General features: G+C 45.9%; 241 protein-coding genes, 1 pseudogene, 2 riboswitches and 1 other annotated feature (2 of these 245 cut by a window edge). Of the genes and pseudogenes, 171 read left to right on the top strand and 71 right to left on the bottom strand.

Going from position 1 to position 227,933, the window contains the following annotated elements:
• From AC1MEO_RS12240 to AC1MEO_RS12195, 10 genes are all read left to right on the top strand, one after another.
• Positions 1–205: the final stretch of a YaaR family protein gene (locus tag AC1MEO_RS12240; RefSeq protein WP_480330813.1), read on the top strand. Its footprint begins 233 nt before the window's first position; only the last 205 of its 438 coding nucleotides appear in the window; its start codon lies off the left edge, out of view; it ends in the stop codon at positions 203–205.
• Between the two features lie 20 nt (positions 206–225).
• Positions 226–576: a PilZ domain-containing protein gene (locus AC1MEO_RS12235; RefSeq protein ID WP_480330811.1), complete on the top strand. Its 351-nt coding sequence runs from the start codon at positions 226–228 to the stop codon at positions 574–576.
• 150 nt (positions 577–726) lie between these two features.
• Complete coding sequence (locus AC1MEO_RS12230; protein WP_480330809.1) at positions 727–1,500, top strand: hypothetical protein; 774 nt, start codon at positions 727–729, stop codon at positions 1,498–1,500.
• An 18-nt stretch (positions 1,501–1,518) separates the two neighbouring features.
• Positions 1,519–2,202 carry an HAD family hydrolase gene (locus AC1MEO_RS12225; RefSeq protein WP_480330807.1) on the top strand — a complete coding sequence of 228 codons (684 nt, stop codon included), beginning with the start codon at positions 1,519–1,521 and terminating at the stop codon, positions 2,200–2,202.
• A 91-nt stretch (positions 2,203–2,293) separates the two neighbouring features.
• Positions 2,294–2,758: a hypothetical protein gene (locus AC1MEO_RS12220; RefSeq protein WP_480330804.1), complete on the top strand. Its 465-nt coding sequence runs from the start codon at positions 2,294–2,296 to the stop codon at positions 2,756–2,758.
• A gap of 255 nt (positions 2,759–3,013) precedes the next feature.
• Positions 3,014–3,838, top strand: a complete 825-nt coding sequence (locus AC1MEO_RS12215) for a transporter substrate-binding domain-containing protein (RefSeq protein WP_480330802.1) — start codon at positions 3,014–3,016, stop codon at positions 3,836–3,838.
• 77 nt (positions 3,839–3,915) lie between these two features.
• On the top strand, positions 3,916–5,070 hold the full coding sequence (locus AC1MEO_RS12210; RefSeq protein WP_480330800.1) for a saccharopine dehydrogenase family protein: 1,155 nt from the start codon (positions 3,916–3,918) through the stop codon (positions 5,068–5,070).
• 38 nt (positions 5,071–5,108) lie between these two features.
• Entirely contained in the window at positions 5,109–5,765 is a 657-nt protein-coding gene (locus AC1MEO_RS12205; RefSeq protein WP_480330798.1) for an amino acid ABC transporter permease, read from the top strand.
• A gap of 79 nt (positions 5,766–5,844) precedes the next feature.
• On the top strand, positions 5,845–6,603 hold the full coding sequence (locus tag AC1MEO_RS12200) for an amino acid ABC transporter ATP-binding protein (RefSeq protein WP_480330796.1): 759 nt from the start codon (positions 5,845–5,847) through the stop codon (positions 6,601–6,603).
• 63 nt (positions 6,604–6,666) lie between these two features.
• The gene (locus AC1MEO_RS12195; protein WP_480330794.1) at positions 6,667–7,296 is read left to right on the top strand and encodes an NUDIX hydrolase; all 630 of its coding nucleotides are present in this window, start codon (positions 6,667–6,669) and stop codon (positions 7,294–7,296) included.
• Positions 7,297–7,405: 109 nt separating this feature from the next.
• On the opposite strand, the gene AC1MEO_RS12190 is transcribed toward AC1MEO_RS12195, so the two are convergent.
• The 4 genes from AC1MEO_RS12190 to AC1MEO_RS12175 form a co-directional block, all read right to left on the bottom strand.
• Positions 7,406–8,176: a LamB/YcsF family protein gene (locus tag AC1MEO_RS12190; protein WP_480330792.1), complete on the bottom strand. Its 771-nt coding sequence runs from the start codon at positions 8,174–8,176 to the stop codon at positions 7,406–7,408.
• Positions 8,173–9,153: a 5-oxoprolinase subunit C family protein gene (locus AC1MEO_RS12185; protein ID WP_480330790.1), complete on the bottom strand. Its 981-nt coding sequence runs from the start codon at positions 9,151–9,153 to the stop codon at positions 8,173–8,175. The genes AC1MEO_RS12190 and AC1MEO_RS12185 overlap by 4 nt, the downstream gene beginning before the upstream one ends.
• Entirely contained in the window at positions 9,137–9,835 is a 699-nt protein-coding gene (pxpB, locus tag AC1MEO_RS12180; RefSeq protein ID WP_480330788.1) for a 5-oxoprolinase subunit PxpB, read from the bottom strand. The genes AC1MEO_RS12185 and pxpB overlap by 17 nt, the downstream gene beginning before the upstream one ends.
• Positions 9,836–10,040: 205 nt before the next feature.
• Positions 10,041–10,889, bottom strand: a complete 849-nt coding sequence (locus AC1MEO_RS12175; protein ID WP_480330786.1) for a transporter substrate-binding domain-containing protein — start codon at positions 10,887–10,889, stop codon at positions 10,041–10,043.
• A 181-nt stretch (positions 10,890–11,070) separates the two neighbouring features.
• Here AC1MEO_RS12175 and AC1MEO_RS12170 point away from each other — a divergent pair, with 181 nt between their 5' ends.
• Genes AC1MEO_RS12170 through AC1MEO_RS12160 form a run of 3 tightly spaced genes read left to right on the top strand, consistent with a single transcriptional unit; the run spans position 11,071 to position 14,228 of the window.
• Positions 11,071–11,694, top strand: a complete 624-nt coding sequence (locus AC1MEO_RS12170) for a TetR/AcrR family transcriptional regulator (protein WP_480330784.1) — start codon at positions 11,071–11,073, stop codon at positions 11,692–11,694.
• A 12-nt stretch (positions 11,695–11,706) separates the two neighbouring features.
• The gene (locus tag AC1MEO_RS12165; RefSeq protein WP_480330782.1) at positions 11,707–12,624 is read left to right on the top strand and encodes an ABC transporter ATP-binding protein; all 918 of its coding nucleotides are present in this window, start codon (positions 11,707–11,709) and stop codon (positions 12,622–12,624) included.
• The gene (locus AC1MEO_RS12160) at positions 12,624–14,228 is read left to right on the top strand and encodes an ABC transporter permease (protein ID WP_480330780.1); all 1,605 of its coding nucleotides are present in this window, start codon (positions 12,624–12,626) and stop codon (positions 14,226–14,228) included. Before AC1MEO_RS12165 ends, AC1MEO_RS12160 begins: the two co-directional genes overlap by 1 nt.
• Before the next feature lie 617 nt (positions 14,229–14,845).
• On the opposite strand, the gene AC1MEO_RS12155 is transcribed toward AC1MEO_RS12160, so the two are convergent.
• On the bottom strand, positions 14,846–15,538 hold the full coding sequence (locus AC1MEO_RS12155; RefSeq protein ID WP_480330778.1) for an LrgB family protein: 693 nt from the start codon (positions 15,536–15,538) through the stop codon (positions 14,846–14,848).
• A 2-nt stretch (positions 15,539–15,540) separates the two neighbouring features.
• Positions 15,541–15,915, bottom strand: a complete 375-nt coding sequence (locus AC1MEO_RS12150; RefSeq protein WP_480330776.1) for a CidA/LrgA family protein — start codon at positions 15,913–15,915, stop codon at positions 15,541–15,543.
• A gap of 481 nt (positions 15,916–16,396) precedes the next feature.
• On the opposite strand from AC1MEO_RS12150, the gene brnQ reads away from it, so the two are divergent.
• Complete coding sequence (gene brnQ, locus AC1MEO_RS12145; protein ID WP_480336092.1) at positions 16,397–17,767, top strand: branched-chain amino acid transport system II carrier protein; 1,371 nt, start codon at positions 16,397–16,399, stop codon at positions 17,765–17,767.
• 110 nt (positions 17,768–17,877) lie between these two features.
• On the opposite strand, the gene AC1MEO_RS12140 is transcribed toward brnQ, so the two are convergent.
• Positions 17,878–18,531 (bottom strand): GntR family transcriptional regulator, encoded by a 654-nt coding sequence (locus tag AC1MEO_RS12140; RefSeq protein ID WP_480330774.1) that lies wholly within the window; start codon positions 18,529–18,531, stop codon positions 17,878–17,880.
• A 232-nt stretch (positions 18,532–18,763) separates the two neighbouring features.
• Here AC1MEO_RS12140 and AC1MEO_RS12135 point away from each other — a divergent pair, with 232 nt between their 5' ends.
• Positions 18,764–19,120: a SpoIIAA family protein gene (locus tag AC1MEO_RS12135; RefSeq protein ID WP_480330772.1), complete on the top strand. Its 357-nt coding sequence runs from the start codon at positions 18,764–18,766 to the stop codon at positions 19,118–19,120.
• Between the two features lie 33 nt (positions 19,121–19,153).
• The gene (locus tag AC1MEO_RS12130; protein WP_480330770.1) at positions 19,154–19,510 is read left to right on the top strand and encodes a SpoIIAA family protein; all 357 of its coding nucleotides are present in this window, start codon (positions 19,154–19,156) and stop codon (positions 19,508–19,510) included.
• A 60-nt stretch (positions 19,511–19,570) separates the two neighbouring features.
• Here AC1MEO_RS12130 and AC1MEO_RS12125 read toward each other — a convergent pair whose 3' ends face one another.
• A complete protein-coding gene (locus tag AC1MEO_RS12125; RefSeq protein WP_480330768.1) occupies positions 19,571–19,771 on the bottom strand; it encodes a hypothetical protein in 201 nt (66 codons plus the stop codon).
• Between the two features lie 118 nt (positions 19,772–19,889).
• Here AC1MEO_RS12125 and AC1MEO_RS12120 point away from each other — a divergent pair, with 118 nt between their 5' ends.
• The 7 genes from AC1MEO_RS12120 (at position 19,890) to AC1MEO_RS12090 (ending at position 27,680) form a co-directional block, all read left to right on the top strand.
• Positions 19,890–21,083: a class I SAM-dependent rRNA methyltransferase gene (locus AC1MEO_RS12120; RefSeq protein WP_480330766.1), complete on the top strand. Its 1,194-nt coding sequence runs from the start codon at positions 19,890–19,892 to the stop codon at positions 21,081–21,083.
• Between the two features lie 225 nt (positions 21,084–21,308).
• Entirely contained in the window at positions 21,309–21,620 is a 312-nt protein-coding gene (locus tag AC1MEO_RS12115; protein ID WP_480330764.1) for a DUF3817 domain-containing protein, read from the top strand.
• 132 nt (positions 21,621–21,752) lie between these two features.
• Positions 21,753–22,970 carry an MFS transporter gene (locus tag AC1MEO_RS12110; protein WP_480330762.1) on the top strand — a complete coding sequence of 406 codons (1,218 nt, stop codon included), beginning with the start codon at positions 21,753–21,755 and terminating at the stop codon, positions 22,968–22,970.
• 48 nt (positions 22,971–23,018) lie between these two features.
• Entirely contained in the window at positions 23,019–23,579 is a 561-nt protein-coding gene (locus AC1MEO_RS12105; RefSeq protein WP_480330760.1) for a GNAT family N-acetyltransferase, read from the top strand.
• 28 nt (positions 23,580–23,607) lie between these two features.
• Positions 23,608–25,347 carry an ABC transporter ATP-binding protein gene (locus AC1MEO_RS12100; protein ID WP_480330758.1) on the top strand — a complete coding sequence of 580 codons (1,740 nt, stop codon included), beginning with the start codon at positions 23,608–23,610 and terminating at the stop codon, positions 25,345–25,347.
• Positions 25,348–25,409: 62 nt separating this feature from the next.
• Positions 25,410–26,171 (top strand): MerR family transcriptional regulator, encoded by a 762-nt coding sequence (locus AC1MEO_RS12095; RefSeq protein WP_480330756.1) that lies wholly within the window; start codon positions 25,410–25,412, stop codon positions 26,169–26,171.
• 669 nt (positions 26,172–26,840) lie between these two features.
• Positions 26,841–27,680, top strand: a complete 840-nt coding sequence (locus tag AC1MEO_RS12090) for an endonuclease/exonuclease/phosphatase family protein (protein WP_480330754.1) — start codon at positions 26,841–26,843, stop codon at positions 27,678–27,680.
• 44 nt (positions 27,681–27,724) lie between these two features.
• Here the strand turns inward: AC1MEO_RS12090 and AC1MEO_RS12085 are convergent, their stop codons facing one another.
• Positions 27,725–28,378: a queuosine precursor transporter gene (locus AC1MEO_RS12085; protein ID WP_480330752.1), complete on the bottom strand. Its 654-nt coding sequence runs from the start codon at positions 28,376–28,378 to the stop codon at positions 27,725–27,727.
• A 12-nt stretch (positions 28,379–28,390) separates the two neighbouring features.
• Positions 28,391–28,885, bottom strand: a complete 495-nt coding sequence (gene queF / locus AC1MEO_RS12080) for a preQ(1) synthase (RefSeq protein WP_480330750.1) — start codon at positions 28,883–28,885, stop codon at positions 28,391–28,393.
• A gap of 98 nt (positions 28,886–28,983) precedes the next feature.
• A riboswitch (PreQ1 riboswitch) is annotated at positions 28,984–29,031 on the bottom strand.
• Between the two features lie 105 nt (positions 29,032–29,136).
• Here queF and AC1MEO_RS12075 point away from each other — a divergent pair.
• From AC1MEO_RS12075 to AC1MEO_RS12055, 5 genes are all read left to right on the top strand, one after another.
• Entirely contained in the window at positions 29,137–30,045 is a 909-nt protein-coding gene (locus AC1MEO_RS12075; RefSeq protein WP_480330748.1) for a cation diffusion facilitator family transporter, read from the top strand.
• Positions 30,046–30,197: 152 nt separating this feature from the next.
• On the top strand, positions 30,198–31,133 hold the full coding sequence (locus AC1MEO_RS12070; RefSeq protein WP_480330746.1) for a phosphotransferase family protein: 936 nt from the start codon (positions 30,198–30,200) through the stop codon (positions 31,131–31,133).
• Between the two features lie 94 nt (positions 31,134–31,227).
• Positions 31,228–31,719, top strand: a complete 492-nt coding sequence (locus AC1MEO_RS12065; protein WP_480330744.1) for a TraR/DksA C4-type zinc finger protein — start codon at positions 31,228–31,230, stop codon at positions 31,717–31,719.
• 88 nt (positions 31,720–31,807) lie between these two features.
• Positions 31,808–32,170: a nuclear transport factor 2 family protein gene (locus AC1MEO_RS12060; protein WP_480330742.1), complete on the top strand. Its 363-nt coding sequence runs from the start codon at positions 31,808–31,810 to the stop codon at positions 32,168–32,170.
• Between the two features lie 56 nt (positions 32,171–32,226).
• Positions 32,227–32,625 (top strand): thiol-disulfide oxidoreductase DCC family protein, encoded by a 399-nt coding sequence (locus AC1MEO_RS12055; protein WP_480330740.1) that lies wholly within the window; start codon positions 32,227–32,229, stop codon positions 32,623–32,625.
• Between the two features lie 195 nt (positions 32,626–32,820).
• Here the strand turns inward: AC1MEO_RS12055 and AC1MEO_RS12050 are convergent, their stop codons facing one another.
• Positions 32,821–34,011 (bottom strand): DUF3238 domain-containing protein, encoded by a 1,191-nt coding sequence (locus tag AC1MEO_RS12050; protein WP_480330738.1) that lies wholly within the window; start codon positions 34,009–34,011, stop codon positions 32,821–32,823.
• 681 nt (positions 34,012–34,692) lie between these two features.
• Here AC1MEO_RS12050 and AC1MEO_RS12045 point away from each other — a divergent pair.
• Entirely contained in the window at positions 34,693–35,568 is an 876-nt protein-coding gene (locus AC1MEO_RS12045) for an STAS domain-containing protein (protein WP_480330736.1), read from the top strand.
• A 28-nt stretch (positions 35,569–35,596) separates the two neighbouring features.
• Here AC1MEO_RS12045 and AC1MEO_RS12040 read toward each other — a convergent pair whose 3' ends face one another.
• Positions 35,597–36,094, bottom strand: coding sequence for a metallophosphoesterase family protein (locus AC1MEO_RS12040; protein WP_480330734.1), 498 nt, complete (start codon positions 36,092–36,094; stop codon positions 35,597–35,599).
• Between the two features lie 140 nt (positions 36,095–36,234).
• Here AC1MEO_RS12040 and AC1MEO_RS12035 point away from each other — a divergent pair, with 140 nt between their 5' ends.
• The 5 genes from AC1MEO_RS12035 to AC1MEO_RS12015 all read left to right on the top strand — a co-directional run bounded on the left by AC1MEO_RS12035 (position 36,235) and on the right by AC1MEO_RS12015 (position 38,921).
• Positions 36,235–36,519 (top strand): hypothetical protein, encoded by a 285-nt coding sequence (locus tag AC1MEO_RS12035; protein WP_480330732.1) that lies wholly within the window; start codon positions 36,235–36,237, stop codon positions 36,517–36,519.
• 81 nt (positions 36,520–36,600) lie between these two features.
• A complete protein-coding gene (locus AC1MEO_RS12030; protein WP_480330730.1) occupies positions 36,601–37,137 on the top strand; it encodes a dihydrofolate reductase family protein in 537 nt (178 codons plus the stop codon).
• Between the two features lie 270 nt (positions 37,138–37,407).
• The gene (locus AC1MEO_RS12025; protein WP_480330728.1) at positions 37,408–38,031 is read left to right on the top strand and encodes a cell wall hydrolase; all 624 of its coding nucleotides are present in this window, start codon (positions 37,408–37,410) and stop codon (positions 38,029–38,031) included.
• Positions 38,032–38,134: 103 nt separating this feature from the next.
• Positions 38,135–38,482, top strand: a complete 348-nt coding sequence (locus AC1MEO_RS12020; protein WP_480330726.1) for an ASCH domain-containing protein — start codon at positions 38,135–38,137, stop codon at positions 38,480–38,482.
• A 7-nt stretch (positions 38,483–38,489) separates the two neighbouring features.
• Entirely contained in the window at positions 38,490–38,921 is a 432-nt protein-coding gene (locus AC1MEO_RS12015) for a hypothetical protein (protein ID WP_480330725.1), read from the top strand.
• Between the two features lie 48 nt (positions 38,922–38,969).
• On the opposite strand, the gene AC1MEO_RS12010 is transcribed toward AC1MEO_RS12015, so the two are convergent.
• The 4 genes from AC1MEO_RS12010 to AC1MEO_RS11995 all read right to left on the bottom strand — a co-directional run bounded on the left by AC1MEO_RS12010 (position 38,970) and on the right by AC1MEO_RS11995 (position 42,638).
• Positions 38,970–39,779 carry a carbohydrate ABC transporter permease gene (locus AC1MEO_RS12010; protein WP_480330723.1) on the bottom strand — a complete coding sequence of 270 codons (810 nt, stop codon included), beginning with the start codon at positions 39,777–39,779 and terminating at the stop codon, positions 38,970–38,972.
• Between the two features lie 204 nt (positions 39,780–39,983).
• Positions 39,984–40,148, bottom strand: a complete 165-nt coding sequence (locus tag AC1MEO_RS12005) for a hypothetical protein (protein ID WP_480330721.1) — start codon at positions 40,146–40,148, stop codon at positions 39,984–39,986.
• Positions 40,149–40,498: 350 nt separating this feature from the next.
• Positions 40,499–41,374, bottom strand: a complete 876-nt coding sequence (locus AC1MEO_RS12000) for a carbohydrate ABC transporter permease (RefSeq protein WP_480330719.1) — start codon at positions 41,372–41,374, stop codon at positions 40,499–40,501.
• Between the two features lie 4 nt (positions 41,375–41,378).
• A complete protein-coding gene (locus AC1MEO_RS11995; RefSeq protein WP_480330717.1) occupies positions 41,379–42,638 on the bottom strand; it encodes an ABC transporter substrate-binding protein in 1,260 nt (419 codons plus the stop codon).
• A 213-nt stretch (positions 42,639–42,851) separates the two neighbouring features.
• Positions 42,852–43,063, top strand: a binding site (T-box leader).
• A gap of 121 nt (positions 43,064–43,184) precedes the next feature.
• Here AC1MEO_RS11995 and trpE point away from each other — a divergent pair.
• Together trpE and AC1MEO_RS11985 are read left to right on the top strand one after the other, a co-directional pair.
• Positions 43,185–44,537 carry an anthranilate synthase component I gene (gene trpE / locus AC1MEO_RS11990; RefSeq protein ID WP_480330715.1) on the top strand — a complete coding sequence of 451 codons (1,353 nt, stop codon included), beginning with the start codon at positions 43,185–43,187 and terminating at the stop codon, positions 44,535–44,537.
• Positions 44,534–45,127, top strand: a complete 594-nt coding sequence (locus AC1MEO_RS11985) for an anthranilate synthase component II (protein ID WP_480330712.1) — start codon at positions 44,534–44,536, stop codon at positions 45,125–45,127. The genes trpE and AC1MEO_RS11985 overlap by 4 nt, the downstream gene beginning before the upstream one ends.
• Before the next feature lie 112 nt (positions 45,128–45,239).
• On the opposite strand, the gene AC1MEO_RS11980 is transcribed toward AC1MEO_RS11985, so the two are convergent.
• Positions 45,240–46,094 (bottom strand): dimethylarginine dimethylaminohydrolase family protein, encoded by an 855-nt coding sequence (locus AC1MEO_RS11980; protein WP_480330710.1) that lies wholly within the window; start codon positions 46,092–46,094, stop codon positions 45,240–45,242.
• Between the two features lie 151 nt (positions 46,095–46,245).
• On the opposite strand from AC1MEO_RS11980, the gene AC1MEO_RS11975 reads away from it, so the two are divergent.
• The gene (locus AC1MEO_RS11975; RefSeq protein WP_480330708.1) at positions 46,246–46,695 is read left to right on the top strand and encodes a GNAT family N-acetyltransferase; all 450 of its coding nucleotides are present in this window, start codon (positions 46,246–46,248) and stop codon (positions 46,693–46,695) included.
• 349 nt (positions 46,696–47,044) lie between these two features.
• Here the strand turns inward: AC1MEO_RS11975 and AC1MEO_RS11970 are convergent, their stop codons facing one another.
• Both AC1MEO_RS11970 and AC1MEO_RS11965 read right to left on the bottom strand, forming a co-directional pair.
• Positions 47,045–47,431 carry a nucleotide excision repair endonuclease gene (locus AC1MEO_RS11970; RefSeq protein WP_480330706.1) on the bottom strand — a complete coding sequence of 129 codons (387 nt, stop codon included), beginning with the start codon at positions 47,429–47,431 and terminating at the stop codon, positions 47,045–47,047.
• A 94-nt stretch (positions 47,432–47,525) separates the two neighbouring features.
• On the bottom strand, positions 47,526–48,173 hold the full coding sequence (locus AC1MEO_RS11965) for an SDR family oxidoreductase (RefSeq protein WP_480330704.1): 648 nt from the start codon (positions 48,171–48,173) through the stop codon (positions 47,526–47,528).
• 132 nt (positions 48,174–48,305) lie between these two features.
• Here AC1MEO_RS11965 and AC1MEO_RS11960 point away from each other — a divergent pair, with 132 nt between their 5' ends.
• On the top strand, positions 48,306–48,587 hold the full coding sequence (locus AC1MEO_RS11960; protein ID WP_480330702.1) for a DUF6509 family protein: 282 nt from the start codon (positions 48,306–48,308) through the stop codon (positions 48,585–48,587).
• Between the two features lie 45 nt (positions 48,588–48,632).
• On the opposite strand, the gene AC1MEO_RS11955 is transcribed toward AC1MEO_RS11960, so the two are convergent.
• Positions 48,633–49,367: a SurA N-terminal domain-containing protein gene (locus AC1MEO_RS11955; RefSeq protein ID WP_480330700.1), complete on the bottom strand. Its 735-nt coding sequence runs from the start codon at positions 49,365–49,367 to the stop codon at positions 48,633–48,635.
• Positions 49,368–49,689: 322 nt separating this feature from the next.
• On the opposite strand from AC1MEO_RS11955, the gene hisC reads away from it, so the two are divergent.
• Positions 49,690–50,799 carry a histidinol-phosphate transaminase gene (hisC, locus tag AC1MEO_RS11950; RefSeq protein ID WP_480330698.1) on the top strand — a complete coding sequence of 370 codons (1,110 nt, stop codon included), beginning with the start codon at positions 49,690–49,692 and terminating at the stop codon, positions 50,797–50,799.
• 141 nt (positions 50,800–50,940) lie between these two features.
• On the top strand, positions 50,941–51,849 hold the full coding sequence (locus AC1MEO_RS11945; protein WP_480330696.1) for an NAD(P)/FAD-dependent oxidoreductase: 909 nt from the start codon (positions 50,941–50,943) through the stop codon (positions 51,847–51,849).
• A 5-nt stretch (positions 51,850–51,854) separates the two neighbouring features.
• Here the strand turns inward: AC1MEO_RS11945 and AC1MEO_RS11940 are convergent, their stop codons facing one another.
• Entirely contained in the window at positions 51,855–52,574 is a 720-nt protein-coding gene (locus AC1MEO_RS11940) for a YwaF family protein (protein WP_480330694.1), read from the bottom strand.
• A 170-nt stretch (positions 52,575–52,744) separates the two neighbouring features.
• On the opposite strand from AC1MEO_RS11940, the gene AC1MEO_RS11935 reads away from it, so the two are divergent.
• Positions 52,745–53,044, top strand: a complete 300-nt coding sequence (locus AC1MEO_RS11935) for a hypothetical protein (RefSeq protein ID WP_480330692.1) — start codon at positions 52,745–52,747, stop codon at positions 53,042–53,044.
• 89 nt (positions 53,045–53,133) lie between these two features.
• Positions 53,134–53,502 carry a nuclear transport factor 2 family protein gene (locus AC1MEO_RS11930; protein WP_480330690.1) on the top strand — a complete coding sequence of 123 codons (369 nt, stop codon included), beginning with the start codon at positions 53,134–53,136 and terminating at the stop codon, positions 53,500–53,502.
• 48 nt (positions 53,503–53,550) lie between these two features.
• On the opposite strand, the gene AC1MEO_RS11925 is transcribed toward AC1MEO_RS11930, so the two are convergent.
• Genes AC1MEO_RS11925 through AC1MEO_RS11915 form a run of 3 tightly spaced genes read right to left on the bottom strand, consistent with a single transcriptional unit; the run spans position 53,551 to position 55,971 of the window.
• Entirely contained in the window at positions 53,551–54,123 is a 573-nt protein-coding gene (locus AC1MEO_RS11925) for a 5' nucleotidase, NT5C type (RefSeq protein WP_480330688.1), read from the bottom strand.
• Positions 54,120–55,223 carry a bifunctional diaminohydroxyphosphoribosylaminopyrimidine deaminase/5-amino-6-(5-phosphoribosylamino)uracil reductase RibD gene (gene ribD / locus AC1MEO_RS11920; protein WP_480330686.1) on the bottom strand — a complete coding sequence of 368 codons (1,104 nt, stop codon included), beginning with the start codon at positions 55,221–55,223 and terminating at the stop codon, positions 54,120–54,122. Before ribD ends, AC1MEO_RS11925 begins: the two co-directional genes overlap by 4 nt.
• Positions 55,210–55,971, bottom strand: a complete 762-nt coding sequence (locus AC1MEO_RS11915) for a GTP cyclohydrolase II (protein WP_480330684.1) — start codon at positions 55,969–55,971, stop codon at positions 55,210–55,212. Before AC1MEO_RS11915 ends, ribD begins: the two co-directional genes overlap by 14 nt.
• A gap of 250 nt (positions 55,972–56,221) precedes the next feature.
• Between AC1MEO_RS11915 and AC1MEO_RS11910 the strand changes: the two genes are divergently transcribed.
• The 3 genes from AC1MEO_RS11910 to AC1MEO_RS11900 all read left to right on the top strand — a co-directional run bounded on the left by AC1MEO_RS11910 (position 56,222) and on the right by AC1MEO_RS11900 (position 58,271).
• Positions 56,222–56,719, top strand: a complete 498-nt coding sequence (locus AC1MEO_RS11910; RefSeq protein ID WP_480330682.1) for a ferritin — start codon at positions 56,222–56,224, stop codon at positions 56,717–56,719.
• Between the two features lie 65 nt (positions 56,720–56,784).
• The gene (locus AC1MEO_RS11905; RefSeq protein ID WP_480330680.1) at positions 56,785–57,516 is read left to right on the top strand and encodes an ABC transporter ATP-binding protein; all 732 of its coding nucleotides are present in this window, start codon (positions 56,785–56,787) and stop codon (positions 57,514–57,516) included.
• Positions 57,513–58,271 (top strand): ABC transporter permease, encoded by a 759-nt coding sequence (locus tag AC1MEO_RS11900; protein ID WP_480330678.1) that lies wholly within the window; start codon positions 57,513–57,515, stop codon positions 58,269–58,271. Before AC1MEO_RS11905 ends, AC1MEO_RS11900 begins: the two co-directional genes overlap by 4 nt.
• Positions 58,272–58,342: 71 nt before the next feature.
• On the opposite strand, the gene AC1MEO_RS11895 is transcribed toward AC1MEO_RS11900, so the two are convergent.
• Positions 58,343–59,404 (bottom strand): saccharopine dehydrogenase family protein, encoded by a 1,062-nt coding sequence (locus AC1MEO_RS11895; protein WP_480330676.1) that lies wholly within the window; start codon positions 59,402–59,404, stop codon positions 58,343–58,345.
• 234 nt (positions 59,405–59,638) lie between these two features.
• Between AC1MEO_RS11895 and AC1MEO_RS11890 the strand changes: the two genes are divergently transcribed.
• Complete coding sequence (locus AC1MEO_RS11890) at positions 59,639–60,640, top strand: S8 family peptidase (protein ID WP_480330674.1); 1,002 nt, start codon at positions 59,639–59,641, stop codon at positions 60,638–60,640.
• Positions 60,641–60,845: 205 nt separating this feature from the next.
• On the opposite strand, the gene AC1MEO_RS11885 is transcribed toward AC1MEO_RS11890, so the two are convergent.
• Complete coding sequence (locus AC1MEO_RS11885; RefSeq protein ID WP_480336091.1) at positions 60,846–60,974, bottom strand: hypothetical protein; 129 nt, start codon at positions 60,972–60,974, stop codon at positions 60,846–60,848.
• 156 nt (positions 60,975–61,130) lie between these two features.
• A pseudogene (locus tag AC1MEO_RS11880) lies at positions 61,131–61,852 on the bottom strand (hemolysin family protein); the annotation flags it as partial.
• A 583-nt stretch (positions 61,853–62,435) separates the two neighbouring features.
• Here AC1MEO_RS11880 and coaW point away from each other — a divergent pair.
• A complete protein-coding gene (gene coaW, locus AC1MEO_RS11875) occupies positions 62,436–63,251 on the top strand; it encodes a type II pantothenate kinase (RefSeq protein ID WP_480330672.1) in 816 nt (271 codons plus the stop codon).
• Positions 63,252–63,461: 210 nt separating this feature from the next.
• Here the strand turns inward: coaW and AC1MEO_RS11870 are convergent, their stop codons facing one another.
• Positions 63,462–64,016, bottom strand: coding sequence for a nitroreductase family protein (locus tag AC1MEO_RS11870; protein ID WP_480336090.1), 555 nt, complete (start codon positions 64,014–64,016; stop codon positions 63,462–63,464).
• 156 nt (positions 64,017–64,172) lie between these two features.
• On the opposite strand from AC1MEO_RS11870, the gene AC1MEO_RS11865 reads away from it, so the two are divergent.
• Positions 64,173–65,573, top strand: coding sequence for a protoporphyrinogen oxidase (locus AC1MEO_RS11865; protein WP_480330670.1), 1,401 nt, complete (start codon positions 64,173–64,175; stop codon positions 65,571–65,573).
• A 160-nt stretch (positions 65,574–65,733) separates the two neighbouring features.
• Here AC1MEO_RS11865 and katA read toward each other — a convergent pair whose 3' ends face one another.
• The 3 genes from katA to AC1MEO_RS11850 all read right to left on the bottom strand — a co-directional run bounded on the left by katA (position 65,734) and on the right by AC1MEO_RS11850 (position 68,693).
• On the bottom strand, positions 65,734–67,200 hold the full coding sequence (gene katA, locus AC1MEO_RS11860) for a catalase KatA (RefSeq protein WP_480330668.1): 1,467 nt from the start codon (positions 67,198–67,200) through the stop codon (positions 65,734–65,736).
• Positions 67,201–67,304: 104 nt separating this feature from the next.
• A complete protein-coding gene (locus tag AC1MEO_RS11855) occupies positions 67,305–67,538 on the bottom strand; it encodes a hypothetical protein (RefSeq protein ID WP_480330666.1) in 234 nt (77 codons plus the stop codon).
• Between the two features lie 111 nt (positions 67,539–67,649).
• Positions 67,650–68,693, bottom strand: coding sequence for a C40 family peptidase (locus AC1MEO_RS11850; protein WP_480330664.1), 1,044 nt, complete (start codon positions 68,691–68,693; stop codon positions 67,650–67,652).
• Between the two features lie 479 nt (positions 68,694–69,172).
• On the opposite strand from AC1MEO_RS11850, the gene AC1MEO_RS11845 reads away from it, so the two are divergent.
• The 17 genes from AC1MEO_RS11845 to AC1MEO_RS11765 all read left to right on the top strand — a co-directional run bounded on the left by AC1MEO_RS11845 (position 69,173) and on the right by AC1MEO_RS11765 (position 84,877).
• Entirely contained in the window at positions 69,173–70,729 is a 1,557-nt protein-coding gene (locus tag AC1MEO_RS11845; protein ID WP_480330662.1) for a fatty acid--CoA ligase, read from the top strand.
• 69 nt (positions 70,730–70,798) lie between these two features.
• Complete coding sequence (locus AC1MEO_RS11840) at positions 70,799–71,194, top strand: hotdog fold thioesterase (protein WP_480330660.1); 396 nt, start codon at positions 70,799–70,801, stop codon at positions 71,192–71,194.
• Positions 71,195–71,426: 232 nt separating this feature from the next.
• Complete coding sequence (locus AC1MEO_RS11835; RefSeq protein ID WP_480330658.1) at positions 71,427–72,197, top strand: SDR family oxidoreductase; 771 nt, start codon at positions 71,427–71,429, stop codon at positions 72,195–72,197.
• 49 nt (positions 72,198–72,246) lie between these two features.
• Complete coding sequence (locus tag AC1MEO_RS11830) at positions 72,247–73,815, top strand: long-chain-fatty-acid--CoA ligase (RefSeq protein ID WP_480330656.1); 1,569 nt, start codon at positions 72,247–72,249, stop codon at positions 73,813–73,815.
• A 26-nt stretch (positions 73,816–73,841) separates the two neighbouring features.
• Positions 73,842–75,017, top strand: coding sequence for an acyl-CoA dehydrogenase family protein (locus tag AC1MEO_RS11825; protein WP_480330654.1), 1,176 nt, complete (start codon positions 73,842–73,844; stop codon positions 75,015–75,017).
• A 28-nt stretch (positions 75,018–75,045) separates the two neighbouring features.
• Positions 75,046–75,810 carry a 3-oxoacyl-ACP reductase FabG gene (gene fabG / locus AC1MEO_RS11820; RefSeq protein ID WP_480330652.1) on the top strand — a complete coding sequence of 255 codons (765 nt, stop codon included), beginning with the start codon at positions 75,046–75,048 and terminating at the stop codon, positions 75,808–75,810.
• A gap of 16 nt (positions 75,811–75,826) precedes the next feature.
• On the top strand, positions 75,827–76,276 hold the full coding sequence (locus AC1MEO_RS11815; protein WP_480330650.1) for a MaoC family dehydratase N-terminal domain-containing protein: 450 nt from the start codon (positions 75,827–75,829) through the stop codon (positions 76,274–76,276).
• Positions 76,273–76,671: a MaoC/PaaZ C-terminal domain-containing protein gene (locus tag AC1MEO_RS11810; RefSeq protein WP_480330648.1), complete on the top strand. Its 399-nt coding sequence runs from the start codon at positions 76,273–76,275 to the stop codon at positions 76,669–76,671. Before AC1MEO_RS11815 ends, AC1MEO_RS11810 begins: the two co-directional genes overlap by 4 nt.
• Positions 76,672–76,707: 36 nt before the next feature.
• The gene (locus AC1MEO_RS11805) at positions 76,708–77,880 is read left to right on the top strand and encodes a thiolase family protein (RefSeq protein ID WP_480330646.1); all 1,173 of its coding nucleotides are present in this window, start codon (positions 76,708–76,710) and stop codon (positions 77,878–77,880) included.
• Positions 77,881–77,885: 5 nt separating this feature from the next.
• Complete coding sequence (locus tag AC1MEO_RS11800) at positions 77,886–78,302, top strand: acyl-CoA thioesterase (protein ID WP_480330644.1); 417 nt, start codon at positions 77,886–77,888, stop codon at positions 78,300–78,302.
• 36 nt (positions 78,303–78,338) lie between these two features.
• Positions 78,339–79,487, top strand: coding sequence for an acyl-CoA dehydrogenase family protein (locus AC1MEO_RS11795; protein WP_480330642.1), 1,149 nt, complete (start codon positions 78,339–78,341; stop codon positions 79,485–79,487).
• A gap of 42 nt (positions 79,488–79,529) precedes the next feature.
• Complete coding sequence (locus AC1MEO_RS11790) at positions 79,530–80,393, top strand: branched-chain amino acid ABC transporter permease (RefSeq protein WP_480330640.1); 864 nt, start codon at positions 79,530–79,532, stop codon at positions 80,391–80,393.
• Positions 80,394–81,404 carry a branched-chain amino acid ABC transporter permease gene (locus AC1MEO_RS11785; RefSeq protein WP_480330638.1) on the top strand — a complete coding sequence of 337 codons (1,011 nt, stop codon included), beginning with the start codon at positions 80,394–80,396 and terminating at the stop codon, positions 81,402–81,404. It abuts the gene before it with no gap.
• A 14-nt stretch (positions 81,405–81,418) separates the two neighbouring features.
• Positions 81,419–82,195: an ABC transporter ATP-binding protein gene (locus AC1MEO_RS11780; RefSeq protein ID WP_480330636.1), complete on the top strand. Its 777-nt coding sequence runs from the start codon at positions 81,419–81,421 to the stop codon at positions 82,193–82,195.
• Entirely contained in the window at positions 82,179–82,886 is a 708-nt protein-coding gene (locus AC1MEO_RS11775; RefSeq protein ID WP_480330634.1) for an ABC transporter ATP-binding protein, read from the top strand. Before AC1MEO_RS11780 ends, AC1MEO_RS11775 begins: the two co-directional genes overlap by 17 nt.
• 86 nt (positions 82,887–82,972) lie before the next feature.
• The gene (locus tag AC1MEO_RS11770) at positions 82,973–84,184 is read left to right on the top strand and encodes an ABC transporter substrate-binding protein (RefSeq protein ID WP_480330632.1); all 1,212 of its coding nucleotides are present in this window, start codon (positions 82,973–82,975) and stop codon (positions 84,182–84,184) included.
• A 117-nt stretch (positions 84,185–84,301) separates the two neighbouring features.
• Positions 84,302–84,877: a TetR/AcrR family transcriptional regulator gene (locus tag AC1MEO_RS11765; RefSeq protein ID WP_480330630.1), complete on the top strand. Its 576-nt coding sequence runs from the start codon at positions 84,302–84,304 to the stop codon at positions 84,875–84,877.
• Between the two features lie 39 nt (positions 84,878–84,916).
• Here the strand turns inward: AC1MEO_RS11765 and AC1MEO_RS11760 are convergent, their stop codons facing one another.
• Positions 84,917–85,444: a methylated-DNA--[protein]-cysteine S-methyltransferase gene (locus tag AC1MEO_RS11760; protein ID WP_480330628.1), complete on the bottom strand. Its 528-nt coding sequence runs from the start codon at positions 85,442–85,444 to the stop codon at positions 84,917–84,919.
• Between the two features lie 170 nt (positions 85,445–85,614).
• Here AC1MEO_RS11760 and AC1MEO_RS11755 point away from each other — a divergent pair, with 170 nt between their 5' ends.
• The 10 genes from AC1MEO_RS11755 (at position 85,615) to AC1MEO_RS11710 (ending at position 95,524) form a co-directional block, all read left to right on the top strand.
• Positions 85,615–85,767, top strand: a complete 153-nt coding sequence (locus AC1MEO_RS11755) for a hypothetical protein (RefSeq protein ID WP_480330626.1) — start codon at positions 85,615–85,617, stop codon at positions 85,765–85,767.
• 106 nt (positions 85,768–85,873) lie between these two features.
• Positions 85,874–86,836, top strand: coding sequence for a hypothetical protein (locus AC1MEO_RS11750; RefSeq protein WP_480330624.1), 963 nt, complete (start codon positions 85,874–85,876; stop codon positions 86,834–86,836).
• Positions 86,837–86,976: 140 nt separating this feature from the next.
• Positions 86,977–88,641, top strand: a complete 1,665-nt coding sequence (locus AC1MEO_RS11745; protein ID WP_480330622.1) for a formate--tetrahydrofolate ligase — start codon at positions 86,977–86,979, stop codon at positions 88,639–88,641.
• A gap of 165 nt (positions 88,642–88,806) precedes the next feature.
• Complete coding sequence (locus AC1MEO_RS11740) at positions 88,807–90,306, top strand: carboxylesterase/lipase family protein (protein WP_480330620.1); 1,500 nt, start codon at positions 88,807–88,809, stop codon at positions 90,304–90,306.
• A 27-nt stretch (positions 90,307–90,333) separates the two neighbouring features.
• Positions 90,334–90,555 (top strand): hypothetical protein, encoded by a 222-nt coding sequence (locus tag AC1MEO_RS11735; RefSeq protein WP_480330618.1) that lies wholly within the window; start codon positions 90,334–90,336, stop codon positions 90,553–90,555.
• Positions 90,556–90,656: 101 nt separating this feature from the next.
• Positions 90,657–91,958 (top strand): DUF4139 domain-containing protein, encoded by a 1,302-nt coding sequence (locus tag AC1MEO_RS11730; RefSeq protein ID WP_480330616.1) that lies wholly within the window; start codon positions 90,657–90,659, stop codon positions 91,956–91,958.
• A gap of 205 nt (positions 91,959–92,163) precedes the next feature.
• Positions 92,164–92,778 (top strand): PH domain-containing protein, encoded by a 615-nt coding sequence (locus AC1MEO_RS11725; RefSeq protein ID WP_480330614.1) that lies wholly within the window; start codon positions 92,164–92,166, stop codon positions 92,776–92,778.
• A 111-nt stretch (positions 92,779–92,889) separates the two neighbouring features.
• Entirely contained in the window at positions 92,890–93,315 is a 426-nt protein-coding gene (locus tag AC1MEO_RS11720) for an acyl-CoA thioesterase (protein WP_480330612.1), read from the top strand.
• Between the two features lie 60 nt (positions 93,316–93,375).
• Positions 93,376–93,477: riboswitch (purine riboswitch) on the top strand.
• A 146-nt stretch (positions 93,478–93,623) separates the two neighbouring features.
• Positions 93,624–94,211: a xanthine phosphoribosyltransferase gene (locus AC1MEO_RS11715; protein WP_480330610.1), complete on the top strand. Its 588-nt coding sequence runs from the start codon at positions 93,624–93,626 to the stop codon at positions 94,209–94,211.
• Entirely contained in the window at positions 94,208–95,524 is a 1,317-nt protein-coding gene (locus tag AC1MEO_RS11710) for a nucleobase:cation symporter-2 family protein (protein ID WP_480330608.1), read from the top strand. The genes AC1MEO_RS11715 and AC1MEO_RS11710 overlap by 4 nt, the downstream gene beginning before the upstream one ends.
• 45 nt (positions 95,525–95,569) lie before the next feature.
• Here the strand turns inward: AC1MEO_RS11710 and AC1MEO_RS11705 are convergent, their stop codons facing one another.
• Entirely contained in the window at positions 95,570–96,526 is a 957-nt protein-coding gene (locus AC1MEO_RS11705; protein ID WP_480330606.1) for an alpha/beta hydrolase, read from the bottom strand.
• 336 nt (positions 96,527–96,862) lie between these two features.
• On the opposite strand from AC1MEO_RS11705, the gene AC1MEO_RS11700 reads away from it, so the two are divergent.
• Complete coding sequence (locus tag AC1MEO_RS11700; protein ID WP_480330604.1) at positions 96,863–97,600, top strand: hypothetical protein; 738 nt, start codon at positions 96,863–96,865, stop codon at positions 97,598–97,600.
• Between the two features lie 112 nt (positions 97,601–97,712).
• On the top strand, positions 97,713–98,651 hold the full coding sequence (locus tag AC1MEO_RS11695) for a ring-cleaving dioxygenase (RefSeq protein ID WP_480330602.1): 939 nt from the start codon (positions 97,713–97,715) through the stop codon (positions 98,649–98,651).
• 413 nt (positions 98,652–99,064) lie between these two features.
• On the opposite strand, the gene AC1MEO_RS11690 is transcribed toward AC1MEO_RS11695, so the two are convergent.
• Complete coding sequence (locus AC1MEO_RS11690; RefSeq protein WP_480330600.1) at positions 99,065–99,973, bottom strand: proline dehydrogenase family protein; 909 nt, start codon at positions 99,971–99,973, stop codon at positions 99,065–99,067.
• Positions 99,974–100,274: 301 nt separating this feature from the next.
• Between AC1MEO_RS11690 and AC1MEO_RS11685 the strand changes: the two genes are divergently transcribed.
• A complete protein-coding gene (locus AC1MEO_RS11685) occupies positions 100,275–101,684 on the top strand; it encodes a hypothetical protein (RefSeq protein ID WP_480330598.1) in 1,410 nt (469 codons plus the stop codon).
• 191 nt (positions 101,685–101,875) lie between these two features.
• On the opposite strand, the gene AC1MEO_RS11680 is transcribed toward AC1MEO_RS11685, so the two are convergent.
• Positions 101,876–102,436, bottom strand: a complete 561-nt coding sequence (locus AC1MEO_RS11680; RefSeq protein ID WP_480330596.1) for a shikimate kinase — start codon at positions 102,434–102,436, stop codon at positions 101,876–101,878.
• A gap of 155 nt (positions 102,437–102,591) precedes the next feature.
• On the opposite strand from AC1MEO_RS11680, the gene AC1MEO_RS11675 reads away from it, so the two are divergent.
• Positions 102,592–103,632 carry a lactonase family protein gene (locus tag AC1MEO_RS11675; RefSeq protein ID WP_480330594.1) on the top strand — a complete coding sequence of 347 codons (1,041 nt, stop codon included), beginning with the start codon at positions 102,592–102,594 and terminating at the stop codon, positions 103,630–103,632.
• Between the two features lie 50 nt (positions 103,633–103,682).
• Here the strand turns inward: AC1MEO_RS11675 and AC1MEO_RS11670 are convergent, their stop codons facing one another.
• Positions 103,683–104,012 (bottom strand): hypothetical protein, encoded by a 330-nt coding sequence (locus tag AC1MEO_RS11670; RefSeq protein ID WP_480330592.1) that lies wholly within the window; start codon positions 104,010–104,012, stop codon positions 103,683–103,685.
• A 3-nt stretch (positions 104,013–104,015) separates the two neighbouring features.
• The gene (locus AC1MEO_RS11665) at positions 104,016–104,594 is read right to left on the bottom strand and encodes an SCO family protein (RefSeq protein WP_480330589.1); all 579 of its coding nucleotides are present in this window, start codon (positions 104,592–104,594) and stop codon (positions 104,016–104,018) included.
• A gap of 231 nt (positions 104,595–104,825) precedes the next feature.
• On the opposite strand from AC1MEO_RS11665, the gene glgB reads away from it, so the two are divergent.
• The 8 genes from glgB to AC1MEO_RS11625 all read left to right on the top strand — a co-directional run bounded on the left by glgB (position 104,826) and on the right by AC1MEO_RS11625 (position 115,001).
• Positions 104,826–106,685 carry a 1,4-alpha-glucan branching protein GlgB gene (glgB, locus tag AC1MEO_RS11660; protein ID WP_480330587.1) on the top strand — a complete coding sequence of 620 codons (1,860 nt, stop codon included), beginning with the start codon at positions 104,826–104,828 and terminating at the stop codon, positions 106,683–106,685.
• A complete protein-coding gene (locus tag AC1MEO_RS11655; RefSeq protein WP_480330585.1) occupies positions 106,685–107,833 on the top strand; it encodes a glucose-1-phosphate adenylyltransferase in 1,149 nt (382 codons plus the stop codon). The genes glgB and AC1MEO_RS11655 overlap by 1 nt, the downstream gene beginning before the upstream one ends.
• The gene (locus tag AC1MEO_RS11650) at positions 107,830–108,852 is read left to right on the top strand and encodes a GlgC family sugar phosphate nucleotidyltransferase (protein WP_480330583.1); all 1,023 of its coding nucleotides are present in this window, start codon (positions 107,830–107,832) and stop codon (positions 108,850–108,852) included. Before AC1MEO_RS11655 ends, AC1MEO_RS11650 begins: the two co-directional genes overlap by 4 nt.
• A complete protein-coding gene (glgA, locus tag AC1MEO_RS11645; RefSeq protein ID WP_480330581.1) occupies positions 108,849–110,276 on the top strand; it encodes a glycogen synthase GlgA in 1,428 nt (475 codons plus the stop codon). The genes AC1MEO_RS11650 and glgA overlap by 4 nt, the downstream gene beginning before the upstream one ends.
• A gap of 15 nt (positions 110,277–110,291) precedes the next feature.
• Positions 110,292–112,679: a glycogen/starch/alpha-glucan phosphorylase gene (locus AC1MEO_RS11640; RefSeq protein ID WP_480330579.1), complete on the top strand. Its 2,388-nt coding sequence runs from the start codon at positions 110,292–110,294 to the stop codon at positions 112,677–112,679.
• A gap of 19 nt (positions 112,680–112,698) precedes the next feature.
• Positions 112,699–113,508, top strand: a complete 810-nt coding sequence (locus AC1MEO_RS11635) for an SDR family oxidoreductase (RefSeq protein WP_480330577.1) — start codon at positions 112,699–112,701, stop codon at positions 113,506–113,508.
• 94 nt (positions 113,509–113,602) lie between these two features.
• The gene (locus AC1MEO_RS11630) at positions 113,603–114,736 is read left to right on the top strand and encodes an MBL fold metallo-hydrolase (protein ID WP_480330575.1); all 1,134 of its coding nucleotides are present in this window, start codon (positions 113,603–113,605) and stop codon (positions 114,734–114,736) included.
• Between the two features lie 4 nt (positions 114,737–114,740).
• Positions 114,741–115,001 (top strand): DUF3006 domain-containing protein, encoded by a 261-nt coding sequence (locus tag AC1MEO_RS11625; RefSeq protein WP_480336089.1) that lies wholly within the window; start codon positions 114,741–114,743, stop codon positions 114,999–115,001.
• A 44-nt stretch (positions 115,002–115,045) separates the two neighbouring features.
• Here the strand turns inward: AC1MEO_RS11625 and AC1MEO_RS11620 are convergent, their stop codons facing one another.
• The 4 genes from AC1MEO_RS11620 to AC1MEO_RS11605 form a co-directional block, all read right to left on the bottom strand.
• On the bottom strand, positions 115,046–115,345 hold the full coding sequence (locus AC1MEO_RS11620; RefSeq protein WP_480330573.1) for a DUF3219 family protein: 300 nt from the start codon (positions 115,343–115,345) through the stop codon (positions 115,046–115,048).
• A gap of 3 nt (positions 115,346–115,348) precedes the next feature.
• Positions 115,349–116,515 (bottom strand): acyl-CoA dehydrogenase family protein, encoded by a 1,167-nt coding sequence (locus AC1MEO_RS11615; RefSeq protein ID WP_480330571.1) that lies wholly within the window; start codon positions 116,513–116,515, stop codon positions 115,349–115,351.
• A gap of 267 nt (positions 116,516–116,782) precedes the next feature.
• Positions 116,783–117,838 carry a YkvI family membrane protein gene (locus tag AC1MEO_RS11610; RefSeq protein ID WP_480330569.1) on the bottom strand — a complete coding sequence of 352 codons (1,056 nt, stop codon included), beginning with the start codon at positions 117,836–117,838 and terminating at the stop codon, positions 116,783–116,785.
• Between the two features lie 234 nt (positions 117,839–118,072).
• Positions 118,073–118,402 carry a YflT domain-containing protein gene (locus AC1MEO_RS11605; protein ID WP_480330567.1) on the bottom strand — a complete coding sequence of 110 codons (330 nt, stop codon included), beginning with the start codon at positions 118,400–118,402 and terminating at the stop codon, positions 118,073–118,075.
• Positions 118,403–118,527: 125 nt separating this feature from the next.
• Between AC1MEO_RS11605 and AC1MEO_RS11600 the strand changes: the two genes are divergently transcribed.
• The 5 genes from AC1MEO_RS11600 (at position 118,528) to AC1MEO_RS11580 (ending at position 122,971) form a co-directional block, all read left to right on the top strand.
• Complete coding sequence (locus tag AC1MEO_RS11600) at positions 118,528–119,262, top strand: MBL fold metallo-hydrolase (RefSeq protein ID WP_480330565.1); 735 nt, start codon at positions 118,528–118,530, stop codon at positions 119,260–119,262.
• A gap of 106 nt (positions 119,263–119,368) precedes the next feature.
• Positions 119,369–120,391, top strand: a complete 1,023-nt coding sequence (locus AC1MEO_RS11595) for an LLM class flavin-dependent oxidoreductase (protein ID WP_480330563.1) — start codon at positions 119,369–119,371, stop codon at positions 120,389–120,391.
• 129 nt (positions 120,392–120,520) lie between these two features.
• Entirely contained in the window at positions 120,521–121,162 is a 642-nt protein-coding gene (locus AC1MEO_RS11590) for an NAD(P)-dependent oxidoreductase (RefSeq protein ID WP_480330561.1), read from the top strand.
• A 169-nt stretch (positions 121,163–121,331) separates the two neighbouring features.
• Positions 121,332–121,601, top strand: coding sequence for a hypothetical protein (locus AC1MEO_RS11585; protein ID WP_480330559.1), 270 nt, complete (start codon positions 121,332–121,334; stop codon positions 121,599–121,601).
• Between the two features lie 83 nt (positions 121,602–121,684).
• Complete coding sequence (locus tag AC1MEO_RS11580) at positions 121,685–122,971, top strand: purine/pyrimidine permease (RefSeq protein ID WP_480330557.1); 1,287 nt, start codon at positions 121,685–121,687, stop codon at positions 122,969–122,971.
• Between the two features lie 429 nt (positions 122,972–123,400).
• Here AC1MEO_RS11580 and pepF read toward each other — a convergent pair whose 3' ends face one another.
• Positions 123,401–125,212 (bottom strand): oligoendopeptidase F, encoded by a 1,812-nt coding sequence (gene pepF / locus AC1MEO_RS11575; protein ID WP_480330555.1) that lies wholly within the window; start codon positions 125,210–125,212, stop codon positions 123,401–123,403.
• Positions 125,213–125,852: 640 nt separating this feature from the next.
• On the opposite strand from pepF, the gene AC1MEO_RS11570 reads away from it, so the two are divergent.
• The 3 genes from AC1MEO_RS11570 to AC1MEO_RS11560 all read left to right on the top strand — a co-directional run bounded on the left by AC1MEO_RS11570 (position 125,853) and on the right by AC1MEO_RS11560 (position 127,784).
• The gene (locus AC1MEO_RS11570) at positions 125,853–126,332 is read left to right on the top strand and encodes a PaaI family thioesterase (RefSeq protein ID WP_480330553.1); all 480 of its coding nucleotides are present in this window, start codon (positions 125,853–125,855) and stop codon (positions 126,330–126,332) included.
• Positions 126,333–126,545: 213 nt separating this feature from the next.
• Positions 126,546–127,496, top strand: a complete 951-nt coding sequence (locus AC1MEO_RS11565; RefSeq protein WP_480330551.1) for an ATP-grasp domain-containing protein — start codon at positions 126,546–126,548, stop codon at positions 127,494–127,496.
• A 78-nt stretch (positions 127,497–127,574) separates the two neighbouring features.
• Complete coding sequence (locus AC1MEO_RS11560) at positions 127,575–127,784, top strand: hypothetical protein (RefSeq protein ID WP_480330548.1); 210 nt, start codon at positions 127,575–127,577, stop codon at positions 127,782–127,784.
• Between the two features lie 28 nt (positions 127,785–127,812).
• Here the strand turns inward: AC1MEO_RS11560 and AC1MEO_RS11555 are convergent, their stop codons facing one another.
• Positions 127,813–128,109 (bottom strand): hypothetical protein, encoded by a 297-nt coding sequence (locus tag AC1MEO_RS11555; RefSeq protein WP_480330546.1) that lies wholly within the window; start codon positions 128,107–128,109, stop codon positions 127,813–127,815.
• 129 nt (positions 128,110–128,238) lie between these two features.
• Here AC1MEO_RS11555 and AC1MEO_RS11550 point away from each other — a divergent pair, with 129 nt between their 5' ends.
• Positions 128,239–128,916 (top strand): hypothetical protein, encoded by a 678-nt coding sequence (locus tag AC1MEO_RS11550; RefSeq protein ID WP_480330544.1) that lies wholly within the window; start codon positions 128,239–128,241, stop codon positions 128,914–128,916.
• A 42-nt stretch (positions 128,917–128,958) separates the two neighbouring features.
• Here the strand turns inward: AC1MEO_RS11550 and AC1MEO_RS11545 are convergent, their stop codons facing one another.
• From AC1MEO_RS11545 to AC1MEO_RS11535, 3 genes are all read right to left on the bottom strand, one after another.
• Positions 128,959–129,894 (bottom strand): aldo/keto reductase, encoded by a 936-nt coding sequence (locus AC1MEO_RS11545; protein ID WP_480330542.1) that lies wholly within the window; start codon positions 129,892–129,894, stop codon positions 128,959–128,961.
• A 149-nt stretch (positions 129,895–130,043) separates the two neighbouring features.
• Positions 130,044–131,288: an erythromycin esterase family protein gene (locus AC1MEO_RS11540; protein WP_480330540.1), complete on the bottom strand. Its 1,245-nt coding sequence runs from the start codon at positions 131,286–131,288 to the stop codon at positions 130,044–130,046.
• Between the two features lie 92 nt (positions 131,289–131,380).
• A complete protein-coding gene (locus tag AC1MEO_RS11535; protein WP_480330538.1) occupies positions 131,381–131,647 on the bottom strand; it encodes a GNAT family N-acetyltransferase in 267 nt (88 codons plus the stop codon).
• A 197-nt stretch (positions 131,648–131,844) separates the two neighbouring features.
• Here AC1MEO_RS11535 and AC1MEO_RS11530 point away from each other — a divergent pair, with 197 nt between their 5' ends.
• From AC1MEO_RS11530 to AC1MEO_RS11520, 3 genes are read left to right on the top strand one after another with little or no spacing between them, the layout of a single operon-like run.
• Complete coding sequence (locus AC1MEO_RS11530; protein WP_480330536.1) at positions 131,845–132,762, top strand: ABC transporter ATP-binding protein; 918 nt, start codon at positions 131,845–131,847, stop codon at positions 132,760–132,762.
• Positions 132,763–132,766: 4 nt separating this feature from the next.
• Complete coding sequence (locus AC1MEO_RS11525; RefSeq protein ID WP_480330534.1) at positions 132,767–133,543, top strand: ABC transporter permease; 777 nt, start codon at positions 132,767–132,769, stop codon at positions 133,541–133,543.
• 49 nt (positions 133,544–133,592) lie between these two features.
• Entirely contained in the window at positions 133,593–134,501 is a 909-nt protein-coding gene (locus tag AC1MEO_RS11520; protein WP_480330532.1) for a catalase family peroxidase, read from the top strand.
• A 603-nt stretch (positions 134,502–135,104) separates the two neighbouring features.
• Here AC1MEO_RS11520 and AC1MEO_RS11515 read toward each other — a convergent pair.
• From AC1MEO_RS11515 to AC1MEO_RS11505, 3 genes are all read right to left on the bottom strand, one after another.
• Positions 135,105–136,478 carry a Glu/Leu/Phe/Val family dehydrogenase gene (locus AC1MEO_RS11515; RefSeq protein WP_480330530.1) on the bottom strand — a complete coding sequence of 458 codons (1,374 nt, stop codon included), beginning with the start codon at positions 136,476–136,478 and terminating at the stop codon, positions 135,105–135,107.
• A 109-nt stretch (positions 136,479–136,587) separates the two neighbouring features.
• Positions 136,588–138,078: a glycine betaine uptake BCCT transporter gene (locus AC1MEO_RS11510; RefSeq protein ID WP_480330528.1), complete on the bottom strand. Its 1,491-nt coding sequence runs from the start codon at positions 138,076–138,078 to the stop codon at positions 136,588–136,590.
• Positions 138,079–138,168: 90 nt separating this feature from the next.
• The gene (locus AC1MEO_RS11505) at positions 138,169–138,729 is read right to left on the bottom strand and encodes an SLOG family protein (protein WP_480330526.1); all 561 of its coding nucleotides are present in this window, start codon (positions 138,727–138,729) and stop codon (positions 138,169–138,171) included.
• A gap of 241 nt (positions 138,730–138,970) precedes the next feature.
• Here AC1MEO_RS11505 and AC1MEO_RS11500 point away from each other — a divergent pair, with 241 nt between their 5' ends.
• The 13 genes from AC1MEO_RS11500 (at position 138,971) to AC1MEO_RS11440 (ending at position 151,214) form a co-directional block, all read left to right on the top strand.
• Complete coding sequence (locus AC1MEO_RS11500) at positions 138,971–139,921, top strand: threonine ammonia-lyase (protein WP_480330524.1); 951 nt, start codon at positions 138,971–138,973, stop codon at positions 139,919–139,921.
• Positions 139,922–140,161: 240 nt separating this feature from the next.
• Positions 140,162–140,935, top strand: coding sequence for an SDR family oxidoreductase (locus AC1MEO_RS11495; RefSeq protein WP_480330522.1), 774 nt, complete (start codon positions 140,162–140,164; stop codon positions 140,933–140,935).
• 31 nt (positions 140,936–140,966) lie between these two features.
• On the top strand, positions 140,967–141,524 hold the full coding sequence (locus tag AC1MEO_RS11490; protein WP_480330520.1) for a TetR/AcrR family transcriptional regulator: 558 nt from the start codon (positions 140,967–140,969) through the stop codon (positions 141,522–141,524).
• A 21-nt stretch (positions 141,525–141,545) separates the two neighbouring features.
• Positions 141,546–141,968: an acyl-CoA thioesterase gene (locus AC1MEO_RS11485; RefSeq protein WP_480330518.1), complete on the top strand. Its 423-nt coding sequence runs from the start codon at positions 141,546–141,548 to the stop codon at positions 141,966–141,968.
• Complete coding sequence (locus AC1MEO_RS11480; RefSeq protein WP_480330516.1) at positions 141,958–143,715, top strand: acyl-CoA dehydrogenase family protein; 1,758 nt, start codon at positions 141,958–141,960, stop codon at positions 143,713–143,715. The genes AC1MEO_RS11485 and AC1MEO_RS11480 overlap by 11 nt, the downstream gene beginning before the upstream one ends.
• 12 nt (positions 143,716–143,727) lie before the next feature.
• Positions 143,728–144,702, top strand: a complete 975-nt coding sequence (locus AC1MEO_RS11475; protein WP_480330514.1) for a quinone oxidoreductase family protein — start codon at positions 143,728–143,730, stop codon at positions 144,700–144,702.
• An 8-nt stretch (positions 144,703–144,710) separates the two neighbouring features.
• Positions 144,711–145,682 (top strand): MBL fold metallo-hydrolase, encoded by a 972-nt coding sequence (locus AC1MEO_RS11470; RefSeq protein WP_480330512.1) that lies wholly within the window; start codon positions 144,711–144,713, stop codon positions 145,680–145,682.
• A gap of 14 nt (positions 145,683–145,696) precedes the next feature.
• Positions 145,697–146,623, top strand: coding sequence for a ketopantoate reductase family protein (locus AC1MEO_RS11465; protein WP_480330510.1), 927 nt, complete (start codon positions 145,697–145,699; stop codon positions 146,621–146,623).
• Positions 146,624–146,777: 154 nt separating this feature from the next.
• On the top strand, positions 146,778–148,514 hold the full coding sequence (locus tag AC1MEO_RS11460; RefSeq protein WP_480330508.1) for a carbon starvation CstA family protein: 1,737 nt from the start codon (positions 146,778–146,780) through the stop codon (positions 148,512–148,514).
• Positions 148,515–148,627: 113 nt separating this feature from the next.
• Complete coding sequence (locus AC1MEO_RS11455; RefSeq protein ID WP_006829350.1) at positions 148,628–148,891, top strand: cory-CC-star protein; 264 nt, start codon at positions 148,628–148,630, stop codon at positions 148,889–148,891.
• 24 nt (positions 148,892–148,915) lie between these two features.
• A complete protein-coding gene (locus tag AC1MEO_RS11450) occupies positions 148,916–149,848 on the top strand; it encodes an ArsA family ATPase (protein ID WP_480330506.1) in 933 nt (310 codons plus the stop codon).
• Positions 149,849–149,853: 5 nt separating this feature from the next.
• Positions 149,854–150,834 (top strand): zinc-binding dehydrogenase, encoded by a 981-nt coding sequence (locus tag AC1MEO_RS11445; protein WP_480330504.1) that lies wholly within the window; start codon positions 149,854–149,856, stop codon positions 150,832–150,834.
• Positions 150,835–150,905: 71 nt separating this feature from the next.
• Positions 150,906–151,214, top strand: coding sequence for a magnetosome magnetite crystal formation protein family (locus tag AC1MEO_RS11440; RefSeq protein WP_480330502.1), 309 nt, complete (start codon positions 150,906–150,908; stop codon positions 151,212–151,214).
• A 503-nt stretch (positions 151,215–151,717) separates the two neighbouring features.
• Here AC1MEO_RS11440 and AC1MEO_RS11435 read toward each other — a convergent pair.
• Positions 151,718–152,158, bottom strand: coding sequence for a YtoQ family protein (locus tag AC1MEO_RS11435; protein ID WP_480336087.1), 441 nt, complete (start codon positions 152,156–152,158; stop codon positions 151,718–151,720).
• Between the two features lie 53 nt (positions 152,159–152,211).
• On the bottom strand, positions 152,212–152,433 hold the full coding sequence (locus tag AC1MEO_RS11430; protein WP_480330500.1) for a transcriptional regulator: 222 nt from the start codon (positions 152,431–152,433) through the stop codon (positions 152,212–152,214).
• Between the two features lie 129 nt (positions 152,434–152,562).
• Here AC1MEO_RS11430 and AC1MEO_RS11425 point away from each other — a divergent pair, with 129 nt between their 5' ends.
• The 6 genes from AC1MEO_RS11425 (at position 152,563) to AC1MEO_RS11400 (ending at position 160,245) form a co-directional block, all read left to right on the top strand.
• Positions 152,563–153,729, top strand: a complete 1,167-nt coding sequence (locus tag AC1MEO_RS11425) for an exonuclease SbcCD subunit D (protein WP_480330498.1) — start codon at positions 152,563–152,565, stop codon at positions 153,727–153,729.
• Positions 153,726–156,818 (top strand): AAA family ATPase, encoded by a 3,093-nt coding sequence (locus AC1MEO_RS11420; RefSeq protein ID WP_480330496.1) that lies wholly within the window; start codon positions 153,726–153,728, stop codon positions 156,816–156,818. The genes AC1MEO_RS11425 and AC1MEO_RS11420 overlap by 4 nt, the downstream gene beginning before the upstream one ends.
• 127 nt (positions 156,819–156,945) lie before the next feature.
• Positions 156,946–157,158, top strand: coding sequence for a hypothetical protein (locus tag AC1MEO_RS11415; protein WP_480330494.1), 213 nt, complete (start codon positions 156,946–156,948; stop codon positions 157,156–157,158).
• 114 nt (positions 157,159–157,272) lie between these two features.
• Positions 157,273–158,541, top strand: a complete 1,269-nt coding sequence (locus AC1MEO_RS11410; protein WP_480330492.1) for an acetyl-CoA hydrolase/transferase family protein — start codon at positions 157,273–157,275, stop codon at positions 158,539–158,541.
• Positions 158,542–158,636: 95 nt separating this feature from the next.
• Positions 158,637–159,080 (top strand): MarR family winged helix-turn-helix transcriptional regulator, encoded by a 444-nt coding sequence (locus AC1MEO_RS11405; protein WP_480330490.1) that lies wholly within the window; start codon positions 158,637–158,639, stop codon positions 159,078–159,080.
• Positions 159,073–160,245, top strand: a complete 1,173-nt coding sequence (locus AC1MEO_RS11400) for an MFS transporter (protein ID WP_480330488.1) — start codon at positions 159,073–159,075, stop codon at positions 160,243–160,245. Before AC1MEO_RS11405 ends, AC1MEO_RS11400 begins: the two co-directional genes overlap by 8 nt.
• A 55-nt stretch (positions 160,246–160,300) precedes the next feature.
• Here AC1MEO_RS11400 and AC1MEO_RS11395 read toward each other — a convergent pair whose 3' ends face one another.
• Both AC1MEO_RS11395 and trhA read right to left on the bottom strand, forming a co-directional pair.
• On the bottom strand, positions 160,301–161,080 hold the full coding sequence (locus AC1MEO_RS11395; protein ID WP_480330486.1) for a 2-keto-4-pentenoate hydratase: 780 nt from the start codon (positions 161,078–161,080) through the stop codon (positions 160,301–160,303).
• 103 nt (positions 161,081–161,183) lie between these two features.
• The gene (gene trhA, locus AC1MEO_RS11390) at positions 161,184–161,831 is read right to left on the bottom strand and encodes a PAQR family membrane homeostasis protein TrhA (protein WP_480330484.1); all 648 of its coding nucleotides are present in this window, start codon (positions 161,829–161,831) and stop codon (positions 161,184–161,186) included.
• 140 nt (positions 161,832–161,971) lie between these two features.
• On the opposite strand from trhA, the gene AC1MEO_RS11385 reads away from it, so the two are divergent.
• Together AC1MEO_RS11385 and AC1MEO_RS11380 are read left to right on the top strand one after the other, a co-directional pair.
• Positions 161,972–162,544, top strand: a complete 573-nt coding sequence (locus tag AC1MEO_RS11385; protein WP_480330482.1) for a DUF1836 domain-containing protein — start codon at positions 161,972–161,974, stop codon at positions 162,542–162,544.
• Positions 162,544–163,008 carry a YaiI/YqxD family protein gene (locus AC1MEO_RS11380; protein WP_480336086.1) on the top strand — a complete coding sequence of 155 codons (465 nt, stop codon included), beginning with the start codon at positions 162,544–162,546 and terminating at the stop codon, positions 163,006–163,008. The genes AC1MEO_RS11385 and AC1MEO_RS11380 overlap by 1 nt, the downstream gene beginning before the upstream one ends.
• A gap of 31 nt (positions 163,009–163,039) precedes the next feature.
• On the opposite strand, the gene AC1MEO_RS11375 is transcribed toward AC1MEO_RS11380, so the two are convergent.
• Positions 163,040–164,149, bottom strand: a complete 1,110-nt coding sequence (locus AC1MEO_RS11375) for an S-layer homology domain-containing protein (protein ID WP_480330480.1) — start codon at positions 164,147–164,149, stop codon at positions 163,040–163,042.
• A gap of 165 nt (positions 164,150–164,314) precedes the next feature.
• On the opposite strand from AC1MEO_RS11375, the gene AC1MEO_RS11370 reads away from it, so the two are divergent.
• A complete protein-coding gene (locus AC1MEO_RS11370) occupies positions 164,315–165,010 on the top strand; it encodes a type 1 glutamine amidotransferase domain-containing protein (RefSeq protein WP_480330478.1) in 696 nt (231 codons plus the stop codon).
• A 2-nt stretch (positions 165,011–165,012) separates the two neighbouring features.
• Here the strand turns inward: AC1MEO_RS11370 and AC1MEO_RS11365 are convergent, their stop codons facing one another.
• Positions 165,013–165,894, bottom strand: a complete 882-nt coding sequence (locus AC1MEO_RS11365) for a glycerophosphodiester phosphodiesterase family protein (RefSeq protein ID WP_480330476.1) — start codon at positions 165,892–165,894, stop codon at positions 165,013–165,015.
• A gap of 200 nt (positions 165,895–166,094) precedes the next feature.
• Between AC1MEO_RS11365 and AC1MEO_RS11360 the strand changes: the two genes are divergently transcribed.
• From AC1MEO_RS11360 to AC1MEO_RS11330, 7 genes are all read left to right on the top strand, one after another.
• A complete protein-coding gene (locus tag AC1MEO_RS11360) occupies positions 166,095–167,165 on the top strand; it encodes a type III polyketide synthase (protein WP_480330474.1) in 1,071 nt (356 codons plus the stop codon).
• Entirely contained in the window at positions 167,162–167,674 is a 513-nt protein-coding gene (locus AC1MEO_RS11355; RefSeq protein WP_480330472.1) for an isoprenylcysteine carboxyl methyltransferase family protein, read from the top strand. The genes AC1MEO_RS11360 and AC1MEO_RS11355 overlap by 4 nt, the downstream gene beginning before the upstream one ends.
• Positions 167,675–167,768: 94 nt before the next feature.
• Positions 167,769–168,050 carry a hypothetical protein gene (locus tag AC1MEO_RS11350; protein ID WP_142827398.1) on the top strand — a complete coding sequence of 94 codons (282 nt, stop codon included), beginning with the start codon at positions 167,769–167,771 and terminating at the stop codon, positions 168,048–168,050.
• Between the two features lie 94 nt (positions 168,051–168,144).
• Entirely contained in the window at positions 168,145–169,236 is a 1,092-nt protein-coding gene (locus AC1MEO_RS11345; protein WP_480330470.1) for an AI-2E family transporter, read from the top strand.
• A 115-nt stretch (positions 169,237–169,351) separates the two neighbouring features.
• Positions 169,352–170,137, top strand: a complete 786-nt coding sequence (locus tag AC1MEO_RS11340; RefSeq protein WP_480330468.1) for a transporter substrate-binding domain-containing protein — start codon at positions 169,352–169,354, stop codon at positions 170,135–170,137.
• A gap of 104 nt (positions 170,138–170,241) precedes the next feature.
• Positions 170,242–170,886, top strand: a complete 645-nt coding sequence (locus AC1MEO_RS11335; protein WP_480330466.1) for an amino acid ABC transporter permease — start codon at positions 170,242–170,244, stop codon at positions 170,884–170,886.
• Positions 170,883–171,611 (top strand): amino acid ABC transporter ATP-binding protein, encoded by a 729-nt coding sequence (locus AC1MEO_RS11330; protein WP_480330464.1) that lies wholly within the window; start codon positions 170,883–170,885, stop codon positions 171,609–171,611. Before AC1MEO_RS11335 ends, AC1MEO_RS11330 begins: the two co-directional genes overlap by 4 nt.
• 238 nt (positions 171,612–171,849) lie before the next feature.
• On the opposite strand, the gene AC1MEO_RS11325 is transcribed toward AC1MEO_RS11330, so the two are convergent.
• The 3 genes from AC1MEO_RS11325 to AC1MEO_RS11315 all read right to left on the bottom strand — a co-directional run bounded on the left by AC1MEO_RS11325 (position 171,850) and on the right by AC1MEO_RS11315 (position 174,229).
• Positions 171,850–172,671, bottom strand: coding sequence for a transporter substrate-binding domain-containing protein (locus AC1MEO_RS11325; protein WP_480330462.1), 822 nt, complete (start codon positions 172,669–172,671; stop codon positions 171,850–171,852).
• Between the two features lie 248 nt (positions 172,672–172,919).
• The gene (locus AC1MEO_RS11320; RefSeq protein ID WP_480330460.1) at positions 172,920–173,360 is read right to left on the bottom strand and encodes a peptidylprolyl isomerase; all 441 of its coding nucleotides are present in this window, start codon (positions 173,358–173,360) and stop codon (positions 172,920–172,922) included.
• Between the two features lie 77 nt (positions 173,361–173,437).
• On the bottom strand, positions 173,438–174,229 hold the full coding sequence (locus AC1MEO_RS11315; protein ID WP_480330458.1) for an SDR family oxidoreductase: 792 nt from the start codon (positions 174,227–174,229) through the stop codon (positions 173,438–173,440).
• Between the two features lie 157 nt (positions 174,230–174,386).
• On the opposite strand from AC1MEO_RS11315, the gene AC1MEO_RS11310 reads away from it, so the two are divergent.
• A complete protein-coding gene (locus AC1MEO_RS11310; RefSeq protein WP_480330456.1) occupies positions 174,387–175,373 on the top strand; it encodes an NAD(P)/FAD-dependent oxidoreductase in 987 nt (328 codons plus the stop codon).
• Between the two features lie 43 nt (positions 175,374–175,416).
• Here the strand turns inward: AC1MEO_RS11310 and AC1MEO_RS11305 are convergent, their stop codons facing one another.
• Positions 175,417–176,916 (bottom strand): BCCT family transporter, encoded by a 1,500-nt coding sequence (locus tag AC1MEO_RS11305; protein WP_480330454.1) that lies wholly within the window; start codon positions 176,914–176,916, stop codon positions 175,417–175,419.
• A 256-nt stretch (positions 176,917–177,172) separates the two neighbouring features.
• Between AC1MEO_RS11305 and AC1MEO_RS11300 the strand changes: the two genes are divergently transcribed.
• The 9 genes from AC1MEO_RS11300 to AC1MEO_RS11260 all read left to right on the top strand — a co-directional run bounded on the left by AC1MEO_RS11300 (position 177,173) and on the right by AC1MEO_RS11260 (position 184,345).
• Positions 177,173–177,985, top strand: coding sequence for a 3D domain-containing protein (locus tag AC1MEO_RS11300; RefSeq protein ID WP_480336085.1), 813 nt, complete (start codon positions 177,173–177,175; stop codon positions 177,983–177,985).
• Positions 177,986–178,201: 216 nt separating this feature from the next.
• Positions 178,202–178,954 carry a gluconate 2-dehydrogenase subunit 3 family protein gene (locus tag AC1MEO_RS11295; RefSeq protein WP_480330452.1) on the top strand — a complete coding sequence of 251 codons (753 nt, stop codon included), beginning with the start codon at positions 178,202–178,204 and terminating at the stop codon, positions 178,952–178,954.
• 19 nt (positions 178,955–178,973) lie between these two features.
• Positions 178,974–180,686, top strand: a complete 1,713-nt coding sequence (locus AC1MEO_RS11290; RefSeq protein ID WP_480330450.1) for a GMC family oxidoreductase — start codon at positions 178,974–178,976, stop codon at positions 180,684–180,686.
• Positions 180,687–180,776: 90 nt separating this feature from the next.
• A complete protein-coding gene (gene tatA, locus AC1MEO_RS11285) occupies positions 180,777–181,001 on the top strand; it encodes a twin-arginine translocase TatA/TatE family subunit (RefSeq protein ID WP_480330448.1) in 225 nt (74 codons plus the stop codon).
• 10 nt (positions 181,002–181,011) lie between these two features.
• Positions 181,012–181,866, top strand: a complete 855-nt coding sequence (gene tatC, locus AC1MEO_RS11280; RefSeq protein WP_480330446.1) for a twin-arginine translocase subunit TatC — start codon at positions 181,012–181,014, stop codon at positions 181,864–181,866.
• Positions 181,867–182,031: 165 nt separating this feature from the next.
• The gene (locus AC1MEO_RS11275) at positions 182,032–182,505 is read left to right on the top strand and encodes a GNAT family N-acetyltransferase (protein WP_480330444.1); all 474 of its coding nucleotides are present in this window, start codon (positions 182,032–182,034) and stop codon (positions 182,503–182,505) included.
• A gap of 179 nt (positions 182,506–182,684) precedes the next feature.
• Positions 182,685–183,098 carry an NUDIX hydrolase gene (locus tag AC1MEO_RS11270; RefSeq protein ID WP_480330442.1) on the top strand — a complete coding sequence of 138 codons (414 nt, stop codon included), beginning with the start codon at positions 182,685–182,687 and terminating at the stop codon, positions 183,096–183,098.
• 77 nt (positions 183,099–183,175) lie between these two features.
• Entirely contained in the window at positions 183,176–183,343 is a 168-nt protein-coding gene (locus AC1MEO_RS11265) for a hypothetical protein (protein ID WP_480330440.1), read from the top strand.
• A gap of 60 nt (positions 183,344–183,403) precedes the next feature.
• Positions 183,404–184,345, top strand: a complete 942-nt coding sequence (locus AC1MEO_RS11260; protein ID WP_480330438.1) for a magnesium transporter CorA family protein — start codon at positions 183,404–183,406, stop codon at positions 184,343–184,345.
• A 35-nt stretch (positions 184,346–184,380) separates the two neighbouring features.
• On the opposite strand, the gene AC1MEO_RS11255 is transcribed toward AC1MEO_RS11260, so the two are convergent.
• Complete coding sequence (locus AC1MEO_RS11255) at positions 184,381–184,692, bottom strand: hypothetical protein (RefSeq protein ID WP_480330436.1); 312 nt, start codon at positions 184,690–184,692, stop codon at positions 184,381–184,383.
• Positions 184,693–184,864: 172 nt separating this feature from the next.
• Here AC1MEO_RS11255 and AC1MEO_RS11250 point away from each other — a divergent pair, with 172 nt between their 5' ends.
• From AC1MEO_RS11250 to AC1MEO_RS11240, 3 genes are all read left to right on the top strand, one after another.
• On the top strand, positions 184,865–185,002 hold the full coding sequence (locus AC1MEO_RS11250) for a hypothetical protein (RefSeq protein WP_480330434.1): 138 nt from the start codon (positions 184,865–184,867) through the stop codon (positions 185,000–185,002).
• Between the two features lie 97 nt (positions 185,003–185,099).
• Positions 185,100–186,731 carry a ribosomal protection-like ABC-F family protein gene (gene abc-f, locus AC1MEO_RS11245; RefSeq protein ID WP_480330432.1) on the top strand — a complete coding sequence of 544 codons (1,632 nt, stop codon included), beginning with the start codon at positions 185,100–185,102 and terminating at the stop codon, positions 186,729–186,731.
• Between the two features lie 91 nt (positions 186,732–186,822).
• Positions 186,823–187,584: an STAS domain-containing protein gene (locus AC1MEO_RS11240; RefSeq protein WP_480330430.1), complete on the top strand. Its 762-nt coding sequence runs from the start codon at positions 186,823–186,825 to the stop codon at positions 187,582–187,584.
• A gap of 183 nt (positions 187,585–187,767) precedes the next feature.
• On the opposite strand, the gene AC1MEO_RS11235 is transcribed toward AC1MEO_RS11240, so the two are convergent.
• The gene (locus AC1MEO_RS11235) at positions 187,768–188,097 is read right to left on the bottom strand and encodes a winged helix-turn-helix transcriptional regulator (RefSeq protein ID WP_480330428.1); all 330 of its coding nucleotides are present in this window, start codon (positions 188,095–188,097) and stop codon (positions 187,768–187,770) included.
• A 130-nt stretch (positions 188,098–188,227) separates the two neighbouring features.
• Here AC1MEO_RS11235 and AC1MEO_RS11230 point away from each other — a divergent pair, with 130 nt between their 5' ends.
• Positions 188,228–189,076 carry a VOC family protein gene (locus AC1MEO_RS11230; RefSeq protein WP_480330425.1) on the top strand — a complete coding sequence of 283 codons (849 nt, stop codon included), beginning with the start codon at positions 188,228–188,230 and terminating at the stop codon, positions 189,074–189,076.
• 42 nt (positions 189,077–189,118) lie between these two features.
• Here the strand turns inward: AC1MEO_RS11230 and AC1MEO_RS11225 are convergent, their stop codons facing one another.
• Positions 189,119–189,379 (bottom strand): hypothetical protein, encoded by a 261-nt coding sequence (locus AC1MEO_RS11225; RefSeq protein WP_480330423.1) that lies wholly within the window; start codon positions 189,377–189,379, stop codon positions 189,119–189,121.
• Between the two features lie 143 nt (positions 189,380–189,522).
• On the opposite strand from AC1MEO_RS11225, the gene AC1MEO_RS11220 reads away from it, so the two are divergent.
• From AC1MEO_RS11220 to AC1MEO_RS11210, 3 genes are all read left to right on the top strand, one after another.
• Complete coding sequence (locus AC1MEO_RS11220; RefSeq protein ID WP_480330421.1) at positions 189,523–190,593, top strand: NAD(P)H-dependent flavin oxidoreductase; 1,071 nt, start codon at positions 189,523–189,525, stop codon at positions 190,591–190,593.
• Positions 190,594–190,691: 98 nt separating this feature from the next.
• Positions 190,692–191,528 carry a DUF368 domain-containing protein gene (locus tag AC1MEO_RS11215; RefSeq protein ID WP_480330419.1) on the top strand — a complete coding sequence of 279 codons (837 nt, stop codon included), beginning with the start codon at positions 190,692–190,694 and terminating at the stop codon, positions 191,526–191,528.
• A 741-nt stretch (positions 191,529–192,269) separates the two neighbouring features.
• Positions 192,270–193,397, top strand: a complete 1,128-nt coding sequence (locus AC1MEO_RS11210; RefSeq protein WP_480330417.1) for a CAP domain-containing protein — start codon at positions 192,270–192,272, stop codon at positions 193,395–193,397.
• 46 nt (positions 193,398–193,443) lie between these two features.
• Here the strand turns inward: AC1MEO_RS11210 and AC1MEO_RS11205 are convergent, their stop codons facing one another.
• Positions 193,444–194,274 (bottom strand): undecaprenyl-diphosphate phosphatase, encoded by an 831-nt coding sequence (locus AC1MEO_RS11205; protein WP_480330415.1) that lies wholly within the window; start codon positions 194,272–194,274, stop codon positions 193,444–193,446.
• 146 nt (positions 194,275–194,420) lie between these two features.
• Here AC1MEO_RS11205 and AC1MEO_RS11200 point away from each other — a divergent pair, with 146 nt between their 5' ends.
• The 5 genes from AC1MEO_RS11200 (at position 194,421) to AC1MEO_RS11180 (ending at position 201,165) form a co-directional block, all read left to right on the top strand.
• The gene (locus AC1MEO_RS11200; RefSeq protein WP_480330413.1) at positions 194,421–195,503 is read left to right on the top strand and encodes an AI-2E family transporter; all 1,083 of its coding nucleotides are present in this window, start codon (positions 194,421–194,423) and stop codon (positions 195,501–195,503) included.
• A gap of 136 nt (positions 195,504–195,639) precedes the next feature.
• Positions 195,640–196,083 carry a MarR family winged helix-turn-helix transcriptional regulator gene (locus AC1MEO_RS11195; RefSeq protein WP_480330411.1) on the top strand — a complete coding sequence of 148 codons (444 nt, stop codon included), beginning with the start codon at positions 195,640–195,642 and terminating at the stop codon, positions 196,081–196,083.
• A gap of 3 nt (positions 196,084–196,086) precedes the next feature.
• On the top strand, positions 196,087–198,705 hold the full coding sequence (locus AC1MEO_RS11190; protein ID WP_480330409.1) for an MMPL family transporter: 2,619 nt from the start codon (positions 196,087–196,089) through the stop codon (positions 198,703–198,705).
• Between the two features lie 211 nt (positions 198,706–198,916).
• On the top strand, positions 198,917–199,369 hold the full coding sequence (locus AC1MEO_RS11185) for a hypothetical protein (RefSeq protein ID WP_480330407.1): 453 nt from the start codon (positions 198,917–198,919) through the stop codon (positions 199,367–199,369).
• Between the two features lie 146 nt (positions 199,370–199,515).
• The gene (locus AC1MEO_RS11180; protein ID WP_480330405.1) at positions 199,516–201,165 is read left to right on the top strand and encodes a serine hydrolase; all 1,650 of its coding nucleotides are present in this window, start codon (positions 199,516–199,518) and stop codon (positions 201,163–201,165) included.
• A 335-nt stretch (positions 201,166–201,500) separates the two neighbouring features.
• On the opposite strand, the gene AC1MEO_RS11175 is transcribed toward AC1MEO_RS11180, so the two are convergent.
• Entirely contained in the window at positions 201,501–201,701 is a 201-nt protein-coding gene (locus tag AC1MEO_RS11175) for a cold-shock protein (RefSeq protein WP_006830093.1), read from the bottom strand.
• 236 nt (positions 201,702–201,937) lie between these two features.
• Between AC1MEO_RS11175 and AC1MEO_RS11170 the strand changes: the two genes are divergently transcribed.
• The 6 genes from AC1MEO_RS11170 (at position 201,938) to fumC (ending at position 208,650) form a co-directional block, all read left to right on the top strand.
• Entirely contained in the window at positions 201,938–202,456 is a 519-nt protein-coding gene (locus AC1MEO_RS11170; RefSeq protein WP_480330401.1) for a P-loop NTPase family protein, read from the top strand.
• Between the two features lie 109 nt (positions 202,457–202,565).
• On the top strand, positions 202,566–203,279 hold the full coding sequence (locus AC1MEO_RS11165; protein ID WP_480330399.1) for a hypothetical protein: 714 nt from the start codon (positions 202,566–202,568) through the stop codon (positions 203,277–203,279).
• Between the two features lie 109 nt (positions 203,280–203,388).
• Positions 203,389–203,946: an NfeD family membrane protein gene (locus tag AC1MEO_RS11160; protein ID WP_480330397.1), complete on the top strand. Its 558-nt coding sequence runs from the start codon at positions 203,389–203,391 to the stop codon at positions 203,944–203,946.
• 7 nt (positions 203,947–203,953) lie between these two features.
• On the top strand, positions 203,954–205,477 hold the full coding sequence (locus AC1MEO_RS11155) for a flotillin family protein (RefSeq protein WP_480336084.1): 1,524 nt from the start codon (positions 203,954–203,956) through the stop codon (positions 205,475–205,477).
• Between the two features lie 208 nt (positions 205,478–205,685).
• Complete coding sequence (locus AC1MEO_RS11150; protein ID WP_480330395.1) at positions 205,686–207,185, top strand: UDP-N-acetylmuramoyl-L-alanyl-D-glutamate--2,6-diaminopimelate ligase; 1,500 nt, start codon at positions 205,686–205,688, stop codon at positions 207,183–207,185.
• Between the two features lie 82 nt (positions 207,186–207,267).
• Positions 207,268–208,650 (top strand): class II fumarate hydratase, encoded by a 1,383-nt coding sequence (gene fumC / locus AC1MEO_RS11145; RefSeq protein ID WP_480330393.1) that lies wholly within the window; start codon positions 207,268–207,270, stop codon positions 208,648–208,650.
• Positions 208,651–208,749: 99 nt separating this feature from the next.
• Here the strand turns inward: fumC and aldA are convergent, their stop codons facing one another.
• Entirely contained in the window at positions 208,750–210,198 is a 1,449-nt protein-coding gene (gene aldA / locus AC1MEO_RS11140; protein ID WP_480330391.1) for an aldehyde dehydrogenase, read from the bottom strand.
• Positions 210,199–210,402: 204 nt separating this feature from the next.
• Between aldA and AC1MEO_RS11135 the strand changes: the two genes are divergently transcribed.
• The 6 genes from AC1MEO_RS11135 to AC1MEO_RS11110 all read left to right on the top strand — a co-directional run bounded on the left by AC1MEO_RS11135 (position 210,403) and on the right by AC1MEO_RS11110 (position 215,361).
• The gene (locus tag AC1MEO_RS11135) at positions 210,403–211,065 is read left to right on the top strand and encodes a Dph6-related ATP pyrophosphatase (RefSeq protein ID WP_480330389.1); all 663 of its coding nucleotides are present in this window, start codon (positions 210,403–210,405) and stop codon (positions 211,063–211,065) included.
• 6 nt (positions 211,066–211,071) lie between these two features.
• Positions 211,072–212,064, top strand: coding sequence for a GNAT family N-acetyltransferase (locus AC1MEO_RS11130; protein ID WP_480330387.1), 993 nt, complete (start codon positions 211,072–211,074; stop codon positions 212,062–212,064).
• A gap of 288 nt (positions 212,065–212,352) precedes the next feature.
• Positions 212,353–212,538 carry a hypothetical protein gene (locus AC1MEO_RS11125; RefSeq protein WP_480330385.1) on the top strand — a complete coding sequence of 62 codons (186 nt, stop codon included), beginning with the start codon at positions 212,353–212,355 and terminating at the stop codon, positions 212,536–212,538.
• A 45-nt stretch (positions 212,539–212,583) separates the two neighbouring features.
• Positions 212,584–212,856, top strand: coding sequence for a DUF4212 domain-containing protein (locus AC1MEO_RS11120; RefSeq protein WP_480330383.1), 273 nt, complete (start codon positions 212,584–212,586; stop codon positions 212,854–212,856).
• An 85-nt stretch (positions 212,857–212,941) separates the two neighbouring features.
• Entirely contained in the window at positions 212,942–214,621 is a 1,680-nt protein-coding gene (locus tag AC1MEO_RS11115; RefSeq protein ID WP_480330381.1) for a sodium:solute symporter family protein, read from the top strand.
• 383 nt (positions 214,622–215,004) lie between these two features.
• Entirely contained in the window at positions 215,005–215,361 is a 357-nt protein-coding gene (locus tag AC1MEO_RS11110; protein ID WP_480330379.1) for a hypothetical protein, read from the top strand.
• A 58-nt stretch (positions 215,362–215,419) separates the two neighbouring features.
• Here AC1MEO_RS11110 and AC1MEO_RS11105 read toward each other — a convergent pair whose 3' ends face one another.
• Together AC1MEO_RS11105 and AC1MEO_RS11100 are read right to left on the bottom strand one after the other, a co-directional pair.
• Positions 215,420–215,983 carry a hypothetical protein gene (locus tag AC1MEO_RS11105; protein WP_480330377.1) on the bottom strand — a complete coding sequence of 188 codons (564 nt, stop codon included), beginning with the start codon at positions 215,981–215,983 and terminating at the stop codon, positions 215,420–215,422.
• A 76-nt stretch (positions 215,984–216,059) separates the two neighbouring features.
• The gene (locus AC1MEO_RS11100) at positions 216,060–216,614 is read right to left on the bottom strand and encodes a M15 family metallopeptidase (protein WP_480330375.1); all 555 of its coding nucleotides are present in this window, start codon (positions 216,612–216,614) and stop codon (positions 216,060–216,062) included.
• A 105-nt stretch (positions 216,615–216,719) separates the two neighbouring features.
• Between AC1MEO_RS11100 and AC1MEO_RS11095 the strand changes: the two genes are divergently transcribed.
• Genes AC1MEO_RS11095 through AC1MEO_RS11085 form a run of 3 tightly spaced genes read left to right on the top strand, consistent with a single transcriptional unit; the run spans position 216,720 to position 218,861 of the window.
• On the top strand, positions 216,720–217,451 hold the full coding sequence (locus AC1MEO_RS11095; RefSeq protein WP_480330373.1) for an NADPH-dependent oxidoreductase: 732 nt from the start codon (positions 216,720–216,722) through the stop codon (positions 217,449–217,451).
• 48 nt (positions 217,452–217,499) lie between these two features.
• The gene (locus AC1MEO_RS11090; RefSeq protein ID WP_480330371.1) at positions 217,500–218,114 is read left to right on the top strand and encodes an NAD(P)-dependent oxidoreductase; all 615 of its coding nucleotides are present in this window, start codon (positions 217,500–217,502) and stop codon (positions 218,112–218,114) included.
• A gap of 24 nt (positions 218,115–218,138) precedes the next feature.
• Entirely contained in the window at positions 218,139–218,861 is a 723-nt protein-coding gene (locus tag AC1MEO_RS11085; RefSeq protein ID WP_480330369.1) for an alpha/beta hydrolase, read from the top strand.
• Positions 218,862–218,916: 55 nt separating this feature from the next.
• Here the strand turns inward: AC1MEO_RS11085 and AC1MEO_RS11080 are convergent, their stop codons facing one another.
• Together AC1MEO_RS11080 and AC1MEO_RS11075 are read right to left on the bottom strand one after the other, a co-directional pair.
• Positions 218,917–219,861 (bottom strand): ABC transporter permease subunit, encoded by a 945-nt coding sequence (locus AC1MEO_RS11080; RefSeq protein ID WP_480330367.1) that lies wholly within the window; start codon positions 219,859–219,861, stop codon positions 218,917–218,919.
• Complete coding sequence (locus AC1MEO_RS11075) at positions 219,839–220,762, bottom strand: ABC transporter ATP-binding protein (RefSeq protein WP_480330365.1); 924 nt, start codon at positions 220,760–220,762, stop codon at positions 219,839–219,841. Before AC1MEO_RS11075 ends, AC1MEO_RS11080 begins: the two co-directional genes overlap by 23 nt.
• Before the next feature lie 155 nt (positions 220,763–220,917).
• Between AC1MEO_RS11075 and AC1MEO_RS11070 the strand changes: the two genes are divergently transcribed.
• Positions 220,918–221,337 (top strand): hypothetical protein, encoded by a 420-nt coding sequence (locus tag AC1MEO_RS11070; protein WP_480330363.1) that lies wholly within the window; start codon positions 220,918–220,920, stop codon positions 221,335–221,337.
• Positions 221,338–221,391: 54 nt separating this feature from the next.
• On the opposite strand, the gene AC1MEO_RS11065 is transcribed toward AC1MEO_RS11070, so the two are convergent.
• Complete coding sequence (locus AC1MEO_RS11065) at positions 221,392–221,646, bottom strand: hypothetical protein (RefSeq protein WP_480330361.1); 255 nt, start codon at positions 221,644–221,646, stop codon at positions 221,392–221,394.
• Complete coding sequence (locus AC1MEO_RS11060; RefSeq protein WP_480330359.1) at positions 221,643–222,800, bottom strand: class I SAM-dependent methyltransferase; 1,158 nt, start codon at positions 222,798–222,800, stop codon at positions 221,643–221,645. Before AC1MEO_RS11060 ends, AC1MEO_RS11065 begins: the two co-directional genes overlap by 4 nt.
• A gap of 160 nt (positions 222,801–222,960) precedes the next feature.
• On the opposite strand from AC1MEO_RS11060, the gene AC1MEO_RS11055 reads away from it, so the two are divergent.
• The 5 genes from AC1MEO_RS11055 to cydC all read left to right on the top strand — a co-directional run.
• Positions 222,961–224,604 carry an AMP-binding protein gene (locus AC1MEO_RS11055; protein ID WP_480330357.1) on the top strand — a complete coding sequence of 548 codons (1,644 nt, stop codon included), beginning with the start codon at positions 222,961–222,963 and terminating at the stop codon, positions 224,602–224,604.
• A gap of 197 nt (positions 224,605–224,801) precedes the next feature.
• Positions 224,802–225,533, top strand: a complete 732-nt coding sequence (locus AC1MEO_RS11050) for a hypothetical protein (RefSeq protein ID WP_480330355.1) — start codon at positions 224,802–224,804, stop codon at positions 225,531–225,533.
• A gap of 111 nt (positions 225,534–225,644) precedes the next feature.
• The gene (locus AC1MEO_RS11045; RefSeq protein ID WP_480330353.1) at positions 225,645–225,815 is read left to right on the top strand and encodes a hypothetical protein; all 171 of its coding nucleotides are present in this window, start codon (positions 225,645–225,647) and stop codon (positions 225,813–225,815) included.
• A gap of 180 nt (positions 225,816–225,995) precedes the next feature.
• Positions 225,996–227,720: a thiol reductant ABC exporter subunit CydD gene (cydD, locus tag AC1MEO_RS11040; RefSeq protein WP_480330350.1), complete on the top strand. Its 1,725-nt coding sequence runs from the start codon at positions 225,996–225,998 to the stop codon at positions 227,718–227,720.
• Positions 227,717–227,933, top strand: partial view of a thiol reductant ABC exporter subunit CydC gene (gene cydC / locus AC1MEO_RS11035; RefSeq protein ID WP_480330348.1) — the 5' end (the start) only. It continues 1,490 nt past the right edge of the window; 217 of the gene's 1,707 nt are visible here — the first part of the coding sequence; its start codon is at positions 227,717–227,719; its stop codon lies off the right edge, out of view. The genes cydD and cydC overlap by 4 nt, the downstream gene beginning before the upstream one ends.

Genomic DNA, 227,933 nt, shown 5'->3' with positions numbered 1-227,933 from the left:
AGAATCTGTACGGCATGGCCTGCGTTTATCGGACGAGCAGAGCCAGATGTCGGGCGGAGGGATGAAATCCCAACAGATCATTAAAGTAATTGACAAAAAATTGGTTGATATTCAAGACCAACTGCTTAATAATGAAGAAGAAGGAATTGGTACTTTAGGTCTAATTGGGGAAATCAAAGGCTTGCTCATCAATTTGTATATGTAAAAAAGGATGGAGAGGACAAAATGTCAAAAAATCGTCGTGAGTTTTTTCGGGTTATGTTCCATCAAGGGGTGGATGGAAAAATTTCAATTTACGGCGGCAATTTTTTGCCGATTGAAATTTACAATGTCAGTGCCGGAGGTTTGTTGTTTTCTTCTCCACTCAATATTCCTTTGGAAGAAAGCGTAAACTGCAGCTGGGAGCTATTGGACAGTGCTTTCTCATTAGAGGGCTCTATTGTCCGAAAATCAACTGGAACAGATAGGGTGGAATACGGCGTTGAATTTTCTGTCGATCAAGGAACTTTTACAGAGTTATTCCAGCAACTGAACTACTATCAAATCCGTCAGCGTAAAGGTTTATCGGCTGAGTAATTTTATAAGCGCATCGAAAAAAGTTGACCCTATGGCCTGCTTTTTTTTTTGCCCGCAAAGTCGAATCTACGAAGTTCTTCTATTGGCAGGAGGAATTCCGATCGAAAAAAGAGAAGTAATAGCCATACGAAAAAAGAGAAGGTGAAGAGCATGCAGGCACCAGAAGAAATTCTTTCTGTTTGGCGGCAGTTTGATGGGTTTCCGATGGAGACCTTAACCAAAGCCTGGTATTATCAGCGCGCGGGCGAACACAAGCAACGCAGTGTGGAATTGATGGAACAGCATCATGCCCAGTATGGAATCACCGGTAATTGTTTTGATCTGGCGATTTGGCTGCTGGAAGCTTTTGATAAAGCGGGAATAACCGCCTATCCGGTAGGCAGTGGATTGGGGACCGAGCAGGCGCATGCAGCAATCCTGGCGGAAGACCGGAATGGCCGCAGATTCCTCTGTGATTTAGGCGACCAGTGGATTCAGCCAATTCTGGTTGATGTGGAAGACTCCGAATTTAGCGGAGATCGACTGGCAGGATTTTTTCCAGGGGCGGAAGTTCAGGTAAGGCCGGCTGGTAAAGGCATCGAGCTTATTTATTGCCGGCCGAACGGCAAGCAGTCCAATCAGGTCTACGCCACAGAACCGGTTGACCGGACCGATTTTTTAGCTGCGGCGGAATATTCCCAGCGCCATATCCATCCCGAGCCGCTGGTTGAGGTCCGACTGCAGGAAAGCGGCGAAACTGCCCACTGGGAGTTCGATAATTGGAAAAGTTTTTTAAGCACGAGTACAGGGCTTTACTTGGACGATCCGATTGAAACTTTGGAGGAATGGGTAAAAAGAATACATGACAAAACGCATTACGATAAAGAATTTCTGAGGGAATCTTTAGGGTTTTACCAGAGGCTGAATCTGGGCAGCAGTGAATAGTGGGATAGGAGAGCTGACATGATCAAAGCCGTTATTTTTGATTTGGATGGTACCTTGTTGGACCGTGACCGTTCGCTGGCGACATTTGTAAACGACCAGTACGACCGGCTAGCTGAACACTTACAGCATATCCCGAAGGACCAGTTCGCCAAGCGCTTTGTCGAATTGGATGCCAGAGGCTATGTCTGGAAAGACCGGGTTTATCAACAATTAATCGAGGAGTTTGAGATCGAGGGGATCGACTGGAAAACCTTGCTGGAAGATTACGTGGCTAACTTCCACGCCCACTGCATTCCATTTCCGAATTTACGGTCGATGCTGGAAGACCTGGCCCTGAAGTCGATCCAGTTAGGGATGATCACCAACGGCAAGGGGCAATTCCAGCTGGATAACATAGTAGCCTTGGGAATTGATGCTTACTTTGAAGAAATCCTCATCTCGGAATGGGAAGGGATGGCCAAACCCGATCCGCTTATTTTCCAAAAAGCATTATCCAGCTTGGGTGTTTCGCCGGACGAGGCTGTTTATATTGGAGATCATCCTAAAAATGACATACAGGCAGCTCAGGCAATGGGCATGAAAGCCATTTGGAAAAGGGATCGCTATTGGAGCTGCCAGGCTGCAGATGGAGAAATTGATGATTTAAATGAAATCGTCGGGTTGCTGGAGCGCTTCAACGCTGAGCACTCAACAGTGCGGTGAAAGTGAAATCATCCATTTGGGTAAGGGCTAATTTGGCAATAAAGCTTGATTCTACTAGGCACGAGAGAGAAAAGGGCAGGTGAAGTACAGCATGGAACTTAAAACGCAATTACAGTTTGAGTTGACCGAATTTGCAGATGACCGGGAATCGGAGCGCATACCGGTTATCGGGAACTATGAATACTGGCTCCTGCTGATGGAATATTTCCTGGCTAAATCCGATCTTTTTGAAATCCATTGCTTTGATGAAGAAACGGCAGCAATTGAAGAGCTTTCTTCCGATTTGCCCGGCTTGTTCGATATTGACCGGAAGCAGGGAATGACCATTTTTTCCGGTCTTCTGACATTGGAAATCGCAGAATACCTCATGTCCCACCACGTCAGCGCAAAGGGGAAGTTGAAGTGGTTTTCCGTCTTCTTGAGCAGAGGCGAGCAGCACATCTTTTCCTCAGAGCATTGGGGCACTGAGTTTTTTGTGCCGGATATTACTGATGAAGACCTACTGTTCATCAAGCATGTCGCCCCGGATGATACCCTATTCAATGAATACAAATAAGATCAAAACTTTCGCCATTTATTTGCCGGAAGTTTTTTTGTGTGCGTTAAAATATTCTAAATAGTCTAAAATTGGATTGACTTTATGGCTTTATAAGGGAATAATAAGAGCAGCACCCATTTCTAAAATATGGAAATAATCAGTGCTATTGTAATAGGGAATTGGAAAGGTAAAAATCTTATTTAAGAAAGCTCTTAAGTTGGTTCACCAAGGGGCAAGCGAAAAAGATGAAAATTTGAAGGTGGAGGAATGAAAATGAAAAAAACTGCGATAAGCACACTTATTCTTTTATTTGTCTTTATCCTGTTGGCGGCCTGTGGATCTGAAGAAACAGCAGGAACAGCCACAGCGGACGAAACAGGAGCTAAGTCTGGCGGAGTGCTAGAACGGATGGAAGAATCGAAAGAGATGAACGTAGCTTTTGAAGGAACTTATCCGCCGTTTAATTTCATCGATGACAACGATGAATTTCAAGGGTTTGATGTCGACATCTCCAATGAAATTGCAGAGCGTTTAGGCGTAGAAGCCAACTTTATCGCAACCAAATGGGATGGGTTGATCGGCGGCTTGAAAGCCGACAAATTCGATATCATCATCAGCCAAATGACCGTAACAGAAGAGCGGAAGAAAAGCGTTGATTTTACAGATCCTTATGTTATTTCGGGATCGGTGCTGATAACGCGCGAAGAAACAAATGACATCACAAAGCTTGAAGATATAAAAGGGAAAAATGTAGGCGTTGGCGGGGGAACTACTTTTGAAGATGTGGCGAACAGCGTAGACGGGGCAGAAGTGAAATTGTATAAGGCTGTGGGCGACTATATTCAAGATTTGACGAACAAACGCCTTGATGTCATCATCAACGATCAATTGCTGATCAGCTATAACATTAAAGAGCAGAATCTGCCAATCAAAATTTCCAGTGATATTTTAAATAAAGATGAAATCGGCATGGCCGTCAACAAAGGGAATGAGGACTTTATTGAACAGGTCAATGCAGCTTTAAGTGAAATGAAGGAAGATGGAACCTATGCTGAAATCTATAAAAAATGGTTTGGGACAGAACCGTTGGAAAGTTAAGGTTCGATAAGCGCTGAATGGCTATCTCTGATTGCGTTCTTCTTTTGCACAAGTGCCAAAAGTGAGGTGGGGGATACATGCATATCTTCGTATTAGGAACTGGCATGATCGGCACGACAGTGGTTTCGGAATTGGCTAAGTCTGCTGGTGCAGAAATGATTACGGCTGTCGATATCAACCAGGCAAGCATCGACAAATGCCTGGCTATTGCGGACAATCCGCGCGTAATCGGCAAAGTGGCAGCTTTGGCAACTGAGGAAGACATTGCCGAAGTGCTGAAGGATGCCGATTTGGCGATTGGCTGCCTCCCTCATTCATTGAGTATGGCAGCGATCAAAGCAGCAATTTCTTCAAACTGCCATTTAGTTGATTTAGTGGGGTCGCAATTCACTGAAAAAATTGCGCTGCATCAACAAGCGCAGCAAGCAGGCGTGTTAATCATCCCCGGTTGCGGGGTGGCGCCTGGCATCACCAATTTTTTGGCTGCACAAGGAATTGCACTGCTGGATGAAGCAAAAGATGCTGTTTTGACTTGTGGTGGAATTCCGCGCTATCCTGATCCGCCTTTGGGGTATCAGGTGGTTTACCGGCTTGAAAGTCTGCTGGATCTTTACACGAAACCGGCAACTGCTATTCAAACCGGCAAAATTGTTGAATTGGCTCCACTTTCCGGCTTAGAAGAAACTACATTTCCTGACCCGGTAGGAGTATGTGAAACGGTGATCACCGATGCGCATAGCACGGCCTTTATGCTGGAGGGAAAAGTACAGAATCTGGTGGAGCGAACGGTCCGTTATCCCGGGCACTGGGAAAAGATAAGAGTTTTGAGTGAGTTGGGATTTCTTGATGAGACGCTGGTATCCATTCAAGGCATTACTGTCACTCCAAAGGCGTTTGCGGAGAAAGTTCTGGCTTTGAAAATGTCAGGCCATTCAGTTGAAGACATCACGGTCTTAAGGGTCGAGGTCAGTGGACTCAAACAAGGCAGACCAACAAAGCATACGTGGGAAATGGTTGATTTGTATGATGACAGGCGAAAAATAACTTCAATGGCCAAAACAACTGCGATTCCAGCGATGCTGATTGCACAATGGATTGTCAGTGGAAAAATAACAGAGACAGGCGTTATTCCAATCGAAAACTTGATTATCCATGAACGATTCCAGCCCTTTTTAATTGAATTGAGCAATTTAGGAATTGAAATTGAGTATACGGAAGAAGTTTTCGGCTGATTAGAATAATGGGTACGGCTTGTCTGATAGGAGGATTTATGGATTTCACAATTATTATTGATTCATTGCCATCATTGCTAAAAGCGACAGGAATGACGATTTTCCTCGCAGCCATCTCGATTCTGATCGCCTTGGTGATTGGTTTCATCACCGCCATTATTCGGATCTTGAAAGTAAGAGGATTAAATGAAATAGCAAACGTCTATGTTTCATTGATGCGTGGGACGCCGCTGCTTGTGCAGATTTTTGTCATCTATTACGGACTGCCGCAAATCGGCATTGCCTTAGATCCGATTTCATCAGGGGTTTTAGCGCTTAGTTTGAACGCAGGCGCCTATTTGTCCGAATCGTTCCGAGCTTCTATTTTAGCTGTGGATAATGGGCAGATGGAAGCCTCCATGTCGATGGGGATGACCTACCCGCAGGCGCTGAAGCGAATCATTCTTCCGCAAAGCCTCCGGATTGCCATCCCGACACTGTCGAACTCATTTATTGTTTTGATCAAAGATACTTCATTGGTTTCGGTCATCACAGTTACGGAACTTTTGCAGATGTCCAGCCTGATCATTGCCAAAACCTTTGAGCCATTGACCATTTATTTAGTGGCAGCTGCGATTTACTGGATATTGATTTCATTTTTCACAAAGCTGCTGGATCGATTGGAAATACAGTCATCCAAGTACTTGCTTAGATAAAGAAAAGCTCCATTCGGCGGGGGTTTTTCCTATGCCGCCGTTAGGAGTGAATGCCGGATAAAAGGAGTTTGATAGCTATATGATAAAAGTCACTGGACTGGTAAAAAACTTTGGTGTGAATGAAGTTCTGAAAGGGATCGACTTGACCATCGATAAAAGCGAAGTGGTTGTCATCATGGGACCAAGCGGCTCAGGGAAATCAACTTTACTGCGCTGCCTCAACTTTTTGGAAGAGCCGACAGAGGGGATTATTCAAGTTGGTGAATATGAAGTGAAAGCCGGAGGGAAAATCGATCGGCACCGGAAAAAAGTGATTAGGGAACTACGCAAAAGAACAGGATTCGTTTTCCAATCCTTTAATCTATTCCCCCATAAAACAGCAATTGAAAATGTCATGGAAGGGCCGATTGCCATTCATGGCAAAAATCCTGAACAAGCCAAGGCGATTGCATTGGATTTGCTTGCTAAAGTAGGGTTGGGAGATCGGGCTGACCACTATCCGGCACAGTTATCCGGGGGCCAGCAGCAGCGGGTGGCAATTGCCCGTTCCCTCGCATTGGATCCTTTGGTGATGCTGTTTGATGAACCGACTTCAGCACTTGATCCGGAGCTGGTCCGGGAAGTGTTGCTGGTCATCAAGAGCTTGGCGGAAGAGGGGATGACGATGGTCATCGTGACGCATGAAATGAATTTTGCAAAAGACGTTGCTGACCGTGTAGTGTTTATGGATGAAGGGCTGATCGTGGAGCAAGGCACTTCGCAACAAATATTTGATGACCCAAAAGAAGAGCGGACAAAGCAATTCCTATCGAAAGTGGAAGCGATTGTCGCAGATTAAAGCAGGCCGGCCAGGTAAATGGCCGGTTTTTTTGTTATGCTGAAAGAAAAAAGGGGCAGGGCCATGGAGACAGAGAACATACGCATCTACGATGAGAAGGGAAATCCAGAAGGCATAGCTGCCCGGCAGGCGGTCCACGAAAAGGGCTATTGGCACGAAACCTTCCATTGCTGGTTAGCTGGCCGCCAAGGCGATAGAGAGGTCATTTATCTTCAGCTGCGCAGTAAAGACAAAAAGGATTTTCCAGGGCTTTTCGATATTACGGCAGCAGGCCATCTGCTGGCAGATGAAACAGTTGAAGACGGCATCCGGGAAGTGCGGGAAGAGCTTGGGATTTCGGTGAATTTTGACGAGCTGACCCCTCTCGGTATGGTAAAGGATCAGATGGCTTTATCGGGCTTTATCGATAATGAGCGCTGCCATTGCTTCTTATACAACGAGCTGGAGAACATTGACCTTAGGTTTGAGTTGCAGGCCGAGGAAGTGTCCGGCATGGCAAAGTTGGACTTTGGAGCATTTGCAGCTTTGGTGCTGGGAGAACGAGAACAGGTTGCTGTTAAAGGTTTTGAGATAGCACCGGATGGCCGCAAGCAGACTTTTAAAAAGGACATCAGTTTAAAAGACCTGGTGCCGCATAGTGCCGTTTATTTAGAGAGGATCATTGAGTTGATTGGCCGGGAGTTAACAAGGTGATTTCCTTATTCCTAATTAAAACAACCAGTCAAAAAACCAGCAATGCCAACTGGGCATTGCTGGTTTTTTGACTGTGGACCAGGAACTTCAACAAAATGTGCTGCTTACCTCAAATGAATTCACTCACTTTGACAATGTCGATTCCGGCTTCTTCCAAAGATTTTGAAATTTGGATGGCAAAATCCAGTGCATGGACACCGTCCCCATGAATGCAGATGGTATCCGCCTTCAGCTCCGTATCGGTATCTTCGACAGTGGTGACCTTATTTTCTTTCACCATGCGAATGACCTGATCGATAGCAATCCGGGGATCGGTGATCAATGCATTGCTTTGGGTTCTTGGCGTCAACGATCCATCCCTTTGATAGGTCCGGTCAGAAAACACTTCACTGGCTGTCCGCAAGCCGATTTTCTCGCCGGCTTTGATGATTTCACTGCCAGACAGTCCGAACAGGACCAGCTCCGGGTCGATTTTGTAGACAGCTTCCGCAATGGCTTCTGACAGCTCTGTGCTATTTACTGCCATATTATATAAGGCACCGTGCGCTTTGACATGCTGCAACTGGCCGCCTTCGGCTTTGACAAAGCCGGACAAGGCGCCAATTTGGTAGACGGTCAAATCATAGGCTTCCTGAGGCGACAAGGCGATGTTCCGGCGGCCAAAGCCAACCAGGTCCTGCAATCCCGGATGCGCGCCGATTGCAACATTCTTCTTTAGGGCCAGCTGAACTGTTTTTCGCATGGTCGCCGGATCGCCGGCGTGGAAGCCGCAGGCGATATTCGCTGATGTTATGTAATCGAGTATTTCTTCATCATTCCCCATCTGGTAGGTCCCGAAGCTTTCTCCCATATCGCAATTCAAATCCACTTTATTGATCATATCCATTCCTCCCACTTTAATTGGATGGCCGCTCCTATTTCCCTAATTGACTGCTCCTGCCCGATCAACCGCTGTTGGGCATCTGCCAGGGAAATCTCCTTGAACCGCAGTTGCTGGCCTGGCTTTAATTGGCTGATGAGCGGCAAATCGACAGAAGCGACCTGGCCGATTTTCGGATAGCCGCCTGTCGTTTGGCGGTCTGCCAGCAAGACAATCGGGTTGCCGTCTGCCGGTACCTGGACAGAGCCGAAAGCCACCGCTTCCGAAATCAATTCAGCAGGGGTTTCCAGTGCCAGGTGAGGGCCTTCCAGCCGGTATCCCATGCGGTCGGAATTGGATGAAACGGCAAAAGCCTCCTGAAAGATCCGCATTTTGCTGGCTTCGTCGAATAAATCGAATTGCCGTCCTGGCATCATTCGGATCACCGGTTCTTCAAAATAGCGGACAGGCGGCAGGAGCCAATCAAATTCATTTCCGTAGTTGTGGTGTAATGCTTTTTGCTGCGGAAGTGTTGTTTGGCCAACCGGAAGTTCATCGCCTTTTTCTAGAGCGCGTCCCTGAAAACCGCCGATTCCAGCGCGCAGGTAGGTGGATCGGCTGCCCATCACTACAGGCACATCGATGCCCCCGGCAATTGCCAAATAACTGCGCGCACCTGCGTGAGGCTCACCAAACGTCAGGGTGCTGCCTTTGGCGACAGTAAGCATCCGCCACATTTTCACTTTGGTTCCATCTACTTTAGGATCCAAGTCTCCACCGCATAAAGCGATGATCGCATCTTCAGTGAATTCGATCACCGGCCCCAGCAAGGTGATTTCAAGCGTGGCAGCCTGTTCTTTATTGCCGACCAATAAATTGGCCAGCCGGTGTGCAATAGGATCCATAGCGCCGCTGGCAATGACGCCATATTTCTGGAAGCCGGTCCGACCCAGATCTTGTACAGTCGTCTGCAAGCCGCTTTTACGGATTTTCAGCATTTGGATCTTCCTCCCATGCATGGTAGTCTTCCGCTGAAATTTCCCGGAAACTGACCTTGTCTCCTGCCCGGAGCAGGCTGGGGATTCTATTTTCAGGCCTGAACAGGCGAAGCGGCGTCCTGCCGATCAATTGCCAGCCGCCCGGAGTTTCGATTGGATAGACGCCGGTCTGCATACCGGCAATGCCTACTGTCCGTTCGGGGATGCGCAGGCGTGGTGAACCATGTCTTGGAGCTGCAATTTTCTCGGACATTCCTCTCAGAAAGGGAAAGCCCGGCGCAAAGCCGATCATGTTGACCGAATAATTGCCAGCCGTATGGATAGCGATGACTTCACGCACAGTCAGTCCATTATGCTGCGCCACAAATTCCAGATCAGGACCGAATTCGCCGCCATAACAGACGGGAATTTCAACGGTTTTGGATTCAACAACAAGCTCTTCACCGAGATGCTCCGAAAGTTCCGCCAGTTCCTTTTGTACGTCGTCGTATGTAGCTGTGCAGGGGTCATAAAAGACAGTTACCGTCGTAAATGAGGGGGTGAATTCAATCATCCATGCCGGCTGCCGGCTTTCGAGCAGAGCCGCTGTTTGTCTGACCAGCTGTTCTGTCTGTTCATTGATTTCATTGCCGAGCTCAATGACAATCGCCCCATCGCCGAGCGGTGAAAAAGAAGGTTTCATCTACTCATCTCCATTTGCAGACTATTCGTGCTTGTTCCATTCAGTATAAAGCTTTTGGGAGAACAGCGAAAGAAGGGAAAAGGGAAGTGTCCGGCCGTTTGAAAGTATCTTGGTTCATTTAGAAAGTATCTCCAATTAACTGGAAGGTTCACAGCTATTCCGTCATAAAAAAGAAGCCGCTCAATCGGGAGCGGCTTCTTTGGGGTTATTCTTCGATATCAATTTTTTCTGTCACGTCAGCCCCATTAAAGAATTCTGCTGAAATTTCGGCAATCGTGCCGTCTTCCAGCATTTCTTCGATTACACTGTCAACATTCTCGGCAAGCTCCGTATTGTCCTTGTTCATGACAACGCCAACCTCAGAAGGGCTGTACTTCAGGTTCGGATGGATCGTGATGTCCAGTTCCGGAAATGCCGCAATCGCTAAGGTCTGCAGGTAGTAATCGTTCAAGATGACATCCGTGCGGCCGATGGCGACATCACGCAGGTAAGTTTCATTGGTGGCATTGTCGTAGACCACTTCTTCTGCACCATACTCACGGGCGGTCTCCATGTAGACGGAAGTCGAGGCGCCAGCCGCTTTTTTGCCTTCCAGATCTTCCAATGTCTCGATGCCGGACAAGTCATCTGAACGGACGATTGCCGTTCCGTAGGAATACTTGAACGGTGTAGAGAAGATGAAATTGTCCTGGCGATCTTCCGTTATTTCAATATCGTTGGCCGCAATGTCCACCTGGCCTGTTTGGACTGAGGTCAGCATCTCGTCAAATCCAAGCTCTGTAAATTCAACGTCCAATTCAAGGCGTTCCCCAATAGCGCGGACCACTTCCACTTCAAAGCCGGTCAATTCGTCCGACCCTTCCTCGCGGTAGGAAGTCGGGAACAAGGTACCTGACGTCGCAACAGTCAGGCTGCCTTGTTCCTGAATTTCATCCCAAGCGGTTGTTGTTTCTTCCGGAGCTGTATCTTCATTGTTTCCACAGGCGCCTAAGAGCAATAAAGTCACAAGGCCGGCAAGTGCGGTTGCATTTTTTCGGGAAAATAATGGTTTCAATGAGTCTTCCTCCTCTACTATGATTGCACCTAAAACATAGCATTATCAGAGAGTGGGAGCAACGGTTTAATTTGCGGATGGATAAATCAGATAATTTAGACTAGGATGTTGACCGGTGTGGCCGAAAGGTGTATTCTGTAGTCGACCACATTGGTCTAAAGAGCGGAAAGAAGGCATGGATATGGAGAAATTTGAGAACCTCGATTCTGAAAAGAAGCAGAAAATCCTGGAGTCTGCCTTAATGGAGTTCGCTGAGAATGGCTACGTGAAAGCTTCGACCAACCGCATCGTCAAGCATGCGGGGATTGGAAAAGGGATGCTGTTCTACTACTTTAAAAATAAGAAAGACCTATACGAATACCTCATTGAATACAGCTTGAATTTCGTCATTGATGAATACTTGAGTCAAGTTGATATCAAGGAAGCTGATTTCATTAAACGGCTAAAAGGGGCAGCTGAACTTAAGATGAAAGCACAGCTGGAGAACGAACAAGTCTTTAATTTTATGGGTACGTTCATGCTGACAAAAGACCTGGACCTGCCGCTGCATCTGCAGAAGCGCTATGAGCAATTGCAGCAGCAGGGATATGCGCTGCTGTACGAAGGCATCGATAAAACACTTCTCAGAAAAGACGTGGACGCGGACAAGGCATTCAATTTAATCCGTTGGGGAGTTGATGGCTATCAGCAGGATCTCCTGCAAAGGCTTCAAGGGCAAAAGATGGCCGAACTGGATTTCGAACCGTACTGGGATGAATTTTATGAATACCTCGATATTTTGAAGAAAAGTTTCTATACGAATTGAGGAGGGCTATCCATGACAGTTTTGAGAACGATTGATTTGACGAAGAAGTTTGGAGATTTTGCGGCGCTGGATGGGGTGAACATTGAAGTGGGCGAAGGGGAAATCTGTGGCTTTATCGGCCCGAACGGATCAGGGAAATCAACGACACTGCGTGTTCTTCTCGGTATTTTGAAAGCTACCGAAGGACGAGCTGAAATTTTCGGCAAGGATTCCTGGAAAGATGCCGTGGAAATCCATAATCGGGTAGCTTACGTGCCGGGGGATATCAATCTATGGCCAAACCTCACAGGGGGAGAGGTCATTGACCTGTTCGTCAAATTGCGCGGCGGCAACAATTTGGATCGGCGGCAGGAATTGATCCAGAAATTCGACCTGGATCCAACGAAGAAATGCCGCACCTATTCCAAAGGGAACCGGCAGAAAGTGGCGTTGGTTGCGGCGTTTTCGTCGGATGTGGATTTGTTCGTCCTGGACGAGCCGACTTCTGGACTTGATCCTCTCATGGAACGGGTTTTCCAGGAGTATGCCCTGGAAGCCAAAAAACAAGGCAAGAGCATTCTGCTGTCCAGCCATATCCTATCTGAGGTCGAAAAGCTTTGTGACAAAGTGGCGATTATCCGTGAAGGGAAGATCATTGAAACAGGCACGCTGAAAGAGCTCCGGCATTTGACGGGGACGATCCTGCTGGTCGAAACCAAAGAGCCGATTGCCGGTCTGGAAGAACTCAAAGGAGTCAGTGGCATCCAGCAGAAAGATTCGGCCCAGTCCTTTCAAGTAGATACCAGCGAAGTGGATAATGTCATCCGCTATATCAGCCGCTTTGGCGTAACCCGCATCGAAAGCTCTCCGCCTACTCTGGAAGAGCTGTTCATGCGCCATTACGAAGGAACCGAAAAAGCGGTGGAATCAGGAGTGGGAGGCGAGTCCTAATGACCAGACATCTTTTTGATGGCACCGGAACACTGATCCGCTTCATCTTGCGGCGTGACCGTTTACGCCTTCCAATTTGGCTGGTGTCATTTGCAGCTGTTTCCGCAATCATCGCCTTAGCTTTTGTTGGGCTGTATCAGAACCAAGAAGAACGGCAGGCAATGGCTGAAACGATGCGCAATCCAGCGATGACTGCGATGGTCGGTCCAGGCTATGGCTTGGACAATTATACGGTCGGAGCCATGACTGCCCACGAAATGCTGTTGATGACTGCGGTGGTGGTCGGCTTGATGAGCATTTTGCTGGTGACCCGCCATACACGCACCGATGAAGAGGATGGACGCATCGAAATGGTCCGCTCGTTGCCGGTGGGGCGCTTGTCGAATCTGATGTCGATTTTGCTGGTATTGACCGGCGCCAATATTGTCCTGGCTTTGTTGACTGCTTTCTCCTTAACCGCTTTAGGCATTGAAAGTGTAGATCTGGAAGGGTCTCTTGTGTACGGTGCTGCTTTGGGGGCTACCGGAATGATTTTTACCGGGATTGCGGCTGTCTGTGCACAGCTATCCCCGAATGCCAGAACTGCACTTGGCTTGTCGATTACGGTTTTGCTGCTGGCCTATATGATCCGGGCCATCGGAGATGTAACAAACGAAACCTTGTCTTGGTTTTCTCCGCTGGGCTGGATTCTGCGGTCGGAAGCGTATGTCAATAATTATTGGTGGCCGATTTTGTTGACAGTGGCGGGAGCGATTTTGCTGATGGCCTTGGCTTTATACCTTAGTTCCATCCGCGACTTGGGCTCGGGCTTTCTGCCTACACGGGCAGGAAAAGAAAAAGCCTCCAGATCTCTCCTCAGCCCGTTTGGCCTTGCCTTTCGGCTTCAGCGAACGGGATTGATCGCTTGGTCAGCAGGACTGCTGCTGATTGGGGCTTCGTATGGTTCGGTTCTTGGAGATTTGGAATTGTTTTTTGAAGACATTGACTTGATGCAGCAAATGATTGTTCAGGCAGAAGGCTTTTCGCTGACAGAACAATTTATCCCGGTTCTGATGGCGGTAATGGCGATCCTGGGAACCATTCCTGTATTGCTTGCAGTCCTGAAGTTGAAGACTGAGGAAAAAAATGACCGGCTTGAGCACGTTGTAAGCCGCGGGGTCTCCAGAAACCGGTTGATGGGAAGCTATCTCGCCATGGCCGTTCTGACGGCATTCATCATGCTGTCTTTGGCGGGATTGGGTCTTGGCGTCGTGGGGAACGCCATGATGGAAGACCAGCTTTCGCTGGGTATGTTCTATGGCTCGGCCCTGGCTTATTTGCCTGCCATGCTGGCCATGGTCGGTGTAGCAGCAGTGCTGATTGGCTGGGCTCCGAATTTAACCAATGCAGTGTGGCTGTATATAACCTTTTCCTTTGTTGTGATTTACTTTGGCGGCTTGTTCCAGTTTCCCGAATGGCTGGGGAAACTGACGCCGTATGGCTATGTCTCAGAAATACCAATCGAAGAAATGAATTACCTGAATGCTGCCATACTGAGCATCGTCGCTGTTGTACTGACGGCAATTGGCATGCTTGGATTTAACCGCAGGGATATTGGAAGGTAACAATACCTTGCAGCATAATAAAGAGAACCCTCTTTCCAGTTGCGGAAAGAGGGTTCTTAGACTATAGATAAAGTCTACCCAAAATGAATAGCAGGGTATAACCCCCAACCGGACCGGCCACTTCGCTTTCCGTGGGCTCAGCTTCAGCCTCCTCGTAACTGCGTTCCTGCGGGGTCTTCAGCTTTCGCTGTCCCACAGGAGTCTTCGCAGCCAGCCCGGTTGGGAGCGTATGGCTTCAATCAAAGAGAGAAGCCTACTAGTTGGTTCTAGGAAAAAATAGTTCCAACAAACCTAGCAAACCCTTCACTCAAGGATCCGGAGCGCAAGGCGGCGAAGGGCTGAGATGTGCTCCTGCATCGCTGCGCTAGCTTCGTCGCAAAGACTTGGTCTCGCAGGCTTCGACCAATACCTTTCCTGCGGAAGAACGGAGTGATGAGACCCGGCAGGAGCTTGCGACGAGGAGGCTCAGCGCTTCGTCCGCGGAAAGCGTCCACCTGGAGCGGAGGGCCCGGTGTAATAAGATGAAATGAGTCTTCGTTCTTTAAATGACATAAATATTTTTTTGCCTATAAGCAAAGAACCCTCTTTCCAGTTGCGGAAAGAGGGTTCTTTGCGGTTTACAGAAGCAGCAGCCAAGCAGCTACAGGTCCTAATAAGGCGCCGAACACGGCACTCAAGCTCATCGCAACTGAACTCATCGAAGCTTCCTGCTGTCCGTATTCAAAGGCTTTTGCAGTGCCCATGCCGTGTGCTGAAGTGCCAAGGCCGATGCCGCGGCCAATCGCTGAATCAATATGCAGCCAGTTTAGGATGGCAGGACCGATGATATAGCCGGTAAATCCCGCGACCATAACAAAAACTGCTGCCAGCGAAGGAATCCCGCCGAGATTGCCGGCAACCTGCATGGCAACCGGTGTCGTCAGCGATTTCGGCAATACTGTCAGGATCAGCTCTTCTGAAAAACGGAACAGCTGCGTAAACAGAACGCCGCTTGCCATACCGACAACTACGCCTGCCGCAATGCCTGAAACGATGGGCAGCAAGTTATTGAAAAGCAAATCCCTCTGTTTATAGAGAGGAATCGCCAAGGCGACAACTGCAGGCCCCAAAAGTGTGCCAATCCAGCTTCCGCCCATCATATATGTATCGTAAGGGATATTACCCAGCACTAAAATGAGGGCGATGATGGCTGTAGAAGCAAGTACCGGATTCAAAAAAGTCTTTCTATACTTTAGATACAGAGAGTTGGTCAGCAAGTAAATGACAATAGTCATGACCGCAAACAAAGCGGCGAGCAGATTGAATTCCATCGTCAGGATCGCTCCTTTCGTTCAGTGCTTGCCTTAGCGGCATATTGGCTGACCCAGCCCGAGGCAGCCATGGTAAGGAATGTGCTGGCCATCACAATCGGAATCAGCAGCATGCCTTTTCCTGAAAACAGCTCTCCGTATTCGACAACGCCAACAGTAGCGGGAATAAAGTAAAGGGATAGAAAGGCCAATAGGAAATGCGCGCCAGAATCTATCCACTTGAGTGGGTAGATCTTCAACATAAGTGCAGCGAACAATAAAAGGAAGCCGATGATGCTGCCTGGCAACGGAATATTGAAAAAGGACTGCAATTCTTCACCTAACAGATAAAAGCCGGTAATGGCGAGAAGCTGAAGAATGATGTAAATGATTTTCAAAGAGAACGCCACCTTCCGGTTAGTTGTGAGATAAAGTTTGTGTTCCTTCCATAATAAGTTATTTTACAGCATTCTATTTGAAAAGCGAGAGCAGATTCCATACTTCTCCAATTATTCAGGAAACTCAAATGAAAAAGCTTGTACTGCATTTTTAATGGATAATGGCATGCGCTTGTATATTCCGCTATTGTTTGAAAAGCTTCTGAAACCTGTATAGGGACGACTGCCACTATTCGGTTTTTTATGCACACATGAGCATATAAACTATATTAAGAAAATAAGGGTGGAATTCTGATTCTCAAAATAGACAGAATTTAAGAAAATATTAGCTTATAAAGCTTGCATTTTAAACGATTTGTTGTATTATTATTTTATGCAATATATCGCATACATTTTATTAAGTGAAAATGTATTATTTCAAAATTATGGATAAGACGCTTCAAGTCACGGGATTTAACTTTAGGAGGAAATGGAAATGGAAATGGATAGTAAGTTGTCATTTAAATCATATGCAGTAGTAGGGATGATGTTGTTTGCGCTGTTCTTTGGAGCAGGAAACTTAATCTTCCCCGCCCAGCTCGGGCAATACGCAGGAACGAATGTCTGGATAGCGATATTCGGGTTTTTGATTACAGGCGTCGGGTTGCCTTTGCTCGGAATATTGGCGATCGGTTATTCGAAAAGCAACGATTTGCAGGATTTATCGAGCCGTGTCCACCCGGTGTACGGACTGGTCTTTACAGCAATGCTCTATTTAACAATCGGGCCCTTCTTCGCTTTGCCGAGAACCGGCGCGGTTTCATATGAAGTGGGAATTGCTCCGTTTGTTGGAACTGGAAATGCCACAATCGGTTTGCTTGTATTCTCGCTTATCTTTTTTGCCGTATCATTAATCGTCTCGCTGAATCCATCACGGATGGTCGACAGCATCGGCAAGGTCCTTTCACCGGCAATTCTTGTTACCTTGGGAGCGTTATTGGTTACAGCTTTTGTCAATCCGATGGGCAAGCAGGAAGCACCACAGCCGGCTTATGCAAACGATGCATTCTTTACCGGCTTCACGGAAGGCTATAACACGATGGATGCACTTGCTTCACTGGTTTTCGGAATTATCGTCATTTCCGCTGTCCGTAAATTGGGCGTGAATTCACCTAAAGGCGTCTTAAGTGCCACTTTGAAGAGTGGAGTAGTGGCTGCGATTATTTTGGCTGTGGTCTACACGGGAATTGCTTTGCTTGGTTCAACGAGCACAGGAACTTTGGGTCTTTTGGAAACAGGCGGACCTGTCCTAAGCGGCGCTTCAGGTTATTACTTCGGAACGTTCGGCGCTACTTTATTGGCAGTCATCATCATTTTGGCATGTTTGACAACGGCCATCGGCTTAACGGTAGCCAATGCTGAATTTTTCCATAAACTGACGCCGAAAATCAGCTACAAGACTTATGTGGTCATTTTCTCTGTCTTTTCATTGGTGGTCACCAATGCAGGGCTTTCGAATATCATTACCTATTCGATTCCGGTACTGATGTTCCTTTATCCGCTCGCGATTGTATTGATCATTTTGGCTTTCTTATCGCCATTGTTCAAACATGCTCAGTTGGTCTACGTATCAACGATCGTTGTGACGTTCTTCATCAGCATCATCGATGGATTGAAGACCCTGACTTCTTCACTGGGCGTTGCTAATCCGGCTTGGCTGCAAGCAATCGTCGATTTTTACGCAGCTTTCTTGCCGCTGTACAATAACGGTCTTGGATGGCTCTTGCCTGCATTGATCGTCATTGCCATTACAACGGTCATTGCGCGCAGTAAAAAGCATGAAAAGGTTCAGACGGCTCAACACAACGCTTGATTTCAGGTAAGGCAGGCTGGTCCGGAAAATCGGGTCAGCTTAAAAATAAAAAAAGCTGCATCAAAAGCAACCTCGCTTTTGATGCAGCTTTTTCAATTGATCTCATCGGTTCATACTACCGTAAGCTCTTCTACCGTGCGTATCCAATTGGATTTCATGATCTGCGTCACTTTTTCTGAATCTTTTTCCTTTAAAGTTTGGATGATCTGGACATGTTCGTCGTATGAGCTTTTGGTCAACATGAGTGAATGGTGAAAAAATTGTCTTCTGACATGGGATTGCAGGCTGCCGAGCATTGTATGGATATAAGGATTATTTGCGGCATCAACGATGATCTGGTGAAATTCCTGATCAATTTTCAAGGCCGAAAAACCATCCTGACTATCAATTGCTTTAAGGAACCGCTCGTTGGTTTCATGCATTAAGCTGAAAATCTCATCATTGAGGTTAGGGATGGCCAGCTCTGCTGAAAGTGCCTGCAGAACAGCAAGAGGCGGCAGCAGATCCTTAAGGTCATCTTTCTTTACATTCGTGACGCGAGTGGCTTTTCCAGGAAACATCTCTACAAATCCCTGGACCTCCAATAATTGAAGCGCTTCGCGAATAGGGGTTCTGCTTAAGCTCAAGGCTTGTGCCAGTTCCGTATCGACTAATTTTTCTTCAGGCTGCAGGGTCCCATCAATAATCCACTGCTGCAATTGAATATAGGCACTTTCTTTTGCTGAGACACGAATGGGCTTCGAATGATCGACTGGAATAGGCATTGCAAACTCTCCTTTTCAACTGCATGATTTATAAAGCTTTGAGAAACAATAGAGTTAAAAAGCTCCCACTGATTGACGGTTCTATTTGTCCCATTATACACCAATTCAGACTATCGATAAAATATTTTATGCAATATATCAGCAAATGGCGTCAAGACAACCGTTTGCTGGATATCAAATAGGGAATAAGAAAAATAACAGCAGATTTTACAGCAGGTGAGGAGGAATGGAAATGCTGTCATTTATTCCGAGTCAGGATTCGCAGACCATTGCTTTTGAAGTTAGTGGAAAGGCGACAAAAGAAGACTTGCAAAAGCTGGAACAGGCAATCGAAGAACAATTTTCGAAAGATCAGCCGTTTAATGCCTATGCCATTATGGAACAGGCGGAGTTGCCGACGCCTAAAGCGCTTTTGGAAGAAGCCAAAATCGATATGAAGCGTTGGAGCCAATACAATAAGCTGGCTGTCATCAGTGAAAAGAACTGGCTTGCAACGGTTACCAATCTCAGTGATTTTCTTCCCGGCATCAAAGCCAAGCATTTTCACATGGATGAGACGGAGCAGGCATGGAATTGGATAAAAGAGTGAGCAGTTTCGATGACGAAACAGAGGAGGGGACTTATGCTGTCATTTGTGCCAAGTAAAGACATGGAAACCATCGCGATTGAATTTGAAGGAACAGCGACACGCGAAGATGCGTTAAAAATTGATAAGATTATCCAGGACAAATTCGCAGATAAAGGTAAGTTCAATATCTATGCAATTATAAACGAAGTGGAAGACTCCGCTTTTAGTGGTTTTGGAGAAAGCATGCAGGTGAATATGGATGCCTGGAATCAATTCCATAAATTTGCAGTAATCAGCTCCGTTCCATTGGCTGGCCAATTGGCGGAAATGGAAAGCCTGCTGCCGAAACTTGAAGTCAGGCATTTTCAGCTGGATGAAATGAATCGAGCCTGGGAATGGATCCAGGAATAAAAATTTTAAAAAAGCGTTTCGCATGGCTCCATGCGAAACGCTTTTTTGCAGCTAAGAGGCTTATTCCTCCACTTTGACTAAATCTGCCTTAACGATATGGAAGATACTCAAGATAATGGTTCTTCCTTCTGCATCTTCCACAGGAAAAAGGCTGACCGCAACGCCAGAAAAATGGTCTTCCAGAGGCCCCTCAATGCGGATGTTCTCCAGTGATTCCCCGGTCGTCAACAAGATATTATAGACATGGAACTTCTGCTTCATGGCGATTCCTCCTATGGGCAGTCTTGGAAAATTCACATGGCCAGGGTGGGAATAAAGTCAGCTATCGTATACACTAATTATAAAGCAAAATGGTGTTTTACAGATAGGATGAGAAACGATGAAATCGGAAATTTCAATTAAAATAACAGATAAATTCAAGGCGGAATACGCTAAAGGCTATCCTTTGATCACCAAAGAGGCGCTGGAGAATCCAGAGCTTCTGAAAACCGAGGGAAGCATCCTGAAGCTGACTGATAAACAAGGACGCTTTCTGGCAAAAGGCTATTATGGCCAGCAAAATAAAGGCTTTGGCTGGATTCTGACGCGTGATGAAAATGAAGCCGTCGATCAAGCGTTTATTGAACGCAAGCTGGCAACAGCGATTGCCCATAGAAAATCGTTTTTCAACAACCCGGAGACGACAGCTTTCCGTGTCTTTAATGGCGAAGGCGATGGGTTCGGAGGGTTGATCATCGATTATTACAATGGCTTCTATTTGCTCAGCTGGTATAGCGAAGGAGTATATACCTTTAAGGACCAGGTAATCGCAGCGCTTCAGAACGTTGCGGAATGCAAAGGGATTTACCAGAAAAAACGCTTTGATACGAAAGGCCAATACATTGAAGAAGATGATTTCGTTACAGGCGAGCGCGGAGAATTTCCGTTGATCGTCAAAGAAAATGGTGTGAATTTTGCAGTTTACTTGAACGACGGGGCGATGACGGGAATCTTCCTCGATCAGCGGGATGTCCGGAATGCCATCAAACAGAAATACGCCAAAGGAAAAACCGTGCTGAATACCTTCTCCTATACAGGTGCGTTTTCAGTAGCAGCAGCCATTGGTGGAGCGGTCAAGACGACGAGTGTTGATTTGGCGAAAAGAAGTTCCAGCAAGACGATCGAGCAATTCAGCGTCAATGGCATCGATTTCGAAAACCAGGACATCCTGGTCATGGACGTCTTCAATTATTTTAAATACGCCAAACGGAAAGAACTGAAGTTCGACGTGGTCATTTTGGATCCGCCCAGCTTTGCGCGTTCAAAAAAATACACGTTCAGCACTTCCAAGGACTACACGAATCTGATGAAAGAAGCGATTGCCATCACGGAAAAAAATGGCGTCATCGTCGCTTCAACCAACAGTGCCTCTTTTGGGATGAAAAAGTTTAAAGGGTTTATCGATAAAGCTTTTAAAGAACTTGGCGGAAAATACAGCATTGTTGAGGAATTCACCTTGCCGAGCGATTTCCGTGTTCAAAAGGAATTTAAAGAAGGCGATTACCTGAAGGTGCTTTTCGTGAAACTGGGTTAAAATGTTACTCTACAACTAGAATCTAGAGCAAACAAATGGAGGCTCCCAAAAGAGCAGCTCCCTAAGCGATTTGCAAAAATGAATTCTTTATTTTGATATGTATAGATTCAAATTTGTGTCGGAATTTTGTGTGCCGCTCCAAAATGCTGCCGCTTTTCCCCGCGAATCCCTGTACAGCATTCTGCTCTGATTCTATAATAGAAGCAGATTGTGGGGGATAAGTTGATGTTTAAAAATGCGTTGGGAACATTTCGTTTCATGGGGTTGCTTGAAGGCAGTTCGTTATTGATCCTGCTGTTTATTGCCATGCCATTAAAATACTTTTTCGGATTTCCGGAAGCGGTCAGCGTGATCGGACCGATTCACGGAGCCTTGTTCAGTCTCTACATCTTAATGACCATCTATATGACATTCATCGTCAGATGGCCGTTCCGTTTTTCCGTCGGCGCTGTGGCTTCGGCATTCCTGCCGTTCGGCAATTTCGTTCTGGACAAGCGGCTTGAGAATTGGCAGCAGCTGAAAACTTCTGTTGCATAAATGCGTCGAAATTGATAAACCAGACACCTGCAGATTTCTCTGCAGGTGTTTTTATTTAGGGTTATCGAAAGGTGCCGAACTCCTCTATAATGGAACTATTGTAATTTACAGATTTGTATTGGGGGTAACACCATGGCGAAAGCGATAAGTTCTTCTTCTTTAGCCGGAAATCCAGTTTATCCGGTAATGTTTGCGATTGGCGGCTGCCATTTGCTGAATGATTCATTGCAGGCTGTGATCCCGGCGATGTTTCCGATACTTGAAGCAGATCTCGGCTTGACGTTTACTCAACTGGGGTTGATCGCTTTTGTGCTGAATATCGTGGCGTCTGTGCTGCAGCCGGTTGTGGGATTCATCAGTGATAAAAAACCGATGCCATTCGCTCTGCCGCTCGGCATGACGAGTTCGTTTTTCGGTATCGCCGGCTTGGCCTTTGCCCCGGAATATTGGATGATTCTCGTTTCTGTTATTTTCCTCGGCCTTGGTTCCGCTGTGTTCCATCCGGAAGGCTCGCGTGTTTCCTATATGGCAGCCGGATCCAAGCGGGGGTTGTCCCAATCGATTTACCAGGTAGGGGGAAACTCCGGACAGGCGCTTGCTCCGCTGATCAGTGCTTTCATCCTCGTGCCGCTCGGCCAGATAGGCGCTGCTTTGTTCTTGTTTGTCGCTGCACTCGGTATTTTTATCCTGACGAAAATCTCCTTCTGGTACAAACAGCAGCTGGAGCAGGAAAAGCTTCAGAAAGTGAAGAAAATATTATTGTCTTCTTTGCCGGAAATGACCAAAAAACAAGTAGGCATCGCTTTGGCGCTCTTGATGGTGATTATTTTTGCCCGTTCTTTCTACGTCACCAATATGACGAGTTTTTATATTTTCCACTTGATTGAATCTTATGGCCTGACGATTCAGCAGGGACAGCTGTATGTGTTCCTATTTCTTGGCGTCGGAGCTGCCGGTACCTTCTTCGGAGGGCCTATGGCGGACAAAATCGGACGGAAAAACGTGATTCTTCTTTCCATCATCGTCCCGATTCCGCTTGCCGCATTATTGCCCTATCTGCCGCTTTACGCAGTGTTGATTTTCCTGGCATTGATCGGATTTTTCATTATGCTGAGCTTTTCCGTTACAGTCGTTTATGCCCAGGAACTCGTCCCCAGCAAAATCGGGACGATGGCTGGTTTGACTGTCGGCTTGGCTTTTGGCATGGGAGCCATTGGTGCTGTTGTCATCGGTATTTTAATGGATGCCATCGGTGTCTACGAAACGATGGTTGTGGTATCCTTCCTGCCGATCATCGGCATGGTCGGCCTATGGCTTCCGCGTGACCGGAAAATAGTCGCTGCTTCTTAAAGAAGTGCAGCCGTTAGAATGAGTTAAATGAGTAAAGGGGAATGCTGTATGAGGATAAATTTGCCGGAAGTGCCAACCGAAATAACAACGGAGCGTTTGCTGCTGCGGATGCCGATGCCCGGAGACGGAAAGACAGTGAATGCAGCGATTCAGGCTTCACTCCATGACTTAAAGCCGTGGCTCGGATTTGCGCAGGAAGAGCCGTCTCCAGAGGACACGGAAATCAATCAACTGGAGTCGCATTTGAGTTTCCTGAAACGGGAATCCCTTCGGTACCTGGTTTTTGATAAAGAGACAGGAAGCTTTATCGGCTCTACTGGATTCCACGCTATTGAATGGGATGTGCCGAAGATGGAAATCGGCTATTGGCTGGATTCCAGAGCGACCGGAAAAGGGTATATGGCTGAGGCCGTTTCGGCATTGGTTGCTCTGGCTTTCACGACACTGAAATGCAATCGCCTCCAAATTCAATGCGACGCTGAAAACCTCAAAAGCCGTGCGATTCCCGAAAAGCTTGGTTTTGTGCTGGAAGGTACACTGAAGAATGACGAACGCTCAGTAGACGGCAAGCGCTTGACGGATACATGCATTTACGCAAAATTCGCTTGATGCGACTCAAAGAACAGGGGCTTTTATTATGAAGAAGCAAGATAAAGATGCGGGGCTGAAGCCGTTCATTTCGCTGTTATTGACGCTGAAGATTCCGAAGCTCGCACTTGCTGTCGGCTTGCTTACGAGTTTGATCACGACGCTCGTCGGGCTGGTGGTCCCGCTGCTGACGAAAAATCTGGTCGATGGGTTTTCACTCGACTCGTTAAGTGTTCCGTTGATTGCTGGAATCGGTGCTGCTTTTATCGTGCAGGCCATCATCAACGGGGTTTCGATTTACTTGCTGAGTATGGTGGGACAGCGGGTAGTCGCGGGCTTACGGGAACGGATGTGGGCTCAGTTGATCCGTTTGCGTGTCAGCTATTTCGATCAGCATTCCAGCGGTGAAACGGTGAGCCGGGTCGTCAATGATACAGGCATCGTCCGGAACCTGATCACGGACCATTTTCCTTCCTTTGTTACAGGAATCATTTCCATTATCGGGGCAGTGATCATTTTGGTCATTCTGGACTGGAAGATGACTTTGGTCATGATGCTCGCAGTCCCGCTGACGATTGCAGTGATGATCCCGTTAGGCCGCCAGATGGCCAAAATTTCCCGCAACCTTCAGGACGAGACTGCGCATTTTACGGGCCATGTCCAGCAGACCTTAGGTGAAATCCGTTTGATGAAATCTTCGACAGCTGAAGATGTTGAAGAAGAACGTGGGAAACAGGGCATCCAGAAATTATTTTCCCTGGGCATGAAAGAAGCAAAAATTTATGCCTTGATTGCTCCGCTGATGTACCTGGTCGTTATGGTGGTTATCGTATCAATTATCGGCTATGGCGGAATCCGTGTAGCGAACGGGGAAATGTCTACAGGATCACTGGTCGCTTTTCTCCTGTATTTATTCCAAATCATTGTTCCGATGGCGACCTTTGCCCGGTTTTTCACAGAACTTCAAAAAGCCAAAGGCGCTACAGAACGCATCATTGGCATTTTGGAACTGCCTTTGGAAGAACAGCAGCCGAAGCCGGATATGGAGATTTCGGGTAAAGTGCTGCAGATCAATGGACTGAGCTTCGCCTATGAAAAAGGGGAGAAGGTGCTTGAAGAGGTCTCCTTTGTCGCACAGCCAGGAGAAATGATTGCATTTGCGGGGCCGAGCGGCGGCGGAAAAACAACTGTTTTCGGCTTGATTGAGCGATTTTATGAGCCGTCATCAGGTGAAATCTCAATTGGAAATATCCCAATCAATGAAATTTCAATCGCTTCCTGGCGTGATCAGATCGGCTATGTGTCACAGGACAGCGCCATGATGGGCGGCACTATCCGTGAAAATCTGACTTACGGTCTGCCGGATTCGGGAACGATTACAACTGACGAGCTTTGGCGTGTGGCGCGAATGGCTTATGCGGAGGAATTTATCCGTGGATTTGCCGATGGATTGGATACGGAAGTCGGAGAGCGCGGCGTCAAATTATCGGGGGGCCAGCGCCAGCGGATCGCTATTGCCAGAGCTTTTCTGCGCGATCCAAAAATCCTGATGATGGACGAAGCGACTGCCAGCCTGGACAGCCAATCAGAAGGCATTGTTCAGCAGGCGTTAAGCCGCTTGATGGAAGGGCGGACCACTTTGGTGATCGCCCATCGATTGTCGACGATTGTGGATGCGGACAAAATCGTCTTTATTGAAAAAGGGTGTGTCACTGGGATCGGCACGCACCGGGAACTGACAGTTTCCCACTCTCTTTACCGCGAATTTGCTGAACAGCAATTAACGTGACCAGACCGCTTGACCTTGACGCAACGTCAAGGTATATGGTGGAGGTATCAGGAGGTGGAGATATGGAATATACCGTTCAAAAACTGGGGAACTTGGCTGGCATCAGTACAAGGACCCTGCGCTATTACGATGAAATCGGGCTCTTGAAGCCGGCAAGAAAGAGTTCTTCGGGGTATCGGATCTACGGCCAGCAGGAAGTGGACAAGCTGCAGCAAATCCTCTTCTATCGCGAACTTGGCCTGGATTTGGAACAAATAAAAAACATCGTCAACGATCCCGGTTTCAACGGTTCCCAGGCTTTAGAAGAGCATCGGGAAAAACTTCTCGCCAAACGGCTGCTATTGGACCTCTTGATAAGCAATGTGGAAAAAACCATTTCTGCAAAAGAAGGGGAGAGCATCATGGCTGATAAAGAGAAATTCCAGGGCTTCAAGCAAAAACTGGTGGATGACAACGAATGGCAGCACGGAGATGAAATACGCGGCAAATACGGCGACGAGTTGGTGGATCAATCCAACGCCAAAATGCTGAACATGAGCGAAGAGAAATACCAGGAATTTAAACGTTTGGAACAGCAGGTGTTGGACCGTTTGGCAGAGGCCGTCAAAACAGGCGATGCCACTAGCAAAGCGGCGCAGCAAACGGCTGATCTGCATCGCCAGTGGCTGGGCTTTACCTGGCCGACTTACAGCAAGGACGCGCATATGGGGCTTGCGGAGATGTATGTGGCCGACGAGCGGTTTAGTGCATATTATGACAAAGTAGAGCTGGGAGCTGCACAATTCCTGCGGGACGCGATTGAGGTTTATACAGCACAGGACTAATTTTAAATGCGGACAACTCGAAAACGGGTTGTCCGCATTTTTATGCCTGGATTTATTGTGGGTGAAGAAGGTGACGGCTTTAGATTTCAATGAACGTGCATAAATTTTTTTGAACGTGCATAAAATTTCTTAAGCGTGCATAAGTTCTGCTGAACGTGCGTAAACCCAAATAAGCGTGCGTAAACTTTCCGGAACGTGCATAAAGCTTAAATCAGCCACAGAAATAGACTGTTATTTGAATCAAGATGAACTTGTTGCGGCAAGAAGTCTCGTTTTTAGCTTAGGCATTTTCACTTTTCGCGTTGTCCAGTTCCATCGGCCAACTCCTCGGGATGTAAGCCACTCTGGCTATGCGGCTGAAAACATGCCGCTTCGCCAGAGCGTCTTACCCCTTTCGGAGCTGAACGGCCGCCTCCACTTTTCGTGTTGTCCAGTGGCAAGTGCCTAGCTCTTCGGGTCATAAGCCAACCCGACTGCGTGGCAAAGAACGCCACTCTGCCGGTCTGTCTTATGCCTGTCAGAGCTGAACAGGCACTTTCACTTTTCGTGTTTACAAATCTTTAACAATTGTTTACGCCCTTGATATAGCAAATTTCTATCAACTTGGTATACTGAAACCAATTAAAGCAGCTGCCAACGATTCGTTTTAATCGAAAAGGAGAGGTTTGCATGTACGGGAAGAACAAGAAGGCGCCGATTGTAAAAGTCATGTCGTTTAATATTGCTCATGGTTTAGGGATGGATGGAATAGTTGATTTGGAGAAGACGGCTGAAGTCATTGAGGATTCCTGTGCTTCCATCATCGCTCTGCAAGAGGTCGATCGCTATTTTTCGGATCGTAGTTCGTTTGTTGACCAAGTAGAGTGGCTGAGTGAAAGACTTGGCATGTACGCTGCTTATGGAGCCAATATGAATTTTGCGCCTGAAGATTCGGAACGGCCGAATCGCCAATATGGCAATATGATTTTAAGCAAGTACCCGATCAAGTATGTAGAAAATCATTTATTGACACAGGTTTATTGCCCTTTCGGCAATAACGAACAGCGTGGCATCTTGGAAGCGGTCATTGAAGTGGATGGCAGTTATTTGAGCGTATTCAATACGCATTTGGCGCTGAAGGATAACGAACTCGCCGTCAGCATTGATGAAATCTTAGCCATTGTAGGGAAAAGCCATTTCCCGCGGATCATTGCAGGAGATTTTAATGCCTCTTCCTCAAATGTTCATATGCAAAAGCTGAGCAGACAGTTTAAAGATGCCTTCCTGAAAATGAAGAGAGGGGATGCCTATACTTATCCTGCTCCTTATGTGAACAAAGAAACGGAAGAAGTTTTTTGGCCGGCAACCCGTATCGATTACATCTTTTCTGACAGTGAGGTGGAAGTCGTTCAGACAGCCGTTATTGAGACAGCGGTTTCCGATCATTTGCCGATTGTGGCGGATATGGTACTTGCTGATGTTAAAGTGGGCAGTAAAGAGCGCGTACAGAAAGCACGCGCCAAGGTTTAAGCAATTGCTCTCATAAATTACTGCAACCGTAAAAACCGGAAGCTCTATTGGAGAGCTTCCGGTTTTTGGTGTCCGTAAATCTGTTTGCCTGACTGCAGTTCACGTCTGCATAATTTGACGAGCAAATAAACAAGGGGCGTATCGGCTGCAGCAACCAGCCATTTAAACAGGTATTGTGTGACAATCATTCCGAGCAATGCGCTGGTTGGCATAGTTCCGTAAAAAGCGATGGTGATGAAAATGCTGGTATCCACCAACTGGCTGGTCATTGTCGAAGCATTATTGCGCAGCCAAAGCTTGGATTCGCCATGCCGCTGTTTCAGCTTATGGAAAATGGTGACATCCAGGTTTTGGCTGATGAAATAAGACACAAGGCTTGCCAACGTCACACGGAAGCCAGCGGAAAAAATGGTTTCAAAAGATTGCTGGTCTGCAAAAAATGGAGCAGCCGGCAAATGGATGGCGAAGAAAATGAATGCCAATGCGCAAAGCTGTGTGACAAATCCGGCTGTAACGGTTTGCCGCGCAGCTTCTTTGCCGTATACTTCCGCAATCGTGTCCGTAATCGGGAAGGTGAAGACGTAGACAATGACAGCGGCCGGCAAAACGGCCCATTCACTGATGCTGAACAGTTTGACCGCTAAAATATTCGATAGGATCAACAAACCGACAAATGCGCCGTTCAAGTAGAGTAACATCTGCTCGGCTCCTTAGCGGTTGGTGATCGTTTCCGGATTCATGTCGTGATTCATCATCCGGTACGATGCCATTTCTTCGTATTTTGTTCCTGGTTTGCCGTGGTTGGTATAAGGGTCGATGGACAGGCCGCCGCGCGGTGTGAATTTCCCCCACACTTCGATATAACGCGGATCCATCAACTTGATCAAATCATTCATGATGATGTTGACGACGTCTTCATGAAAGTCTCCATGATTCCGGAAGCTGAACAGATAAAGCTTCAGCGATTTGCTTTCCACCAATTTTTTATCAGGAATAAAGCTCAGGTAAATGGTGGCGAAATCAGGCTGGCCTGTTTGGGGACAAAGTGATGTGAATTCAGGACAATTAAACTTCACAAAGTAATCGCGGCTGTGCAGATTGTCGATCGGCTCCAGAATCTCCGGATCGTATTCAAATTTATACTTGGTGTTTTGATTGCCGAGCAATGATAAATGATCGAGTGTGTCTTCGTTTCTTCCTGCCATGAAAAACGGCCTCCTTTTAGATGGCCGGCTTGGAAGAGGGCTATAAAAAATGGACAAAAGAAAAAGCCGAATCGCATGTGGATTTGGCTGAGTTTCGACAATCCATAGTTTTTTATAGAGGGTGAAATGCTATGAACCTCTCCCGTTGCCGGGTTATTTACTTTTCCTCATCTATCGTATAAGACTTCCTATTCGTTGTCAATCGACCAATTTTGGTAAACTAACAGCAAGAAGATGGAGGCGAGTACGCGATGGGGCACAATCATGACCACAACCATTTTGAAGCCGCAAGAAGCGGCAATAAAAAAGCATTGGTCCTGGCGCTTATTATCACAGCCGGCATTATGGTGCTGGAATTTTTCGGCGGCCTATTCACCAATAGCCTTGCTTTGATTGCGGACAGTGGCCATATGCTATCAGATACCGTTTCACTGGCGCTCAGCCTGTCAGCAATCTGGTTTGGCGGGAAAGCAGCTTCTGCGAATAAAACCTATGGCTATTTCCGCTTTGAAATCATCACCGCCTTTATCAATGGGGCAACCTTATTTGTCATTGCGGGCTTTATTGTCTACGAAGCTATCGAACGTTTTTATGAGCCGCCAGAAGTACAAGGTGGCTGGATGCTGATGATTGCGGCAATCGGCCTTGCAGCTAATGTGTTAAGTGCCTGGGTGCTGAACCGCAACGCAGACGTCCAAGGCAACCTGAATATGAAAAGTGCTTATATGCATGTGATCAGTGATGCACTGGGCTCTGTTGGCGCCATAGTAGCCGGCTTGCTTATTCTTTTGTTTGACTGGACGCTGGCCGATCCCATCATTTCTGTGGTCGTTGCTTTGTTGATTTTGCGGAGTGCCTGGGGAATTCTCCGAACCAGTCTCCATATTTTGATGGAAGGCACGCCTCACGCGATCGATGCACAGGAAGTGAAGGAGCGGCTTCTTAAGATTGACGGGGTAGTGGATGTCCACGATCTCCACGTTTGGACCATCACGTCCGGACTCGATCTGTTTACATGCCATATGGATGTTACAACAAATGCAGACGAGCAACTGGTTCTTCGAAGCGCGCTGAAACTGGTCCATGACCAATGTGGAATCGAACATGCCACAATACAAATTGAAAAACCGGAAACCATGCACCATTCACTGAAAGTATAAATTCGTATGCCTTGGGGATGTCAGAGTTTGTTGGATTTTATAGTAAAGAATCCGTTGTTTTTGCTGGTTGTTTGTCCCTTTACTAAATTATGGAATCCCTATTTTTTCATGGTACACTAAAGCTAAAAGATAGGCAGAAAGGAGTGTCCGGCATGGCAGGCAATAGACGGCATGAATTGCAGATGCAAGCAGTCGAATGGGTAAAAATACAGCTTGGAGAAACGGCAGAAATTACAAGTATCGAGCCGTTGAAAGGCGGAACGTCTTCACTATTATTTGAACTGGCCGTCCAGGAAAATGGCTCTATCCATTATTATGTTCTGCGGCTTTTCCATAAAGAAGACTGGCTGAAAAGGGAGCCGGATCTGGCAAAGCATGAAGCAGCAAGCCTTCAGTTTGCTGAACAAGCAGGGTTTTCCGTCCCCCATTTAATTGCTTATGATGAGACAGGGGAGAACAGTGGGATGCCGGCCGTTTTGATGACTAAAGTGCCGGGTTCTGTCGTGCTTCAGCCAGCCAATGACGAGAAATGGCTGGATAGCTTGGCAGCCGCTTTAGCTAAGCTTCACCGAACGAAGGCAGAAGGCTTTCCTCACGAATACTTTTCTTACAATAATGTGTTCTTACTGGAAAAACCGACGTGGTCCAAAGTCCAAAACGACTGGATGCGCGCTTTTTACATTGTGGCTGAAAGCCGTCCCGAAGCTCAGGAATGTTTTATTCACCGGGATTTTCATCCGGCGAATGTACTGTGGGAAAATGGAGAAATCAGCGCTATTGTGGACTGGGTGAATGCTTGCCGCGGACCGGCTGGAATTGATGTCGGACATTGTCGCGTCAATCTGGCCCAGATGTACGGAATTTCCGTCGCCAATAATTTTTTGACGGCTTATCAACGCCATGCCGGCAGTCGATTCACCTACGATCCGTATTGGGATTTGGTCTCGCTGACAGACCTATTGGATGGTTCGCCGGTAGTTTATCCGGGTTGGGAAGCGTTTGGGATGAAAGGCTTGTCTGATGAGTTGATGCGTCATCGTCTAGATGATTATTTACTGAGTTTATTGGATCGGTTCGATGATTTTTAAGTGATGATACAGCAATGTCCAGTACGCTTCCAGGTTTGATTTCCCTGATAAAGGCAATATATAGGTTAAGTGAGTTTTTTGAGGAGGAAATCAGATGAAAGATGAACAACTGAAGCAATTGAAAAAGCAATTGGAAGAACAAGTGGAATCGCTGGAAGAGCGTGTGGAGCATACAGAGGAATTTGAAACAACCGAGCTTTCAAACTATGACAATCATCCTGCCGACAACGCAACCGATCTGTATGACCAGGAGCGTGGAATGGCGTTGACACAGTTTAAAGAAGAAGAATTGCAGGAAGCGAAAGCGGCATTGGCAGCAATCGAAGACGGGACATATGGGAAATGTGCAGTGTGTGGAAAAGATATTCCGTTTGAGCGGTTGGAAGCCTTGCCGACAGCATTGACCTGTATCGACCATGCAGATCATAACCCTGACCTGGAAAGCCAGCCACTGGTTGAGAAAGAAGACAATGGCATCCGGGATTACCAGGACAGCTTTGAAGATGTGGAGGATTTTGGGTCATCTGATACTCCACAAGATCAGCCAAATGAAAATCAAAAAGATTTCTTTAAGGATGAAAAGTAGAATTTGGCTTTGCCCCCTGCAGTCTATGCCAGGGGGTTTTATTTGAAGAAAAGTATTTCCTGGGAAATAACCGACGAGGAGAATGGCAATGGACAAATTGACGGAAGAGATTTATAGGCTGGAATGCAGTCATCTACAACCAGAGGTTCGGGTTTCAGCAGAAAAGCTGGGCGAAGTACTGGATGATGAGTTTTTTGAATTTGGCAGTTCGGGTGGAATCATTCGACGGTCGCATTATAAGGGAGACAACACCTTAAATCCGGATCCGATGGACATACGATCTTTTGCCATGCATGAATTGGGCCCGGCAGCTGTCCTGACCACCTATCAAGTCCACAATCAGAAGACGGGAAGGCTGACCAACCGCAGTTCAGTCTGGAAAAAACGTCAAAACGGCTGGAAATTATTTTTTCATCAAGGGACCGTTTCAATCGATCAAGTGTTTCAATAGAAGCAAAAGAGGTTATTTAGGTAACAGAACTATTTTAGGCAAAGGAGGAAACCGATATGGAACATGCCATTGTTTTATTTGATGGAGACTGTAATTTTTGCGATTCAAGCGTTCAATTCATTATAAATCATGATCCGGCCGGCTATTATCAATTTGCTTCCCTGCAAAGTGAAATTGGCCAGAAACTTTCAAAAAAACACAACATACCGGACGATGTTGATAGTTTAGTGCTGATAAAGGACGAACAGGCATATGTGAAATCTGAAGGTGCTTTGATGATTTCAAATCATTTAACCGGCCTTTGGAAGCTGGCTTATTACTTAAAACCATTCCCTCGTGCAATCCGTGACGGGGCATATGATATAGTGGCCAAAAACCGTTACAAGGTATTTGGAAAGCTGGACAGCTGTATGCTGCCGCCCCCCCATATCCGTAAGCGATTTTTGGATAAATAAGAAAATAACAGCGGAAGCGCCCGTGTAGCTCTGCCGGGCATAAGGCGGACCAGCAGGATGGCGCTCTTTGCCGCATAGCTGGGTCGACTTATGGCCCGAAGAGCTAAAAGTTATTCTTTCTCAAACCGTCAAAAAGCCCGAATCGGAGCAACTCCGAATTCGGGCTTTTTGATGATTAAGTGTAACCTGAAAAGTTTAAAAGAAATTGGATATCCGCCAATAATGGCTGGCAATCGGTCCTGCCATATAAGCCAGCCCTTCACTTTCTGTCTGATGAATTTCCATCCATTCGCCATCGCCAAACTTCAAATACGCTTCATGGTTCGGCGATTGGTCATGTATACCAATAATATCGTAGCTGCCATCCCGGTAGAATGCGGCTGACACTTCGTAATCGATGTTCGGCGAAGTGGTGATCGGATTTCCGACACTATGCTTTAATGTGACGGAAACTTTATGGCCCGTCTCTTCAAACTGTTCCACTTCGATTCCTTCAGCAGAAGCGACATCCGCTTTGCTGAATTTTTTTCGCCAATTGTATCCGATTGTGGGGCCGACGTCCTTATCGTAGGAAAATGAAGATTCTTCTTCTTTCAAGTCGACAGTAAAGTTGACCTGCGTCCGGTAATGCAGTGATTCAGGATCGAACTCCCGGCCGTCCCCCTGGAAATAGGGGAAAGGGGATAACAGGTTCGGATTTTTTAAAACCAAATCGGGCAGGAACGTATTGTATCGGAAATGCCAGACCGGGTAAATCTTCGGTTTTTCCATGTTGGATAATAAGGAATCCAGAGAAGCAATTTTTTTAGTGAGCCAAAAATCTTCCATGGCCGCTTTTTTCTTTGAAGAATTCCAGTTTAATGCGCCGAAAATTTTGGCGAGTGTGAACTTTTCTTCGCTGAAACTCTGCTCGGATTTCGCTACCGGCCGTTTGCCGCGTATCCAATAGATGAATTCCTGATCCATCGGGACTTGTCGATCCGTGTATTGATTTTTTTCAATTGTTTCAATAAATTCTCCGTTTCGGTAAATATCAAAGTGGGTGATGCCATCAATTTCTCCCCACGCCAAAGAAATACGCCTTTCAGAAACAATGGTCGTCAGAACGATTTCTTCCAGACGGTTAAGGCTGTCTTGTTTTCGGTTTTCCGTTCCTGTATGAAGCTTGATCTTATCTGTCCAATTTCCCGAAGTATCCAGCCGTTCAAGGGTATAGGTATACAATTCGCCTTTTTTTAATCCTTCGTCTTTAAACAAGTTTTGAGTGCCGGTATAAACGACTTGCTCATCCCTTTTTACCCTGCAAACACTTTCTGTATCGGTCCATCTGAAATAAATCAAAGTATCGGATTGTTCCAATACAACAATATCCAATTCAGTTTCCATTTTTCCACCTCCGCATGCTATTGTTATGGATATACCCTTTTTAACAAAAAAACGAACCCTTTCTCGAGAACCGCGAAATATTTGTTACATAAATAAAATATCGAATTAAATAATTTAACTGTATAATTAAGGTAGGAATATAGGTATATTCGGTTTTAATTTTTTATGGTAGTAGAAGATAAAAGCTATCTAAGTTGAACTAAAAGAGTAACATTTATATGTCAATTTGGCGGTTGTGGAAGAGAAGAGAGCAATGCTCCTCCGCAAGCTCTGTCGCCAAGGTAGACCAAATTCTTCTGGCACACCTTGGTTCACACGATAAGTCGAGAAGAACACTCACCTTAGTGCCCCGTTTCGTCCTGAGCCGCACCGGCGCTGGAGAACTCTCAGAGATATGGAGCAAAACAGCGAAGACTCCTGCGGCTTAGCGATTCGACCGATACACCGCAGGGAGCGCAGCGGACGAGGAGGATTGGGCGGGAGCCCGCTGGAAAGCGCAGCTGTTTTGTGGAGTATCGGCTAAAATAAATCATTAGTTCAACTTATATAGCTCTGAAACGATGTAGCAGAATTCAAACACTTTTTTCTTTATTTAACCCCTTTAGTATGTGGTTAAGGGAGAGATTCGAATTTTATTATAGAAAATAGATACTATAGAGATAATGCAAAGGGGATGGGTAAATGACAATGGAACACATTCAAAAAGTCAGGAATTTCAATGACTTCGATGAAGCGGCTGCTTATATTCTGCAGTTGCTCAGTAAACAGATCGGCATCAACTCCTTATTTATTGCTAAAAATGATGGCATAACAAATCATATTATTAAAGTGCGCAATACAGATAAAAAGTTGGTTGAAGAAGGCAGTTCCATGCCCCTTCCTCATTCCTTTTGCAGCTTGAGCATCAACCATGGCCCAAAGGCATTGGTTATAGAGGATGTATCGAAAAACGAAATGACCCGATCTATGGGTGTTTCCGCGGATTACAAACAAGGAACTTTTGTCGGAGTACCGGTTTATTATGATGATGGCACCGTCTATGGAACTATTTGTGGTCTGGACGACGAATCCTACAAGATTTCCGAAGAACAGCTCTACACGTTTGAAATGATGTCGACACTGTTGAGTTATGTGCTGGAACTTGAAAAAGCGAACAGTCAAATCCAAACATTGACTGCTCCGATTGTCCCTGTCACAAAAGGTGTGGCCATCGTCCCGGTAATCGGAGAAATTACGGCGCCTCGTGCCCAGGTCATCATAGAACACGTCCTCGAACAATGCGGCAAAGAGCCGATGGAATATTTGATCATCGATGTATCAGGAGTTTTGCAGATCAACACTGTCGTTGGGGAATACTTGCTGAAGCTCGTGAACATCCTTAAAGTAATTGGCGTAACACCAGTCATTACGGGGATTCAGCCTTTCATGGCATTGAAGGTTCCTCATTTTGCAGCTGCACTGAAAGGTGTATTGATTGAAGCCAATTTGGAATCGGCATTAAAACAGCTGGGGTTTGTGCTGATACAAGAATGCAAAGAAAAATCAGACTCCCCATGAGGAGAGTCTGATTTTTTATTGGGTGGAGTTAGTTTTCCTTATCAAAAAAGACATGCTTGAGTTCCCAGGAATCACCGATTTCCAGCAAACCGAAGGAATATTGCTCCTGTCTGCGCTTATCGGTCGGTGAACCGGGGTTAAACAACATAACGCCGTCGACTTCCCGCATGACCGGGGTATGGGAATGTCCGAACACGATAATATCGACGTCATCCTTGCTGAAGGTGTCAAGAGCCTGCTTTTCGGTAGCTTTTCGGTCACTATCGCCATGGACGACCCCGATTGTTAAATCTCCGAATGTAAGAATCTTCTTCTTTCCGAACTTCTCAAGAATATTCCATGGATCGACATTGCCGGTGACGCCGTCGATTTCCGCATATGCTGCCAGTTCATGGTAAACATCCATCGTCTGCCAATCACCGGCATGGATAATGAAGTCAGCTTCCTGGCATGCATCCACCAATTGTTGCGGCAGTTTCTTGGCGCGGAATGGAATATGAGTATCTGAAACAATAACAATCTTCATCTGAACGCCTCCAGTCAAATTCTTTCTTTTACTTTACCAAATAAACATCCTGCCGTCGAAAGCCAACTTTTAGGATTACATTTTCAGCAAACAGGGAATTACAGAGGGTAGGTATGATGAAGAAAATCGGAGGGGTTTTTATGAGAAAGAATACGACTAAAAAGTTTATCTATACAGGAGCCGCCATGGTCGGCAGCTTTCTTTTGATGACGGTCTATAATAAGAACCAAGCAAAAAAGATCTGGGTTTATGAAGACCATGATATGAGAAACAGTGTAATGGTCGATCACGAAGAAAGTGTTAACGCAGAGGTTGATGAAGCGGAAGTTGGATTGACCCAATTGGATTCTGCCTATCGCTCTGAATGGCAGGCAAATGGATTTCCTCAAACCCACAAAGCGATGGCAGAGTTGGAAAGTAAATGAAATGGTGGTCTCAGTTATAAAGCTGAGGCCATTTTTTGGTGACAGTTTCAGTAACCAATAACTTAAAGGAGGAAAGTGATTGTGGACAACAACAGAAAAGTCGTCTGCTACATTGCCGCCAGTTTGGATGGATACATTGCCACAGAAGACGATTCCCTTGAATGGCTCTTTAAGACCGCAGGCGAAGAAGAAGGGGATGCTGGATATGATGAATTCATGGAAACCATTGATACGGTAGTCATGGGGCGCAGAACCTATGACTGGGTAATGGAAGCTGAAGATGGGAAATATCCTTATCAGGGCATAGACAGTTACGTCTTCACCTCTTCCTCGGCTGAGGAAAATCCGTATGTGAAGTTTACGAATCAGGATATACCGAGCTTCGTGAAAGATCTCAGAGAAAAACCTGGGAAAGATATTTGGGTGATTGGAGGAAGCAAGTTGCTTCATGGTTTTTTGAAAGAGGATTTGATTGATGAGTGGATCATCTCGCTTGCTCCAGTTCTCATTGGAAAGGGGATTCCATTATTCCAACAGCAAGACGTTGAACGCCGCCTGAAGCTTAAATCGGTAAAATCATATGGTCAATTTGCACAGCTGCATTATGAAAAACTATAGGAAGAGACAAAAGACGACTGAGAAATTTTCGGTCGTCTTTTGCTTTGCTTCAAACCGTCAAGTCTTTCTCTTTTCAAAATAATAAGCGGAAATGCCTAATTTATAGGGGCGAAAAATCCTTATTTTTTGCATAAAGACAATAAAATATTACTTTTGGTCATTTTATCGACAGAATTTGAGTAGTTCCGAAGGATTGAATTCTTATAATTCCAATTATATACTATTAAGAAGAATCTTTTGTAGATTCTTGGAATTGAAGGGAGAGAAAGCATGAAGAAATTAAAAGTATTGGTATTCGCTTTATTTACAGTTCTATTCTTAGGTTTTTCTCAAACCTCCGCAGAAGCACATTCTCCAGACCTGCATGAAGGGGTATCCGGACAGGATGTAACGGAACTTCAATCAACTTTGAAAAAACTGGGTTATTTCCAGACAACCCCTACAGGTTATTACGGATCTATCACTAAGAATGCAGTTATTCAGTTTCAACGTGATTTCAATGTTTCTGATACTGGCTTTACAGGTCCGTTGACACGAGCGAAACTTGCAGATGTTGAGATGATGGCGCGTGTCGTACATGGAGAAGCGCGTGGAGAAAGCCACACCGGCCAAGTAGCGGTAGCGGCTGTTATCCTGAATCGTATCGATTCTTCCTTGTTTCCAACCAGTACATATAATGTTATTTTCCAGCAGAATGCTTTTACTGCTGTAAATGATGGGCAATACAAGCTAAAACCCAATGCTGCAGCGTACCAGGCCGTAAAAGCTGCTGTGAAGGGCTCAGATCCATCCTTTGGTGCAACTTATTATTACAACCCGGCTGGTGTGACAGATACGTGGATTTTCTCCCGTACAACCATCACTAAAATCGGCAAACACGTATTTGCAAAATAGTTTCCACTATCGCCTTGAAAACATCAGGGCGATTTTTTAATGGAATGATGCAGTGCTTTGAAAAGGGTTATACTGAGAAGGAATGAAGAAAGGTGGAATAGAAATGTCAGAAAATAATACGCAGCAATTGCCGCCAAAAACCTGCAGTGTCGAAAAATTAGTGACCAATAAGAAGGATGTAGAAAAAGTTTTGGCTGGTACGAAATCAGCGACCCGAAGAAATGGACGGTATGCAGATATAGGGGAAATCATGGTACTGGATGACAAGAAATTTATAGTCAATCAGGTATATCAGCAAACACTCGGTGAATTAACAGATGAAATGATCATCCGGGAAGGTTACACGTCTGTGGAAGACTACAAACAGTCTATATTGTCTTTTCACCCAGGAATGCCCTGGTTGCCTGAGATGACCGTTTGGGTCCATGAATTCCATTTGGCAGCTGAGTAAATAAACGGTGTATACATTTGTTCTATACGCTCATATTTTAAGTGCCGTATTATCCATCGGCCCTTTTTTTGTGCTGCTTCCTTTAGTCAAAAGAATGGCAACGGCAGCCGGCAATCTATTGGAATCGCACATCATAACCTTTAAATCTGCGACACGCCTTGTTAAACATGCAGGCCATGTGCTGGTGACGACAGGCATTCTGTTGATTTGGCAGGGGCCATGGGAATGGGGCACTTCATGGGTTTTGTGTACGATCGCTGTGATGGTTGCTTCTGTTTTTTTCTTAGCGCGCGCATTTACGCCGACTCTTCGCCGATTTGGAACAGAAGGAGCCGATCAACTGCAGTTGGTCAAGAAGTTGAACCGTTCTTTATGGATTTACATTCTGTTATTACTGCTGATGCTGTGGTTCATGGTTGATAAACCAATGTTTTGGTAATGAAAAAAAGACGCCTCCGCTCATTAAAGAGCAGAGGCGTCTTTTGGTTTATCCTTTGACAGCGCCTGCTGTCATGCCGGCAACGAAATAGCGCTGCAGGAAAACATAGGCGATGACCATCGGTGCTGAGGCGATGATGACGCCTGTAAAGAGCATCGGGTAGTTTGTTGAATATTCACCCTGGAACTCCAGTAAAGCAAGCGGCAGGGTCTTATAGGCGTTATCCGTGATGAACAGCAAAGGATACAACAGATCATTCCAATGCATCACGAACAGAAAGATTGCTGTCGCTGACAGGGAAGGCAGCGATAGTGGAATCGCCACTTTCGTATAGATCTTCCAATTCCCCGCTCCGTCTATCGTGGATGCTTCAAACAATTCTTTTGGCAGGGTTTTCATAAAGCCGGTCAGAATAAAGACTGCGATCGGCAAGGTTGTAGAAATATTGACGAGAATGAGCCCCACCAGGCTATTCGTCAGGCCGAGGTCAAGCATCAGCGAATAGAGGGGAATCATACTGACTTGTGCCGGTACCATCATGCCGAGTGTAAACAGGATAAACAGGGAATTTCCAATCCAATTATTGAGCCGGATGATGCCATAAGCAATCATCGAAGCAAAGAACAGGGTCAATGACACGGAAAACAAGGTGACGATTGTGCTGTTGATAAAATAGCCGGCCATTGTCTGCTCCTGGAAAATTGCTGTATAGTTCTCGAATTGGAGACCTGCTTCCGGAAAGCCGAGTGGATTTCTGAAGGTTTCCTGAATTGTTTTCATGGAAGTCAAAACCACAATCAATAAAGGAACCAAAATCAGCAGTGCATAGATGATAAGGGAAAATCTACGGAAGAACAAGCTGTTGTCCCCCTTTCCTTAAGCTTAAGAACTTGAAGATTTTTATATAAGTTGAATTAAAGAAACCCGCTTTTGCCCAATGCTTTGGCTGTTTGCGCTTTTCTATTGTCTAGCTGCAGCGCCCAGCTCTTCGGGGTCATAAGCCCGCCCAGCTATGTGGCTGAAAACATGCCACTTCGCTGGTCTGTCTTATGCCCGTCAGAGCTACATGGGCGCTTCCGCTTTTCTAGTGATCCAGACTCCGGCAGCCAGCCCCTCGAGTCGCTTCAGCTTTACCAAGAATGGCAAAGAACGCCATTCCCGGTAAAGCTTCCAGCGCTTGTCGCGGCTAAACGGCTGCCTTCGCTTTTCATATTGTCCAGACTCCAACGGCCAACTCCTCGGGTCATAAGCCACTCTGGTGTCTGGTTGCAAGTGCCTAGCTCTTCGGGTCATAAGTCGACCCAGCTGTGCGGCAAAGAGCGCCACCCTGCTGGTCCGCCTTATGCCTGTCAGAGCTGATCAGGCACTTTCACTTTTCGTGCTGTGCGGCAAAACACGCCGCTTCGCCAGAGCGTCTTATGCCTGTCGGAGCTGAGCGGCCGTTTTCGCTTTTCTATTGTCTAGCTGCAGCGCCCAGCTCTTCGGGGTCATAAGCCCGCCCAGCTATGTGGCTGAAAACATGCCACTTCGCTGGTCTGTCTTATGCCCGTCAGAGCTACATGGGCGCTTCCGCTTTTCTAGTAAGAAATCCTATCAGAGCGCAGGGCTTTGAATTGCAGGAACGTAATAATCGCGATGATGACCATGAAAATAACTGAAATGGCGCTTGCATAGCCGAATTGATAGCTTCTGAAGGCGATGTCGAAAATATAAGTAGCGACGATCTCTGTTGAATTATTCGGCCCCCCGCCTGTCATGGCAAAGACCAGATCGAATGCTTTGAACGATTGGATGGTGGTATATGCAACAACAATCGTAGCGGAAGGTGCCAGTAATGGCCAGGTTACAGTGCGGAAGGTCTGCCATTTGGTGGCCCCTTCTATTTTTGCTACTTCATAGAGTTCATCCGGAATGGCTTGCAGCCCTGCAACGAAGATAATCAGCATTTGTCCCGCATGGAACCAGATCTGCGTAACGGCCAGGGAATAGATGGCAATATCTGCATTGCCGAGCCAGTTTTGCGTCAGGAATTCAAGTCCAAGCAGATCCAATACCTGATTCAGGATGCCAAGTGACGGATCGTAGATGAACGACCAGATAAAGGCTACTGACACGGATGACAGGATGGTCGGGAAAAAATAAAGCGCGCGTAAAAAGATGGTGGTCTTCGTGTTTTTGAGGACGATCAAGGCGAACGCCAAGGCAACAAGTGTCTGGAAGACAACAACGACAAGCATGAATTTCAGGTTATTGCCGATGGTCTTCCGGAAAATTGTATCCCCGGTAAAGGCCCGTTCGTAATTGTCGATTCCTACAAACTGAAAACTTGAGCTGAGGCCGTCCCAATCCGTAAACGAATAAAACAGGGCGCTGATTGTCGGATAAACAAAGAAAATCGCATACAGGAGAAGCCCTGGCAAAAAGAATAAGTAGATGGATTTAGAAATTTTCATCCCGTTATTCCCTGTTTTCGTCTACGAGCTGCTGGGCTTCTTCAGCAGCTGTCATCGGATCTGCTCCGCCCAAGACATTTTCGATGGAGCTGAGGACGGCAGCCTCGATTTGAGCGTTAGTGATCAGGAAACGCGGCTGGAACCGGGTTTTTCTTTCGTCGATCCAATAAGCTGTATTCTGCAAGACTTCTGATTCGTATTCAACATCATTGACCGTTAGATGCTGACCGGTTTCATTGGCGTATTGGGAAGCAATTTCAGGCTGGCTTAGAAATGAGATGAATTCTTTTGCCTGTTCTTTTTTCTCTGATTGGCTGTTGACTGCGAGCATGAAAGTCGCGGTATTAATGCCTTCATACACAGCTTCGCTTTCTTCAACTGTAATTGGTGCCATCAAATCGAGCTGTAGGTCCGGGTTCAGGCCAAGCAGGGCAGACATATGATAAGATCCTGTCGCCAGCATAGCGGCTTCTTCATTGGCCACCATCGCCATTGCAGAATCTTGGGTAGTTCCCAGAGCATCGTCCTGGATATACCCTTTTTGTTCAAGCAATTGGAAATCTTCCAAAGTCTTGACCCACCATTCGTTGGTCAGGGATTCTTCGCCATTCTGAAGTTTTTCGAAAACATCTTCATCCGGCGCATTGTTCATCATCATGCTGTTCATGAATTGGTTAGGGCCGATGTCTGCTCCAGGGAAGGCGATTGGGGTAATGCCATTTTCAAGGAGTGTGTCTGCCATTTCCTGGAACTCAGTCCAACTCTTCGGCACTTCCAACCCCAGCTCTTCGAACATGCCTTTATTATAGACCGGCATATTGAAGACCAGCTGATAAGGAAGGGCAAATTGAGCTCCATCTTTTTGTCCGACGCTGATCAGCTCTTCATCGAAGTTTGATACGAAATCCTCACCGCTCAAATCTTCAAACAAACCGGCGCTGGCGATGGCTTCAAATTGTGCGCCTGGGAAGGATGTAAAGACATCGCCCGTCGACCCGTCCTGCAGCAGACGCTGTCCGGTAGCCTGGTACTGCTCAGATGGATAGATGGTCATTTCCACAGAAATGTCAGGATTTTCATCTTCAAACTGGGCAATAATATCATCCAATACTGCTTTGTCTTCGCCTCTCCAGTGGATAAAGCTGATCTGGGTGCTGTTTTCTGCACTTTCACCGCCTGTATCGCTTGCGCTGTCACCTGCACATCCGGCAAGCAGTAAACTTGAAGCCAAAAATCCTGATGATAAATAGGCAAACTTTTTCATGTCTATTCTCCTCCCTCTATTTTAAAAGTTGAAACACTCCCTTTATTTATACCCCAATCTTTCTCTTAAATACAGAATTATCTAATAAGTCATGTTATTAGTTGACAAATAGGCTGAAATTGAATAAGATTGGCACAACCTTTTTTGTACGGATTGCGGTTGAAGGGGTCGGAAGCGACACCGCCGAATTCCAGTTGAGCAGAGTATAGCAGAGCTAAATCGATGAATAAGAAGAGTAGCGCAGATCAACCTCTCAAAGAGAGCCAGTGGCAGGTGGAAACTGGTGGGGTGTCTGAGTGAATGGGCTTATGAGTGGTTCTTTGAACAAGCAGTAGAAGAATCCGTTTCCCCACGTTATCAGGGATCAAAGTGAAAGCTGTGTCAGCTTTAACATGAGGTGGTACCGCGGTCAATCCGTCCTCTGCAAGGAACAATTCTGTTCCTGCAGGGGATTTTTTTGTTTTCAGGAATAAAACAGCACCAAAAGCAAGAGCCGATCGAGTCTGGATGATCGCCTTCGCTTTTAATAAAAGGAGATGAGCCGAGATGAGTAAAGAAATGAAGATGAGAAAAATTGATGGAGATTCTTTGACGCCGATTGCGGTGTTTAACCGACTGGCTGGAGAACGCAAATGCCTGCTCGAGAGTTCTTTGAAGACCAGTGTGACAGGCCGTTATTCCTTTATTGGAGCGGACCCTTCAACGGGTTATATCGGACATGGCCGCCAATTGCGGGAAATCGATTTCCGGACAGGCACTGAAAAAATACATGAAGGTAAACCGTTGGAATTGATTAAAGAACGGATGCCCCGTTATGAAGCGGAAGTGGAAGGCCTGCCTTTCACAGGCGGTGCTCTTGGCTATATCGGCTATGACGCGATCCAGGTGTATGAACCGATCAAAGCGCCGAAGGAAGACAGCCTCCAGATGCCTGATATCCACCTGCAGGTTTATGAAACCATCGTGGTTTTTGACCATGTCAAAAATGATGTGACGATTTTATCGTTCGAAGACAAGCTGGATGAAATCGAACAGCAATTGTCCGTGCCGGAAAAACCGGCAGCGGCAACAGGCCAGGAATCCCTGCAATTTGATTCCAAGACCAGTGATGCGTTCTTCCGCAAACAAGTGGAACAGGCAAAAGACCATATCCGCAAAGGGGACGTCTTCCAGCTGGTACTGTCTCAACGGCTGTCTGCCAGCTATAAGGGCGATGCTTTCGCGTTGTACCGGAAATTGCGCAAGCAAAATCCGTCTCCTTATCAATTTTTCATCGACTTTGATGGCTATGCCATTGTAGGGGCCTCGCCGGAGAGCTTGTTGACGATACGGGGCAGCCATATGGTGACCAACCCGATTGCCGGAACACGCAAGCGCGGCAGAACGGTTGTTGAAGATGATCAATTGGCGGAAGAGCTGGCCGGTGATGAGAAAGAACAGGCAGAACACAAGATGCTGGTGGACCTCAGCCGCAACGATGTGGGGCGCGTGGCTCAGATTGGAACAGTGGAAGTGCCGAAGTACATGGTTATTGAGAAATATCAGCACGTGATGCACCTGGTTTCGGAAGTGACCGGAGAACTTGACCAAAAAATGCATCCGCTTGATGCACTGGTGTCTTGTTTGCCCGCTGGTACAGTCTCAGGGGCTCCCAAAGTTCGTGCCATGCAATTGATACAAGAATTTGAAGAAGAACGCAGAGGGGTCTATGGAGGCGCAATCGGTTATTTTGGGTTCAATGGCAACCTGGATGTCGCACTGGCCATCCGCACCTTTGTGGTCAAGGATGGCATGGTCCATGTCCAGGCAGGCGCAGGCATTGTCTTTGATTCGGATCCACAGGCGGAATACGAAGAAACGCTCCATAAAGCGCGTTCACTGACGGAGGTGTTCGGATGATTCTCCTAATCGATCATTATGATTCGTTTACTTATAATATTTATCAGGCAGTTGCTGCGATGGATGTCGAGGTGGAAGTGGTCCGTTACGGCACTTTGACACTCGATGAAATCAAAGCGAAAAACCCGCAGGCCATCATTCTTTCGCCAGGACCCGGCCATCCGCTGGAACTGCCGCAATCGATCGAGCTGATTCAGGAATTGCATCAATCCATTCCGATTTTGGGCATTTGTCTGGGCCAGCAATTGATTGGCGCAGCGTTTGGCGGCAAGGTTGTCCAAGCTCCGTTTATCCGCCACGGAAAGGTCTCGCAAGTGTCACATGAGCAGCAGGGATTGTTCCGCAACATGCCGATGCCTTTGCCGGTCATGCGCTACCATTCGCTGGTATTGGAACCGGAAACCTTGGCTGATTGCTTGGAGATTCAATCCCGGGCACTTGACGATGGCACCATCATGGCCGTGAAGCATCGGAATTATCCCGTTTACGGAATCCAATTCCACCCCGAGTCCATCGGTACACCGGATGGCGTGGAATTAATGAAGGAATTCATTGTGCAGGTGCAGCAGGAAAAGGCCAGCATCCGATAGTCATAAAAAAATCCCAAGCCGCTATGGCTTGGGATTTTACTATGGTTGAAGAAAGCTTGATTTTCATGTTTGCCCCCAGCCTGCAATACCGATAGTGGGGAGAGAGGAACGCCTATTCACGGATCAATGGCATCGTACAGCAGCGGAAAGCGCCGCCTGATTTGATGATTTCGGAATAATCGACTTCAATCACATGGAACCCGCGTGCCGTCAACTGCTTGTTGACCTGCCGGTTCTGCGGTTGGCTGAAGACTTTGCGGTCACCGATGGACAGCACATTGGTGCCAAGTGCAAACTGTTCTTTTTCGTTGACGCGGATTAATGTATAGCGTTCAGCGAGCATCCGGACAGTGTCCATATCGAGCGCTTCAGGAAAGATCAGCGCTTCGGTTGGAGACAGGATATTGAAGACACAGTCCAGATGCAGGTATTTTTCATTGAAAGAAATAGGGATGACTTCAAAATCCGGCAACTGGAGTTGCAGGTCACGGATGGCTTTTTTGGAAGTCCGGCTGCTGACGCCGACAAAGACGGTGTCGCGGTCGATGATGACGTCTCCGCCTTCAATGCGATGTCCCGTCATATCCTTGAAGTTCACTTCATGCGCCTCCATCCACTTTTGGAGCTCCTGTTCTTCGCCCTGGCGAATATCAGAAGCCATTTCACTGATGAATACTGTGTCGCCGATAGTGAATCCGATATCGCGCGTAAAAACCTGTTCGGGATAGTTTTCGGATGGTTCAATCAAATCGGTTTGAATGCCTTGGTCAATCAATGCCTGGACGAATGCATTGTGCTGGTGGAGCGCTTTGTCGACATCGATGTTCTCATCTTTGTATCTTTTCTGGACGTCATTGATGACATCTTTTATTTCCATATAACGTGGTGGGCAAAGCAGGACGCGCCGGAGCGGATCGTATTCGCTTTGGCAGCGGGCAGATAGACTTTCTTTAATATAGGATGACATATGGGTTCCTCCAAAAAACATAGTTATTAACTCTATATTCCTTTTAGCTGGAAACTTAAAACATCATTGCAGAAGAAGATGCACAAAATATCCAAACAGTGAGAAGATGGAGAAAGACAGAGAAATCAATTAAAGAGGGGGGGCATTTTTTATGAAAATCATTCAACAGGAAGCAGCGGAGGACCGTGACTTTATCCGGAAAAAGGTCATTGCCCACAATAATGCGAGTTTACCAGGCGAAAAAACATCTCCATTTGAACAAATGAGCTTTATCGTCCGCAATGAGGAGGGAGAAATCATAGGGGGATTGACGGCCACCGGTTTTTGGCGGCATCTTCATATCGATTTCCTTTGGGTGGATCCAGAAGCAAGAGGCCAACGCCTTGCTGCAAAGCTCATGGCTCAAGCAGAAGTGTATGCCCGCAGCCAAGGGCATCGGTTAATGATTGTCGATACTTTGAGCTTTCAAGCTCCGGAATTCTATAAAAAGCAGGGCTTTACGGAATTTGGGGTAATCAATGATTTTCCAGAAGGCCATAGCCACCATTATTTTGAAAAATGGCTGACGGATCTATCTGATAATCGAAATAGAGAACAATAAAAAAAGGGCTTTGGCCAAAACAACCATCAGCAATCGGGAATTTAGGGAGGTTACTGGAATCGGATCTCCGTCGATCGCTTTAAACCTGTTAACGGGCGCCTCATCAAGGCACCGCCACTACCGCATTCCGGAAGCATTTTAGCTTGCGGACCGTATTGTGTCGAGTTTGGACTGTAAGCTCTATTAATGGAATAAAACAAATCTTCTTTTCAAATAAAATCCAAAAAAGGCCCTGGACCACAAGCTGCTTTCCGGGAAAACCGCATACAAAGCAAAAACCGCTGGAGAAAAATCAATGATTTTTCTCCAGCGGTTTTATTTCAGGGGCTTATAGTACAGCCCCCTTTTTTTATTGCTGTTGCTCTTGGTAGAAAACTTTATCTACGTTGTATTTCGCTTTTTCCGTATTGATCAAATACGTTTCGTAAATGTCGCGCTCCATTGGATCTTCGACAATGGAGATGGTGATGCGGTATACTTCGTCACGATGATTTTTCAACGGTGATACCGAATCTTCGAAATGTTTTTTCACACGCTGGCGAAGTTTGCGGGCTTTTCCGACAAACAACAATTCTCCGCTGTGATTAAAGAACTGGATGATGCCGCCTTTATCGCGTGGAATTTCGTGGATATCGATAAAGCCGTATAGTGGTTTAACGACGGCTTCGTCGCCTGTAATTTCCTGTTTGCGCTGTGTAATTGTCACATCCGCTTTTGGTGGTTGGATATTAATCATGCTTATCACGTCCTCTAGTTATCGTATTGCCTATTTTAACACAAAAAAGAGCGGAAATCCATCCGCTCTTTTTTGCTGGTGATTCCAGTCTTTTTTATAAGGTCTTCAACTGTTCGCTGGCCGGCTGATCGCCCTGCAGCACTTCAAAGACTTTGTGATAGGTATTGCTGCGGTCAAGCACATCCACCAGGACATGAGCGACATCCGCCCGCGGAATGGATCTTCCTTCCATAGAAGAAAAGCCTTCAAGAGATACTTCAATCTTTTCGGACTTGTCTTCATCAGAAAGCGCACCAGGACGCACGATTGTATAATCCAAATTAGTTGCCTGCAGAAGATCATCCGCTGTCCGTTTGGCGACAAGATAAGGCTTCATGGCCTCACCGCCGGCATCAGGGTCAGTCGATCCCATCGATCCTAATTGCACAAAACGTTTGACGCCTTTGTCCTGCGCATATTGAGCTGCTTTGACAGAGCCCCATAAATCGATGGTCAAGGTCTTGTCAGCTCCTGTTGATGGGCCGGAACCTGCTGCAAAGATAACCGCATCGACCCCTTCGAAGGCTTCGCTGAAGTCTTTTTCAAGGTCTGCGAGTACGACCTTCGACGCGCCAAGTTCTTTCAATTCATCTATTTGTTCTTCTTTACGGACCATTGCGGTCGCTTCATGTTTTGAGTCGGCTAATTCTTTGACAACATTGCGGCCGACTTGACCGTTTGCTCCAATAACTAATACGTTCATTCGATTTCCACTCCTTTAATTGTCTTCACCTCCCTTATGTTCCCTTTTGAGGGTGGATTAAACGTTTTATTTCATCGTTGAACTGTCCAAAAAGGCCCAGACACGCTAGAATAGAAGAACGGAGGTGTTACAATGCAAATTACAGATTATGTGTTTCACAAAATTAACGACCCTACAGGCATAATGGTGGGCGATCGTTACGAATTTTTGTTGAATGTCGAAGTTGATGAAGATGATGAACTATATACTGAAGGTGGCCTGGAACTGCGTGTTATTATTGCTGCAGAAGAAACCGGAGCCCGCATAGCGCATTACAATTTTATCGATAAGCAGACAAGAGGCGCACTTGAATTTGGACTTGAAGAAGAGGAAGAAGAAGAAATCCTCGCTTACTGTTCAGAAAAGCTTGCATAACAAAAAACCATCCTGCTCAAAATGAGCAGGATGGTTTTTTGTTATTTATAGCTTAACCTCGATTGCTGCATTTTCTTTCAGCTCTTCAATGCGGGCAAATACCGCTTCCTGTGTTTTTTGTTCTTCCAGTGACTTTCGGATAGTGGGTTCCATTTCTTCAAAAGCCGGAGCTTCTTCTTCAGAACTCTCCACAAAACCATCATATGCCGTTGTCACTTCTTCATCCGTCACTTCACCAGCCTGTATCTCTTCGGCAATATACTGTTCATATACTAATTGTTCACGAAGCTGCCCTTCCATATCATCCAGTGTAAAGCCGGTTTCAGCCAATGCTTTGTCCATTGCTTCTGCGTTCTCAAACTGGCCTTTCAACTCTTCCAAACGCTCTTCGACTTTTGTTTCATCAGCTTCATAGCCTTTTTCTTCAGCATCTTGCAGTATGACTTTATTGCCCACCAATACAGACATCGCCTGTTCTTTCACAAGCTCATTCGTCTCTTCCGACATCTCGTGTCCTTGAGCCGCCAATGTGGTTTCCAGCTGGCGTGCCACGCTATTATAGACATTCCCTAAAATTTCATCTCCATTGACTACGACCACAACCTCTTCTTGAGCCGGCAGTTCCATGGAGGATTCTGCAGGAGCAGTATCTGCTGCCGCTTCTTCCGTGGTTTCAGGTTCTGCGCTTTCTTCGGGGGCTGTTTCTTCGTTATCAGAGCACGCGCCCAATGTCAGCAATAAAAGAAAAGGGGCGAATGCGAATTTCATTTTCTTGATCATTTTAAAACTCCTCTTTCACTTTGTCTCTTAAAAGTAAACCATATTTTATTATCCGATACAAATAGTTGGTTAGACGTGTTTAAATAATGTCGCAATTCTGTATAATGAAAGGAAGCAGAACTTGTTTTGCCCTCAGTTCTTACTGAAACCCCTGACTGTTACTTTGTACATAAGCTCAACAGCCTTGGAATAGATCAAAAAAGTTCATAACGGGCCAAACCATCTGAATAGTTTGTTCGATATGATTCGGCTTGCGAAGATGTTATAATTATAAGAATATATTAATAATGATACAACACTTACATCTTTTGGAGGAATCCCTATGACAAGTTCAAACAACATCAAAGCACGCAAAACCTTAGAAAATATTCAGCCTTACTCACCTGGAAAGCCGATTTGGGAAGTACAGAAGGAATTAGGATTGGACCGGGTCATCAAATTAGCGTCCAACGAAAATCCGCTTGGCCCATCGCCTAAAGCAGTAGCGGCCATCCAACAGGGACTGGCGGAATTGAACCGGTATCCCGATGCGGATGCCAGCGCATTGAAAAAAGCCATTGCCAAGGAATTTCAAGTAACCCCCCAGCAGGTCATTCCAACAAATGGAGCGGACGAGCTGATTACGCTGATTTCTGAAGCTTTTCTTGAAGTTGGGGACGAAGTGATCGTTCCGTCGCCATCGTTCAGCGAATATGATTTTGGCGCACACATCATGGGTGCCACAGTCGTACCGGTCAAATTTTCAGCAGGATTCGAATTTGATGTGGATGCAATGATTGCGGCCGTGACAGACAAAACCAAAATCATTTACATCTGTACACCGAACAATCCGACAGGCACGTATATGTCCAAAGCGGATCTGGATAAATTGGTGGAAGCGATTGATGATGTATTAGTGGTCATCGATGCTGCCTACAGCCATTTTGCGGATGCTGCGGATTACACGCATGGCATCGAATACATCAATGCCGGATACCCGGTATTGACGCTGCAGACCTTCTCGAAGATTTACGGCATCGCCGGAGTGCGGGTTGGTTTCGGAATTGCTTCCGAACCGATCATCCAATCGATCCTAAAAGTCAAAGAACCGTTCAACGTCAATACTTTAGCGCAGATTGCAGCAACAGCTGCTATTGAAGATACGGAACACGTAAAGACTTCGCAGCAAGCCAATAAAGCCGGCCGCGAACAATTGTACAAAGCTTTTAACGAACTTGGATTGGCATATATTGAAAGCATGGCCAACTTCGTGTTGGTCCAGATAGGTGAAGACGGTGAAAAGCTGTACAAGGAATTAATGGCGAAAGGTGTCATTGTCCGTCACGGAAAAATCTGGGGATTGCCCGATTACGTGCGGGTTTCTGTCGGAACAACGGAAGAAAATCAATTCTTCATTGATACATTAACCGCATTATTGGTCAAACAAGCATAAGTAGAGAGGCTCCTGAAATTGGGGCCTCTTTTTTCTTTTGGAAAATCCCTTCTGACCTATAAGTGGAGCTTATTTGGGTGTTTAACAACGAGAAGAAACGGGAATTTTTGGGGGAAATGCCAATAGTAAAGGGTGGATGCTATGATTTATGATTGCGCGATAATTGGCGGCGGTCCCGCGGGGTTGAACGCTGCATTAGTGCTTGGAAGATCCAGAAGAAAGACATTGCTTTTCGATGATGACAACGGACGCAATTTGGTGACGAGAAAATCGCATGGCTTCATTACACGGGATGGCATTGAACCTGAAGAACTCAAACGTCTGGGCCGCAAGGATATCGCCGACTATGGGTGCGTGGAGATTAAAGAGCAGCGCATAGTCAGCGTTAACCGCATCTCCAAAACGCATTACGAATTGACGACAGAAGATGGAGATGTATTCCACAGCATTAAAATCATCATTGCGGCAGGTCTGAAAGAAGAGCAGCCGAACATTCCCGGTATCGAGAAATTTTACGGCACTAGTTTATTCAGCTGCCCATATTGTGATGGCTGGGAACTGCGGGACCAGCCACTGGCAGTGATTGCGGACAAACAGGTATTTGAACTGGCAAAGAAAATCTATACCTGGAGCCATGACCTCATCGTCTTTACAAATGGAGAAGGCCGTTTAGAGGAGGAGGACAAGCAAAAACTGCTCCGGAAAGGCATAAAAGTGGTGGAGGATATCATTGATGGGCTGGAAGGAGAAAACGGACAGTTACGCAGCGTGAGACTTGAAGATGGTACGCTGATCGATCGGACAGGCGGTTTTGTAACGCCTCTATGGAGCCATGCCACTCCATTTGCCAAGCAACTTGGCTGCAAACAAAACGAGCATGGCGGCATTTTGACCGACGATTATGGACGGACAAATGTCTGGAATGTCTATGCAGCGGGTGACGCATCATTGATTGTACCTTCCCAGCTGGTGATTGCGGCAGGGGAAGGAAGTGCAGCAGCCATTGGCGTCAATGGAGATTTAATCAATGAATATTTCGATACGGAGTAATGAGGTCAAGAACCTTTAATGAACTTTCGAAACAGCAGGTACTGAACAAAAAACAAGGCCAGAGCTGTCAGGCACAGATTGATATAGTACCAAAGGCCATCTCCAAAAAAATCCAAGGGGGAAGTGGTGGTTGGGCGCTGCATCAAATAAAGATAATTGGAATCAGTCAGTGGATTGACGAAAAAACCGATTAAGACGGCATATGCGAGCAGCAAGGCGTAGACAGAAAAGACTGAACGCATGGTAATAGCAGCAGGGCGGCAAAGCGCCAAAAACAGGCAGGCCCAGGGAATAGCCATATGGTGGATGAAAAATTTCCAAAAACGGAAATGCTGGTAATCATATGGCAGTTCGGGAGTGATCAAAGCCAAAAAAGCTGGAAGGATGCCGATATAGAAAGAGAGTTGAATCCATAGGGGGCGCATGGTCAGCAAGCCGATCATGGCAGTGAGGGAAGCTACCCCGCATAGATGCAAAGGCATTTGTCCGCTAAAGCTCCAGACGTCATTTGTCATGGCCCAATAATGATAGGAGAACTCTGAAGTGAAAAGAATAGCCAGCAAGGGCCAGCGCAGCCATTGAAAGAGCTGCTTGTTATTTCTCAGCCGATTTTTTGCCGAGATCAGCACAACGATTCCGGTAATGGCAATCGCCAATGCCAGCAGGTGACTAGGAGAAAATGGGTTGAAAGAATAGGTTGATGTTGCAGCAAACCAGTTTTCCATAACAGCCCTCCTGATGAAAAAGTTACTGTATAAATAGTTTACCATCTATTCAGTCAACTTAATCGTTTACTTGAAATCAGCTTTTCCATCTTGGCATAAACGTATGTTTTGCGTAAAACCCTTCCTATACGATAAACTTTTAGAAAAGGATCCGTAGGAGGAATGCCCGTTTGGACCAGCCGAATTTATTATCGTCCATCACTTACATCGACACGGAGCGTTCCATCGAGGCAGGCGAAATGAAAATCATCGAAACTGAATGCAATATTCAGCTGTATGAAGATACGTTGGTCACTTCTGGAACGTGGTTCCAGGTAGCAAATGTTTGGGATATCTCCTATAAATCATTTTCTTCCGAAGCCAACTTATTGTATCTCCATACCCATCGTGGCGTCTTGACCTATAAAGTCTATACAGACCCGGATAAATTCGTAGAGACGTTTAAAAAATTGAAAAACGAGAATTACTAGAAGAAGATAGGTTTTTTCCTGTCTTCTTTTTCAACCTTATAGAGCTGTCGTAAAGGTAAGGAAATGTCTGGAGGAAGGGGGAAAAGAAAATGGAGGATAATATTAAAATTGCAGATCAGTGGACCAGAAAAGTGAACGAGCGGGACATCAAAGGCGTGCTGGAAGTATCGGATCGCCATATTGAATTGGTTGGTCCGAGGGGAACCGCAGAGGGGCACAATATTCTGGAGCAATGGATCAAGGAGTCAGGCATCAAAATGGAAACGCAGGGCCATTATGCTAAAGGCAACGAAGTGATCTGCGTTCAAAAAGCTACATGGGAAAACCAAAATGGCCATGTAACAATCTATACCTTCATGGAAATAAAAAATGGGAAAGTCCATCGTTTAGGCAGATACGATACCTTGGATGATGCTTTCGGGCAATGCCAATTAAGTGAAAGAGATAAAGTTGAATAAAAAAGAGGACGAGAAAATTTTCTCGTCCTCTTTTTATATGCCATATATTCACTTCATTTCACTATTGACCAAATCGCCCAATTGGTTCCAATTTTTGACACGCGGCAAGTCAAGATGGCGGTTATAGGATTGGTCTTTAACGATGGCCTTCACCGGGTCATTCCTCAAGGTATCCAGGACCGCCGGCTTGTCATCGAAATAATAATCCAGTTGCAAATCTTTGATGATGCCTGCCTTTTCGGAGTCCTTCATGCCGCAGAAAAAATTCTCGCGCTCAACGGGGAATCCTTGTTCAATCAACCAGCTGTACGTATTTTCCGTGTGCTGTGGCGGACGCGATGTGATATAGAAAAGTTCGTGCCCATCCGATTCGAGCTGCTTCAGCAATTGGAGTGCACCGGGATAGAGGGGGCAGTCAGTGAAATATAAAAACTCCAACGAACGGTTCCACATGTTCTTGCCTTCTTCATCGTCCAACCCAAAGGCTTCATGGATTTCCACCCGGTTCAAGGCGTGGAAAATATCGATATCCACTTCCCGGCCCAATTGCTCCTGGTAATAATGGAAGGCGTATTCGCGCAAATTAATCAATGTATCATCTATATCAAAGCCGAATTTCATTTGCTGCTGCCTCGCTTTTCGGGATAGCCCGTAAATTTAAAGTCCTTGCCGATTTTACTGAATTCACCATCGCGGAGATCAATGGCGTCTTTCATCCACTCCACACCTGTCCCTTCGATGAACGTCGGCGCAATTTTGCCGCCCACGAGTTTAGGAGCAAAGTAAAACACCACTTTATCAATCAAGCCATTTTCCAGAAATGCCGCATTGATGGTGCCGCCTCCTTCAATAAAGAGCGAGGAAATGCCTTGTTCACCGAGCACCCGAACGACATCGAGTACATCGACCTGGGTGGCACTGCCGGTTTCGTATATGGAAATTCCCAGCGCCTCCAATGCCTCCCGCTTGTCGGGACTGTAATTTTGGCTTGTGAAAATCCATGTATCGGCTATGCCATCCGTGACCAACTTCGAGTTGAGCGGAATGCGGAGCGTGGAATCGAGCACAATGCGGAGCGGATTGCGGCCATTGGGAATACGCGCCGTCAGTTCCGGGTCATCTGCAATGACGGTTCCAACGCCCACCAAAATGGCCATGTGCTGGCTGCGCAGAAGATGGACATCCGTTCGTGCTTCCTCGGAAGTGATCCATTTGCTGTCAAGAGAATGGGTAGCGATTTTCCCATCCAAGGTAGATGCAGCTTTCAAAGTCACGAAAGGGGTCTTTTCAACGATGAATTTATTGAAAACCTCATTCATCTTCCGGGATTCTTCTTCACGTACACCTACAACCACTTCAATACCGGCTTCTTCCAGCATGCGGACCCCGTTTCCGGCAACAATCGGATTTGGATCCAGTGTTGCCACTACGGCTTTCTTAATGCCCGCATCAATGATGGCCTGCGCGCAGGGGCCGGTCCGTCCAAAATGGGAACAGGGTTCAAGCGTCACATAAATTGTGGCGCCTTGACTCATGTCGCCTGCCATGCGGAGTGCATGAATTTCGGCATGGGGTTCGCCCGCTTTCAAATGAGTTCCAATGCCGACAATGCGGTTGTCATTGACAATAACGGAGCCGACCAGCGGGTTGGGATCTGTCTGGCCTTTTAGGCTTTTTGCATTGTTGAGGGCAAGGTCCATATAAAATTCATGGCTTGACATGGACAATGTCCTCCCCATCTTTAAGATGCCCTGAGCGATCGATTTTGGTCTGCAGGTAATTGGCGTTGTATTCGGATTCATCTCCCCAAAGAGAGGTTCTCGATGCAATCTGGAGTCCGGCTTTTTCGATGGCATCCACTTTCTTTGGATTATTGGTCATCAAGATTACCGGCTTAGTACGCAATGCCTGCAGTACAGCAATAGCGTCGCCATAATTTCTGGAATCATCCACATACCCCAACTGTTCATTGGCTTCGACTGTGTCATAGCCATTTTCCTGCAGGACGTAGGCCATCGCTTTGCTGAAGAGGCCGATGCCGCGTCCTTCATGATTTGCCAAATAAAACAATGCGCCGGTACCGTGTTCTGTAATCCGCTTCATGGATTGTTTCAACTGGAAGCCGCAGTCGCAGCGTTTGCTGCCGAAAATATCACCGGTGTGGCAGATGGAATGCATACGGATCAATGCTTCTGCATCATTTTCGAAATCTCCATAGACAAGGACGCTCGATTGCTGATACTCGGCCAGGTTCGCTGAGCTCAATTTTTCGATGATGCTCTCGTAATCCTCTGTCACTTCATCAAGGCTCAACCAGCAATACCAGTTGAATATGAAAGTTTCATCATATAAGTTCACAGGAAGCCGAATCGGTCCAACCAGGTAGACGGCGCCTTCTTCTGTCTCGATCATTTGAATTTTCTCTTTTAATATGGCAAAGACCTTTGGGTCTAGCTTCATGTCTGTCATTTCAGTTTCCCCCTATATGAACCCTATCTATATGATATCGTACTACATGATGTTACTAAAAGTAAGTTATAAGTCCTCGACAACTTCTAAATAATAATCATTATCGTTTAGGAAAACTGGAATTCCGTTTCAAATGATACTTATTCTCATTTGAATATTAATATTCTCATTTGATTTGATTATCTGGAAGGGCTGTGGTATATTATCTACATTATAATAATTCTAAATAAGAAAGCAGGAGGAATAAAATATGTTATCAGAAAAACTAACGAACGCATTGAACGATCAATTCAACAATGAATTGCAGGCAGCGCATGCTTATACTGCAATGGCAGCGTACTTTTCCAAAAAAGGTTATCACGGTTTTGCAAACTTCTATTTAATCCAATCAAAAGAAGAGCATTACCATGCGATGAAATTCTACCATTACTTGGTGACCATGGATGAAAAGCCAGTGCTTCAGGCTTTGACTGAACCGAAAAATCATTTCGTCAGTGCATTGGATGTTTTTGAAAATGCATTGTCGCAGGAAAAAAGCGTGACCAGCAATATTTATGGATTGGTGACATTGGCTGATGAGTTGCAGGAACATGCAACACTTTCTTTCCTTGACTGGTTTATCGAAGAACAGATGGAAGAAGAAAAATCATTCCGCGACATTATTGCAAGAGTAAGAGCCATTGAAGAAGGCGGCGAATACTTCCTGAAGATGGATGATGAGTTCGCGCAGCGCAAACTGGAAGCGTAATAGCAATACAAAACAGCGCATAGTAAAATATGTGCTGTTTTTCTGCCCGAAAGGAAGTGGGATCGATGTCCGTAAACTATAAACCGGCTGTCCATTTTAATCATGTGTCTTTTTCGTTTGGGGAGAATCCGATTTTAAAAGACATTACAGGTTCTTTTCCGGAAGGGAAGATTACGACGCTTGTAGGTCCATCAGGCGCCGGGAAAACTACCTTATTAAAGTTATGCAATGGATTGCTGTCGTCCCAATCGGGAGAAATCTACATTAAGGGTCGGCCGATTGAAGATTATGAGCCGGTTGAACTTCGCCGTTTGGTGGGCATTGCGCTCCAAAGCGCTCCTATGGTCGGAGGCACTATCTACAAAAATTTAAGCCTGCCGCTGGAGCTGCAGGGAAAAGCGCTATCCAAAGCTGAGGCAGAGGAACTGCTGCGCGATGTGGGATTGGAAGAAGAGCTTTTGGAACGGAAAGTCAAAGACTTATCCGGCGGCCAGCGCCAAAAAGTTTCTATTGCCCGAACGCTTGTCAACAAACCGGAAGTCCTGTTGCTCGATGAGATTACGTCTTCCTTGGACCTTACTTCTTTAAAAGAAATTGAAGAATTGATTGTCAAAATCAATCGCAAATACGGAACCACCATCATCTGGATTACCCATAACCTCCAACAGGCGCGCGAAATTGGTGATTTCACATGGGTAATGATGGAGGGCAAAGTAGTGGAGACGGGTGAAAGCGATTTGCTCAATGATCCGGTGAATGATCAAGTCAGACACTTTGTCAGGGGGGAAGTGGGATGAGCTATTTAACCTTATCGATCACGTTAATCTTCGTGGTGATTCCTTTGCTTCTATCCAAAACCCTTAACCTCGGCCTGGAACGGGATACAATTGTCGCCACACTACGATCAATCGTTCAATTATTGGCAGTCGGATATGTATTGAAGTTTGTCTTTGATTCGGAAAGCTTGGTTTATATTTTCCTGATGGTCGCTTTGATGATTGTGGCCGCTACGCACAATGCGCAGAAAAAAGGAGCGGCCATCCAAGGCATCACGACAAAAGTGGCTGTCACTCTGGTATCTGTGGAAGTTTTGACGCAAGGGATCCTGCTCGGTTTCAACATTACGCCGGCAACAGCTCAGTACATCATTCCCATCAGTGGAATGGTCATCGGGAATTCAATGGTGCTGTCGATTCTTTTCCTGAACCGATTTACGTCGGAAATCGAGTCGCACCAGGATGAAACGGAGTTGATCCTGTCACTTGGAGGAACGCCGAAACAGGCGATCCACACGCAATTGATCACTTCGATCAAAGCCAGTATGATCCCGACCATTGAAAGCCAGAAAACGGTTGGGCTCGTTCAGCTGCCGGGAATGATGAGCGGGCAGATCATTGCTGGTGCTGATCCAATCCAGGCGGTTCAATTCCAGCTGCTGATCATGTTCCTATTGCTGACAACGGCCGCAGTGACCAGCGTCATGCTTGGCTTCCTGTCTTATCCAACTCTCTTTAACCAACGGATGCAATTAATGAAAACAGATCTTACTTAAAGCTAAAGACAAACCCAGGTATCCTGGGTTTGTCTTTTTTTATGGAAATTCGAAATAGTTCTCAACTGCATTTACTGCGGATAAAAAGTATCGATTTCGAAAGTGCCTGAACCTGGCAGGCTTTCCACCAAGCTTGAACCAAAAAGGCCAGCAGGAGTATAGTATCCGCCTTCGACTTTTTCCTTCAGGAGACGGCGGACAACTTCCAGCGACCCGTAAACTGTCAGATCATAGACATTCGCTGTTTGGATCCGGGCGACTTTGACGATGCCTTGCCGGTTTCTTGCTTCTCCCCAAATATAAGCCGGCGACTTAGCGCGAAGCTCGCTGTCGGGCCCCTGTATCCGTTTCTCGACCTGCTTTTCCAGCTTCTCTTTCACCCAATCGGTTGCCAATAAAGGTCCGGTTAGCCCCATCAAACGTGCACTGTAAATTTGTGGTTTAGGCATCGGAATCCAAGCGGAAATGTTCGGAATGCCAGTCGTGTAGAAGGCGGTTGAAACATCGCCCCAAGGAATGCCCATAGCGGTACGCGCACCGCGCCCGAAATCGATGGTTCGGTGCTGGCTTCCGATTGGAACAGTTTCCAGGACTCCGTTTTTTCTGTGCATGCTGCCTGAACCCAGACCTTGGATCATGGTTTTGAAAGTGCCCGGTGAAATGCCTGAATCCGAATCAAAACCAAGCGATAATTCAACTGCATCCGGCATTTCCTCTTTCAGTTTTAAGGCGATGCAATCGGTGGGGATGACATCAAAGCCGACACCCGAACAGAGAATAACCCCTTTTTCTACAGCCAAAGCATGCAGGGAATGCGTTTGTTCGAATACAGAAACTTCTCCTGTGATGTCCAAGTAATGTGTTTTTGCTGATAGGCAAGCCTGAATCATGGGATTGCTGGTTACTTGGAATGGACCCGCGCAGTGAAGAACCAAATCAATGTCTTCCAGTTGGGTTGCGGTATTTGTATCCAATGGAAAGGCTCGGAATTCCAGTGACAGTTCTTCAGCCAATGGCCGGATCTTATCGGTGTTTCGTCCTCCAAGTATAGGAGACATTCCTTTAGCAACAGCTTCTCTGGCAATCAATTCACCCGTGTAGCCGCTTGCGCCGTAAATCATCCACTTTTTCATTTTATCGGCTCCTCGTTTTTTGCTCTTCTGTTGGTATTCTGTAAAAACTGAAAAAACCCTTTGTTCATTTACAATGGACACTTCGAATCCTTTTTCGAAAAGATTGGGGCAGCTGTTTTTATAAGCATACATAGGAAGTTTGCAAAGTGAAGGGAGAATAAATAAAGGATTTGGTATGAGGATGCCGAAATAGAGGAGTAAGAAAATAAGCGGTAATTATGAGGAGTGAAGTAAATGGCGAATCTACATTTAATTCCTTACCGAGTAGAAGAAGTAGCTGAGCAGGCACCACAAATTCCTGAAGGGGTTCGGATGATTCAAGCGCCCGAAGTATGGGAAGAGGCAGAAAGAGGAAAAGGGAATATCGTAGCTATCCTGGATACAGGCTGCCAACCGGATCATCCTGATCTCCAGGACCGGATTATCGGTGGAAGAAATTTCACAGCTGATTATAGCGGGGATCCAGCAAAATTCGATGATAATAATGGCCATGGTACACATGTGGCTGGAACAGTAGCCGCTTCTTACAGAGAAGATGGAGGAGTAGCGGGAGTAGCTCCTGCAGCTCATCTGCTCATTTTGAAAGTGTTAACCGGAGAAGGCAGCGGAGAATATCAGGGAATCATAGACGGCATCCACTTTGCGATTGATTGGATAGGTCCTGATGAAGAGACGGTGAGCGTAATTTCCATGTCGCTGGGTGGCCCGGAAAATGTAGCTGAACTTCATGCGGCCATTAAACGTGCGGTGGATGCAGGCATCGCGGTTGTCTGCGCTGCAGGCAACGAAGGAGATGACAGCCACGATACCGATGAATTCGCTTATCCCGGAGCTTATGGAGAAGTGATCCAGGTGGGGGCGGTGGATTTTGATCGCAGGATTGCAGAGTTCAGCAATACCAATGACAAAATCGATCTGGTGGCTCCGGGCATTGATATCTATTCTACATTTCCAGGAAGCAGGTATGCCAGCATGTCCGGTACATCCATGGCAGCGCCGCACGTTTCGGGCGCTTTGGCGCTGATTAAAAATATTTCAGAAAAAGAATTTGCCCGTGAACTGACAGAAGCTGAACTATACGCACAATTGGTTCGGCGCACAATGCCGCTCGGCTACGCAAAAACCGCAGAGGGGAATGGCTTATTGGCACTGGATATTTTGAATAAGTTTGAACAATTATTAAAGCTGGTCAACACTTCCTATCGTATTGGGGCTGAAAAAAGAGGGATAAGATGAGAAGGTTAAAGTAAACAAAGCCATTCCGATTATGACAATCGGAATGGCTTTGTTATGGTTTTTAGGGAATGCGAGCTTAGCTCATTACTTATTGTCAGGATCTCAGTGTCCGAATCCTGGGAATGCAAGCCGATAAACTTTCTATGGCAGGATATGCACCAGCTAAGGGATGCGAAAGAGCTTGCCTATTTGGACTGGCACTTCTTCATTCCATTCCATATTCACTTTTAATGTCTCCGACCAATTCTTCAATCAGGTCCTCAAGTGTAATCAGTCCGGATGTGCCCCCGAATTCATCCAGGACGATGGCCAAATGGACATTCTTTTTCTGCATTTCTATAAAAACTTCATCTATTTTTCTTTTCTCAAAGACAAAATGCGGCTTTCGTATTATTTTCTGGATATTGAAGCTATTCGGATTGGGTTTCTCTCTGTACCTAAAAAGATCTTTTAGGTTTAAGGTGCCTATAATATGATCCGTGTCCTGTTCATAAACCGGAAATTTTGTATAAGGACATTCTTTCACGATGTGTATGACGTTTTCAAGGCTCTGTACAGTGGAAATGGCTATCATATCAGTCCGATGAACCATGATTTCTTCGACATTTTTGTCGTTGAATTCGAATACTCTGGTAATCATGAATTGTTCCATTTCCTCGATCGTGCCTCTTTCTTTGCCGGCATCCAGCATCAATCGGATTTCTTCTTCTATCTCCCCTGGATCTTCTTCTGACGCACCGATACCGAACATGCGGATGACGGTGTTTGTCGACCAGGAAAGAAATTTCACGAAAGGGTTTGTGAGTTTTGCCAAAAAGCGCAAAGGATTAATGGCCAGGAAGGAAATTGCCTCTGCCTTCTGAAGAGCCAGCCGTTTGGGGACAAGTTCTCCAAAAACAAGAGTGAAATAAGAGAGAATAAGCGTGACAGTAATAAGTGAGACTACCTGGGCTACTTGAGGTGAAACTGGGATTTCAGTTTGCTGGACATAAAGAGACAGTCTATCAGCAAAGCTATCTGCCGCAAAAGCACTGGCTAAGAATCCGGCAAGGGTGATGCCAATCTGAATGGTGGCTAAAAACTGGCTGGGTTCTGATAACATCTGGTTTATCCATTGTGCTTTTTTGTGGCCTTCTTCTGCCATTTTTTAATTTTATGATCGTTTAAGGAAATCAAGGCAATCTCAGAAGCAGCAAAAAAGGCATTGAACATTATGAGAAACGCCAATATCCCCAATTCTAATCCCATCATTCATACACCTCTGTTTCGGTTTTTATTCTATTACAAGTCATTTTTTTCACCTGAAGACTGCTGATAACTCCTTAGTGTAAAAGCATTACGCGGTTATAGAGGGGAAAGAAGAACAGAGCTGTTAAGTGGCCTCAATTTCGAGAGGTTCATCGCTTACTTCAATAATCGGTTCCTCAACTAATCTTCGGAGACAGCGATTCCATCTTATTTCAGGCAGTCCTTTACTTGTATCTACACGTGTACTGCTGTCTTTTTTAAGTTAAGAGTATACTATCATATTCGTATTTGACTAAATAGAATTACGTGAAGGTTTAAGGTGTATACATGAGCGGAATCTGGCGAAGTGGAAATAAGGCATTGATACGGATGTTGAGTTGATTTTTTAGTTAGCCCTCGCAGCTGAAAATTGGAATACAGCATTCCAGCTTTGCGGAGCTGCCTGCAAACATCTCCCATAAAATAATCGAGTATGGTAGAATTTCATCATATGTGTATTTATAATCTGGTATTCTCTAGAAAAATGCGAGAAAGAGCAGGTGTGGAAATGATTGTCGGAATAGATGCAGGGGGTACGTTGATTAAAGTGGCGTATTCCGAAAATGAAGAAGTCCATTTTAAAAAATATCCAATCGCTGAAATGGACCAGGTTGCCGACTGGGTGAATGGTCTTGGCGACTGTAGAGTGTGTGTAACAGGTGGGAAATCGGGCGTTTTGGTAGCCTTGCTCGATCAGCCGGCACAGGAAATGGTGGAATTTGAAGCAACCCACCTCGGTGTGCAAGTTCTTCTCGAAAAGATGGATCTTCTGGAAGACGCTTATCTGGTGACGAATGTTGGAACGGGCACTTCCATCCATTGCATCCAGGACAATGCCCAGGAGCGTTTGGGCGGCACCGGTGTCGGCGGCGGCACCTTGATTGGGTTAAGCCATCTATTGACCGGCGTAACCCGCTACGATGAAATTGTCGCCCTGGCAAGCCAAGGCTCCCGGGAGCGGACCGATTTAAAGGTCAAGCATATATACGAAGGCAAAGAGCCGCCGATTTCAGGCGAATTGACAGCCAGTAATTTTGGGCAAGACTTGTTCTCGATTTCAGGCGATTTGACGAAGGAAGAATTGCTGGCGACGGTCATTGGCTTAGTAGGGGAAACGGTTAGTACGGTAAGTGTGCAGGCGGCTCGCCAGTGCAGAAGCTCGACCATTGTCTATATCGGCTCTTCTTTCATTGATAACCCTCTATTAAAGGAAGTTGTTACAAGCTATACCATTCTGCGCGGCTCGGTTCCGGTGTTTCCCGATAATGGGGAGTTTTCAGGAGCGATGGGAGCCATGTCTGTATTAACCCAAAAGACTGTATAGGTTTCGATAGAAAAGACGTCTCTCTTCCGGCCAATGTGATGGCAGGAGGAGAGACGTCTTTTTTAAGGGCAGGATCTCTCTATTAGGCCGTTGCCTTTTAAAATAGTTCCCAAAAGTACTCAATGATTGAAGGGCTTGGACTGGATTGAAAGAAAACTTCCCACATATAAAAGAGATGACGCCACCTGCGCCATCTCTTCATATGTTTTATCACTCGCTGATGATGGTCAATTTTTCGCGGATATCTGTCCGTTCCTGTTTTGCGGGGACATGCGCTGGATAGCCGATCATCATGGTTGCGACAATTTTTTCTCCCGGCTTCACACCAATGGCTTCACGGAAAACGGGATTGTAGATCCAGTCGTTGGAGCGCCAGATCATGCCGATGCCGCGTTCCCAGGCTGCCAGCTGGAAGTTTTGCAGCATGGAAGAAACCGCGCCATAGTCTTCGTCCCATCTTCTTTGTCTCGGATCTTCAGGCATAATGACGACCAGGTGAAGCGGAATGCTGCGGAAGTAATCAGCTTTGTTGAGCACTTTTGACGGAATTTCCCCGTCCGTACGCATGGCTTCAATAAACGCCTGCACGAACTTTTCTTTGCCTGCGTCCGTATAGAGTTGGAAACGCCACGGCTCATTGACTTTATGGTTTGGTGCCCATTTGGCGATATTCAGCAGCTCGATAATTTCTTCGACATTGACTGCATCAATCTTGAATTTCTTGATTGAGCGTCTTTCTATGATATTCTGATCAATAGCATTCATCATTGAACGTCTCTCCCTTCCGCACAGAAAATGCGGGTATCTACCCTTTATCCTAACATGGAGAAGAGGGAAAAGCGTATCATAAAAGACAAAAAGATCCCTGCTGGCAGGCAGAAATATTGGTAGAATAGAAGCATAGGCAAGGAGTGGATAAAGTTGAAGAAAGCTGTAGTCATCGGCGGAGGCATCACTGGCCTTTCCGCTATGCATTATTTACAGAAGCTGAACCTGCAGGAAAACCTCAATCTCGAATTGGTGCTGATTGAGCGGGAGCAGCAGTTGGGCGGCAAGATCAAGACGGTAGCAGACGAAGAGTTTATCATGGAAGTCGGGGCAGACTCGATTGTTGCCCGTCACGCCAGCGTCATGCCATTGATTGAAGACCTTGGGCTCAAGGACCGCGTCGTCTACAACGGCACGGGAATTTCCTATTTGTATGCCAATAATGTGCTGCATGCCATTCCAAAGGATACAGTGTTCGGTATTCCGATGAATAGGGAAGCGCTGTTCAGTTCAACGCTCGTTTCTGAAGAAGGCAAACAGGCAGCGTTAAAAGATTTTGACAGTGTCAATGAAAGTTTTACGCGGGACAGCTCTATCGGAGAATTCCTTGAAGCATTTCTCGGCAAGGAATTAGTTGAAAATCAGATTTCGCCAGTGTTATCCGGTGTCTATTCAGGCAATCTCCATGAATTGACCCTGGCCTCGACATTGCCTTACCTGGTCGATTATAAAAATAAATACGGCAGCATCATTAAAGGACTTGAAGCTAATAAAGACTTTTTCCAGGGTGCCGCCAATAAGAAATTCATTTCATTTGATGAAGGTATGCAGGTCCTGATTGATGAAATGGAAAATCAGCTCGAGCAGGTCCGTATAGTGAAAGGCGTAGAAACCAAATCGGTCAAAAGGGACGGACAACGCTATCTGGTGGAGCTTGAGGGCGGAGAAGCAATAGATGCGGATTTTGTGATCCTGGCAACACCACATCAAGTTGCCCAACAGCTTTTGGGAATACCAGAACTGGATACTGAATTCGATCAGTTCCTGAACTCCTCATTGATCAGCGTCTATCTGGGATTTGATGTTCCGGATGAAAGGCTGCCCGAAGACGGGACCGGCTTTATCGTGTCTCAGGAAAGTGATCTGAATTGCAACGCCTGTACGTGGACCAGCCGGAAATGGAACCATACATCAAAAAGCCATAAATTGCTGGTTCGGCTGTTCTACAAGAGTTCACATCCATCCTACGGCCGGCTAAAGAATCTGTCTAAAGAAGAATTGGCTGAAGTAGCGATGGGGGATGTACGAAAAAGCTTAGGGATAGAAGAAGAACCACTGGCTGTCGAAGTGACCGGCTGGAAAAACTTGATGCCCAATTACCATATGGGACATAAAACAGCTACCGGTGCGCTGGAGCTGAAAATGGAAAAATTGGTACCGGGTATTAAGCTGGCAGGATCTTCTTATTTTGGAGTGGGAATTGGTGCCTGCATCCAAAACGGTGCAGATTTGGCAGAAATCATCGCCAATCAATTGGTGGATGTAAAAGAATAGTAAAAAAAGAGACCAGAGCTGGTCTCTTTTTTTATGACTAGAAATACATGATTAAATGAGTGAAAGAGTTAATTTTTCTATAGTGCTCACAAAAAAAGCCGTTTATCCAAATTTCGGATAAACGGCTAATTGAGAATATAGGCAGTGCGTTATCAATTAATTATTTTATTTCAGTAAGATCCGGAACTGAAAGACCAAGGCCTTCAGCAACACGTGTACCGAATTCAGCATCTGCTTTGTACAAATGGCTGATTTGGCGAAGCTTGATGTCTTCTTTGTCAACAGCGCTTAAGCCGCCGACGAAAGTTGCAACAAGACGCTCTTGCTCTTCAGCACTTTGCAGACGGTAAAGGTCGCCTGGCTGCGTGTAATGATCGTCTTTGAAATAGGGTACTGAATCCGTAACGCCGGTTACTTCAATTGGATCCATTTTAGCAGCTGCATCTTCAGTAGGGCCGCCGTAGCTGTTCGGCTCGTAATAGACAGAACCGCCGCCATTTTTGCCAAAGTTCATTTGGCCATCGCGCTGGTAGTTGTTGACTTGGTTTTTCGCTGCGTTGATCGGCAGCATCTGATGGTTAGCGCCGACGCGGTAACGTTGGGCATCGTGGTAGGCAAACAAACGGCCTTGCAACATTTTATCCGGTGATACATCGATGCCAGGAACCAAAGTACCCGGAGAGAAAGTAGCCTGCTCGACTTCAGCAAAATAGTTTTCAGGGTTGCGGTTAAGCACCATGCGGCCAACTTCCATCAATGGATAATCTTTGTGAGACCATGTTTTTGTTACATCGAATGGGTCGAAGCGATATGTGTTCGCATCTTCCAAAGGCATAACCTGTACATATACTTTCCAAGCTGGGAAGTCGCCTTCTTCAATTGCATTGAAAAGGTCTTCTGTGTGGAAATCAGGGTTTTCGCCAGCGATTTTGTCAGCTACGTCCTGAGTGATGTTCTGGATGCCTTGTTCAGTAAGGATGTGGTACTTGATCCAAACCGATTCGCCTTCAGCGTTTGTCCATTTGAATGTATGGCTGCCGAATCCGTGCATGTGGCGAAGTGTAGCAGGGATTCCGCGGTCGCCCATCAAATAAGTGACCTGGTGCAATGATTCCGGTGATAATGACCAGAAGTCCCACACTGCGTTAGGGTTTTTCAAGTGAGTGCGCGGGTCGCGTTTTTGCGTATGGATAAAGTCAGGGAATTTAATAGCATCCTGAATAAAGAAGATTGGCGTGTTGTTGCCGACTAGGTCGTAGTTTCCTTCTTCTGTATAGAATTTCAAAGAGAAGCCGCGCGGGTCACGGACAGTATCAGCAGAACCCAGTTCACCGGCTACTGTTGAGAAACGGGCGAACATATCCGTTTTCTTGCCGACTTCCGATAAGAAAGCAGCTTTCGTATATTTGGAAACATCTTGAGTCACTTCAAAATAACCGTGGGCGCCAGCGCCTTTAGCATGGACTACGCGCTCAGGAACACGTTCTCTGTTGAAATGTGCAAGCTTCTCAAGAAGATGAACATCCTGCAATAGGACAGGGCCGCGTTGTCCGGCTGTCTGGGAGTTTTGGTTGTCTCCGACTGGGGCACCCCAGCTGGTTGTTAAACCTGTTTTGTTTGTACTCATGAATCGAACACCTCATTCTCTTTTTTTTCTTTTATGTAAAACACTACAATTCTAATGATAACATTTTTTAAATTAAAATCAATTCTAAGTGATAATGATTATAATTAACGCGAATCTATTATGTCAATCAATTGACTTAATCCTAAAAAACGAAAGAAAAGCAGGACCGGTTTGACCGATACTGCTTTTCTTTCTATATATACTTGCGTTTTTCTTTGTCCAGCTCTTTGGGTCATAAGCCAGCCCAGCTGTGCGGCAAAGAGCGCCACTTCGCCGGTCTGTCTTATGCCCGTCAGAGCTCCACGGGCGCTTGCGCTTTTCTTGTTGTCCAGTTGCAAGTGCCTAGCTCTTCGGGATGTAAGCCACTCTGGCTATGCGGCTGAAAAGATGCCGCTTCGCCAGATTGTCTTACACCTGTCAGAGCTGACCAGGCACTTTCACTTTTCTTGTTACCTCATCACATTCAAACGCTGGAAGCTGTCGAAATGTTTGCCCCAATAGCTATCGTTTAAACTGGTGATTTGGACACGGTCACCACCGGCATGAATAAAGCTGTTGTTGCCGATGAAAATGCCCATATGTGAAATTCCTGGACGATACGTATTCTTAAAGAAAACCAAATCGCCGACTTGTGGTGAACTTACGGTCGAAGAGAGTGCATCAAGTCCTGTAGTATTCGTTCGCGGCACGCTGATGCCGGCCTGGTTATACACATAATAGATATAGCCGCTGCAATCAAATCCGCCTGGTGCTGCGCCGCCCCATTTATAAGGCGTACCCAGGAAAGAGTTGGCTATTGATATCACTGATGAGACTTTTCCGGAAGTCGATGGTGCCGAGACAGGATTGGAAACAGTCACGGGTTGCTTGCTTACCGAACTGCCATCAACTTTCAAGACTTGCCCGATACGGATCGTACTTGTTTTCAGGGCATTTGAGCTCATCAATTGGGAAACGGACATGCTATGGCGTTTGGCGATGTTGGTCAATGTATCACCGCTGACTACACGGTATGTACTGGCTTTAGAGACGACAGGAGCAGGAGCTTTAACCACAGATGCCGGCGCAGTTTGTGCTTTACCGCTGACGGCCAATTTTTGGCCTGGATGAATGTTGCTGCCCGAGAGTTTGTTCAATTGCTGAATAGAGCTGACGCTGGTGCTGTGAATCCGGGCTATGTGCGATAATGTATCTCCTGCTTTTACTGTATATGTATTTGCAGAGTTTGCTGATGTTTTAGGAGCACTGGTCTTTTGTGGAGCTGCTTTCGGAGTCGAGACGGCTGCGACTTTAAGCGATTGATTGGGATAAATCGAATTCGATGCCAGTTTATTCCATGCTAGTAATTGGTCTACTGAAACGTTGTTGCTTGAAGCGATTTTCCATAAAGTATCGCCTGATTTTACTGTGTACGTACTGGCTTCTGTGTCCGAAGCTCCGATTGCAAATGTTAATGCGGTAGCTGCAAATAATGTGAAAATATACTTTCTCATCCTCAAACCCCTTTTTTTTCTTTATTTATAGATAATTCTATTTATTCTTTATATTTAACCTAATTCTATATAATTAATTCAATATAGGCAATAAGTTTCAATATTACATTTGTGTTACAAAAGTAAAAGTAACAAAAAGCGTTCTTTTAATGTGTTCCAAAATATAATCTGAAACAAAAAATTCAATCGGTTAAAGTTTCTTCTATACAAAGAATATCGGCGGCAGTGGAGAAAAGTTAATAGCTAATACTGAATTACTGTTTATTGTTCCTCCATAATTTTCTTTCATGAAAGGAAAGGGTCCAAATTAATTTCCAAAAACTTCTTAAAGGCTTCAGATAGCAAGTGAATCTTATGGAGAAACAGGACTAATTTCTTACACAAAGATGAGGCTTTGAATTGTTGCAATATTACATATTTTCTGACATCATGAAATTGAATAGATGAGAAACCGATTTTATTAGAAGGAGGAAGGAAAAATGTATGCGACTCTTGGCAAGATCTTTGATCAAACGGTAAGCAGATATCCAGATAAAGAAGCACTGGTCGATATGAGAAGAGAGAAAAGATGGACCTATTCGCAATGGAGCGATGAAGTTCATCGTCTGGCGAATGCCCTGACGACAGCTGGAGTCAGCAAAGGAGACCGTGTTTCAAGCTTTTTGTTCAATAACAGTGAATTGCCTACAGCTTTGTTTGCCTGTGCGAAAATCGGTGCTATTTTCAATCCCATCAATTTTCGTTTAAAGCCTGATGAGCTGGCGTATATTTTAAATGATGCAACCCCTGAAGTGGTTTTGTTTGAAGAGGCTTTGAAGGAAACCATTGAGGGAGTTATGGCGCAGTTTCCAAGCATCCAATTCTGGTATATAGATGACAAAGTACCGGATTATGCAATCAGTTACCAGGAGCAGGTCAGCAGAGAATCAGCGACGGATCCATGTGTGCAGGTCGAGGAAATGGATACGTACGCCATTATGTATACAAGCGGAACCACGGGGAGGCCGAAGGGCGTGATTCACCGGCATCGTGACATGGCGGAACAAAGCATGACATGCATTGCGATGCTGAAATACACGAAAAACGATGTCGGCCTGGTCATTGCACCGATGTTCCATTGTGCAGAATTGCATTGCTGCATCATTCCACGCGTCCAGGCTGGAGCATCAAATGTGATCATGCATCAGTTCGATCCTCAGGCAGCTTTAGACACTGTCGAAAAAGAAAAGGTCACGGTCATGTTCGCGGTACCGACCATGTGGGGCATGATGACTGATCTGGACGGAGCGGATGCGAAAGTCAAAACGCTGCAAAGGGGATTATATGGAGCAGCTCCGATGGCGCCAGTACTGGTCAAGCGTGTCAAAGAAGTGCTCGGGATTGATTTGATTCAGGCATATGGGCAAACGGAGATGGGTCCGGCTATCACGTTCCTTGCCGAAGACGAGCAGCTGACCAAAGCAGGGTCTGCTGGAAAACCTGCCTTCAACCATGAAATTCGAATCGTCCGCCCGAATGAGAAAGGTCCATCAGAGCCGGATGATAGATTAGGGGCATTTGAAGTCGGTGAAATCATCGTTCGTGGACCGAGCATGATGGCTGGATATTTCCATCGTCCACAAGCCACTTCTCGCGTAATGTATAAAGGCTGGTACCACACCAGTGATTTAGGGTATATGGATGAAGATGGCTATCTATTTGTGGCCGATCGGGTGGATGACATGATCATCAGCGGCGGTGAAAACATCTATCCGCGCGAAGTGGAAGATGTATTGCATGAGCACGAGATGGTTCAGGATGTGGCGGTTTTGGGAATCCCCGATGAAAAATGGGGCGAAGCGGTGATGGCGTTTGTCGTCGTAAAGGATGCCCAGTTGACCGAACACCAGCTGGAGGAATTCTGCCTGAAAAATGACAAACTTGCGCGTTTCAAACGGCCGCGAGCCTATCGCTTTGTCGATGAACTGCCCCGCAATGCCAGTGGGAAGATACAAAAATACCTCTTGCGTGAACTGTATGCGAAAAGTATTGTATAAGAATATGGCCCCTCCGCCTAATATAAGCAAAGGCGGAGGGGTTTTAAAATGGAAAAGGAGAGTGGCGGGATGCAGATGAAACCGGTGGAAGAAACAATTGTAGGGGTACTGGGGATTGAATATATTGAAATCACCCCGGACAAAGTGGTAGCGACGATGCCTGTTCATGCAGCGACCCATCAGCCTTTTGGGCAGTTGCATGGGGGAGCTTCAGTGGTATTGGCCGAATCGGTCGCCAGTGTTGGAACTTGGCATTTAATCGATCAAGAGATTGAAATTGCCGTTGGCTTAGAAATCAATGCCAATCACCTGCGCGGCAAGCAGGAGGGGCTGGTGACAGCTATAGGGACGCCGCTCCATAAAGGCAGAACAACGATGGTTTGGGATATCAAAATCATCGATGAAGAAGAAAAACTTATTTGTGTATCGCGATGTACCGTGGCAATTGTGAAAAAGAAAAAGTAATCAGCAGAAATCCATTACCGTCACCTTAAGGTGTGTAATGGATTTTTTTTAGATACAGAAATTGAAAAATATTGTTAACAAAATCTATTTGTTAATGTATACTGAATTTTAAGAAAACTAAAGCGGTTACATTCCTTTTATGCCTTAGATCGTAAAAGGTTTTTTTAAAAAAATAACATACCGTCCGTACAGTATTAAATACCGTCCGTATAGTATGTATGGGAGTGAGGAAATGACAGATTCTTTATTTGATTTGACGGGCAAGACAGCTTTGATTACAGGAGGTGGAAGCGGCCTTGGCCGGAATATTGCCGAAATTTTTGCCGAATATGGAGCAAATATAGCGGTTTGTTCACGCAAAGTGAAAAATTGCCAAGAGGCGGCTGATCAATTGGAAAGCCGCTTTGGTATTAAAGCCCGCGCTTACGAATGCAATGTCGGCGATGAAGAGCAAGTGAAAACAGTTGTTCAGTCGGTAATGGCGGATTTTGGCAGCATCGACATTTTGGTTAATAACAGCGGAGCAACCTGGGGAGAAGAGATGGAAAAAATGCCGCTGGATGCATGGGAAAAAGTGATGAATGTAAATGTTACGGGGACTTTCCTCATGTCCAAGGAAGTTGGGGTGCATATGATCAGCAAGGGCTATGGAAAAATCATCAATATCGGTTCTGTCGCCGGCTTGAGAGCGGAACCGCCAGAAGTGCTGAATGCCATCGGTTACAGCACTAGCAAAGCGGCTGTCCACCATTTCACCAAAGATTTAGCACGGAAATGGGCAGGGCATGGATTGTATGTCAATGCCATCGCTCCTGGGTTTTTTGAAACAAAAATGACCAAACATGTCATCGCACAGCAGACGGATACGATCGTCAATAAAAACCCGATGAAAAAACTTGGGGACCCCCGATCGCTTCAGGGAGCCGCGCTTTTTCTGGCAGGCGGCGCCAGTGATTACATAACAGGCCAAGTAATTGCCGTGGATGGCGGAAGTTCCTTATAAAATTCAGGCTGAAAGTTAAAAAAATATAAAGTCCAGAAGGAGGAAAAGCATGGATAGACCTTGGTTAAAGCATATAGCAGAAGGAAATCCGAAAAGCATTGAGATACCCAACATTTCATTGGTGGAATTGTTCAAGCAGTCGACAGAACAGTATGCAGACCATACAGCGGTCACCTTTTTCGATAAGACCTACAGCTATAAAGAACTAAATGAGGCCATCGGAAATTTTTCGGAAAAACTGTATGGGATGGGTATCCGGAAAAACGACCGAGTGGCCATCATGCTGCCGAACTGTCCGCAATATCCCATCAGTTTTTATGCTGCACTTTCCTGTGGGGCTACAATCGTCCAGTTGAATCCGATGTTCCAACCTGCAGAACTTCTTCACATTCTCAATGATTCAGAGACAAAAGCCTTAATTATACTGGATCGGTTAATGCCTTTGTTCGACAGCATCAAAGATAAGACATCGGTCGAACATGTACTGGCACCGGGTCTTGATGGCGGTGCAGAAGAAGCTGTTCCAAATGGTGATCTGCCTCGCATAACGATTGATCCGAAAGAAGATGTAGCGGTCATCCAGTATACAGGAGGCACAACCGGGCTCCCGAAAGGTGCCATGCTAACACATCGCAATATTGTCGCCAACACCTTACAAAGTGCTGCAACTTCTGAAGTGACGACTAAAAAAGGAGAAGAGAAAGTGTTGACCATATCTCCTTTATTTCATGTGTACGGTATGACGAGCGGCATGAGTGTCACTTTCTATAATGGAGGCAACATGATTCTGGTACCCAAATTTGATGTTGGCCAAGTAGTGGAGCTGATCGAAACAGAAAAACCGACTGCGTTTCCAGGAGTGCCTACCATGTATATTGCTTTGCTGGATTATCATCGATCAAGAAAATTTGATTTGAGTTGTTTGGTATCCTGCAGCAGTGGGTCAGCCCCATTGCCCTTGGAAGTGCTTGAGCGTTTCAATGCCATCAGCGGAACTACTGTCGCGGAAGGCTACGGATTATCAGAAGCATCCCCTGTAACGCATCGGAATCCAGTTCAAAGCTTGCAGAAAAATGGCAGCATCGGCATACCGTTGCCGAATACCGATTCACGCATTGTCGATATAGCAACAGGACAAGAAACCTTGCCGGTTGGTCAGGTGGGTGAGCTGGTTGTCCGAGGTCCGCAAGTGATGAAAGGCTATTGGAACAGGCCGGAAGAAACCGCTGTGGCGATTCGGGAAGATTGGCTGTATACCGGAGATCTCGCAAAAATGGATGAAGATGGATTCTTTTACATTGTCGGCCGGAAAAAGGAGATGATTCTGGCAAGTGGGTTTAATGTCTATCCAATTGAAGTGGAAAATGTCCTTTACCATCATCCCGCCATACGGGAAGCAGCTGTTTTCGGAGTTCCGGATGCGTACCGCGGTGAAACGGTTCGAGCGGTCGTGGTCTTGAGTGAAGTAGTGACGGAAGAAGAGTTGATCGCTTATTGCCGAACACAGCTATCGGCCTATAAAGTGCCGGAAGCCATCATTATTACGGAAGAACTGCCAAAAACAGCTGTCGGGAAAATATTGAAACGTGCTTTGCAAAAACAATACGCCAATTTATAAACAAACGAGGAAATGGGGAGATCAGCATGCATTTACGTTTATCAGAAGAACAAACGATGGTCCAAAAAACGATACGCCGCTTTGTGGAAAAAGAATTGATTCCGTTGGAAAATGAAGTGTTGAAAAATGAGAGGGAAGGGCGTCCGAGCCTGGAACCTGGAAAAATGAAAGAACTGCAGAAAAAAGCAAAGGATTTTGGCTTCTGGGGCATCAATACTCCCGAAGAATACGGTGGATCGAATCTCGGCCAAATGATGCTGGCCATCGTTTTGATGGAAGTATCGAAAACCTTTGTGCCCTTCACATTCGGAGGATCTGCCGACAACATCCTTTATTACGGCAATGAAGAGCAAAAAAAGAAATACTTGATCCCAACCATCAATGGGGAAAAGAAATCCTGTTTCGCAATGACCGAACCGGAAGCGGGATCTGATACTCAAAACTTGAAGATGACGGCTGTCAAAGACGGCAATGAATGGGTCTTGAATGGTGAAAAAACCTTTATCACAGGCGGCAATGAAGCCGATTTCGTTATGGTGATCGCCATCACAGACAAAGAGTTGCATCAGCAAACGGGCCGTTCGGGTGTCACCTGTTTTATCGTCGACCGGGACATGGGCTGGAAATCCGAATACATCGATACGATGGGCGAATGGGGGCCGGCTGGACTGGTTTTCGACAACGTTCGTGTGCCGGAAGAGAATGTTCTGGGCGAAATCAACGGCGGCTATAATTTGGGGCTTGAATGGATCGGCTTTGCACGTTGGGTGGTTGGAGCGCGGGCTGTCGGGATGAGTGAACGTTTGCTGCAGATGGCCATCGATTATTCAAAAGACCGCAAAACCTTCGGCAAACCGATTGCGGAACGCCAGGCAATCCAATGGCCGATTGCTGATTCCGCAGTGGAAATTGAAGCAGCAAAATGGCTGGTGTTAAATGCTGCCTTCACATTGGACCAAGGAGAAGATAATCGCCATCTGGCGTCCATGGCGAAACTCTATGGCGCGAACATGGGCAACCGGGTTGTGGACCGGGTTCTTCAAATTCATGGAGGCATGGGCTATACACGGGAATTGCCGATTGAGCGTTGGTATCGTGAAGCAAGATTATGGAGAATTTATGATGGGACAGATGAAATCCAGCGCATGATCATCTCAAGGAATTTATTGAAGGGCCACGTAAAAGTGGGGCAATCGGTTTAATCGGATGGAAGAAAAGGGAGGCATACCAATGGGAAATTCATTTGAAGGAAAAACGGCATTTGTTACAGGCGGCAGCCGGGGGATCGGCCGTCAGATTGCCGAACGGTTTGCAAGTGAAGGAGCAAATGTAGCAATCATCGACGTCAACGAAGAGGCGCTTCAGGCAGCCCAGGAAGAAATGAGCGGGCAAGGCTATTCCATCTATACGAAAAATGCCAGCGTCACCGACAAAGAACAAATCGAAGGGGCGATGAGAGAGGTCTTCGAGAAATTCGGTTCGATTGATGTACTCGTTAATAACGCAGGGGTCATCCGGGATAATATGCTGTTTAAAATGACAGATGAGGACTGGCTGACGGTTACAGACGTCCATTTGAAAGGGGCATTTTATGCGACACGTGCGGCGCAACACTATATGACCCAAAACAAATATGGACGGATCATCAATATTTCTTCGACTTCCGCACTTGGCAATCGGGGGCAAGCCAATTACGCGACAGCAAAAGCCGGGCTCCAAGGGTTTACTAAAACTTTGGCAATCGAACTCGGGAAATATGGAATCACAGCCAACGCAGTGGCACCCGGTTTTATCGAGACGGATATGACGAAAGCGACTGCTGAACGCATTGGTGTGCCTTTTGAAGAATTGATCAAAGCGAGTGTTTCAACTATTCCGGTTGGCCGAAGTGGAAAGCCGGAAGATATTGCGAACGCCGTCGCCTTTTTTGCAGATGAACGTTCCTCGTTTGTCAGCGGACAAGTCTTATATGTAGCGGGCGGACCGAAAAATTAACGGTGGAGGTGCAAGTATGCTGAAAGAAAGCATTGGGAAACGTTCGGAAAAAGTGAAGAATACGATTGAAAGAGGGGCAGTCCGGAAATTCGCTGAAGCGATCGGCGACCCGGCGCCCATTTATATCGATGAACAGGCAGGTGCAGCTTCGCGTTACAGCCAAAACATTGCGCCTCCTACGTTTCCGGTGACTTTTGATGCCGGAAAAATTGATGGATTAGATCTCCCGTCGAAAGGCTTGATCCACGGGGAACAGATTTACCATTACGAACGGCCGCTGTTTATCGGAGAAGATGTCTATTGCTGGATGGAAGTGAAAGATTATTACGAGAAAAGCGGCAACTTTGGAGAAATGGGATTTTTGGTCGTCATAAAAAAAGGGGAAAGTGAAGCTGGTGAATTGTTGTTTACAGAAGAACGCATCGTCATCATCAACGAAGCCGCCAGAAAGGGGATGACGGTATGAACCGGGTAATGGATTTTCAGGAAGGCGACAGCTTGTCGCCCATTCAATTGGAACCTGTGACGCGTCTGGATTTGATCAAATATGCAGGAGCTTCCGGTGACTTTAACCCAATCCACACCATTGATGCCGAAGCTGAAGGAGCAGGATTACCCGGGATAATCGCCCATGGCATGTGGACGATGGGGAATCTGGCGAAAATTTTCACCCCTTTCCTGGAAGAAGGGTTTATCCAGGATTATGCCATTCGTTTTAAAGGCATGGTTTTTCTGGAAGATGTCATTACGTTAAAAGCGACCATTGTTGAAAAGAAAGAGCAGCAAATTATATTCCAAGTTCAAGCCGTCAATCAAAGCAATAAAGATGTGCTGAAAGGTGAACTTGTTTTTTCGTTATAATCATCGGAATTATTTTTGAAAGGGGAAGGTGTATCCATGAACAGAGATGCAGTGATCGTATCAGCAGTAAGAACAGCAATCGGACGGCAAGGCGGTGCTTTGGCATCGGTCCCCGCCCATGTTTTTGGAGCGGAAGTGATCAAAGCGGCAATAGCGCGTGCGGGCATCGATGCGGCTGTTATAGATGACATCATTATGGGCAATGTCTTGAGTGCAGGAGGGAACATTGCCAGATTGACGGCATTGGAGACCGGGCTTGGAATAGAGCTTCCTGGATTGACGGTTGACCGCCAATGCGGCTCCGGCATCAACGCGATTAATCTTGCAGCACAAGCCATCTGGGCAGGAGATGGAGATGTTTTTGTAGCTGGAGGGCTTGAAAGCATGAGCCGTGCCCCTTATTTAATGGAGAAGCCTGAAAAAGCGTATAGTCCGGCGCCGCCAAAATTCCGTAAATCTCAATTGTCGCCTAAAGAAATAGGAGATCCGCCCATGGGCATAACAGCTGAAAATTTGGCGAAACAATACGGCATCAGCCGTGAAGAGCAGGACCAGTTTGCATTGGAGAGCCAAAAGCGCGCTGCACAAGCAATGGAAGAAGGGCGTTTTGATGAGCAGATTGTGCCCATTCAAATCCCGGTCCGCAAAGGGGAGCCCATTGAATTTAAAGAAGATGAGCATCCGCGCCCACAAACCACCCAGCAAGCACTGGCGAAATTGCCTCCAGCTTTTCTTGAAAATGGAACAGTGACGGCCGGAAGCAGTTCGGGTTTGAATGACGCCGCCTCAGCTGCAGTCATCATGTCCAGGGAAAAAGCGGACGAGCTGGGTTTGAAAGTTTTAGGGGTTATACGCGCTCAAGCCGTTGCGGGTGTTGACCCGAATATTATGGGCATTGGACCGGTTCCAGCAACACAAAAAGCGTTGAAGAAGGCGGGGCTTGCCTTGGCCGATATCGATGTCATCGAAATCAATGAAGCTTTTGCATCTCAAGTGCTTGCCTGCAATAAAGAATTGAAGATGGATATGGACAAGGTGAATATAAATGGAGGAGCTATTGCACTCGGCCATCCGCTTGGTGCGACTGGGGCCATTCTGCTGACCAAAGCGGTTTATGAATTGCAGCGTTCTGGTGGAAGATATGCTCTCATTACAGCTTGCATCGGCGGTGGACAAGGCATTGCGACGATTATAGAACGAGAGGGGTAAGAACTTTGGAGAAGATACCCGATATTAATGTCTACGTCAGATTCTGCGAAACCGATGCCGGCGGCCATGTCAGCAACATCAGTTATTTTATCTATTTGGAAGAGGCACGTTCGAAGTTTTTCAAGGCCATCGGTTTTACCGGCAATGAAAAAAGAGGCAATATCGACTTTATCGTCGCTTCCACAAGCTGTGATTTTCTGGTTCAGGCTTATGCTGGGCAAACTTTGGCGATTGCGACAAGAGTGGAGCGGATCGGTTCGAAAAGCTTTGAACTGGTCCATGAAATCACCAACAACGAAACAGGAGGGCGGATTGCTTCAGGACGTGCGGCAATTGTCTGTTTTGATTACCAAAAACAGCAGACTGAAAAGATTCCGCCAGTGCTCCGTGAGATGCTTGAAAACTTTTTGATGAAAGCTTAGGGCCGTTGCACATCGTGAAAGAAAAGAGGGGTGAAAATGGATTTCAACTTAAGTGAGGATATTCAATTTCTCAAGCGCAATATTCGTCTATTTATCCAAAATGAAGTGGAAAAAGTGGCGATGCAAATTGAAGAAGACGATGAAATTCCAGAACGGATCATCCAGCTTTCAAAGGAAATGGGATTATTCGGCTTGAGCATTCCGGAAGAATACGGAGGACTAGGCATCGATATGGTCGGGAAATGTGCACTTTATGAAGAAATTGGTGCAACGCACAATGGCTATACGACGTTAATCGGGGCTCATACAGGAATCGGGACTGTCGGAATTGTTGAAATGGGCAATGAGCAGCAAAAGAGAAAGTATTTACCGGACATGGCTTCGGGAGAACGGCTCGGGGCTTTTGCATTGACCGAGCCGCAAGCTGGATCGCATGCAACGAATTTGAAAACGACTGCCGTTAAAAAGGGCGATAAGTATATATTGAACGGTCTCAAGCATTATATTACCAACGCCACAAAAGCGGATGTTTTTACAGTGATGGCAGTAACCGACCCCGAAAAAGGCGCGAAAGGGATCACCTCATTCATTGTTGAAAAAAGTTTTCCGGGGTTCCATGTAGGGGCTGTCGAGAAAAAGATGGGCCTTCACGGTTCCCATTCGGCAGAAGTCATTATGGAAGACTGTGAAGTGCCGATTGAAAACATTTTGGGCAGCGAAGGACAAGGTTACGTCAATGCCTTGAAAATACTGGCGAATGGCCGGGCGGGGCTTGCTGCCAGAAATTTAGGGTCTTCCCAGCATTTGCTCGACTTATCCGTCAGATTCGCTAAAGAGCGTGTGCAATTCGGCAAGCCGATTATTGAGCATCAGGCTGTGGCTCATATGCTTTCTGAAATGGCGGTGGATGTGGAAGTGCTGCGGTCATTTATGTATCGCGTGGCATGGATGGTCGACCAAGGCCAGCAAGTGATCAAAGAAGCGGCGATGGTGAAATTATTCGGTTCTGAAGTGTATAACCGCGTGGCCGACAAAGCGCTGCAGGTCCACGGAGGCATCGGCTATATCGCCGATTATCCGATCGAACGCTATTACCGTGATGCAAGAATCACCCGAATTTACGAAGGGACTTCTGAAATCCAGAAAAATATTATCGCGGGTCGTTTGAGCAAAGAATATTCTTAGCGGCTGATTCTGGCCAAAGTATAGGGAAGAGGAGGGAGAAAGATGGACTTATTTTTGCAGCAGGTTTTTAACGGGCTCACTCTTGGAAGCGTTTACACACTTGTCGCTATTGGCTTGACGCTGGTTTTCGGCATTTTGCATATCCCGAACTTTGCACATGGAGCATTGTATTTAGTGGGTGGCTACGTAACGTTGATGGTGATGTCAGCCACAGGCGTCCATTACTTTATCGCCATCATCGCCTCGATCGTTGTTGTAGCGGCATTGGCAGTCCTGATGGAGCGGCTGGTGTTTCATCCACTCCGGGATTCGCCGCCGATCCATGACAAAATTGCTGCAATCGGATTGGTGCTGTTTTTTGAAGCCTTGGTCCAGCTTGTGTGGGGCACTGAATACCTGCGCATGTTGACGCCATTCGACAACAATATCTCTGTGGCTGGCGTGTCGATGACCAGTCAGCGGCTTCTGGTGATTGCTGTAACAGTGATTGTCGTATTCCTATTGACGCTGTTCTTGAAAAAAACGATGATGGGCGCTTCGATTCTGGCGATGGCACAAAATCGGGAAGGGGCTTTTCTTGTCGGCATTAATGCCAATAAAGTGGCGATGATGACATTCGCGATTTCAGGGGGCTTGGCTGCAATTGCCGCATCTCTGGCTTCTCCCATCAACTTGGTGTTTCCGGCAATGGGGCATTTGGTCATCTTGAAAGCTTTTGTGGTTGTCATTATTGGAGGAATGGGCAGTATTCCTGGAGCTATCATTGCCGGGCTTATTCTCGGATTGACTGAAAGCATGGGAGCTACTTACATTTCGAATGATTACAAAGATATGATTGCATTTCTATTATTGATCATCATCATGACGGTCCGTCCTAAAGGTTTGTTCGCAAAGGGGGTCTATTAAGTGGATAAGATTTTTAATCACCGTACCCTGATCGCTTTGCTGATTGTCTTTGCTCTCGTATTCCCACTGATTTATGCAGATAACCGCTATGTGCTGCATGTCATGACCATCGGTTTCATTTTTACAATAAGTGTTTACGGTATGAACATCATCGCCGGCTTTACAGGGCAGCTGTCTTTGGCTCATGCGGGATTTTTTGCCATCGGCGCTTATTCGCTGGGAATTTTGACGACACGTACAGAAATGAACTTCTGGCTGGCGCTTCTGGTGGCGGTTTTGATCACTAGTGCTGCAGGCTTGTTGCTGGGGGCCATTGCGCTTCGGACAAAAGAGCATTTTTTCGCTATTTATACCTTGATTGTCGGTTACTTGATTTACCTGCTGATTGATAAATGGGACGGTTTGACAGGCGGGGTGCGTGGATTGATCGGTATTCCGATACCGGATCCGATCGGGCCGTTGAACTTTGAATCGGCGACTGCGATGTATTATTTGGTTTTGTTTTTCCTCTTGCTGTCCATATTCGTCGCCGTTCGCATTGTTCGGTCGCTGACAGGCAGAACTTATATTGCAATCCGCAATAGCGAAGAATTGGCGCAGACACTGGGCATCAACACAAAAGTGAATAAGCTGGTGTCGTTTGTCATTTCAGTTGCTTATGCCGGGCTTGCCGGCGCTTTATACGCATCCCTGACACGTTTTATCGGTCCGGATGTTGCAAGCACGAATATGGTCTTCAACTTCCTGATGTATTTGATTGTGGGAGGGATCGGTACGCTGTCCGGCCCACTCGTCGGAACCATGCTGTTTATCTGGCTGGAGCAGTTCTTGAGAAGCTATCAGGAATATCATTTATTGATTTTCGGTCCGATCTTGGTTGTCATGGTCATTTTCTTTCCAACCGGAATTGTCGGAGGGTTCTACAAAGTGAAAGCGAGACTCCAACAGAAGAAAGTACCGAAGGATAATAAATATTTCAATCCGGTTCCGGCGAAATCGACAAAAAAATAAATGGGGGTGTCAATGTGGCGTTTATTGAAGTGAAAGGAATCACTAAAAAATTCGGTGGCCTGATAGCAGTCGACAATGTGGATTTTGAAATAGAGAAGGGCAAAATCACCGCCATCATCGGTCCAAACGGGGCGGGGAAATCCACTTTCTTCAATTTGATCAACGGGTTTCATAAGCCGACATCCGGCAGCATCCTATTTGAAGGAAAAGACATCACGAAAATACCGGTCCACAAAGGGGCCCACCTCGGGATTGCCAGAACGTTTCAAACGACACATTTATTTGAACAATCGACCGTCCTAGACAATGTCATCGTGGGGCATCGCTTGCGGACAAAATCGAATTTGTTCGATGCGGTGTTTCGAACGCGGCGGGAAAAAGAAGAGGAGAACAGGGCATACGAAAAAGCGATGGAGTCGTTGGAGTTTGTCGGGATGGCGCACTTAGCAGACACGCAGGTTTCGATTATCACACAAGAGGCGAAAAAAAGAGTGGCGATTGCCTTGGCTCTTGCAACGGGTCCAAAAGTGATGTTTCTCGATGAACCGGCTGCTGGCATCAACCCTGAAGAAACAGATGGGCTGGCTCAATTGATGAAAAAAATAGCGGCCAGCGGGATTACGGTTTGTACAATCGAACACAAGATGCAGATGATTATGGGGATGGCTGATAAAATCATGGTCTTGAATCAAGGGGCGAAAATTGCGGAAGGCACACCGGATGAAATAAAAAATAATCCTGTCGTCATTGAAGCTTATTTGGGGGGCGAAGCGATTGCTGAAGTTAATTGACGTAACAGTAAAGTTTGGTGCTTTCCAGGCACTCAGCAATATCGACATCGAAGTGCAGGAAGGGGAACTGGTGGTCCTGCTCGGAGCCAATGGAGCCGGCAAAAGCACAATCTTCAATGCCGTCAGCGGATTGAGTAAACCGGCATTGGGAGATATTCAATTTCTGGGTGGGAGCGTCAAAGGCAACTCTCCTGACCGGATGGTGAAATTAGGCGTTGTCCAGTGCCCGGAAGGAAAAAAACTTTTTCCGGATATGACCGTTCAGCAAAATTTGATGATGGGCGGATTTGTCCATCGCAGCAAAAAAGCGCAATTGAAAAGTTCATTGGAAGAAGTCTATGAGCTGTTTGGAATTTTGAGGGACAAAAAAGATGATTCAGCAGGCTCGTTAAGCGGAGGGCAGCAGCAGATGCTGGCGATCGGCCGGGCATTGATGTCCAAACCGAAGTTGATCATGCTGGATGAACCATCCATCGGGCTCGCTCCATTGATTGTAGAACAGATGTTTTCAATCATTCAAAAAATTAATAAGAGCGGAACAACGGTGCTGCTCGCAGAACAAAACGCCAATGCCGCTTTGAAAATTGCGGACCGCGGCTACGTGATTGAAAACGGAAGGGTCGTTTTAAAAGGAAGCAGTGCAGAACTGTTCAATAATGATGCCATCCGGAAAGCGTATATCGGCGCTTAAAGGATAAAATTCGAAATTAAAGGAGGTGAGACTCCGCTTCTCGGGTTGCTGAAATAAAAAAATTGGATAAAAGGGGAGATTATTTTATGCACTTATTAAAAAAAGGCTTGTTCGGCGGATTGCTATTTCTATTGATTTTAATTGTATCAGCTTGCGGAAACGAGGAAGCCTCAACAGAAGCAGGCAGCAGCTCGGGCAGTTCAGAAGGTTCAGGAGGTTCAGGTGGGGAAATCACTATCGGCTACAGCGGACCTTTAAGCGGACCTGCTGCAACGTACGGGGCAGAAACTTTAAAGGGATTGGAAATGGCTGTAAAAGATATTAATGAAGAAGGTGGAATCGAAGTGGACGGACAAAGTTATACATTTGCTGTTTCTACTTTGGATGATAAATACTTGCCGAACGAAACTGCGGCTAATGCTAAACGTCTGGTCCAGGAAGAAGATGCGAAATTCATCTACAGTCCGCATAGTGGTGGAATTTATGCCATGCAAGTATTTAATGAAATGGAAGATTTCGTTATTATGGGATACACCAGCGAACCGGGCGTAACGGACCAAGGGAATGCTTTGAATGTCCGGATTCCACCTCGTTACGACCAATATTTAGAGCCTTTTTCAGACTATGAAATGGAGCGTTTCGGCGAAAAGATCGCTTTTCTTCCAACGGCGAGCCAATATGGAAAAGACTGGTCTGAAATGCTTCAGCCGGTATGGGAAGAAAAAGGTGGAGAAGTGGTCTTTAATGAATCCATCGATTTCAGCAAAGATACAGATTTCCAAACCATCGTTTCTAATGCTTTAGAACAGGATCCGGATGTTATGTTTATCGGTGGTCCATCTGAGCCGACAGCCCTTGTTGCAAAACAGGCGCGTGACCTTGGATTTGAAGGTGGATTCCTGATCATGGACCAAGCGAAGCTGGATGAAATGGCTGCTGTGCTTGGCGGCGATTACAGTTTGCTTGAAGGAGCAATTTCGACAACGCCTCTGGTCAATTCGGAATTTCCTGGCACAGCTGAATACGTAGGGAAATACAAAGAAAATAACGACCGGGATCCAAGTGCGGAGTCTGCTTTCCACTATGTTTCCTTGTACGTATTGGCGGAAGCGATGAAAGCTGCAGGGTCGGTGGATGATACAAAAGCCATCATGGCAGCGATGGACGAAGGCGCCAAAAACCTTCCGGAAGACAAACAAGTATATATAATTCCTGAAGTCGGAGAAGATGGCGGCTTTGGGTCGATGCTCCGTGTTTCTTATATCGAGGATGGCAAACTGGTAGTGGTTGGTGAATAATGACGAATTTGGAAGAGAGTACATTCTGTACTCTCTTTGTTCTATATTTAGGAATGGAGGCAAAAGAAATGTTATAATACGACAAGACTTTTAAGATGAAGAAAGGCAGTGGGCTGCATGAAAAGCGAATTAATCAAACAAAGCATCAATCTTTTTGTAGAAAAAGGATTCAGTGCCACTTCTATACAAGATATCGTTGATACAATCGGCGTAACAAAAGGTTCTTTTTATTATCATTTCAAAAGCAAAGAAGCCCTTTTGATGGATATCCATTCGCATTATATCGATGATCTGTTAAGAAGGCAGAAGACTATTCTGGACACCGAGAAAAGCTATAAAGATAAATTAATGGCGATTGTTGAATTAATTGTTGGGGATATTGAGAAGCAGGGAGCAGTTGGCCGTGTATATTTCCGGGAAATCCGTCATTTAAAAGAAGACAACGCCGCCATAATCAGGCAAAAACGGGCCACTTTCAGGGACAATATCGAAATATTATTGGCCCAAGGCATTGAAGCGAATGAATTCAGAAAAGAGCTGCAGCCTAAAATAATTACATTTGCCATTTTAGGCATCACGAATTGGAGCTACCAATGGTTTAATCCAGAAGGCAGCTTATCGGTGAAGGAGCTTTCCGCCATGTATACGGATTTCATCTTGTATGGCATTCATTCTTCCGGTACCTCCAATTAAAAAACGAACCCCACTTCAGCGGCTGAAGTGGGGTTTTATTTACTCATGTTTCAGATTTCGGGCTTCCAACTCAAGCAAAAATCGTTTGAAAGCAAGTCCGCCCCTGTATCCGCTCATGGCGCCGTTCTTGCCGATGACACGATGGCATGGAACAGTGATGAGCAAAGGATTGGCGGCGATTGCTGTTGCTGCTGCCCGTACAGCTGTGGGTCTGCCCATGCGTTCGGCGATTTGGGAGTAAGAAAGGGTTTGTCCGTATGGTATTTCTTTTAATGCCTGCCAGGTTTGTTGTTGAAAAGGAGTTCCTTGTACATCAACCGGCAAAGAAAATGTTTGCTGTGACCCGGCCAAGTATGCAGTCAACTCTTGTTTATAGTTCTCCAGCAAGCTATCGTTTTTCTCGAGAGAGGCAGAAGGAAAGCGCTTTTGGAGATACGCCGTAAATTCTTCAAAGCTTTCACCCGGCGAGCCTATATAACACAAGCCTTTTTCAGTTTTGGCGATATAGAGTTTCCATTGGTTCTGTTCGATGATTGACCAATAGATCTGGTGACTGGCGACGGGCATGTCTTTTCATCCTTTCCTTTAAGTGATGCAGTCTTTTGTTTCTATCTTAACTAGCAAATGAGGTTTTATTCAAGGAAAGCCAAATGTGAAATTTTTGGAGACGCGGGGTTTTCCGTTTTAATGGCTGATATGCGGGAATAGGAAAATTAATAAAGAGAGGAGGGATTACGGTGGCAAAAGATAAAAATTTAGAAGAATTAAAGCAAAAACAGTTGGAAAAGGAATTGAGAGAACAGGAAAAGGACATGGAGATGACAGACAGCGGACGGATCCCAAACCTGCAGGATGATCTGGACGATAAGGAAGAACAGGAAAAGCAATAACAGCTTAAACGATTTCCCGCATTTCGGTTTCGACCGGAGTGCGGGTTTTTCGTGGAGAGGCATGTTAATATAGACATTATCAAAACGCAAAGAGAGAGTGGTTTATATGTTTAATTCTTTAACCGAATTAATGGAAGAGAAAAAGCTGACAGACAAGCGCTCGATTCCCTGGAATCAGATTTGCCAGGAAGAGCGTTTATCGGAAAAATTCATCAAAGAAAATCTTGATCAAGTAAATTGGAAACTGATTTCAGGGCATCAGGAATTATCGGAGGGCTTTATCCGGAAGTATAGAAACCGTTTGTTCTGGGATGAAATCATTAAAACGCAAAAGCTCTCTGAAACTTTCATCGAAAAATATGCAGACAAAAAGAAATGGCATCCTATCGCTAAAGAAGAGCTGAGCAAAAAGCAGCAAAAGACGTTTGAAAAAGAAAGCAGACCATTTGACGCGACGGAATATTGGAAGTTTGTCTCGATGAAGCAGCAGCTGGCCAACTCTAAAGGGCTGTCACCAGTGTTTATCGAAAAGCACCAGGACAAATTGGCTTGGGAAGAGCTGTGCCGCTATCAGTATTTGCCGATGCCATTGATCCATCGCCACGCCCGCCAGGTGGACTGGACATTGGTGACGCGCCATCAAATTCTTTCTGAACGTTTTATCGAGAAGTACAGCAATGACGTAGAATGGGAAACCATTACGTTTCATCAGTCCTTGTCCGAACGATTCATCACCCGTCACCAGGATAAAATGAGCTTTATTTCAGCAGAACAAGGACGTTCCGAGGCCTTTCTCTATACTCATTTCAACAAGCTGGATGCCGCGTCGATTCTGGAGAATCAGCAGTTGAAAGAAGTGAAAAAGTACGAGCCGCTGGATGTTTATGTACTGACCAAGAATGACCAGAAAAAATACATTCTGAAATTCCATGATGTTGCTGGAAATTTAGAGCCGGTACGAAAAGTCGATGAAGAAGAACTGTATGAACAGCTGGAGGAAAATGATTTGTTGGCAACCGTTGAGGAGGACTTCCCGGAACTGCTGATTATCGGTGATTTGCGGTTCTGATATTTTTAGGTGAAGTGTCACGTAAGGATTGCCGGCCTGGTTTTAAGCGCGCTAAAAGTGGAAGCAGCCGGTAGAAAGTTTTTTGTTTTAGCGAAAAACAGAGTATACTGAATAAAAAATTGAAAGTTGGGATTCTATTCATGGCGTTTACGGATTTATCAATTGCGAGCAGAGCGACGATCCAGCCCATTCTGGAAATTGCAGAACAGGCCGGCATCCCAAAGGAAGCCTTGGAATTATACGGAAACTTTAAAGCGAAAATCAATGTGGACCAATTGCCGCCTATTCAAAAAATGGGGCAAGTGGTGCTCGTGACAGCAATCAGCCCGACGCCTGCTGGAGAAGGGAAGTCTACTGTAACCGTAGGGTTGGCAGATGCTTTCAAACAGTTGGACCAATCGGTGGCAGTGGCGCTGCGCGAACCGTCTTTAGGCCCGGTCATGGGTATGAAAGGTGGAGCTACAGGCGGTGGATTTGCACAAGTCCTGCCGATGGAAGACATCAATTTGCATTTCACGGGGGATATCCATGCCATCACTTCAGCGAATAACGCATTGGCTGCGTTGATTGATAATCATCTCCATCAAGGAAATCTCTTGAATATCGATCCACGCCGCATTACATGGAAACGCGCGCTGGATATTAATGACCGTGCGCTTCGCCATATAACAATCGGTCTTGGCGGACCTGGGCAAGGTGTGCCGCGCGAGGATGGCTTCGACATTACGGTAGCTTCGGAAATTATGGCAGTTCTTTGTTTAGCCACTTCCTTGGCAGATTTGAAAGAGCGCCTTGCACAGATGGTCATCGGTTACACATACGATAGAAATCCAATCACAGTAAGAGACCTTGGAGTGGAAGGTGCTTTGACTTTATTGCTGAAAGATGCGTTCAAGCCGAACCTGGTTCAGACGATTGAAGGAACCCCCGCCATCATCCACGGGGGTCCATTCGCGAACATCGCCCATGGCTGCAACTCGTTGATTGCGACGAATACGGCAAGAAGAATTGCAGATATTGTAGTCACAGAAGCAGGATTCGGAGCCGATTTAGGCGCAGAGAAATTTATGCACATCAAGTCAAGAAAAGGCGGCTTCCATCCGGATGCGGTTGTCATTGTGGCGACTGTCCGTGCGCTTAAAATGCATGGTGGTGTGGCGAAAAATCTATTGGCGGAAGAAAATGCGGATGCGGTCAAACGCGGCATGGTCAATTTAGCGAAGCATGTGGATACGATCCGCCAATTCGGCATCGAGCCGGTTGTGGCGCTGAACCGCTTTTCCGGAGACAGTGAAGCGGAATTGGCAACAGTGCTGGAGTGGGCAGAAACAGAAGGCGTTGCGATTGCCATGACGGAAGTCTGGGAAAAAGGCGGACAGGGCGGCATTGCCTTGGCCAAACTGGTCAAAGAGGAGTTGCAGCGTCCGACGGATTTCCATCACCTTTACAAGGAAGACGATTCAATCGAAGACAAACTTCGCACCATCGTTCAAAAAGTTTATGGTGGAGCGGACATCCAATTATCGGATTTTGCGCAAAAACAGCTGGTTGAATTGAAGAAATACGGGTGGGATTCCCTGCCGATCTGCATGGCGAAAACACAGTACTCCTTATCGGATCAGCCTAAATTGCTGGGTCGTCCTGAAGGATTCACCATCACGATCCGGGAAATTATTCCGAAACTGGGTGCAGGTTTTCTGGTTTGCCTGACGGGCGACATCATGACTATGCCAGGCCTTCCCAAACAGCCGGCCGCTTTGAATATGGACGTGGCTGCTGATGGAAAAGCTATTGGTTTATTTTAAGGATAAAAGACTCGGGCGAAAGCTCCGGGTCTTTATTTTTGTTCAATCGATGAAAGGATGAGCCGTTTTCTTAATTTAACTTAATAATCAGATAAAATAGGGTTATTCCTGTAGATGAATGATAGAATATAGGGAGCGAAGCATCATCAGTAAGGGGAGAAGATAATGACAGCAACCATTGTTGACAGTATTTATGGAAAGCTGCGGGGCCAGCAACAGGGCAATGCTACTGTCTGGAAAGGCATTCCTTATGCAAAGCCGCCTATTGGCGATCGGCGTTTTCGTGCACCGCAGCCGCCAGAGCCATGGACGGAAGTGCGGGATGCTCTCCTATTCGCGCCATCAGCTATACAGGCCGGTAATGGCATTATCGATTTTTTAGCCAATCAGGAAGACAATACCAGTGAGGATTGCCTTTACTTGAATGTCTGGACGCCGTCTGCAGATAATAGGCGCCGCCCGGTCATGGTATGGATTCATGGTGGCGCTTTTACTGTGGGTTCAGGATCGGGACAACTATACGATGGCCATTCTTTTGCAGCTGAAGGCGATGTTGTCGTTGTCACATTCAATTACCGCCTAGGGGCTCTCGGCTTTTTGCATCTCGGAGACATTGGCGGGGATGATTTTTCAGGATCCTGCAATTGCGGCATTCTGGACCAGATTGCTGCGCTTCAATGGGTTCAGGACAATATCGGGAAATTTGGCGGCGATCCGGAGCGTGTAACGGTTTTCGGTGAATCTGCAGGGGCCATGAGCATCGGTGTTCTTATGGCGGTGCCGAAAGCGAAAGGCTTGTTTCACCAGGCGATCATGCAAAGCGGCGCGGCAGCAAACGTCCTCAGTTCATCCATTGCAGAAAAAGTCAGCAGCCGTCTTTTGGCTGCGTTGAAAATCGGACATGGCGAAGTGGATAAAATCAGGCAGATTCCAGCTCAGCAGCTGGTGGATACAGCTTCTTTATTGCCGGCGATGAGTCTGGTTCCCGTGGTCGAAGGCGACTTGCTTCCTGTTCATCCAGAGCAGGCACTAGCAGAAGGGGCAGCAAAAGGGATTCCGGTGCTGATCGGTACCAATAAAGATGAATACCGGCTTTTCAGCTTTTTTGATCCCCGGTGGAAGAATGGAGATACAGAAGAGATTTCTTCGATTTTTGAACATGCATTCGGCCTTAATTGGCAGGGGATTTCACAATACCTGATTAACGGGGAAGAGCTGAATCAGAACATCTACGATAAGTTGATGACCATGAGCCTGTTTACATTTCCGGCATTAAAACTTGCAGAATTGCAGGTCGAGCAGGGTGCGCCAGTGTGGATGTACCGGTTTGATTGGGAGACGCCTGTCTTTGATGGAGAGCTGAAGGCCTGCCATAGCTTGGAGCTGCCGTTTGTCTGGAATACAATCTCAAAAGCAGGAGCCGAACGGTTAACGGGCGCTTCAAAGGAACGAAAGAAATTGGCGGAAGAAATGCACCGTTCCTGGATCCGGTTTGCCAGAAGCGGCAATCCGAATACGCCTCAGCTGCCTGAGTGGCGGGCGTATAATCTCAAACACCGGCCCGTCATGATTTTTAATCGTGAGAACGTACTCGTCCACGATCCGAATAGTGGAGAGCGGAAAAAGTGGGAAGATCTCATGGCGCATTTAGAAAAATCCCGCTGACAGCAGAAACCGACGGGAGGAACAAATATGGACTGCCGAATTACGGTCACGGATTTTATTGAACAGGAAACGGCGATTTACATAAAAGTTGAAGTTTATGATCATCAAAACGAACAAGGATATCAAGAAGAGCTGCGATTTCTGGGAGAGCTCTTGTATGGCGATTTGATCCATCCCAAAAGATCTCCTTTAACAGAAGAATGCCGACTGGAGACCATTGTTTACCTGAAACAATTTTTTGGACGTTAATGCAAGCTGGGCTATGGAATTCGCCTGTCGATCGTCTATAAAAAAACGATTTTTTATAAGAAGTATCCAGCCACCACAAGTTATTGAAAGGAGAGATCCGGATGAAATTCCATTCCACACGCCAACAGCGGACATCTTTAAGTTTAACCGTCTACAACGATGGATTTGGCTTGGTCAAAGAGACGCGGATAATTCCAGGGAACAAAGAGATAAGTGAAGTCCAATTTATGGATGTCGCTTCAGGAATCGAAGCGGATTCCGTCTTGATTCGCGGCCTCCATGTGCTGGAGCAAAGCTATGATGGCGACTTGATCAGCAAAGAAAAACTCTTGGAAAAGTACCTTGATGAAGTGATAACTGTGAGAAATGCAGAGCTGGATGAAGAAATGGAAATCCGTTTGCTTAGCGTTTCGGGAAGTATTATCGGCCAACGCATTGATACGGAAGAAATAGTTATCGATCCAATTGGACAGCTGATCCTTCCTGCTTTGCCTGCAGGGCTATTGACGGAACCCGCCTTGGTCTGGGAAATAGCGCCCATTGAAAGGGATGCCGAAGCAAAAGTTTCCTACTTGGCGCAGGGGGTGGAATGGCAGGCGAATTATGTTGCGGAAATCTGTGATTCCCGGCTGACTCTTACGGGATGGATCCAACTTTCCAATAATAGCGGCATGGATTTTTACAATAGCCGGCTCAAGCTGGCTGCTGGAAAGGTCAATCGATACAGAAACATCCATCCTTTGAATGCAGAGGCCAGGCTGTTTGCCAAAGCAGAGGATTCGAGTTCTTTTTCCGAAGAACATAGCTTTGCTGATTACCATACGCACAGCGTTGATCGTCCCGTTTCCATTTTACATGGACAGAAAAAGCAAATCAGTTTCCTGAAAATACAGGATGCAGCTTTTCGGAAGCTGTATAAGGTGGAAGCCGGAAGCAAACAGGCGAAGGTTATCATGGAATTTGATAACACCAATGCCAATAAACTCGGGATTTCCTTGCCTAAAGGAATTCTTAAAGTATACGAGCAGGACCGCGACGGTGAAATGGAGTTTATCGGAGAGAATGCCATCAGCCAGACTGCAGCCCAACAAAAAGTATCTTTGCTTATCGGAGAAGCTTTTGAGATTGTCAGCAAAAGCTGGGAGAAAAAGCGGGACAGACGCGGGAATTTTGATTACGTGACGTATGTTTATAAGCTGCAGAACCAAAAATCGGAATATGTACGGATCGAAGTCAACCATCAAATTTCCGAACGGATCTGGCAGATGGAATCATCCACCCATGACTACGAATTAAAGAAGTCAGACGCACTGGAGTTTCGTGTCCACATACCTGCAGGGAAACTTGTAGAGCTGGAATTCACTTATAAAGTGGATCGGACCGCCGATGAGCGCATCAAATGAATTGGAACGAGGTCCTTATCTCGTTCTTTTTTTGCTTTTAGTCGAGAAGGCGTAGATGTTGGTTGAGCTGTTCCCCGAGTACGACGACCGCCTCTTTCTGGAAGTCTGTCGAATGAATTTCCTGTTGCTGGTGCTGTTTTTTCGATTCTTTGTTAGAATAAAGTTAATAGAATCACCACTTTATGGATAAAGGGGAATTGCTGACATGTTTAAAAAAATGGCTTCTGAAGCGCTCGGTTTATCGGATATCGGAAAAATAATTGATCCTCAGGACTTCGACAAAACGGATTCTGATGATTATGTCATGAATGAAGATGGAGAAAAAATCTATTTTCTGATCAAAACGAAAGCGGACGAATATTGCTTCACTAACCTGGCCATCATCCATGTTGATGGTGAAAGCGCGATGTCTTCTAAACGGACATTGAGACGTTATCCGTATTCCCAGTACAACATCTCAAGTGTGGTTCTTGAAACGGCCGGTAAGATTGATTTGGACGTAGAACTCGCTTTTACTGTAGGGTCTATTCCTTTTAAAATTGATGTCCAAAAACAGCAGGTGCATCGTTTAACAGATCTTTATAAATCGCTGTTGAGAATCGCTGAAAATACCCATGAAAATTCAATTATCATCAATATGGCCAACGACAGCCTGGAGAAGGCAGTGGCCGTACTGCAGAATTCAAGAGCGGGTGATGTGAAATTGGATGAGCAGTACTCGAAGCTGACGGATTTTGGGTTTACATGGATGACTTCTGTCCGCAACCAATACCATGTTAAAGACTTTGGGGATGTATTTGAAAAGTACATCAACAATTAAGAATGAAAAGATGGATGCCGGATCGGTGCCATCTTTTTTTGTGAATTTTTGTCGGATCATGCAATAATCACAGACTGAAAAGAGTGCCGATAAAAAAGAAGGAGGAAGCGTATGTATAAAACGATATTGACGCCGAGGGTTTCAGAGACAGATGCAGTTGGGCACATCAACAATACGACATTGCCGGTATGGTTTGAAGCAGCCAGAAATCCCTTATTTTCCTTGTTTACACCTGACCATGATTTTGCGAAATGGAAAATGGTCATCGTCAAAACCACCCTGGAATTCACTGGGCAAATCTATTTTGGACAGGATGTGGAAGTGAAAGTTTGGGTGAAGAGGATCGGCAGCAGCAGCCTAGAACTGTATGAAGAACTTTATCAGGATAATAATATTTGTGCTCGCAATACAGCGGTGTATGTGAACTATAACTTGGATAAGAAAAAATCGGAAAAAATTCCGGAAGGCATTCGTATAGAGCTCGCCAAGCATTTATGGGAAGAACACGAAGCGGAATCCCGGATGAAATCTGAATAAATGGAATATTTTTTTTGCTGAAGGCTCTCTTGAAAAGCAGGAACAGCGTGCTATAATAAGACCATTCAAATACGATTCACTCATATAATAGCGGGAATATGGCCCGCAAGTTTCTACCGGTTTGCCGTAAACAAACTGACTATGAGAAGCAACGAAACAGTCGAATTGCGCCTTTTGGGGCGTATATTCTTTTTGTTTCCTTTCGAATTCAAGCTCGAAGGACATTGCTCCACTCATGGTATGAATGGATGCACGTTCTGAGGGCTTTTTTTCATGCCTTCAGCCGTGACAGAAGAGGAGCTGACAGCATGAAAAAATTGCAGGATAAGATTTTATCGGACGGCAAAGTTTTGTCGGAATCGGTATTAAAAGTAGATTCTTTTTTAAACCATCAGATTGATCCACCGCTAATGCAGGCGATTGGAGATGAGTTTGCTTCACGCTTTAAGGAAGACGGTATCACAAAAATTTTAACCTTAGAATCTTCGGGGATCGCACCGGCAATGATGACAGGCTTAGTTCTGGGTGTACCTGCGGTATTTGCCAGAAAGCGCAAGTCACTGACATTGGTCGATCATTTATACACGGCAAGCGTCCATTCGTACACCAAGAATGAAACCAATGAAATTTCCGTGTCAAAAGATTTTCTCGGAGAAGATGACGTCGTGCTGGTCATGGATGATTTTCTGGCAAACGGACAGGCGGCATTAGGGTTATTGGATATTGTGGAACAAGCGGGCGCCAAATTGGCCGGCATCGGAATCGTCATCGAGAAAGGGTTCCAGCCGGGCGGCAGTTTACTCCGCGAGCGTGGCATTCGTATTGAAACATTAGCCAATATTTCGTCTTTGGAAAATGGGCAAGTGACATTTTTTGAGGAGGCGAAAAATCAATGAAAAAAACACTGGGTGAAACGGCTTTAGGGTTTCAGCATGTATTGGCCATGTACGCAGGGGCAGTATTGGTACCGCTGATCGTCGGAGAAGCACTTGGGCTGACGCCGGAACAATTGACGTATCTGGTTGCAATCGATATTTTATTGTGCGGGGTAGCGACAATTCTTCAAATCGTCAGCAACCGTTTCTTCGGCATCGGACTCCCGGTAGTGCTTGGTTGTACGTTTACTGCGGTTGGACCGATGATTGCCATCGGTGGGCAGTACGGCATTTCCGCTATTTACGGGGCGATTCTTGTTTCCGGGGTATTTGTCGTTTTAATCAGTGGGTTTTTCGGCAGTCTGGTCCGTTTCTTCCCGCCTGTCGTCACAGGGACCGTCGTGACCATTATCGGTATTACACTTATTCCGGTGGCCATCAACAATATGGGAGGCGGGCAGGGAGCCAGTGATTTCGGTTCGCTTACCAATATCGGCCTGTCTTTCGGCACTCTTTTATTCATCGTCTTCATGTACCGGTTTACCACCGGGTTTCTGAGAGCCATTTCCATCCTGTTGGGATTGATTGTTGGAACAGTCGCTGCTGCTTTTTATGGGAAAGTCGATGTTTCTCCTATCGCAAATGCTTCGTATTTCCATATGGTCGAACCTTTTTACTTCGGAACGCCGACTTTTGAATGGCCTGCCATCCTGACAATGATCTTAGTGGCGATGGTGTCGTTGGTTGAATCGACCGGCGTATACTTTGCACTTGGAGATATTACGAAAAAGAAACTCAAGGAAAAAGATCTGGCGAAAGGGTACCGGGCGGAAGGCTTGGCCATCGTACTTGGGGGGATATTCAACTCCTTCCCGTATACAGCATTTTCGCAAAACGTAGGGCTGATCCAGATGTCCGGCGTCAAATCACGGAAAATCATCCTGATTGCAGGAATTATGCTGATTACACTTGGGTTTGTCCCGAAAATCGCTGCTGTGACAACGATCATCCCACCTTCAGTTCTTGGGGGAGCTATGATTGCGATGTTCGGCATGGTCATTGCGCAGGGCATAAAAATGCTGAGTACCATCATCACCGATTCTCAGGAAAACTCTATGATCATTGCCTGTGCTGTTGGAATCGGGCTTGGTGTTACGGTAGTTCCTGAATTATTCGTTCAGTTGCCTTCAAGCATACAAATTTTGACAAGCAATGGCATCGTAGCAGGGAGTGTTACAGCCATCGTCTTGAATATACTGTTCAACATGCTGCCTTCTAAAAAGAGACAGCGCGCAACTGCAGTTGTGAAGGAAAGCGCAATAAATCAAGGATAAAATAAAAACGAGCCAGCCGCTTATCTGCGGTTGGCTCGTTTTATGTTATTCACTGTGAACGGAAAGGAATTGCAAGGTTTTTTCAAGCGTATCCCGGGCGTCCGACGAACTCAAATCGTATTGGTATTCATGCTTCAGATTTTTCTGGGTGCCTTGGAAAAAGACGGAACTGACTTGTACTTCATTGGTTTTTAGAATATCAACCAGTTCAACAGATTGGGAAACGAACGGGTCCGCGTCGCCGACTGTTATGAAAACGGGCGGGAAGTCAGGGTTGATATGCTGGACGGTGGAAAGCTCATCAAGTTTTGGAAACGATTCGAACGGCTCAACACCTGTGTAGGCTGTAAGAAAAAGGTCGATATTCGGAAAAGCAGTGGCTCGGACTGTATCCAAGTTATACAACCCACACAATAACAAGGCTCCTTGAAGCTGGCTATTGGCGATGGCAGGCTGAATCGCCATGGTTTCGGCCAGTTTCACATTTGAAACAAGAGCAGCAACCTGGCTGGCAATCTGTGCACCCGCAGAATCTCCTCCTATGAAGACCCTTTCCATGTCACCGCCATATTCAGCAGCGTGAAGCTGCATATATGCAAGCGCCTGGTTAGCCTGCAGCACCGGGCCTGGATAGAGACTTTCTGGAGCCAAGGCGTAATCAATATTTGCCACCACATAGCCAGCCGCCGCCAAAGCCATGGCATAATCCTGGCGGCTGTCTTTGGATCCCCCAACATAGCCGCCTCCATGAATCCACAAAATGACCGGCATCAGAGTGGTTGCATCTTTAGGATGATAAATATCCAAAAAGCTATTTTTTTGATCACTGTAGGTTATATTTTTTATGATCTTGACCCGCTCATTGATTTCATTGATATCAGGCGGAGGGCTAAAAGCAGCAGAACCCGAGATTTGTATAGATGCTGAAGCATCGGGAGAAGAGTTAATTTCCTCGAAAACGGTTATAACAAATAAGAGGGCAATTAGTGAAAAAGGAATCATCCATCTTTTTTGAATCCAGCGTGCAGTTCGAGTTTCCACAGTATCCCTCCTTTAAAGTAGAGCTTCCTCCCATAATATAAAAAGAACTGAAGAGCGAGCAAATCAGGTGTCGTTCAACTTATTTAAAGCCTGGAACGCATCTGCAGTTTTTAACTCTTAAGCCAATTAATTCAATTTTTTTGTATCATAGTTATGCTAACACGAATAAAGACAGCGACCAACGAATTACGTTTATCAAAATGAAATATATTTGTAACAATCTATAAGCAGAAATGCAATAGAAAGGGGGTAGCTTAAGAGGTAAAGCTTTTTTAAGCTTTCGAAAGGAGTGAGCAAATGTTTGGGTTAGCCGATTTAATCGCATTGATAATTTCTGCATTTATTATTTTACCGGTAGTCGTCTTTTTGAGAGAATCGGGTTATTTAGTGATGAGTTTGATACTGGGAGTTAAAAATCCTCGGATGACGATAGGTTCAGGACCGAGGATTGTCAGAATAGGAATGTTCGATATACGTAGATACTATCATTTGTATAGCTGGTTTTCATACGATTCATTGAAAAGGAAAGGGAAGTTTGCCTACGTATCTCTGTATGCAGGACCGATTTTGGTGAATATGGTTGTGGCGCTTATCGTAAACGCCTTATTGGCAAATGGTGTAATAGAGGAATACGCGACTTTTTGGGATCGCTTTGTCTTTTATGCATTTTATTATGTAGTATTTGATATTGTGCCAATGAAAACAGCGAATGGAATGCCGAATAACGGCTTAATTATCTATGAAATGCTTCGTTACGGCCGAAGAACGGACCATAATGAGGAACCCTTCCTGCCTTCCACTTCAGAAGTGGAAGAACAGTACCAAGAGGACATGGAAAAAATGGAAGACTTCAAAGAGCAGCAGAAAGATCAAGTGGAGGAAGAACAGGAAAATTCAAACATCTCTAAAACAGAGGAACAGCAGAAAAAAGAGAGAATTGAAAAGGACAAACAGGACAATAAAGAAAGTTTGGACGAAATTAAAGAACAACGGAAAGAACAATTGAAAAACCATAAAGATAACAGACCTGAATGACGTTTTCAGTCTGAATAGGGCTCCAATGAGGAATTAGAATCAATACTTTTAATTCAAGATAATACAATGGTAAGATAACCATATAGTTTTAATGACAAAGGAGTGCTGCGCAATGACGAAGAAGTCGATGGGAATCCACCACATTACTGCAATTGTAGGAGACCCACAGGAGAATGTAGATTTTTATGCAGGTGTATTGGGTTTACGCCTAGTAAAAAAAACGGTGAACTTTGATGATCCAGGAACTTATCACTTATATTTTGGTGATGAAACCGCAAAACCGGGAACCATTATTACCTTCTTTCCATGGGGAGATGCCTACAAAGGTAAGATCGGGGACGGACAGGTAGGCGTCACAAGTTTTGCAGTTCCGAGTGGCGCTTTAGCGTTCTGGGAAAAGAGATTTGAAAAATTCAAGGTGCCTTTTTCAAAAACAACCCGTTTTGAAGAACAATACTTAACATTTGATGATCCCCACGGTTTGCATTTGGAACTGGTGGAAAGACAGCAAGGTGAACCAAATACATGGGCAATTGGTGAAGTGACGGAAGAAGTAGCCGTTAAAGGGTTTGGCGGCGCCACTTTATACACAGCCAATGCAGAGAAAACGGCTGAATTGCTGGAGACGGTCATGGGCTTAGAAAAAATTGGCGAAGAAGAGGACCTTATGCGTTTCCGCGCAGCTGGGGACCTGGGCAACATCATTGATGTGAAACTGTCCCGAGTCGGTACAGGACAGATGGGTGTTGGAACTGTCCATCATATTGCCTGGCGCGCCCAGGATGATGCCGATCAATTGGACTGGAAACAGCAAGTGGAAACTTACGGACTTGGTGTAACACCAGTTCAGGACCGCAATTACTTCAATGCCATCTATTTCCGGGAATACGGAGACATCCTTTTTGAAATCGCTACCGATCCACCAGGATTTGCGATTGATGAATCTCCGGAAGCTCTGGGAGAAGCATTAATGCTGCCAGCGCAACACGAAAGACACAGAAAAAATCTCCAACGCGACCTGCCGCCGATCCAAGTAAGGAATTTGGATTGAAGAACGAAAAGCGGAAGCAGCCGTTTAGCCGCGACAAGCGCTGGAAGCCTTACCGGTAATGGCGTTCTTTGCCATTGCTGGTAAGGCTGAAGCGACTCGAGCGGCTGGCTGCTGGAGCTGGACATAAAGAAAAGCGGAAGCGCCCGTGTAGCTCTGCCGGGCATAAGACAGACCAGCGAAGTGGCGTCTTTTCAGCCACATAGCTGGGTTGGCTTATGACCCAAAGAGCTGGGCGCTGGAGCTGGACATAAAGAAAAGCGGAAGCGCCCGTGTAGCTCTGCAGGCATAAGACAGACCAGCAGAGTGGCATGTTTTCAGCCACACAGCTGGGTCGACTTATGACTCGAAGCGCCTACGAAGTCAATAAACATAAAAAAAGCACTTCCGAAAAAAATCGGAAGTGCTTTTTCTCTTTATTTAGATATGACACTTCTCAATGCCAAACTGATGTTTTGAGGTCTTTCAGCCAGTCTTCTCATATAGTAAGCATACCAGTCCTGGCCAAAAGGGACATAAGTCGTGAAGGCAAAGCCTTCTTTTGCCAGGTCTTTTTGCATTTCTGTACGGAAGCCGTAAAGCATCTGGAATTCAAAACGATCCAGGGGAATATTTTTTTCTTTTACAAATGCTTTTACCTGTTCGATAATGTGATGGTCGTGCGTCGCAATTGACGTGTATCCAGGAGACTGAAGATGGATTTTGATCAGCTTAAGGTAATTTTTATCGATGGCTTCTTTTTCCTGAAGGGAAACTTCTGCACTTTCTTTATATGCACCTTTTACAAGGCGGAGACGGACATTCTTTAGGTTTTCCACATCTTTTTCAGAGCGGTATAAATAGGCTTGGATAACGGTGCCGACATTATCGTATTCCTTGAGCAGGGCTTCGAGAATATCGAGTGTTTGCTGCAGGTGATCGTAATCTTCCATATCTAAATTAATGAAAATGTCATAGTTGGCAGCGGCTGCCACAATTTCCTGGGTGTTCTTCAGACAGAAGGCAGGGTCGACATCGAGGCCGATTTGCGTCAATTTAACGGACATGTGCGCATTCACGCCATGGGTCTGAATGGCTTCCAATGTGTTCAATATAGCCTCTTTGGCTTTTGTCGCTTCTTCTTTGGTGTGGACAAATTCACCGAGGCTGTCGATTGTTGCACTGATTCCGTTGGCATTCAGTTCCTTTACGGACCTCATCATGCTTTGGATATCAGTACCAGCCACCATTTTTCCGGCACCTAATTTTAAGCCCCACTTTTTAGCGGCACTGTTTAATGATTGATTTTTGGATAGCGCAATGAAAAAACTTTTTGTAACACCCACGGTTAATTCCTCCCATACTGTTAGAACATGTCATCGATAAGCCGAACTTATAAAACAGGGAATACCTTGCTCAATGAAATACAGTTTATTTTCCGGAGGAAGATGCTGTATAATCCATTGTTATCTCAGAGCATATCACATATTAACTGAAAACAAAAAATCTTGAGAAACAAGATAAGGATACGACGGCTTTTTGCCAGTAAATCTCGAATTCGATTGGGAAACCGTGGGATTTAAATATAACGATGCAAAAAAGTGTAGAATGGAAAAAGAAATTTAAGTTAATCAGAGGGGGGTAAGAATGAACCGGAAAGCTGCTAAAGGATTTATTTTTTCAGTTTCAGCCTATGCTTTTGTGCATTTTATCACTTACTTTTATGAACATGCCGCTTTAACCGGGATGCTCTCTGTTCTAGGTGTTCTAATTTTAGCATCAGCTTTTCTTTTGCTGCCATTCAAGAAAATTCAATTGCAATTATTTCTCGTTATTACGGCTTTAGTGGTATTGTTTTTTACGAGTAATTCGTTCGTCGCAGACGTGGTCCAAGGATTGCAGCAAATGAGGAATCTGATCGGGTTGCTGTTGATTGTGCCCATGATCAGCTGGGTGTTGAAAGAAGAGCCTTATATTGAAGAGATTATGAGTTACGCCCATAATTTCCTCAATAGGAGCCAGAAGTTTTACTTTGGCCTGATGGCGATGACACAAGTCATCTCCCATTTTCTGTTGTTTGGCGTAGTGCCGATGATGTATCGCTTTATCGATACTTTCTTAAAAGACTATAAAGATGAAGCGTGGGAAAATTTTAAAGGAACAGCCATTCTGCGCGGCTTTGGGCTTTCTACTTTATGGGTCATCAGCATTCCGAGTTTCATCTTTGCGGTAGAGGCATTGGATGCGACTCTTTGGAAGTCGATGGCACTGGGGTTCGCCTTTGCTTTAGCGGGAACAATTTTATCGGTCATTTTCTCCTATTATCAGGAGCGGAAATACGGAGTGGATTTTTCCGCTGTGTTGCGGCAAGAAATAGATAAAGCGATGAAGAATTCGCGGAATCAGGGAAAGTGGAACAAGGATGTGGCAGAATTTGTCTTCCTGTTCATTTCTTTGTTTGGGAGTATTTTTCTCGTTCATGAACTAACCGGATTGGAATTTTTGCTGACCATTCCGCTGGTCATCCTTGTATGGACCTTGCTTTACTTTTTGATCAAAAGAAGACCAGCCAGCTTTGTGGTTGAAACCCGTTATTACTTTTCAACGGGAATTGCCAAGCAGGCACAGCAGTTTAGTATTTTGCTGGCGGCCGGAGTACTGATCTATGCGTTGAACCAGTCGGATGTCGGCGATTATGTAATCAGCGGCATGAACTTTTTGACCGGCATCATTCCAGTCCTGAATATTCTATTCCTGGTTCCGTTCATAGTCATTTTACTGGGCTTTATCGGTTTGGGTCCGTTGCCGGTCATCGTATTGGTGACAGGAGTCTTGGAGGCGATCTCTTTTCCGTATCCTCCAGAATTAGTGGTATTAGCCGTAACCTCAGGAAGTGTCATCTCCATCATCTTGTCTCCTTTTGTGATGCCGGTGATTATCCTGAGCAGTGTCAATGGATTGAGTGGCATCCGGAACGGCCTTCAATTCAATTTAAAGTTCGCTGTCGCCTTTTATATTATGGTCCAACTATTCATTCAGACTGTTATTCATTTATGATGGAAGCTTCAAAAAGCATGAGCGCTTTTCCAATGCGCTCATGCTTTTTCTGTTGGGTCCATCAGTCTGAATTGAAAGCTCTCAATTGATGGCGTATAATTTCTACTAACTGAATATTAAAACAAGGAAGGAGATAAGGGGGGCTTACCCAACGAAAAACCCCCACCATGCATGGATGGCGGGTTCGATTTTCACTTTGGCTGAGGGGCATGGATCTCCCAGGATAATTTCAACGCGTCCGCTAAATAATCAGCCGCTTCTTCCGCTTTGAAATTATCCACCTGGAATTTGGAATGATTCAATGAATAGATGGCTTGCCGCTCCAAAAACAGCGTTTTCATATCTTCAAGAGAACGCCCTTTTAACAAAGGCCGGCTGTCAACGAGAATATGGACTCGGTCTTTCCACGATTCCCATGAAATATCAAGAAACAGGACGATGCAATTGGCCATACAAATGTCCTGTATTTCTTTTTGCAAAAAGGCACCGCCGCCAACGGAAATGATATTCAAAGGCTGTTGGCTGTATTTTACAATCAGCTCTTTCTCTTTGGCACGGAACGCCTGCTCACCATAAACTTCAAATATTTGGGGGATTGGCATGGCAAATTCCTTCTCAATCTCCACATCGATGTCAATAAAGTTGCGATAAAGCCTGTGGGCCAGCAACTTTCCGACGGTTGTTTTGCCAACTCCCATAAAGCCGATGCAGACAATGCTTTTTTCACGGATGGATAAGCCGAAATTTCTCATGGACAACCTTCTTTCTCTTTTAATGGAATGGGTCAGGTTTCATAGCCTACTTTACCTCATCTGTTCTTTTTATTCACGGAAATTATAAAATTGCCAAGCAGAATAACAGAAGATGCTGATTTTATTTCATATTATTCTAGTCGAGGGGGAATTTGATGGCAACCAGCTATTTGCTGACAGGGTCGTATTCATCAGAACAAGAACCAGGCATTAAACTTTGGAGATTTGAAGACACGACGGGAGAACTGACCGAGTTGGCGGGGACAGGGGGCATTGAGCGCCCTTCCTTTCTTGCGGTCCACCCGAACGGCACCAGCTTTGTCGCCACCAGTGAAGTGGGGGACGGCGAACTGGTCAGCTATTGGGTCCATCCAGCCGCGAAAAAAATAATGGAGATCAATCGCCAATCTTCAAATGGTGATTATCCAGCCCATGTCACCATTGATGAAACCGGACAATGGCTCCTGTCTGTTACATATTCCGGCGCTACAGTAAACGTCCACCCCCTCCGTGCAGATGGTGCAATTGGAGAATTGACGGATTCTGTCAAGCATCACGGGTCCGGACCGAATAAAGAGCGGCAGGACGCCGCTCATCCGCATTCGGTCATACAGGTTCCAGGGAAGAATTTATTTTTGGTTTCGGATTTGGGAAGTGACACCATCACCACCTATAAACTGAATTCCAATACCGGGAAATTAACACTTCAATATTCGGTCCAAACAGAAGCGGGAGCAGGTCCTCGCCATCTAAGCTTCCATCCTACGAAGCCATTGGTCTATTCATTAAATGAAATTAATTCCACACTGATGGTTTATAAAATCAGTCAGTCAGGCCAGTTGGAATTTCTGCAGCTGCTGCCATTAGTACCAGACAGCTACGAGGGAGAAAATACCAGTGCAGAGATTATTGTTTCAAGCGATGGGCATTTTGTCTATGCCTCAAATCGTGGACATGACAGCATTGCTTCGTTTGCCGTACAGGAAAACGGAACTTTGGAAATTCTGGGATTAGCGGGCTCAGGAGGAGAAGGGCCGAGGCATTTCGCACTAATTCCTGGGGGTGAATGGATGATTGTGGCGAATGAAAATTCCCATACGCTCGCTGCTTTGAAAATGGGCCATTCGGGCACTCCCTGCACAGTCGAGAATATCGTCCAGACGACTGCGCCGGTTTGTGTCAAAGTGATTAAGTAAAGACAGTCATAAAAAAACAGGCAGAGAAAAATTTCTCTGTCTGTTTTTTATTACCAATCCTGAGATTCTTTTTCCATAATGCCCAATTCTTTCAGCAGGCGGATAAAACCGCTGTCCTGATTTCCTTCGAAGGCTTTTTCGGTACAGGAAGAATGAGGAGGATAGTTGAGCTCCTGTGCCTGCTCCAGCGTTGCTTCTTCCAAAAAATTTGTGGCGTCCGCCTGTTCAAAACAGGAAGGTGCGATGTAGGTCCTGAATGAATGCTCCAGGATCACCCGGCTTTCCGGCGCCGGCATATTTTCCCTCGGCACAAAGAAAAGCAGCAGCAAAAGGGCGGCGGCAAGCAGCAGCGCAACTGTCCAGATTCTTTTTTTCTTCATGTTTTATTCCTCCGTCAATAGGATTTCCGCATCCGCCAGAATCTCTTCAACCGGTGGATTTAATCCGTCATACGCTTTCATGATGACGCCTTCCTGGTTAACTAAATAAAAGGACGTTCCATGAATGACTTGATCATCGTTTTCAGGTTTTCTGGCCAAAGTCCGGAAATTATCCATAGCAAATTCATCTATTTCCTGTGGCGTATAACCCGTCAAAAGATTCCAGCTGGATAAATCCGCTCCGTAATTTTCTGCATAGGATTTCAGGATTTCGGGCTTATCAAATGCAGGATCCACACTGAAGGAAACAATCTGGACATCCAGGCCATCCTCTTTTAATTGTGCCTGCAAATCTGTCATATTCGCCATCATCGGCAGGCAGACGGTCGTACAGTTAGTGAAAACAAAATCAGCAAGCCATACTTCGCCTTCCAGATCGGCTAAGCCAAAATCTGTATTGTCCTGGTTGGTGAACGTGAAATCTTCTATTTCCCATTCGAGTGGGTCTTCAATGCCCTGGTTGCAAGCAGCTAAAAAAATGCTGAAGAAAACAGCCAGCAGCAATCCTCTATATTTTCGCAAAAATTTCAGCCTCTCTTTCAATAAAACGGATATCTTCTTAAGCCTAGTGGATATTCTTGCTCTAAACAAGGGTATAAGGAAAAAGAAATGTGTAGACATTTCGAACAGTAAAGTTGAAATTTTTTCAATTTAACTAAATCTTTGGACAATTACCTTTCTTAACAAGGAATTTACATCGCTTATGTAGAATTAAAGGAGACACGGGACTGTTAAAATTTTGGAGGTGTGAAGATGAACAATCTGCAAAGCCTTCTTACTCAGGAAAAGCTGAATGCTTTCCATACGGGGCTGATGAAAGATGCGTATCTGTATTTTGGAGCACATGTCACTGCTGATGAAACGCGATTCACTATATGGGTTCCGGGTGCAGCCAAGGTAGCGGTAGCTTGTACAGATCCTGACGGCATGGCAGAAGAAATTTTTGGGATGGACCAGCATCCTTTTGATCCGACAATCTGGCAAATACAGATTCCCCAAAAACTTACTGGATATGCTTATGAATATGTCATTGAAAACTCCGCTGGAGAAATATTGCGGAAATCTGATCCATACGCAAAAGCGAGTGAAATGAGACCTGATACCAAATCGGTGGTAGCGGAAGATTCCAGTTACACATGGTCAAAAGCCGTTTTGCAGCAAAAGAAAGTTCAGAATAACGACCACCGTGAAAAACCCATGGCGATTTATGAATTACATATCGGAACATGGAAGCGCAATGCGCAAGGTGGTTTTTTGAACTACCGTGAATTGGCCTCGCAACTGATTCCATATATTTTGGATATGGGCTTTACCCATATAGAAATCCTGCCCATTACAGAACATCCGCTGGATGAATCCTGGGGTTACCAGACAACTGGTTATTTTGCGCCAACCAGCCGCTATGGAACAGCTGATGATTTGAAGTATTTCATCGCTAAATGTGCTGAAAATAAAGTTGGATTGATCCTGGATTGGGTTCCTGGCCATTTCTGTGTTGATGAACATGCGCTGGCTTTGTTTAATGGCAGCCCCTTATACGAGGAGGAACGTGAGGAACGGCGCGCCAATCCAGACTGGGGTACGTTGAATTTTGATATCCAAAAAGGGGAAGTCGCCAGCTTTCTGATATCCAGTGCCCATTATTGGATGAATGAATTTAAATTCGATGGTTTCCGAATGGACGCATTGGTCTGTCTACTGTTTATTCCAAACAGGGAAGAACGCCCCCATAATCAGGAAGGCGTTGAGTTTCTGCGGAAGCTGACAACCAGTTTAAAGGAATTTTATCCGGAAGCGCTGTTTATTGCGGAAGATGCCTGGCATTTTCCGAAAGTCACGCATGATGTTTCCGAAGGGGGAGTCGGGTTTGACTATAAATGGAACTTCGGCTGGATGCGTGACACGCTGGATTACATGGAGATCCAGCCATCATTACGCTCTGAGGCTCATCAAAAGATGAATTTCTCTCTCGTCTACCAGTATGAAGAACGCTATCTTCTTGCTCTTTCCCATGACGAAGTGGTGAATGGGAGCGGATCCCTATTGAATAAACTTCCTGGAACACTGGATGAACGCTTTCTTCAATTGCGGCTATTACTTGGCTTCTGGATTGCCCATCCAGGGAAAAAATTACTGTTCATGGGCCAGGAATTTGGCCATTTCGAAGAATGGGAATTTAAACCTGAGTTGGATTGGCCTTCATTAGAAACCAAAGAACATAAAGGGATGGCTGATTTCACGAAAGAGTTGCTGGCTTTTTATAAAACTGAAAAATCCCTCTTTGAACTGGATGATCACCCGGACGGCTTTTCCTGGATTGATGCAGATAATCACGAGCAAAGTGTGGCTGCCTTTATTCGGAGAGGGTATCTGCCGCAGGATGAGTGTATTGTCATCTGCAACTTTTCCAGCCATGATTACGAGAACTTTAAGTTGGGTGTACCAAAAAGCACGGTGTATGAAAAAGTTTTTACCACAGGACATGAAAACTGCGGAGCTGTCATTGGAGCAGAGGATGACCCGTATGATGACCTGCCCTATTCCGTAGTTATGGATTTACCTGCTTTTACGATGAATGTTTGGAAACAAAAACAGGATGGGAGTGAAGCATGATGAACGATAAAGTAGTTGCAATGTTGCTGGCTGGCGGACAGGGAAGCCGGTTGAAGTCACTGACGTATACGATAGCCAAACCAGCGCTTCCGTTTGGCGGGAAATACCGGATCATCGATTTTCCATTGTCCAATTGCACCAATTCAGGTATTGAAACGGTCGGAGTTTTGACGCAATATCAGCCGCATGTGCTGCATTCATATATCGGACTGGGAACCCCATGGGATTTGGATCGCCATAGCGGCGGGGTTACCATGCTTCCCCCTTATGCAGAAATCGATGGCATAAAATGGTATGCAGGAACAGCCAGTGCAATTTATCAGAACATCAGTTTTCTCCAGTCGTGTGAGCCGGAATATGTCCTGATCCTTTCGGGCGACCATATCTACAAAATGGATTATGAATTATTGATTGACTACCATAAAGAGCATGAGGCGGATGTGACGATTTCCGTGCTGGAAGTCCCTTGGGAAGAAGCCAGCCGATTTGGAGTCATCAACGTCAATGACAAGATGGACGTTATGGAATTTGACGAAAAACCGGAAAAGCCAAAGAGTAATTTGGCTTCTATGGGTGTATATGTCTTTAAATGGGAAAAATTAAAAGAGTATTTGGAAACAGATAATGTAAATGAAGCATCTTCCCATGACTTTGGGAAAGACATCTTGCCGGCAATGCTGAAGAATGGCGAAAAAATGGTCGCCTATCCGTTTAAAGGATATTGGAAGGATGTTGGAACCGTTGAAAGCCTGTGGGAAGCCAATATGGACCTGCTTGATTTGAATTCTGGCTTGAACCTGCACGATCCAGAATGGCGTATTTTCTCTTCAAATCCACAGCTGCCTCCGCAGGTCATTAACGAAACAGGCGATGTTCAATCCTCTATGATAAATGAGGGGTGTGTAATCTCTGGCAAGGTATTCAAGTCAGTCATCTTCCAGAACGTAACAATTGAAGAAGGGGCTTCGGTGTCTGAAAGTGTGGTCATGAGCGGAGCGACGATCCACAAAGGAGCCAAGCTTCATCGGACGGTTGTGCCGCCGAAGTTGGAGGTGCCGGAAGGGTTTGAAATTCCTGGGCAGCAAGATGAAGTAGTGTTATTGACGCAAGAGCAACTGGATGAATGGAAGGAGAGTGGCGGAAAATGAATTTAATGGCTGTAGTAGACGCGTCTGTTAAAAAAGAAGGGCTGCAGGATCTGACGATGCAACGGACCGTTTCTTCTGTCCCTTTTGCCGGGCGCTACCGCTTGATCGATTTTCCTTTATCGAATCTTGTGAATTCCGGCGTAAATACGGTTGGGGTATTTCCTACCTATCCTTTTGCTTCATTGCTGGATCATATTGGGGTGGGCAAGAATTGGGATTTGGATAGAAGGAAAAACGGGCTTTTCTTCCTTCCGGTTACCCAGCGTGATGGAGGAATCTCGAGTGTTGGTGCATTTGCTGCGTTGGAAGAGCATATGCAGTTTTTTACAAAGAGTACCCAGACCTATGCTGTTGTCATCAACAGCTTCGTAGTGAGCCAATTTGATTTTAAAGATATGCTGGAGCAACATATCCGCTCAGGTGCAGATATAACTGAAGCGGTAAGTGGAGGGGTTTCTTTAAAAACCTATATTTTATCCAAAGATCTGCTGATTGAACTGATGCAGACTTACCGTGAAAAAAAAGTGGTGAGCGTCGAAGATGTAGTCAACTTAAAAAAGATTCCTTACACATTCAATGAGTACGAATATGAAGGGTATTTTGCAATCATCGATTCTGTCCAAAGCTATCTCCAAGCTTCATTGGCTCTATTGGATGAAGAAAACAGAAAGCAGCTGTTCCTTCCTGCGCGTCCGATTTACACGAAAGTGAAAGATGAGCCTCCGACTCGCTACGTCAAAGGTTCCCATGTTGCAAGAGCGCTTGTCGCGAACGGCAGCACCATTATGGGAGAAGTGATTGACAGTATCATCAGCCGGGCAGTATATATCAAGAAAAATAGCCGTTTAGAGAAATGCATCATCATGCAAAAATGTATAATTGAAGAAAATTGTGACTTGTCTTATGTTATTGCGGATAAAGACGTCTATATCGGTGAAGGAGTAGTTTTGCACGGAACAGCCGAACAACCGATTGTTTTACGCAAAGGAGAAAAGGTCACTAAGGAGGATTTACGATGAAAATCATTATGGCGGCAGCAGAATGTGCGCCTTTTGCTAAAGCCGGCGGACTGGCAGATGTAATGGGTGCATTACCGAAAGAACTCAGCAGATTAGGCCATGAAATCAATGTCATCGTTCCCAAATACAGTTTGATTTCAGAAGAATATGCATCTGAGTTTGTCTTGAAAGAGTCTCTGGAGTTAGACTTCAAAGGCCAACAAAAGACTTTTGGGGTTTTTGAGTATGACCATGCAGGGGTGAAGTTCCTGTTTGTGGAAAACGACAGCTATTTTAAAAGAGAACAAATTTATGGCCAGCAGGATGATTCAGAGCGCTATGCCTTTTTTAACCGGGCAGTGCTTGAAATTGTTCAGCGGCAGGAACAGCAACCGGATTTGATCCATGTCCATGACTGGCATACGGCTATGGTACCGTTTCTGTTGAAGGAAGATCAGCGCTATGCGTCCATTAAAGCGATTAAGACTGTTTTGACAATTCATAATCTGCAATTCCAAGGGAAGTTTTCTAAAGAGAAATTCTTGGAAAACTTTGAAATGGACGAACGGTATTATGACGAGGGCGTTGTGGAGTGGAATGGCAACTTCAACTCGTTAAAGACCGGTATTTCCTACGTAGACAAAGTAACTACGGTCAGCCCTACGTATCGGAATGAAATTTTGACGGATTTTTATGGAGAGAAGTTAAATGGTTTTCTGCAGAAAAGGGAGCAGGACCTGATCGGCATTTTGAATGGCATCGATACAGAAGTCTATAATCCAGCAACTGATTTGACGATAGAACGGGAATTTGATGCTATGAGCATGGAAGGAAAACAAGTGAACAAGCGGGCAATCCAGTCAAGAGCAGGACTTTCAGAGCGCGGAGATGTCCCATTACTGACGATGATTTCCAGGCTGTCAGGACAAAAAGGAATTGATGTGCTGCAGCAGGTTCTTCCAGTTTTATTGGCAGAAGAAGATATTCAATTTGTGTTGCTGGGTTCCGGAGAAGAGCAGTATGAAAAGTTTTTCCGGGAGCTGGCAGATGATTTTCCGGACAAAGTCTACATCCACGTCGGTTTTGATGAAGAATTCGCCCACTTGCTGTATGCGGGGGCAGATATCTTCCTGATGCCTTCCCATTTTGAACCATGCGGATTGAGCCAGTTGATCTCGATGCGCTACGGAACGGTTCCTGTGGCCAATAAAACAGGGGGATTGAAAGACACAGTAGTGGAATACGATGAAAATCTGAAGACCGGCAATGGCTTTTTGAGCGACTTTTCACAGGACCGATCTTTCGACCTTGCCCTCAACCGCTGTCTGGATTTTTACCAGCAGCCAGAGCATTGGGAAGCCATTAAGAAAAATGGCATGGAAGGTGATTATTCCTGGTCGCGCTCTGCGGCAGAATACGCTAAAATCTATGAAAGGATAATCTAAAGGGGCGTGCCAATTATGTTTTCTTCCAAAGAAGAGTTTAAAAGAAGTTTTATCACTCGAATGGAACACAAGGGAATGGAAAAAACTCCGGAACTGGCCTATGAAACACTTTGGGAAATGACGCAAGAATGGGTACAGGAACGTTGGAATCGAACCAGCCAATTATATAAAGAGAACAATGAAAAGCAATTATACTATTTCTCTATTGAGTTCCTGATTGGCCGGGTCCTGGGGCAAAATCTTATCAATTTAAATTATTACGATCTTGTCGAAGAAGGGCTGGGGGAGCTGGGCTTTCAACTATCTGAGATAGAAGAAATTGAGACAGAACCGGGACTCGGCAATGGGGGCCTTGGAAGATTGGCAGCCTGCTTTATGGATTCCCTGGCTTCTCTTGAGTTGCCGGGACACGGGTTTGGCCTGCGCTATAAAGGTGGTTTGTTTACTCAACATTTCGTTAATGGCTATCAGACAGAGCAGCCCACCCAGTGGATACACAAAGACCATAATGCAGACATTCGCCGCGAAGACCTTGCGGTAGACATCCCATATTATGGAGATATCCAACTGGTCATGGGGATGGACGGTCTCAAGATCAAAGTGGAAAACCCTGAATGGGTCAAAGCAGTAGCTTACGACATGCCGATTGTAGGGGCAAATGGTGGTACGGTCAACACCCTTCGGTTGTGGCAAGCGGAAGTTTCAGATCGTCCATTTCCGAGTGACAAGGATTATGCAGTCTACGAACATGAAACTGCCAAAATCACAGACCGGCTTTACCCTGATGATTCTCTGGATGCCGGAAAGATTCTGCGTCTGAAACAGCAGTATTTCCTCTGCAGTGCATCACTTCAAACCATTTTGAACAACCGCAATTTCGATATAGATACACTCCCAGAAAATGTTGCCATCCAAATTAATGACACACACCCGGCTCTAGCGGTTCCCGAATTGATGCGCCTCTTGGTAGATGAGCATGATTTGGACTGGGATAGAGCCTGGGATATCACGACCCGCACTATTTCCTATACAAATCATACGATTCTGGAAGAAGCCATGGAGAAATGGGACAGTCGGTTGATCCAATCCCTGCTGCCGAGAATCTATATGGTCATCGAAGAAATCGATCGGCGCTTTAAAGAAAGCCTGGAGCAGCAAAATATAGATGAAGAAGTGCTCCACAAACTGTCCATCATCGAAAATGGAGTCATTAAGATGGCGGTGTTGGCGGTAGTGGGGAGCTACAAAGTGAACGGCGTAGCAAAATTGCATACCGAGATTTTGAAAAAGCGCGAAATGAAAGAACTGAATGAACAGTTTCCGGATAAGTTCCATAATAAGACCAATGGCATTACGCATCGGCGGTGGTTGATCAAAGCAAACCGGGAATTGTCGGGGCTGATCACAGATACAATCGGACCGCAATGGATCAAGGAACCTGAGCGTTTAAGTGAATTGCATTATTTCGCTCAAAATCATTCATTTCTTCAGGATTTCCAAGCAATCAAGAGTTTGAAAAAAGAACAGTTGATTCATCACCTTCAACGAAACCAAAATATTATCGTGAATCCGGATTCTATTTTCGATATCCACATTAAGCGATTCCATGGCTATAAACGCCAGTTGATGAACATTCTGCACATCCAGATGCTATACGATCGGATTAAACGGGATTCGACTTATCGACCATATCCACGGACCTTCTTTTTTGGAGGAAAGGCAGCACCAAGCTACCATTTCGCCAAACAAGTCATAAAAATGATCAATACAGTGGCGGCGAAAGTAAACAGCGATCCTTTAGTGAGAAAACATCTACACGTTGTTTTTGTGGAAAACTATAACGTTACACAAGCGGAATACCTGATTCCGGCGGCAGATGTCAGTGAACAGATATCAACGGCCTCCAAAGAAGCTTCGGGAACAGGAAATATGAAGCTGATGATGAATGGTGCATTGACAATCGGCACTTTTGACGGCGCAAATGTTGAAATATTTGAACAGGTGGGCCAGGAAAATGCCTTTGTCTTTGGGATGCGCGCTGAAGAGGTCATGCAGCATGAACAGGAAAAATCCTACAATCCGCAGGACATAATTGGAGCAGATCCAGAAATTGCACAATTGATGGAAGAGCTGGTCAAAGGGGAATGGACAGAAGGCAAAACCAATGTCGATTTTATTGTTGATCAGCTGCTGGAAGACCGTGATCCCTACTTTGTACTAAAGGATATCCGCAGTTACTCTAAAGCGCATGAACAAATTTTGGATGCTTATGCACAACCGGAGAAATGGGCGGAAATGTGTGTCAAAAACATCGCAGCTTCAGGCATTTTCTCCAGTGACCGCACCATCCAGCAATATTCAGATGATGTTTGGCATTTAACGAAGATCCCCAGTGTGAATTAGAAGCTGAAAGGGTGGGAGCATGGCGGATATAGAATTCGACAATACTGATTTAAAGGACTATAAGGCCAGTGGAGCACTCGAGGGCAAAGTGGCGATTGTCACAGGTGCCAGCAGTGGCATCGGACAGGCGGTGGCAATTGCGTATGCCAAGGAAGGCGCAAAAGTGGTTATCGGGTATCTCGGTGACGACGAAGGAGCCCAAAAAACCATCCAATTGATTGAAGGTTATGGGGGCGAAGCCAAAGCGCTAAGCGGTGATTTGGGGAAATCGGAAAATTGTGACCAGTTGGTCCAATTTACGTTAGCGGAGTTTGGCCAAGTGGATATCCTGGTCAACAATGCCGGCTATCAATATCCCCAAACTTCACCTCTGGACATTACAGATGAGCAGATGCTGAAAACTTTTGAAATCAAAGCCTTTGCCATGTTCTACTTGACGAGGGCAGCTCTTCCACATTTGAAGAAAGGGTCGCGCATCATCAATACTGCCTCCATCAACGCGTATCGCGGCCATTCGGATCTCATCGATTACGCAGGAGCCAACGGTGCGATGGTGGCCATGACTAGGTCCTTGGCACGGCGCTTGGTGCGTGAGGAAATTGCTGTGAACGGCATCGCCCCAGGACCCATTTGGACGCCATTAATCACCAAAACCTTTGGGGATTTAAATCCAGATGTGGCTGATGACTTTGGTGAAGATGTACCCGCAGGACGTCCCGGACAGCCATATGAGCTGGTGAAAGCCTATGTGTTTTTGGCGGATCCGCAAAATTCGTATATGACGGGCCAGTTCCTGCATATGAACGGCGGCGACTATATGTCTACGTAAATTGAAGAGGGCAGGATAAGGGGGTTTCCTTGTCCAGCTCTCTTCATTTCTATTTGTATATGGTAAAATTCACTGAAGAAAGAGGAGTGAGTTTTTGAAAAAGATCAAGTGGGCCTTACTGGCGGTTGTGGTCTTCGTATTGCTGGCAGCATGTATGAAACCGGCCGGGCAACCGGAAGAACAACACAATGACAATGAAACAAATCAAGAAAATGAACAGGCAGCGCCTGAAGAAGCAGTTGGGGAAGAAATCGTCCAAGATGGTTTAAAAGTGCATTACATCGATGTCGGACAAGGCGATTCCACATTGCTTGAATTTGAAGGGTTTACGATGTTGATCGACGCCGGCAACTGGAATTCGACAGAAGCGGTGGATTACTTGAAGCAGCAAGGTTTACAGGATATTGATATCGTCGTCGGCACGCATCCGGATGCGGACCATATCGGACAGCTGGCGCAAATCGTCGGCGAATTCGAGGTGGGGGAAGTGTGGATGTCCGGCAATACAAGCAGCTCCAATACATTCCTCAATGCCTTGCAGGCCATCGAAGCAAGCGGTTCAGAGTATGTGGAACCGAGAAGCGGCGATACTTTTGATGTGGGTTCAATGCGAATCGACGTACTGTATCCAGACGAAATCACCGGTGCAGCAAACGAAGAATCGGTGTCATTGAAAATGACTTACGGCGATGTCCGCTTTGTTTTCACGGGAGATGCGGGCGTTAAAGAAGAACAGGAAATGATCGACAGTGGCATGGACCTGAAGGCTGAAATTTTGCATATGGGGCATCATGGTTCTAACACATCGACAAGTCCAGCATTTTTAGCGGCAGTAGCTCCTGAAGTGGCGATTTACAGTGCCGGTGCCGATAATTCCTATGGGCATCCACATGCAGAAGTCATTGCCGCCGCCGAAAATGCAGGAGCTAAAGTGTATGGCACAGACGTCAACGGCACCATTGTTGTTGAAACGGACGGCACTTCCTATAATGTGTTGACCCAGCAGGAAGGGGGGCCGACTGAAGGGGAAAACCGGTGCATTGACTTGAACATCGCTTCTTCAGCGGAATTGCAGGAAATTACAGGAATCGGCCAAGTGTATGCGGAGGCAATCATCGAACAGCGGCCGTTTGAAAGTGTCGAAGAATTGCTGGATATTAAAGGAATTGGCCAAGGGACGCTGGATGCTATCCAAGAGCAGGGCCTGGCATGTATAGGAGGGCAATAATGTGATGAAAGGGATTTTGGACCGGATTGAAGATGGCAGACATGCCGTTATTCTTGTGGAAGAAGAAGGAATCGAATTGATTTTGCCCGCCAATCGCTTGCCTGCGGGAAGTCAGATCAATTCCTGGTTTACCATCGACGCTGAAAATGGCCAATTAATGATTGCCTTGGATGAGGAACTGTCCCTTGCCAAAAGCGCACAGGCTGAAGAGCTGATGACAAGACTTCGAACAAAGAAAAAAGGCAGCCGTTTTAAGCGGAATTGAAAAGAAGCCGTGAACCTTAAGAGGTTCCCGGCTTCTTTTGATGGTTATGGCTGTTCAACTAATTCCAAATAATAATCGGCTACTTGTCCGGGTTTATACAAATCCGTGATGGATGTTGAATAATTGGAGATGGACGCGTTGAATTCCAGTTCCTGTGCCGGAACACGGATCCGGAAATTCATTTCATAAAGCAATACCGCAATATCATGGTACTCTTCACTGGTTACTTTGAAGTCGAAGGAGATTTTCCGCTTTTTCTGATTGGAAGTGTCGCCTTCAATCAATTGCTCTTTAAAGTTTAAAGCGTGTACTTCGGTATCATTGATCCAAATGATAGTTTCCATCGTTTATTTCACCTCTGATTTTGAGTGTTGGGTAAAGCTTTGGATAGCTTGTGCCGCCAATTGGCTTTTGACCATGTCTTCCATCGGCGGATTATAGAGTCCGGCACGGACGTTCAAGTAGTGGCGGTGCATCGGATTGTCTTCTGAAAGGGCACGGGATCCGACAATTTTCATTGCCTTATCCACGACGCCCATTGCCGCATGGGTAACAGCGATTTTTGTAACATTTAATGCCTCATCCATCCCTGCTTTATCATCGGCAAGAGCATAACGCTCTGCGGTGCCATAGAGAAGGTGGCGGGCAGTAGTAAGCTCAAGCTCCATCTCGCCGATGGCCTGCTGGATAGCAGGCGTTTCCGCAATGGGCTTGCCGAGAGAGGCGGGACTGTAATTCGCTGCGAATTCAACCGCATAGGCTCTTGCAGCCGCTGCAATTCCGATATAGCAGGCAGGGATATGAAGCAGCCAGCCTTTAGCGGCTGCAGCCGCCCCGGAAGGTTTCAATACATATGTTTTAGGAATTCGGACCCCATCGAGGACCAGTGTATGGCTTGCAGTGCCTCTCATTGCCAGCATGTCCCAGGTTTCGTCGATCGAGACTCCTTCAGCGTGGCGAGGAATGATGACAGTGATGACTTCATCATTTTCCGCAGCAGCAGTCACGAAAATATAATCGAGTGCAGGTGCCATGGAAGTATAGGTTTTTTCTCCGTTGACAATATATTGGTCTCCGTCAGAAACAGCGGTAGTGCGCGGCAAAGCGCCGCGGGCAGGGCTGCCGGCATTCGCTTCTGTAGCGGCGGTGTTGATGAGCGCACCGTTTGCGATGTCTGCCATGAGCCATTCCGCTGACTCTGCATGCCAGTGGCGATTTTCTGCATACTCAAGGACGATGCCGACATGCCAGCCGATGGAAAGAGCCGTCGATCCCGATCCTTCCGCTATGGCTTCCTGTGCCAATACGTATTCGTACAACCCAAGTCCCTGGCCGCCGGATTCTTTCGGCAAGGTCAAGGTATGATAATTCATTTTTTTCAGGTCTTTGATGTTTTCGAAAGGGAAGGAGCCGCGTGCATCCAGCTCCGGCTCACGCGCCTGAAAAACGGGCTGAAGGGCACGGAGTTGATCGAGTAACGCTTGCTGTTCAGGTGTTTTGATAAATTGATTCATAAAAAGACTCCTTCTTCTTTTCTTTATCGAGTTGCGGAGCTCTACGGGTGCCTCCACTTTTCTTTGTCCAGCTGCGGCACCCAGCTCCTCGGGATCTTAAGTCAGCCCATCCCAGCGGCACAGATACGCCGCTTGGCTGATCTGCCTTAAGCCTGTCGGAGCTCCACGGGTGCCTCCGCTATTCTTTGTCCACCGTACCATAAAAAAGCCGCCAAAGCAGTGTTGCGTGCTTTGGCGGCTTAAGTATCAATGAAGAAGAAACTTCACTTATTGGAGTTTCTTTTTATGCGTTTTTCGGATATCGGCAACGATCAGGGCTCCAACAAGGAACAGGCCAAGATAGCCGACGATTGGATAAAACATGCTTACAAGCTTTGTGAACCCGACAAAACTTAATATATAAGCAACAGTTCCGACGATGATAACGAAAATACGGAATTTATTGGTTCCCAGTACGACAAAGCGCGCTGAGAATGAAAACAGCATGCTGACAGCGGTGTTGTAGATCATGCCGAAAAGGATGAATGACATGATCACTCCAAGAACCGGTGAGAGGTCATCGGCAATTTGCAGCAATGGCATTTCTGCACTGCCGACAATATCCACTTTAGAGAAAATCGCCAAATGGCTTAGGATAATCATGATACCTAAGATCAGTCCGCCAATAAGCCCGCCGCGTGCCGCAACTTTTTCATCTTTTTCAGTTCCGCCCATGACAATGGCCATCGAAGCACCAACTGCAATATTAAATGAAACATAATTGATGGAGGACAGGAACCAGTTTGGTAAAGCCGATATTTGTTCATTGGCGATTGTATCAAGTGCAGCAAATGAAGAATCCATCGTCAGTAAACTATAAATAGCTAATCCCACGACAGCAATGACCAGGAAAGGTGTGATGCTTCCAATGATGGCGATAACTTTTTCGACATTCATCATAATGGTCAAAACTACCAAAATCACCATGACCGTACTGCCGAGTGGAGCCGGTAAATCGAATTGCTGAGAGAAGATAGAGCCTGCTCCCGCAATCATGACTACTCCTACTCCGAAGAGGGTAAGGATAATGATGTAATCGACGATTGTGCCGACAAGCCTTCCGCTGATACCGAAAATAGCTTCTTTATGTGATGTAGTTTTCATTCGGCTGCCGAGTCGAGTCAAACTCATTCCTAAATATGCAAATAAAGCGGTCGAAAGAATTGCAGCGATAGTTCCCATATGGCCAAAGCTGGTAAAATACTGAAGGATCTCTTGGCCAGAAGCAAATCCAGCTCCGACAATAATGCCGACAAAGGCACTCCCCATTTTTAAACTTTTCATGTTGTTCCCCCTTGGTGCGAATTGGTACGGCGATAAGTTTTTGAAAAATTAAAAAATCCTTATCTAAATATAGCAAAGAAAGTAAGCGTATACAATAAGGGAAGAGCATTAAAACCATAGATAACTCTATATACCTAGAGGAGATATGGACAAAAATACCATATCAGAATAATTAAAATATCGCGTGACACAAAAAAACATCGCCGAATGTTCCGGCGATGCTTTGAAGATGAATTATTTAATGTCCTTGTTTGCAACAATAACTAATTTCCCTTTATCGAGTTCTTCTTCGTACTGTTCCGCTTCCTGATCCGATAAACCGGCAGCTGCCAATTTTGCACGAAGCTCATCGCCGCGTGAACTTGTCATGTTTTTCATGCTGTCCAGGAATCCTTGTTCTTTTATGCCGACATCTTCTGTATCTAACGCTTTTGTGATGTCCTTATTGCGTTTTTTATCATGTGCAAAGATGTAGATGTCATCATGTGTGAATCCTTGCGCTTCTAATTTTTCAATTTCTTTTTTTGCTTGTACGGCGTTTTCAACTGTCATTTTTAAAGTCAATGTAATCCCTCCAAGTAAATTTCTATTCTTACTACTATGCATACCACCTCAATGGGAGGATTAAACAAGAGCATCTCTTTGCAATCAGTTATACTGAAAGAAATTAGAGATGGGGAGTGATTTTTTTGAAGATCATACCAATCGGTGTTTGGGGAGGCTACCCCAATAAAAATGAAGCAACTTCGGCATTTTTGATTGAACAGGACGGATTTCGCTGTTTGGTCGACTGCGGCAGTGGGGTCCTGGCGGCTGTCCAGAATTATACGGAATTGCGTGAGTTGGATGCGGTCATCATCAGCCATTACCATCCGGACCATATTGCTGACATTGGCGTGCTGCAGCATGCAGCGATGGTGGGCATGCAATTGAAAGAGTGGAATACCCCTTTGTTTATCTACGCGCATGATAAAGATCCGGATGAGTTCGAGAAGTTGTCGTATAAAGGCGTCACCGAAGGCCGGTCCATACAAGCTTCAGAAACACTTGAACTCGGTCCCTGGCAGGTTTCATTCTGCGAAACGATTCACCCGGTGTATTGCCTGGCGATGAAATTCACTGCGAACGGCCGGAGTGTTGTGTTTACTGCGGATACCAGCTGGAAAGAGGAATTAATCGGGTTTTCGGAAGGGGCAGATCTTCTCGTTGCCGAATCGAATCTTTACGAAAAATATATCGGAATCATCCAAGGGCATCTCAGCGGCAGCCAGGCTGGAGAGCTTGCCGAACGTGCCGGTGCCAAACAGTTGCTTTTGACCCATCTGCCGCAATACGGAGAACTCGATGAAATTTTGGAAGCGGCAAAATCCAGCTATTCCGGTCCAGTCGAATTTGCTGGAATAGGGAAGGAATATGAAATCTAAACCGCCTGCCACCACTGGCGTGATCAACTGAAGGCAGGCAGATAGTTTGTATACCGGATATTTTCCTTTTATCCTTAAAGCATACGTTATGAAAGGAAGTTATAAAATGCCACAACCCATAGATCAATTCCCGATTTCCGTGCTGGATTTAGTGCCAGTCCGTGAAGGCGGAACGACAAAAGATGCCTTAGATGAAATGGTCGCCATCGCTCAGCATGTAGAGGAGTTGGGCTACCGACGATTTTGGCTGTCTGAACACCACAATACAGCTACGCTTGCGAGCTCGGCTACATCGATTCTGATTTCCAAAGTCCTTGAAAAAACCGAATCCATTCAAGTGGGATCGGGCGGCATCATGCTGCCGAACCATACACCATTGGTTGTAGCGGAACAATTCGGCACGTTGGAAACCCTGCATCCAGGACGCTTGAATCTCGGTCTCGGACGGGCTCCGGGTACGGATATGCAGACAGCGCACGCGCTTCGCAGAACGACTCAAGAAACAGCTTTTGCGTTTCCGCAGGACGTTGTGGAATTGCAGAATTACATGAAGCCGCTTGATGAGCAAGGTCCTGTCCGGGCGCATCCAGGCGTGGGGACAGCCGTGCCGGTTTACATCCTGGGCTCCAGCACCTCAAGTGCCCAGCTTGCCGCAAGCCTTGGTTTGCCTTATGTATTCGCTGCGCATTTCGCACCTCAGCAGCTGGAACAGGCGCTGCAGATTTACCGCAGCGGATTCAAGCCTTCTGAATACCTGGCTGAGCCGTACGTAATGGTTTGCGTCAACGTCATTGCAGCCGACTCCAACGAAGAAGCTGAAAAATTGGCGACATCCAGCGACCTGTTTTATTTGAATGTGGTGAGAGGCAGCAAGAATCTTCTTCAGCCGCCGTTGGATACAATGGATGGCCAATGGAGCTACCGTGAAGAGATGATGGTGCGGGGCATGTCGCAATACACTTTCAAAGGTGATGAACAGACGATCAGCGAGCGCCTGGGCAGTTTTGTAGCTGAGCTGCAGATTGACGAAGTGATTGCGGTTTCCTATATCTACGATCAGGAAAAAAGAAAACGCTCATTTGAAGTGCTGAAGCAAGCGGCAAATCGTTTTCACGTTGCGACGGCCTAAAGTTTACTTGAACTGTTCGACAGTGAATGTTCTTCACAATTCTCTGGATCAGCACCAAGCGGCCGAAGCGGTGTAAAAGCCGGTTCTTTCGTTTTCCATACAGATTTATAGAGACTGGAGGAAAAGTAAATGAAAATAGGTATTATCGGCGCCACAGGAAAAGCAGGTAATTTAATTTTAAAAGAAGCATTGAAAAGAGGGCACGAAGTAACCGCCATCGTCCGAAATTCGCAAAAGGTCGAAAATCCCGATGTAGCGGTGCTGGAAAAGGATGTCTTTAGTTTAACGGCAGAAGATCTAGAACCTTTTGATGTGGTGGTCAATGCATTCGGGGTGCCGCCTGAAAAAGCTGAGCAGCATATCGAAGCCGGCAGAATTCTGATTGACGCACTTAAAGGGGCTCATGACACCCGTTTGATTGTAGTCGGAGGAGCCGGCAGTTTGTTTGTTGATGAAGCGCGCACAACCCGTTTGGTTGAAACTCCTGAGTTCCCTGAAGCGTTTAAATCGATTGCCAATGGGCAGGCCCAAAATCTGGCGGATCTGGAAGCTTCCGAAGGAGTCCAATGGACATTCCTGAGTCCTCCTGCATTTTTCGATCCGGAAGGCCGCCGTACAGGCCGTTACCAAAAAGGTGATGACGGATTTATCGTCAACAGCAAAGGCAAGAGTTATATCAGTTATGCTGACTATGCGCTTGCATTAGTTGATGAAATCGAAAGCGGCGAACATAAAAATAAGCGGTTTACCGTGGTTTCTGAAAACCATTAAGAGCCTTTGGGAAGAGTCGATTTCAAAGGGAATCGGCTTTTCTTCTGGATTGAAATCAAAGGCTGCCGGATGGAACTTGCCATGAAATGTTCACCTTCCCCAAAAGAACGTGGATAAGAATCATGTATAATAGTATGAAACTTGAGATTTAAAGGTGGGAATCAACACAATGGATTTTTTATATTTTCCTGAAGACAAATCGGAATACATCCCTGGGATTATTTCTGTCGTTATTATATTCATTTTATCCATACTGATCGTGTGGTTACTGATTAAAGCTTCACGCAAACAAGTGAAGCAATTGGAAGAACAGGGCTATCCAGCCGTCTACAAAGATGGGTATGACGCAGAAACAACAGATGAAGCCAGCGCTGATCCGCAAGAAACAGTGCGCAAGGTGAATGAAGAGAAAGCAGCCCCTGGTAAACCGAAGTCCTGACAACTGTCAGGGCTTTTTTTGTTCTTTTCAATAGGTGTATACTGTAAGCAATTGACAAGAATGAAGAAGTGGGGAAAGAGGTTATGAAAAATATTTTCGGCGGTGTGCAATGGGCAGTCTTTCTGATTGCCTCTTCTATTGCAGCACCGATTGCAATTGCCAGCATCTTTGGCATGGATACGGGAGATACAGCGCTATTCGTTCAGCGAACCATGTTCGTGCTGGGCATCGCTTGTTTGGTGCAGGCATCCATCGGGCACCGCATGCCAATCAACGAAGGGCCCGCCGGTTTATGGTGGGGAATTTTCATTGTTTATGCGGGTTTGGTGGGAATCATGTATGCCTCTATGGAAGAATCCCTTCAAGCGCTGCAAAGTGGCTTATTATACAGTGGAGTGCTCTTTATCGTCTTCACCTACACAGGCTTGGTCGGCAAATTGAAAATCCTGTTCACGCCAACAATCACCTTCGTTTACCTGCTGCTATTGGTGCTTCAGATAAGCGAGTCCATCCTGACGGGCTTAATGGGCATCGTTTCGGAAGGCGATCCGGTGGATGGAGTGGTGTTGATGGGCGGCATAGCGGTTATCCTGCTGACCTTCTTTTTTATGGGCAACAAGGCAACTTGGATGAGCCGATATTCCATCTTGTTCGCGATTGCTGGAGGTTGGCTGATCTTCTGGATTCTCGGCAAAGCGCCAGAAGCTGAAGTGAGTGTCAGCGCTTTGGTTTCCTTGCCGGAGATGCTGGTCTTCGGACCGCTCATTTGGGACAGCGGCATGTTCGTCACCGCTTTGTTTTTGACCATTCTGCTGATCGCCAATATGATGGCCTCGATCCGGGTGATGGAGAGCGTGTTGAAGCATTCCTTTTCGATTAGTGCACCAGATCGCATCAAACAGGCTTCTGCGGCTTCTGGCATCAACCATATCCTTGCCGGATTGTTTTCGTCCATCGGTCCCGTGCCGATTTCAGGAGCAGCTGGTTTTGTCAGTGCCACCAGAACGCCGGCACTCAAGCCGTTTGTCTTCGGTGGAATCATCGTTGTGCTGATCAGCTTTTTTCCGGCGCTCATGGCCATTTTGGCTTCTTTGCCGGCTCCAGTTGCTTACGCGGTCATTTTTGCGGTATTCACTAAAATGGTGGAAATGGCCTTTACCGAACTGGAAAATGAAGGGGACAGGCAGCATTCCTATAAAGTGGCGGCATTCGGTTTGATGAGTGGTGTGGGGATCATGTTCGTGCCGACTGAAAGCATGGTGAACCTGCCATCTGTTTTGGTCGCTACCTTATCGAACGGTTTGATCACCGGCACCATCATCGCCATTGGCGTGGAGCAGCTCCTGCTATGGCGCAACAAGGGAGCCTGAACAAGTCTTCCTGCTTTTATTGCGGCGATTGAACGCTTTTGATGGTGTGAAACCAGTGCAACTGCACAAGCCTCCCCGTTTTTCGAGGAGATTTGGATAAAATCGTTTGAAGGAGCTCTTTGCCGGGTCGGCAGAGGGCTTTTTTCTGCCTTCTTATCCCCGGATGTTTTATTTATGGTCGTTCAAATGGATTTGCAGTCGTTCAAATAAATTTGCAGTCGCTCAGCGCGATTTGCAGTCGTTCAAATAAATTTGCAGTCGCTCAGCACGATTTGCAGTCGTTCAGCCCAAACTCTCATGAATAAAACATGCGCATGGACAGGAACCTGAAAGCGAGCGGCAAGCTTCTCGAAATCAATGCTTTACGGAAGCTTCTCGGCAACCTGAAAAGCCGCACGCATAGGCGCACGGCTTTAAAAGTCACTTTTTTTATTCCTTTTCGATTTCTTCTGTCAGGCGTTCCAGCTCATCCACGAGCTCGCCGATATAGGCGATGGTGTCGCGCAATGGCTGTTCGGTCGTGATATCGACTCCGGCCATTTTGGCAAGTTCCACCGGTGTTTTGGTGCCGCCGGCTTTCAGGACCTCCAGCCATTCATCGACAGCTGGCTGGCCTTCATTCAGTATCCGTTTGGAAACTTGCGTGGAGATGGTCAAGCCAGCACTGTAGGTGTATGGATACAAGCCCATGTAATAATGCGGCTGGCGCATCCATGTCAATTCGGCGCCATCTGTAATGTCGACCGCATCGCCCCAGAATTCCTCCAATACGCCGTGTTTGATGGTGTTCAAAATGCTGGCGTTGACACTTTTTCCTTCATCAATCCGTTCATACACTTTGCGCTGATAAGCAGCTTCAAGCAAATGGGTGACGAAATTATGGTAATAGGTTCTTGCAACGATCGACGAAATCACCCAGCGTTTGAATTTCGGATCCTCTGAACTTTTCAGCAGGTGGTTGGCAACCAGCATTTCATTCATCGTGGACGGTGCTTCGATAAAGTACAGGGATGGTCGCGCGTTCAGGATGTTCTGTTCGCGGTTGGCGTTATAGAAATGGCCGGCGTGACCAAGTTCATGAGCCAGCACAAAGACTTCGTTCATGCGGCCGGTCCAGGAAATCAGGATATACGGATGGTCGCCATAAGGGCTTGAACAAAACGCGCCGGTCGATTTTCCTTTGTTTTGCGCAAAGTCGATCCATCTTTCAGAGTAGGATCGGTCGACCATCTCCAAGTAATCCGGACCCATGATGGAAAGTGCATCATTGATATACTGCTTGGATTCTTCCACGGTAATTTCCGGCTCGTAGCTCGGGTCCAGCGAAATTTTCAAGTCTGCGAATGTCATTCGATCCAGTCCGTGGACCTTCTGCAATAATTTTGCGTATTTTTGCATATGAGGCGCGAGTTCTTTGGTGATCAAATCGATTTGGCGGTTGTAGAGCGACCGGTCCACTTCCTGGTTGAAGAGGAGGTAATCGAATATGCTGTCGTAGCCGCGCAGGTCCGCTGTCGTTTTTTCCGTCTGCAATTGCATATCATAGGTTTTGGCCGTCGTGTGCTGATAGTCTTTCAGCTTTTTCGAGAAAGCGTCAAACGCTGCCCGGCGCAGCTCTGTATCGGGTTCTGCTTCCCAGTCTCCTTCAAAGGAAACATAGCTGAGCGGATAAGTTTGGCCATCTACTTCAAAGTCCTCGAAGCTCATATCGACCATTTTCGTTGTGTTGTAAAGGCCGTAAGGGGCACTGAAAGTAGACGAATAAGCAGCCAAAGTCTTCTCTACTTCAGGATGCAGCTGGTAAGGTTTTCTGCGCAGAAGTTTCTCCAGAAACACATTGAATTCTGTTGATTCCTGCATCGCCTGCTCCAGGACCTCTTTTGGCAAAGCAAGCAATTCGCTGTTGATGAAAGACAGCTTGCTGCTGATTTTGGCAGCGGCTGCGCCAAACTTACTTGATTGCATTTGAGACTCATCGTTGGTTTGGTCTGTGCTGGTCGTCAAACTTGAATAGGTGCTCAGCAAGACTAGTTTCTCAAGGAAGGCCATATAATCCGTCAAGGCTTGGATGGTGGTAGGCACATTGACGATACTGCCCTGGAATTTTTGGTTTAAAGCCTCGGCTTCCTGCTCCAGGCTTTTCAATGCTTGATCAAACTCTTCCGAACTGGTGAATAAACTGGACAAATTCCATGTTTCTTCAACAGGAATCGCTGAACGTACTGGCAAACTTTTAACCATGTGATCTCTCCTCTATGTATTACGGTTTTCGAACTAATTATCAGTATAAAGTGCGGACAGCAAAATGTAAAAAAATTGTTCAGAATTTATTAATAAATTTTAAAAAATAGGTTTAGTTTTATTCTAAAGGTGGGTACTATATTAATACAAGGCGGAATCACCGTCAGAAGAACACGACTGGATCCTATCCAGAATCGCCTTCAGACGAGAAACTGCACAGCCTTGGCGGGAAATTTGCTTTACTGACGATATTCACTCTTGTCAGGAACCATCGTTACTCGGGTTTCTATCCGGAAAGTGTTTCAAACAGTAAGCCGTAAGTTTTTTGTGGAAGTGCAATTGAAAGCCTGGCTGCAGAACCAAAAAATTCACTGAGAAGTACATGTGAACCTAATTGCCCTATCGGCAAGTGACAGTCAGCGCAACTAAACTGCAATGACGGGAGTTTCGTATTCGTCAGAGATGTACAGTTTGTAGAAAGAATTTAATAAAATTTTCCGCGTGCAAAAAATCCCTCAGGATTTTCGAGGGGTGGAAAAAGGAAGAGCATGATCTGATGAAAAGGATCATGCTTTTTCCTTTGTCTTAATGAAAGCTTCTAGCAAGTGGCTGCATATCCCAACGAAAAGAGGAATAAATCATGGAAAATCATTCAGTAATTGCGATACAGGACGAATATGCAGAAGATTTCGCCTGGTGCTACGGCTGCGGCCGCCTAAACAAGGAAGGCCATCAGTTCCGCACAGTCTGGGATGGCGAAGAAACAGTCACTTTGTATGAGCCGAAGAAAGTACATACGGCTATTCCAGGCTATGTTTATGGCGGATTGATCGCTTCACTGGTCGATTGCCACGGAACTGGTTCTGCTTCGCTGGCGCTGCACCGGAAGAATGGCTTTGAGCCTGGAAGCGGGGAAGAACCGCCGCGATTTGTCACGGCTTCATTACATGTCGATTATTTGAAGCCGACACCGCAGGGAATCGTTTTGAAAGCAGTAGGGAAAATCGAAGAAGTCCATCCGAAGAAATTCAAGGTGAAGACAGAAGTTTACGCGGGTGAAACACTGTGTGCAACGGGCGAAGTGACGGCCGTGGTCATGCCGGCTTCCTTTGGAAAGTGACTTGCCAAAGGGAATGGATCTCTCGGCTCTCGTTCTTTCAAGAGAAGAGGGGGTAAAGTCTAGTTTACTGGTAAGATTAGAGGACATTATTGTATACTGACTTTACTCTATAAATGATTGAATATTTCGTGTGGGAATTCTAATCAAGTTAAAGGCTGTTGCAGGAATTGAAGAAAAAGCGTTCAAAGCGCTGCGTATTTAGGGGGACAGAGCATGTCAGAAAAAATTTATGTTATCCATGAAAACGAAGAATGGACGGTTCATCTTTTTAAACGGCTCGATGAGTTGGGGCTGCCTTATGAAGACTGGTTCATCAATGAAAGCCTAATTGATTTAGATGAGATACCGCCTGAAGGCGTTTTTTACAGTCGGATGAGTGCATCTTCCCATACAAGAGGCCATCGTTTTGCGCCTGAAATGACGGAATCCCTGCTGGTCTGGCTGGAGCGTCATGGCCGCACCGTGTTCAATGGCAGCCGTGCCCTGCACCTGGAAGTCAGCAAGGTCAATCAGTATATGGCGCTGAATGCGTCAGGAATCCGGACGCCAAAAACGATTGCCGCAAATGGCAAGAAACAGATTTTAAAGGCTGCTGAAAAGATGGCTGTGCCATCGTTCATCACCAAGCATAACCGCGCCGGCAAGGGTCTGGGTGTTCGGTTATTCCACTCGCTGGAAGCCTTGGCGGAATATGTGGATGGCCCTGAATTTGAACCGTCCATTGACGGCATCACTTTGATCCAGGAATATATTCAGGCACCGGAACCGTTCATCACGCGCTGTGAATTTGTCGGCGGAAAATTTGTCTATGCGGTTCAAGTGGATACCTCTGAAGGATTTGAACTATGTCCCGCAGATGCTTGCCGGATTGATGACTTGTTCTGCCCGGTTGGTGAGGAAGTGGAAGAAAAACCGAAATTCCAAGTGATTGATGGTTTTGATGATCCAATCCTGAAAAACTACGAAGCTTTCCTGAACCAGAACGGAATCGACGTCGCGGGGATTGAATTCATTCGCAATGCTGCTGGAGATGTCTTCACGTATGATGTCAACACCAATACCAATTACAACGCCGATGCAGAGGCAGAAGCTGGAAAGTTCGGTATGCTTGAACTTGCCGGATTTCTTGGGCAAGCATTAAAGAATGTGAAACAGACGGTCTGAAGCAAGTCTCCCCTTTGTTTTAGGGGAGACAATCGAGGGGAACTTTCAAGTGACGAGGATCAGAAGAAGGGGTGTTTGATGATGGTAGAGGAAAAAAAAGAAGAAGAGCTGACAGAACGTCCGGCATCTGCAGAAGCAGAGGAAATTGAAGCGGAAGAAACTGAACCCGTCGAAGACGATTCGAAGTTCGATAAGATCTACAGCAATGTAGCATCCAATCGCTATGAAAATCTGCGCACCAGTTATATCGAAAACAAAGCCAAAGAACTGCGGAAACGCAAAAAGTAAAAGATCGAGTGCAGATGCACTGGGTCTTTTACTTTTTAGGGAGCTTTTCAATTTCTTCCGAAACAATAAATGCCAAATCATCGTTTCCGAACATCTGTAGGACATCGAGTAAAGTTTCGTGGCCAATCTCCAACTCTTCTGGATCCGCTTGCTCGATTGCGGCAGTCAAAACAGGGCTTTGCAGTTGCCCGGGATATGCGCGCTGGTAAAGTTCAGCAGGATTCAATTGGTGGTTTGTGCACCATTGGACAAAAAGCTGAACCATCACTTCTTCATCCTGCTGGTATTTTTTTATGATGTATTCATCTCTGTTTTGGTTATCCATATAAGGGTGCCTCCATCATTAATCTTTTCGTGATAGTAGCATACCAAAAAAATCGAGTGCCTGCATGGACTTCTATCGTTTTTTCCTCTAGAATGAAGCCATGGCAATGACAGTATCGGAGGGTGAATCATGAAATTACTGCAAGTACGGAAAGGGCAATTCGTTTATTACCAAAATGAATTACACAAGGTGTATTCTGTAAAACCGCTGGCTAAAAAGTCGGTGCTGATGTTCCGCGTCAAAGATATGGAGCAAGTGGCCAGCAAGGCTGAGGAAGTCACTTTCTACAAACCGAAGCACATGGATTCCTTCTTATTCTTTGGATCCAAATACACTTTGCGTGAAGACCTGCACGCTGAAGAAGGCGGATATATCCTAATCACCAGACCGGATCCTGATTACATGGATCATTATTCGCTGAATGAGTTTGAGAAAGTGGAGTCGGTTGAAGGAAAGAATGTTATCACTACACGCCAAAATACAGTGAAATCAAAAGAATTCCTCGTTATGGCGCCTGGAGAAGAACAGGGCAGCAACGATATCGTCTATTTGGACAAGTCAAAGGTTTCGGCTGAACAGCTGGAGCAGGATGCTCAATTAGAAGAAGTTTTGCGTGAGAAGAACGCAATCCGCCCTTCAATCGGAGATGTCTACTTGAACCTGGATAACAGCGGTACAGCGATGGTCGTGGCCATTTCCGGAGAACAAGTAACCCTCGGAACAGGTGAACAGATTACGTTCCATGAATTGTATAAAGCGGACAACTGGAGTTATTTATATAACATCAATGACGGCGAATTCAGATGAAATCATAAAAGGCGACCCCCTGCGGGTCGCCTTTTAGTTTGGTCAATTTTTGAAAATAGAACCGATTTCAAGGATTTCTTCAGTGGTCAGCTGGACATCTAAGGCGCTCAAGTTCGACAGCACCTGGTCCGCGCGTTTGGCACCGGGAATGACTCCGTCGATTTCAGGGCGTGACAAGTACCAGGCCAGCACAACGTGAGCTGTTTCAGCTCCCTTTGCCTCAGCAATGTCCTTCAGTTTCCGAACTTTCTCCAAATTGCGTTCGAATTCCTCTCCTTGAAGATGAGGCATATTTGTCCGCAAATCGTTGAAGGTTTTATTTTTATCGTATTTCCCCGCAAGCAAGCCTGCAGCAAAAGGGAAGTAGGGAACATAGGAAATCCCATGCTCTTTTACATAAGGGAAATAATCTTCTTCAGCTTCTCGCTTCAGCAGGTTGTATTCGCCTTGGAAAACGTCCACATAGCCATCTTGATTGGCATCCTTTAACTGGTCCATTGAAAAATTGGAGACACCGATGGAACGGATTTTGCCTTCTTCCTTCAGACGTTGCAAGGCGCCGACAGCTTCAGCTTTCGGTGTTTGTTCATCAGGGAAATGGATGTAGAACAAGTCGATGTAATCGGTCTGAAGCCGTTTCAGGCTGTCTTCCACCGCCTGCTTCAAAAAAACAGGGGAGTTGTCGGTGATATGCTGCTCACCTTGACGGCGTTGAGCCGCTTTGGTCGCAACGACCATTTCCTGGCGTGCACCGGATTCCTGCAGCACTTCGCCCAATAATTCCTCTGAGCGGCCATAGCCGTAAGCGTAAGCTGTATCGATGAAATTCAGTCCATTGTCGATGCCGGCGTGCACCAATTCCTTGCCGGTGTCTTCATTTAAATCCGGATACAGATTGTGTCCGCCTACAGCGTTTATGCCAAGGCCGATCGGGTTGATGTATAAGCCTGTCTTTCCAAGTTGTGCCTTTTCCGTCATTGTCGGTACAGCTCCTTTAAGTGGGTCTTCCTTTAGCATAACATTCAAAAATTTCAAGGTCGAAGAACAATGCTCCAAAAGAGCTGAACGATAATTTCCTGAAATGAAACAGAGGGAGAAAAAGAATGATTTTCTCCCTCTGTTTCATTTTAAAGCGGGTTGAGCGCCTGCGTTTGGTCAATGAAGATAAAAGCATCATATCGCTGTGACATTTTTGAAGGAACGTAATTGCCATATGCCTCATGTTCAGAGTTGTAGACAACACCAATTGCACGATGGCCGACCCAGCGATCAAAGAGAGCGAAATTCTGCGAATGAAACAGAATGAATTTATCGAAAGCCCCAGTCCGATGCAGAAGATCTTCCCAAGTATTGGGTGTTGCCGGCGGAATTGTCATTTTTTCAGCGGGTTCTGCCCATGAAGGTGCAGCGATGACAGTTCCCGAATGTGTGCCAAAGCCCACTGCATAAACATCTTCCATTCGATTTTGTTCACGCAGAATCTGCCCCACATTGGTCATGCCTTCTTTTTTCATCGAAGTGGCACTGGCATCGCCGATATGGGTATTATGCTCCCAGACAATGATTTTGGCTTTTGTGCCATGGTAATCCCGTACTTCATTGATGGCTTCCACCATGTGTTCGTCGCGGATATTCCAGGAAATTTCGCCGCTGTGGACCAAAGCGCGATAATAATTTTCAGCATTTTTTAAGGCGAGTGCGTTCAGCTTTAAATTCAAATCGTTTTCATACACATCTTTATACAAGCCTTCGTTGGAACGGATGGCCGCCAGCAATCGGGCTGCCTCTTTCTCACAGGCTTTTGAGAAGTCCGTGGCAGCGGCTGAATAGTGGTCGGGTTCGCGGTTAAAAGGCTTAAAGCAGGTGGCTGTTTGTCTTGCCAACGCAATGCCTTCGCCGAAAGGATCGATCTCTGCCAGGCAACGGAGGATCTCATCCAGGGATTCCCAAAGGCTGTAGATATCAATTCCATAAAAGCCGACTTTTTGATGGTGTTGCCCGTTATGCGTTCTCAGCCAGCTGATTAGATCGGCGATTTCTTCATTTGCCCACATCCAGCTTGGCCATCGATTAAATGCCTGCAACACTTCATGCGGTTGTTTGCCACCTTCGCTAAACCCTTTGATAAAACGATTGATCTGTTGAGAAGAAGGGCAGTCCCCTTCAATGGCAATCAGTGAAAATCCTTTTTCCAGAATCAATCTTTTGGTCAAAGCCGCCCGCCATGTGTAGAACTCGGATGTTCCATGTGTTGCTTCACCCAGAAGGACAAATTTTGCGTCGCCGATCGCTTCCAAAAGAGGCGTCAAATCTTGGACTGAATGGAATGGCTGCGCGTTCAACTTGATTGCTTCCTCAAGCGATATCTCCACATGTTTCAACCCCTTTTAGTGTTCATGTTCCCGCTGTCGGCGCTCTCAAACAAAGACGAAAAAAGCATCCGCTGTGAGCGGATGCTTGCTTATTATGCCAGTATGTCCTGGAATTCCGGTGTTTTTTCAATGACACTACTTGCAAACGGACATTGCGGATCAATGGTCTTGTTTTCGCTCCGGGCATATTCAACAACCTGTCCCACTAATTTTTTGCCGATTCCCTGGCCTTCCAGCTGCGGGGAAACTTCAGTATGGTCGACGGTCAACACATCGCCATTTTCTACATAGCTCAGGAAAGCCAATTCTTCGGAATTCTCCAGAGCCGCAAACTTATTGTTCTCGTGTTTGAAATCCACTGATGTTGCCTCCTTTAATCTGTTTTAATGCATTCTTTCCTTGTATTCCCTTTCCAGTAGAGAATATTCAATTTTTCTAAGGAAAGTTCCTCAAATGCTGTATAGAAGATTGTAAGTTGGAAGAAACCGACTCATAATGAAAGAAAATTCAGTTTATTTAAACAGGAAGAGTCCTTAGTAAAGGAGCGATGCAAAAAATGAATCCTGTCATTCGATTGTCTCAACTGTCCAAGCGTTATAAGAAGTTTTCAGCTGTAGAAGATGTTTCGCTGGAAATCGAAAAAGGGGAAATTTACGGATTTATCGGATTGAATGGTTCGGGCAAGACCACCACAATCAAAATGCTGCTCGGAATGGTCCGTCCCAGCCACGGATCCTGTTATATTCAGGGCCGGAAAATAGCGCTTTCCACACATTCTATATGGGCGAACGTAGGGAGTCTTGTGGAAACGCCTTATGCCTATCCAGAGCTTACCGTAAAAGAAAACCTTGAGATTTTCCGCCGGTTGCGCGGGGTTGATGATGCGGCGGCAGTACACCAGGTGATGGATCAGCTGGAGCTGACGGGATACGCAGACAAAAAAGCCGGCCAGCTTTCACTTGGCAACACCCAGCGCCTAGGCATCGCCAAAGCCTTGCTGCATAAACCGGAAATTTTAATTTTGGATGAGCCGTCAAATGGACTTGATCCAGCAGGCATCATCGAAGTCCGGGAACTGTTTCAGCATCTGGCCAAGGATTTGGGCGTGACGATTTTCATGTCCAGCCATCTATTGAGCGAAGTGGCTAAAATTGCGACCACAATAGGCGTGATCCACCAAGGGCGATTGCTTCAGGAAATCAGGACAGACCAGTTTAAGGACCTGCTGGAAAAACGCCTGGTCATCGATGCGCGGAAACAAGATAAAGCAATGACCGCGTTGAATAAAGCAGGGTATTCTGCCGTGTTCAATGCGGAAGGAAGAATCGAAACAGCAGCAGAACATGCAATAAGGCATCCGGATGAAATTTCCCGTTATTTGGTGTCATGCGGCATTCCCCCAATCCATCTGGCTATAGAGGAAGAGGATTTGGAATCGTACTTTTTGCGCGTCATCACTCAGCGAAAGGAGTAACCCGATGGCTTTCTTGAGGGCAGTTCAAGTGGAGATGTTGAAGGTCCGGAAGTCTAAGATGATTTGGATTACCTTAGCGGTCTTTACGATGGCACCCATGATGGCAGGGTTTTTTATCTTTGTATTAAAGAACCCTGAGCTTGCAAAAAGTTCAGGATTGATTGGAGACAAAGCCCAGATTTTCGGTGTGGCAGATTGGCCCGCCTATCTGAATATGCTGGCACAGATTATTGCTGTGGGAGGGATTCTGGTATTCGGCTTTGTGACAAGCTGGGTATTTGGCAGAGAATACGCAGATCGGACCATCAAGGATCTCTTGACCTTGCCTACACATCGAATGATTATCATCCTGGCAAAATTTTTAGCTGTCATGTTAACGAATTTATTGCTGAGCGTCTATGTAATCCTGCTTGGGGTGAGCATCGGTTTCTTTATCCAGCTGCCACAATGGTCTTGGGAGATGGCTTGGGACAAAGGATTTGTATTGCTGGCTACTGCTCTTCTGACCTTGGCGCTCAGCACTCCGCCTGCTTTTTTGGCTTGCTATGGAAGAGGGTATTTAGCGCCCATCGGCTTTATCCTTTTCATGGTGGTGATCGCCCAAGTTATTGCGGCAGCCGGCTATGGAGCTTTTTTCCCTTGGGCCGTTCCAGCCATATTCAGCGGAATGGCTGGAACGGAGACAGCACTTGGAGCCGGCAGTTTCTTATTGGTTTTTTTAACGGGTTTCATCGGCTTGGCAGCTGCCGTTTTGTGGTGGTTGTACGCAGACCAGCATTGAAACGTTAAAGTTGGCAAAAAGGGGTATGAAACATACAAGAGGTGATGATATGGATGAGTTAGCAGAAACGGCCATTGATCAGATTGAAAAGGTATTTGGCATTTATCCAGGCTACCGGCGAGCCCATGCCAGAGGAAAAAGCTACAAGGCGATTTTTACAGCAACAGGCTCGGCCGCCCAGTTGACGACAGCACCGCATCTTCAACAAGGAACGAGCCGCGCATTTGTGCGCTTTTCACATTTTTCTCCAGATCCGACATGGGCTGATGCCATGTCGCCGGTCAAAGGAATGGCAGTCCAATTCGGTTTGCCGAACGGGGAAGCCACTAATATTGTTGGTGTCACGTCTCCTATTTTCTTTGCTAAAACACCCGAAATTTTTACGGAGATGCTTGGTGTTGTCAAATCGTTCAAGAAAGGAAAACCTAGCTTAAAGGAGCTTGCTGGTTTATTGGCTGATTATCCCGAAAGCGGGGCAATGATCGACAACATCCGGAAAATGCAGGCACCTGCTAGTTTTGCCACTGGCCAGTACCATTCGATTCATGCGTTTTATTTTATCAATCAAGACGGCCAGCGTCAGCCGGTAAAATATTTGTGGGAACCGGAAGAAGGGGTGGAGACATTATCACCGCTTGATGTGGTTGCCTTGCCGGTCGGTTTTTTTGAAGCGGATATAGAAGACAGAATCGCAAAAGGTCCGGTGAACTTCCGCCTGGATATAATTTTGGGCGAGCCGGGGGACCCCACTGAGGATCCGACAAAAGAGTGGCCGAAAAACCGGAAGAAAATAACGATCGGCTATTTGGCGATAACTGAAGAAGCGCCGGAAGCAGAACGGATTGTCTTCGATCCTACACGTGTAACGGATGGCATTGAATGTTCGGAAGACCGGATTCTTAACTTCCGCCACGATGCCTACAAAATTTCCCATCAGCGCAGAATGTCTGAAACGTAAAAGACGCACAGCCTATAGAATTGGGCTGTGCGTTGAGCTTGTAGACAAAAGGATATATACGTCATTGTCTTTCTACTGGATCCTGCGCTCCAGCCGGACGCTTTCCGCGGGCTCGCGCCGAACTAACTCGGACTATCGCCCGAGTGGATTTCGGCACTTCGCTGTTCCCGCAGGAGTCGCCGCCTTACGCTCTGGATCCTTGAGTGAAGGGTTTACTAGATTTGTTGGGACTATTTTTTTCTGGAACAGACTAGTAGGCTTCTTTCTTTAATTGAAGCGACACACACCTAACCGCGCTGGCCACGAAGATTCCTGTGGGACAGCTAAAGCTGAGTCCAGGGAAAACGAAGTGGCCGGACCGGTTGAGGGTTATAAACTGCTATTCATTTTGGGTAGACATTGTCTACAGTCTGAACGCACAGCCCATAGAATTGGGCTGTACGTTTTTAGATCGTTTTCGGCCGTTTCCGCTTTTCTTTATTGTCCAGACTCCAACGGCCAACTCCTCGGGTCATAAGCCACTCTGGCTGTGCGGCTGAAAACACGCCGCTTCGCCAGATCGTCTTATGCCTGTCGGAGCTGAACGGCCGTTTCCGCTTTTCTTTAGTAAAGTTTCCCTTGTCGGTAAATCACGGTCGACAATCGCATGACCGCATGGATAAAGCAGTTTTGGCGCAGGGCATATGGATCTCCGTAATATTGCGGGAGCATCATATCCATCGTTTCCTGCATCTTTTCAATCAATAGCCGGTAAACTTCTGCTTCTGTATAGAACTGGGTTTCGCGCCCTTGCAGCCATTCGAAATAAGAGACGATAACCCCGCCGGCATTTGCCAGGATATCGGGGATGATGACAACTCCTTTTTCACTCAGGTATTCATCGGCTTCGGCTGTTGTCGGTGCATTCGCACCTTCAATAATGATCCGTGCCTGGATCTCTTTCATATTGTCTTCGCGGATCTGGTTTTCCAGCGCTGCCAGGAGCAGCACATCGACAGGCAAGGTGACGAGAGTGTCCCGTTCCTTTATTTCGGCTTTAATGCTGGCGCTTTGCAGATGCTCTTCGGTCGATGGCAAATCGCCGCGATTGGTTTTGGTGAATTCAATCAAAGCGGGAATATCCAAACCGTCCTCATTATATAGAGTGACGTTGCGGTCACTGACAGCTACAATCTTATGATCGATCAAAGGACATTTATAGGCTTCAAGGGCAGCAACAGCGCCCACGTTTCCGAAGCCCTGAACAGCCATCTTCAATGGACGGTCGTATAATTCCAAAGTCGTTTTGGCAAAAGGATTATTGCTGTTGGCCAGCAGCTGTTCGTTTGCTTTTACGTAATCATGGAGCAAATAGCGGAACGTAAAGTAAACACCTTTCCCGGTCGCTTCCCGTCTTCCGAGAGAACCGCCATTTACAACACTTTTACCGGTGAAACTTCCAAGATAAGGGGTGCCGTGGTGGACTCTCTTGTACTCCGTCATCATCCAGTCCATTTCACGTTCGCCAGAACCCATGTCGGGTGCAGGAATGTCTTTGTCAGGACCGATAACATCTGCAAAATAACGGACATATTTTCGAGAAATGAGATTCAGCTCTTTTTCTGAGTATTCGCGTGGATTGAGGACAATGCCACCTTTTCCGCCGCCAAACGGTACTTTATGCAAGGCGTTTTTCAAAGTCATCAAGAATGCGAGATTGATGACTTCTTCTTCATTGACACTTTCGTGAAAACGGATTCCGCCTTTATAAGGACCCATCGCATCGTTGTGCTGTGCACGATAAGAGGCGATCCGCACCACCCTTCCATCATCCAGAGGAACCCTGAGGAAAGCTTTATGTAGTTTATCGGGGGTGGAAAGAATCGAACTCAGCGAAGCGAAAGCCTGTTTCCGATCCGTCAAATCGGGCAGGAACGAATCATTTTCAAGCAATGCATCCAATGATTCCTGGATGATTTTTTTGGTTTCTTTCTGCATATCCGGAACACCTCCAAGTGTATTGTCTAGTTATCCTATACCCGGTCACTTTCTACATTAATCCATAAGAAAAGCCGGCTTCAGGAATGTTCCCGAAGCCGGCTGTTGTTTATTTTTTATGTTTCATCAATTGCAATTCCAGATTCAGTGCTTTGAATAACGCAATCACCATCAGGATCATCACGAAAGAGAAAGGCAATGCCGCAATGATGATGGTGTTCTGCACTGCCGTTAAGCCGCCGACAGATAACAGGATAGCCGCCACCATCGACTGTGCGATTCCCCATAGGACCTTGATTTGATTGCTTGGCACCAATGAGCCGTGCGTTGACTGCATCCCTAACACAAAAGTGGCTGAGTCAGCAGATGTGATGAAGAAAGTCGTCACGAGCAGAATAGCTATGATCGACATGACGAAGCCAAGAGGCATCTCGTTGAACGTTGCGAACAATATTTGTTCCGTAGGGAAAGCGGTTAAGTCAATGCCGCTTTTTTGGAAATTGATTGCCGTGGAGCCGAAAGTCGCGTACCAGATGCCGGCAAAGGCGCTTGGAACAAGGACAACGCCGACCAAGAACTCACGTATGGTACGGCCTTTGGAGATGCGGGCGATAAACATACTGACGAATGGTGCCCATGAAATCCACCAAGCCCAATAGAAGATGGTCCAGCCGTCAAGCCAACTGCGGTTTTCTGCATTCAGTGGAGCAGATTGGAAGCTTAAACTGATTAAATTCTGGATGTATGCACCGAAGGTTTCGGTGAACATATTCAAGATCAACAGAGTTGGACCCAATATCAGAACCAGCACCAACAAAACGACTGCCAAAATCATATTGATATTGGACAGGTATTTGATGCCCTTGTTCAATCCGGACCATGCGGAAATGATGAACAGAATGGTCACGGCGCCGATGATCAGCATCTGCACCCAATATTCCTGGGGGGCACCGAATAAATAAGAAAGGCCTCCATTAATTGAAGCAGCACCAAAGCCGAGTGAAGTTGCTACACCAAAAACTGTAGCAAAAACTGCGAGCACGTCAACAAGTGTTCCTAAAGGACCGTTCATCTTGTCGCCGAAAATCGGCTTCAATGTTGAGGAAATTAATGCAGGTTCGCCTTTTCTGAATTGGAAAAAGGCTAACGACAGAGCGACCATTCCATACATTGTCCAAATATGGATGCCCCAGTGGTAATAAGAGCGCTGCAATGCTTCTTTGAACGCTTCATCGGATCCGAGTTCAGCTGTCGCTGATTGAATAGCAAAATGGGATAAGGGTTCTGAGGCGCCATAAAATACGAGGCCAATTCCCATTCCCGCTGAAAACAGCATGGAAATCCAGCTGAATGTCGAAAATTCCGGACGATCCGAATCTCTGCCAAGACGGATTTTTCCGTATGGGCTGACCATGATGATGGCGACAAGAATCAGCAAAATGGCCATGATCATTAAGTAATACCAACCGAATGCTGTAGTGATATAGTTACGGATATTTCCAGTGGCAGTTTCAAAAGTTTCAGGCGCGATAACGCCGAATGCGACAGTTAAGATTACCAGTACAAATGTGATGTAAAAGACTTTCGAAGCTTTCTTCATAATTCCTCCTGAAGTAATTTTTTTAACATAGTTGTTAAGGTTACCTAAAAGCTTCATCATAGTCAACCTAAGAAAAAAACATGTGGGTTGTTAAGTGTCCCATTCCTTCATTTGTTCTTCTTCTGTCACGACCCTCAGGTCATCACCGGTTATCGTCAATACTTGGTAATCTGATTTCTCTGCATAACGCTCGGCTTCTTTTTTGATGAATTTAGGCGAGCCATCGGTTTCTTCATCATAGATGATCAGAATGCCATCAGAATTACGCAGGAAGAATTTGTTTTTTTCGATGAACTGCCAAGGAGCTTCATAGGGCTTGCTGGTCAAGCTGCGATGAAAATCAGCTTTATCAAGTATCAGCCGATAATTTTCCTGCTTTGTTTCGTTCCATCTTTTTTCCTGTTCCAGAAATGGCGTGAGTACGGCATACTTCAATTCGGGAAATTCTTCCTTCATCTCCAAAACCACTTCTGCAGCCCAGGTTTCAACACCAAGCTGTCCGCTTAAAATAACCCATTCCAATCCTTCATCCAACAAAGCGCGAAATCGATTTTCCAAAGCTTTTTTTATAAACCGGATTCCCGGATTCTTTTCATCGAATATGCCCAGTTCATGTTGTTTATAACCGGTGACCACTAGCCGTTTCAACAATTTAACCACTCCTTTTCAAGGATTTGCAATCTTAGTCTACCGTATAGAGGATGGATTGAATACCCGATTCCGAGTAATTGGAAGAAACTAAAGTGAGAGAGTGCTTGGCAGGATAGCATCAAATAAAAACCAGGGATCACGTAATGCGGAAGATGTCTGAATGATTAATTTATTTGTAGGAGATGTGATAAAATACGTGGCATGCAGCAAAGTTCAACCAGCAACCAAAGGAGTGGATAAAATGGTCAGCTTAGAGGATGTGAAAAAGGCCCAGAAGGAAATCCGCGATACGATCCAGCAAACACCTATTTTAACATCGTCACTTCTCGATGAGCGCTGTGGAATGCAGGTTTTCTTAAAAGCCGAACATCTGCAGAAGACCGGCTCTTTCAAAATACGTGGAGCCACGCATGCCGTGAAGCAGGCACTGGCAGGCGGTGCCTGCTTTATCACGGCAGCATCGTCCGGCAATCACGGTCAGGCGGTGGCCTATATTGCAGGTCAGCTGGGCATCCCGGCAGTGATTGTCGTGCCCGAAGATGCCAACCGCGCCAAAGTGGAAGCAATCAAAGCCTATGGGGCCAAAGTGGAGTATTGCGGGTTGGCGTCAGCTGATCGGATACCGAGAGCCAAGCAATTGGCAGAAGACAATGGAGGCTTCTATATTCCACCGTATGATCATCCCGCTGTCATCGCTGGCCAGGGGACTATTGGGCTGGAGATTTTGGAACAACTGCAGGATGTGGATGTCATCGTCGTGCCAGTTGGCGGGGGCGGCCTGATTGGCGGAATTTTGTCTGCAGTGAAAAGGAGTAAGCCAGAAGTCAGAGTGATTGGTGTTGAACCGGACACCGCTGATGATACTTTCCAGTCACTTCAACAAGGGAGAATCACCTCCATCTCCAGCACCTCCACCATCGCGGACGGTTTGCGCACTTCGCAACCGGGTGATTTGACCTTTCCCATTTTGAAAGCCCATTTGGATGAGCTGGTCCTGGTTTCTGAAGGGGAGATAAAAGAGGCGTTCCAATTTTTACTGGAACGGACAAAGCAACTCGTAGAACCTTCTGGTGCAACGGCCCTGGCCGCTGTGATGGCAGGCAAAGCCGGCAAAGCAAATGACAAAGTGGCAGTCGTCCTATCGGGAGGAAATGTCGACCTGCATCAGATTCCCCTATTCTTGAAAAATTGATTGCCTAGATGACCGTCAAGTACAAAGCCGGCAAAAGGATAGAAGGATAGCGATGCTGAAAAATTCGATAAAGAAACGACAGGCAGGCTGATCGAGTGCTTAAGGGGATGGCTCAGCCTGTTTTTATTCTATTAAACGCTCCTTGCATTCTATGATTGAAAACGTTACCATAAATTTAAGTATTCTGAACATACTAACTAGTTAGTATGAAATTTACATCATCAGTCAGGAGGATGGAAGATGAACGTAATGGATTTATTCAAGTTGGACGGTAAGACGGCAATTGTAACAGGTGGAGGTCGTGGTCTTGGAGCAATGATGGCAGAGGCTTTTGCGGAAGCAGGAGCAAATGTCGTATTGTGTTCACGAAAGGTGGAAGCCTGCCAGGAGATGGCGGATAAGTTGGAACAAATGGGTGTTGGCACACTGGCGCTGGCCTGCGATGTCACCAATCCCGATGATGTGGAGAACGTTGTTCAAAAAACACTCGAGAAATTCGGCTCTATCGATGTTTTGGTCAATAATTCCGGGGCTTCATGGGGAGCACCGGTTGTCGACATGCCGCTGGATGCATGGAAAAAGGTCATGGACGTTAATGTAACAGGCACCTTCCTGATGAGCCGCGCAGCAGGGAAAATTATGATTGAACAAAAGAGCGGGAAAATAATCAATATTTCATCGGTGGCAGGGTTTGGGGGAATCGATCCGATGCTGATGGATGCTATCGGCTACAACACCAGCAAAGGGGCGGTCAATACTTTCACAAAAGATCTGGCCGCAAAATGGGGGCAGTATAACATTAATGTGAATGCTATTGCCCCTGGGTTCTTTCCGACCAAATTGTCGAAAGGGGTAATAGAAAAAGGACAAGAAGGCCTTTTAGCTCAAACCCCTTTAAATCGCTTTGGGACAGAAGAGGACTTGAAAGGAACGGCCTTGTTCTTGGCATCCAAAGCCTCTGACTATATAACCGGGGATGTCATTCTAGTCGACGGCGGGATGCACGCTCTGTAAACAACCGGGAAACGAATGGCGGGGAATAACCATGAAAGAAAAAATTAAACAGAAAAGCATTCTCTTATTTGAAAAACAAGGGTTCAGTGAAACGTCCATCCAGGACATTGTCGAAGCTTTGGGAGTCACAAAAGGAACTTTCTACTATTATTTTACAAGCAAAGAGCAGCTGCTGATGGCTATCCATTTAGGATATATCGACGATTTGCTGGAACGTCAAGAAATCATCCGCCAAAAGCAGCTCAGCAATCGTGAAAAACTGGCTCAGCTCATCGCTTTATTAATTGCAGATATTGCAAATCACGGCCCAAGTGGAAAAGTGTTCTTCAGGGAAATGCGCCACCTTTGCGAAGACAATGCACTGGAAGTAAAGGGGAAACGTGAAAAATTCCGGAAGAATCTAGAGGGAATTATAAACGATGGCATCGTTCAAAATGAATTTCGGAAGGAGCTTGAACCGGATATCATCGCTTTTGCCATCTTAGGTGTTACAAATTGGAGTTACCAGTGGTTTAATCCATCTGGAGGAATTTCAGCTGATCGGCTTGCTGACATATACAGCGATTTGATTCTTAACGGCATTGTTTAATGTGCAGAGGAGGAAAGGGAAATGATACATGAAATCCCAGTGAAAGTACGCTTTAGTGAAACAGACGCATTGGGCCATATCAGCAATATCAGCTACTTTATTTATCTGGAAGAAGCAAGGACTGAGTTTTTTGCGGATTTAGGTTTTGGACGCGACATCAATAATTGGAAAATCATTCTGGCTTCAGCTTCCTGTGATTTTGTCAGTCAGGGATATTACAATCAAAAATTAGTTGTCCAAACGGCAGTCAGCAGAATCGGCAACTCAAGTTTTCAAGTAGTACATGAGATCAAAGATGCGGAAAGTGGGGAACTGGTAGCAAAAGGACAGGCAAGTGCGGTTCATTTTAATTTCAAGACCCAAAAAAGCGAAGCTTTGCCGGAAGCCAACCGCCAGCTGCTTGAAAAGCATCTACTCAAGGAGGCGAGCCCTCATGGAAACTAAAATCTCAGGATACAAAGGAGCGGCTTTTTTGTACCAGCCGTCCGATGGCTTTTTCACACCGGAAGATTTTACCGATGAACATCAATTGATTGCCAAAACTGCCAAGCGCTTTCTCGAGAAGGAAGTGCGGCCAAACAACGAAGCCATCGAAAATCAAAATTTCGGATTGGTCAAGGAGCTGCTTGGAAAAGCGGGAGACTTGGGTTTGCTCGGCCACAGTATTCCGGAAGCATACGGCGGCCTTGGCCTGGACAAAATCAGCAAAGGGCTGGTTGGGGAGTCGCTGGGCTCAGCTGGAGGCTATGGTGTGGCGCATTCCAATCATACGTGCATCGCGACTTTGCCGATCACTTATTTCGGAACGCCGCAGCAAAAAGAGAAGTACTTGCCGAAGTTGGCTTCAGGCGAATTTATCGGAGCTTATTGCCTGACAGAACCGGGAGCGGGATCTGATGCGCTTTCTGCAAAAACAACAGCCAAACTAAATGAGGCAGGTACTCATTACCTGTTGAATGGAACAAAGATGTTCATCACGAATGCGGCTTTTTCCGATACGTTCATCGTTTACGCAAAAGTGGATGGCACGGCCTTCACGGCTTTTATTGTGGAAAAAGATCATCCCGGCCTGTCGCTCGGACCTGAGGAACAGAAGATGGGCATTAAAGGTTCTTCGACGCGTTCCGTCATTTTTGAGGATTGCCAAGTACCGGTCGAAAACCTGCTTGGTGAAATCGGGAAGGGCCACGTCATCGCGTTGAATGTCTTGAATCTGGGTCGCTATAACTTGGGGTCTGCCTGCATGGGTGCGGCAAAATATGGGCTGGAGCTGGCATTGAAATACACCAGTGAGCGCCGCCAATTCGGCAAAGCAATTGCTGAATTTACAGCGACACAGGAAAAATTGGCTGATATGGCTATCCGCATCTATGCATCCGAATCACTGCAATACCGGACTGCCGGGTACCTGGAAGATGCACTGGGCGGCCTTTATGAATCGGAAGATAAGAGTCTGATCGCCAAACAGCTGATGGAATACGCAGCCGAATGCGCAGTCTGCAAAGTGCACGGCTCGGAAACGCTGGATTTTGTAGCGGACGAAGCGCTTCAATTGCACGGAGGCTACGGCTTTATCAAAGAGTACAAAGTGGAACAAATGTACCGGGATTCAAGGATCAACCGAATTTTTGAAGGCACCAATGAAGTGAACCGCTTGCTGATTCCTGGAAACCTGTTGAAGCAAGCGGCTAAAGGGAAGCTCCCGTTGCCGCAGCTGACAGCAACGGCTATCGAAGAAATGAAGGCTCCTGCGGCTATGGGCGACTCACCTATTTCCCGGGAAATAGAAGCCGTACAGGCGGTTCGCCGGATTTTCCTGTTCTGTACCGGTGTTGCCTATGAAACATACGGCACTGAATTGGGCGAAGAGCAGGAAACATTGATGGCATTAGCTGATATCGCCATCGCTTTGTATGCACTGGAATCGGCGGTGATGAGAACGGCGAAAGCCATCAGAACAGGTGAATACGCTCAGAAAGTGCTGATGGCGCAGGCGTTGGCCGGTGATACATTGCTGGAAGTGGAGATGGCGGCCCGCAAAATGATGCAGGCGGCTTCTGCTGAAGATCAGCTGGCACGCAATACAGCAGCTGTAACAAACGAATTGAGCCGGCTGCAACGCGGCGGCATAGACAAAGTAAAACGGCAGATTGCAAAAAATCTATTGAATGCGGAACAATATATTTGTTAGGGGGAATTAGAGATGAAAGTTATAAAATTCGAAGAATATGGTGGGCCTGAGGTCCTGCAATTCGTAGAAGCTGAAAAACCGGAGCCGGCAGCTACAGAAGCCATCATTGAAGTAAAGGCGATTGGCATCAATTACGCGGACACAGCAAGGCGGGAAGGGAAATATGTAGTGCCGACAGAACTGCCTTATATTCCAGGGTCAGAAGTGGCTGGCGTGATTGTTGAAATAGGTGAAAATGTGGATAAATTTAAAGTGGGCGATCGCGTCGTCGCGCTGATCGGCTCTGCAGGCTATGCGGAATATGCCGCCGTGGACCAAAGTGTTTTGACGGAAGTTCCGGAAGGCGTCGATTTTGACCAGGCTGTGGCACTGCCGCTGCAAGGTTTGAGCGCTTATCATATCTTGAAAACGATGGGCCGTCTCGAAAAAGGAGAAACAGTGCTGATTCATGCTGCTGCAGGTGGTGTCGGTGCGATTGCCGTACAATTAGCCAAGATTTTTGGTGCCGGAAAAATCATCGCCACAGCCAGCACAGAAGAAAAACTGTTTCATGCACAAAAAATGGGTGCAACCCATTTGGTCAATTACACCGAAGAAGGCTGGGTCGATAAAGTGAAAGCTATCACTGACGGCAAAGGCGTGGACCTGGCGCTCGAAATGGTCGGCGGCGAAGTGTTCAATAAAACAATACAATGTTTGGCACCGTTTGGACGGCTTGTCATATTCGGGGCGGCGAGCGGAGAACAAGCCATTTTTAATCCCGGCCAGTTAATGCGCAAGAATCAGTCGGTCATCGGCTTTTTCCTGCCCCAAATCATGCGCTATCCCGAATTGTTCCAACGAAGCTTCGGCGAATTATTAGCCTATATGAAGAGTGGAGAGTTGATTTTGACGATTGGTGGGACTTATCCGCTTGCAGAAGCAGCGAAAGCGCATCATTCACTGCAGGGACGGAAAACTATCGGCAAACTGGTCTTGAAACCGTGAAGCAGCAGTTGCCGAAAGAAGGTAGTGAAGCAGCGGCTATGCTGGGGAAACTTGGAGTGGAAGCGGTTCGGATTGATCTGCCCTTCCGTTTAAATCATGTAAACTGCTTTATGGCAGAAAATGAACGAGGTTGGACGGTTATTGATGCGGGATTGAACAATGACCAAACGAGAGCCTTATGGGATCAAAAACTGGATGATAAAAAAGTTACTGATCTGCTGGTGACTCATTATCACCCGGATCATTTTGGCTACGTGGGCGGATTGCAGGAAAAAACAGGTGCAAAAGTCTGGATGACGGAAATAGATGCGCAAGCAGGAATGGCCTCATGGGCAGATCCTTTTTTGGAAAGCATTCCTGGAAACTACCGGGCTTCGGGAATTCCTGAAGAGCAATCGGTGCAGATGGCAAAGAATACAGAAGAATTCAAGCCGCTTGTTTCACCTTTGCCGAAAATTGGGGAGCATTTGTCAGAAGGGGATCTTGTCCAGATTGGCCGTTTCGAATACCAGGTCATTGTTACACCCGGACATTCAGATGGCATGATTTGTTTTTACAATAAAGAACAAAGGACGCTGTTCTCTGCCGATCATATCCTGCCGAAAATCACACCCAATATTTCGTACTGGTTTCACGGGGATCCCGATCCATTAGCTTCATATCAGAATTCGTTGAAGAAAGTCAGGGAATTGGATGCTGAACTGGTCATCCCGTCACACGGGAAACCGTTTTACGGTGCCAATCAGCGAATTGATGAACTTTTAGCTCATCACGATGAGCGGCTCGATGAAACACTTGAGGCCATCAGGAAGCCAACGAGTATTTTTAAAGCATGCGAAAATTTATTCCATCGGCCGTTGACCGTCCATGAAATGCGTTTTGCGGTTGGAGAAACGTTGGCGCATCTGGAAAACCTGCGCCATAAAAAAGAATGTGTGCGTGAAATGGTGGACGGTATTTGGCTCTATGAAAAAGTATAGAAGAGGGTGAAGAGATGAAGATTTTGATTGTGGGTGCAGGTGCAATCGGCGGCTATTTTGGCGGCCGCTTATTGGAAAAGGGAGAGGATGTCACTTTTTTGGTGAGAGAAGGCAGAAAGGAGAAGCTGCAGCAAGCCGGTTTGAAAATCCAAAGCAAGCATGGCAATCTGCAGCTGAAGCCCAAACTGATAACCAAAGAAGAACAGAGTCCGCCGTTTGATGTCGTTTTGATTTCCACTAAATCTTATCAGCTAGCAAATGCGATAGAAGATGTACAGCCGTTTGTCGGTCCGGAAACGATGATTCTTCCTCTATTGAATGGCATGGCACATTTGCAGCCATTGACTGAAGCATTCGGAGAAGAACGAGTCATTGGCGGCTTATGCTTTGTCGAAACGACTTTAGCGGAAGACGGAACAATCGTTCAGACAAGTCCCATCCATCAATTGGTATACGGAGAACGGACAGGCAAGCAGACAGAGCGTATTAGGAAATTGGAAAGATCCTTTACAGGAACCAAAGCGGAATTTATCAAGAGCGATAACATCGATCAGGAAATGTGGCATAAGTATTTGTTCATCACGGCGATGTCCGGAATTACTTCAATGATGGAAACGCCTATCGGACCGATACGGGATCTTGAAACAGGGCAGCACACGATTCAGGCATTTTTGGAAGAGCTTGCAGCCATCATGGAAAAAATAGATGCACCGATCCAATCCGGAATTGTTGAAATACAATTAGAACGGATCAACAGTATGGATTCGGAAATGAAGTCTTCCATGCAGCGGGATATCGAAAAAATGCAGCCTACAGAAGCCGAGCATCTACAGGGCTATTTGCTTGCACGGGCCAAAGAAATGAAGATGCAGGTTCCTGTCCTAGAAATCATCTATACAAAGCTACAGCTATACGAACAAAAACTGAATATGAACGGCTAACTTTTGACTGCCGGTCGAGATGTTCTCATTCGGCTCATCTCGACCGATTCAAAATAAAAATTTATCAGAATATTTACTTTATTATGTTACTCCTCTATGATTGACATACAAGCGACTTACAATGCTTGCAAAAAATAGCAAAGGGGTTGGGGATGTGAACGCGATTGCGTTGGCTGCCATTGGAATTTTTATATTTATACTGGGATACCGCTTTTATTCAAAATTTATAGCAGAGAAGATATTCAGGCTCGATCCGAATTACGTCACACCGGCACATCGCTTTAAAGACGGTGTAGATTTTGTACCAACCAATAAATTCGTATTATGGGGACATCATTTCACTTCCGTCGCGGGAGCCGCGCCGATCTTGGGGCCGGCCATTGCCGTGTATTGGGGTTGGTTGCCTGCCGTATTATGGGTAGTGCTCGGAACCGTTTTTGCTGCCGGTGTCCATGATTTCGGGACATTGGTGCTGTCCGTACGAAACAAAGGGCAATCCGTCGGAACGCTTGCGCACCGTCTGATCGGCCAGCGCGGAAAGATCTTGTTCCTGTTTATTATTTTAATCCTCGTGCTGATGGTCAATGCGGTATTCGCCTGGGTCATCGCCAATCTATTCATCTCGTACCCTGCCAGCGTCATTCCGGTATTTATCCAGATTCCATTAGCGATTTGGATTGGCCACGCAGTATACAAGAAAAACAAGAAAATGCTGGTTCCTTCAATCTTAGCATTGGCAGTCATGTACATAACTGCTGTAGTTGCCAGCCAAGTAGGCTTTATGCAGATTGATCTGGTTCAATATATGGGCGGTGAAGATGGAAGCGGGCTATTCGGTCTTGGCGCGATTTCGACAGCCTTCTTTATCTGGATTATCGTATTGATGATCTACGTCTACATCGCTTCCACTTTGCCAGTATGGAAATTGCTTCAGCCGCGCGATTTTATCAACTCTCATCAATTGATTGTTGGATTAGGCATTCTTTACCTTGGGTTATTGTTCACCAACCCTGAAATTACGGCACCTGCAACCAACCCGGATGCCGACATTTCCTGGTTCCCGCTATTGTTCATTACGATTGCTTGTGGTGCTATCTCCGGTTTCCATGGACTGGTTTCTTCCGGTACTTCATCAAAACAGCTGGATAAAGAAACCGATGCCCGTTTTGTCGGTTATTTAGGCGCAGTGGGTGAAGGGGTTTTGGCTTTGATTTCGATCATTGCTGTTATCACGCTGTTCCCTGACCGCGAGTCATTCTTTGCAACTTACAGCAGTTTCCAGGCTTCCAACGGAGCCGGATTAGGCGCATTTATCGAAGGGGCCACTAATTTGGCGCAAGGTTTGCTGATTCCGCCGGAAGTTGCTTCAACGATTGTCTCTATTATTGTCGTGTCATTTGCAGCCACCACTTTGGATACTTCAGTCCGCTTGATGCGCTACATCATTTCGGAATTGGGTGTCGAGTACAAGATTCCATCACTTGAGAAAAAACATGTCGCTACGACAATTGCTGTCGGAGCCAGTGCTGCACTGGTTCTTCTTCCTGAAGGACCTAACGGATTCGGCTCAGGCGGATACTTGTTATGGCCATTATTCGGGACAGCCAATCAACTGCTCGCCGGCATCAGTTTGCTGCTGATTTCCATCTGGCTGCGGAAACTTGGCCGAAATTACATGATCACGATCATACCGATGATCTTCCTGATGTTCATGACGCTTTGGGCCATGTTCCAGCAGGTGTTCCTGCAATGGGCGTGGTACGCGAACCAGCCAAACACGCTGCTCTTTGTCTTTGGCGCCATCATTTTCGTCTTTACGCTGTGGATTATCCTGACAGCAATCCAAGCATTGCTGAAGAAAACAGACCCCAATTTCTCAGGGGACGAATAACAGTAAATTCAATCAGTGGAGAACGCATCCCACAGGTAGGATAAAATAAGAAGGCGGCCAAGGGATCATGCATTTTATGATCCCTTCCGTTTTTATTGGAAAGAGGTGCTGATATGTTGGTGTTCGATAAATTAAAACAATTGATTGCTTTTTATGAAGCCGTCCTTGAATTGCCGCATCGCACTGAAATTGCACGTGAACTTCGGGACGAGGATGATCTCTTTCTCTTAATGCTCTATTCAGAGATGCTGGGGATCCCCAATCCTGTTTATTACTATACTCTGGAATTGTATCCGTACATGATTGAAGAGTTCCATGACTGGCATCTGCGAATGGGCATGGATAAATCACCATTAACCGGCATTCGTTGCTGTTAGTTTCATTAGGAATGAGGGAATAGAATGGATGTACTGTCGAAAAGCATCATTTTTGTCGGAGGAAAAGGCGGTGTCGGGAAATCGACATCAGCGGCGGCCATTGCTTGGAAGTCTGCGGAAAATGGCAATAAAACTTTATTGATTTCAACAGATCCCGCCCATAATGTGGGAGACATTTTCAACCAAAAAATCGGCGGGAAAATTAAAGCGATTGCTGACAATTTATATGCTCTTGAGATTGATCCGGAAATTGAAACGGATAATTATATAAAAACAGTAAAAGCCAATATCAAAGGTACGGTCCATTCCAGTATGATGGAAGAAGTGAACCGGCAATTGGATACAGCTAAAGCTTCTCCAGGTGCAGATGAAGCCGCATTATTCGATAAGCTGATCCACATCATTCTGGAAGAGCGGCAGAATTTCGATAAGCTGGTGTTCGATACTGCTCCGACTGGGCACACGATCCGCCTGCTTACGCTTCCGGAATTGATGGGTGTCTGGATTGAAGGATTGCTTGAAAAACGTCGGAAGACCAATGAAAATTACACGCAGCTCTTGAACGATGGCGAGCCGCGGGAAGACCCGATTTATGATGTGTTGAGAGAACGGCAGGAGCGCTTTTCAAAAGCACGGGACCTCTTGCTGGATGAGCAGGAAACAGGGTTTATTTTTGTGCTGAATCCAGAACGCCTGCCGATTTTGGAAACAAAAAAAGCCTTGGATTTGCTGCATAATTACCACCTGCATGTGAATACCCTGATCATCAATAAAATATTGCCGGAAGAGGCGGACGGTGAATTTTTAATGGAACGGAAAAAACACGAGAAGAAGTACCTGCAGCAGATTAAAGAAACTTTTCCAAACCAAAAATTGGTCTACGTCCCACTTTTTTCGCAGGATATCATCAGCAAGGCGCAATTGGAGTTATTCAGTGAATATTTTCAGGAAGGGTGAATAGAGTGAAAGCATTTGTAATAGAATCCGGTGAATTGAAAGTGAAAGAAATGGATGAACCTCAAGCAAAACCGGGAGAAGTTATCGTATCCTTACGGGCAGCAGGCGTAAACCGCAGAGATTTAGGCTTGATCAAACGTTACGGGGATAAGCCGGAAGCTTTGATCATCGGATCTGACGGAGCGGGTATAGTGGAATCGGTGGGCGATGATGTAATCGACTTTGCCTACGGAGACGAAGTGATCATCAATCCCGCTTTGCGTTGGTATACAAACAGTGACGCGCCGCCAGCGGAATTTGATATTTTGGGAATGCCCGACCATGGGACTTTTGCCGAAAAAATTGCGATATCCGCTGAACAACTGGAAAAGAAACCCCGTTATATGAGCTGGGAAGAAGCTGGCAGCTTGGCATTGCCGGCATTGACTGGCTACCGTTCCTTATTTACGAAAGGCCAGCTGAAAAAAGGCGATACCCTGTTTATTCCCGGTGCGGGAAGCGGTGTTGCAACGTTTTTGATTCAGTTCGCGAAAAATGCAGGAGCCAGAGTGATTGTCACTTCCAGAAGTGAAGACAAACGCCAGCAGGCTGAAAAAATTGGAGCTGATTTAGCTATTCCGACTGACAGCGATTGGCCGACAGAATTGGCGGATGAGACCATTGACCTTGTCATTGACAGCGTAGGAGCGGCTACTTTCAACCGTTCGCTCGATGTCTTGAAAAAAGGCGGGCGTATTGTCATTTTTGGAGCAACTACAGAAGATACTGTCGATTTCAATCTTCGCAAGTTCTTTTATGGGCAATATCAATTATTCGGCTCAACGATGGGAAGCCGCGAAGAGTTGCGCTCGATGCTGGCCCATATGGAATCCTTTGATACGAAGCCCGTAATCGATAAAATATTTTCATTGGACCAGGCGCAGGAAGCGTTTGATCATTTAGCTTCCGGCAGCCAATTCGGCAAAGTTGTTTTACGCAACAGTTAATAATAGCTGAAACTTTTCAGCCAGCCATCCGTATATAAAGTATAAGAAAGATTGGACGGGAGGTTTACATGATGGAAAACACAGGGTTGAAAATACTTGTCCATGCCAGTGCGTTTTTTGCTCCGTTTCTTGTGCCGGTGATTGTTTTTCTGATTTCAGAAGACAAAGAAGTGAAGAAGCTGTCAATCCAAGCGCTGCTGTTCCAACTGGCCTTAGGTGTATTGATTTTCATTTCCAGTCTCTTGATTGTGTTTATTATCGGCATCCCAATGCTGATCGTCTTCGGACTGATGGGCATCATCATCCCGATAATGGGAATCATCAGAGCTTTGAACAATGAGCAATTCGATTACCCGATAGTCGGAAGCTGGTACCAATAAAAAAAGCCCCGAGGGGCTTTTTTTATTGGTTGAGCTTGTAGACAAAAGAATATTGATATCATTTAAAGAATGAATTCACATTTTATCCTGTTTATACCGGATTCTGCGCTTCAGGCTGACGCTTTCCGCGGGCTAGCGCAGCGATGCAGGAGCGTATCTTTGCTCTTCCCCGCCTTGCGCTCCGGATCCTTGAGTGAAGGGTTTCCTAAGTTTGGTGGGATTATTTTCCCCTTGAATTGACTAGCAAGCTTCTCTCTTTGATTAAAGCAACATGCCCCAAGCGGGCTGGTCACGAAGACTCCTGTGGAATCAGTGAAAGCTGAAGACCCCGCAGGAACGCAGTGACGAGGAGGCTGAAGCTGAGCCCACGGAAAGCGAAGTGGCCGGACCGGCTGGGTATTACGCACCGCTATACATTTTGGTCAGGCTTTGTCTACAGTCTGACCAATAAAAAAAGAAAACAGCCACTCGCACCTTGTAAATTTAGGGGCGAGTGGCTGTTTTTATTCGAAGATATAAGTTAGGGCTTTGATCGCCTGGTCACAGGTTTCGACTGTGGCATTTGCTTTTCGGGACAATTCCTTTAAGGGATGATGCAATTTCTCCGGGCGGATGATGATGACGGGCTTGCCTGAAGCAAGTGCTGTGCTGGCATCCATCGCGGTATTCCATTGCTTGTACTGTTCGCCGAAAAGGGCAATCACCAAATCAGCTTTGTGCATCAGGACGCCGGTACGCAGGTTATTGAAGCTGGAAGCAGCGTGGTCTTTAGCGATGGCATCATGCTGTGGACCGAGTATGTCTTCACCGATATTGTCAGAACGCTCATGAATCTCCATCGGACCGACAAAATCGATGGGCAAATCTAAGGCGGCTGATTTTTTTTTGATTTCTTCACGCCAGGCGCTATGGATTTCCCCGGCAAGATAAACAGTTAGTCTCATCATTTCACCCTCCAAAAACCATTTCTTCCAGTGTATCATAAGGGCAGGCAGGGTTAAATGATCTGGCGCTCTTTAGGGATTACAGGCATCAGTGAAAGCACATTCTCCATTTTAAAGGTCCGTTTCTTGCCGCGCAGAAAACAATAGGCCTGGAACGAATCTCCGCTGACCTTCAGAATTTTGATGCGGCGTTTGCTGATGCTGCCATCATTGGCCATATACATCATGTCGATAAGTTGCTGATGGCTAAAAGCTTTTAGGATTTGTGCTTTCATGAGTACCCTCCCCTTAATAAGAACGTTTGTTCTTATTATAAAACATAGTCCTGATTAAAACAAGTGTACAGTATCGTGTATAATGGAACGAACATATATTCTTTTGCGACCAAAGAAAGGGGCATTCCGATGAAGTTTTTTCATACCGCTGACTGGCATTTAGGCAAGCTGGTCCAAGGAATTTACATGACAGAAGAACAGCAGTTTGTGCTGGCACAATTCATAGATGCAATAAAAGAAGAACAGCCCGATGCTGTGATCATTGCCGGAGATCTTTATGACCGGGCAGTGCCGCCGACCGACGCTGTAAATTTACTGGATGAGGTGCTGGCGAAAATCGTGTTGGATTTGAAGACGCCGGTCCTGGCAGTAGCGGGGAACCACGACAGCCCCGGAAGATTGAACTTCGGCAGCCGGCTGATGAAGATGAACGAACTCCATATCGCGGGCCATGTCCATAAAGAGCATCAGGCGGTTGTCCTGAACGACCAGTTTGGAGAAGTCCATTTCCACCTGATGCCTTATGCAGATCCGTCGATGGTGCGCTATGCGTTTGAAGACGATGCAATCCGCAGCCATAATGACGCCATGAAGGTCATCACTGAAAACATCAAATCCGCGTATGACACACAAGCCCGCCATGTCTTTGTCGGCCATGCTTTTGTCACGCCCCACGGGGAACAGGAAGAGAATACCAGTGATTCTGAACGTCCGCTGTCGATCGGCGGAGCAGAGCATGTAGATGCCCATCATTTTGAAGGCTTCCATTACACGGCGCTCGGCCATTTGCATAAAGCACATTATGTAAGGAATGAAACCATCCGTTATTCAGGATCCCCTTTAAAATATTCGATTTCGGAAGAGCATCATCAAAAAGGCTTCCACATCGTTGAAATGGATGCAGCAGGAGAGGTTTCGGTAACTAAACGGCTGTTCTTGCCGAGACGCAATATGCGTACCGTTGAAGGCACGATGGATGAAATTCTGCGCCACGAAATCAGCGATGATTTTGTCTTCGTGACTTTATTGGATGATGCTCCTGTACTGTTTCCGATGGAAAAAGTTCGATCGGTCTACCCGAATGCCATGCATGTGGAACGGAAAAACTTTTCAGGAAGCGTATTGCAAAGTGACACGGGCTCACGCCGGAACATGGATTCCCTGTCTTTATTCTATGCTTTTTACGAAGAAGTGAAAGGTGAAAAAGCAACAATTGAAACCGCTGATATTTTCAAGGATGTGCTCCAGGAGTTTCTCCACGAGGAACCTGCTGGAAAAGAAGAGGTGAAGTCATGAGACCGTTAAAACTGAAGATGACCGCATTCGGTCCCTATAAAAACACCGAAGAAATTGATTTTGCCGACTTGCAGGGAAACCAGCTGTTCGTCATTTCAGGCAGCACGGGTTCGGGAAAGACCACTATCTTTGACGGCATCTGTTTTGCTTTATATGGCTCAGCGAGTGGCTCAGACCGCAGTGAATCACGCATCTTGAGAAGCGATTTTGCGGATGACGCGACACATACCTGTGTGGAAATGGAATTTGAAATCCACGGCAAAATCTACCGGATCCTGCGCCAAATGGGCCATGTGAAAAAGGGCAATAAAAGCGCAACCGGGGAACGCTATGAATTCTTTGAACGCAGTGCAGAAGGGGAAAAACCATGCGTGGAACGGCAGATCGTCTCAGAGATCAACCGCCGCGTGGAAGAAATCATCGGCCTGACGCAAAATCAATTCAGCCAAATCGTCATGCTGCCGCAAGGTGAATTCCGTAAACTGCTGACCTCTGAAACGGACAATAAAGAAGAGATTCTCCGGAAAATCTTCAAGACCGAGCCGTATAAGCTGATCAGCGAACGCCTTAAGCAGAAGAAGGATGCAGCAGCGAAAATCTTTGAACGCGAGCAGCATGACTTGAACAGCCTTGTCCAGCGCATCGCCACTTCCTTGCCGGAACGTGATTCTGAGCTGTTTGAAGTATTGGGCCGTGAACATATGAACATCAACCAGGTGCTGGATGGCCTGGGAAAAGAGACTGTTTACTACAAGGATAAGATCAGCCTGGATGAACAAAAGTATCAGGCTGTATATCAGCTCCATACTGATAAAATGACCGCCTACCACGAAGCGAAAAAATGGAATGACCGCTTCGGTGAACTGGATGAAAAGAAAGGCCAGCTTGAACAGCTCGACCAAATGCAACTGGACTATGCAGACAAGGAGAAAGCGTTGCAAGCGGCAGAGCGTGCCAGTTACATTTCGGGGATTGAGAACTTGTTTCATGATTTGCGCACCAATGAAATCGAAAAAAATGAGCTTCTGAAAACTGCTATCCAACAACAAGAGCAATCGGAACAAACAAAGCTTTCTGCTGAGACGATCTTTCTTGCGCAACAGGAACTTCAAGGCGAACGCGACCAATTGCGTGAGCAGCTTGTCTATTTGGAAAAGCTATTGCCTGCAATCGAGGAGTTGGACCAGAAAAAAGATGATCTTGTCCGCCTCGAGAAGAACGTGCAGCAAACTGAAAAGCTCTTGAACCAGGCGGAAGAAGAATTCACCGCCCAAAAAGATGAGAAAAAGCAATTGGATGAAAAAGTTATCGAACTGGAGGCTTTTTTGGAATCGTCTGATGAAACGCAGCAGGAACTGGCAGCTGTAACTGAAAGGAGCCGGGTGACAGATGAGTACATCTCGCTGAAACAACAGGGGCAGCAGCAACAGGCTCTTGTGAAAGAACAAAGCATGGCCTTCGAGCAGGCGGATAGAGCTTATCGCCAACTGGAAGCTCAATGGTTTGCCAACCAGGCACATGTTCTTGCCGGGCAATTGCGCACCGAAGAAGCCTGTCCTGTCTGTGGAAGCCTGGACCATCCTGGAACAGAGTTAAAAATCGAAGGACAGCTGGTATCAAAAGAACAGGTAGAAGCGGCAAAGTTTGATTTTGATGGAGTGGACAGAAGGTACCGCAATGCCTCAGCTAAACTGTTTGCTGTGCAGGAGCAGCTGGAGAACAAAGAGAGAGAATTGGCAAACCTTAAACTGGATGCGGAGCAGGCTGAAGAGCAGGCGCATCAACTGGAACAGGCGAAACGCCAGTTAACAGAGCTGATGAAGAAACAGCAGGCAGGCAAACAGGAACTGCGGAAATGGAAAGAGCAAGTGGCGCTCTGTTCCCAAAAAATCGAGGAACTGGAACAGAATAGACGCGCAATGGCGGAAAGAGTGCAGAAACAGCAGTCTTCCTGCCAAACAGCCAAAGCAGTGTATGAAAACGAACTGGCTGCGGTGCCGGAAGAACTGCGGGAACTGTCCGTCTTGCAGCAGCAGCTGCAGCAGACCATTCTACGCAAACAGCAATTGGAACAAAGCTGGATTAGTGCTCAGGAGCAGTTCCAAAAATCGAAAGAGGGGCTGGCCAGTGCCTTGGTTTCTATGCAGCATGCCAAAGCTACGGCTGAAGAAACAGCTCAGAAGAGAGAAAATGCACAACAGCAATTTAGGGAAGCCTTGGAAAAATCAGCATTTGATTCAGAAAGAGCCTATCAGCAGGCGAAACTGACGGACACGGCCTTCGCGGCATTGAAAAAGGATATCCAGGAATTCAGCCAATCACGCCATACCTTACAGCAGCAAGTCAGTGAGCTGGAGCAATTGCTCACTGCGCAGAGCCGGAAAGATTTGAGCCAGGCAGCTATAGAACTTGCGGAATTGAAAGAGGCTTACGAACAGGCGCTTGCGGAACGCAACCGTTCACAGGATTTTGAACGGGCCGGAGTCCGTTTGATCGACAGTATTCAAAAGGTGATTGGAAAAGCACTCGAAGCTGAGCAAACCCTGAATCGGATTGCGGATCTTCACGACATGATCCGCGGCCAGAACGGCTTGAAGATTTCATTTGAACGCTATCTGCAGATCGAGTATTTAGAGCAGATCATCCTGTCGGCCAATGAACGGCTGAAGAATTTGTCCGACGGGCAGTTCCACTTGATCCGCAGTGACCGCCAGGAAGCGCGCGGCAAACAAAGCGGGCTGGGCTTGGATGTCTACGATGCTTACACCGGGCAGACGCGTGACGTGAAGACCATGTCAGGCGGGGAGAAATTCAATGCTTCGCTATGCCTGGCACTTGGAATGGCGGATGTCATCCAAAGCTTCCAGGGCAATGTCTCGATTGATACGATGTTTATCGATGAAGGCTTTGGTTCACTGGATGAAGAATCACTCAATAAGTCAATTGAAACCTTGATTGACCTGCAAAAATCGGGACGGATGATCGGTGTCATTTCCCATGTGCAGGAATTAAAAGCAGCGATTCCGGCCATATTGGAAGTCGAAAAATCAAAAGAAGGCTATAGCCGGACAAAGTTTCTCATTAAATAAACGGCCCATAGTGGATTCTGACGTTTGAACTCGTTCCGAAAAGTGAATGGTAGGGTAAAGGCCGGCTGACAAAAGCGGCGGCGTATCTTACTTTAGAATCCAAAGAAAAACCAAAGGAGTCAAGAGCATGGAGCATTTCAGTTTTAAAGCAAGGCTAGTCTATTTTAGTGCAATCACTCTAATCAGCTTGGCTTTCTTCGCTCTGCAGCTGACAGCTGTATTGCAAGGCAGTGATGGAATAGGATCTATTATTCTTATGGTCTTATGGGCGCTTATGGCATTATTCGGCATAGCCGGTATAGTTTTCGCCTTGAAAAATCGGAACCGTCAGAAAAGCTGACGGTTTTTTATTGCCATAGAAAAGATGGAATAATGCAGAAATTCCGGAAATAATGAGGTCTGCATGTAATATGATAAAGTTGTAGCATAACAAAGCAAAAGGGGAGGCAGCAAAATGGGGAAAGAATTAACACCACAGGAAGTCATTGATTTAATCGATTCACAAGCGGATCTCATCATCCCGATTGCCAATGGGGAACCGATCCGCTTACTGGATATATTGGAAGAAAACGCGGAACAGTTGGATGGGGTGAAAATCCATCAAATGCTGGCTTTGCGTTCAAGGCCGTACATTCAAGGCGAAATAGAGCAGCTGAAGCATGTTTCTTATTTTCTGAGCGGAGCCACACGAAAAGTTTATCAGCAAGCGAAGATGGAGCTGGTTCCAAACAATTTCCATGAAATGCCGCGGATACTTCAGAAAGCCACCAAACTGTCGATGATTTTGACAGTGGCTTCCCCAATGGATGAACATGGCTATTTCACATTGGGGACGCAGGCTGATTACATTGCTGATTTTATTGGGAAAGTGCCTTTCATCCTGGAAGTAAATGACCAAATGCCGCGGACCTATGGCCGAAATCAAATTCACATCAGCCAAATTGCGGGATATGTAGAGCATCACGCCACACTTTCAGAAGAAAAAATTTCGCAAATCAACGATAAGGATCTGCTGATTGCCTCTTCGATCATACAGGACATTCAAGACGGCGATACTTTGCAGATCGGCATCGGTTCTGTTCCAAATGCCGTAATCAGCATGCTGAAAGACCACCGGCATCTGGGGATCCATACAGAAATGCTGCCGGATGGCGTCGCAGATCTCGTCGCTGCGGGTGCAGTGGATGGGACACGGAAGTTTACGAATCCCGGAAAAATCGTTGCGACTTTTGCGTTCGGTTCCAAAAACCTCTACGATTTCATCAACAACAACCCCGCAGTCGAGTTCTTGCCGGTCAGCGTCGTCAACGATCCGAGGGAGATTGCCAAAGAAAAGAATATTGTTTCAATCAACTCGACAACTGAAGTGGATTTGTTCGGCCAATGTGCATCCGAGACGGTTGGCGGCAAGTATTATTCTTCAAGTGGTGGACAAGTTGATTTTGCCCGCGGCGTGCGATTCGCTGAAAATGGCAAAGGTTATATTTGCATGCCGTCGACTGCAAAAGATGACACCATCTCACGGATTAGGCTGGCGCTTGCTCCGGGCTCTGTAGTGACTACCGGGAAAAATGACGTGGACAATATCGTCACGGAGTATGGAGTAGCCCGTCTGCACGGGGTTTCCATTTCAGAGCGTGCAAAGCGCTTAGCCGCAATTGCCCATCCGAAATTCCGCGAAGAATTATTATTTGATGCAAAAAAACAAGGGTTTATTGTGTAATAAAAGAAGAGGAGCCATTTCCATTCGGGAATGGCTTTTTTCTTTACAAAACAATTAGAGGGGCATATACTTACCTAAGTAAATAATTTATAAGGATGAAGAGCATGAAAAACTTGCTGTTTCACGAAATCCATCAAAAATCCCGGTTATCAATCAAAGAAGTGAATGAAGCCTTAAGGGAGTTTGACTTATACAGTTCTCAATGGTCTATCTTGTTTTGTCTGAAGCAGTTCGGTTCGATGACGCAAAAAGAAATCTGGCAGTATTTGAATGTCGAGGCACCGACTGTGACGAGGACGATTATCCGTCTGGAGGAAAGCGGATGGGTAGTCCGCCGTGAAGGAAAGGACAAGCGTGAACGGATTGTGCAGCTCTCCGCTTTTGCAGAACAAAAGGTACCGGAAATTGAAAATCGGATTCGCCAAACAGAGGAAAGCCTGGTTTCGGATCTTTCTGATGAAGAACAAGAACAGCTGATTGTTTTGCTGAAAAAAATAGGAATAGTGAGTTCTGATGAAAAGGATGTAAGGGATGGCTGAAAAAAGACCGATTTGGACGAAGAGTTTCATTAATATTTCAATAAGCACGTTTTTTATTTTTGTGGTTTTTTATGCATTGCTGACGTTTATGCCATTGTATGTGCTGAATGATTTGGGCGGCACGGCTACAGAAGGGGGATTGGCTGTTTCTATTTTCCTGCTGTCAGCCATTATTATGCGGTTTTTTGCAGGAATGATTTTAGAGAAGTTCGGGAAAAAGAAAATATTGATCATTTCACTTTTCCTGTTTACGGTCAGTACCGTATTGTATGTATTTGTCGGAAGTTTTACTGTGCTGTTGCTGCTGCGTTTTTTCCAGGGGATCTGGTTCAGTTTGCTGACAACTGTAGCGGGAGCGATTGTGGCGGACATCATTCCGCCGGAACGGCGTGGTGAAGGCTTAGGATATTACGGCATTGCGATGAATCTGGCCGTCGTAGCCGGACCTTTTATTGCCTTGTCTCTGCAACCATATATATCTGCACAGATTATTTTTATCATCTTATCCATTATTATGATCATCGGCTTCTTTTGTGCTTTAGCTGTCAAAGTGGATGAAGAGCGGTTTATCAAAGAAGAGGAACATAAATTGACGATCAACGATTTTCTGGAGACAAAATCGATGCCGATTGCAACAGTCGGCTTCTTCATCTCATTTGCTTATGCGAGCATCCTGACGTTCATTTCCGTCTATGCAGAGTCGCTTGGGCTGATCAAAGCAGCGAGTTTCTTCTTTGTCGTTTACGCGATTGCCATGCTGGTTGTCCGTCCGTTTTCCGGAAGATTGTTTGACACATTAGGGCCTGGCGTTGTCATCATTCCGTCTATCATCATCTTTGGCGTGGGCCTTATTTCGTTGAGCTTTACCGAATCTTCGTGGATGTTGTTGGTGTCAGGGGCATTGGTGGGGCTTGGGTATGGGACGTTGCTGCCAAGCTTTCAAACCTTGGCCATACAGGCAGCTGAAAAGCACCGCAGCGGGTATGCTACAGGAACTTTCTTCGCCTTTTATGACAGCGGAATTGCAGTTGGTTCTGTGTCGCTTGGATTGATTGCTGGAATCGCCGGCTATTCAAATCTCTACTTGATGCTGGGTATTTTTGTGATACTCATTGTCTTTTACTATACATGGATCATGTCGAAGAACCGGGGCTCTGCTCATTGAAGAAGATGAAATAGAAAAAGAGGTTCCACAAAGAAATTTGTGGAACCTCTTTTTATTAATTGACTGTTAAAGTGACAGAGCCCAGTTCGCCGTAGGTGGCTTTATAAAGCCCGCGTTCCAGCTTCTTCGGCAAAATGAAGGTGCCGGATGAAACTGCCATGCCTTTTTTGACCGTTAATCCGTGGCCAGCCAATTCATTGACCAGCCAGTGGAGTGCGTTGATGGGATGGTCCAAGACTTCTGCAGAAGTATCCGCTGCAATTTCCTCTCCATCCAATGTCAGTTTTCCAGGCAGCTTTTCCAGCTGTCCGTAGCTGACATTGTCGAGCGGCAAGCCGGTTACAATCTTTCCGGCAACGGCACTGTCGGCTACGACTTGCCCGAGGCTGATTTTTGGAAACCAGTCGTCAAAGCGGGAATCCGGTACTTCAATGCCTGGCGCAACTTGAGTTTTCTTTAAGAGTGTATGGACATCGTCCGCTGCCGATAGGTCTTCTTTAGCGATGAAAATCAATTCGATTTCAATCAATGGAGAAGACAACGAATCCAGTTCAATAATGCCATCCGACAAAGCGGAAGTTGTGAGCGCCCCGTACAAAGGAGTTTCTGATTGGAAAAGCTCCTGGGTTTCTTTGCTCGTCAAGCTGATCTTGTAGCCTTTTAATTCTTCCTGGCCATGGCTGGTCTTATTGGCAGTAACTGCATGTTGGATTGCGTATGCTTGGCTCTTCTCTAAAGATGCAGGGATTTGCTCTTTCGGGATCGTCTGCCCTTTAAGGTAGGCTTCATATAAAACAGTTGCCATTTCCGTTTGGTGTGAATCCATTTTTTTCATGGGAAAGCCCCTTTCGGCTGATTTAACACTTATCATATCATTCTGACAGTTCGATTTGAATGTTCTGTCGTGTTAATTTCTTGGAGAGCCTTCGCTTTTCTCTTTACAACACATAAAAATAAACAGATAGAAAGTGGCAAAGGCTGCCTAACAGGATGAAAAGATGGAAAATTTCATGGAAGCCGAGATACTTGGAAGACAGGAAATCTGGCTTTAGTCCATAGATGATTCCCCCTACTGTATAGGAAATCCCGCCTCCGACGAGCAGCAGCAAGCCGGTCAACGACAAGCTGTCCGCCAGTGGCACGACAGCAAAAATGATGATCCACCCCATGGCGATATAGATGGCGGTCGACAACCACCTGGGGGAATGGAACCAGACCATTTTGAAGAAGATGCCGCTCAATCCCAGGATGGCCACTACGGAAAATAAGATCCAGCCGAGTGTTCCGCCAAGAGCGATCAGACAAAACGGAGCGTATGAGCCAGCAATCAAGGCGAAGATCATCGAGTGGTCGAGTTTTCGCAAAAATGCAATGATATGCGGCTGTGAAATAGCTGAGTGATAGATGGTGGAAGCAGTGTATAAGAGAATCAGGCTGATGCCGAATATGGTGACCGCCGTGACATGCAGGATAGATTCGTTGGCATAGGTGGCTTTGATGACCATCGCTAAGAGGGCAAATAAAGACAATACTGCACCGAACAAATGGGATATGGCGTTAAAGGGTTCTCGGATATAGTTAGTCATGCAAAACAGCTCCTTGTTGTATCTAGTTATTGAAACTACTTACAAAGATACTCGCATTAATAAACGGAGTCAAGTTTGGAGAAATATTAATAGTAAGGTAAAATAACGAGTATGAAATACCGCAGGGAGCGTGAAGAAACATGGGAAAAGCAGATAAAATCATCGAAGAGATGGCTTTCCATAATCAGGTTGAGCTAGAGGATATCCCCAAGATTGACCTGTACATCGATCAGGTCATTCAATTGTTCGAATCCAGCTTCGCTGAATCGAAGCGGCATCCGGATGAGAAAATCCTGACGAAAACCATGATCAATAATTACGCGAAGGGGAAATTGTTCTATCCGGTCCAAAATAAAAAATACAGCCGCAATCACATTATGCTGATCAGCCTGATTTATCAGATGAAAAGTGCGTTGTCGATCAATGATGTGAAACAGGTATTGAATGGCATCAATGAAAAAGCGGCACAAAAAGAGATCGACCTGGAACAGTTTTACCATAGCTACTTAAGCCTGCAGCAAGGCAATACGGAAATTTTTACAGAGGGGTTAAAGCGCCAGGCGAAAGAAGCTGCCGAACAAATGGCAGGCGCTGAGGAATCGGAGGAGCTGGAACGCGTGCTGCTGATTGCGTCGCTAGTCCATACCAGCAATCTTTACCGGAGAGCGGCTGAAAAGCTGGTGGATGAGATGGCGAAAGGGGCAGGGAAATGATGGGGAAAGTTCTTATCGATGCAGACGGCTGCCCGGTCGTCAGCCAAACAATCGACTTAGCGAAAGCATACCGGTTGCCGGTCATTTTAATCTGCGATACTTCCCACGAGATGTACAGGGAAGGGGCGGAAACTATCACGGTGTCAAAAGGCGCTGATGCGGTTGACTTTGTCCTTGTAAATCGGGTGAAAAAAGGGGATATCGTCGTCACCCAGGATTATGGACTGGCAGCAATGGTGCTTGCCAAACGCGGAATTCCGATTGACCAGAACGGCCGTGTTTATTCAGACGAAAATATTGAACAGCTGCTGCACGGCCGCCATGTCGCCAAGAAAATCAGGCAAGGCGGCGGGCGGATGAAAGGACCGAAAAAACGGCGTCCGGAAGATAACCAAAATTTCGAGGCGGCCTTAACGGTTTTATTAAAACAGCACAAGGAAGACACAGAAAGACCCGGCAATTAAAATGCCGGGTCTTTCTGTGTCTTCCTTTGAGTTAGATGGTCCAACGGTCATTGATGATGGCCACCAATACCCAGTCCCCGTTGCTGTTTTTCTCAAATACCATGTTCAGGCTTTGCCAGTCCATTCCGTCGTATTGCTCGGTGCCAGGGAAATAGTACTCGACAATGGTCGCTTCAGGATATACGCGGTGAATAAACTCATGGGTAGTTGGCTGGACGGTCCGTCCATAGCGTTCTTTGGCGGTATAAGCCGCATCCGTATCCATCAAATACTCATTATAATATTCAGCGGGTGTCAAATTGATTTCAAAGCCGCTGCCGTCCTGATAACCCCATAAATAATCATTGGCATCATTCATGAAGCCAGGCAGCTGGGCTTTGGTGAAAGTGACCCCGCCATTGTCAATGCAGCCGCCGCTGTAGGGACAGAAAGTCAGCCCTTCAGAAGAACTTACATAAGCCGCAACATCACCAAAGTCTTTGGCCTGAAGTTCAGCCAAAATGTCATTGGCTGTCATCAGCAATTCCTGTTTTTCAGGAATAAAAGCAGGTTCAATCGTGCGGGCCAGAAATGCAGAGAATTGGGCGCGGGTTACTGGAATATCCGGGCGGAAAGTGTTGTCCGGATAACCGCGTGCGACCCCTTGATAAGAAAGTCTTGAGACAGCATCAAACGCAAAATGATTTTCACTCATATCCCTGAAAGTATTGTCCGGTGCTTCAGGGAAATAGAAAGCTCTGTCCAGCAATGCGGCAGTTTGGCCACGGGTGACAGTCCAGTCAGGCCGGAAATAATTATTCGGGAAACCAAAAACAATCTCTTCTTCAACAGCAGACGCGATGTAACCAGAAAACGGATGGCTGGCAGGAACATCTCTAAAACCGGTGGAGCGCGCTGTATCGTCCAGGTTCAAGGCCCGTCCGATCATCGCAACGGCATGGGCGCGTGTAACAGGATCGTTTGGCCGGAAGGTTCCATCGGGATAGCCGTTGATGATTCCTTCTTCGTACAGGTAAGCGATTTCAAAAGCGAACGGGTGAGTAGCAAATACGTCGTCAAATAAAACAATCGCTTTGGCGGGAGACAAAAACGAACTGAACACCAGGATGGCAGCTGCAAGTAAAGACAAAAAAGTCTTCATAGTTATCCCTCCCTATTTGATCTTATTTTACCACATCGAAAAGTAAAAAGTAACAATAAAATGTTATATAAAATAAGTAAATGATGAAATGTGTTGCGGTGAGTAATTTTCTTGTATACGGGGAATAAAAAAGAAATAGCTATTCCCGCGAGAAAGGAGCCAGTCATGAAGAAAATACTGATTGTTGCGACGAACAAAGCCGCGGTGGGGGCAAGAGAGAAGAAAACCGGGCTTTGGCTGAGGGAACTGACCGATTTTTATCATGAAATCAAAGATGATTTTAAAGTGGATATTCTCAGTACCGCTTCCAGCCGGGTGCCGATCGATCCGCTCAGCTTGATGGAAGCGGTGGTCCACAAACAAACACGCCATTACTACCTGGATGACGAGCTGATGGGCAAGTTGAAAAAACCGCTTACGCCCGACCAAGTGAGAGGGCAAGATTATGTAGCCATTTACTTTGCGGGGGGCCATGGCACAATGGTTGATTTTCCGAATCATCCGGGCTTACAGCAATTGGCGGCATCCATTTATGAAAAAGGGGGAGTGGTGGCAGCGGTTTGCCATGGCCAAAGCGCTTTGCCGAACACCCATTTGTCCGATGGCCGAAATCTCTTGGCTGGCCATGTCGTGACGGGATTCTCGAATTTGGAGGAAAAGATGATGGGAATGTACAGTGATATTCCGTTTTCATTGGAGCAGGCATTAAGGGATCAAGGAACTTTATATCAAATAGCGCAGCTGCCGTTCACGGCTTGCGTTATCGAATCAGGGCGCTTGGTGACAGGCCAGAACCCAGCTTCAGCAAGCCTTGTGGGAAAAAAAGTGAAAGAGCTGTTGAACAGAGTGAACCCGGCTTGAATTCAGCCGGGTTCGTTTACTTTCATTTTCTTTTCTGCGTACTCCATGAATTGCAGGGAATAATCTGTTTGTATGAGCGTAATGCCACGGTCTATAAACCAGCCCCAGCCTTTGTCCGGATCTAACAGGGAAAGGGAATCTGAACGTCGTGCATTTTCAGCGAAATCAAGCGCGTTGCCCCATAAATTCGTTTGGTCCTTGAGTTGGGAGATGACCCTATCGGATATCACCTCATCATTCTCTGTATAGAAGAGAAGTTCAATCGCCGTTGGAGAGACGGTCTCCAGCAGGAGTTCAAGCTGGTGAAGGTTTTTATCGCTCAACTTATGCATATAGGACATGTTTCGTGGATTCGAATCAAAAAAGGCAGTTAGCTGTTCAACCGGCTTATCGCTTTTTAACATGAAATGATCAAACAAATCATGCTGGTCAACCAATGCATAGAGTTCATGCCGTAAATCCCAGGCCTTATCAGCGTTGACCATGGCTTTTCCTTTGATCATCGGAAGGACTTCGAGAAGTGTCGGCACTTTTTCTGAGGTGCTTTTGGCGTTGGAGCCGCCATTTAATTCTTTTAATGACAATTCCTTTATTTCCCTTAATGTCAGCTGGTCGACTTCTCCCGAACCATTCGTCGTCCGGTCCACGGTGCTGTCATGCATGAGGACGATGTGGCCATCCTTGGTCAATTGCATATCCAATTCAATCAAGTAGATATGGTGGTCGATGCAGTTCTGAACAGCGGGAAGTGAATTTTCGGGAACGGATTGCCAGAGGCCGCGATGGGCGACGGGTGTCAGTGGATGCTGCTTTGCCTGTAAACTCTTAAAGAAATCATCGTAGTTATTCAAGTGCCATCCGAGTAGCTGCTGTTTAACCGCCATAGGCCTCCTCCTTAGTTTTCTCCTTTAAGTATACAAGGTTCAGATGAATAAGTTTATTGTGAAGCTCAACAGGGTAATTTTGGAATATTCCTGTCAGCCGGCAGAGTGGCTGATAGCTGCAGAACGAAAAAATTCACCCCTGCAGTATTGTCATGTGGGAGAAGTGGGTTGGAAATTCAGATACAGAGGAGGAAATGCCGATGTCCATGATTCGGAAAGTAGTTACGGAAAATGCTCCCTACCATGTGGACCAGAAAGAAATAGTCAGTGTGGTCCGAAATTTATTTGGCGGGCAGTACGAAGATATCGAAAGGCTTTTAAAGGTATTTGGAAACGGCCAGATTGATGGCCGTTATTTTGCTGCACCTCTGGAGTGGTTTGAAGAAGAACGGGGGCTGGAAGAAAAGAACCGGCTATATGTAGAAGAAGCGGTGAAAATGGGCAGCCGTGCCGTAGCCCGGTGTCTGGAAGAAGCCGAGGTGGATAAAAAGGATGTCGATGCTTTTATCTTTGTATCGAGTTCAGGAATGTCCACACCAACCATCGATGCTCGGATCATGAATGTTCTGGACATGCCGCCCCATGTTAAACGCATTCCTTTGTGGGGGCTTGGGTGTGCAGGGGGAGCATCTGGCCTCAGCCGTGCGGACGACTATTGCCGGGCATACCCGGATGCGGTCGTAGTGGTTCTTTGTCTGGAGCTTTGCAGTTTAACCTTTCAGCGCTCCGATAACTCGAAAAGCAATTTGATCGGAACTTCCCTGTTTGCAGACGGTGCTGCCTGTGCGTTAGTGACAGGGGACGGAGTAAGTTTGGCGGGTGAAGGCTTCCACATCAAAGACACGCAGTCCACTTTAATGCGGGATTCTGAAGATGTTATGGGATGGAACGTCAAAGACGAAGGTTTGCATGTAGTTTTTTCACGTGACATCCCAAAAATCATCGAAAAATGGCTGAAGCCCAATGTAGATCTCTTTTTAGGGAAAATATCAAAAAAATCTGCAGATATTACTCACTTTATTGCGCACCCCGGCGGCAAGAAAGTGTTGTCAGCCTATGAAAAGTCGCTTGATCTGACAACTGACAAGACGGAGATATCAAGATCGGTCCTCGCCAAGCATGGCAATATGTCTTCTCCAACAGTGTTCTATGTACTGAAAGACTTTATGGACAAGAAGCCGCGGCGGGGAGAAGAGGGATTGCTTACCGCTTTGGGACCCGGCTTCAGTTCGGAAATGCTCTGGCTGGAATGGGGAGAGTCGGTGCTATGACATTCTTTTATCTGCTGCTGGGATTTGTCATCCTGCAACGGCTGTTGGAAGTGGTATATGCGCGTTCCAATGAAAAAACCATGAGAAAGCAAGGGGCCATCGAATTTGGCGCTGGACATTATAAATGGATTGTCTTGCTTCATGTGCTTTTCTTTTTGTCACTGTTCCTCGAAACCTGGGCATTCGGAACAGGACTCGGGACCGGCTGGCAGATCTTTTTAGTGGTTTTTGCCATTGCACAGCTGCTTCGTTTCTGGGCTTTAACGTCTTTGGGAAGATTTTGGAACACCAAAATCCTCATTCTCCCTGGAGCGGCTCTAGTGAAAGAGGGGCCATATCGCTGGCTGCCGCATCCTAATTACCTTGTCGTCGCGTTAGAAATAGCTGCATTGCCGCTTATTTTCGGGGCGTGGCGAACCGCTTTCATCTTTAGTATTGCAAATGCACTCCTGCTTCTTATCGTCCGAATTCCAGCAGAAGAAAAGGCTTTGCAGCAATTGAAATCCTGAAGAAATAAAAAAATTGTGCGCAGTTAGTTAAAAGATAATTTATAGGGTATACAAAACTAGTGAAACAAAACCATGTATTTTTGGAGGGATTAGGATGAAAAAATCAACAATGAATACGCTAATCGGCAGCGCACTCGCAGCGGCCTCTGGAATTTTTGTTTATAAGGCGTACCAGGAAAAAAACACCGTACGTGTCGAAGAAGATACGGATATGCGCAACAGTTCGAAAGTGGATGAGCGTGAAAGTGTCAGCGCTTTAGAAGATTCGTCCGAGCAGGGCTTATCTCAATTGGATTCTGCTTACCGGGATGAATGGCAGGCAAATGCATTTCCACAAACCCATAAAGAAATGCGGGAACTTGAAGAAGATAAATAAAAGGATGGCAGCAAGCGAAAGCAAAGCTTCTTTTTGCTTTCGCTTTTTTTGTGTGTAAAAAATACCTGGTTCATCAGCTGAAGGAGAAGAGGATATGTGGATTAAAAAACCGTTTTTCGAATACACGACCGCGATTTTGCTCGTGGCCATCACCTTATTTTTTCTGGGGAAAATCGATTATCTTTTTGAGCCCCTCCAAATTGTCGTGGCAACTATCTTTGCCCCTATTTTAATAGGGGGCCTTCTCTACTACCTATTGCGCCCGCTTGTACATTGGCTTATGCGTTATGTACCCAAAATTGCGGGAATCGGAATCGTCTTTGCGGTCATCATCTTCCTGTTATCAATATTGCTCTACTTTTTTGGGCCGCTCATTACATCTCAGGTCGAAAGCTTAGCGAATTTAGCTCCTGAGACGGTTGAAGAAGTGACAGAGGAATCAAATGATTTTCTGTCTGACTTTCAATTAGGGGGCCTTACGGGAACTGAAATAAGGGAGTGGACATTGGATTATTTGGAGAACCTGTCAGAAGTGTTACTGGATAATGTGATGAATATTTTAACCATGGCCATGAATATTGCCATCGTGCTGATTGTTGTGCCTTTTGTACTGTTCTTTCTATTGAAGGATGATGAAAAGTTCATCCCCCATTTAACGAAATACCTGCCGGAAGAACATAAGCTTGAAGGAAAGAAATTATTGAAAGACGTCGACCAGACATTGTCCTCTTTTATTGTCGGACAGGCGATCGTCGCTGCTGTAGTGGGTACGTTAATGTACATCGGGTATCTGATCATCGGACTGGATTACGCCTTGAGCTTGGCGATTTTTGCGATGTTCCTGATAATTGTGCCTTTTTTGGGTCCCCTCATCGGGATCATTCCAGCCCTTTTTGTCGCATTGATGAGTGGAGATATGTGGATGGCAATAAAAGTCATTCTGGTCTTGCTGGTCGTCCAACAGCTTGAAGGCAATTTGGTCACTCCGAATATAATGGGCAACCGCTTGAACATCCACCCGCTGACGATTATTTTGCTGTTGATGATAGCCGGAGCTTTATATGGATTTGTCGGGATTTTAATTGCGATTCCAACGTATGCGGTGTTGAAAACATTGGTCCACAATTTCCGTTTGTTCATCCGACTTCGCAAAAAAAGGGAAGTAGCCAATAAAGAGGTTAATTAGTACCGGATATTTTCGCGGAATATTGGTTATTTTCTTTCAAATGTTCTGGAATTGAGAAAATTATGATATATTATTAATTAGACTGACTGATGAAAGAAAACAAGGGGGAAACAAAATGAAAAAGTGGAGTTTTTTAGCGTTATTGATTGCTATGATGCTTGTGGTGGCAGCTTGTGGAGCCGATGAAAGTGAAGAAGGCACAACAAGTGGTGACGGCGGCACTGAAGGGGAAACATATACAGTGGGAATCGATACAACTTATCCGCCTTTCGAATTTGAAGTGGACGGCGAATATACAGGAATCGATATTGATTTAATCAAAGCGATTGCCGAAAACCAAGGATTCGAAATTGAATTCAGCCCGATGGATTTTGGCGGGATCATCCCAGCTTTGCAGGCAGGCCAATTGGATGTAGCGATTGCCGGTATGAGCATCACCGACGAACGTAAAGAAGTGGTCGACTTTTCCGATCCATACTTTGATGCGGGATTGTCGCTTGTAGTAGCTGAAAGCAATACGGACATCATGGCTTTGGAAGATCTTGAAGGCAAGACTGTAGCTGTTAAGAGCGGAACGACCGGCGCTCAATTTGCTCGCGATAATGAAGCGGAATACGGCTACTCAATTGCGCAATTTGAAGACAGCCCATCGATGTTCCAGGAAGTTTCAAACGGCAATGCGGATGTATTGCTGGAAGATTATCCGGTCATCGCCTATGCAATTGCAGAAAGTGAGCTTGATTTGAAGACAGTGGGCGAACGTTTAACTGGAGATCAGTACGGAATTGCCGTATTGAAAGGTGAAAACGCTGAACTGCTGGAACAAATCAATGCTGGCCTGCAGGAATTGCGTGACAGCGGAGACTACGATGAAATTCTGGCGAAGTATATCGCAGAATAAGAAAGTCTGCGCTTAACAGAGATTTACTGGCTGTTGGAGCAGGAAAAAAATAAATGCAGCGCGCAGACGCGCGCTGCATTTTTTTATGCAAAGGGGATACGTGTATGGATACAATCATCAATGCTTTACCGTATTTAATGGAAGGACTGCAAGTCACCTTATATATTTTCGCCATTGCCATCGTCATTGGATTTCTGATTGGTTTGATTGTTGCGCTATTTAGGTTAGCGCCGTTGAAAATCTTGAATTGGATTGCGAAAATCTTTGTTGACGCGATTCGCGGAACCCCATTTATCGTGCAGCTGTTCTTTATTTACTTCGGCTTGAACTCCCTGGATTTTATCTCTTTGGATAATACCACAGCTGGAATCGTGACAGTAGCCATTAACGCCGGTGCCTACTTCTCGGAAATTATCCGTGCGGGTATTCAGTCAATCGATAAAGGACAAACCGAAGCAGCCCGTTCACTCGGATTGAATTCGACGCAGAATATGCGTTATATCATTTTGCCGCAGGCCTTCAGACGGATGTTGCCGACCATCACCAACCAGGCGATCATTTCATTGAAGGATACGTCCTTGCTGTCAGTCATCGGAGTTGCAGATTTGACGCAGGAAGGCCGGATACAAGCCAGTGCTACATTTGATGCATTTAATGTGTATTTGATCTTAGGGATCATTTACTTTATCGTCATATACTTGCTCTCCATGCTGGCGAGCTTTGTGGAAAGGAAGTTTGTCTTACGATGACTATGATCAGAGTAGAAAATTTAAAAAAATCATTCGGCAACTTGGAAGTCATAAAAGATATGAGTACCGTAGTGGAAGAAAAAGAAGTCATTTGTGTCATTGGACCATCGGGTTCGGGAAAAAGCACGTTCCTCCGCTGTTTGAACCGTCTTGAAGAAATTACAGGGGGGCATGTTTATATCGAAGGCGTGGACATTACCGACCCGAAAGTGGATATCAATAAAATCCGCCAGGACGTCGGCATGGTGTTTCAGCAGTTTAATTTATTTCCGCATAAGTCGGTATTGGAAAACGTCATCCTGGCGCCAATGAAAGTGAAGAAAAGCGACCGGAAAGCCAGTGAGAAAAAGGCCTATGAACTATTGGATAAAGTCGGATTGCGCGAGAAGGCAAAGGCGTATCCGGGAGAACTTTCCGGCGGACAGAAGCAGCGAGTTGCCATTGCGCGTGCGCTTGCGATGGATCCGAAAATCATGCTCTTTGATGAGCCGACTTCCGCACTCGATCCGGAGATGGTGGGGGATGTGCTGGACGTCATGAAGCAGCTGGCACGCGAAGGCATGACCATGGTCGTCGTAACGCATGAGATGGGATTTGCCGCTGAAATGGGTGACCGTGTGCTGTTTATCGATGGCGGATATATTGTAGAAGAAAATGTGCCGAAAGAATTGTTCGGCAATCCGCAGCATGAGCGGACAAAAGCATTTTTAAGCAAAGTATTGTAGAAAATGCGCCTGCGGGCGTATTTTTTTATGGGATTTTTGCCTGTGGAATCGTATTTCCACTCCAATGGATCGTATTTGGCTAGTTGTGGATCGTATGTTGAGGCCAACGGATCGTATTCCACCTGTTATGGATCGTATATTCAGATATGTGAATCGCAACACTCGGAAGACGCCGTACGAAACCCGTCCTGAAGTTGGATTCAGGGCGGGTTCATCGGGTTTTCAGAATTTGTTTGATTCACGGGATGTAATACTTGTTAAGGATTTCGTCGTATTTACCATTGTCCTGCAATTCTTGAAGGCCCGCATTGATTTGCTCCAGCAGCTCGTCATTTTCTCCTTTTAGTACAGCGATGCCGTATTGTTCTGTGGTCAATCGCTCTTCCACAATTTTAATTTCAAGGTCTCTTGTGCTTATGGCATAAGCTATTACTGGATAATCTTCCACAACAGCATCTACATAGCCATTTTCCATTTCTGCAAACATGGTGGGACTTTCGTCGAAGCTGGATATCCGGTAACCGAATTCCTCGCGGTTATCGTAAAGAAACTTGGAGCCGGTAGTTCCATTTTTTACGCCCACAACTTGTCCTTCCAAATCTTCGAGTGAATTGATCTCCGTGTTGTCTACAGCGACGGCCAGAGCCAATCCGGCATCAAAGTAAGGATCTGAGAAATCTACCACTTCTTGCCGTTCCTCTGTGATGCTCATTCCAGCAATCGCGATGTCCAAATCTCCGGCTTCCAAGGCGGGGATGATTTCATCGAAATTCATTGGATTGAATTCAATTTCAAATCCCTGGAGTTCTGCAATGGCAGTCATCAATTCAATATCAATTCCTGTGTATTCACCACCAGTTTGGAATTCAAATGGTGCATACGAAGTGTCGATACCCACGGCATACGGCTGCCCCTCTGCACTGGTTGCCGCTTCTTCATTTTCGGTCGTTTCTTCGCCGGCAGTCCCACTTTCTTCTTCAGGCTGTTCACTTTCCTGCGTGCATGCAGCAATGATGATGACCAGGGCTAAAAGCAGCAGCAAGAAACTGAATTTCTTCACTTTACCCACCCCTTTATCTAATAAATTTCTCATGTTTAATATATCACTTATTTGATTTAATAACATTTAATTGACTTAATTTTCGGAATTTTTTATGGGGAGTTTTTATTTCTTAAAACCCTCCATTGGTAGGAAGAAATCTGGATTAAATCACAAAAAGGCAGAACAAAAGAATCGTTTTCTCTTATTCAAATCCAAACAAAAAACCGGTCTGGATGGGAATCCGGACCGGTCAAGTTCAGTTATGCTTATTCTTCGTCAAAGACGTGAACTTTTGTCATTTTGTCGCCATTGCTCATTGCTTTGGCAGTTTCAAGCCCTGAAGTCACTTGCCCGAAGACAGTGTGGACGCCATCAAGGTGTGGCTGTGGTGCATGGACGATAAAGAATTGGCTTGAGCCAGTGTCTTTGCCGGCATGTGCCATTGATAAGCTTCCAGCTTGATGCTTACGCGGGTTGCCTTCAGTTTCGCATTTGATCGTTTTGCCGCTGCCGCCAGCACCAGTGCCGGTTGGGTCGCCGCCTTGGCTTACGAAGCCAGGGATTACGCGGTGGAATGTTACATCGTTATAGAAGCCAGAGTTTGCAAGCTCCTCAAAGTTTGCAACTGTGTTAGGTGCTTCGTTCGGGAAAAGTTCGAATTCGATAACTTCGCCGTTTTCCATGTGGATGTGTCCTTTTTTCGCCATTCTAAAACATCTCCTTTATAATTGGTTCATTTCCCAGTATATCGATTTTTCGGGCGGCTGTATAATCATTTGGCACATTACAGGGCTTTTAATGAACCGCCTTCTACGACAAGGGATTGGCCAGTCATGAATGAATTGGCAGCTGAAGCGAGAAAGACGACGATTTTGGCGAATTCCTCCGGTTCGCCATAGCGTCCGGCTGGGATGGATGCCTTGCTTTTTTCTGTAATTTCTTCTACAGGGATGCCTTGCTTGTCTGCTGCAATCCCATCCAGTTCCGCTACCCGATCTGTAGCAAAGCGGCCAGGGCCGATCGTGTTGACCAGGATATTATCTCCGGCAACTTCACGTGCCAGAGTCTTCGCAAAACCGACCATTCCCGCGCGAAGCGTGTTGGACAGAATCAGGCCATCAATCACTTCTTTGACCGAAGAAGAAGAAATATTGATGATGCGCCCGAATTGCTGTTCCTTCATATAAGGAAGTACAGCGCGTGAGGTGCGGATATAGCTGAGCAGATTCTGGTCGAATGCCTTGTACCAGTCTGCATCTTCGACTGCATCAAATCCGCCGGCTTTCGGACCGCCTGTGTTATTGATCAAAACATCAATACGTCCGAATTGATCGGCAACGAATTTGACCAGTTTTTGGATATCTTCTTCTTTGGAGATGTCGCAAACATGGGAGAACACTTGCTGATTACCTGAAACCTCTTTGATTTCAGCGGCAGTCTCATCAAGGGTCTGCTGATTGCGGCTCGAAATGATGACTATGGCACCTTCTTTTGCGAACTCGAGTGCCGTCGCTTTTCCAAGGCCTTTACTTGAAGCCATTACTAGCACTACTTTTTCATTGATTCCTAAATCCACTGCACTCATCCTTTCTTATACATTCATCCTTCAGTTTAAGGATAGGAGACAGATAATTCAAACTTTTATTTTTTTAATTTCCGCCATAAGTCCAATGGCGTGAATCTGGGGTAAATATGATAGGATATAGATATTGATTAGATTAGGAGTGTTATAAATGGAAGAACGCGAAGTTTTTGATATTACAATTATTGGCGGCGGGCCAACTGGCCTGTTTGCTTCCTTTTACGGCGGTATGCGCAAAATGAAAGTGAAGATTTTGGACAGCTTGCCGCAGCTCGGCGGCCAGTTGACTGAACTGTATCCGGATAAATTCATTTATGATGTAGGTGGGTTTCCAAAAATATTGGCTAAAGACCTGGTGGATAATCTCGTAGAGCAAGCGAAATACGGCGATCCTGAAATTTGCCTGGAAGAAACCGTAACAGCTGCCGAGCGCCATGATGACCATTTTGTGATTCAGACTGACAAAGGTCTGCATTACACGAAGGCCATCCTGCTGACGGCGGGTGTCGGTGCATTTCAGCCGCGTAAACTTGCAGTCGACGGTTGTGAGGTTTTCGAAGGCAAGACGCTTCATTACGGCGTGAAAGACCTGGCTGTTTTCAGCGATAAGAAAGTTGTCGTTTTAGGCGGCGGCGATTCAGCCGTTGACTGGGCGATGATGCTTGAAAATGTGGCAGCCCATGTAACATTGAGCCATCGCAGAGACAAGATGACTGCCCACGAAGCCAATATCGATGTCTTGATGGAGTCGAAAGTGGAAGTGAAAAAGCCATACGGCATTAAAGAGCTGGTCGGCGAAAATGGCCAGGTCAGCGAGCTTGTGCTGATTGATAAAGAAGGCAATGAAGAACGCCTTGACGTCGACCATGTCATCGTCAACTACGGCAATATCACTTCGTTGGGTGCCATTAAAGAATGGGGCCTTGAGATGGATAAAAACTCGGTAATCGTCAACTCTAAGATGGAAACCAGCATTCCTGGCATTTACGCAGCAGGCGACATTGCCACATACGAAGGCAAAGTCAAGCTGATTGCTGTAGGCTTCGGTGAAGCTCCGACAGCCATCAATAACGCCAAGTCCTATTTGGATCCGAAATCTAAAGTTCAGCCATTGCACAGTACCAGCGTGTTTAAATAAATCTCGAAAAAGATCCGCCACATGAAAATGTGGCGGATCTTTTTTACTGTCTTCTATTCTTTTTGACCAACGGATCGAGAGAAGCTGCCTTCAGGAATGAAACACCCATCAAGATGATGACAACTGAAAAAGGCAGAGCTGCAATAATCAGGGCATTCTGCAATCCTTGTGTGCCACCTGTATAAATGACGATGGCAGCAACGGCTGATTGGATAAGGCCCCAAGTGATCTTTACCAGATTCGGCGGATTCAGCATGCCGCCTGTAGTCTGCATGCCAAGGACAAATGTTGCCGAATCGGCAGAAGTGATGAAAAAGATGGCAATAACGAACAAAGTGATAATGGATAATAAAGTTCCAAGTGGATAATACTGCAGAACGCCAAATGTAGCAGTCTCAAGACTGTATTCTGAAATTTTAGCAATATTGTTTTGCTCAAGGTTTAATGCGGAAACGCCGAATACCGCAAAAAAGATGAAGCACACCAGGGAAGGGACCAGCAATACGCCGAGCATAAACTCTTTGACTGTCCGTCCCCGGGAAATGCGGGCGATGAAGATGCCGACAAACGGTGCCCACGAAATCCACCAGGCCCAGTAAAATACCGTCCAGCCGTCGACCCAGGCACGACGTTCTTCGTTGATCGGTTCCAGGTTAAAGCTCATGGAAAAGAAGTTGGTCATATACCCGCCGATAGCATCGGCGAACGAATTGAAAATATAAAGTGTAGGTCCGACAATGACTAGGAGCAGAAGCAGGACAAATGCAAGAACCATATTGATATTGCTCAAATACTTGATGCCGCGCCCAATGCCCGACCAGGCAGATCCGATGAAAAGGACCGTTGCCACAGCAAGAATAAGCATTTGGAATGCAAATGTATTGGGCGTTCCAAAAATAAAGGACATGCCTTCATTCAGTTGGGCAGATCCGAATCCTAGTGTCGAGGCAACCCCGATGACGGTGGCGAAGACAGCGAGGGTATCAATCAGCTTGCCTAAAGGTCCGGCCATTAGTTTTTTGCCGAACAAAGGAATCAGCGTGGCGCTGATCAATCCAGGTGCATCATTATGGAATTTGAAATAAGCCAGCACCAGGGCGACGATTCCATAAACAGCCCATGCGTGCAATCCCCAATGAAAAAAAGAAAATTGCATAGCCTCCTGAATCGCCTGGTTGGATCCCAATTCAGACTTCGGAGCGCTAATGTAGGCATGCGATATTGGTTCGGCGGTTGTCCAGAAAACCAGTCCCATCCCCATTCCGGCACTGAATAGCATCGCAAACCATGATGGAAGTGAAAACTCTGGCTTGTCTCCGGGTTTCCCTAGTTTCAAGTTAGCAAATCTGGAGAAAATCAAGTACACACAGAATATAAGAATCAGGAAAACGGTCAGAAGATAATACCAGCCAAAAGTGCTGGAAATCGTTGAAGTCAATGCACCGGTTTGTGACTGGAAGTTTTCCGGTGAAACCAGCCCCCAAGCTACCAGGCCAGAACAAATCATTAATGAAATCCAAAAAACTGCAGTGACATTTTTCACGTAACTTTCCCCCCTTTCAACATTCCTTAAATAACATTCTAATATTCCCTAACTTCCAAGAAGTAAACGATTTATACGCAACTTCCTCCAGACCTTAAAAAGAGCTCAAGCATCCATTATCAGATTTATTACAGAGTGTAACAATATTTCATTCTGTGTCATGAAATTGTTATGTTCTATCTGACGTTCTGTCATGTTCCTGAAATGTCGAGGTGTTATGATCATTTCTGTTAGTGAAAAGGAGGAATTTCAATTTATGAAAAAGCAAATCGTTACACTAACTGCTATCGCAGCTTTAAGTGTGGGAGCAGCAACGTCAGCTAGTGCTTCATCATCGTATACAGTCCAATCAGGTGACACTCTTTGGGAAATTTCACAAGATAAGAACGTATCAGTGGAAAGCTTAAAAGGATGGAACAGCCTATCCTCAGATTTGATCTTGCCGAGCCAGGAACTTAAAGTCGATGGGCAAGCAACATCAGAAACTAAAGCAGACAACTCAACATATACAGTAAAATCAGGCGATACATTAGCAGAAATCGCTAGCGCACATGGAATTGCATTAGACAGCTTAATGAGCTGGAACGGCATTTCGGGTTATATGATTTACCCAGGTGACACATTAACAGTTAAAGGCGGCACGGCAGTGGCTGAAAAAGCACCAGCTAAAACTGCAGCAGCGCCAGCAGCACCAGCAAAATCAGCAGCACCGGCAAAAGCACCAGCACCAGCAAGTGCTCCTGCAGAAAAAGCTCCTGCAGCAGCGTCTACTCAGTCTGGTAAAACGATGACTGTATCTGCAACAGCTTATACAGCTTATTGTGCAGGATGCTCAGGAACGACAGCAACTGGAATTGACCTTCGTTCAAATCCAAACCAAAAAGTAATCGCAGTTGATCCTTCAGTAATTCCACTTGGCTCTAAAGTTTGGGTCGAAGGTTACGGAGAAGCAATCGCTGGCGATACTGGCGGCGCAATCAAAGGCAATAAAATCGATCTTTTCATTCCATCACAGGGAGCGGCTTTAGAATTTGGCCGTAAAGATGTAACAATCAAAGTGTTAAACTAATTTCACTATGCTACAAAGCCGAGGTGTTCATCCCCTTGGCTTTTTTTTTTGAAACAATCAAATAAAGGCGGTTTCTGAAATTTTTCAGAAACCGCCTTTTTCCGTTTAAAAATTGATTGCCATAAATTTCTTCAAAAATACGAATAAAAAGGAGATAAAGGGGTATTGTATTGAATATTCAGAATTCCATTCACTTAAATAAAGGGGGCTCGCACGATGGCGAAAAAAGACAAGAGTTTTTCTCGAAGGGATTTTTTGAAAACTTCAGGAATTGCCACGGGTGCACTGATTGGCGGCGGAATTATTGGAGGGTTGATTGGTGCCAATACCAATCAGCAGGATACAGCATCAACTGCTCCAGGAACCCCTCAGGAATCAATGGGGTCTGCCGGTGGAGTCCGGGGATTGGTCTTCTTTAAAAATAATGCAGAATTTGAAATTCTGAACCAGGCCACAGAACGGATTTTTCCGGAAGATGATTTAGGTCCGGGAGCTATTGGTTTGGGAGTAGCTTATTTTATCGATCAGCAGCTGTCCGGCAGCTACGGGGAAAATTCCAAAGAATATATGCAGGGCCCTTTTTTTGAAGGGGCGATTACGCAAGGCTATCAAAGCCGCTTAAAAAGAAATGAGATGTTCCGCCAAGGCATCCAACTGATGCAGCAGGAAGCCCAAAGTCGATTCAATGCAAACTTTGTAGATTTGGAAGGTGGACAGATGGATGAAATCCTGACAGCTTTCCAGGAAGATGAAATCCAGATGAGAGGCACCACTTCGCTGTTCTTTTTCCGTCTCTTAAGGCAGGCGACACTTGAAGGCGCTTATGCAGATCCGATTTATGGAGGCAACCACAACATGGAAGGATGGCGGATGAAAGGATTCCCAGGCCATCAAACTGCCTATATCAATGAAATTGACAGCGAAGACTTTGTAGAAATCGAACCTCAATCTCTGGGTATGGAGCATTAATTGAAAAGGGGGAACATATATGGTGACGACATTAGACAGCGTTGATGTGGTGACGGTAGGCGTAGGATGGACGGGTGGAATTATTGCCGCTGAATGCACGAAAGAAGGGCTTAAAGTAGTGGGGCTGGAGCGCGGCCGTGAACGGGGGACGGAAGATTTCAGTATTGTGCATGATGAATACCGCTACGCTGTCCGCTATGAATTGATGCAGGATTTATCAAGGGAAACGATAACTTTCCGCAATAATCGGCAGCAGCGTGCATTGCCGATGCGCCAAATGGGATCTTTCCTATTGGGTGAAGGATTAGGTGGATCGGGAACGCACTGGAACGGCCAGAACTGGCGCTTTCTTCCGTATGATTTCCAAATCAAGACCATGACGGATCAAAAATACGGAGCCAATAAACTTCCGGCTGAATATACCATTCAGGACTGGGGAATCACCTACGATGAATTGGAGCCTTACTTTGACCGTTTTGAGAAGACGGCTGGCATTTCGGGAGAAGATAATAACCCGTTCTGGGGCCAACGTTCAAGTCCGTACCCAACTCCTCCTATGAAGAAAACGCCGCTTTTACAGCGTTTTGAAACTGCAGCATCCAACTTGGGGCTGTCGCCTTTCATGATGCCATCAGCCAACTTGTCTGAAGCCTATGAAAATCCGGATGGCCAGCAAATCAATGCGTGCCAATATTGCGGATTCTGTGAACGCTTTGGCTGCGAGTACGGAGCGAAAACCTCTCCTGAAATCACTGTAGTTCCGGCTGCTAGAGAAACAGGGAATTACGAAATCAGGTTTAATGCCAATGTCGTAGAAGTGATGAAAGAAGGCGATCGCGTTACAGGCGTCCGCTATTACGATACAGAGACTTTTGAGGAATTCATTCAGCCGGCGAATGTTGTTGTGCTGACAAGTTATGTCTTAAATAATGCCAAGTTGTTGATGGTGTCGGAAATTGGCCAGCAGTACGATCCGGAAACAGGGCAGGGAACGCTCGGCAAAAACTATGCCTATCAGATTCTGCCTGGAGCATCCGGCTTTTTTGATGAACAGATGAACACCTTCATGGGTGCTGGAGCTCTTGGTATGACTGTTGATGACTTTAATGGAGACTCTTTTGACCATGGGGATCTGGATTTCATCCACGGTGCCAGTTTATCCATGACTCAAACCGGGTCCCGGCCGATTCTCCATAATCCGATTCCGCCGGATACACCTTCTTGGGGCGCGGATTTTAAGCGTGCTTCCATTGAAAACTTTACAAGAACTTTAAGTGTCGGCGGCCAGGGAGCATCCATGCCGCATAGAGAGAACTTCATGTCGCTCGATGGCACTTACAAAGACATTTACGGTGTTCCGTTGCTGCAGCTGACCTACAACTTTACAGATCAGGACCGTGCGCTCCACAGCTATTTAACGGAAAGAGCAGGAGAAATCATGCAGGAAATGGGCGCGAAAACAGTGGTAGCAGGCAACCCCATTTCAGATTATGACATCGTACCCTATCAGACTACGCACAATACAGGTGGAACCATTATGGGGGCGGACCCAGGGACCAGTGTCGTCAACAATTTCCTGCAGCATTGGGATGCTGAAAACCTGTTCGTCATAGGCGCGGGTAACTTTGCCCATAATGGCGGCTACAATCCGACTGGCACTGTCGGCGCTCTTGCTTACCGTTGTGCTGAAGGGATTATTCGCTACAGCCGTGAAGGCGGATCACTTGTTTGATCCAATCGGACTTTTATGGTCAGTGGATCTGCCGCTTGTGAAAGCGGGTGCGGTACTGACCGGTAAAGCGTGAAAAAGGAGGAAAATCATATGGGTGGATTAGCTTCAATTGGTGTGCCGGGACTGATCATTATCTTGGTGATTGTCTTAATAATTTTTGGACCGAAAAAACTGCCGGAGATCGGCGGGGCAGTTGGGAAAACATTCTCTGAATTCAAACGGTCGACCAAAGGCTTAATGGATGACGATGACGAGGAAACAGTGAAAAAAGAAACCATCGAAGATAAAGACCTTAAAAAATCTGAGAAGCTATGAAGGTGGTTAAATGGATCCGTATGGAGACAGAAACTTAACAAGCCCGTTGCGTAAAAAAGCGGCACAGCCTGAAAAGCCTGCGGAAAATGATCTGGAAAAAATACCGGAGCCTCCTGTTAAAGAACCGGAACCACCAGCGGAAGAGCCAACGGGGCAAGTGGAAACATTAGTTGACCATTTAGGGGAATTGCGGAAACAGCTGATTAAAAGTGCAATTGTTTTCCTATTCTTTCTCCTGCTTGTCTTTTCAACTTTAAATTTTTGGTTTCCTTATATTGTTAAGGGCAATAATCTGGTTATTTTAGGTCCTTTAGAAGTCATCAAGTTTTATACTTCCATTTCAGCGACTTTGGCATTAGGCTTATCCCTGCCATTTCTCATTCATTTTATTTGGCAATTTGTAAAACCAGGCCTTGAGGAAAGGGAGGCGCGTTTTCTGGGCCTCTATTCTCCGGTCATGCTTGTACTTTTTGTCTTAGGAATTGCATTTGGCTACTTTATCGTCAATCCGCTCAGCTTTCAATTCCTGATCGGGATGGGGATGGCGAACTTTGATGTCATGATTTCAGCAAATGAATACATCCATTTTCTGATCATGACAACCGTTCCACTCGGATTGCTTTTTGAGATGCCGATCATTGCTTTGTTTTTATCTTCTATCGGGGTTTTGACTTCAGTTTCAATGAAAAAGGTCAGGAAATGGTCATATCTTGTACTGGCGATCGTTTCAGCACTGATTACCCCGCCGGATTTCCTGAGTCAATTGCTGGTGCTTATTCCAATGGCAGGTCTTTATGAAGCCAGCATCTTCATTATCAAGAAAACGGAAGAAAGAAAATCGACAATTGAAGATACCGTTTTATAAACAAGAAAAGCTGCAGAAAATTGTAGCTTTTCTTGTTTTATTTGTTGAAAGAAAATTCTGATATTTATTGGCAATCACATCTTAACTGCTATACACTGAAAGAGCAGGTGATTGTCTAAAAATCCGTAAGTGGAAAGTGGTTATCCATAATGAGGAGGATGCGACATGACAGTAGAAATTAGAGAAATCTCAGACCTAAAACAAGTGGATGTATCAAAACTGGTGGAAGAAAGTGAAGCAGAAGGCTATCGTTTTTTAAGAAGGCTTGTAGATCAGTATGAAGATGGCAGCAATACGTTCAATAAAACAGGCGAAGTCCTTTACGGAGTGTGGGACCATCAGGATCATCTGGTGGCGATTGGCGGCTTGAACCGCGATCCGTATTCCACTAAAGAAGGTGTCGGCAGGCTTCGGAGATTCTATATTTCTGCCAGTGCCCGCAGACAGGGGATCGGCACCAAATTATTGCAGCAAATTCTGAAAGATGCACAAGGGCATTTTCATGAACTGGTTGTCCGGACAGACTCGTCCGCAGCGGATGCCTTTTACAGGGCAAATGGTTTTTCAGGAGACCTCGGTCTGCCGGATGCTACTCATGGCATCGTTTTAGAAAAACAACAGCGGAAAAAGGCTGAGTAAGGCCCATTGGAAACGGCTTGCTGAAGCAAGCCGTTTTGTCTTGCCCTGAATTATTTGCAGAAGCCGTCCCCGGTTTACTGGAATCTGTGGTAACGTAAATAAAAAGAGTTGGCATTTTGACGGTTCTGGAAAAACAGAAGCAGCTGCTTACATCGAAAATAGGCTATGGGAGAGATTTTATGGAAATGTCGAACTGGAAAGGCGCAGCAGGCGTCTGCGTAAATGAAAAGAACGAGGTATTATTGGTATTGCAGGGCGCTCCGGGCGAACAAAAGAAGTGGACGGTGCCAGCAGGTGGTGTTGAAGGCAGCGAAACAGTGGAACAATGCTGCACACGGGAGTTCTTTGACGAAACCGGATTGACAGTTCGCATCCTCGAGAAGCTGAACACCAGAGCTGGGGAGTATGAAGACTCTGCAGTATCTTTCGAGGTAACTTATTTCAAGGTAGAAATGACTGGCGGCGAAATTGTTCTGCATGATGGGGATGAATGGATTGCTGATGTGGCTTGGAAGCTGATTTCTGAACTTGATGAATTAGAGCTGGTGTATCCGGAAGATGCCGAACTGATCAAGTCACTAGCCATTCAATAGCCAAAACGATCAGTGGATTATAAAGAGAAAAAAACGGGTAATTACGGTAATAACAACAATCCAAGGAGGTGTTTTGGATGAAGAAAGACCGTGAAAGCAAAGAAGGCGAAAAGCTGATTCCAGAAGTAGAGCCGCGCCGCAATATGCCGCCTGAAAAGGAAATGGATCCCATGCCGAATAGAGATTTGGAGTATGAAGAAAACTCGAACGAAAAATACAGAGACAATACTGAGCAAAAAGAGTAAGCAAGCCAGGTATTGGCTTGCTTTTTGCATCGCAGCAACTTGTTGAAAGGGGATAGGGCAATGCCGCAATATGCTTTCAGACACGCTATTTGGTATGAAGAGGAAGGCGTTGAGGATTATAACTTCCGTAAATTCCTTCCTAAAAATGAAAAGATGAAGAATTGGATCGACAAATCAAAGAACCCGGCTGTAAATATTCTGCATACGCATACCAGTGAACGCGGCAAAGAATCGCTGTGGGGTTCCTTGATCTACAAACAAAGTGCAAAATCTGAAGAGTCCCGCCAAGTCTTTCATTTTTATTTGTCCCATGAGGTCTTTGTCACCAACAAGATTGATTTCGAAACAGATGCAGATCTGGAGAAGGAAGAAATTCTGCGCCAAATGGAAGGTGCCAATTCTTCTATAGAAGTAATGATGATTATTCTTGGAGAAATGGTGGCTTCCATCCTACATAAAATAGACAGTTTTGAAGAACGTCTGCACGATTTGCTATGGGCGATCAAAGAAAAGAACAACAAGAAGACTTTGGGGGAAATCGAAAATGTCCGCCACGAGATTCTTTTATGGAAGCATTTGATTATGGGGTTTCAGGAAATTAAAATGGCAATTGAGGAGACCTTCGGAAAAAGCGTGACAGAGGAAGTGGAATATCAACGGACGGCTGTTCGCATTGGCCGGTGTGTCATGCTCGTCAATTCATATGAAGATGAAGTCAATAATATGGTCGATATAGAAAACGTAGTAGCCAATTACCGAGGCAATGAAATCATGAAAACCCTGACAGTCTTGACTACATTGTTCACACCCATCATGGCCTGGGGAGCTCTTTGGGGCATGAATTTCGAAAAAATGCCTGAATTGAAATGGCAGTTTGGCTATGCTGGAGCTTTAGGGATAATTATCGGATCGACGTTTATACTTTATATCTATTTGAAGCGAAAAGGATGGATGGGTGACATTCTGCAGTCCATCGGCAGGAAAAATTCTGAAAATGAGTAGACAAAAGCAGGAATCCTTGGGATTCCTGCTTTTGTCTACTTTGCTTTGTCTTTTTCAAGTTCCTGCAGCAGTTCCGTATAGCGATGCAGGTCCTGCTCTCCATATTTTTCCACATAGTTTGTGATGATTTCCTTTAAGTCTCTGCGCTGGCGTTCCACTGCTACTAGCTTTTCCTTCATCGATTGCCGTCTCCATAGCTCCGCGTCCTGGACATCTTCCATTTTTTCAAGCATGTCTATTTCCGCAAGCAGAACCAATGCCTCGGTCTTTTTGTCTTCGTACTTTTTTAACGCTTTCTCTACTTTTCGGGTGTCGTTATCAAAAGCCAACTTGGAATACATGGACATTTTCTGATCCCCCTTTCCGCTGAAATGCTGTTACTTTATTGTTTCCCGATTCTAAGGAATTTATACCTATTTTTAAGCATAGAAGAATATAAAAAAGAATATTCAGTCAAAATATTGACTGAAAACAGCTGGGAATGTATGATAGAAGAAATATAAGAAGGAGGTGGGTAAGATGAATCAAACTGGTAAGCGCATGACAGAGTGTCAGGAATATCTCTACATTCTTCATGGCGTTACTTTCACTGCAGCGACTGGACGGGAGAAGTCTGTCCTTTTTCAGCCAACTGCATCGAGTGAAAATTACCAGTAAGAGACATCTGCCTGCAAACGGATTTTAAGCAAAGGCATGCCTCCTGGCGTGCCTTTTTTGCTGTGCATGCGTCTCTTCATCAGGAAGGAAGAGAGTCATGATCATTAGCCAATTTCAACAAATACTATGCCATTTTGCCAACCAAAAATTATTCAACCAAATAAAAGGGGAAGTGATGCAGGGCCAGCGTATCGGCCTTGTCGGAAGAAACGGAGAAGGGAAAACCACCTTATTGAACGTATTGGCTGGAACCCTGCAGCCAACGGAAGGGAATGTGACCTGGAAAAAAGACTGCAGCATCGGGTTGCTTGAACAGTCGCCTGATGAACAGGAACAACAAACTGTTGAGCAATTGCTGGTCGCAGTTTTTTCGGAATTGACTCTACTCCAACACGATTTGACAAGGATGGAACGGCAAATGGAAACTGCTTCTCCAGAGGAGATGGAGCCCCTGCTGCTGCGCTACGGCATATTGCAGGATGATTTTATTCAGCGCGGCGGTTATGACATTGATGTGAAGATCGATCAAGTGCTGAACGGATTGAAGATCAAGCAATTGAAATTTGAGCAATGGGGACATTTGAGTGGTGGGGAAAAAACAAAGATCGGGCTGGCAAAATTGCTTTTGCAGAAGCCGGATTTGCTGCTGTTGGATGAACCGACAAATCATTTGGATCTGGAGGCGATCGAATGGTTGGGCACATTTATCAGCCACTACAAAGGAACGATTGTCCTTGTTTCGCATGACCGCTATTTTCTGGATGAAACAGTTACCCATATTTGGGAGTTGGACCAAGGGGATTTGATCCAGTATGCCGGAAATTACACGAGCTATGTCAAAGAACGGGAAACGCGGCTGCTGATTGAATTCCAGCAATACCAGGATCAGCAGAAGAAAATTCAAAAGATGAAGGAAACCATTAAGCGGTTGAAGGAATGGGCAAACAGGGCCAATCCGCCGAACGCGGGAATGCATCGGCAGGCAAAAAGCATGGAAAAGGCATTGCACCGCATCGACATTCTCGATCGTCCGATAGTGACAAAAAAGCAGATGGCTCTGGATTTCAAAATAGATGGACGCAGCGGCAAAGACGTGATCGTCCTGGACAGCGTCTGGAAAGGATTTGGGGAGCGGATTTTGTTCCATGATGTCTCGGCGCATATCCGTTATGGAGAACGTGCAGCGATTGTAGGGGCCAATGGCACAGGAAAAACCACACTGCTCAATATGCTGATGGGAAAAGTGGGGGCTGATGCAGGAAGAGTGAAGCTTGGCAGCGGCTTATCCATCGGTTATCTTTCCCAGCATACTTTAGAAATGAACAATGGCAGAAGCATTATTGAGGAATTCCGCGATGCTGTAGCCGTTTCCGAATACGATGCACGCCCGATGCTCGCAAAGTTTCTGTTTTTCGGAAATATGGTTTTTCAGCCGGTTCGGCAGCTCAGTGGCGGCGAACGGATGAGGCTTCGCCTGGCTCAATTAATGCACCAAAACCACAATCTGTTGATATTGGACGAGCCGACCAACCACCTCGATCTGGAGGCAAAAGAAGTGATGGAAGAAGCCTTGAGTGAATTTCCCGGAACAATTATCGCTGTGTCCCATGACCGCTATTTTCTGGATAAACTGTTTCCGGTCACCTATTGGCTGAGAAACGAAACGGTCGAACGACTTGAAGGAAACTATTCTGCTGCCCGTGAAAAAGTTGTAATATCTGTAAAATAATTTTTTTTGAAAGAATGGCAAATCCTTGTTCTGCTGTGGCATAATGTATAAACACGAGTCAGTGAAAAATCAGAGGATAAGGTGGAAACGCATGCCAGCCATAGGAAAGATTCCTGAAAATATATTCTTGCTTAATGCCCTGGATGTCATTGGGGAGACCATCATTATTGCCGACAGTTCCTATACCATTAGATGGATGAATACCGAAGCCTGCCGATTGATGGGCGAAATTGCTCCTTTGTACGGCATGTCCGACTGTGAAACAATGATCGGGATGAGTATGGATGCGTTTCATGAAAATCCCCAGCATCAGAAGCGGGTCATGGAGAACTTGACGGGAGTCCACCGCACACGCATAACAATCCGTAACCAAGTGATGACCGACATAGTGATAACCCCAATCATGGGCAATGGAGATGAACCTGAAGGGTACATCGTCATGCTGATGGATGTCACAATGCAAGCCGAAGAACAAAAGAGAAGTGCACAATTGATCAAGGAATTGTCGATCCCCATCTTGAATGTATGGGAAAAAACAATTGCATTGCCTTTGATCGGCGAATTTGACAGAAGCCGGACAGATCAATTGATTGCGACGGTTTTGATGGAATGTTCCGAGAAGAAAATCGAATTTGTCCTGATCGACCTAAGCGGCATCAAGGAATTTGAAAACCAGATCCGGTATCAAATCCAAATGATGACAGATACATTGAATCTAATCGGTGCCACGTGCATTCTTGTAGGCATCAGCCCAAAGTTGGCTATGTCAATTGTACAGCTGGACAACAAGACTCCGATATTCAGTACAGCCCATGAAGGATTGAAATACATCATACAATTGCAGGCGAAATAAAATAAGAGCTTATCCAGTAAATTGGATAAGCTCTTATTTGTTTTAGGGAATTATGATTCCAGTAACTTGTAGGGCAGTCTATGCTTTTCTTGTTGTCCAGGCTCCAGCGCCCAGCTCTTTGGGTCATAAGCCATCCCGGCTATGCGGCAAACTGCCTTAAGCCTGTCGGTTCTACACGGGCGCTTACGCTTTTTGTGTTTCAGTTGGTTCTACCCATACCTGTGACCAATTTTGGATTTCGTCCATAACTGGTTTTAAGGAAAGGCCTTTCTCGGTCAATGCATATTCAATCCGGACAGGGGTTTCGGGATAGACGGTCCGTGTAACCAGCCCTTGTGCCTCCAAATTTTTGAGGCGTTCAGACAATAGACGGCCGCTGATGCCGATCACTTCAGTTAAATGGCTGAAGCGTTGGGGTCCCGATAATAATTGATAAATGATTAGTCCGGTCCAGCGTTGGCTGAGAAGGGAAATCGCTGTCTCAAAACGGGGGCAAATAACGGAAGTATCCATGCTCCTCACTCCTTTTCTATTATAATAGCATATATACTAACTATTTTAAAGAAATTAAGTTACTTGACATATCTTTGTTTTATAAATATAATTGGTTACATAAAGTAACTTAATGAAAAGAGGAATTTAAATGAACTTTCACAAGAAGCCTGTCACTTATGTAGGCGAAGTAGGATTAAAAGTAATGGATATTAAAAAAATGAAACAATTTTATCAGGAGATAATTGGTTTCGACATTATTTCAGAAGAACAAAATTCAGTGGAGTTGGGCTCAGGCGGAAAAGTCCTGTTAAAGCTGGAAGTGATTGAAGGAATCCTGCCAAAACAAGGCCGCTACGCAGGTCTGTATCATTTTGCGATTCTATTGCCGACGAGAGAAGATTTAGGGAAGATCCTGGTCCATCTTCATCAGAAGGGGATCCAATTGGGCTCTTCGGATCATTTGGTCAGTGAAGCCTTGTATCTATCAGATCCGGAAGGCAATGGCATTGAAATTTATCGTGATCGTGAACCAGAGCAATGGAACTGGAGCAATGATGAAGTTTCAATGACAGTTGATCCAATTGATGCGCAGGGGTTAGTGGAAGCGGCACAAAAATCTTCGGAATCGTGGAAAGGAATGCCTGCTGCTACTGTAATGGGGCATATCCACCTGCATGTTTCAAACTTAGTGGAAGCAAGAGATTTCTATGTGGAGGGACTTGGCTTTGAAGTTGTTTCAAGTCTGGGAGGTCAGGCCCTATTCTTAGCTGACCAGAAGTACCATCACCATATTGGGATGAACGTCTGGAATGGCACTGGTATTCCGGCATTGCCTGAGAAAGAAGCAGGCTTGCATTACTACACATTGATCATGGAAGAAAATAAGCGCAATGAGTTGGCTAAGAAGCTCCAATCACTTGGCACTGAAATCGTAGAACATGACAACTATTGGGAAGTTAAAGACCCATCAGGAAATGCGATCCGCCTGCTTGTTTAATAAGAATGACAAAAGCCGACTCATCATTCGAGTCGGCTTTTGTCATTCCAGCGAGGTTCTGTCACAGCTGTTATCCATTGCAGTGAACGCGGTAGTTGTAAAGGCGGCCTGTGCAGGAATTTCTGCCGTCACTTGATTTTGTTCCGGTATTTCCGGAAGGTCGTTCTGGCGTGTTTCGATATATGCGTACATTCTTTCTTGGCTGATCGCTTTTTCTAAAGGGTTGCCGTAAAAAGATAAGAGGATTAATCCAAATGCTCCAACAATTAAAGTGATGCCCAAAAGTGAAAGGAATCCCTTCATAGTAAATCCCGCCTTCTCATATTTGCTTATTAAAACAGAACGATGCGCTCTGCAGAAAAGTTCCCTATTGCTGTATATTACCGTTTACTGGATACTGAAAGCAACAGCAAAATTCAAGCAAATTGAAGACAGGAGGACTAGTCATGATTTCATTGCAAACAGGAATCTGTCAATTACTTAAAATTGAATATCCGCTCATCCAGGCGGGCATGGCGGGAGGGCCGACGACAGTCGAGCTGGTTGTTGAAGTCAGCAATGCAGGCGCGCTTGGAACATTGGGGGCTGCTTATATGGCGCCGGATGCATTGAGGAAAGCCATTAAAGAAATTCAGTCAAAAACCCAAAAACCGTTTGGGGTCAATATTTTTGCGGCTCCGGTAAAAGATGATTTTAGCCGTTTAGCAGAAGTGCAAAATGCATTAAATCCTTTTCGTTCACAATTGGAGATTCAGGAAATCCAGTCTTCCTATCAATCACCGGATTGGAGCGAAGAGCAGTTCGCGATTTGTATTGAAGAAGGCGTACCGGTTATCAGCACAGCTTTCGGCTGTTTATCGGCAGGGCAGATGAAAGCAGCTAAAGAGCAACAGACAAAAGTCATCGTTATGGTTACAACGGTGGCGGAAGCAAAGCAGGCGGAAGCTTCCGGCGCAGATGGTGTGGTAGCTCAAGGGAGTGAAGCGGGAGGGCACCGCAGCACGTTTTCCCTCGATAACCATCCGTCAGGCGCCCAGATTGGGACGATGGCATTGGTACCGCAGACAGTGGATGCCATCAACATTCCGGTCATTGCCGCAGGCGGCATTACAGATGGGCGGGGTCTGGCGGCTTCCCTAGTCCTTGGTGCACAAGGCGTCCAAATCGGGACACGTTTTGTCGGCGCCAAAGAGTCTGGCGCGCATGCTGCCTATAAGCAGGCAATATTTGAAAGCGACGAGGAAAGCACGGTAGTGACCAAAAGCTTTTCCGGACGTCCGGCACGCGGCATCAAAAATCGCTTTATTCGGGAATTTGAGAAGAGCGGCGTGGAGCCTTTGCCATTTCCTTCCCAAAACACGATCACCAAAGATATTCGTGCAGCTGCCGCAAAATCCAATAATCCAGAGTTCATGTCGTTATGGGCAGGTCAATCGACACGCAGCCTGACTGAGGAAATGGGCGCAGCCCGAATAGTAAGGACAATTATAGAAGAGGCAAAGGGGATCGTAAACTAGTTCTGTCCACCGGATAAAATGCTGAATGTCAGGCTCGAGTTTCCATTTCGCACATGCTATACTAATGAAAGTGATTTTAAGACGAGGAGATTAGGCGAATGGAATGGAAGAATATATACCGTGGTATCCTGATGGGAATCAGTGACTTGATCCCGGGAGTAAGCGGGGGCACGATTGCGTTTATTTTAGGGATTTATGATCGTTTATTGGAATCCATCAGCGGATTTTTCAGCCGTGACTGGAAAAAATATCTTGGATTTTTAGTGCCGCTTGGCATAGGCATCGTCATGACCCTGCTGTTATTCAGCCGGGTCATTGAGTATTTATTGGAACAGCATTACGAAGCGACTCAGTTTTTCTTCATGGGGCTGATCATCGGCGTTATTCCGTACATCATGAAACAGGCGGAAGTCAAAAAGAACTTCACAGCACGCCATTTGATTATTTTGGTGGTTATTGGAGCAGCGTTGGCAGTTACAGCCTTTATTCCGACAGAAGAAGATTTGGCGCCGATTACATCACTTACATTACCAATTTTCTTTTTGCTGTTCTTCTCTGGCTGGTTGGCCAGTATGGCGATGTTATTGCCGGGAATCAGCGGTTCGTTCATCCTGTTGTTATTGGGCGTCTATTCGACAGCCATCAATGCCTTATCCACTTTGAACATTCCGGTTGCCCTGGCTATTGGTGCCGGTGTTATCGTTGGGTTTATTGTCAGCAGCAAAGCGATCCAGTACCTATTGGAACACTTTACGTATGTAACGTACGCAGCAATTATCGGCTTGATTTTAGGGTCCCTATTTGTGGTATTCCCTGGATTTTCAGCCGATTCAGCCACGCTCATCACGAGCTTGGTGACGTTCGCGCTGGGTCTGGCATTTACGCTGCTTTTCAGTTCTCCTAAAAAGACAGCTATTACAGAAGAATATAATTAAGTAAAGGCGGTGCCATCACTTGGATGGTATCGCTTTTTCATGTGTCGAAGGTCCGCAGGATGCGGATCAGCTAACCGTTGCGACAGGAAGCCGCGTTACTAGGTTAGCTTCAGCCTTGCCAGCGCCATTACCGGCAAGGCTTCCAGCGCTTGTCGCGGCTAGACGGCTGCCTCCGCTTTTCGGTGTCCAGCTCCGGCAGCCAGATTCTTGGGTCATAAGCCACTCTGACTGTGCGGCTGGAGACATGCCGCTTCGCCAGCGCGTCTTATGCCCGTCGAATCTACACGGCTGCCTCCGCTTTTCTTATTGTCCAGCTCGGGCGCCCAGCTCTTTGGGTCATAAGCCAACCCAGCTATGCGGCAAAGCCCGCCGCTTCGCCGGTCTGTCTTATGCCCGTCAGAGCTACACGGGCGCCTCCGCTTTTCTATATTGTCCAGCTGCAACGGCCAGCTCCTCGGGTCATAAGCCACTCTGACTATGCGGCAAAGGACGCCGCTTCGTCAGATCGTCTTATGCCTTTCGGAGCTGAACGGCCGTTTCCGCTTTTCAGATTGTCCAGCTTCGGCAGCCAGATTCTTGGGTCATAAGCCACTCTGACTGTGCGGCTGGAGACATGCCGCTTCGCCAGCGCGTCTTATGCCCGTCGAATCTACACGGCTGCCTCCGCTTTTCTTGTACAAAGGCTTTTTGCTTTATGGATGATGCGTTTGCGATTAAACTGTAGGGTAAGAGGTGATGTGTGTGCGGAAACTGTTTTGGTTGTTGGTTTTGTTGCTGGCCGTTTTTTTTGCGCGCCCGATTTGGGAGGAACCGGTTGGTGAATATGTCGATTTAGGTTTTTTGGATTCAGTCGATCGCACAATTGAGGACATCACCGAAGATCCTGGAGTGTCCGAAGTTATGGATGGAGCTCGAAACTTCACTACGCGTGTTGGTGCACAATTGCAGTCTTTGATTGCATCCAACTCGATTGAACTGCCGGCGGCTGTGGCGAAACCGGAACTGGTTGAAACAGATTCCTTGTTTGCGGTCCACAATGTGACGCTTGGCATGGACAAAGACGAAGCTCAGGAGAAAGTAGGGATGCCGCTGCGTTTGATGCGCAATGAGTACGGCATTGATTGGCATAGCTACCATCAGGATTACCAAAACTATGTATTGTTATCCTATGACAAGGATGGAAAAGTGAATGGGATGTTTACCAATCAGAATTTGATTTCCTCGACAGAAGGCATTACGATGGACTCTGCGAAATCCGAGGTCCGTTCCTTGCTTGGCGTTCCACTGAAAAGTCTTCAAAAAGGAAATGTGCAATATATACTCGATACACGTGAAGAATATGATGTTTTTAAAATCGATAATACGTATACGACTATTTTTTATGATATCCACGAAGAGGATACTGTGACAGCTGTGCAGGTGATCCATGAGGATTTGGAGGAAGAACGCGCTGAGATATACGCAGATCCGAACGAAGAGTTAAAGGAAGGTTATGAGTATCTGCTTTTCGAATTGACCAATTCAGCGCGTATTCAGCGTGATCTTCCCCTATTGAAGTGGGACGAACAAACAAAACTAACAGCCCGAAAGCACAGCGAAGATATGGCGGAAAATCAATATTTCAGCCATACCAATCTGGCGGGAGAATCCCCGTTTGACCGGATGAATGAAGATGGCATTGCGTTTTATGTTGCTGGTGAAAATCTGGCATACGGGCAGTACAGCAGCATTTTTGCTCACGAAGGCCTAATGAATTCGATGGGCCATCGCGAAAATATCGTCAAACCCGAATTCGGATTTTTAGGTGTAGGCACTGCATTCAATTCAGAGAATCAGCCGTATTATACGGCAAATTTCTTTAATCGATAAAAAAGAGACGGACCTTCAATTTTCATTGAAGGTCCGTCTCTTTTTATTAATTTAATACCAGCCAAGCCAAAACTACGAGCGGCCCGACAATAAAGCAGTAAATGGCAAAATACTTTAATTGGCCTTTTGCCATGATGTTCATGAACCATTTTAACGAGAAGTAAGAAGCGACAAGAGAACCTAGGAACGCCATCAGGTAAGGGACAGCCATAGAAGCCAGGTTGTCATCATTGACGATATCCGTGATGCTGAGGACAGCGCCACCCAGGCTGATCGGGATGAACAACAGGAAAGAAAAGCGCAAGGCCGTTTCCTGGTTGATGCCTCTTGCCATCGCAGCCACGATTGTAGCGCCGCTTCGGCTGATTCCTGGAATAAGTGCAACGGCCTGGGCACCACCGATAATGATGGCGTCTTTCATCGTCATATTGCCATCTTTTCGCTGTCCGCGCATATTGCGGATCCACCAAAGGCCAAAGCCTGTCACGATAAGGGTCAAGCCTACCGTTACTATGGTCGAAAGGTTATCATCTATTGCGTCCTGGAACAAAACGCCGATGACTGCAGCGGGGATTGTCGCCACTACTAAGTAGACAACAAACATGAAATCCCGTTTTGTTTCAGCATTTTTCACAGTAAAGTATTTCAGGCCGTTAATGACAAGGCGTCGGATGTCATCGCGATAAATGATCAAAACAGCAATCAGCGATGCACTGTTGACCAGTAGGGCAAAGGTAGAAACGCTTCCTTCAATTTGGACATCCAGAAAATATTGAGCGATCAGCAGGTGGCCGCTTGAAGAGATGGGAATCGGTTCTGTGAGACCCTGGAAAAGGCCGAGAAGCAGAAATTTGATAGTAAGCCATAATTGGTCCATTAGAATAAATCCTCCATTGCTCGTTCACTTATTTTAGCTGTCAGTAAGGTCTTTCCGTGTGGAAAACTCAAAACAACATAAAAATTATAATACCATATTTTCGTGGTAAACTGGGTATACTATTGAAAAGAAAGGAAGTGACGTACTTGACGAACAAGCTTTGGTTTCAAGTGGGAGTAGGAATTATCCTGGCTTTAGTCATCATTCGATTATTTATCGAAGTACAAGGAATTTTTGATCCCTTATTCATTATTGCAGGCACTATTTTTGTTCCCTTGTTGTTGGGAGGCGTCTTGTTCTACCTGACGAGGCCAATCCTGAACTTTCTGTTGAAGAAAAAATTCCCGAAATGGTCTGCGGTTCTTACCGTCCTGCTGGCGATTCTCTTGGTATTCTATTTGTTCTATGTCATGATCGGACCGATCGTTACGGATCAAATCAATGCATTGGTAGATAATGCACCTGAAATAATAGAGGGTGTGGAAGAATACGGACAATACATATTCGACCAGCGTGATCGGCTTCCAGATTCAGTTGAAGAGCAATTGAATGACATGAGCGGCCAAATTGGTGAACGGCTCGGCGATGTCGGAGGCTGGGTGCTGTCGTTTATCACCAGCTTTGTTTCGGGTGTCATCACTTTGGTGTTAGTGCCATTTTTCCTGGTTTACCTATTGGTCGACCACAAGAAGTTTGTTCCGTTCGTTTCCGGTTTCTTTTCCGGAGAACGCAAAGGATGGATCCGCAAAACACTGCACGATATTGATGACACACTGCAGGCGTATATCCAAGGGCAGTTGTTTGTCAGTTTCCTTGTAGGGATCATGCTGCTGATCGGTTATTTGATCATCGGTCTGGAGTACGCTCTACTACTGGCATTAATCGGTATGGCAACCAACGTCATCCCGTTTTTGGGGCCTTACATTGCAGTCATTCCGGCAATTATCATCGCACTTGTGCAGGATCCGATCATGGCGGTATATGTAGCCATCATCATGCTTGTTGCACAGCAGATTGAAAGCAATTTCATCACTCCTAACGTTATGGGCAAATCACTCGATGTTCATCCGCTTACCGTCATTACCCTGATACTTGCTGCGGGAAATATTGCCGGTTTATGGGGGATCATTTTGGCGATTCCCGTCTACGCGGTTATAAAGACCATCGCGAAAAATATCTATGCACGGCGCAGTGAAATCCGTGACACGGCGACGCGCGAAATCGAATAAAACAAACCTTCAATCCGTATGGGGGAATCAACCTGTGAACTTTGTTCACAGGTTTTTTCTTTTAAAAAACCCTCTCTCTTGACCTGGGAAGGTTTACCCCCTAAACTATAAATATTGGTTTAGGGGGTAAACTACTTTGGATAAACGCATAAAAGAAGCAGTGGATCTTTTTCAAGACGTGATGATTTATGGTACAGAGCGGGTGATTAAATCGGTCGACCATCCTTTATGGAAAGAGTATTCACCTGAACAAATTCAGATGCTGAAGCTGATCGGCAAAGAAAAGCAGATTACTTCAGCAAGGCTTGCGGTTCTGCAGGCAGTACATAAAAGTGCGATTTCCAGCCGGATAAAAAAATTGCTCCAAAAAGAAGTGATCCGGGTTGTGGAAACAACAGACCGCCGGGAAAAAATGCTGGAACTCACCGATAAGGGGCAGGCTATTTTGGTGGAACTGGAAAAGGTGTTGACAGATTATATCGGAAAACTGATGTCTGAAAATATCGCGGATGAAGAAATAGACCAATTTCTGACGATTTTCCGGAAGCTGAAAACGATTATAAAAATGGATGGAGTGTAATACATGCATAGCGTATTGAAATTTAAATGGCCGATTGCCATCGGCTTGATCGTATTGACGGTCGTGTTATTTTTGCTGGCCCCTAATTTAACAGAACAGGCAGAAGAGGCAGGCTCGTTCCAGTTGTCTGATGAAGCTTCTTCGCAAATCGCTTCAAAAATTTTGACGGATGCGGATGCCGCAGAACAAACTATTTCTCTTGTCATACCTTTAGAAAGTGAAATGACGGAGTCCATGCGGGGAACGCTCGAACAGATGGCAGCGGATATCGAAGCATTGGGTGATCCAGTGACGAGTGTGTTAAATCCCGTTGAAAGTAAAGAGTTGGAAGACCAACTGATTTCGGAGGATCGCCAAACGGTGTTGATGCCGATTACGGTTGATGGCACAAATGAAGAAGTGAATGCCGTCGCTGAGACAATCAGAGAAACTATCATTCCGGAAGATTTGACTGCCTATGTTACAGGAGAAGCCATCATCAGCAACGATGTGAACATCAGTGCACAGGAAGGTTTGAAGCGTACAGAAATCATTACAGTCATTTTGATTTTTGGGTTATTGCTGGCTGTGTTCCGTTCGATTGTGACGCCGTTCATTCCGCTTGTTGCAGTTGGAATCTCTTATTTATTGAGCCAATCGATCGTGGCATTTTTCATCGACTGGTTTGGATTCCCGGTTTCCAACTATACACAGATATTCCTGGTGGCAATTCTGTTCGGAATTGGAACGGATTATTGCATCCTGCTGTTGAGCCGCTATAAAGAAGAATTATCGGCTGGACACGGCGTGGAACAATCGATTGTCAATACCTATAAAACAGCAGGAAGAACGTTGCTGATCAGCGGGATAGCCGTGTTTATCGGATTCTTCGCCATCGGCTTTGCTGAATTTCCGATTTTCAAATCGGCAGTAGCGGTAGCGGTCGGAATATTTGTCCTGCTGCTGGTCCTTTATACGATCGTGCCATTCTTCATGTCTTTATTGAAGGAAAAATTATTCTGGCCAGCGAAAAAATCAGCTTCCCATAAAGACAGCAAATTATGGATCAATATGAGCAAACTGTCGATCAACAGACCATTACTGTCGATGTTGGTGGTGGCTGTGATCACGGTTCCATTGCTCTTTACGTACGATAATTCCTTATCCTTTAACACGGTGGATGAAATTGGTTCAGAGTATGAATCGGTGAAAGGCCTGCGTGCGATCGAAGAAGGCTTTGGAAAAGGAGATTCACTGCCCGTTCAGGTAATCGTCAAATCAGATGATTCCTTAATAGATCGGTCAACTGTTCCTTATTTCGAATCATTAAGTGCGGAGATTGAAAAAATCGAGGGCGTTGAGACTGTCCGGTCGATTACTCGTCCGACTGGCGATATAATCGAAGAACTTTACGTAGATGAACAGCTTGGCCTGATGGCAGATGGACTTGGAGAAGCCCGTGATGGACTTGGCGAAGTACAAGCGGGGCTTACGGAAGTCCAGACCAACTTAACTGCCATTGGCGAACAGGCTGGCAATGCCGGAGGGCTGAACGAAGCTGCAGCAGGGCTTGGGCAGATCAATCAGCAACTGGGGCAGGTTTCGCAAGGCTTGCAGCAAACAGGGAACATCCCGCAAACTGTCGGTGCTTTGGCGCAAATCAGTGGCGGCTTGACGGAAATCCAGCAGGGCTTGGCTGGAGCAGCTGGCCAGACGGCAGAACTTAGTGCCGGATTGACGCAATTGGCAGCTGGCGTCGGTGCTTCAAATGACGGTCTGGCCGAAATTCAGACCGGTTTGACGGAAGCTGTCGATATGATGCAGGCAATGAGCGATAGCCAAGCTGTACGTGACACAGGCTTGTTCATTCCGCAAGGAACGCTGGAAAGCGAAGACTTTGAACAGGTATTGGACCGTTATTCTTTTGCAGACGGTACAGGAATGAAGATGGAAGTGATTTTGTCAGAAGATCCGTATTCTCCTGAAGCCATCGATATTACCACTGAAATCAAAGAAACAGTAGAACGTACTGCAGCAGGAACGCCGCTTGAAAGCGCAGAAATTGCCTTCAGCGGAATTTCCAGCATCAACAGTGACTTAGAAGAAGTATCTTCCAGTGACTTTGCAAGTACAGTGATCATCATGCTGATCAGTTTGTTTGTCGTCCTGGCACTTCTATTCCGTTCATTGATCATGCCGCTATACATGATCGGATCGTTGTTGCTGACGTATTATACATCGATTTCCATTGCGGAATTGATCTTTGTCAATGGCCTCGGCTATGATGGCATCAGCTGGGCAGTGCCGTTCTTCGGCTTCGTCATGTTGGTGGCACTGGGAGTCGACTATTCGATCTTCCTGCTCGACCGGTTCCGCGAAGAATCCTTCAATGGCATCAGTGTTCGTGATGCCATGCGTACGTCGATGGCGAAGATGGGAACTGTCATCATCACGGCAGCCATCATTCTGGCAGGCACATTTGGTGCGATGATGCCTTCGGGCGTCTTGAGCCTGGTGCAGATCGCGACTATCGTCATCACCGGATTGCTGCTGTACGGACTGATTGTCCTGCCATTATTGATACCGGCAATTTCAGTATCCTTCGACCGCGGTGTCTGGTGGCCGTTCGGCAAGAAAAAATAAAATGATTATAGCTAGCAAGAGCTGCGTTCGCGCAGCTTTTTTCTATGGATGTAGGATTGCGCCGAGCGTGTTATACTAAATGGTAATTAAAAATGCGGAACGGGTGTAACCATATGGGTCTGTGTGCTTGGTATAAAGCTTCAGATTCATGTCTTGGATCTAATTAAGGTTTTTGATGAAATAAATGAAACTAAGAAATGAGGTAATGAGATTGTTAACATTTGAGCAAAAGTTGGAAGTTATCGAGTCTTTCCCGGGATTGACGAGAAAAGATGTATCGATGAAACGCGTGAACTTTCATTATGAAGAGAGCCTGTACGACAAGAAAATTGTCGTCTATCATTTACATCCAACCGGCAATGGCTTTGTCTATGTAGGAAACTTGCCGCATTACGAAACGGATAAAAAAGGCTTCGTCAATATCCGTGATTTTTCTGAAAAGGAATTGCGCAGCGTCTTGGCTGACTCACTGGATTACTTGTCTTTGGAACCGGAACCACCATACGACAAGACGTGGGTAAACCGTGAAAATGTAAAGTTGGATCTGGTCTATGAAGAGCCATTCTGGAACATCTATACAGGAAAAAACCTGGAAGAAAGCTTCGGCACTTTCGACAATGCGGAAGACTATCTGATTGATCAAGGCTTTAAAGAAAAGAAATAATGGAGTTCCGTCTGCTGAATAGGGTCAGTGGACAATGGCTTTATTTGTAGAATCAAGAAAAAAGAGGAGCCTTTGGCTTCTTTTTTTGTGGTTAAAAGAGGTAAAGGAACAGATTTTTCGGTATGCTAAAGGCAAGGAGTGAGGACATGTTTAAAAAGGTGACCTTATACACAAATCAGTTAGAAGACATGAAGGGGTTTTACGAATACCAACTTGGCTTCCGGATTGTAGAAGAAGATGACAGCAGCTTTACATTGTCGATTGGAGAATCTCAATTGGTCTTTCGGGAATCGGAAAATCCAGCCATCTATCATTTTGCACTGAATATTCCGGGCAACCAGTTTACACTGGCTAAATCTTGGGCGAGTGGACGGGTGACCTTGAATCGGCAGGAAGGCATGGATGAAGTGTTCTATGCCAATTTTGATGCGGATGCATTTTATTTTCAGGATCCAGCCGGCAACGTCGTGGAATTCATCGCACGGCGCAGCGTGGACCGGATGGGGAACTTTACTGTCGATTCACTGCTCAATATCAGTGAAGTGAGCATCACCACACCCTATGTTGAAGAAGTCGGAGAGCAGATTGAGGACATGGACATCCCGGTACGCGGCAATAAAGGCATCGATGCGAAGTCGTTGAATTTCCTCGGCAGCGGACATGCTTACATCATCTTAGTGGCACCTAAGCGCACCTGGTATTTTTCAAAACAAAAAAGCGAGATCCATCCCTTATCAATCGAGTTGACTGATGGGCGCCAAATCACTATTACAGAAGAAGGGCGATTCCAACAGGAGAAACCAGCCAATCCGATTATGGAAAAGATGGAGGACATCGACTTTTCGGGAGTTGCCTATCTGCAAAAAGAGGAAACTTGGACAGCGGCAAGAGGGTTTGCCAACAGCGCCGATGAACGGCCGAATGCGATCGATACCAGATTCGGAATTGCCTCCGGCAGCAAGCTGTTCACAGCGGTTGCTGTTTGCCAATTGGTTGAAGAAGGGAAATTGTCCTTCGACGATATGTTGTCGGAGCTGCTGCCGCAAACTTTTCCGAATTTCAACGTCACTGTCCATCAATTATTGACCCATACATCAGGCATTCCGGATTATTTTGATGAGCAGGCAATGGACAGCTTTGAAGATTTATGGAAACAGCATCCGATGTATTTGATGCAGACGGCTTCAGATTTTATTCCTTTGTTTAAAGACCTGCCGATGATGTTCGAGCCTGGCGAAAGATTCCACTACAATAATGCCGGCTTTGTCGCACTTGGGCTGATCATTGAGCAAGTAACCGGAAAGGAGTTTGCGGATGTGGTGGGGGAACGGATTTTCGCTCCTGCCAATATGCTGTATTCGGGTTATTTCCGCTTGGATCGTTTGCCTGGCCAAACAGCATTTGGGTATATTGAAGAAGAGCAGACGTGGCGGACAAATCAATACGCCATTCCGATCCGTGGAGGTGCTGACGGAGGTGCATATGTCACGGCGAGTGATATGGCGAATTTCTGGCATAGTCTGATGGATGGCACTTTGTTGGCGAAAGAAATGGTGGACAATATGCTGCAAATCCACGCGTCTGGAGAAGGCGGTGCATATGGTTATGGCGTATGGATACAAAAGAAAAAAGATCATATTTTGAAGTATCATGTGATGGGATACGATCCTGGCGTCAGTTTCCATTCAGCTTATTATCCAGCGGATGGCAGTGTACTGACGGTCTTATCAAATAAAGGCGCAGGCGCGTACGATATAACTGGAATCATAGAAGAATTGAGAATCGAGAAGGAGTGAAAGTATGACCGGAAAGAAATTGGCGCTGGGGATCGTCTTCGGCACGCTTGGTCTATGTATATTTATTTTTGCAGTCTTCCAACTGTATTTTTGGTTGAACTAAGGAGGAGGGAAAGGCGGCAGTTGCTGATAGAGGCAGCTGCTGTCTTTTTTTGATGGGGGAAAACTGTTATGGGCAGTTTAAGAAAGGGCGCAGCGTCTTAATGGATGCTTAGAAAAGATCAGTAAAAGCATGGAAAAACCGCAGCCAGGAAGATTCTCTGGCTGCGGTTCTATAAATATGCATAAAAAATGAGCTCTTCCGAAGAAGAGCTCATTGATAAGTTAGCTTTAGATTAAGCTTTTTGAACGTTAGTAGCTTGAAGACCGCGTTGGCCTTGTTCGATATCAAACGTTACTTCTTGACCTTCGTCAAGTGATTTAAAGCCTTCGCTTTGGATTGCAGAGAAATGTACGAATACATCGTCGCCGCCTTCGCGTTCGATGAAGCCAAATCCTTTTTCTGAGTTAAACCATTTTACTTTACCTTGTTCCATGTGTGTTTCCTCCTCGTATGCGTAAGCATACATTGTATTACTATCCTTGCTCAAATCTTGCAGATGGACATCTGACACTTTGTAAAAAGTTATCCGAACAAAAATAATTCTTCCTTAGAATAACATGGCAATAAAGATATTGCAAGTGATTATCTGATTTTCTTTTCCTGTTGTTCAATCCTATAGTGGATTATAATAAAAAAACTGAAAGATACAAAGGTGGGAGGGAACAGGTTTTGCAAAAGATTATGGTGCTAGGTGTGTCCTCAGGTGTTGGTAAATCAAGCTTTGCAAAGAAACTGTCAGAAAAGACGGCTATACCGGTCCATCATTTGGATGCTTATTTCTGGAAGGCGGGATGGGTTGAGAGCACTCATGAAGAATTTAGTGGGAAACAGCAGCGTTTGGTTGAAAAGGACCGCTGGATCATCGAAGGCAACTATACAGCTACCTATGAAATCCGAAGGCAACAGGCGGATACCATCATCTATCTGGAGCGCCCTTTGATCATCTGCCTATACCGGGTCGTTAAACGCCGTATCGTAAACCACGGGAAAACCCGTCCGGATATGGCGGTCGGCTGTCCGGAAAAACTGGATAAAGGATTTTTGACGTTCATCGTTTCAACATACCGTGCCCGGAAAGTGAGGATGAGAAGACGGATGGAGCAGTTTATAGAAGAAAGTCCTCATCACAAAGTGGTTTTCTTGCGCACACAAAAGGATATTGACGATTTTTTGAGTAACAGTTTTTAGGGTGTAGAAAATATCGTTTCAATTAATGAGGTGATTGGAAAAACTTGCAGACGTTCATAGGCGGAAGTGGTATTCTAAAGCTACATAAATAGACGGAGGAGAATGGCTGATGAAGTTGCTGCACGAAGGCACAATAACTAACCAAGTGCTTCATAAAAAACTGCCTTTTTCTATGAAGCGGCTGTATTTGGAAGATTTGCCGGTAATCGAACAAGTTCAAGCAAGCGTGATGGAATCACTTCCTGAGAAGGCTGCGCTTCAAGCATTAACCACAGAGGAATTCCTGTTTATCCTGAATCAACGCGGCTTGCTGGTAGGGGCTTTTGTTGAAGATGAGTTGATTGGTTTTAGGGCTTTGCTGATCCCTGAAATCGACGAAGAGCATTTAGGCTGGGATATCGGTCTCCCACCGGAAGAACTGCAAAAAGTGATTTACCAGGAGATTTCAGTAGTTCTTCCTGAATATCGCGGAAATCGCCTGCAGCAGAAATTGGCGGAAGTCATTATGAAAGAACTTCCCAATCTGGAAGAGGAATTCCGTTACGTATGCTGTACTGTTGCACCGATGAATATCCCGAGTCTGAAAGATAAGTTTACGCAAGCTATGCACATTGCGGCCCTAAAAGAGAAGTATGAAGGATTAAAGCGGTATATTCTGGTGAAGGATCTGGGGAATCAGGATATCCATTATACTGGCCATGTTACGGTAAAACTGGATGATCTCGAGAAGCAGCTGCAGCTGCTCAACGAAGGATATGTAGGCATTGGTTTTCAGCTCGTAAATGGTTTTCATGAACTTCAATTTGCAAAACCCGTTCTGTAAAAGAACGGGTTTTTTATATTGGATTTCAAAGAATTCCGAAACTTCTGCCCGTCCAATTCGTATTATTAACTAAGATGGAAATATACTTACTGGAATGGGAGGTTTTGGAATGGTGATCCTTGGTTTGCCGATGGAGCAGCTTTATATGTATATCCTGCTCGCGGCAGGAGCGTTGACCGTCTTTTATGTCTTTTTCGGGGACATTGCGGACATGGGAGAGGCTCTGCCGATATTCAACCCGACGGTGATATTGGCTTTTATCACATTTGGCGCTGCCATCGGATTGTTATTGGAGACAGCAACAGATTTTAACGGATGGTCAGTGTTGGGGATTGCGGCACTGGGCTCAGCTGTATTGGATTTATTGCTGTATGTTTTTATTTTATTGCCACTGTCTTCTGCAGAATCATCAATTGCCTATTCGGAAGAGTCACTTCCTGGGCAAGTGGCCAAAGTCATCCTTCCAATTCCGGTCGACGGATACGGAGAAGTGGTCCTGGAAACATACGCGGGAATGATTTCAAAGCGTGCAGCAGGCTATGACAATGAAGCCATCGATCAAGACGAAAAAGTGTTGATTATCGAAGTAAATGACGGCACTTTATACGTGCAGGCTTATAAACCATTGGAATTTACAGAGAAAATCAAATTGACAAGGGGGATTTAATGTGGAAATGATGTGGATTGCATTGGGGATTGTTGCCTTTGTTTTATTGGCGATTATCGGCGTTTATATTACCAAATATAAGACTGTGGGACCGGATGAGGCACTGATTGTCACAGGGAGTTATTTGGGATCGAAGAATGTACATACGGACGATTCTGGAAATCGCATCAAGATTATACGCGGCGGCGGTACCTTCCTGCTGCCGATATTCCAACAGGCGGCTCCTTTGAGCTTGCTGTCCAGCAAATTGGAAGTGACGACGCCGGAAGTTTATACAGAACAAGGTGTGCCGGTCATGGCGGATGGGACAGCCATCATCAAAATTGGCGGCTCCATCTCAGAAATCGCAACAGCTGCTGAGCAATTTCTTGGAAAATCAAAGGAAGATCGGGAAAATGAAGCAAAAGAAGTGCTGGAAGGCCATTTGCGATCAATACTCGGTTCGATGACTGTGGAAGAAATCTACAAGAACCGCGATAAGTTTTCACAGGAAGTGCAGCGTGTCGCTTCACATGATCTGGCGAAGATGGGATTGATCATCGTATCGTTCACAATCAAGGATGTCCGTGATAAAAACGGTTATTTAGATTCATTGGGGAAAGCGCGTATTGCCCAAGTGAAACGCGATGCCGATATCTCCACTGCGGAGTCCGAAATGCAGACGCGCATCAAACGTGCGGAAGCCGGAAAAGACGCGCAGCGTGCAGAGATTGAGCGCGCCACGGAAATTGCGGAAGCGGAAAAAGAGAATCTGCTGAAAGTGGCTGAATACCGGCGCGAGCAGGATATTGCAAAAGCCCGTGCCGATCAGGCTTATGAGCTTGAAACGGCAAAAGCCAAACAAGAAGTCGTTGAGCAGGAGATGCAGATTCAAATCATCGAACGGCAGAAGCAGATTGAGCTGGAAGAGAAAGAGATTCAGCGCCGCGAACGCCAATACGATTCTGAAGTGAAGAAAAAGGCGGATGCGGATCGCTATTCAGTTGAACAAGCTGCAGAAGCGGAGAAATCAAAACAGATGGCGGAAGCAGATGCACAGAAATACCGGGTAGAAGCGATGGCGAAAGCCGACGCAGAGAAAATTCGATTGGATGGTCAGGCGCGTGCCGACTCCCAGCGTGCCCAAGGGGAATCTGAAGCGGATATCATCCGACTGCGCGGTTTAGCAGAAGCGGAAGCAAAACGCAAGATTGCCGAAGCATTTGAAATGTATGGCCAAGCAGCGATGCTCGATATGATCGTCAAGATGCTGCCGGAATATGCGAGGGAAATCGCCAGCCCGCTAGCCAATATCGATAAGATTACTGTCGTGGACACGGGCGGCGGTGAAGGTGGCGGTGCCAACAAGGTCACTTCCTACGCGACTAACTTGATGTCGACTTTGCAGGAGACACTGAAAGAATCTTCAGGGATTGATGTTCGGGAAATGCTGGAGAATCTTACAGGGAAATCAGAGTACGCACAAACCATCGAACAATTGCGATACGAACTGGCTGAGAAAGAACAGCCGGCAAAAGAACTGGAAGTCTAAAAAAGCTGAACTCCCCCCTTTGCTCAATGTTATTTTTGAGCAAAGGGGATTTTTTGGCTTTAAAATAGAAAACAACACCATTTCAGAAAAATTCGACTTAATTCGACTTAATATGTTTGCGCTGACAAATGAAAATGATAGAATAATGATACATGTTCCTGTGAAACTATAGGTATTTGACATAATTTCTTTCCTAAGGAGCCTTTTAATGGATATACAACTCACCCGCATCCCTTTTTTCCCCATCCTCATGCAATTTGGACCTGAAGAGTCGAAGGTCAGTTCAATCGAGTACAATTCAACACAGGTTATTCAAGATTGCGCTTTCTTTTGTGTACCGGGTGAAAATACTGATGGACATTTATATATCAGCGAAGCCATCGCAAATGGAGCAACAACAATTGTTGGATCCAATAAACAGTTACTGGCCGAATACGCGGAAAAATATCCACATCTTTCTTTTGCAGTGGTCTCAAATGTCCGGACGGCGCTTGCCTATATGTCGGATTTTTTTTACGGTTCGCCTCAACAAAACTTAATTAAAGTCGGCATTACGGGAACTAACGGGAAAACAACGACAGCTACGTATGTCTATAATCTGTTCAATCTTCTCGGCATTTCCTGTGGATTTATCGGGACAACAGGTATTTTAGGGGCAAATGGCAAAATTCCTTTCTACAAAAGCACCCCGACGACCCCAATCTCTTCTGACATCCATAAGATTTTCGCAAAGTTTGTAACGGAAAAGGATCGTGCGGTGGCTATGGAGGTTTCTTCTATTGCATTAGATCAAAAACGCGTGGAAGGCATTCTTTTTGATGTAGCTATACACACCAATATTTCAGAAGAGCATTTGGAATACCATAAGATATTCGAGCATTACCTTCAGTCCAAGCTATTGCTTTTCAAACAGGCCAAAGCTGCAGTAGTAAATATTGATGATGCAGGAATGGCTAAAGAGATTTTAGAGGTCATTGGCTACCCTCATCTGACATACAGCAGACAGTTGAATTCCGGTGCTGATTTGATTTGGACAGCTTGTGAATCTTCTGACACGGGATTAAAGTTTGACTTGTACTATTTGGGAGAAAAACGGCCTGTCCATGTGCCGCTTTATGGTGAATATAATGCGGCCAATCTAACAGCAGCAATCGGTGCGCTTCTTTTATCCGGCATTGGCTTGGAAGCTATTTTGGCTGTTCTGCCGAAAATGTCTCAAGTCGAAGGGCGCTTTCAAGTGATCCAGGGTCCAGAAAACCGGCGGATCATTCTGGATTATGCCCATACACCCGTGGCATTGGCAGCAGTCCTGCAAGAAGTGAAGAAATTATCTCATAATCGGCTCATTGCGCTCATCGCGGGCATCGGCATACGTGATTTTTCGAAAATGCCAAAGATGGCCAAAGCTGCTGAAGGAAAGGCGGATGTTCTTGTCGTAACCGTCGACCACCCAGGGGACAATGAACCTAGCGTGGTGATTGATGCAGTACTAGAGGGTTTTACTTTACCTTACAAGCAGGAGGTAGTGACAGCCAATTCGCGCCGTGAAGCAGTTCTTGCCGCATTGCAGAAAAGCGGGCCGGATGATCTTGTCCTGCTGTCCAGTGGTTCGATCAACGGTGCCCAAATTGTCAAAGGTGAGTATATTCCACATTCTGATGAAGCAATCATAGAAGAGTTTTTCAGCAGCAAAACCAGCGATTTTTAACCGCAAAGGTCGCTTTTTAGCGGCCGAATATGGTTATAATAGAAGAGAAGAATACGTAGACATCAGAATTGGAGTGAATGGAATGCAGTATCGTACAGAAAAAGATACCATTGGTGAAATTCAAGTTGAAGCGGATAAAATGTGGGGCGCTCAAACGCAGCGCAGCGTTCAGAACTTTGAAATCGGTACAGAACGTATGCCGCATGAAGTTGTAATGGCGTTTGCCCAATTAAAAAAAGCGACAGCCAAAGCAAACCATAAACTCGGGAAATTGTCTGAAGCGAAGATGAAAGCCGTTGAACTTGCAGCAAACGAAGTAATTGAAGGCAAATGGAACGATCATTTTCCATTAGTGGTTTGGCAGACGGGAAGCGGTACCCAATCCAATATGAACATGAACGAAGTTCTGGCACGCCGCGGCAATGAAATCCTGGCAGAGCAGAATTCTGACGAAAAACTTCATCCAAACGATGATGTGAATATGTCTCAAAGCTCTAATGATACTTATCCGACAGCTATGCACGTTGCAGGCGTTTTGGCAGTAACTGAAAATCTTGTGCCAGCTGTTCAAAAACTGAAGGCGACATTGGATGAAAAAGCACAACAATTCGACGAGGTCATCAAAATTGGACGTACGCATTTACAGGATGCCACGCCTTTGACGCTTGGACAGGAAATCAGCGGCTGGAGACACATGCTGGAGAAGAGCGAGCGCATGATTCGTGAAAGTGTTGAGCATATGCGTGAATTGGCAATCGGCGGTACGGCAGTTGGAACAGGCATCAATGCCGATCCGACGTTCGGTCCTTCAGTTGCTGAATTTATCGGTGAAGCAGTTGGAACCTCGTTCACTTCTGCAGAAAACAAATTCCATGCGTTGACAAGCCATGATGAAATGGTTTACACACATGGTGCGATTAAAGCATTGGCAGCAGACGCCATGAAAATCGCCAATGATGTCCGCTGGTTGGCAAGCGGTCCCCGCAGTGGAATCGGCGAGATCACAATTCCCGCAAACGAGCCTGGAAGCTCGATCATGCCAGGGAAAGTAAACCCGACGCAAAGTGAAGCATTGACGATGGTAGCGGCTCAAGTAATGGGCAACGATGCGACAATCGGATTCTCGGCAAGCCAAGGGAACTTTGAATTGAACGTCTTCAAGCCGGTTATCGCTTACAACTTCCTGCAGTCTGTCCGTCTATTGACAGATAGCCTGATCAGCTTTAATGATCATTGTGCAGTTGGCATTGAAGCGAACTTGGACGTTATTCAAAACCATGTCAGCAATTCATTGATGCTGGTTACAGCGTTAAATCCGCATATCGGTTACGAAAAAGCAGCGGCAATTGCTAAACAAGCGCATAAAGATGGCGTGACATTAAAAGAATCTGCCGTAAACAGCGGCCATTTGACGGCTGACCAGTTTGACGAATGGGTTAAACCGGAGAACATGGTCGGAAAATAACAAGATGAACAGCGGCCGAGATTTGGTTGGCTGCACAGAGGAAACTCTCCCTATCTAAAAAAACTCTCTTCCTTTCTATTAGGAAGAGAGTTTTTGCGTTCAGTTGTTGTTTTTATATTGCATATAAACCACTTGAGTGACCAGATAATCTTCCATGCCATGTTTGCCGTCTGCGCCGCCGAGTCCTGACTTGCGCATTCCGGCGTGATAGCCTTGGATTGCCTCAAAGTTCTCGCGGTTCACATAGGTTTCGCCAAACTTCATTTCATTGACGACCTGCATGGCTTCATTCAAGTCGTTTGTATAAACAGATGAGGAAAGGCCGAATTCTGTGTCGTTCGCTTTTTCGATGGCTTCTTCCAATGTGCTGTAAGTGGTGACCGGCAGCACAGGACCGAAAATTTCATCCCGGATGATCGCTGAATCGTGCACTACGTTTGTCAGAATGGTAGGTTTGTAGAAAAATCCGGATTGGCTGCTGTCGCGTTCACCGCCGATTGCGACAGTGGCGCCTTCGGTTACGGCTTGTGTGACCATGTCATGCACGGTGTCGAGCCGGTCCTGGCTGACAAGTGGACCCATATCCGCATCTTTGTTCTGGCGCGGGTCTCCCAGGATCTGCGATTCAAAAACAGCAGTGAGCTTTTTCGTGAACTCTTCCGCTACGCTGTCATGGACGTAGACCCGTTCAGCGTTTGTGCAGGCTTGTCCATTGTTTGCGAGCCGGGAAGTGGCGATGGCTTCAGCCGCCAGGTCAAGATCAGCATTTTGAGTGACGATGGCCGGGGCCTTGCCGCCCAATTCCAAATTGACTTTGGTGATATTTTTCGCGGCGGCTTCCATCACTTTCGTGCCTGCTGGAACGCTGCCGGTCATGGTGACCAGCTGCACTTTTTCATGAGAAGCGAGTGCATTGCCGATCTCTGAGCCAGTTCCAGTGATTACATTATAGACGCCTGCTGGGATTTCCTTCATTCCGTCGATGATTTTTGTGAACTCCATAGCGGTATTGGGTGTTTGCTGACTTGGCTTCAAGACAATCGTGCAGCCGGTGACAAGGGCAGTCGCCACTTTTCTGGCAAGAATGAAGACCGGGAAGTTCCAGGGAACAATGCCGGCTACGACGCCAATCGGTTTTTTGTAGATGAAGATATTTTCGTTTGGCCGATCGCTTGGCAGGATTTCACCTTCGATCCGCCGCGCCCATTCGGACATGTAATGGAAATAATCAATAGCAAGATCAACTTCGCCGCTTGCCAATTCATAGCTTTTTCCTTGTTCTTCCTGAAGCAGGTCGATAAATAAATCGCGTTTTTCAGCAATTTTGTCTCCAAGCTTCCGAACGATTTTGCCGCGTTCAATATTCGGTGTGAGTTCCCAGGCTTTTTGCGCTTTAAATGCGGACTCTACTGCACGGTCCACATCTTCTTTGGTTCCTTTGGGAATCTGCGATATGATTTCTTCTGTAGAAGGGTTGATGACATCAATCCATTCTGTTCCTGCGGAGTCGATATACTGGCCGTTCACGTATAATTGGTGCTGTTGCATTCATCTTCCTCCTTTGTGTTTAATTAAAGTTTTCCCTGTGCTTCACCGTGTTAAACAAGAGAACGGAGTATTAGATTTCTCCATTCTGCTGCAGAGGGTGATCAGCAGTTTCGGAACATCAAAATCGTCGACTGTAAAAGGGTTTTGAGCAGGCTGTGGCGAACTAGTTACAGCAACAGCGATTTAGAAAAGAAGAGGTGCATTATGCAAAAATCATTTGTTATGTCATGGAGCGGCGGAAAAGATTCGGCGCTTGCCTATTACCGGGCAGTACTGGAAGGGCATGTGCCGCTCGCGTTATTTACGATGTTTGAAGAAGATGGCACCAAATCACGCTCGCACGGCCTGCCGATTGAGGTTATGGAAGCACAGGCTGAGCGGATGGGTTTGCCTTTAGTTATTGGGAAAGCCAGCTGGTCGGGATATGAAAAGGAATTTATCGGGCAGTTGAAGAGCTTTAAGGCACAAGGGATTGACATGGGTGTATATGGTGATATTGATTTGCAGGACCATTTAGAGTGGGTGGAAAAAGTCAGTGCAGAAGCTGATATGGGTGTCAGTCATCCGCTGTGGCAGGAGCCGCGGAAAAAATTACTGGAGGAATTGATTGATGAAGGATTTCGGGCTGTCATCACCGTTGTCGATACGAAGCGGTTGGACGAAAGCTTTTTAGGGCGCGAGTTTACACGCGAATTAATCGCTGAACTGGAAGCTGCGGGTGTGGATGCCTGCGGAGAAGAAGGGGAATTTCATACAATGATTGTGGATGGCCCTATTTTTGTAGAGCCGGTCCCAGTCCAGTTTGGTGAAAAGGTGAGAGTCGGAAATTATGGGATATTGGAAGTGAAACTTCATTCAGAGGAGTGATTGTGGATGATCCAAATTACGGGGATGGAAGAAAAACATATTCGGCAGATGTCGGCACTGCTTGCGAAGCGGCATGAACGCGAGCGAAAAATCTTCAATTTTTTGCCCGCGAGGTTTGAAGAAATTGATGATACCGAAGCGGTCCTTCGGAAAATATTGGAACGCCCTTTCATCAACGGCATTGTTGCAGTCAGAGGCATTGATGTCATCGGTTATTTACTTTACGAGTTTAAGGAAGATGCCAAGCATGGCCGCTATATCTGGATGGATTATGAATCCATTGCAATCAGTGAACATGAAAATCCTCGATTATTGAGGCTATTATATGCAGATGCGGGCGCTGAGTGGGTCAAGCATGGTTATTTTCATCACATGCTGCTGGCTCCGCTTGGCAATGAAGCGGTTATTGATCAATGGTTGGACCAGTCTTTCAGCTTTGATCAAAAGTATGGCATTCTGTCGCTTGATGATTTTGAAGCGACAAATGGAACGCTTCCAAAGCTGGAATTTCGAAAAGGAAGCAGGGAAGATGCGCCGTTGCTGAAGAAAATGGGGATGTGGAACAGCATTCACCAGGCGGCAGCTCCATCGTGGCAACCAATTACGAGGGAAACATTGGAAGATGTTAAAGAAAGCTACGAAGCTTTAACCGAAAATCAAGATGCTTATTTGTGGATGGCGGAACAGGGTGATCAAATCGCTGGATTCCATGTTTATTTCCGTAAAGAAGATCCGATGAGCCTGGTGATGCCGGAGAGTTGTGCAGAGCTCCCGGCCGCATCGACAAACCCGGATCTCCGCGGGACAGGAGTGGGGCGCGCGCTGGCCAACTACTGCTTTAATGAAATGAAGAAACAGGGATATGAGTATATTTATGCAGATTGGCATACGCCCAACCAATTGGCCTCGTATTTCTGGCCAAGAATGGGCTTTCAGCCGGTTATGGTCCGTATGACGAGGCAAATCGATCCACGGATTGCATGGGCACACGGTGATTAAAGAGGAAATGTCAGTTCAAGAAAATTTATTTTATTGGCTGCAAATCAAAAAAATGTTCGATTAAGTGAGTAGTTACTTAATCGGACATTTTTTTAAATTGTATATAGACATCCTCATATTCTTTCTACCTAAAATTAACTGTTGACAATAGTTCGAAAGTTTAGAATAATTAAAACTTGGAAGTGCTAAAAAATACTAAAAATGGTAAGGGGGAGGTTGAAAGATAATTTTAACAAGGTTGTGTATATGTAAAATGAAGCCGCTTTCACATTTAAAAGGGGGGTTGAAATGATCTGGGTAATCGTTTTTGGTTTGATTACGGTGGGTTCTGTTATAGCGGGATTGAAAAAACGGAAACCACTTTTCTTCTTGGTGCCGTTTGGATCGCTTTTCGCCTTCATGCTGGTGAAGGTTATAATGGTTCCTTTACCGTTCATGGAAACAGTCCGTTTTATTTTTTACTTAAAAGGCTGAACGACAAAGTAGTTGGCTCATCATTAAACGAATGGGGTGAAACTCTTGAAGAAAATTGATAAAAAAGATGCAGATGCTTATTTCCGTATTCGTACAACCCTGGTAACCATTTACTTGCTTATCGGGTTCATCGCATCCTTCGGGGTAGTGTTTTTTGCAGAAGAACTTTCTGGTTTCAGCATAAATGGATTTCCTTTCCATTATTTCATGGGTGCGCAAGGGGCTGTATTGATCTTTATCCTCCTGTTATTCATCAATGCCATAGTCAATGACCGCATCGATAAGAAATTCGGTCTGGATCAAGGCAAGAAGAAATAATCGCCAGCTGCATATGTACTGCAGAAAAAGAAGGGGAAAAAGCAACCAGATAAAATTTCTTGTGACTTGAAAAGGGGGAAGGGCAGTGGATACACAATTTCTCGTATCGGTAGGACTTATATTGGTGACCTTCGGGTTATATATAGGAATCGCTTTTTATAATTTGGCTAGAAAGACATCGGACTTTTATGTAGCAGGACGCAATGTACCAGCGATCTTCAACGGAATGGCAATCGGCGCCGACTGGATGAGTGCCGCTTCCTTTATTGGGATGGCCGGGACAGTCATGCTCCTTGGCTATGATGGGCTTGCTTATATTATGGGATGGACAGGTGGCTATTTGCTGTTGACATTCCTGCTTGCACCACAGTTGAGAAAGTCAGGCCGCTACACAGTACCTGAATTTATCGGGGATCGCTACAGAAGCAGCACGGCTCGCTTGATTGCCGCTGTTGCTACAATTCTCATCAGTTTCACTTATTCCATTGGCCAACTTTCAGGGTCGGGCGTTGTAATCGGGCGCTTGCTGGAAGTGGATACCGCAATTGGGACGATGATTGGTGTGGCATTGATTGCATTTTACTCGGCATTGGGTGGGATGAAAGGGATCACGTGGACACAGGTTGCGCAATACCTTGTATTGATTATTGCCTACCTGGTACCTGTTATCTTCATGTCGCTGCAGCTTACGAGTAATCCAATACCGTGGCTGTCTTATGGCCAGATTATCAGTGAACTTCAAGTGCTGGATGTTCAATTGGGTATTTCAGAATACGTCGTGCCTTTCACAGAAGCGACACGTTGGCAGTTCTTGGCTCTAATGTTTACTTTGATGGCCGGAACAGCAGGACTTCCGCACGTCATTGTCCGTTTTTATACAGTTCCGACCATGAAAGCAGCACGTTGGAGCGGAGCATGGGCATTATTGTTCATCGGTTTGCTTTATCTTTCAGCTCCAGCTTATGCCGCATTTTCCCGCTTTATTCTGATGACACAGGTCGCAGGCTCGCCGATTGCAAATCTTCCGGCATGGACCACATCTTGGGTCAATACGGGACAGCTTTCTATAGCGGATGCAAATGGAGATGGAATACTGCAATGGACTGAGTTAGTTATCAGCCGTGATATTGTTGTTATGGCCACCCCTGAAATTGCAAATCTTGGTGTCTTTGTCGTCGGATTGATGGCAGCAGGCGCAATGGCCGCTGCCCTTTCAACGGCAGGCGGATTGATGATTGCGATTTCCGCATCTATTTCTCAGGATATCTACTACCGTTCGATCAATCCGAAGGCGACTGATAGACAACGTCTGCTAGTTGGACGCTGGTCAATCATCATTGCCACTGTCGCTGCCGGAATTGTTGCATTGGATCCTCCAGGTGCCATTACACAAATTGTCGCATGGGCATTTGCCTTGGCTTCTGGTACATTCTTCCCTGCATTGATTTTAGGGGTTTGGTGGAAACGCGCGAACGGTCCGGGCGTAATTGCCGGAATGTTGGTCGGATTGACCGTCACACTCATTTATATTTTCTCTGCACAATATGGTGGGTTCACATTGTTTGGCATCATCGATACAGGTGCAGGGGTGTTTGGCGCTGCATCGGCCATCATCACAATCATAGTCGTCTCTTTGGCTACTAAAGCACCTTCGAAAGAAACACAGGAAGAAGTTATGGATCTTCGCTACCCAGAGGAAATGGTCTATAGAGATGGAGAAGTTTGGTTGAAAGAAAGTCCATCAGAAACTGAAGTGAACAAATAATCGAATAGGGTTATCCGCCAATTCGGTGAAACTAACAGGAAGAAAGAATCGTTGATTCTTTCTTCCTGTTTTGATTGCGTTGAAATTCCTTTTTAGGCAAACAGCTCTTTTCCATTAAGAGACTATTTAGAAAAGACACTTTACTAATCCTTTAAATTCCAGTAAGGTAGAAGCAACAGGAAAACAATAGCGTTTCCTTCTTAATGATTCCAACCAGAAATTTCTTTCTTTATCCTAGAATACAATTGAATCATTTGGTCAGATGCTGCAGAGATTAGAGCTGCCAGCAAAGCCGAAAAGCTACTCTCCAAGAGGAGGGCTTTTCGGCTTTTTTGTTTGTGTAATTTGATCGAAATCTTGAAGACAGAAAGGATGATAGGGCTGTGTCGAAAAATTCATCTGCTTACCCAAAAGAAGTCCACTTCTATTTTTCAAGATCCAAAGGGTCTCATGAAGAAGCTGGAGAATGTTTTGTCACGCTGTTTGCGCGTTTGAGTGTAGAGATTGTTTCTGCTGGAGAAACGGAGGACAAAGGTGAACACAAAACGATCTGGGTGGATATAGAAGAAGTGAAGATCGATCACGCTGACTCCAAGATAAAAAAAATGGCGGATTCGATTAACCAGTATGAAATTTCCGAAGAATTGTTTTGGGAACTTTATAAAATTTCCCAAAGCTGCCCTGAAGAGCTTTACTACCTGACCCCTTTGTCCTACCTGCATGATTACAGCAACCATTGATAACCTTGCCTCAAACACCATGCAAAAAGCAGCGCAGTCCCAATGGACCGCGCTGCTTTCAATTTTCCGGAACTACTTTAAAATCGATTTGTGCATGGATTTCGTAAGGGGCAACAGAGCCGGCGATGAAGTCTGCGTACCCATCTATTTTATAGTAGCCGACCGGGAAATCCTGCTCCATGATGCGCTGGACAAATTCGATATAGGCATCATCTTCCTCTGCGCTGTATCCGCCGCTGCCGGAATAACTTTCCTGTAAGGGTTCTCCCTGGATTAAGCGGGTAGTCAGGAGCGGTTCGTTCATGGCGTATTCAACCGTATAATCCCTTGTTTCTTCATGAATTGGAAAATAGAACGGTGAAGCGGCATGGGAGATTTCGATGCTTTCCTGTTCGCCGATGTATTCCAGTTCAGCACGAATTTTTATTTTTTCGCCTTCTGTGTACTGCTCTTTTTCTGTGGCCAAACGATAGATGAAATCGCCTTTTGCCGACTCGGCCTGTGGAGCAGCCACGGTGAAATCAGTTACGTCATCTGCTGGTTGTTCGCTTGTTTCATCCATTCCACAAGCTATCAGCAATAAAGCAGGAACGAGTGTACAGCTGGCTGCAAATGTTTTCATTACTCTGCTGCCTCCTTTGTAAATAAGACGAAGCAACAAGAAGATCCGTTACAAAGACTAGGCGAAATGCTGGCCTTTACTCCATCTTATCTTCCGGACGCCATCCCTGCTGCAGCTCACGAATTGACAATCCAAAAGTCATTTCCAAATGAGGGTAATCCTTAAAGCGCTGCCAGTCGCCACCCCAGTCAAAGCCCAGGTTTTTGGCGATGGCTGCAACTTCGAACCAATCACTTTCCCCGTTTCCATTGCCATCCCGCGCAATGTCCCAGACCACCGAACCGTCATCAAGGCGCAGTGCATAATCGATGGCCAACCCATAATTATGGTAGGATTCGCCGCCTTCTGCATAGGTGACGATAGATCCTGACGCGCTGCGGCCCTGGCTGTGAAGGCCGTCCTGTTCTTCCGGGGACCGGTAACCGTCTGTAATCAGAATATCAATGCCAATTTCAGCAGCACGAGAAACCAATAAGTCGCGTTTTTCTTCTACGATGGGATGCAGTCCAGAAGGCAAAGGACGCTGTTCCAGTTCTTCGCGAAACGCCAACTCTTTTTCCAGCCATATGAATAAAAAACCGCCGAGAACCAATAGGAAAAGGATAGAAAAAGCGGTCTTCGTATTTTTCAAATCGATTCACCTCTGTAGCTTCTATTGTAGCAAAAATCATTAAAAGAGTATCGCAGCAGAGAATTTGGTACGATAGATGAAATGAACAGAGAGGGGATACAATCAATGGTTATCGAATTAATGAAAGCACATGCTTCTGTCCGGGATTATAAAGAAAAGCAATTGTCACGGGGGGAAGTCAGTGAACTGATCGAAGCAGCACAGCATGCGGCCACTTCCCATTTTGTCCAGGCTTATTCAATCGTTTGGGTAACAGATCTTGAAAAACGCCGGAAATTAGGCGAGCTGTCCAAGAACGCCAAGCAAATGGAAGGTGCGGGTGCGGTCCTCCTGATGTGCGCCGATTTTAATCGCTTAAAGCATGCAGGAAAACTGCAGGGGCGGGAAATTGTCTTTGACCGTGCGGAAAATTTGATTGTTGCGGTAACCGATGTAGGCTTGCTGGCGCAGAACCTTGTACTTGCTGCTGAGTCGAAAGGCTATGGCATCTGCTATATCGGCGGTGTCCGAAACAATATGGAAGCCATCAGTGAACTGGTCGGTTTGCCGGACGGCGTTTTCCCGGTTTACGGCTTGACGATTGGGGTTCCAAACGAAGCAAATGGCGTCAAACCGCGTTTGCCGGTTGAAGCGATCCTGCATGAAAATGAATACGATGAAGCTAAATACGAAACCTTGTTGCCGGAATACGACAGCACGATCCAAGCCTATTACGCCAGCCGAGGTTCCAATCAGAAAACAGCGACTTGGACACAGCAGATGGCAGATTTCCTTGGCAAGCCGCGTCGTGAAGACCTAAAAGAAGTATTAGCTAAAAAGGGCTATCACTTCAAGTAACGGGTCAATAAGTTCATTTCTATAGATGGAGCAAAAGGGGGAAAAGAAATGAAATTGGCGATATTCGGAGCGACTGGCCGTGTGGGGGGAGAAATTCTTAAGCGGGCATTGGCAGAAGGCCATCAAGTAAAAGCTTTGGTCCGTTCAGAAAAACTGGAAGCACATCCGAACCTGGAGATTATTGTGGGAGATGTGCGGAACGCAGAAGATATTGATAAGACAATTGCAGGGACCACAGCGGTTTTCAGTGCGATTGGCACAGACCGGACGACGACTTTGTCCGAGGCTGCACCTTTGATCGTCAAAGCGATGACAAGCCACAACATCAAAAGAATAATCACAATCGGAACAGCAGGAATTTTAGATAGCCGGCTGAGCCCAGGCTTGCTTCGTTATGAAGGCGGGGATTCAAAACGCAAGGCGACTTTTGCCGCAGAAGAGCATGAAGCAGTGTATCGTTTGTTTGAAAAAACGGATCTTCATTGGACAATTGTTTGCCCTACATATTTGCCGGACGGTGAATCACGCGGCAATTACCGTACAGAAAAAGACCTGCTGCCTTTAGAGGGCAAAGAAATAACAGTCGGCGATACGGCGGATTTTGCCTATCTTCAACTGGAATCACAGGAATTTATCCAGAGCCGTGTAGGCCTGGCTTACTAATAGGCTCAGATAGAAGGTAAACTTATGAAGAAATGGCTGTTCCGTATTTTAATGACTATTTTTGCGTTAGTGGTAATCGCGATTGCCGGTTTTGTTGTTTACGCCCAATTCGATTATGGCCCGAGTTCTGTATTGGCCGATCATGTAGATTTACCTGCGATTGAAAGCGATGGAGAAGGGCTGATCTTCCAGCCGGAATCACCGAATGGCCAAGGGGTAATCCTGTATCAGGGAGCCAAAGTTGAAAAAGAAGCCTACGCTTATCTCGGCCAATCCCTGAGTGAGCAAGGGTTTGTGGTATCGATTCCCCAATTGCCGCTGAACTTTGGGATTCTTGGTTCTAAAACTGCGGAGGCCGTGATGGAAGAGCATGCTGATGTAGAGGAGTGGTTTCTTGGCGGCCATTCTCTGGGCGGGGTAGCCGCTTCTTTCTATGCAGAAGACGCTTCATCAAAGCTTGCGGGACTTTATTTTCTTGGGGCTTATCCAGCGAATGATTTTTCGGACAGCGAGTTGCCGATGCTGTCGATATATGGAGAATTGGACGGTTTGTCTACAATCGAAGATATAGAAGAAAGCCGTGGATTATTCCCGGAGGATAGTATTTTCGTGGAAATCAAAGGTGGCAATCATGCACAGTTCGGTTTATATGGAAACCAAAAAGGCGATAATGCTGCTGAAATAACCCCGATTGAGCAACAGGATCAGGTAGTGAAGGCGTTAACGGAATGGATAAACGAAAACTGACCCGGAAATCCCGGGCCAGTTTTCGTTTTTTTTTATGGAATTGGAAAGTAAGTGTTCAACTTGTAACGTCTCTTTTTCCGAATGTCCAATAGCTGATGGCCATGAATAAGAGGAAGTAAACAATCAGGACTACGATGGACATTGACATGGTGATGCCTGGCACCAGGATATTTCCAGTGTAGAATTGCGTCAAATCCGTATGGGTGAATAGATAGTATTTGATGATTTCGTAGTTTTGCAACAAGAACACAGCTTGAATGCCTGTGAACATCAGGAAAATCGATAAGCCGATAGCCAAAGAACTAGAGCGGAATACGGTGCCCAGCATGAATGCGAACGTACTGATCATCCAGACACTTGAGAATTTAAGTGCTGCCAGCTTAAGGGCTTCCAGCCAAAATGCAGCTTCCACTACTTCAGTTCCATTCCACACAAGCGGTGTTCCTTCGCCGATACCAAAAAAGAGCAGTCCGGCAAGTGCTGTTGAAGCCAATAGAGTTAAAGTCAATAAGACAGCGAACAGCAGGACCGTGATGTATTTGGAAGTGAGGATTTTCCAGCGCTTCACGGGACGCGTCAGCAGCATTTTGATGGTGCCTTGGGAAAACTCGGAAGCCACAATGCCCGCTGCTGCAATAACTGCGAGCAGAGTAACAATCGACATCATCATATGGGTGTCTATCACCTGCTGCTGCATGCTGGCATATTCCAGTGAAGGAATGTCATTTTCCAAGCGATGTTCAGCGATGGCAATCTGTCCTTCATAGTAGTCGATTTGCGTTTCGCTGAGGTCAGGTTCTGCAAGCATAATTGTACTGTTGGCGATTTCTGCCTGGGCAATATCCTGCCAGTTCTCATCAACGTTTTCATTAGCTATGGAATTCATCCACTTGGTGATGCCGATGCCAGAAAATACGACAAGCACCAGCAAAATGACCATAATCCAGGTTATTTTTCGACTCCATAATTTCATCCATTCATTCTGTATGAGCTTGAGCAATTTCGCCGCCTCCTGTCATTTCAAGGAATTGGGATTCCAAGGTTTCGCGGTAAGGCTGAACCGTGAAAATTCGCGCGCCGGCTCCAACCAATAGGTTGATGGCTCCCGGAATATGTTCAGCTCCAGAATCGATCAAATAACCCTGGTCGTGCAATACGGCATGGAATCCAGCGCCAATCAGCATTTCCCCGACAAGGTCCAATGGTTCTGCTTGAATGTAGAAGCGGGACTTTTGAAGTTCATTGACATTTTTGATGTCGATCAATTCACCATTTTGGATAATGGCAATCCGGTCGCATAATAATTCAATTTCAGACAATAAATGGCTTGAGACAAAAATCGCCACGCCATTTTCCCGCGCGATTTTCTGCAGATAAATCCGGAACTCCCGGATACCGGCAGGGTCAAGGCCATTGGTGGGTTCATCAAGAATGAGGAATTTCGGATCATGCAAAAGTGCCTGGGCGAGCCCGAGACGCTGACGCATGCCGAGTGAATAAGAGCTGACTTTTTCGTTGATGCGATTTTGCATACCGACTTGTTTGACGACTTCATCAATTCGTTCTTTTGAAACGCCCCTATGCATTCGGGAAAAATGAAGCAGATTCTTGTACCCGGACATGTATTTATACATTTCCGGATTTTCCACAATCACCCCGACTTTTTGGATGCTGCCTTCAAAATCCGCCTGAACCGATTGGCCATCAATCCAAACCTCTCCTTCGGTTGGGCGCATCAAGCCGACCATCATCCGGATGGTCGTAGTTTTTCCGGCTCCATTGGGACCGAGAAATCCTGTGATTTCACCTTTGTGCAGCTCAAGGCTCAGGTTTTTGATGATTTTTTTATTGCCGATTGTTTTCGACAGATTTTTAATTTGGACGAGCGCCTGTTCAGCCATATGATGCCACCTGCTTTCTCTTGTTGTGTCATTAGTAATAACGAACCACAGAGCCTAAAGTTTCGCTTTTTTACAGTGATCTTCGTTTACAATGCATACTGCCTTGAGGAAAAGGGAATAACACAACTAACAGCAAAGTGATGGAGGGGTTGGCGATGAAAGAGATGGAAGACAAAGAGCAGATTCTGATAGCATACTATGCACAATACTACAAAGGTGCAGAGTTTGATGACATCAAACAATTGGACCGGCACTTGTCGAAAGAAATCGGAGACGAGCAGTATGCCGAAGCGATGAGGAAACTGGAAGATGAAGGACTGATTTTCGGTATGGAGCAGGTGGAAGCCCGCGAAAAAGCAGGAGAAGACAGTCCAATGGCAACCAATGAAGGAATGCTGTATGTCAACGATGTCCTGAACCTGCCATCGGAGAATGTGGAGGACCATCAACTGGATTATCTGGAAAACCACCTGAAGACCAGTAACCTGAAATTCACTCTGGAGCCGGTGGAAACCTATGTATACAAAACAATCGAAGAACAGGCACAGAAAAAGCCAAATAGAAATTCTCCTTAAGTGGACAAAAAGAAGCGACGGCCAGAATTCGGGCCGCCGCTTCTTTTAAGTTTATTAAAGCTTAAAAATAAAGAACGCCAGAAAAATGGCGATGATGACAAGTGTGTTGACCGTAAACGAAGTCCGTTTGCTGACAGGCTGATCGAGAGATGGAAAACGTTCGACAATCCGCATCGCTCCATAAATAAGGGCAACCAGAATCAGCAGGGTCACAATCAGGTTCATATCATAAATCCGGACATCAATAAAGCGGATCAGAACGACAGAAAATGCCAAGATCATGCCGTTCACCAAGTTTTTGCGTTTCATAGGTACTCCTTTAATTCATTCTCCAAAAATGGGTTAGCTGACAGCAAAGCAGTGAACTGCTTGTAGCGCTTAAATTGTCCGGCGGCCGGTTTTCGTCCCGTTTTATAAGCGCGGATCAAAATGTTTTTAGGGGTATGCTCCATATCGATGAATTCCATCAATTGCGTTTCGTAGCCGACCAGTGACAGCAGTTCAGCTCGAATGGAATCGGTGGCCAAAGCACTGAAGCGCTCTTTGATCAAGCCATGCTGCAGCATAATGCCGAGTTCCGGGGCGTCTATCTGGCTGTTCAGCTCATGCTGGCAGCAGGGCACGCTCAAAATCACTTTGGCATCCCATTTGACGGCGCGCGCTAAGGCCATATCAGTCGCCACATCGCAGGCATGCAAGGTGACGACCATGTCGACGGCTGATTCTTCATTGTAATCATTGATGTCGCCCACCAAGAATTCAAGCTGCTCGTAGCGGAGATCTTCTGCAATCTGCTGGCATTCCTCAATTACCTCTTTTTTTAGGTCGAGGCCGGTAACGCGGATATCCAAGCCTTTTTCGATGCGCAAGTAATGGTACAGCGCAAAGGTCAAATACGATTTTCCAGAGCCGAAATCGAGGATGCGGACAGTCCGGTCCTGCGGCAAATAGGCAAGCGCATCATCAATAAACTCGATAAAGCGATTGATCTGGCGGAATTTATCGTATTTCTGCTTTTTGACTTTTCCGTCCGGGCTCTGCACGCCGAGGCGAACGAGGAACGGATAGGGAATGCCGTCTTCCAGCAAATACTGTTTTTTACGATTATGCGACAGCTCGGCTTTTTTCTCGCCGGTGGGCTCTGCTTTCCAGCTGACTTTGAATTTTTTAGAAAGCTGGATTTGCACCTTCTCGTCTGTAAATTGGAACATGGCCTGACGAAAATCATCGAAAAGAAGAGCCAATTTGCTGGCTGCTTCATCGATCGGCAGATTTTCATGTTTCAGGACATGCTCATGCTGATATTCAAATTGAATCAAGTATTCATTTTTTATTTCAACCGGCTTTAGCTTGATCCGTTTGATATCACTGGATTTTAGCCGCGGCTGGCTGATGGTTGCTGACACCAGCTGCTGCTGCAAAAGGCGTTCTGTTAGGTGGTCCTGCATTGTTTGTAAGTCCATGGTCGGTCCCTTCCGTTGCGTGTAATAGCTTTAGTTTATCATGCGGTGCATAAAAAGGGCGAGCTGTCCGTTTGTTCCAGGACAATAGCGGGTTCCATTAATTTGGAATTTTGTGATAACATATAGAGGGTGAAAACGTTTTCAATTAGGGGGATGGAAAATGGTGATTTTGCAGAAGACAGTTGGCCAAGTGGTGAGAGAACAGGCCGCGCGCAATCCAGAGACCGAGGCTTATGTCTATCCGGAACATGGAATCCGAAAAACCTATAAAGAATTTGATGAAGAAACAGATCGCCTGGCAAAGGCGTTTATCGGCATCGGCATAGAAAAAGGGGAGCATGTGGCCATCTGGTCGGACAATAAGCGGGAATGGCTGTTGAGCCAATTCGCCACCGGCAAAATGGGCGGTGTGCTGGTGACGGTCAACACCAGCTACCAGTCGAGCGAACTGGAGTATTTATTGGAGCAGTCGGACGCGACGACTTTGATATTGGGGGAAGAATTTAAAGGAACCAGCTATATCGAAATTGTGAATACGGTATGTCCAGAGTTGGCAACAGCGGATAAAGGGGACATTGTCAGCAAAAAACTGCCTTATTTCAAACGGGTGATTGTTATGGGCAACAACAGTTATCCGGGAATCTACACTTGGAATGAATTCGAGGCTTTTGCCGAGGAGGCCACCGACTCCCAGTTGGAGGAACGCTTCCAATCGATGGATCCCGACGATGTCATCAATATCCAGTACACGTCCGGCACTACTGGATTTCCGAAAGGGGTCATGCTGACGCATCTAAATGTCGTCAATAACGGCAAACTGATCGGCGATACGATGAACCTGACGGAAAGGGACCGTTTATGCATTCCGGTACCGTTCTTCCATTGCTTTGGCTGCGTACTCGGAACGATGGCAGCAGTGACGCATTCCACGACCATGGTCATTGCGGAACAGTTCGAACCGAAACGGGTGCTGCAGATGGTGCAGGATGAGAAATGTACCGGACTTCATGGAGTGCCGACCATGTTCATTGCGGAATTGAACCACCCGGATTTCGCTCTTTTCGATACTTCTACGCTTCGGACAGGCATTATGGCAGGATCGCCTTGTCCGATTGAAGTGATGAAGAAAGTCATCAACGAGATGGGTGCTTCGGAAATCACCATTGCATATGGACAAACAGAATCGTCACCGGTCATCACGCAGACACGGGCAGATGATGAGATTGAAAAACGGGTGTCGACAGTCGGCAAGCCGCATACCGGCGTGGAAGTGAAGATCATCGATCCGGCGACAGGCGAAAGGGTCGACACAGGCGTTCCCGGAGAGCTTTGCACAAGAGGGTATCATGTCATGAAAGGCTATTATAAAAATGAGGAAGCAACAAAAAATGCCATTGATCCGGAAGGCTGGCTCCATACGGGTGATATTGCGGTGGAAGATGAAGATGGCTATATTGCCATCACCGGGCGCATCAAGGATATGGTGATCCGTGGAGGCGAGAACATCTATCCGCGTGAAATCGAGGAATTTCTCTATCAGCATCCTTCCGTCCAGGATGTCCAAGTGGTTGGTGTGCCTGATCCGAAATATGGAGAAGAGCTGATGGCCTGGGTGATCCTAAAAGAAGGTGAGCAGCTTGACGCTGAGGAATTGAGGGCTTATTGTACAGGGAAAATTTCCCGCCATAAAATTCCGCGCTATATCGAGTTCACCAAGGAATACCCGATGACAGCTTCAGGGAAAATACAGAAATTCAAGCTGCGGGAGTTATCTGTCGAGCACAGCCGGAAAACAGGAGTTTAAAGAGCTGAAATAGGATAAGAGGAAAGCGTCTTCCGGACGCTTTTTTCTATATTTATAGAAGAAACTCAATTCGGTCAAATGGTTAGTTTAGAGTTCTTCAACTAAGGGGAGACAAATAACAAGAGGATTATCTCGAATGAAAGGTATCCGAATCTTCCTGTTCTGCAGTATCCATATACAAAGGAGGGAGAAGGCGGATGCTTGGTTTAAGCTTTGTTTTTGCCATCGGATTTGTAATCATCCATCTTTTTTCAAAACGTTTAAAGCTGCTGAAAGTTTTGCCGCGCAGCCGATTTCTCTCCATTGCCGGGGGAATATCGGTCGCTTATGTATTTTTGCATTTATTGCCGGAATTGGGTGTGTTTCAGGATGAATTGCAGGGAGAACTTGAAAGGAGCAGCCTGCAGTTTTTGGAAAATCACATTTACCTGGTAGCCATGCTGGGTCTGGCCATCTTTTATGCTTTAGAACATTCGGTTAAGACTTCGAAAAGGAAAAACAAGCAGGCAGAACAATCCAAATCTGCATCTGGGGTTTTCTGGGTCCATATGATTTCCTTCGCTCTGTACAATGGTGTCATCAGTTATTTGCTGGTCAGGGAAGAGTACGAAGATGCTTGGGGCATGGCTTTGTTTTTTGTCGCCATGGGTGTCCACTTTATAACCAATGACAAAGCCTTGCGTGCCACTCATGCGGAAGATTATGATCGATATGGCAGGTGGCTGTTGGCTGCTGCCATCCTGATCGGGTGGGGAATCGGAGCTTTTGGTGAAGTCCACGAATGGATCATTTCGGTGCTGACTGCTTTCTTGGCTGGAGGTGTCATTTTAAACGTCTTAAAAGAAGAACTGCCTGAAGAAAGAGAAAGCAGTTTATTGGCCTTTTGTACTGGATTGACTTCTTATTCCATCTTATTACTACTTTTGTAAAGCGAAAAGTTATTTTAATGGCAATAAAATAAGTAATTTGGTATAATAGAATTATAAAAATAGGTAATAAAGCATGGTGCATACAACGGCTTACCTAAGAGGGTGTTTGCAGTGATCACAGAAGAAGAGTTGGCCATTTTCGAATGCGAACTGATGAAGTTAATGGAAGAGTACCGAAAATGTGTTGACCAATCCTTGAAACTGAAAATACAAGAAGATATGGCTTGCTTAAAAACAGCCATTTCTTCAACGGGTGCTTACGAAGAAAAACTTGAAAGTTAACGATTACAAACCTGCAGGCGACAAGTCTGCAGGTTTTTTAATGCGTGCAGAAAATGCAGAGGTTTGTGAACGTGATTGTAACAAAGCTTTGGATAATTGCACATGATACGGACACCTTGACGGGGGTTTCAGTATCCTATGCTTTATAATGGAAAGAGGTAAAGCGAAGGAGAGAATGGCATGAATGATTTAAAACAGCTGGCATTTCAACGGAAAAATAGCATGGCTTTTCTGGCAGTCGCGTCGCTTTTAAAAGGGATGGCCACAATCGGGCAAGCCTTATTTTTTGTTTTTATTGCGGACCGTGTTTTTCTTCAGGATGCTGCATTTGACAGTTTACTGCCATTATTTGGCGGTTTGCTCGCGGCGATTTTGTTGCGCGCAGTGGCTGGTTATGCAATTGGGCGGGCGGGTGTCAATCTGGCTGCTGACGTTAAGAGTGAGTTTCGAAATACTTTAATAAAGTCATATGCTGAAAATCCGCTGTTATCTGCGGCTCAAGGCCAATCCGGCCAAAAGGTCAGCTTGCTGATGGATGCAGTCGATGAAGTAGATGGTTTTTTCAGTAAATATATTCCCCAAATGATTCAAACCTATATCCTTCCAGTGTTGCTGTTGGGCGTGATTTTCAGCCAAAACTGGACATCGGGTGTCATCATTTTGATTACGGCACCGTTTATTCCGCTTTTCATGGCATTGGTCGGAAAAGGGACAAAGAAAAAAGCAGACGAAAAAATGGAGCAGCTCAATCAGTTTTCTGGGACGTTCCTGGATATTTTACAGGGGCTTTCGACGCTTAAATTATTCGGACAGGCTGAAAAACAACAAAAGGCCATCCGCAAAAGCAGTCTAAGCTTCCGTGATTCGACGATGGAAGTATTGAAATCAGCGTTTCTCTCTTCTTTGATGCTGGAATACATTTCTATGCTGAGTATTGGAATTGTCGCCTTGGAAATCGGGCTGCGTCTGGTTGTATTTGACAGCATCAGTTTTTTTACCGCGTTTTTCATTTTGATTTTAGTGCCGGATTTCTTTAATTTGCTGAAGGATTTTGGAAGTGCTTTCCATACGGCACGCGGCAGCGTATCTGCAGCCAATCAGTTAACTGCGGAACTTGAGAAAAGCCATTCGCCCTTAACATGGGGCAATGAGGCCATTGCACCTGAGCCGCCTCATCTTTCATTGGAAGGTTTGTCATTTCAATATGGAGAGGGCTTTGCGCTGTCTCCATTCAATGGAGAAATTCCGCCTTACAGCCAAGTGGCGATTGTTGGCAAAAGCGGTTCTGGTAAAACGACGTTTATGCATCTGCTGGCCGGGCTGCTGCCCCAAACAGCTGGCCGCTTGGTAATCAACGGAGTGCCGCGGGAGAACATCAGCGAAAAATCCTGGTTTGACCAATTGAGCTATATATCGCAAAGCCCTTACCTTTTTGCGGGCACAATCCGTGAGAATATGGAGATGGGGGCCAATCGGCAAGTCAGCGATGAAGAAGTGCTGGCGGCAGCCGAAAAGGCAGGAATAGCGGAAATGGTCTTAACGCTTGAACAGGGTTTTGAAACACCAATCGGTGAAGCTGGCCGTGGATTATCGGGTGGAGAAAAGCAGCGGATTGCGCTTGCCCGTGCCTTCCTGAAGAGGCCGTCACTCATTTTATTCGATGAGCCGACGACTGGCTTGGATCTGCGGACTGAACAAATCCTGCAGGACTCGCTCCGCGAACTGCAAAAAACATCGACCGTCATCACAGTGGCTCATCGCCTGCATACTATTAAGCGGGCGGATCAGATTTTCTTCTTGGAAGACGGCAAGCTTGAAGCTGCCGGAAGCCATGATGAATTGCTGCAGAGTTATGGCCCTTATGAAGAAATGCTTTCTGCACAGCAAGGAGGTGGCGTGAGATGAATGAATTAAAACATATTTTAAAACTAACGCTTATGGAGAAGAAGGATGTTTCTATTGCCATCTTCTTTGGATTTTTAGCTGGAATCGCCAGTGTGGCATTGATGGGTTCGAGTGGTTATTTAATCTCCAAGGCCGCGCTGACCTCTCACATGACGACACTTGTGGTTATGGCAGCTTGTCTGAAACTATTCGGCTTTGCTTCGGCGTTAAGCC

It is taken from the genome of Planococcus sp. BI3 (assembly GCF_056680115.1).
Note: the sequence above shows the minus strand (reverse complement) of the source record. Positions and strands in the feature narration are given on the sequence as shown.

Bases quoted from the DNA above. Each gene is read 5' to 3' on its own strand.
- AC1MEO_RS11480 (WP_480330516.1), top strand. From the start codon at position 141,958: ATGGAAACTAAAATCTCAGGATACAAAGGAGCGGCTTTTTTGTACCAG.
- AC1MEO_RS11455 (WP_006829350.1), top strand. From the start codon at position 148,628: ATGTTGGTGTTCGATAAATTAAAACAATTGATTGCTTTTTATGAAGCC.
- AC1MEO_RS12215 (WP_480330802.1), top strand. From the start codon at position 3,014: ATGAAAAAAACTGCGATAAGCACACTTATTCTTTTATTTGTCTTTATC.
- AC1MEO_RS11735 (WP_480330618.1), top strand. From the start codon at position 90,334: ATGGACTGCCGAATTACGGTCACGGATTTTATTGAACAGGAAACGGCG.
- AC1MEO_RS11525 (WP_480330534.1), top strand. From the start codon at position 132,767: ATGGCTTTCTTGAGGGCAGTTCAAGTGGAGATGTTGAAGGTCCGGAAG.
- AC1MEO_RS11350 (WP_142827398.1), top strand. From the start codon at position 167,769: ATGAAAAAATCAACAATGAATACGCTAATCGGCAGCGCACTCGCAGCG.
- AC1MEO_RS11675 (WP_480330594.1), top strand. From the start codon at position 102,592: ATGGCAACCAGCTATTTGCTGACAGGGTCGTATTCATCAGAACAAGAA.
- AC1MEO_RS11740 (WP_480330620.1), top strand. From the start codon at position 88,807: ATGACAGCAACCATTGTTGACAGTATTTATGGAAAGCTGCGGGGCCAG.
- AC1MEO_RS11130 (WP_480330387.1), top strand. From the start codon at position 211,072: ATGATCCAAATTACGGGGATGGAAGAAAAACATATTCGGCAGATGTCG.
- AC1MEO_RS11420 (WP_480330496.1), top strand. From the start codon at position 153,726: ATGAGACCGTTAAAACTGAAGATGACCGCATTCGGTCCCTATAAAAAC.
- AC1MEO_RS11485 (WP_480330518.1), top strand. From the start codon at position 141,546: ATGATACATGAAATCCCAGTGAAAGTACGCTTTAGTGAAACAGACGCA.
- AC1MEO_RS12035 (WP_480330732.1), top strand. From the start codon at position 36,235: ATGAGAAAGAATACGACTAAAAAGTTTATCTATACAGGAGCCGCCATG.
- AC1MEO_RS11685 (WP_480330598.1), top strand. From the start codon at position 100,275: ATGAACCGGAAAGCTGCTAAAGGATTTATTTTTTCAGTTTCAGCCTAT.
- AC1MEO_RS12075 (WP_480330748.1), top strand. From the start codon at position 29,137: ATGGGGCACAATCATGACCACAACCATTTTGAAGCCGCAAGAAGCGGC.
- AC1MEO_RS11945 (WP_480330696.1), top strand. From the start codon at position 50,941: ATGATTTATGATTGCGCGATAATTGGCGGCGGTCCCGCGGGGTTGAAC.
- AC1MEO_RS12195 (WP_480330794.1), top strand. From the start codon at position 6,667: ATGGAGACAGAGAACATACGCATCTACGATGAGAAGGGAAATCCAGAA.
- AC1MEO_RS11720 (WP_480330612.1), top strand. From the start codon at position 92,890: ATGTATAAAACGATATTGACGCCGAGGGTTTCAGAGACAGATGCAGTT.
- AC1MEO_RS11705 (WP_480330606.1), bottom strand. From the start codon at position 96,526: ATGATTCCTTTTTCACTAATTGCCCTCTTATTTGTTATAACCGTTTTC.
- AC1MEO_RS11745 (WP_480330622.1), top strand. From the start codon at position 86,977: ATGGCGTTTACGGATTTATCAATTGCGAGCAGAGCGACGATCCAGCCC.
- AC1MEO_RS12160 (WP_480330780.1), top strand. From the start codon at position 12,624: ATGACCAGACATCTTTTTGATGGCACCGGAACACTGATCCGCTTCATC.
- AC1MEO_RS11295 (WP_480330452.1), top strand. From the start codon at position 178,202: ATGGCGAAAAAAGACAAGAGTTTTTCTCGAAGGGATTTTTTGAAAACT.
- AC1MEO_RS11925 (WP_480330688.1), bottom strand. From the start codon at position 54,123: ATGAAATTCGGCTTTGATATAGATGATACATTGATTAATTTGCGCGAA.
- AC1MEO_RS11595 (WP_480330563.1), top strand. From the start codon at position 119,369: ATGCCACAACCCATAGATCAATTCCCGATTTCCGTGCTGGATTTAGTG.
- AC1MEO_RS11085 (WP_480330369.1), top strand. From the start codon at position 218,139: ATGAAGAAATGGCTGTTCCGTATTTTAATGACTATTTTTGCGTTAGTG.
- AC1MEO_RS12055 (WP_480330740.1), top strand. From the start codon at position 32,227: ATGGAACATGCCATTGTTTTATTTGATGGAGACTGTAATTTTTGCGAT.
- AC1MEO_RS11430 (WP_480330500.1), bottom strand. From the start codon at position 152,433: ATGAAAGCACAAATCCTAAAAGCTTTTAGCCATCAGCAACTTATCGAC.
- AC1MEO_RS11330 (WP_480330464.1), top strand. From the start codon at position 170,883: ATGACTATGATCAGAGTAGAAAATTTAAAAAAATCATTCGGCAACTTG.
- AC1MEO_RS11570 (WP_480330553.1), top strand. From the start codon at position 125,853: ATGGAAAATCATTCAGTAATTGCGATACAGGACGAATATGCAGAAGAT.
- AC1MEO_RS11585 (WP_480330559.1), top strand. From the start codon at position 121,332: ATGGATTTTTTATATTTTCCTGAAGACAAATCGGAATACATCCCTGGG.
- AC1MEO_RS12225 (WP_480330807.1), top strand. From the start codon at position 1,519: ATGATCAAAGCCGTTATTTTTGATTTGGATGGTACCTTGTTGGACCGT.
- AC1MEO_RS11475 (WP_480330514.1), top strand. From the start codon at position 143,728: ATGAAAGTTATAAAATTCGAAGAATATGGTGGGCCTGAGGTCCTGCAA.
- AC1MEO_RS11770 (WP_480330632.1), top strand. From the start codon at position 82,973: ATGCACTTATTAAAAAAAGGCTTGTTCGGCGGATTGCTATTTCTATTG.
- AC1MEO_RS11290 (WP_480330450.1), top strand. From the start codon at position 178,974: ATGGTGACGACATTAGACAGCGTTGATGTGGTGACGGTAGGCGTAGGA.
- AC1MEO_RS11520 (WP_480330532.1), top strand. From the start codon at position 133,593: ATGGATGAGTTAGCAGAAACGGCCATTGATCAGATTGAAAAGGTATTT.
- aldA (WP_480330391.1), bottom strand. From the start codon at position 210,198: ATGCAACAGCACCAATTATACGTGAACGGCCAGTATATCGACTCCGCA.
- AC1MEO_RS11835 (WP_480330658.1), top strand. From the start codon at position 71,427: ATGACAGATTCTTTATTTGATTTGACGGGCAAGACAGCTTTGATTACA.
- AC1MEO_RS11640 (WP_480330579.1), top strand. From the start codon at position 110,292: ATGTTTTCTTCCAAAGAAGAGTTTAAAAGAAGTTTTATCACTCGAATG.
- AC1MEO_RS11260 (WP_480330438.1), top strand. From the start codon at position 183,404: ATGCCGCAATATGCTTTCAGACACGCTATTTGGTATGAAGAGGAAGGC.
- tatA (WP_480330448.1), top strand. From the start codon at position 180,777: ATGGGTGGATTAGCTTCAATTGGTGTGCCGGGACTGATCATTATCTTG.
- AC1MEO_RS12040 (WP_480330734.1), bottom strand. From the start codon at position 36,094: ATGAAGATTGTTATTGTTTCAGATACTCATATTCCATTCCGCGCCAAG.
- AC1MEO_RS12095 (WP_480330756.1), top strand. From the start codon at position 25,410: ATGGAATATACCGTTCAAAAACTGGGGAACTTGGCTGGCATCAGTACA.
- AC1MEO_RS12155 (WP_480330778.1), bottom strand. From the start codon at position 15,538: ATGGAATTCAATCTGCTCGCCGCTTTGTTTGCGGTCATGACTATTGTC.
- AC1MEO_RS11215 (WP_480330419.1), top strand. From the start codon at position 190,692: ATGGAATGGAAGAATATATACCGTGGTATCCTGATGGGAATCAGTGAC.
- trhA (WP_480330484.1), bottom strand. From the start codon at position 161,831: ATGACTAACTATATCCGAGAACCCTTTAACGCCATATCCCATTTGTTC.
- AC1MEO_RS11915 (WP_480330684.1), bottom strand. From the start codon at position 55,971: ATGACAGACATGAAGCTAGACCCAAAGGTCTTTGCCATATTAAAAGAG.
- AC1MEO_RS11840 (WP_480330660.1), top strand. From the start codon at position 70,799: ATGCAGATGAAACCGGTGGAAGAAACAATTGTAGGGGTACTGGGGATT.
- AC1MEO_RS11255 (WP_480330436.1), bottom strand. From the start codon at position 184,692: ATGTCCATGTATTCCAAGTTGGCTTTTGATAACGACACCCGAAAAGTA.
- AC1MEO_RS11580 (WP_480330557.1), top strand. From the start codon at position 121,685: ATGAAAAATATTTTCGGCGGTGTGCAATGGGCAGTCTTTCTGATTGCC.
- AC1MEO_RS11265 (WP_480330440.1), top strand. From the start codon at position 183,176: ATGAAGAAAGACCGTGAAAGCAAAGAAGGCGAAAAGCTGATTCCAGAA.
- AC1MEO_RS11790 (WP_480330640.1), top strand. From the start codon at position 79,530: ATGGACTTATTTTTGCAGCAGGTTTTTAACGGGCTCACTCTTGGAAGC.
- AC1MEO_RS11695 (WP_480330602.1), top strand. From the start codon at position 97,713: ATGACGAAGAAGTCGATGGGAATCCACCACATTACTGCAATTGTAGGA.
- AC1MEO_RS12220 (WP_480330804.1), top strand. From the start codon at position 2,294: ATGGAACTTAAAACGCAATTACAGTTTGAGTTGACCGAATTTGCAGAT.
- AC1MEO_RS11175 (WP_006830093.1), bottom strand. From the start codon at position 201,701: ATGGAACAAGGTAAAGTAAAATGGTTTAACTCAGAAAAAGGATTTGGC.
- AC1MEO_RS12190 (WP_480330792.1), bottom strand. From the start codon at position 8,176: ATGATCAATAAAGTGGATTTGAATTGCGATATGGGAGAAAGCTTCGGG.
- AC1MEO_RS11850 (WP_480330664.1), bottom strand. From the start codon at position 68,693: ATGAGAAAGTATATTTTCACATTATTTGCAGCTACCGCATTAACATTT.
- AC1MEO_RS11105 (WP_480330377.1), bottom strand. From the start codon at position 215,983: ATGAAAACATTTGCAGCCAGCTGTACACTCGTTCCTGCTTTATTGCTG.
- AC1MEO_RS11050 (WP_480330355.1), top strand. From the start codon at position 224,802: ATGCTTGGTTTAAGCTTTGTTTTTGCCATCGGATTTGTAATCATCCAT.
- AC1MEO_RS11180 (WP_480330405.1), top strand. From the start codon at position 199,516: ATGTTTAAAAAGGTGACCTTATACACAAATCAGTTAGAAGACATGAAG.
- AC1MEO_RS11765 (WP_480330630.1), top strand. From the start codon at position 84,302: ATGAAAAGCGAATTAATCAAACAAAGCATCAATCTTTTTGTAGAAAAA.
- glgA (WP_480330581.1), top strand. From the start codon at position 108,849: ATGAAAATCATTATGGCGGCAGCAGAATGTGCGCCTTTTGCTAAAGCC.
- AC1MEO_RS11510 (WP_480330528.1), bottom strand. From the start codon at position 138,078: ATGAAGAAAGCTTCGAAAGTCTTTTACATCACATTTGTACTGGTAATC.
- AC1MEO_RS11365 (WP_480330476.1), bottom strand. From the start codon at position 165,894: ATGGCGGTTAAACAGCAGCTACTCGGATGGCACTTGAATAACTACGAT.
- AC1MEO_RS11500 (WP_480330524.1), top strand. From the start codon at position 138,971: ATGGTCAGCTTAGAGGATGTGAAAAAGGCCCAGAAGGAAATCCGCGAT.
- AC1MEO_RS11825 (WP_480330654.1), top strand. From the start codon at position 73,842: ATGCATTTACGTTTATCAGAAGAACAAACGATGGTCCAAAAAACGATA.
- AC1MEO_RS11190 (WP_480330409.1), top strand. From the start codon at position 196,087: ATGCATAGCGTATTGAAATTTAAATGGCCGATTGCCATCGGCTTGATC.
- hisC (WP_480330698.1), top strand. From the start codon at position 49,690: ATGACAAGTTCAAACAACATCAAAGCACGCAAAACCTTAGAAAATATT.
- AC1MEO_RS11225 (WP_480330423.1), bottom strand. From the start codon at position 189,379: ATGAAGGGATTCCTTTCACTTTTGGGCATCACTTTAATTGTTGGAGCA.
- AC1MEO_RS12235 (WP_480330811.1), top strand. From the start codon at position 226: ATGTCAAAAAATCGTCGTGAGTTTTTTCGGGTTATGTTCCATCAAGGG.
- AC1MEO_RS11890 (WP_480330674.1), top strand. From the start codon at position 59,639: ATGGCGAATCTACATTTAATTCCTTACCGAGTAGAAGAAGTAGCTGAG.
- AC1MEO_RS12000 (WP_480330719.1), bottom strand. From the start codon at position 41,374: ATGAAAATTTCTAAATCCATCTACTTATTCTTTTTGCCAGGGCTTCTC.
- AC1MEO_RS11965 (WP_480330704.1), bottom strand. From the start codon at position 48,173: ATGAACGTATTAGTTATTGGAGCAAACGGTCAAGTCGGCCGCAATGTT.
- cydD (WP_480330350.1), top strand. From the start codon at position 225,996: ATGAATGATTTAAAACAGCTGGCATTTCAACGGAAAAATAGCATGGCT.
- AC1MEO_RS11380 (WP_480336086.1), top strand. From the start codon at position 162,544: ATGGGGAAAGTTCTTATCGATGCAGACGGCTGCCCGGTCGTCAGCCAA.
- AC1MEO_RS11300 (WP_480336085.1), top strand. From the start codon at position 177,173: ATGAAAAAGCAAATCGTTACACTAACTGCTATCGCAGCTTTAAGTGTG.
- AC1MEO_RS11235 (WP_480330428.1), bottom strand. From the start codon at position 188,097: ATGGATACTTCCGTTATTTGCCCCCGTTTTGAGACAGCGATTTCCCTT.
- AC1MEO_RS11435 (WP_480336087.1), bottom strand. From the start codon at position 152,158: ATGAGACTAACTGTTTATCTTGCCGGGGAAATCCATAGCGCCTGGCGT.
- AC1MEO_RS11345 (WP_480330470.1), top strand. From the start codon at position 168,145: ATGTGGATTAAAAAACCGTTTTTCGAATACACGACCGCGATTTTGCTC.
- AC1MEO_RS11885 (WP_480336091.1), bottom strand. From the start codon at position 60,974: ATGCAGAAAAAGAATGTCCATTTGGCCATCGTCCTGGATGAATTCGGG.
- AC1MEO_RS11090 (WP_480330371.1), top strand. From the start codon at position 217,500: ATGAAATTGGCGATATTCGGAGCGACTGGCCGTGTGGGGGGAGAAATT.
- AC1MEO_RS11680 (WP_480330596.1), bottom strand. From the start codon at position 102,436: ATGAGAAATTTCGGCTTATCCATCCGTGAAAAAAGCATTGTCTGCATC.
- AC1MEO_RS12100 (WP_480330758.1), top strand. From the start codon at position 23,608: ATGAAGAAGCAAGATAAAGATGCGGGGCTGAAGCCGTTCATTTCGCTG.
- AC1MEO_RS11385 (WP_480330482.1), top strand. From the start codon at position 161,972: ATGGGAAAAGCAGATAAAATCATCGAAGAGATGGCTTTCCATAATCAG.
- AC1MEO_RS12090 (WP_480330754.1), top strand. From the start codon at position 26,841: ATGTACGGGAAGAACAAGAAGGCGCCGATTGTAAAAGTCATGTCGTTT.
- katA (WP_480330668.1), bottom strand. From the start codon at position 67,200: ATGAGTACAAACAAAACAGGTTTAACAACCAGCTGGGGTGCCCCAGTC.
- AC1MEO_RS12120 (WP_480330766.1), top strand. From the start codon at position 19,890: ATGAAATCGGAAATTTCAATTAAAATAACAGATAAATTCAAGGCGGAA.
- AC1MEO_RS12170 (WP_480330784.1), top strand. From the start codon at position 11,071: ATGGAGAAATTTGAGAACCTCGATTCTGAAAAGAAGCAGAAAATCCTG.
- AC1MEO_RS11275 (WP_480330444.1), top strand. From the start codon at position 182,032: ATGACAGTAGAAATTAGAGAAATCTCAGACCTAAAACAAGTGGATGTA.
- brnQ (WP_480336092.1), top strand. From the start codon at position 16,397: ATGGATAGTAAGTTGTCATTTAAATCATATGCAGTAGTAGGGATGATG.
- AC1MEO_RS12185 (WP_480330790.1), bottom strand. From the start codon at position 9,153: ATGCTGAAAATCCGTAAAAGCGGCTTGCAGACGACTGTACAAGATCTG.
- AC1MEO_RS12050 (WP_480330738.1), bottom strand. From the start codon at position 34,011: ATGGAAACTGAATTGGATATTGTTGTATTGGAACAATCCGATACTTTG.
- AC1MEO_RS12140 (WP_480330774.1), bottom strand. From the start codon at position 18,531: ATGCCTATTCCAGTCGATCATTCGAAGCCCATTCGTGTCTCAGCAAAA.
- AC1MEO_RS11055 (WP_480330357.1), top strand. From the start codon at position 222,961: ATGGTGATTTTGCAGAAGACAGTTGGCCAAGTGGTGAGAGAACAGGCC.
- queF (WP_480330750.1), bottom strand. From the start codon at position 28,885: ATGGCAGGAAGAAACGAAGACACACTCGATCATTTATCATTGCTCGGC.
- AC1MEO_RS11620 (WP_480330573.1), bottom strand. From the start codon at position 115,345: ATGGAAACTATCATTTGGATCAATGATACCGAAGTACACGCTTTAAAC.
- trpE (WP_480330715.1), top strand. From the start codon at position 43,185: ATGAGTAAAGAAATGAAGATGAGAAAAATTGATGGAGATTCTTTGACG.
- AC1MEO_RS12130 (WP_480330770.1), top strand. From the start codon at position 19,154: ATGCTGTCATTTGTGCCAAGTAAAGACATGGAAACCATCGCGATTGAA.
- ribD (WP_480330686.1), bottom strand. From the start codon at position 55,223: ATGTCAAGCCATGAATTTTATATGGACCTTGCCCTCAACAATGCAAAA.
- AC1MEO_RS12205 (WP_480330798.1), top strand. From the start codon at position 5,109: ATGGATTTCACAATTATTATTGATTCATTGCCATCATTGCTAAAAGCG.
- AC1MEO_RS12135 (WP_480330772.1), top strand. From the start codon at position 18,764: ATGCTGTCATTTATTCCGAGTCAGGATTCGCAGACCATTGCTTTTGAA.
- AC1MEO_RS11400 (WP_480330488.1), top strand. From the start codon at position 159,073: ATGGCTGAAAAAAGACCGATTTGGACGAAGAGTTTCATTAATATTTCA.
- AC1MEO_RS11165 (WP_480330399.1), top strand. From the start codon at position 202,566: ATGAAGTTGCTGCACGAAGGCACAATAACTAACCAAGTGCTTCATAAA.
- AC1MEO_RS12125 (WP_480330768.1), bottom strand. From the start codon at position 19,771: ATGAAGCAGAAGTTCCATGTCTATAATATCTTGTTGACGACCGGGGAA.
- AC1MEO_RS11440 (WP_480330502.1), top strand. From the start codon at position 150,906: ATGGAAAACACAGGGTTGAAAATACTTGTCCATGCCAGTGCGTTTTTT.
- AC1MEO_RS11530 (WP_480330536.1), top strand. From the start codon at position 131,845: ATGAATCCTGTCATTCGATTGTCTCAACTGTCCAAGCGTTATAAGAAG.
- AC1MEO_RS11615 (WP_480330571.1), bottom strand. From the start codon at position 116,515: ATGAATCAATTTATCAAAACACCTGAACAGCAAGCGTTACTCGATCAA.
- AC1MEO_RS11655 (WP_480330585.1), top strand. From the start codon at position 106,685: ATGAACGATAAAGTAGTTGCAATGTTGCTGGCTGGCGGACAGGGAAGC.
- AC1MEO_RS11815 (WP_480330650.1), top strand. From the start codon at position 75,827: ATGCTGAAAGAAAGCATTGGGAAACGTTCGGAAAAAGTGAAGAATACG.
- AC1MEO_RS11960 (WP_480330702.1), top strand. From the start codon at position 48,306: ATGCAAATTACAGATTATGTGTTTCACAAAATTAACGACCCTACAGGC.
- AC1MEO_RS11125 (WP_480330385.1), top strand. From the start codon at position 212,353: ATGATCTGGGTAATCGTTTTTGGTTTGATTACGGTGGGTTCTGTTATA.
- fumC (WP_480330393.1), top strand. From the start codon at position 207,268: ATGCAGTATCGTACAGAAAAAGATACCATTGGTGAAATTCAAGTTGAA.
- AC1MEO_RS11970 (WP_480330706.1), bottom strand. From the start codon at position 47,431: ATGATTAATATCCAACCACCAAAAGCGGATGTGACAATTACACAGCGC.
- AC1MEO_RS11370 (WP_480330478.1), top strand. From the start codon at position 164,315: ATGAAGAAAATACTGATTGTTGCGACGAACAAAGCCGCGGTGGGGGCA.
- glgB (WP_480330587.1), top strand. From the start codon at position 104,826: ATGAACAATCTGCAAAGCCTTCTTACTCAGGAAAAGCTGAATGCTTTC.
- AC1MEO_RS11670 (WP_480330592.1), bottom strand. From the start codon at position 104,012: ATGAAGAAAAAAAGAATCTGGACAGTTGCGCTGCTGCTTGCCGCCGCC.
- tatC (WP_480330446.1), top strand. From the start codon at position 181,012: ATGGATCCGTATGGAGACAGAAACTTAACAAGCCCGTTGCGTAAAAAA.
- AC1MEO_RS11725 (WP_480330614.1), top strand. From the start codon at position 92,164: ATGTTTAAAAAAATGGCTTCTGAAGCGCTCGGTTTATCGGATATCGGA.
- AC1MEO_RS11240 (WP_480330430.1), top strand. From the start codon at position 186,823: ATGCCAGCCATAGGAAAGATTCCTGAAAATATATTCTTGCTTAATGCC.
- AC1MEO_RS12065 (WP_480330744.1), top strand. From the start codon at position 31,228: ATGAAAGATGAACAACTGAAGCAATTGAAAAAGCAATTGGAAGAACAA.
- AC1MEO_RS11065 (WP_480330361.1), bottom strand. From the start codon at position 221,646: ATGAAACGCAAAAACTTGGTGAACGGCATGATCTTGGCATTTTCTGTC.
- AC1MEO_RS12060 (WP_480330742.1), top strand. From the start codon at position 31,808: ATGGACAAATTGACGGAAGAGATTTATAGGCTGGAATGCAGTCATCTA.
- AC1MEO_RS11830 (WP_480330656.1), top strand. From the start codon at position 72,247: ATGGATAGACCTTGGTTAAAGCATATAGCAGAAGGAAATCCGAAAAGC.
- AC1MEO_RS11650 (WP_480330583.1), top strand. From the start codon at position 107,830: ATGAATTTAATGGCTGTAGTAGACGCGTCTGTTAAAAAAGAAGGGCTG.
- AC1MEO_RS11715 (WP_480330610.1), top strand. From the start codon at position 93,624: ATGAAAAAATTGCAGGATAAGATTTTATCGGACGGCAAAGTTTTGTCG.
- AC1MEO_RS12200 (WP_480330796.1), top strand. From the start codon at position 5,845: ATGATAAAAGTCACTGGACTGGTAAAAAACTTTGGTGTGAATGAAGTT.
- AC1MEO_RS12045 (WP_480330736.1), top strand. From the start codon at position 34,693: ATGACAATGGAACACATTCAAAAAGTCAGGAATTTCAATGACTTCGAT.
- AC1MEO_RS11150 (WP_480330395.1), top strand. From the start codon at position 205,686: ATGGATATACAACTCACCCGCATCCCTTTTTTCCCCATCCTCATGCAA.
- AC1MEO_RS12070 (WP_480330746.1), top strand. From the start codon at position 30,198: ATGGCAGGCAATAGACGGCATGAATTGCAGATGCAAGCAGTCGAATGG.
- AC1MEO_RS11560 (WP_480330548.1), top strand. From the start codon at position 127,575: ATGATGGTAGAGGAAAAAAAAGAAGAAGAGCTGACAGAACGTCCGGCA.
- AC1MEO_RS12020 (WP_480330726.1), top strand. From the start codon at position 38,135: ATGTCAGAAAATAATACGCAGCAATTGCCGCCAAAAACCTGCAGTGTC.
- AC1MEO_RS12085 (WP_480330752.1), bottom strand. From the start codon at position 28,378: ATGTTACTCTACTTGAACGGCGCATTTGTCGGTTTGTTGATCCTATCG.
- AC1MEO_RS11425 (WP_480330498.1), top strand. From the start codon at position 152,563: ATGAAGTTTTTTCATACCGCTGACTGGCATTTAGGCAAGCTGGTCCAA.
- AC1MEO_RS11415 (WP_480330494.1), top strand. From the start codon at position 156,946: ATGGAGCATTTCAGTTTTAAAGCAAGGCTAGTCTATTTTAGTGCAATC.
- AC1MEO_RS11550 (WP_480330544.1), top strand. From the start codon at position 128,239: ATGAAATTACTGCAAGTACGGAAAGGGCAATTCGTTTATTACCAAAAT.
- pxpB (WP_480330788.1), bottom strand. From the start codon at position 9,835: ATGAAACCTTCTTTTTCACCGCTCGGCGATGGGGCGATTGTCATTGAG.
- AC1MEO_RS11465 (WP_480330510.1), top strand. From the start codon at position 145,697: ATGAAGATTTTGATTGTGGGTGCAGGTGCAATCGGCGGCTATTTTGGC.
- AC1MEO_RS11355 (WP_480330472.1), top strand. From the start codon at position 167,162: ATGACATTCTTTTATCTGCTGCTGGGATTTGTCATCCTGCAACGGCTG.
- AC1MEO_RS11310 (WP_480330456.1), top strand. From the start codon at position 174,387: ATGGAAGAACGCGAAGTTTTTGATATTACAATTATTGGCGGCGGGCCA.
- AC1MEO_RS11810 (WP_480330648.1), top strand. From the start codon at position 76,273: ATGAACCGGGTAATGGATTTTCAGGAAGGCGACAGCTTGTCGCCCATT.
- AC1MEO_RS11870 (WP_480336090.1), bottom strand. From the start codon at position 64,016: ATGAATGCTATTGATCAGAATATCATAGAAAGACGCTCAATCAAGAAA.
- AC1MEO_RS11250 (WP_480330434.1), top strand. From the start codon at position 184,865: ATGAATCAAACTGGTAAGCGCATGACAGAGTGTCAGGAATATCTCTAC.
- AC1MEO_RS11980 (WP_480330710.1), bottom strand. From the start codon at position 46,094: ATGTCATCCTATATTAAAGAAAGTCTATCTGCCCGCTGCCAAAGCGAA.
- fabG (WP_480330652.1), top strand. From the start codon at position 75,046: ATGGGAAATTCATTTGAAGGAAAAACGGCATTTGTTACAGGCGGCAGC.
- AC1MEO_RS11230 (WP_480330425.1), top strand. From the start codon at position 188,228: ATGAACTTTCACAAGAAGCCTGTCACTTATGTAGGCGAAGTAGGATTA.
- AC1MEO_RS11700 (WP_480330604.1), top strand. From the start codon at position 96,863: ATGTTTGGGTTAGCCGATTTAATCGCATTGATAATTTCTGCATTTATT.
- AC1MEO_RS11360 (WP_480330474.1), top strand. From the start codon at position 166,095: ATGTCCATGATTCGGAAAGTAGTTACGGAAAATGCTCCCTACCATGTG.
- AC1MEO_RS11975 (WP_480330708.1), top strand. From the start codon at position 46,246: ATGAAAATCATTCAACAGGAAGCAGCGGAGGACCGTGACTTTATCCGG.
- AC1MEO_RS11410 (WP_480330492.1), top strand. From the start codon at position 157,273: ATGGGGAAAGAATTAACACCACAGGAAGTCATTGATTTAATCGATTCA.
- abc-f (WP_480330432.1), top strand. From the start codon at position 185,100: ATGATCATTAGCCAATTTCAACAAATACTATGCCATTTTGCCAACCAA.
- AC1MEO_RS11930 (WP_480330690.1), top strand. From the start codon at position 53,134: ATGGAGGATAATATTAAAATTGCAGATCAGTGGACCAGAAAAGTGAAC.
- AC1MEO_RS11405 (WP_480330490.1), top strand. From the start codon at position 158,637: ATGAAGAGCATGAAAAACTTGCTGTTTCACGAAATCCATCAAAAATCC.
- AC1MEO_RS11545 (WP_480330542.1), bottom strand. From the start codon at position 129,894: ATGACGGAAAAGGCACAACTTGGAAAGACAGGCTTATACATCAACCCG.
- AC1MEO_RS11730 (WP_480330616.1), top strand. From the start codon at position 90,657: ATGAAATTCCATTCCACACGCCAACAGCGGACATCTTTAAGTTTAACC.
- AC1MEO_RS11335 (WP_480330466.1), top strand. From the start codon at position 170,242: ATGGATACAATCATCAATGCTTTACCGTATTTAATGGAAGGACTGCAA.
- AC1MEO_RS11905 (WP_480330680.1), top strand. From the start codon at position 56,785: ATGTCCGTAAACTATAAACCGGCTGTCCATTTTAATCATGTGTCTTTT.
- AC1MEO_RS11495 (WP_480330522.1), top strand. From the start codon at position 140,162: ATGAACGTAATGGATTTATTCAAGTTGGACGGTAAGACGGCAATTGTA.
- AC1MEO_RS11895 (WP_480330676.1), bottom strand. From the start codon at position 59,404: ATGAAAAAGTGGATGATTTACGGCGCAAGCGGCTACACGGGTGAATTG.
- AC1MEO_RS11940 (WP_480330694.1), bottom strand. From the start codon at position 52,574: ATGGAAAACTGGTTTGCTGCAACATCAACCTATTCTTTCAACCCATTT.
- AC1MEO_RS11565 (WP_480330551.1), top strand. From the start codon at position 126,546: ATGTCAGAAAAAATTTATGTTATCCATGAAAACGAAGAATGGACGGTT.
- AC1MEO_RS11845 (WP_480330662.1), top strand. From the start codon at position 69,173: ATGTATGCGACTCTTGGCAAGATCTTTGATCAAACGGTAAGCAGATAT.
- AC1MEO_RS11805 (WP_480330646.1), top strand. From the start codon at position 76,708: ATGAACAGAGATGCAGTGATCGTATCAGCAGTAAGAACAGCAATCGGA.
- AC1MEO_RS11795 (WP_480330642.1), top strand. From the start codon at position 78,339: ATGGATTTCAACTTAAGTGAGGATATTCAATTTCTCAAGCGCAATATT.
- AC1MEO_RS11750 (WP_480330624.1), top strand. From the start codon at position 85,874: ATGTTTAATTCTTTAACCGAATTAATGGAAGAGAAAAAGCTGACAGAC.
- AC1MEO_RS11590 (WP_480330561.1), top strand. From the start codon at position 120,521: ATGAAAATAGGTATTATCGGCGCCACAGGAAAAGCAGGTAATTTAATT.
- AC1MEO_RS11625 (WP_480336089.1), top strand. From the start codon at position 114,741: ATGAAAGGGATTTTGGACCGGATTGAAGATGGCAGACATGCCGTTATT.
- AC1MEO_RS12110 (WP_480330762.1), top strand. From the start codon at position 21,753: ATGGCGAAAGCGATAAGTTCTTCTTCTTTAGCCGGAAATCCAGTTTAT.
- AC1MEO_RS12230 (WP_480330809.1), top strand. From the start codon at position 727: ATGCAGGCACCAGAAGAAATTCTTTCTGTTTGGCGGCAGTTTGATGGG.
- AC1MEO_RS11760 (WP_480330628.1), bottom strand. From the start codon at position 85,444: ATGCCCGTCGCCAGTCACCAGATCTATTGGTCAATCATCGAACAGAAC.
- AC1MEO_RS11155 (WP_480336084.1), top strand. From the start codon at position 203,954: ATGATGTGGATTGCATTGGGGATTGTTGCCTTTGTTTTATTGGCGATT.
- AC1MEO_RS11985 (WP_480330712.1), top strand. From the start codon at position 44,534: ATGATTCTCCTAATCGATCATTATGATTCGTTTACTTATAATATTTAT.
- AC1MEO_RS11910 (WP_480330682.1), top strand. From the start codon at position 56,222: ATGTTATCAGAAAAACTAACGAACGCATTGAACGATCAATTCAACAAT.
- AC1MEO_RS11490 (WP_480330520.1), top strand. From the start codon at position 140,967: ATGAAAGAAAAAATTAAACAGAAAAGCATTCTCTTATTTGAAAAACAA.
- AC1MEO_RS12165 (WP_480330782.1), top strand. From the start codon at position 11,707: ATGACAGTTTTGAGAACGATTGATTTGACGAAGAAGTTTGGAGATTTT.
- AC1MEO_RS11270 (WP_480330442.1), top strand. From the start codon at position 182,685: ATGGAAATGTCGAACTGGAAAGGCGCAGCAGGCGTCTGCGTAAATGAA.
- AC1MEO_RS11060 (WP_480330359.1), bottom strand. From the start codon at position 222,800: ATGGACTTACAAACAATGCAGGACCACCTAACAGAACGCCTTTTGCAG.
- AC1MEO_RS11070 (WP_480330363.1), top strand. From the start codon at position 220,918: ATGAAAGAGATGGAAGACAAAGAGCAGATTCTGATAGCATACTATGCA.
- AC1MEO_RS11160 (WP_480330397.1), top strand. From the start codon at position 203,389: ATGGTGATCCTTGGTTTGCCGATGGAGCAGCTTTATATGTATATCCTG.
- AC1MEO_RS11205 (WP_480330415.1), bottom strand. From the start codon at position 194,274: ATGGACCAATTATGGCTTACTATCAAATTTCTGCTTCTCGGCCTTTTC.
- coaW (WP_480330672.1), top strand. From the start codon at position 62,436: ATGATTGTCGGAATAGATGCAGGGGGTACGTTGATTAAAGTGGCGTAT.
- AC1MEO_RS11995 (WP_480330717.1), bottom strand. From the start codon at position 42,638: ATGAAAAAGTTTGCCTATTTATCATCAGGATTTTTGGCTTCAAGTTTA.
- AC1MEO_RS11075 (WP_480330365.1), bottom strand. From the start codon at position 220,762: ATGGCTGAACAGGCGCTCGTCCAAATTAAAAATCTGTCGAAAACAATC.
- AC1MEO_RS11340 (WP_480330468.1), top strand. From the start codon at position 169,352: ATGAAAAAGTGGAGTTTTTTAGCGTTATTGATTGCTATGATGCTTGTG.
- AC1MEO_RS12105 (WP_480330760.1), top strand. From the start codon at position 23,019: ATGAGGATAAATTTGCCGGAAGTGCCAACCGAAATAACAACGGAGCGT.
- AC1MEO_RS11900 (WP_480330678.1), top strand. From the start codon at position 57,513: ATGAGCTATTTAACCTTATCGATCACGTTAATCTTCGTGGTGATTCCT.
- AC1MEO_RS11955 (WP_480330700.1), bottom strand. From the start codon at position 49,367: ATGATCAAGAAAATGAAATTCGCATTCGCCCCTTTTCTTTTATTGCTG.
- AC1MEO_RS11450 (WP_480330506.1), top strand. From the start codon at position 148,916: ATGGATGTACTGTCGAAAAGCATCATTTTTGTCGGAGGAAAAGGCGGT.
- AC1MEO_RS12210 (WP_480330800.1), top strand. From the start codon at position 3,916: ATGCATATCTTCGTATTAGGAACTGGCATGATCGGCACGACAGTGGTT.
- AC1MEO_RS11515 (WP_480330530.1), bottom strand. From the start codon at position 136,478: ATGCAGAAAGAAACCAAAAAAATCATCCAGGAATCATTGGATGCATTG.
- pepF (WP_480330555.1), bottom strand. From the start codon at position 125,212: ATGGTTAAAAGTTTGCCAGTACGTTCAGCGATTCCTGTTGAAGAAACA.
- AC1MEO_RS11320 (WP_480330460.1), bottom strand. From the start codon at position 173,360: ATGGCGAAAAAAGGACACATCCACATGGAAAACGGCGAAGTTATCGAA.
- AC1MEO_RS11220 (WP_480330421.1), top strand. From the start codon at position 189,523: ATGATTTCATTGCAAACAGGAATCTGTCAATTACTTAAAATTGAATAT.
- AC1MEO_RS12025 (WP_480330728.1), top strand. From the start codon at position 37,408: ATGAAGAAATTAAAAGTATTGGTATTCGCTTTATTTACAGTTCTATTC.
- AC1MEO_RS11610 (WP_480330569.1), bottom strand. From the start codon at position 117,838: ATGAAAAGTTTAAAAATGGGGAGTGCCTTTGTCGGCATTATTGTCGGA.
- AC1MEO_RS11375 (WP_480330480.1), bottom strand. From the start codon at position 164,149: ATGAAGACTTTTTTGTCTTTACTTGCAGCTGCCATCCTGGTGTTCAGT.
- AC1MEO_RS11635 (WP_480330577.1), top strand. From the start codon at position 112,699: ATGGCGGATATAGAATTCGACAATACTGATTTAAAGGACTATAAGGCC.
- AC1MEO_RS11395 (WP_480330486.1), bottom strand. From the start codon at position 161,080: ATGAAAAAAATGGATTCACACCAAACGGAAATGGCAACTGTTTTATAT.
- AC1MEO_RS12115 (WP_480330764.1), top strand. From the start codon at position 21,309: ATGTTTAAAAATGCGTTGGGAACATTTCGTTTCATGGGGTTGCTTGAA.
- AC1MEO_RS11555 (WP_480330546.1), bottom strand. From the start codon at position 128,109: ATGGATAACCAAAACAGAGATGAATACATCATAAAAAAATACCAGCAG.
- AC1MEO_RS11710 (WP_480330608.1), top strand. From the start codon at position 94,208: ATGAAAAAAACACTGGGTGAAACGGCTTTAGGGTTTCAGCATGTATTG.
- AC1MEO_RS11135 (WP_480330389.1), top strand. From the start codon at position 210,403: ATGCAAAAATCATTTGTTATGTCATGGAGCGGCGGAAAAGATTCGGCG.
- AC1MEO_RS11095 (WP_480330373.1), top strand. From the start codon at position 216,720: ATGGTTATCGAATTAATGAAAGCACATGCTTCTGTCCGGGATTATAAA.